Genomic DNA, 172,713 nt, shown 5'->3' on the forward strand with positions numbered 1-172,713 from the left:
TTCTTCTAAACTCCCGTCTTTACTGGCCTATAAAGGTAGTAGAGACTTACTCCAGGAGGCTTGCTGTTTTGCTTTCCCCCCGAAGCGGATGCGCATTTTAGGGAAATGAGCGCTCACGTCAACACTTATTTTAAAAAATTTGAAAAAACTGAACCAAACGACTAATTTTCATTCAAATGTGATAATTAGTAGACAATATGGGCTAATTACTAATAGGATAGAACTTCAGATCCTATAAAGTTGTAGTTCTTAAAGTAGTATTTGATCCTGCCGTTATTATAGAAGCGCTTAGTATAAGCGATAAATGTTAAGGCTTGCGTAAGGGAATACGTGTAAGAAGATATTAGCGTAAACAAGTAATAAACTTGTGCTTTGTTTTCGTTTTAAATGTATTAATACCGGTAGTGTCATAAATTGACTACGCAATAATTATAAAGGTGGGTTTATGTTACGAACTCTTACATTGCTATCAGCAGCAGTACTAGCTTCTCATGTTAGTTATCTGGCAATGGCACAAGACGCTTCTTCTAATGAAGTTATCCAGTCATCTGCTTCAGCGAGCGTAGAAAAATCCGTTGAAGAGTCGAACCGCTTTCAAACAACCTTTCTAAAACGTCAAGTCGACCAAACCATGTCTGTAGGGCGTGCTATTAGTTCGATAGCTGGTCATTATCCACAGGAAATAGTATCTATCGTCGACATTGCACTTGATACCTACCCTGATAAATATCGGGAAATTATTTTTGCGGCTATTTCAGCTCAACCTTCTTCTACCGAAGAAATCGTTCAGTTGGCTATTGAGAAAGAAGTAAGCAGTTGCCCTAATATCGTTCAGTTAGCTATAAAAGCAGAGCCGACTTATGTCGACTTTGTTGTTCACGCGGCGGCGGTATCAACACCAGAAGAGCTAGACGAGATTGTGCGTGTTGCCGTACTAACACAACCTGATGCGGCGGACAGTATCGTTCAAACACTATCTAAAGAGCATCCAAACAAAATCGTCGACATTATGACTAGCGCGTTAAATGCGGTTCCTTTTGTAGGTGAATATGTTGTAGACGCACTTTTAGCTGTGTTCCCTAACGAAGCGGAAACGGTAGTAGAAACGGCAGTAAGAGAGTCGGCGCAGCAGCGTGAGCAAGTAGTGCGTATTTTAAATACCGCACAACATGCCGGTGTATCTCAAGACAAGTTGAAAGAATACGCTATGTCGGCCGGGCTCAGTGAAGATGATTTTAATAGTGCACTGGGCAATTAATTAGCTGAGGGCTTATTCTTTTAAAGAGTGGCGTATCGATTTACTCAATACGCCGCTTTTGTTTAAAGCGTTATTTGTAATCATTAAGCAAAGCAGCTTCTTTATATAGCATTAGTTCGGCTTTTAATAAGTCAACCTTAGCTTTAATCTCTTTGATCTTCGCTTTGATCTCATTTTGCGCCCTTGCGTTTACAATGAACATGTCACTATCACCCGCATCAAATCGTGTCTTTTCCACTTTAGACAGTTTTTTAGCTAGTGCTGCATTTTCGCTCTGTAACGCCACAATATCTTTTGCTTGTGTCCAATATATCAAAGCTTGTTCAAAACGTTGTATTATAGCCTGCTGTGTTGAAGTGAGCTTGTGCGCAAGCTCACGCTGCTTTGACTGTAGTTGAGCGCGTTCGGCTTTCGCCTTTCTGTTGCCAAGCGGATAAGAAAACGACAAGCCAACTTTTGTTTCCGTACCTTCTAATGATTCAGAGCCCGCCCCTACGTCTCTAGCAATTGATGCCGTTAGATCGAGCTTTGGAAGTAATGCATTGTCTGCCAGAGCCACCTTATTTTGTACCACCTGCTGTTCTAGCTTCATTACGTCTAATTCTGGGTGACTACGCAAAGCGTTGCGAAGGGTAATGAGTTGGCCATTTCCAATCCAGTAGGGCCAGCTTATTTCATTGGGAGGTTGCTCACTATTTATTGCCAACATATCGCCACTTGGCGAGCGCCAGTAAAAAGACAGCATTTGTGCGTGCATGTCTCGCTTTTGCTTAAGTTCGGCCAGTGTTAAACGCTGCTGAAGTAAGTTGGCCTTAAACTCGGTAAGAACAATACTGGCTAAGTCGCCCTTTTCTACTCGAGTAATCAACGCCTTTTCACGCACAGACGCCGTGTTGAGTAACTCGGTGACAGCTTGAATTTGTAACGCACTTTCGTACCACGCAATATATTCACTTACGCCCTTATAAACAAAGTCATTAATAAGGCTCGCGGCTAATGCTTGCCATTGCGAGCTCGCTAAGCCAGCATTTCTCAATTCTGTTCTACGTTTATCTATTTCTCTATTCTGTAATAGCGACATGGCGACGCCTACACTTGCCTCACCTGCAGAGAGCGTATCGTAATACCCTTCATAACTAGGAAAGTCTCCCGCTGCAATTCGGTACTCACCAAATACAGAAGCATTGAAATCCTCAATAGGGTTTGTAAAACGTTGTGTAAGGTTTGTTCCATCATAATAACCGGACACTCGGCTTTTCGTTTTCTGCTCAATAAATGGGTCGAAACTGCTTCTTGCTATCTCAAGTTCAGCGGCGGCTTGATAGTTTCCTTCATTAATCGCCAACACATACGGATGATACCTCACCATACTGTCAATCAACGCTTCGATGGTTGGCGCCTGCCTAACATTTTCAGTTTGCGTCAGATCAGGGTTTTGCATTTGCGCATATGCGCCAGATTTAGTCCCGCTTATATATACAGCAAGTGCAGTTGCGAAGAACAATAACCTGCTTATCACCATATTGACGCTCCTGAGCCTTTTGCTCCAGAAGATGATGGTTGCTGTGTGGGTAATGGAGGGAAATTATTTAACTGTCTCCACATTTCATAACCCAATCGCACTTCTTCCAGAAGGACCCACGCCTTTACTCTACTACCCAAACGAGCAGAGCTCTCTGCTGGCCATGGGATGTCTGACTCGTCGGGCTTTATCCAAACATTAAAGTCTCCCGTTGCATTCGCTACTGGCTCTACATATACCACTTCGCCACCGAAGGTTCCTATTGCACTTCCCGGCCACCCGCTAAACTGAAAAACTGGCCAACCGTCAAACTGTAGGCGCGCTTTTGCACCAGGCTTTACCAGTGGTGCATCTAATCCTCTTACTGTTACTCGAACACTACGTTTGGCATCGGCAGGTATGAACTGACCTAGAATATCGCCCGATTTAACGTAGGTAGAGACGCCGCCCGATAGTAGACGCACCACTGTGCCGTCCACTGGCGCAAACTTGGTTTGGGTAGATTGACGAGACAAGGTCATACTCACCTCGTTAATTTCAGATACTGACGCTGCAGCCTTTGCCCTAAGCTCTTGTACCTTAATTTCAGCTTGCTCCACCTCTTTACGTGACACCAAGCCCTGCTCTTGCAGTGACGTTTGACGCGCCAAATTATTTTCGGCATTTTTCACCGCGGTTTCGTTGGCTTGATTTTTCAATTTTGCTGCTGACAGCTGAGACTGCAGCTTTTCGAGACGCTGCGCATCAATATCAATCAGCGTAACAATAGGCTCTCCCGCTTTTACTTGTTGCCCTTCTCTTACGTGCCATTGTTTCACTTGCCCATCGACAAGCGCGTTAATGGGCTGCGTTCTGTCTTTAGGGTCTAGCGAATCAACCATTCCCGTGCCATAGGCTGTTTGGATCCAGGGAGTAAAATACAGTATTGAGCCAGCGGCCAAGACTAAGAATATGATCACGCCGGTAATAACGCGATGTAGCTTAGGTACTTTTAAAGAAGGTAATGATGTAATGTTTTCTAAGAAGCGACGTTCGGCGTTATTCACTTACTCACCCTCCTTATTATTTTTCACATCGTTTGTTTGTGAGTTAGCCTTTTGTGCGTTGCTGGTCTGTGCATTCATAGCATGAGTGTTTTCTTGTAGACCGACAACTGGCGATTCACCATTAGTATACTCATTTAACATAGCAGTGGCATTGTCGTGTAAGTGCAAAACACCCTCGAAGCATTCTGGTATTGGCATATTGGTAAAGTAAATTACGGTAAAATCGTATTTGCTCAAACGTTTTAGCAGTCGTGCTCTTAACTCGACCGGTATTGCGTCAAAGTGCTGGTTTAATATAAGAAGCTTGGGCTTACCAATAATGGCGGCAGCCAGTTTAAGCAGCAAGAACTCAAGCGGCTGTAAAGGCGCACCTAATACTGACACTTTGGTTTGCAAACCTTCAGATAAGCTATCAATAACTTTGGTCATTTCTACTTCTTCGAGCGCAGCCCGAATATCGGCAATGCTGGCTTGGGGATGAGCCAGCTTTAAATATCGCTCTATGGATACCTCAATAATTAAAGAGCGATCTAAAATGGTGACCGCTTGCCTTAACTCATGGGTGTCATAATCGTTGAGGCTCATTTCACCTAAGAGTATATCGCCCAACTTAACACGGTCGTATTGCTTTAAAAGCCCCAGTAACTGCTTCTGAACCCAGCTCTTGTCGGTAGTAACAAAGTACTTTGTGCCTGGTTCTAATACCACATTCAGGTGGCAACTATCAGTACCATGCTTAAGTTCAACATTGTTAAACACGAGTTTAGACGATGCCGGAATATGCTCTGAAGCATTTAGCTCCTCTTGTGGCATAGCCAAAGCACCACCTAACTTTTCAGCCGCGCCGTAAAGTTCATAGTATAATTTTAGATACTGAGTAAAACGGGATAATCCGAAAAATACAGCAGACATAACCAGTTCAGCTGCAACGAGCTGACCAATAGACAACTCGCCTTGTACTACTAGCACGCCACCAATACCTAATAGCGATGCACTTGCTACGGCATACATCAATAGGAACATAACCACCTGCGAAAAGGTGTAATGGAAGTGGCTTTTATGTTTCTTAACGTAGTTACTAATGTACCCCTCGGTGCTGCGGCCGGCATACTCTACGTGATCAGCAGACTTAAAGAACTCGTGCGCTATCGCGATGTCGTGCAACCATTTCGCCGAATCATATTTAGCATGAGAAAGCTCAATCGCGGTACGCTTTGCACCTCGCCCCCAAATTTTCCACACGGCGTACATGGTTAAGAGAAGCACTACGTTGAACGCAAAAAGCGCAGGATGATAAAAGGAAACGAGTGTGAAGCCCACAAGCATTTGCAATACCAACGCGAAACCGTCAATCATCAGCGAAGGTATATTTTTCTGAAATGTCATAATGTCGAAATAGCGCTGCGTAATGCTTACGTTCTGTCGACCTTCAAAAAAACTGTGCGGAGCAAGAATGGTTTTAAGCCCTAAGTCAGCGGTAAGGCGCGCGTAAATCTTACGTTCGTAAAATTCCATAACGCGCATACGAAGGGCGCTGAATACACCTGAGATAAACAAGGTAAGAAACAGAATAACGGCCAGTATGATAACTGCACGGGTAGATCCAATGTTAGCGATACTATTAATTAGCGTTTGCACCGCAATAGGTACTGCCAGTGTCATCAAACTGATTGCTACGCCGTAAGCGATAGCAACCCAAAAGAAGCCAGCCTCTGGTTTTAGTAACGAAAAAAGAGTTTTTCGCGTTTTACGTAAATCTATTGGTTTAGCCATAGTTATGTCTTCAGTATACCGCTAGCTGAGAAAAATCAGTTATGTAATGTGGCATTGGACCAATGCAACATCGTTTATAGTGTATTGCAATGTTAATTCAGAATAAATCTGTTATATTCTTAATAGTTCATCGAAAATAATTGCGACTGAAAATAATGGGGTCAGAGTACTTTTTATCTCGCCTATTAGCCTAATAATCTATCGACTTAATAGAGTATGCATCACCTAAATTACCATCACCTATATTATTTTTATCTTGTCGCGCGCGAAGGCAGTATCGCCAAAGCGGCTAAGTTACTCCACGTTACCCCTCAAACCGTAAGTGGGCAACTAAGCACATTTGAAAGTCAGCTTGGTTATTCACTATTCGATAGAATAAATAAACGGCTGTATTTAAATGCACGAGGTAAAGTGAGTTATCAGTATGCCAGCGAAATATTTCATAAGGGTAACCAACTGGCTGAAATACTTAACAATAGCGATGAAGTGAATACGAAAGAATTTGTGATAGGTATTACAAACGGTATTCCAAAAGTACTTTTCTATGATTTTGTGCACAATTCCATGCGCACATTTTCGCAAGTTAAGTACGTTATAAAAGAAGATAGCTTTGATGGTTTATTAAAAGAGCTCGCTATTAACGCTATCGACTTTATCGTGGCAGATAGAGGGATTGCGCCTGGAACACAAATTAGTGCCAACAGCTTTTTCTTGGGTGAAAGCTCATTGAGTTTTTTTGCAAAAGCACCACTTAGTGAAAATTTACATTTTCCTGATTGCTTAAATCAAATGCCATTGCTTATTCAGGGTAATACTTCAGGAATACGGCAAGCACTTACTAGCTGGCTTGAAACCGAACAGCTCTACCCCAAAATTGTGGCAGAGTTCGATGATACCGCACTGCTGAAGTTATTCGGGAGTGAAGACTTCGGCGTATTCTGCGCACCTTCTGCAATTTCGAAACACGTAGAAGAGCAATATGGCGTGCACTGTATAGGTAATGCTAATACGCTTAATGAAAGATACTACGCTATTACCGGTAAAAGCCGAGCAGACTACACGATAAGTGAAGCAATTGTAAAATCGGCACGCGAAATATTAGCGTAGACCACTGAACGGTGCGGTCATCAACGGTGGGGTCAGAGTACATTTCCTTCCCCTGCTTCATTTACGCAGCAACTCCATCATCTGTATTTTGAACATAAAAGTTCAGCGTCAGCACTTTCTCTAGCACAAAACGCAATGCGTCGTTGATAGGCATTAGCCTTTCACCTAATTCATAATCTAGTTGTGCGAGCTTTTGTCTACCTTCAGCAATCATCGGTGGCTTTGCCAATGTAACCTGTATTGCACTGTTTGCAGCTATGTCATTAATCCATGACTGTTCTGACGTTTCGCAGTGCAATGGCTGTATAGCAATTAGCGCCGCTGCATATTTCTCAGGTACGGCTTGCTTTATAGGTTTGCACACCGAAAGGGTGGCATGGCCAGATTTTGTTTTATACCCCGCAGCACCAAACATACGACAAATACCAGGGCGATATTCATAAATTCCACAATAGCCTTCTGTACCGTCTAAACTCAAGCGCTGATACTGCTTGCATGCAAATCCACTATAGTTACTTAGTTCATCGAATACCTGTTCAGCTTGGCCGGTATCAAAAAGGTGTAATGCAAAAGGCAACATTTCTAAAGGCGACACTTCAATGTCGGGTTTATTGCAACATGCACCGCATTTCTCAACACAGTTTAGTGACTGACCTGTTTGATAAGCGCTAAATAATTGAGAAAGAGATTGGTAAACATCCATTACTTGGCTGGAAAGATCACGCAGCCTATTCATAACGACTCCGCTAATAAAAGCAAACTAAAACAGTTACCTGTTCATGCAATCATATAGGTAGGTAGCATGAACTCTACACTCTGTTTACCGGTGTTAATTACCCGTTTCACAGATGGACTAGAGGCAGAAATGTACTCTGACCCCAATATTTTAAAGCATGCTTCTTCCCCGCTGGATATGCGTAAGCATGAGGCTTAGTGGCAGGGGTTGAATTGACGCGGATTTTATTTTGATTTTAGGAATTTGGGAAGGTTTTTGTGACAAATCTATGCAATAAATCGCGCTGCATCAAAACCGTCTTTATTCGTTTAAATATCCCAATAACTTAGTATACTGGGGAGAGGATAAGCATTTAAAAACTCAAGGAACACTAATGAAGCCAGTTATTCTTGCAGGCGGTACAGGAAGCCGCTTATGGCCAAAGTCTCGTGCTGCTTTACCAAAGCAATTTTTGTCTCTTACTTCTGACAAAACCATGATTCAAGATACTGTGCTGAGGCTTAAAGGAATTGAGTCTCTTCCACCATCAATAATTTGCAACGAAGAACATCGCTTTCTTGTTGCTGAACAAATGCGTCAGATCAATGTTGATAATAGCGATATACTACTTGAGCCAGTAGGACGTAATACTGCGCCCGCTATTGCATTAGCCGCCTTTCAGGCCATAGAAGATGGCGCAGACCCAGTTCTACTCGTTTTAGCCGCTGACCACCTGATTCAGGATGGTGAAACCTTTCGTAAAAAAGTCAAAGAAGCCCACGCTCTGGCTGAACAAGGCAAACTGGTTACGTTTGGCATTGTGCCCACACAGCCCCACGTAGGTTATGGCTATATAAAAGCGGGCAATAAACTTAACATAGGGTTCGATGTTAGTGAATTCGTAGAAAAACCCGACATGCCAACCGCTACAAAATATGTCAATTCAGGCGAATACTTTTGGAATAGCGGTATGTTTATGTTCAAAGCGAGCGCCTTCTTAAAGGCACTTGAAGCTCATGCTCCAGACATTTACGCAACGTGTAAGAAAGCGATCGAGAAAACAGAAAAGGATCTCGACTTTGTGCGTATTGACCAAGAAATATTTGCTTCATGCCCGAGTGATAGCATTGATTATGCAGTGATGGAGAAAACATCAGAAGCGGCAATGGTGACATTAGACGCGGGGTGGTCTGATGTTGGTAGCTGGTCGTCGTTATGGGAAACAGGTGAAAAGGACGAAAACGGTAATGTCACAACGGGCGATACGTTACTGGAAGGCACTAAAAACAGTTATGTAAACGCAGAGCATAGTTTAGTCGCCGTTATTGGCCTAGAGGATGTGGTAGTCGTCGAAACCAAAGATGCTGTGATGGTGGCAAATAAAAAGAATGCCGAGCATATAAAAACAGTGGTCAACACGCTAAAAGCTGAAAAACGCCCTGAGTTTGAATTCCACCGAGAAGTCTTCAGACCATGGGGTAGCTACGACTCAATAGACAATGGCGGACGTTTTAAAGTTAAGCGTATCACCGTGAAGCCTGGTGAAAAGTTATCCGTTCAAATGCACCACCATAGAGCTGAACACTGGGTGGTAGTATCAGGTACCGCCAATGTGACCATAGGCGATGAAACCCAAATGCTGACTGAAAACGAGTCTGTCTATATTCCTATTGGTGCCGTTCACGCACTAGAAAACCCAGGAAAAATTCCTTTAGAGCTTATTGAAGTTCAGTCGGGTGCTTATTTAGGGGAAGACGATATTGTTCGTTTCTCGGATAGATACGGGCGTTCTAGTTGATGTCGTTGAGAGTGCATTAAGTATTCTCTCATCGATGCCAAAAACCTTAGTATTTCGGACACCTTAAATTCGGAAGAATAAACTGAACGAATTGCATAGGTTGAATAATCTGCATCACGCTTTGTTGTGCTACTCCTACAATAAAAAAGCTGAGATAAACTCTCAGCTTTTTTAATACGGTTAGCTAACCCTTCACTACTGGGCGGCTGAGGCCGCTTTACCATTGTTAGGGTCGTCGTTAGGTGTTGCTGCGTGATCAATACTGAAGCCATCAAAGCGAGACAAGCTATGGCGTTTTGCCATTTCAAATAGTCCACTGATTTCTTCCACAAATTTTTCTTCAGTATAAGTATCAGTCTTTTGTATATACAGCCAATACATACCGCCGTCAGTAGTACTCTCCAATGCAACTGGCCAGAAACCATAAAGGTGGGCCATTTGTGCAAAATCCTCAAGACTTGACATTATTCTACCTTGAAAGCGAAACTCCCATTTATACTCTTTCGATGTGTCGATCCCATTTTCTTCAAGCTGCTGGTACTGTTGTTTTAATTCGAACAAATCCAAAGCACCATCGAGTATATTTGTGCTTTTTGCTGTTGCATCTAATATTTTTGATTCACTGCTTTCTGCTGGTACGTTTGAAATTGCTTTTGGCTCATCTAACAACATTTCTGAACCACAGCCTAAGAGGCAGGTCGCCAGTAAAACAGGCACTAGTATTCGCATTTTTTATCACTCCTTATGTTTTTTCTTATGCGCGGGGTAAGTTAATCATGTAATGTCAGCTGTTGCTTAAAGGCCTCAGTAATCGCTGCAGAATCTTCTTCACCCTTTACAACATAAGGGGCAATAAGCACCATGAGTTCAGTGCGATCACTGGAATTTGACTGGCTTTGAAATAAATTACCGATTAAAGGTAAGTCGCCAAAAAATGGGACCTTATTATTACCAGAAGAACTGTTACTACTGATAAGGCCACCCACTAACACCGAACCGCCGTCTCTGATACTCAAGGTTGTACTTAACGTACGCGAGAATATGGTAGGGTTTCCACCTCCACCAGTACCTTCGCCCTGGCCACTGACCTCTTGGCTCAACGTAATATCGACCTGCCCGCCGCCGTATACAATGGGTTTAACAGACAAATTGTTACCCGTTTTACGATACGTGACGTCTTGCGTAATAGCCCCGCCTTCAGTGCTTGACTGGGTTGACGTTACAACAGGGATCTCATCACCAATGTTTATGGCTGCCTCTTGCCCGCTACGCACTAATATTCTTGGCGTTTGAAGAATATTTGCCCTTGAGTCCGAGGCAAGCATGTTTAACACTGCACGCGTATAGCCTGATGACGTAATCGGGAAAAAATTAAGCGTACCGTCGCTAATGCTCACCGAGTTTGATGGATTATTACCCGTAAGCGTAGAGTTAGGGTTATTGATTGCCCAATCAACCCCCATTTCAAACTTATCGGTTAATTTTACTTCGGCAATAACCACTTCTATTAGTACTTGCAACGGCGCTTGGTCGAGTTTTTCGATGGTAGGCAACATGGTTAGCCATTCTGAATTCGATCCGTAAAAAAGCAACGCATTTCTATTTAAGTCTACAACAAGCTTTTTTGATGTAGATTTAGTGCCCTTACTACTTTGCGCACTGTCCTCTGCATCGCTGTCTTTTTTATTACGAGAGAGTCCACCAGACAGCAAATCGTTAATTGAATCAGCCACTTCTTCTGCCGATGTGTTTTTAACCTGATAATAAAATACGTTATCGCCTTCAGCTTGCTTTAACGGCTGATCTAAGTTTTCTACCCATTCTTCAACAAACGATAAGGTCGCCTCATCAGTAGCAAATACAATAATGCTATCGGTAGCGTCAATCGTAAATAAACTCACCGCTCCCGCTCTGCCTTCTGCAGCGTAATAACCTTGCGCACGCAAGAGCTCGGTTAAACTTTTAGATAGCGCTTTGGCTCCAATAAACTTAGGCTCAATACGCATGCTATGGCGACCGCGCATTAAGGGCTGATCAACTAGTTTGACCACCTCGGCCGCTTGTTTCACTACATCGAGTGAACCTCTAAGCCACACCGCATTGCGTTCTGGGTCAGAGCTAAACTTTGCATTTTGTCCCTCAAACGCTTGTGCCAGCCAGCCCACCGCGCGTTGCGCCTGAACCACGTTAAGGTCCATCAAGTAAAATACGGGTCGATGGGTTGCAGGGACTGAGGGAAGCGAATCGCCACTAACCAATAACGGGGTTTCCGTACTTGCGCCAGAAGGAGAATACTCAACTTTTATAATGTCGCCTTCAGTTTTCAACGCCACGCCATATGCTTTTAATACTGTGTGTACGGTGTTGAATAACTCTTTCGGCGGAAGCGGCTCTTCTACGTTTAACGTTACCAGGTCAGTTTTGTCTTTTAGCTTCGGATCCAAATAATAAGACAGACCCAGCTGGTTGCCCAATACCTCGTTAACAAACTCTGGCAAAGGCAAGCCGGCAATGTTCACCGCTATATTTTTACCTTCCATTTTTACCACATCGTCAAACCTAAGTGCCGTTGTGGTATTTGCGTCCATGGGCGGCTGAGGTAGGTTGCGGTTAATACGGGATAAAGCACTGGAATCAGTGTTTGACTGGGCAACCTTATCTTTATCGCTACTCTGCGACTGACTCGCTTTGTTTACGATTAGGGGACTGGGCTTTACGCTAGTATTAGTAGCACACGACATAACTGACAATACTGCCAAGCACAAAAACGAGTGTTTTAATGTAACAACGCCTTTTTTATTCATACCACTTTGATTTCTAGTAAACACTATTCTATGACCCCTTCTCACCTTTTGAGTTACGTGACTCATAAAGGTGTTTTTCTAATTTTTTTCCGTCTATCTCATAGACAACTGAATCTTTACTTATGGTAACGACTGTTCCACCATCTGGCAGTGTGTCTTCCAGCGTGAATCGCGCAAACTTTTTTTGCGCACCGTTTTTCTTCTCTGGTGTTAAATCTGCTATGAAAGAGCGTGCACCATTTTCGTTAACTATGCCCTTTATCGCCCACTCAACTTGCTGCTTTTTTTCTTGTTGGGCTTCTGCTAGCCCCCATAATCCGCGATTAACCACAGCTTTAGACGAGGACGCATCGTATGGTTTAAAAAAAGATGCAGATTGCTGCCATGATTGATCACGCTCTTTCCATCCAATGGGCTCAACACTGGGTTTACCGATCCAAAAAGCTAACGCCGACACACTTACCAAAACAATGAGCGCAGCAAAAACTATTGGCAAACGAAAAATCACTTGAAAAGACATAACTAGTTTCTATTCACTATAAAATAAGTTGCGATTACAAGTTTAAATACTGGCTTCGACGGATGATTCGATACTTCCATGCGTTCAACTATAAATTTTTTTTCACTGGTTTCTAGCTTTTCTAGAAACCCAAAACTACTGTTAAGCTGAAAAGGAGCACTTATTTGACCTGAAATACGGTATATACCGTTTGCTTCATCCACTATGACAGGATCTTCTAATTTAATTTGCGCGTCGTTAACCTTCGCTTCACTTGCCCATGTTCTGAGCGTTTGGAAAGTTGCAGCTTTGGCTGTACCTAAAGACTCAGCTTCACCAAATTGCGCCTCAACATTACTTTGAAGCTGCTGTAACGCTTCTGCCCTATCGAACCATTCTTTTTCATTTGCAGTACGCAGAATTTTGGCTTCTTTGTCTAATGCTTTATTTAGCTCTACAAGCATGGTCTCTTTGTAATCTGCAATTAGCAATACGGGATACGCCAATAAAATGAGAGCAATTATCCACAGACACACGCGCAGACGCGTATTATCTTTTACTTGCTCAACAAGCTCTGGCCAATGCCGCTGAAATTCTGCTTTAAAATCTACCACTGCTTATTCCGCTATTTTTATATTTATTGTGAATTTATTCTGTTCGTCACGCCTCAATGCAGAAACAGAGACACTTTTCGCCCATGTTAGTTCTTCAAATTTTTTCACAACATTGAGCGTATTTACTTTTCCTTCAGTTGTAACTTCTATTCTTGCCCCCTGAAAGTCCCATTCTTTAAGAACCAACTTATCGCGTTTTAGCACCTTTGATACGTCGGCTAAGAGATTCATTTGCGAAGGATAATCAATTAGGGTTACTAAATTCGATATTTTATCATTCGCTTGCTCGGCAGTAGAACGGGCGGTTAGCACAGGCTCAACACTTTGTTCAATATCCGCAACTCGCTGATTTACACTGCTCAGTGATATGGACGTGGCTAGCGTAGCAGATATAATCCACGCGTAAGCCAAGATGAGTAGACCCACCGATGCCAGAATTACTGTTTGCTCCCAAGGCAGATTTTGGAGGATGGTCAAGTTTTGGTTTTTTGCCCCCCAAGGCGTTGGTAGCAGCGACATTTCGCCCTTGTCTTTGGCTAAATGGCTCATATCTCTTAGGGCTTCCCAAGACAAAGCAACGCCATTTGGCACTTCAAGTGTTCGAATAAAGAGTTCGAAACGCGCTGCATTGGGCTTAGTGGCGAACCATTTTTCGGCTATTAAGTTACCCTTAACCCAAATTTGAAAGATATAGCCTTTGTCCTGTGATGCTATCCATCGGCTGCCATCTTCTTCCATCGGACTGTAATACACTGTTTCTGGCAAAACAGAAACCAGCTGCACGCCAACCTCTTCTACGCTACTTTCAACTAACGTTTCATCCCACGCCCACACGCCGGCGTAGTTCTCGGTCCACATTACATGTAACCCAACTTGCTCGAACGGCGCCCATCGTCTTACTAAAACTTCAAGCGCTTCTGCTCTATTTTTTGATGGCAAGTTGTCAATAGCGAATAGTTTAAACAAACAAAGGTTGCGGCTTAAGATCCACTGGGCACGTGAAGTAAGACTAGCAGGAAGTTTTACACCTTCTGAGGTCTGAACGTAGTGGCTAGCGGAAAAAGGACGTTTGAGGCTGTCGCGGTTCAACAAGGGCATTGGTATCCGTTAAAGGTACTGTTAAATCACTATGAATAACCCAAGGGCTCCTGCCTTGGGTAGGAAAGTATACATTTAATTCTCGCTTAAGTCTTGTACCTGAAGTGTAAAACGAAAGCCGAAAATGCTCTGAAGTATAGAACTTAATTTGCTCCCAATGCGCGTACAAATCTAGCCCGGTTCTGCCGGCTAGATCCTGCATATTTTTATACGGTGCTTGTGCTCTCTCATCTATTAAACGTTGTGCCTGTGCTTCGGATAAATCAAACGCCACTTGCGCGACCTTGGCCGATATTGCGTTAATATTATAAGGCTCGGTTGATACCGCTTCTATGGACGATAACGCACTTTCGTTTGTCCACAAATCGCTTACTGCTTTCCAACCCATCACATTTTCAAGTTCATATTTCGAACGCAACGGGCCATTTCTTAATACAGTCAGTCCTTGACGAAGATATTGAAAAGCCTCTGCCCCATTTGGCCTAACGACATCATCTTTGTCAATGTAGTCCTGAAGACTCATGAGCAAGGTTTGCACTTGTTGCTCACCAACCCCAGCTGCCAGTAAAAATTTTTCCATATGTTGCGATGATGGCGAGTTGATTGGAATTAGCCCTGCCATATCTTTTATTGAAAACAATGCACTTTCAACGCCTTTGTATACTGTGTCATTGGTTAGCAGCTCGTTACCCGTTACAGACACCGTTTTGCTCCCCATGTCATCAACAACCACGCTTGCTCCGCCAAGAAAATCATCTAACGATATACCTACTTCTTGGGGATTACTGTTAGTTTCTTGAGGCATAGTAATCCCTGCTGGCGTAGATTCCTGGGTTGCGAGCAAATACAATAAAACCTGCTGAGTTGACGACGCATCTATGCTCGCCGCGTTCGTTCTATTTTGCTCTATCGCAGTGTTTAAACTACTTTCGACCCAGATCGCAAAGGTGCTTACCATCAATACTAATGCGGCCATTATCCAAATTGATGCAACCAGCACGAACCCGCTAGATTTTTTTATGCTGTATCTCATAACGCGAAGTCCGGTAACGGTTCAGAGTTATCGCTTATTGATACGTACCAAAAGTAACCGCTCTCGCCTTGTTCACCCGATAATAATATGCCATTGGGTAACGGTGAGGATTTCGAGCTATTAGAAGCATTTGAAAATGCGGCTGGCATTAGGGAGTCTTCGGGCGGCCATTCGTCATGGAATACGCCCTCTTCGTCTAAATATTGAAAAGACTGTTCTCTTCCACGCCAACTGATTATTCTTATCGGTTCTTCATCGGCTTCAGAATAGAAAAGTGACGTGTTTTCACCATCGTATTCAATGCGCCACTGTACTTGAGTTGGCACGCCTAGTTTATTGTGCAAAGGCTGTAGTGTGGTGCCGGAAAACTGATTGTTGTCGCCTTGAAAGCGGTCATCTGGCGCGGTGTCTTCACGTATGATTGCGCGCGTAACAAGTCTAAACCATTGCTCTTTAAGCTCAACATTTTGGACGGTGACCAGCTGTACTCTTATTCGCTCCTGCAGACCTATAACAAAACTAAAGCCCTGCATAAGTAAAACGGAAATCAGACTGACAATTACCAACACCACCATCATTTCTAATAAGGTGAAGCCACGCTCAGCACGCTTTGGTTTCATGAAATTAAAAGACATCGTATGGCACCGAGTTATGTCCTACTTGCATTGTGCTAAATGCCATAATTTGTTCTGTGTCTCGGCTCACATCCACCGAAACCCGGTACAAGCCAAGCTCAAACTGTGATTGGCCGCCATTTGAATTAAGCCCTTTTTTAATAGGCTCAACCAGTTCGGCACGCCACGCTATCGTCACGCCGCTTATCTCTTCTTCTCCAGAAGGCTGACGCATTACGTTAATGTCTGAAAGGTATTCGTTCACATTGCGCTTTATTAAATTATTCACGCTTTGTTTCTCGATTTTTTCAATGGAAATGAGTAAGTTGCTAATCCATGAAAACGTCGCCATTCCGAGCATAGTAACCAGAAGTAAGGCCACTATTGCCTCTAGCAATGAGAAACCATGGCTATAGCTTTGACGGATGACATGCATAATGTTATTGGACTTGTACGGTACACGATGGGGGGGTGAGTGTCAGCAGAAGTTCCCGATTCTCCTTCACAAACCGTGCTTCCCCACCCATACAAAACCCCAATGAAGAATACGTGATTTCTGTGGTCTGCGCCGGGTCGAGTACCCAACCTTGCGGCAGGGTAATCAATGATTGCTCTTCGTCATTCGCCAGACTATGTAACTCGAAAGGCTGACCACTTTTGTACACGTTGAACGACAAGTTCTCTAATTGAAACAAAATATCATCGCGCTCTAGCGAAAATTGAACCGACTGATAAAGCTGCATCACTTTTGGTGTCGCTATACCCATCAGAAGCCCCATTAACACAAGCACAACTAATAGCTCAAGAAGCGTATAGCCCTTGCTGCTTAACTTGCCGAAATAGTGAAAAGCCCGGTTCATTTAACGATGACTAATCTTTGGTAGGCACGTATCCGATGTCGGTATCATAATCTTCTCCGCCTAACTTGCCATCAGCACCGAACGAATATAAGGCAAAAGGCTGAGATTTCGTTTTTTCATTTGAGTATTGATAAGGTCTATCCCAAGGGTCAAGCGGAAGCTCGCCATCTAAATAAGGCCCATCCCAATTACTATCGTTACTTACATTATCTATTAGCAGTGCTAACCCTTCTTCTTTAGAAGGAAAACGATTTATGTCTAAACGCATGGTTTGTAGAGCGCCTTTCAACATAACCACCTGCGTTTCAGCTGTTTGCACTTTTGCCTTGTCAGCTTGCTTAAATACTCTTGGGCCCACAAGCCCCATCAACAGGCCTATGATGACCAGTACAACAATCATTTCTAATAACGTAAAACCACTATTTTTTGACTTCAACATCACTCTCTCTTATCTCTTTTCTCTATTATATGGCTATATCATTTGCGCTTGTTATCGCAAGTATAACACCCATAATAATCACACCTATCACAACACCAATGACCAATATCGCGATGGGTTCAATTAGCGACAAAAGTGTTTGCATGCGCTTTTTACTGGCTTGATCGTACAGCTTCGCTACAGACGCCAACGTGCTTGATAAGTCACCCGACTTTTCACCTACTTTTACGAGGTTTACCGTTGTGGATGACACCACATTTTCACGCCTAAGAGCATCAGACAGGGACATGCCCGATTTTACCGACGCTTTAACTTGCACGAGTTTTGCCTTGCGCCATGGTATCCTGCTCGATTTAGCCGCCAGCGTTAGTGCCTCTAGCATTGGCACCTTACTGCCTAACAAAATACCAAGCATTTTAGACCACACCGCTAAATCGCTTTCGTTAAGCCAATCACCTATAACAGGCATGCGGCTGAAAAAATTTAACAATGGGATTTTAAACCGCTCTTGCGTGGAAATAAACACGATAGCGGCGAGCAATAGTGCACTGCCGATGAATACACCTGTTTTATTCTCATCAACCCACGTCCCTGATGATATTACCATCCAAGCCAACATCGGCATATCGTCAGCGTTGCTAAGCAGTGAAGAAAATTGAGGAACAACAAACAGAAACATAATGCCAACAGCAATAATACCCGACAATACCAAGATAGCTGGATAAATCAGTGCACTACGTGTCTCAGATTGCACTTTAAGGTCATATTCCATTTGCTCTACACCCTGTTCTATAGAGGCGGCGAGTTTACCTGTGATCTCACCCGACTCAATAAGGTGTTGCATGTATTCTGGTAACTTTAAAGGGGTGTTTTTCACTGCTTGAGAGAAAGCGATACCCGACTTTAGCTGTTTTAACAGATCATTAAATATGGCTAACACAGCCTCTGAGTGAGAAGACTCACATTGCGCTTCTACGGCTTCCTTTAAACTTACTCCTGCCCGTAGCATGGTAGATATTTCGTAAAAAATAAGAATGGTATCGTTCTTTGAGACGTCCTTTTTCTTTGTTTTCGCCGACACTTCTGACGCTTTTTTGGCAGCTTTGAGGGTGGTCACTTTTAACTTTCGCGATTCTAATTCACGCGCAGCCGACCGAAAGCCTTCAGCGTCAAACTCGCCAGTTATTTTTTCGCCAGTTGTGTCAATACCTTCAAAGTAAAATCGACTCATTACACATTCTCATCAGCGGTTTTACATACCCTGAATACTTCTTCTACGCTTGTTATCCCCGAGTAGGCTTTAATCATGCCGTCCTCATACAGTGACCGAAACCCCTGACGTTTGGCTTCTTCGTAAAGCTTACTGACCGGAGCTTGGTCTAGTATTAAGGCACGCATTTTATCATTAATTTCGATGAGCTCGTAAACCCCAACACGTCCTTTATATCCAGTGCCTTGGCAAGCCTTACATCCTACTGCGCGGCGCCAGTTCGCTTCTTTTGCTATGCCAACCTGTTCGGCGAGCAGCTCTACTTTTGCTTTGTCCTGAGGCACATTTTGCGCTGGCTCACTACAATGTGAGCATAGTTTACGCAAAAGGCGCTGAGCTTGCGTAGCAATAATTGGTGTAGCAGCCATAAAAGGTTCTACACCCATATCGATGAGTCGTGGAAATGCACTAAGCGAGTCGTTTGTGTGTATTGTTGAAAGCACCAAGTGACCAGTAATCGCCGCTTGCATGGCGATTTCAGCGGTTTCCAAATCACGAATTTCACCAACCATGATTACATCAGGGTCTTGACGTAAAATTGTCCGTAAACACGCGGCAAACGTTAGGCCGATGTCCTCATTGGTTTGAATTTGAGTAATACCCTTCAGCTTAAGTTCAACAGGGTTTTCTACCGTGATGATTTTTTTGTCATTCTCATTAGACTCATCTAATGCTGTATAAAGGGTTGTCGATTTACCCGAGCCGGTCGGACCGGTAACCAACACAATACCGTGTGGCTGACGCACTAGTTTGGCCATTAGCTGCATCTGATCAGGCAACATGCCCAGCGCTTGCAAACTAAGTTGCTTTCGCTCCTTTGGCAGCAAACGCAATACCATCGACTCGCCGAATACACCCGGCAACGCGGATACCCGGATATCAATTTCTAATCCGCCTGCGCGAGTAGAAATGCTGCCGTCTTGGGGAAGCCTCCTTTCAGCGATATCCATTCCAGAAATTAACTTTACGCGTGACACAAGCGCATCAAAACGTTCTCTGCCCAATGTAAGCTTGGTAGTTAGTACGCCGTCGCATCGAAAGCGTACTCTAAAACTTAGTTCTTCTGGCTCAAAATGAATATCTGAAGCACCAGCATCCACGGCTTGGGCAAACAAACTATTCACGAGTTCAATGGTAGGGGCTTCTTCAGCAAGTTCTTTTAAATACGATTCGTCTTCGGGGTTGCCTTGATCGATATCACCTTTGATTTTATCTACACTTCGAACCAGCGCATCGAAGTCTTGCGACAGGATAAAACAAGGTAGTGTCTCTAGGTCAGGGCACAATAGCTCGACCGACGATAAAAGCGATTCGCTCAGGGGGTCACGAGAAGCGCACATTATTTGATGTTCTTGGCCCTTTTCTATCCAAAGCATTACTTTTTGATCGATCATCCAGTCAATATCGATATTGCGGTCGCGACATGTATCAACAATATTTGCCGCTTCTGGTAAGCCACTTTCTTCGGTTATTAATGGTAAAGAAAGCTGCTCGGCGAGGGTCTTCACCACGACTTCTTCTGACGCAGCGCCAATTCTAATTAATACTGCACCTAACTTACCACCTATTTCAGACTGGATTTTGAGCGCTTTTTGAAGATCAGCCTCTGATAAACTGTTTCGCTCACGCAGCAATGCACCAATTTTTTTAATCATCAATTCTGTTCGTCAACTTCTAATTGCGGTAACCCACATCCACGCCTCATTCTATGTATTCTGTATTATGAAATGACAAAGGCAAGTACGCTTTCACTTGTCGAAAAAGAGGCTGGATCAATGCTTATCAATTTATGCCAATTGTACATGATAAAATTCTGAACAACTAAGCACAATGACCAAATTCACCTAAACTCATCAATCGTAATGCCAGGTTTGCAAAAACTCTTGGCACAATAGTTCTACAGCTTGATGATTGTGATTTTGGGCTTTGTTTTCTCGCTTACGGCTAGGTTTAACCGCACGTAACGCGGCGGCGGCTACCGGCTTTGCGCCTATAGCGTGCGTTATTGAAGCTAGCACTTTTTTGGGGTTCATAACTAAATCTTCATACCGTATAACGGTGATCCTGTCTTTATCTCTGTGTATCAATGTTGCTAAATAGTTGAAGTAGAGAGCTCGTCTTGTTGGCAAATGATGCTCTTGTGCTATCAATGACAACTGACGTTTTTGAAACGGATCTAACAAGCTATCGCTCTGTAACGCAAAGGGAATAACCGAAAGATCTATCGCTTTGAGATGTGGGAAACTTCTTTCCCACGAGTTTAATACGTCAACTGGGTGCCTAATCATCACTATTTTTGGTAAATCAGGGCGTGCATCACAAAGGGTGCGTAATCGTGTTAAATAGGCCAGGGGATTTTTTGTTCCTAACACAAAATCAGGGGTGGTTATAACGGGTTGATAGTCTGAGTGTTGATCGAGTGCCGTTGTGTCTTCAACAACGCGACCATTTTCGTCAACCTTATTTTTTACAGGTATGCCGCTGATAATGTTGGCACGCAGTTTTCTGTAATACAAATCAAGTGCGGCACAAGACCCATCCTCGGCGAGGGCTGGAAACACTTCCTGAGGCTCATTGATGACGACCGTATTCGGGCTTTGGTGAAGCAAATTACACAGCAGACTCGTGCCTGAGCGGGGCAGACCTGTAACAATAAAGTCGTTACGTGCTCCTACCTTGTATTTAGAAGAATTAGCGCGCGCTAATTTAATTAATGCCAAGCGCGATGGTTTCTTGAGCATAATTTGCTTATCGTACCGACGCAATATACTGGCCCAATTTGCATTTGCCTCAATCGCCGATTTTAGCTCACAGTGCTGGTCACATAGTTCCCCTACAAGCTGACTTAATCGACCTTCTTCAAAAATTACATCCGGAGAATGATAGTGGCACAACACTACATCATTATTATTTGGTAGCGACTTTAAATGCGCAGGATAGTTAAATGCCTCGCTGGTTAGTTCAAACGGGTAGTCTAGACTGACTGCCGCCACGGGAAGGGTGATTTGATCTAGCCAAGGTCGTTTGTTGGTAATTTGTTCGTTGTCATCCACTTTCTTTGCGATAGAAAGCCAACTCGAAGCAAATTTTGCCCCATTTTTCACGCAAACTACCCCCGCGTTGAAATAAGGGAGCATTGGCAATCGAGACACTGTAGACAGCACTTTAAAGTCGGGCACGTTAAGTTCGAACATGCCATAAACGCTTTCCCACGCGGTGTCATTTTCACAAAATGTTGCGAGGTCAGCGGGTTTCGCTTTCATGCCTTCAGTCTGAAGCGCAGTGATATCGAAACTATCTATACACAGTATGTCGCTATCTAGAAATAACGTGCAAGACGCATTGGTATCCACGCCCATTGCCGCTAATTTATTACCAATAGGGTATTCCTGTTTAAAAGGCGAGCTAATATTTTGCTCTGTCACTTTTAGTTTTGCTAATAGCTGGCGAGTACGTGGTGATATATCACCCCATAGATCAGGTTCTGGGATAGCCGCTATGAGCTCGACATCCTTCTGTTTTAAGTGCTTTCTTAACGACGCAGCTAAAAGTAATGCTTTAAGTTCTAACTCACCGGACTGGCAAATAAACACAATACATGTGTCTGAAGTCATAAAAGTTATTTCCACCTCATCACTGAAAACCGTTAAAACTGATAACCGAAATATTCAAGATCGAGAGCAAAGCGTTGCTCTATAATGGCGCGTGTATGCGGACTGTAATACGTTCTATAGTTGGCGTGCGTGGATTTATTCGTATGTGGCATCTTGCTATCGGTTATACCAAGACGTTGACATAGCTTGTCTATATCCTCCGATATATTTTCAAACTGTCCAATAAAATCTACGTTTATCTGCCCGCTTGTATCTTTTAAGTAATCAATTTGATTATATAAAAATGGCTTCCACCCCGAACGGTCTTCAGCATGCTGACAGTTAAGTATAAACTCTTCGAAATTATTCGATTCACTTAACACGTGTTGCCAAATCTTGTTGTACCCCGGCGTTTTGCGTTTTTCTTCTTCAGTTAGCAACACACCGTGATGCTCAATCATGCTGTACCAAGAGACAAGCCTATCGAAAGGGTTTCTTACAAACGCAGCTTTAAAATACTGGCTAAGAGAAAGCGGTAATTTTTGCTCTGCAACAGCGATTGGATCGTGAGGTCGCAATATTGGAGTTATATCAGGTAAATGTTGCTTGAGATGGCGAGTTAGACTTGTACCTGCCGTCTTCTGAATATGTACAAATAGAAACTTTTTCGATTCACTAAGTAACATTTTTGCCGCTTATAATTGTTTGTTCACGCAGCGAAATAATATCATGTTCACACGCTAATAGGATATGTATATAAGTGAAGAAAGCCACTGGCACCGATGCTAGCGGCTAACGAATTGGAGGTATCGAACTAGTCGGCGTTGAACAGATCTCGGCTGTAAACTTTATCTATAACATCTTCGACATCTTTAGTGATTCGGTTTGCAACAATCACATCTGATAAAGACTTAAATTCCTCCAAATCATTGATAACGCGAGAGTTGAAAAAATCGCTTTCTTTGAGAACTGGCTCGTAAACAACAACTTGTATGCCTTTTGCCTTTATCCGCTTCATAATGCCTTGAATAGCACTTGCACGGAAGTTGTCTGAGCCGGATTTCATTATTAGACGGTATATCCCCACGACTTTCGGATTTCGGCTCACAATTGAGTCGGCGATAAAGTCTTTTCTAGTGCGGTTAGCATCCACGATTGCCTGAATCATATTGTTAGGCACTTCACTGTAGTTGGCCAATAACTGTTTAGTGTCTTTCGGTAAACAATAACCACCGTAGCCAAAACTGGGGTTGTTATAATGGTTGCCAATGCGTGGATCTAATCCAACACCTTCTATAATTTGTTTAGTGTCTAATCCATTGCGCTCTGCATAACTATCTAATTCATTAAAGTACGCTACGCGCATGGCTAAGTAGGTATTAGCAAACAGCTTTATCGCTTCAGCTTCTGTACTGTCTGTAAATAGTATGTCGATATTTTCTTTTATCGCGCCTTGCTGAAGCAATTGTGCAAAAACTTCCGCTCTTTCACTGCGCTCGCCAACAATAATGCGGCTGGGATACAAGTTATCATAAAGCGCTTTGCCTTCGCGCAGAAACTCAGGCGAAAAAATGATGTTGTCTGAACCAAAGCGTATTTTGGCTTCTTTTGTAAAGCCCACTGGCACGGTCGATTTGACGATCATGACCGCATTTGGATTGACTTCCAATACGGCCTTTATTACCGCTTCTACACTACCCGTGTTGAAATAGTTTGTTTGAGGATCATAATCTGTCGGTGTTGCTATGACCACATAGTCGGCATTTTTATAAGCGTATTCTGCATCAAGTGTAGCTTCTAAATTCAGCGTTTTGGTTGAAAGATAGTCCGAAATTTCCTTGTCTTCTATGGGCGATTTTTTATCATTTAGCAATGCTACTTTTTCTGCGACTAAATCTACCGCTTTCACCTCATTGTGCTGTGCTAACAATACAGCATTCGACAACCCTACATAACCTGTTCCAGCTACCGCTATTTTGTACTCTCGCATTAAACTTTCCATTTCCTATACTCTGTGCAATAACTCAATAATAACTCTATGCCTTAGGCGCACGCTTACTTTCCACACATCAAAACGGTGCAACATCCTACCCTACTACGTCTAGCAGTAACTCTCTAGCGTCTTAATACTAAAACTCGCTCAGATCTTTTATGGCAAAATTTTCCCGTTTAAGGGTAAGGTTTTCGCTATAGAAAGGATCGCGTTTAATCACACCTTTCCACGTTTTTTGTAGATAGTCTAATTCTGCTGCAAAACGCGCCGCTTTCTCTGGTGTTAAATCTGAACCTCTGCTGACCGACTCATAATGATAGAGCTCTGCTTCTGCGCAGTACACGTTTTTAACGCCGAGTTCGGCTACTTTCAAACAAAAATCAACGTCATTGAATGCTACAGCAAGGTGCTGTTCATTTAACCCACCAACCGCATCGAAGAGCTCTCTCTTCACGAGTAAACATGCAGCGGTCACCGCACTATAGTTGCTCGTTGCTACTAGACGCTGTAAGTATCCCGCATGACTACGGGGAAAATACTTATGTGCATGCCCTGCTCCACCACCATACCCTAGCACTACGCCTGCGTGCTGCACTCTCTCATTAGCGTATAAGAGTTTTGCTCCTACGCAGCCTACACTGTCGCGAACGGCATGACCCACCATATAAGACAGCCATTCAGGATTAATAACTTCAATATCATTATTAATTAGCCCGATGATGCTGCCTTTTGCATGCTTCACACCAAAGTTATTGATGGCGGAATAGTTGAAAGGGCCGGGGTATGCAAAAACTCGAATATTAGAATATTGAGATAGTGATTCAAAATAGCGTAAGCTGTCGACTTCATCTGATCCGTTATCAATAAGTATAATTTCATAATTCTGATAGTCGGTCTTTTCGCGAATACTGTCGATGCAAGTTTTTACCAGTTGCCAAGCATTTTTGGTAGGAATGATAAGCGACACTAAGGGCTGAGTATCTGCTGGCCATAAAACATGGTTAACCTTCAGTTTTTTATTTACCCGAACCTTTGCATTAGACATATAGCTTAGCGCATCTGCTACTGTCATCAATCGCTCACTCGCGCCACAAGGCTTTGAGAAATCCTCATGTACCAGGGTTTTTGCTACATGACCTATGCTGTTACTCTTTTCGTTAAGCCAGAAATAAGCAACTAACTGTTCAATGGCCGTTATTGCTTTGCCGTTTAACCGTGATATTAAAGACGTTAACACTGAGCTGTGCGTTGCTACGCCTGTATGCACATAGCCAGTCGCGTAATGTAGGTCAGGGTTCCAATCAGGGAAAAACGATGGCTCTAAGAACCTACCATTTGCATCCTTAAAATCGATATCACAATAGACGAGCGCATTCGTTTGAAGCGCCTTCCCCATTTCTGATAACAAATAAGGGCTAACTTCGTCTCCACTGTTTAACAATAGTAAGAAAGTGGGCTTATCAATACTCGCCAACGCCGAGCTCATTGATGAATAAACGCTAAGTCCATTGATTGCCAGATTAACTTTCGACGCGGGGGCGATAACTTTCACGTTTGACAAAGGGACTAGTTTAGTCAAACTTTCTACCGTTCTGTGCACATTGTTATTGCCTAGCACTAATACAGTAAACTCAGTACTTCGCTGTACGTTCGGGAAAGCTTGCTTTAATGCCGCATTTTGTCGCGACAGGTACTTTTTGTACATCGCGAGGTGCTTTTTCTTACTCGGCCGCCCATAAAACAACCCCGACCGATGTAATAATTGGCTATATAATTCAACAAGTTTAGTGTTGCGTTTGAATTTGCTCTTAAGCTGATTAGGCATAAGCCCAATCAGTCCTTTAACAGAAAGCATGACATACTTGTTCATATAGCTTGCGGGTTCCTTAAAAAACAAAAAGCCGCTGTTTTAGCGGCTTTTATATAATACAACGTAAGTGGCGCGTTTAGCTACCTTTGCCTAAACGTTCACCTTGGTAGCTCCCATCTAAAACAGCTTTCCACCATGCTTCGTTATTTAAATACCACTGTACCGTTTTACGAATACCGCTTTCGAACGTTTCCTGCGGCGTCCAACCTAATTCACGCTGAATTTTACCTGCGTCTATTGCGTAGCGCATGTCATGGCCAGGCCGGTCTTGAACGTAGGTAATTTGCTCCGCGTATTTCGTCTCTTTTGGCTTAATGTCATCTAAAATAGCGCAAATGGTTTGCACGACTTCCAAGTTCTGTTTCTCGTTGTGGCCACCTATGTTATAAGTTTCACCAATCTGCCCTTCTAGCGCTACTAAAACCAACGCGCGCGCGTGGTCTTCTACATATAGCCAATCGCGAATTTGATTACCTTTGCCGTAAATAGGCAAGGGCTTTCCGGCTAGCGCGTTTAAGATAACCAGTGGAATCAATTTTTCTGGAAAGTGATAAGGGCCATAATTGTTCGAACAATTGGTTACCAACGTAGGCAACTTATAAGTACGAAGCCACGAACGCACTAATTGGTCCGAACTTGCCTTGCTTGCTGAGTAAGGTGAGCTTGGCGCATAGGGCGTAGTTTCAGTAAACAGTGGAAGCACTGTACCTGGTTCAACGTCGTCTGGATGAGGAAGATCACCATACACTTCATCGGTTGAGATATGGTGAAATTTGAATTCTGCTTTTTTAGTGTCATCAAGCGCAGACCAGTACGCTCTTGCTTGTTCGAGCAGGGTGTAAGTACCTACTACATTGGTTTGTATAAATTCACCCGGGCCATCAATAGAGCGGTCTACGTGAGACTCTGCGGCCAAGTGCATAATAATATCTGGCTGGTAAGTATCGAATACACGCTTAATTTCATCGGCATCACATATATCGACTTGCTCAAAATGATAACGGGCGCTGTCAGACACACTGGTTAATGACTCTAAATTACCGGCATAAGTGAGTTTGTCTACATTCACTACACTATGAGTAGTATCGTGGATTATGTGGCGCACTACTGCAGAACCGATAAAGCCAGCACCACCTGTTACTAAAATTGTTTTATTCATTAATATATACCAAATTCAAATACTGTGGTTGTGGCTATTTACCGTCAGCTAACTCGCTCATCATTGCCGATAACTGCGCCCGCCAGTGCGAGGGATGGCAGCTTGCAAATACGTTTCTCGTAGCTGTCTTATCTAGCACGCTGTAGTGAGGACGCTTGGCTGGTGTTGGATATTCACTAGACGGGATTGGTGACACTGGAATAGCATTATTTAACAAACCTTTTTCAAAGCCTAGTTCTTGAATAGCCAGCGCAAAGTCGTACCAACTTGCCACGCCTTCATCTGTCCAGTGGTAAACCCCTACAGTCTTGTTAACAGCAGCGCAAACGCACACTTCGGCTAACCCCTTTGCCCACGTTGGCGTGCCAATTTGGTCGTCAATAACAGTAAGCTTAGGTTTATCTGCCATTAAGCGAAGCATGGTTTTTACAAAGTTATTGCCGTGCGACGAATACACCCAAGCTGTGCGAATTAAACAGCTGGCTTCAGGAATTATTTCAAGCAGTGCTTTTTCGCCTTCAGCTTTTGACCTACCGTAAGCTCCTTGAGGTTCTATAGGATCATCTGTTAGATAAGGCGAACCTTTATGACCATTAAATACATAGTCGGTAGACACATGTACCATAAATGCGCCTGTCGCCTTACAGAAGGTCGCAAGTTTTTTCACTGCCAACGCGTTAATGGCATTACATGCATCTGTATCTTCTTCAGCTTTATCAACCGCGGTGTACGCAGACGCGTTTATTAAAACATCAACAGATAAAGGCGATAGCTTTTCTTCAATGCTAGCAGTGCTAGTAATATCGACATCATCACGCCCTAAATACGTAACCTGATGCTTGCTATTTTCAAGTTCACGAGAAAGCTCAAACGCCAGCTGGCCAGACTTACCTATAATTACAATATTCATTAATTGCTAATATCCAGTAAATATTAAAATGTAGGAGCGTCTGTAAAAGCTAAGCCTGCTTCATCTTTACCGGATAGTGAAGGCGCTTTACCATTAACTAGCGGCCAAGTGATCCCTAATGTTGGGTCGTCATACTTCACAGAAATTTCCGATTCAGGATGATAGTAGTCAGTGCACTTATACACAAACTCTGCTGATTCACTAGTTACGTAAAAGCCGTGCGCAAAACCCGCAGGCACCCAAAGTTGACGTTTGTTCTCGGCAGATAGGGTTACTCCTACCCACTTACCAAACGTGGCAGAGTTTTTACGCATATCTACCGCTACATCGTATACTTCACCACTAACAACCCGAACAAGTTTGCCCTGAGTTTGCTGCATTTGGTAGTGGAGCCCGCGCAGAATACCTTGGCTAGATTTAGAGTGATTATCTTGCACAAACTCTACATTTGCACATTCTTGCTTAAACCAATCTTTGCGGAAAGTTTCAAGAAAAAAACCGCGCTCATCACCAAAAACTTTCGGCTCGATAATTTTAACGTCGGGAATGTCAGTACCAATAACTTGCATAGAGATAATATTTCCGTTTTAACTACTTATTTAACGCGGTCATGAATAACTTTAAGAAGATAATTGCCATACCCACTTTTTTTAAGCGGTGCAGCAAGTTTTTCAAGTTGAGCAGCATCGATGTAGCCCATTCTATAGGCCACCTCTTCTGGACAGCACACCTTCAACCCTTGTCGTTTTTCAATAGCTGCAACAAAATTAGCAGCATCTAGCAAGGAGTCGAGCGTACCTGTATCTAGCCATGCTGATCCACGGCCCATTAGCTCAACCTTTAAACTACCATCTTTGAGGTAAAGGTTATTCAAATCGGTGATTTCTAACTCGCCACGTGAAGAAGGTCTCACTTCTTTCGCGAAGTCGATCACGCGATTATCGTAAAAGTAAAGTCCTGTTACTGCATAATTTGATTTTGGCTTAGCGGGCTTTTCTTCAATTGACAGAGCATTCCAATCATTGTCGAATTCGACGACACCGTAGCGCTCTGGGTCGTTAACGTGATAGCCAAACACCGTGGCACCGCTCTCTTGTTTGAAAGTACTCTGAAGCGAAGACTTTAGGTCGTGCCCATAATAAATATTGTCTCCCAATATTAGTGAACAGCTATCGTTACCTATAAAGTCCTCACCAATTAGAAAGGCTTGCGCTAGACCGTCAGGTGAAGGCTGAACTGCATATTGAATATTCATGCCCAAAGATTCACCATCCCCAATTAAGTCGATGAACCGTTGCTGTTCTTCTGGCGTGGTAATGATTAGTACATCGCGAATACCCGACATCATTAAGGTGGTAAGCGGATAATAAATCATAGGTTTGTCATAGACTGGCATTAATTGCTTACTGACCACTTTAGTCAGTGGATGCAAACGCGTGCCAGAGCCGCCAGCTAGAATTATTCCTTTTCTCATAGTTACCGTCTTTTGGGGTTTACATTAATTTGCTAAATCGAACTTAGGCACATGGTAACTGAATTGATATTTGAATCCCAGATAGTTGTTTAAGGCATTTACGTTGCGTAGTAAAAAATACTCAGAGGAAGCATTATTCCTAACAAATTTTAAGCTTGTAACACAAGCAATAGCATTCATTAATTTTTAAACGAGAGTCATTGCTAAAAGACACTTCATACTTAAATAACCTTGGCGTACCTCCGGTTAAATCCTGAGTCATTATAGTTTTCCAGAACTGGCGTGAAACAATATTAAAGACCGCGCTTGAATAATCCACGAATGCAGTCTAGATCAAATTCCTCGTTGAAGAAAACACGATAAGGAACCTATCGCAAAATTGAATGTGGAGATATCTGGACGGACACCGATTATCTCTGCGTAATCGAGATTGTAATTTTTGCGCGAGATTTCACACAAAAAAAAGGCCTGAGTTCTCACTCAGGCCCTTTTTAAATCGAGTATTAATTACTCTTCAGTTGCTTCTACTGCTTCTTCTTCAGCTTCTACAACTGGACGGTCAACTAGCTCAACATATGCCATTGGGGCATTGTCGCCAGCACGGAAACCGCATTTAAGAATGCGAGTGTAACCGCCTGGACGAGCTTCGTAACGAGGACCAAGCTCGTTGAATAGTTTACCTACTACCTCTTTGTCACCAGTGCGGGCGAAAGCTAGACGGCGGTTTGCAACGCTGTCTTCTTTAGCCATAGTGATTAGAGGCTCGATTACGCGACGTAATTCTTTCGCTTTTGGTAACGTAGTTTTGATCACTTCGTGCTTGACCAAAGAACCGGCCATGTTTTTGAACATAGCTTGACGATGGCTGCTGTTGCGATTCAACTGACGACCACTCTTACGATGGCGCATAGTTTTATCCTTCTCTACAAATCAGTTTGATAAAAACCTGATTAATCTTTTTCAGCGATGCTCTCTGGCGGCCAGTTTTCTAGGCGCATACCTAGAGAAAGACCACGAGATGCTAGAACATCTTTGATTTCAGTTAGCGATTTCTTACCAAGGTTTGGCGTTTTAAGTAGCTCAACCTCAGTGCGCTGTACCAGGTCACCAATGTACTGGATAGCTTCTGCTTTCAAACAGTTTGCAGAACGTACTGTCAGCTCTAGGTCATCTACTGGACGAAGCAGAATCGGATCGAATTCTGGCTTCTCTTCTTTCGCTTCTGGCTCAGACACATCACGTAGGTCAACGAATGCATCTAGCTGTTCAGCTAGGATAGTAGCAGAACGGCGGATCGCTTCTTCAGGATCCAAAGTACCGTTCGTCTCCATGTCGATGATTAGTTTGTCTAGGTCTGTGCGTTGTTCAACACGTGCAGACTCTACACTGTAAGCAATACGTTCAACTGGGCTGTATGAAGCGTCTACTAACAAACGACCAATTGGACGATCATCTTCTTCAGAGGAGCGACGGGTAGAAGCTGGAACATAACCACGGCCCATTTCTACTTTAATGCGCATGCTGATTTCAGCTTCGCCAGTTAAAGTACAAATTACATGCTCAGGGTTTGCAATTTCTACGTCGCCATCATGCTGAATATCACCAGCAACAACAGGGCCAGCGCCAGATTTCACTAGAGTTAGGGTTGCCTCAGTTTTACCTTCAAGGCGAACCGCTAAACCTTTAAGATTTAGCAAAATCTCAATTACGTCTTCCTGAACACCTTCTTTGGTGCTGTACTCGTGAAGAACGCCGTCAATTTCTACCTCGGTAACTGCACATCCTGGCATAGATGACAGTAAAATACGACGTAGGGCGTTACCTAGAGTATGGCCAAAGCCGCGCTCTAGTGGTTCCAAAGTTACTTTGGCACGAGTAGGAGAAACGTTTTCGATCTCAACTAATCTCGGTTTTAGGAATTCAGTCACAGAACCCACAATGCTTCCTCTTTAGTTAGCTTTACTTAGAGTAAAGTTCGACGATCAACTGTTCGTTAATTTCCGCAGACAGGTCAGTTCTTTCAGGAACGCGCTTGAAAGTGCCTTCCATTTTGCTGCTGTCTACTTCAATCCAGGTTGGCTTCTCACGTTGGTCAGCCAGTTCCAAAGCAGCAACGATACGCGCTTGCTTTTTAGCCTTTTCACGAACAGAAACCACGTCTTCGGCAGAAACGTTAAACGATGGGATGTTCACAACTTGACCATTAACCATGATCGCCTTGTGGCTAACTAGCTGACGTGCTTCAGCACGAGTGCTAGCGAAACCCATACGGTAAACTACGTTATCAAGACGCTGTTCTAAAAGCTGTAGCAAGTTTTCACCTGTGTTGCCTTTAAGACGTGCAGCTTCTTTATAGTAGTTGCGGAATTGCTTTTCCAGAACGCCGTACATACGACGAACTTTTTGTTTTTCACGCAGCTGAACACCGTAGTCAGACAGACGGCCACGACGGGCACCGTGCTGACCAGGCGCTGTATCGATTTTACATTTAGAATCGATTGCGCGAACGCCGCTTTTTAGGAACAGGTCAGTTCCTTCGCGACGGCTAAGTTTGAGTTTTGGACCCAAATATCTTGCCATGATCTTTCTCCAACTGTCCGTCGATTAAACGCGACGTTTTTTCGGTGGACGACAACCGTTGTGAGGAATAGGGGTCACATCGGTAATGTTTGTGATCTTATAACCTGTAGCGTTAAGAGCACGGATCGCAGACTCACGGCCTGGACCTGGACCTTTAACGAAAACTTCAAGGTTTTTAAGACCGTATTCTTGTGCAGCAACACCTGCACGCTCAGCAGCTACCTGTGCAGCAAATGGGGTAGATTTACGTGAACCACGGAAACCTGAACCACCAGATGTCGCCCATGCTAGTGCATTGCCTGAACGGTCTGTAATAGTCACAATTGTGTTGTTGAAAGACGCATGGATATGAGCCATACCGTCTGCAACCTGACGTTTAGCGCGCTTACGCGTGCTACGAGCTGGTGCTTTAGCCATAACTTACTCCCCGTTTACTTCTTAATTGGCTTACGAGGACCTTTACGGGTACGCGCATTAGTTTTAGTGCGCTGACCACGTAGAGGCAAGCTACGACGGTGGCGAATACCACGGAAGCAACCCAGGTCCATCAAACGTTTGATGCTCATAGAGACTTCACGGCGTAGATCACCTTCAACGGTGAATTTAGCCACTTCGTCACGAAGCTTATCAATAGTAGCTTCGTCTAGCTCTTTGATTTTTGTATTTTCTGCAACACCAGCACCCGCACAAATGCTTTTCGCACGTGTGGGACCAACGCCATAGATCGCTTGGATAGCGATTACAGCATGCTTGTGCTCAGGAATGTTAATGCCAGCGATACGGGCCATTAACAGCACTCCTCTTGTTTATTTGTCGACGACCTAAAAAGCCCGATAGGATACTTACCCGTCGACTAAATTGCAAATTAAGGTTCAAAATACTTTAAAACAAAACTAGCAGAACCAGACAAGTACTATCTAGGTTCTGCTTACTTAGCTTTGCGAATATCTTGTTCCGCTTAGATTAGCCCTGACGCTGCTTATGCTTTGGGTCAGAACTGCAAATTACACGCACAACACCGTTGCGCTTGATAACTTTACAGTTACGGCAAATCTTTTTTACTGATGCACGAACTTTCATTACATCTTTCCCCTTTCTATCAATATTAAGGGGCTAACTTATCGGCCGTAGCCTTTAAGGTTAGCTTTCTTCAGCACAGACTCATATTGACTAGACATCAAATGTGTCTGTACTTGTGCCATAAAGTCCATAATAACTACTACGATAATGAGAAGCGACGTACCACCGAAGTAGAACGGCACATTCCAAGCAATTAGCATGAATTCAGGCACTAAACAAATAAAGGTTATGTACAGTGCGCCAGCCAGTGTAAGGCGAGTCATTACCTTGTCAATGTATCGTGACGTTTGCTCACCCGGGCGGATGCCTGGAATGAACGCGCCAGACTTCTTCAAGTTATCTGCTGTATCACGCGGGTTGAAAACCAACGCCGTGTAGAAGAAGCAGAAGAAGATAATCGCAGCTGCGTATAACATCACGTACAGCGGTTGACCAGGAGATAGCATAAGCGCTACATCTTGCAACCACGCTGTTGATTCATTCTGTCCGAACCATCCTGCGATGGTGCCCGGGAACAAAATAATGCTAGAAGCAAAGATTGGTGGAATTACACCAGCAATGTTGACTTTTAGCGGTAAATGGGTGCTTTGCGCAGCAAAAACCTGACGGCCTTGCTGACGTTTTGCGTAGTTTACCACAATTCTGCGCTGTCCGCGCTCTACAAATACAACTAGGTATGTAAGAGCGATAACAATAACGCCAATCAACAGTAGGAACAACAAGTTAATGTCGCCCTGCCTTGCTTGTTCCGCAGTCTGACCTATCGCTGTTGGTAGACCGGCAACAATACCAGCAAAAATCAATATAGAGATACCGTTACCAATACCTCGTTCGGTAATTTGCTCACCCAACCACATAAGGAACATAGTTCCTGTGACTAGGCTCACTACTGCCGTAAAGTAGAATCCGAAGCCAGGGTTTATCACCAATCCATTAATCAGGTTAGGCAAACCAGTCGAAATCCCAATAGATTGGAAGATAGCCAATACAAGCGTTAGATAACGCGTGTACTGACTAATTTTACGACGGCCTGCTTCGCCTTCTTTTTTAAGCTCCACCATCGGTGGGTGAACCACCGAGAGCAACTGCATGATAATGGATGCAGTAATGTATGGCATAATGCCCAAAGCCAGAACGGATGCACGCTCAAGCGCACCACCAGAGAACATGTTGAACATTTCTACAATGGTGCCTTTTTGTTGCTCGAACAAGTCAGCAAGTACAGCTGGATCGATGCCAGGGATAGGAACGTAAGAACCTAGTCTGAATACAACAATCGCACCTAGTACGAACAACAATCTTGCTTTAAGCTCACTCAAGCCGCTTTTCGCGCCTGAATCCAATCCTGGTTTAGCCATCTAGCTTATTCCTCTACTTTACCGCCAGCAGCTTCAATCGCTTCTTTAGCGCCTTTAGTAACCTTTAACCCGCTTACTGTAACAGCGCGTGATACTTCACCGCTCTTGACAACTTTAACGAACTGGATTTCTTTCTTAACGATACCAGCTGCTTTTAAAGTCTCAAGAGACGCAGTATCACCATCAACCTTCGCGATTTCAGCAAGAGTTACTTGATCAGTAACAAAGCTCTTGCGTGAAGTGAAACCGAACTTCGGAAGACGACGCTGGATAGGCATCTGACCACCTTCGAATCCTGGCTTAACACGGCCACCTGAACGGCTTTTTTGACCTTTGTGACCTACGCCACCTGTTTTACCAAGACCTGAGCCGATACCACGACCAGAACGCTTACCAGTAGGCTTTGAACCTTCGGCTGGAGAAATTGTATTTAAACGCATGTCTTACTCCTCCACTATCTCAACCATGTAATATACACGGTTGATCATGCCACGAACGGCTGGGGTGTCTTCCAGTTCACGAACATGGTTGATTTTACGAAGACCTAAACCTTTAAGCGTAGCTTTGTGCTTTGGCAGACGGCCAATTGCACTTTTGGTTTGCTTTACTTTAATCGTTGCCATGTCTGATTACCCCAAAATTTCTTCTACAGACAATCCACGCTTCGCAGCAACTTTCGCCGGGCTGTTCATTTCTGTCAGCGCGTTGATTGTTGCACGTACAACGTTGATTGGGTTTGTAGAGCCGTAACATTTTGAAAGTACGTTTTGTACACCAGCTACTTCAAGTACTGCACGCATCGCACCACCGGCAATAATACCGGTACCTTCAGATGCTGGCTGCATGTAAACTTTAGAGCCAGAGTGACGACCTTTAATCGGGTGCTGTAACGTGTGACCGTTAAGGTCTACGTCAACCATGTTGCGACGAGCCTTTTCCATTGCTTTTTGGATTGCAGCAGGAACTTCACGTGCCTTACCGTAACCAAAACCAACGCGACCGTTACCGTCACCCACTACTGTCAATGCAGTGAAACTAAAGATACGACCACCTTTAACCACTTTAGATACGCGGTTTACGGCGATCAATTTCTCTAGAAATTCACCATTTTGAACGTCTTGTTTAGCCATTATAAACTCCTAGAACTGAAGACCAGCTTCGCGAGCTGCATCAGCTAATGCTTTAACGCGACCGTGGTATTGGAAACCACTACGATCGAAAGCCACTGTTTTAATGCCTTTCTCAAGCGCGCGCTCTGCGATTGCTTTACCGACTACCGTCGCTGCTTCAGCGTTACCTGTAGACTTAAGATCTTTTGCAAGATCTTTCTCAACAGTTGAAGCCGCTGCTAACACTTCAGAACCGCATGGAGCGATTAGCTGAGCGTAGATGTGGCGAGGTGTACGGTTAACTACCAAGCGATGCGCGGCCAGTTCACGAATTTTTGCTCGTGCGCGAGTAGCGCGACGAATGCGAGCTGTTTTCTTATCCATCGTATCACCCACCTACTTTTTCTTAGCTTCTTTACGACGTACGTGTTCGTCAGCGTAACGTACACCTTTACCTTTGTAAGGCTCTGGTGGACGGTAACCACGAATGTTCGCCGCAACCTGACCAACCACCTGCTTATCGGCGCCTTTAACGACGATTTCAGTTTGGCTAGGAGTTTCAACCGTAATGCCTTCAGGCATTTCGTATACTACAGGGTGAGAGAAACCTAGTGTAAGGTTTAGCTTGGCACCTTGTGCTTGTGCACGGTAACCAACACCTAATAACTGAAGTTTTTTCTCGAAACCTTGTGAAACACCTTGAACCATTGCGTTCAGGATAGAGCGCGCAGTACCAGCCTGTGCCCAACCGTCTACAAAGCCTTCACGTGGAAGTGCTTTAAGTTGGTTCTCTTCCTGTGCAACTTCTACAGCGTCGTTGAAAACGCGGGTCAAAGTGCCTTTACTACCTTTAACAGTAACTTCTTGACCAGAGATAGAAACTTCTACACCTGATACAACGTCTACTGGGGCTTTTGCTATACGTGACATTTCAACTCCTCCGTTATGCTACATAACCGATGATCTCACCGCCCATGCCAGCGTTACGCGCTGCACGGTCAGTCATCACACCTTTAGAAGTCGACACGATAGCTACGCCTAAACCACCCATAACCTTTGGAAGCTCATCTTTTTTCTTATAGATGCGCAGACCAGGACGGCTTACACGTTCGATAGTGTCAATTACTTGCTTGCCTTCGAAGTACTTAAGCGTAACTTCTAAAACAGGCTTAACGTCACCAGAAGCAGCGAAGTCAGTAATATAACCTTCAGCTTTCAATACTTCACAGATTGCAACGCGAAGTTTTGAAGAAGGCATAGTTACAGAAACTTTCTGTGCCATCTGGCCGTTACGGATGCGGGTAAACATATCCGCGATAGGATCTTGCATGCTCATTATCAGCTACTCCTTACCAGCTGGCTTTCTTAAGGCCAGGGACTTCACCGCGCATCGCTGCTTCGCGAAGCTTAATACGGCTAAGACCGAATTTGCGTAGGTAACCATGTGGACGACCAGTTACACGGCAACGGTTACGTTGACGTGAAGAACTAGAGTCACGTGGCAGTTGTTGTAGCTTCAGAACAGCGTCCCAACGCTCTTCTTCAGAAACGTTAACATCGCTGATAATCGCTTTAAGTGCGGCGCGCTTCTCAGCATACTTAGCTACTAGCTTAGTACGCTTAGCTTCGCGTGCCTTCATTGATTCTTTTGCCATAACCCTACACCCCTACTTTTTGAATGGGAAGTTAAACGCGTCCAGCAGAGCACGTGCTTCTTCATTTGTATTCGCACTGGTAGTGATAGTGATATCCATACCGCGAACCTTATCCACTTTATCGAAATCGATTTCAGGGAAAATGATTTGCTCACGCACGCCCATGCTGTAGTTACCACGTCCGTCGAATGATTTAGGATTCAAACCACGGAAGTCGCGAACACGTGGAATAGCGATTGAAATCAAACGCTCTAGGAATTCCCACATACGCTCGCCGCGTAGGGTTACTTTACAGCCAATCGGATAACCTTCACGGATTTTAAAACCCGCTACTGATTTTCTAGCAACTGTAACAACAGGCTTCTGACCGGCGATAGCCGTCATGTCAGCTTGAGCATTCTCAAGTACCTTTTTGTCAGCAACTGCTTCACCTAAACCCATGTTTAGAGTGATTTTTTCAATCCGAGGGACTTGCATGACGCTTTTGTACCCGAACTGCTTAGCAAGTTCAGCTACTACTGTTTCTTTATAGAAATCATGCAGTTTCGCCATCGTACTCTCCAATATAATTAAACAAGTTCGCCGTTAGACTTGAAGAAACGTACTTTCTTCTCATCTTCAAAACGGAAACCAACGCGATCTGCTTTGCCCGTTGCCGGGTTAACAATCGCAACATTAGAAACGTGAATAGAAGCTTCTTTCTCAACGATGCCACCAGCTACGCCCAATTGTGGGTTTGGCTTAGTGTGCTTCTTAACGAGATTAACGCCTTCTACAATTACACGGTTGTCAGCAATAAGCACTTTAAGGACTTTGCCTTGTTTGCCTTTGTCTTTACCCGCTAATACGACTACTTCATCATCACGACGAATTTTATTAGCCATTATCGTGACTCCTTATAGTACCTCTGGGGCCAATGAGATGATTTTCATGAAGTTTTCACTTCTCAACTCACGGGTAACCGGGCCAAAGATACGCGTACCAATTGGTTGCTTGTTAGCATTAAGCATAACAGCCGCGTTACCGTCAAAACGAATGGTAGAACCATCTGCACGACGAACGCCTTTTCTAGTACGCACCACCACTGCATTCAGTACGTCACCTTTTTTAACTTTACCGCGAGGAATTGCTTCCTTAACAGTAACTTTGATGATGTCACCGATACCTGCATAACGGCGATGCGAGCCACCAAGAACCTTAATACACTGAACCCTGCGAGCGCCGCTGTTGTCTGCAACGTCCAGGTTAGTTTGCATTTGGATCATGTTAGTGCTCCGCTCTTAAAATTAAGACTCTCCCGAGTCGTTAGTGCTGCTAAAAACAACTGGATGTCGTTGCTTTTATATACATACCCCCATAAAAAGGGCGCGAAATAATAACAGAAAAGTTTTGGAAGTGATAGCGGTAAATTGAATTATTTTTAAACTATGTGCGCAATAAAAAAGCCCCGACCAAAAGCCGGGGCTGATAACCTCGTCATCGGTTGTCAAGCAGGATTTTTTAGGCGATTTTCATTGCTAACAAGCTGTTTACTCAAGTGCCTGAAAAGGCATTCTTTCAGCCGACTTACACCAACAGGTTTAGATATGAAGTCGTTCATGCCTGATTTCAAGCATTTTTCTTTGTCACCGGTTAATGCGTTAGCGGTTAGCGCAATAATAGGGATTTCACGTGTCTCGTTTCCCATCTCTCTGATGTGTTTGGTTGCTTCTATTCCATCCATTACAGGCATATGACAGTCCATCAATATAATACTATAAGGAGACTTTTCTTTTAAAGCGCCTTTGACTTTATCTAAAGCCTCTTCGCCGTTTTCGGCCAAATCTGCACTAATGCCTATCTCTTTCAATTGCTCTTTAATAACGAGTTGATTTATTTCATTATCTTCTACTATAAGAGCTTTAAACGCGCTTAGTTCTCTTTTAGACGGAATATAGACGGGATTATGACCGCACGCTTTTTCTGCAACGGCCCCTGCGTTAGCATCGTCTAACATGAGGGTTACAATAAACCGTGCTCCAACGCCCAAATTGCTAGACACTTCTACCTTACCATCGTAATGCTCAGCGATTTGACTCACAATAGACAAGCCCAAGCCTGTTCCACCGTATCTACGCTGCGTAGAACTCTCAGCTTGAGTGAACGGTGAAAATATCAATTTTTGCTGCTGCTCACTAATGCCTATTCCTGAATCGGTCACAATTAATTTAACGCAAAATCGACCTTTTCCGTAACGGGTGCTCTTGGTTTCAACCGAAACTTTTCCTTCTTTTGTAAACTTAATAGCATTGTTGAGTAGGTTGATCAAAATCTGCCCAACTCTTAATTTATCAGCAATAAAGGTTTTGCCCTCAACTCCCTTAGTGTTTACTAAAAGCTCTATCCCTTTTTCGTGAGCAAGCCTTGTAAACATAGGAATCTGCTCTTCGATTACATCAGCAAGGTTGATAGGCGATTCCTCGAAAGACATATTGCCGGAGTCAATCTTAGAGAAATCCAATATGTCATTAACAATATTGAGCAGGGACTCGGCACTTCTTATTGCGATGCTAGCATACTCAAATTGCTTGGCGTTAAGAGACGTACTCATAAGCGATTCTAACATGCCCTGCACGCCATGGATGGGGGTACGAATCTCATGGCTCATATTGGCAAGAAACTCGCTTCTTGCTTTCAGGGCGTTTTCTGCCATGTCCGTTTTTTGCTGCAGCATGACCTTGTCCATATGAAGCTGTGTAATGTCGACAGTTGCACCAATTACCTTTACGCAGCGCCCGTTTTCTATGACGGGATGAGCTCGGCTTTGCAACCAGCGGGTTTCTCCCGCATCGGTGCGAACTTCAAGCTCATAGGAGAAGTCTTCGCCTGTTTTTATCATATGATTGAATTGGTCGACATAGGTAGTACGCTGCTCGTCACCAACCACAAATTTGATCACGTCTTCTGGCTTAACTACCTTCTCACCATGCACATGCAGCATTCGCTTGAGCGCACCTGACCAAATCAATGCGCCAGTATCAACATTTAACTCCCATGTACCTACACCAGCGAGGTTAGTTACCTGATGTAATAATGAGTTTCGTTCTTCTAGCACTGCTTTTTGTGCATTAAGGTTATTCATCGCTTGTTGGCGCTCTAATTCATTACCAATCCACGAAGCAAGTAAAAGTAAATAATCCGTTTCAATTGATGTAAAAGGCCTTTCCCGTGGGCTAAGGGATGAAAAGTTTACTGTACCGAAAAATTCACCATGTACTCGAACTGGCGACGCTAGATAACTTTTTAACGTGTACTTCTCAAAGCACGGATGTGACGCACCTGGCGTTTCGTCTATATTGTGATAAGCCACTACAGCATCTTTGTTCACCACGTCAGCGCAGTAAGTGTCTAACAACGCGAAGGCCTTATTTAATGGAATACCATTATCTGGGGGGAACACACTAAGAACACGGTAATTATCGCCTTGAATATTACTGACAATCCCTGTTTCCAACCCGAGTATTTCCGTACCTATGCATAGTAGGCTTTCAAGCTTTCTATTAAATGAAAGCGCGTTGTCATTTGATATGGTTTGTAGTTCTTGAATAATACTCATGAGGATTTTAGCCCTCCCAGACTGCAAATAAAAAAGGCCAATATGCTTAATATTGACCTTTTAAATTTATGAGATATTTCAAGAGATGAAAGTTTTCTCTCTTATCAATTAGTATAAAAAAAACACTAACCGATTAATAAAGCACGTTAATTTCATACCCCGTTGGCGTATCCGCTGGCTCAACGGTAACTATGTAGTTTTCTTCCTCTGTAAAACCAAACAGCGCGGTTCTATCAAGCAGTACTTGCTCTTCGTTACCATCTTCGTAAACGGCAATCACTTCATAATAATCTGAAGGGAGGACTTCACTGGTACTTTCAGCAAATTCTAGGTTTTGTACATCGTACTCTGCAGTATCAATGGTTTCGTCGTTTCTTACCAAGTAAAAGTCTACATCATCAAAGTCGCTCACTAAGTTGATGAAGTTTACTGTTTTATCATAGGCCTGAGGCAGACCACTTTCTACAAACGTCGCTGCACCTAATTTGTTGTTTGTGTTGTAAATGAGGATAGCTTTACTCTCACCCTGATTAAGCGTAATTAGCTTGTTACTCAGTGATGTAACTGTACCTGATGGGTCGGTTACCGTAACGCGATAGTCACCATAGCGGATAGTGCTAAACTCCGATAGCTCACCAGCAGCAAGCGTAAAACTCACGTCTTCTTCATCAGTGTTTCCACCAAAGGTAACCTGAAGCTCTGCATCTAGATTCGTAGAGTTGTAAATACGGTACTGAGAATCAGCTTCAACGTCCGTAAGCGCTGTTACTGAAGACGAGTTTAGGATAGTGTCCACCACTAACCCTTCCTGAATTGCACCACTTACATCGCGCAGTGTTAACAGATACTCAGTTTCGTATACAAAGTCGATGGTTTGTGACTCAAATACTACCACGTCACTTCCTGGCTCGGTTAAATAAATAGTGTACTCACCTTCATCGAAATAGTCGCTGTCATCATCCGCATCCCAGAATTCAAATTCAATCATGTCACTTGTTGTGACCGTACCTAGAAAGTTTGCCGCTTCAAACGGGTCACCAGACTCACTCAAATAGAAATCATAAGACGATTCATCTGCGGCTACTGACAAAGCAAACAAACGAAAGTGATCTTCCATTGTTTCGCGCTCATAAGAGTAAGTAGTAAAAACAGGGTTACTAAAATCTCCGCTCATTATGATAATGGTTTTATAACCTGTTTTCAGGTTAACGGTGATTTCGTCAATAAGTACTTCTTGGTCGTCTGAATCAGTCCGTATGAACTCCAGTTCTAGTTCACCATCATCCATAGAGTACATTGATGTAGTGTCGCCAAATTGAGCAGATCCCATGCTATCGCCATCGACTTCACGCATTACTACGTTTGCTCCATTGGGTGAAGCGTTGTAAAACTGAATGTAAGCATACGAATAATCTGAGCTACTGCTGTCTGAGCTACCGCAAGCGGTAAGTCCCAGCAATGAAATAAGCCCGATTGCCACCGCTTTGAACCATGTTCCACTAAGCAGAGTTTGAGAGGTCAATTGCATAAATTGAAAGTCCTTTGATGTTGTTCTTGATTGGATAAAGCCTGCGTTGAAACGAGTAGGCACATGTAGAGAGTGCTTAACTTGGCACGCACAATACAATGATATGGCTAAGTTAAAAGGGGTTAGTTCGGGGCTTTACGCTATCTTTGCAAACACCAACATTTTTTATAAAAGCTTTACAATTTGATACATCAAAAAGGTTGAAGTCGCCTTATTAAATAAGCGGCGAATAAACATAAAAAAGCCTGCATAAGCAGGCTTAAGGGTTGTTTTAAAGAGACGCGTACAACTACTCGTAAGAGTAAGAAAGTGTGACGCCACTATATGAGGCGTAAGCACGAATACCAATGTGCCATGTACCTGACGACGGCGCATCAAATGTACACACTTCGCTGTTAGCATCTTGATAGGGACGGCAATCGTAGCTGTTTATTTCTGGCTGCGAACCAAACTTTACGTAAAGATCGGCATCACCAGAACCACCAGAGGTACGAATAGTCATCTGCGTTACACCTTCAGGGATAGTCCAAGTGTAACGATCCCAGCTATTGCGAGTACCTGAAAGGTTTGATAACTCGCCCGATACTGGCTCTACGCCAGGCTCAGAGCCGTCACCGCCACCGTCGCCATTTCCACTACCGTCACAACCATTAGTATTCAGGTAATTATACGCATCTGCCAACTGCATTAAGCCATAGCCATAAAAATTATCGCGGCCAGCACTGCCTTTATCTTCAGCCGTTGCGGTAAGTGCGCTACGAATCTGGTTATTCGAACACTGCGGAAAGTAACTCCATACTAATGCTGCACCACCAGCAACATGCGGAGTAGCCATTGATGTGCCGCTTAGCGAAGCATAGGTGTTGGTGGGATAAGTAGACTGTACAGCACTTCCTGGTGCCGCAATTTCAACTTGATCATTATATTGGCTGTAACTTGCACGATTCTCGTTTGAGTCTACCGCCGCAACCGACATCACCGCGTCGTAAGACGCTGGGTAAGATTTTGCACTATTACCATCGTTACCTGCCGCTGCAACTAACAATATGCCTGCATTCGTAAAGCTCTCCATTGCATTTCGCTCGGTGGTTGATGCGCTCCCGCCACCTAAGCTCATATTTACAACGTCAGAGCCCGCGTTCTGACATTGAGTGATAGCATCAATTAAGTCAGACGCGTACGTCCACTGGCCGTTATCGTTAAAGATTTTAACGATATGCATGTCTACACCTGGGTATACACCAATCACACCTTCGTTGTTATCGTATGCGCCAATCGTTCCCGCTACGTGGGTACCGTGACCGTTGCCGTCGTTATACCAGTTACCGACAGCACTGTTGTTTGCCTGCCCCGTCACGCCATCGTTTGTTCCCGGAAGGTCTGGGTGGCCTAGGTTATAACCTGTATCAATGATGCAGACTTTTCGAGCCGTCGTATCTGATTGTGCAAATTGATTCGCCTGGACCATGGTGTAGCCGTATGGTGTGTTTTGCGCCATAAGGTAACGACGAACGTCCTCTTCAATGCTTTCTACATTTGGGTTTTTACGAAGCTTGTTGAGCGCAGATTTACTCATAGTAGCCGCTACCAATTTATGCTTCTTTAGCGCTTTTTTAATCGAACCTCCGGCCTTTCTAATCTCAGATTTAGCAGATACGATATCGAAAGGTTTTTTACCTTTCGATTTAGAGGTTGTGACTTGACCTTTACCCTTTGATGCACGTACTTCAACCGTTTCACTGGCCATCTCATCTTTGAACTTGACGATGTAACGCCCTTGGTCAGCGATAACTAAACGATCGGCTGTCAATCGGTTACCTAATGTTTGTTTGAGGGTTTGAGGTTTTTCCTCAACTTTTACCAGGCCTTCGCCTGCTGCCATTGCTGAATGACCCATTAAGCTCAGTGATACAGCTAGAGCCGCTGCTGTTAAGCATGTGTGAATCTTATTTGATTTTGAGTTCAAAATTTATTTCCTGTTTTATCTGTCCTGTTAACTTCAACACTGTTTTATTCCGTGCTTTAGAAGTTATTTGTTATTAAGCGACATACAGGTATAACCATTACCTCATACGAAAAGCTCACCCATGGCGACCGACGCAACTGCGTTACAATGACCTACCCGTTTGTCAGGCATGTAAATAAACGGTATTCCCAATTTAAATACACAATTGATATTAGGCGTAGAGTAGGGCTGTTACGTATATTGCCTAAAACTTGGCGAGCATTTTCCATACCTTTAAACGTGCACAAAAAACCGTACAACTTATAAAAAGCACGTCGTATATATATTTCAGGAAAATTAAGGGTAGGAATACAAAACCAAATTTAATATTGTCCTTACATATTTAAATGTAACAAAATATTAAACGCCTATAAGTTTTGCTTAAATATAAAAATGCGTGTGAGGCTATTGGTTCACACGCATTCATCAGAAACACCATCAGTGGCCATAAAGACTGTCTAAGTTAAGACATCAATTTTTATAAACCGCGCTGTCTTACAATTTCGTATAAACACACGCCAGTAGCTACCGACACGTTCAAGCTGGTCACGCTGCCCGCCATCGGAAGTTTCACCAGTTCATCACACGTTTCTTTGGTAAGCCTACGCATGCCTTTGCCTTCGGCCCCCATTACCAGCGCTGTTGGGCCTTTAAGGTCTGCATCGTAAAGGGTTTTGTCGGTTTCACCGGCAGTGCCAACAATCCAAAGTCCTTTGTCTTGAAGGTGCTTTAAGGTTCTAGCAAGGTTTGTAATTTGAATTAGCGGCATAACCTCCGCCGCGCCACAGGCTACTTTCCTTACCGTGCCGTTTAAACTTGCCGACTTATCTTTCGGTACCACAACAGCGTGTACACCCGCACCATCAGCCGTGCGTAAGCATGCACCTAGATTATGAGGGTCAGTAATACCGTCTAACACCAAAATTAGCGGCTGTGATTCTCGCTCAAGAATTTTATCAAGGTCAGCTTCATCCATAACGCGCGCGGGCTTCGCTTTAGCAACAACACCTTGATGCTGCTCGCCATTAACCTTTTCGTCCAACGCTTTGCGCTGACTGAACTGAACTGAAATTCCGAAACGGCGCGCCTGGTTAACAATGTTGGTTAAGCGTTCATCATTACGCCCTTTTAAAACCCACACTTCCATCACACGCTCTGGTTCTTTCTCAAGTACCGACTGCATGGCATGTAAACCGTATAACCATTCTTGCTGCGCCATTTAACGCTTACCTCTTTTATTCAATGACAGTGTTTTGCCGCTGCTACCGCCTTTTGCGCTGCCGCGACTTGACGATTTTCCACTGCTTCGACTAGGCGAGCTTGAGCCGCCTTTACCTCTGCTCCCTTTCTTGTCAGAACGCGAGCCTTTGCCAGAGCGTGGTTTATTATCAAAACGAGTAGGTTTGTCTGAAGCCTTTTTCGCAGACCTCACTTTTACCTTCTTGCCTTTAGCCGAGCGCAGCATAGACTTATCGAGTAATAAATCAATCTTTCTTTCATCAAGATTCACGGCTGCCACTGTCACTTCAACCGTATCGCCAAGTCTGAATTGTCGATGGCCCGACTCACCGACCAACGCTTGTTTTACGTCATCATAGTGATAATAGTCGTCATCTAGTGATGTAATATGTACCAAGCCGTCGATATGATATTCGGTAAGACGTATAAATAAGCCAAAATTAGTGACCGAGCTAACCACACCTTCAAAGGTATCGCCTACGTGATCGAGCATAAATTCGCACTTCAACCAGTCTGCCACATCACGAGTTGCATCATCGGCACGGCGTTCGGTCATTGAACACTGTTCACCTAGCTGTTCAATTTCCTCAACGGTATAGTTTTTTGCGCCACTCACCGCTTTTTTACCCTGCTGTTTAGCAATAATGCCTTTTAGTGCACGGTGCACCACTAAGTCTGGGTATCGGCGAATAGGTGACGTAAAGTGAGCATACGCTTCTAACGCCAAACCAAAGTGACCAACATTCTCGCCATCATAAACCGCTTGCTTCATAGAGCGCAGCAGCATGGTTTGAATAAGCTCTTCGTCTACCCGCCCGCGCGTTTTAAGCACCACATCGGTAAATGCGGCCGGCTCGGCATCTTCAACAATGCGATGAGGAATGCCTATTTCACTTAAGTAACTGGTAAATGCGGTAAGCCTATCGGCATCTGGTTTGTCGTGCACACGATATAGCGCTGGTGCTTCATGCTTTTCAAGCATTAGGGCTGCACTCACGTTGGCCATGATCATGCACTCTTCAATAAGCTTGTGTGCGTCGTTACGCACCAGAGGCACAATATTTTCTATCTTGCGCTGTGCGTTAAACACGAATTTCACTTCTTGCGTTTCAAACTCAATGGCTCCACGCTTGGCCCGGGCTTTTTTGAGCGCGCGGTATAAGTCGTGGAGATTACGTAAATGAGGTACATGAGTTTCGTAACGCTGATGAAGTTCTTTGTCGCCCTGAAGAATATTCCACACTTTGGTGTAGGTTAAACGGGCATGTGAGTTCATAACCGCTTCGTAAAACTGAAACTCTTCCAGTTTCCCATTCGCGCTAATCGTCATTTCACATACCATACACAAACGGTCAACTTCAGGGTTTAATGAACACAATCCGTTAGACAGTACTTCTGGCAGCATAGGAATAACTTGGTCAGGAAAATATACCGAGTTACCGCGTTGCTGTGCTTCATCGTCAAGGGCAGAGCCTGTTCTTACATAGTGGCTTACATCGGCAATAGCGACCCAAAGCTGCCAGCCACCGTCGTCCAGTGGTTCGCAATATACCGCATCATCAAAGTCGCGGGCGTCTTCTCCGTCAATGGTAACCAGGGGAAGCTGGCGTAGATCAATACGACCTTCTTTAGCGTCATCTGGCACCTGGTCGGTCAGCTTTTCCACCTGCTTGGTTACACCGTTTGGCCACTGGTGCGGAATATCAAATGTGCGAAGGGCCATTTCAATTTCCATACCTGGCGCCATATGTTCACCAAGCACTTCAACAATTTTACCCACCGGGCTCATTTTTCGGCGTGGACGCTGTGTAAGCTCAACCACTACCACCTGTCCCATTCGGGCCCCATGTGTGCTTTCCGGTGGTATGACAATTTCATGCTGCAAACGGCTGTCATCTGGCACAACCATGCCAAACCCTTGCTCGACAAAATAGCGGCCAACAATTGGCTCGCTGCGGGGCTCGATGACTTGCGTCACAAACGCTTCTTTTCTGCCTCGGCGATCGGTACCGCTAATGCGCGCTTCTACTACATCGTCGTGTAGAAACAAATTCATTTGCCCTGCACTTATAAATAAATCACCGCTTTTATCTTCAGGACGCAAAAAGCCGTAACCGTCTCGATGACCAATAATTCGACCTTTAATGAGCTCGTCGCGGTTTTGAAGTACGTACTTCTTCTGTTTGGTAAATTGAACCTGCCCTTCGCGTTCCATAGCACGCAGTCGGCGCTGAATTCCAATTCTCGCATCTTCGTCGAAGGCACTCACCAAGTTACAGATGTCAAGAAACGACAAAGGCTTGTCATGCTCTTTTAACAAGTTCATTAAATATTCACGGCTGGCTACCGGATTTTCGTACTTTTCTTTCTCGCGCTGATAATGCGGATCATCACTCATGTATTTTAAATTTACCTTTCGTGTTTTTTTCAACGTGTTTTCGTTTGTGTCTTAGCTCTTCAAAGCGCTGTAGAAAACATAAATATGATTGTTTAGACACACAAACCATTTTGGGTTCATGTGGTTATTTGCTGCACAGTATAACAGTATTTGCAGTAAAAGAATGTGCGTTATTGTGGATTCACAACCTGACATCTCAATGTCATAAACACTCGGTATAAAAATGGACTTTCGTTTTTGTTGCACGGGCGTTCAACAAAACAATTAAGACCCAAATCCCTACAAACCTTACAAAGAGCAGGCATATGGATAGAAGAACGTTTATAAAACTGTCGTCATTCGCAGGTGCGAGTGTGGCAGTGTCGGCAGGACTAGCGGGCTGTACAGTTAGCAATACGGCAAATAACCAACCACGAACTAACGCAACCTTTACTCATGGCGTGGCAAGTGGCGACCCGTTAAAAGACGCCGTGATTATTTGGACACGAGCAGTACCTACTCCAGACTCGGGGTCAGGTTTAGTTAGCGCCGATATCATGTGGGAAATGGCAAGCGATGCCGATTTTGCCAACGTGATAAGTAGCGGCATTGTTGAAGCCAAAGCAACTCATGACTTTACGGTAAAAGTAGACGTAGCAGGTCTTACTCCAGATAGCCGTTATTTTTACCGTTTCAAAAGCGCCAATAATACAAGCCCAATAGGTGAAACCCGTACACTGCCAGAAACCGATGTGTCTAATGTGACGTTCGGCATATTTTCTTGCTCTAACTACCCTGCAGGCTTTTTCACACCTTATAAGGAAGCTGCGAAAGACGACAATATCGACTACGTATTACACCTTGGTGACTACATTTATGAATACGATGGAAAGGGTTACGCTACGGAGCACGCTAAGGAAATTGGCAGAACTTTTGCCCCCGATAATGATACCGAGCTTTATACGCTAATCGACTATCGCAAGCGCTATGCGCTATACCGTACGGATGAGGGCCTGCTTGCGTTACATCAAAATAAGCCGTTTATCGTGGTATGGGATGATCACGAGATTACCAACGACACCTACAAAGATGGGGCTGAAAATCACCAAGAGGATGAAGGCGATTTTTATGCACGTCGTGCAGCGGCCGTACAAGCTTATTATGAATGGCTGCCTATTCGCCCGCCATTTGGCACTGAGCGATTGGAAATATACCGTCAGTTTACCTTTGGCAACCTACTCGATCTATACATGCTTGATACCCGCGTACTTGCGCGCGACAAACAGCTTGAATACGCCAACTATCGCGATGCGGAAACAAAAGCCTTTGACCAAGCACGTTTTATGAAAGACATCGGCAACCCGAGCCGCGGGCTTCTTGGAGAAACTCAGCGTAACTGGCTACATTCGTCTATGCAGCAAAGTCAGGCAAAATGGCAGGTATTAGGGCAACAGCTGTTAATAGGTCGCATGCTCTTCCCTGTATCTATATTCAACGGCGTTGAACGTAAAGCAATACCTGCCCATGTACACAAACTGGCGAATATTCAACGCAAACAAATGCAAGGTGGCACACTCAGTGAACAAGAGCTTGCCTTAATTAATACAGTAATGCCATACAACTTAGACGCATGGGATGGCTACCCCATAGAACGAGAGCAGGTACTGATGCAGCTGAAGTCTATCGGTAAGCCAGTAATAGCTTTGGCGGGAGATACGCATAACGCCTGGCACAACAAATTAACCCTAAAAGATGGATCGGAAGTGGGCGTGGAACTAGCCACGCCAGGTGTCACATCGCCAGGTATGGAACACTATTTAAGTATGGATGATGACATGGCGAGACAGCTTGCTGATGACCTACCCCTTCTTATTGAAGACTTGCAATACTGTAATCTTCACCAGCGCGGTTTTATGACATTAACCGTCAGCCAAGACAGTGCCACAGCCACTTGGCACTATGTTGATGCGATTTTGACTAAGGCAGGAAAAGTGGTTAATACGCATAGCTATGAGATAAACGCTTGATAAAGGCTATTTATTAAGACGGAATAAGCCGCATGCTTGCGGCTTTACTTTATGAAGTCATTTTTTAATTAAATAAGTAAACGCGCTTAATTGAATGCAGCGCGTTTACTCCTTGCCAACCTTAAAACTCGTAGTAAACACGCACACCGGCAATGCGAGGCATTCCGCGAACAAAGGTAGGAATACCCAAGCCACCACCGGTGTTCCCTGCATCAATCAAGAACTCTTTATCAAATAGGTTGTTCACGTAAAACTCGTAAGCAAACTTACTGTTGTCTTGAAGCAGCTTCACCGATACATCAGTCAATGAGTAAGTATCTTGAGAAAGACCAGGGTAGTTGCTGCTTTCAAAGAACACTTCTGACTGGAAGCTGGTAAGCCAGTTAACATCAATGTCAAAACTGTCCATATTGAATACTTTGTTGATGTTTATCGCGCCGCTGACTTCTGGCGCTAAACGGAACTTATTGCCACCGTACTGGAACTCTGAACCATCAGCCGTGTTATCCGCAAATTCCGCGTCTAAGAATCCAAGGCTTGCTGTAAGCGTCAACGTTTCACTGTAATTATAGGTCGCCATGCCTTCAATTCCCGACATGGTCGAGTCGCCCACCGTTACAGTAATAGACTGTAACGTCTCTGCGTCGGTAAAGCTTTGTTGATAATCGCTGTATTCGTAGGTAAAAATGGCACCTGAGAACAGGAAGTTGGCACTTTGATATTTAATACCTAAATCGTAGCTGTCTACTATTTCAGGTTTAGTCACAGTAACCCCCCCCGCATTTGCATCAACAACCGGCGAACGACGGCCTTTGGCGTAGTTCGCGTATACGTTCCAGTTGTTATTAATATCATAGCTCACGGCAAAGCGCGGCAAGGTATCGTTAAAGTCACGTTCGGCATCGAACGTAAATGTACCGTCTTCAGTAGTATAAGTATTACGGGTATAACGTGTTTCGTCGATATAGCGCACGCCAGCAGTAATGTTGATGTCGTCGGTCACAAAATACGACACTTCAGCAACATAAGACGCTATGTCTAGCTCAGCTTCAAATATAAACGGCCCTTGTATCAGAATAGGCGGCAATGTAGGGTTGGAAATAGGAGAGCCATCTTCATTAAATAGCTGCGAGACTAACATCGCACGCAGTGCTTCAATGTCTTCTAACGATGCATCAGTAGCGATATTCTGATTAAGCGGAATGTTTGAGGTGGCCTCAAGCTGTGCTTTTACCGCATCGAAGGTACCACGTACAAATGGGTCTACCATCACATAATAGGGCAAAATAGAATCGTCTTGAGTAATGGACGCACCTACAAACGCGGCCAGCTTATCACCCGAGTCATACACTAAACGCATTGACGCACCTTTAAGTGTAGCGTCGTTATCGAAATAGGCATCTTGAATACGCAAGGCAGAACCGTCGGCATCAAAGCCTTCGCTTACTTCTACATCTTTATAATATGCGTCGGCGTGAAGGCTAAGCATTTGGTTAACGTCGTAGTTAACCGTTAAGTCGTAAGCTTGAAGCGTTCGTTCAATGCCTAGTTCGCTACCCAAGCTAAATTCAGCATCGGTAAAAGGGCTAGTGTCTCCGCCGTTGGGGGCGATTGAGCCTGATTTGAAGGCAATGCCGGGCTGATCGTTGTATTCCATGGCTGCGCGCGCAATGATTTCAAGCTGATCGTAATTCGCTCGCCATGTTGCACGTAGTGCTTGTACTGAAACACCCTGAAGATCTTCGCTGTTGCACGGCACTTCTTCACCAAGATGGTTGTACATATTTGCATTACCGTAATAGGAATCAGCGCTACAGGCATTGTTTTCTACAATGCCGTCCATTTCGCGATAAAGACCCGCTATTCGAAAACTGTGATTGTCGTTGATAGGCTGATTATACATAAACTCAACTTCTTGGCCTTGCTCTGAGTTAAAGCCAACCTGCACTTTGCCCTCTTCTTCGAAGGTGGGAAGATTAGAGTGAATGCTTACTGCACCATTAGCTGCTGCCACACCAAATAGGGTCGGCTGAGGGCCTTTTAATACTTCTACACGGGCAATATCGTAAAGCGCGACACTGGCTACCGTTTTCTTACTGATATCAAAGCCGTCTTGATAGACCGATATACGAGGCGTAGCCGACACTGATGAAACATCGTCAGTTACACCACGAATATTAAAAGACGGTAGGCTTACGGCCTGCTCCTGAATTTGAACGTTTGGTAATATGCGAGAGAGCTCATCGAGCTCCATAATATTGGTACGCTCTAAAAACTCACTGCCTATAACGTCCATAGTAACAGGCACATCCATTACCGACTGCTCACGCATTTGCGCGGTTACTGTTATCTCTTCTATATAATCCCCATCGTTTGCCGTATTAGGGGAGGCTTCTTGTGCAATTGCGGAGGTAGATAGCGCAAAGGCAATAGTTGTTGTAAGCAAAGAGCGCGGATAAACCGTTCTTGGGTTCAGGGGGGACATCAAATCATTCCTTTTATGTGCTATTTTTTTAAGTATTTTTTACAAGCATTTCGCCAGTAGATTGACGATATTGCTTATTGTTAAGAAGAATCAAAGCCCAAGAATGTAGAGCGCTTTTGAGACGGTTAGATGAAGTATCTGTGACATATCGAAGGCAATTTTGTGACAGCACTTTTGCGCCTCAACGTGAAACTAAATAGGAATAAATGCGTACTACAACGTTGTGCAATCTCTATGCACAATAGAACAATATGAGTACAATCCTTTTAAGCAGGATAGAAAGAACTTTTAACTAAAGAGCGAAATGGAGACTGCGATGAAAAAAGTAATGATGGCTACAGCTATTGGCGCTACGACCCTATTAAGTGCTTGTAGTGCAGAGCACGGTACTACTCAATGTACTACTGCACCTGAAGCTGAGTGGCAAAACCAAGATGCATTTCAGGCCCAGCTATTAGCGCAGGGTTATAAAATCAACGAGTTCAAAGTAACTGGCGGGAATTGTTACGAAATCTACGGCTTCGACAAAGAAGAAAACAAAGTTGAAATTTACTTCAACCCGGTTGATGGCAGCATTGTTAAGAAAGAAATGCATTAAGTGTGCTTTTGCAAGCAATACATAAATGCTTTTAGGTCTAGTAAAAACGCTGCAAATTAATGCAGCTTTTTTTTATTAAGTAGTTAGCAACTCGCTATATCAGATTTAATCAGCTCAACCAATTCTTACCTGACCGTCACATTAGCCCAGTACGCCGAAATGCTTTTTATTAACAAGAGCGCACATTGATTTTTCATCACGTAATTACCAGGCAGAATTCGAGGCAGTTGTATCACTGCCTTTCGGTTGGAACTCGCAAACACTAATACGTAAACTAGAGGCACACCGTGTAAAACAGTACGAAATATCCTCTTTATAAAAAGGTGTTATGGAGAACATTCTTAGCATTCTCGAGGCATAAAGAGCATTTTCGTGACAAGTGAAAGCGAGATGGCTTAAGAAGAAAGTTTACGTGTAAGAGCATTTGACCTGAAGAAATATATTGTTTGAATCATTCATGAAAAGAAACAATATTAAAAAATAAGATTTCAACCTATATAAGCCTTTCAAAACTTCTGAAACAGCTGTGTTAAAAGGAGTTAAGCGATTAGATAACTGAGTTAATTTAACTTTTGAAAAAATTATCACCTGATAACAAATCAACATAAATCATTGACTTTTAAAATCTTATTTCAAGTTGCGAACTTTTTTGACACATCGCAAGAAACAAGAAATAGTTTTTGCGCATACTTTTCATGGCGGCATTGTTTTTAGCCCCCTTGTATTAGCAGGGCCTTTTGTGGAGTAAGGCGGAATAGGAACTGCTGCTGGTGTAGCATAGGGAGCGGGCGCGAGCAGCTACTTTGGTGGAAGTGGCTCTCTAGGTGGCGATCTCTATACGTTTTTCAATGATGTGTAAGCATCAGAGATAAAAAATGAAAACAATGGCCTGCTTTTTCTATCGCAGGCTGTTTACTATAAGGTTAATTTTTAGGGAAGAGAGGATTACATATGACCTATACGCATTTTTTCAAATTACTTGCATTCCTTGTTTTATCTATTTCAATTTTTGCTTATTTGCAATCTTACATCGAGGAAGGTGCCCTCATCTCATATCTAGGGTTGACAGTGATATTCTTCGCCTTATCAACGCGTCCGATAGCGCTTAATAAGAACTTTTTTGGGCAATTCAGGAGCGACAGATTTACCTACTATTGCTCTTGTGGATTATTAATGTTGTTTTTTGGTCAAATGTTTTAAAAGCGCCGGCCAAATTCAACAATTAAATGCACAACCTAGCCAGCTGCCATCAGAACTTACTCAGCAATTGGCAATGTTAAGTGCAGAAAAAACACGTATTCAACAGCAATTAACAGAAACGAACGCGCGTGGTGAGATACTAATATCTGCTCCAATATCAGGTCAAGTTACTAACCTCTTCGCCGAAGCTGGTACTACTATGAATGGTCAACTACCTCTAGCTACGATTGTATCGAACAACGGTACGTTAAATGCGATATTGCTTGTACCAACCCAGGCTTTTGGTTTTGTTGAAGCGGGTCAGCAGGCACGGATTAGATTTGACGCATTTCCTCATCAGTGATTTGGCCTTTTTGAAGGCGTTGTGACACACGCAGGAAACTCAATATTGTTGCCGGGTGAGGTGGAAATGCCAGTTAATATCCAAGAACCTGTTTATCGCGTAGAGGTAGCTTTGAGCACCCAAGAAATTCGCGCTTATTGCAACTCGGTTCCTTTACAACCAGGCATGTTACTGAGCGCAGATGTCGTGCTTGAACAACGCAGTTTACTGCATTGGTTGTTTGAGCCAATTTTAAGCCTGAAAGGGCATGTTTAATACCTAAACTCTAAATAATCTCAAGGAGAGATGCTATGCAAGAATTAAAATTTGAGCAACTAGAAGACGTGAATGGTGGTATAGCAGGTGCAGTTTTTCGAGTCATTGCTGGTGGAGTGGCATATGACGCACTAAAATTTGTGGCGAGAGAAGCGATGACACCAAGTGGACGCACAAGCTCTGGTGGTCAGATGCGACGCTATAAAAAATCTACAGCTTATTAATTTCTACTGAATTACTGAATCCAAGCTCTTTTTAAGTCTTTTATTGTTTTATAGCGTTCCTCTGAGTGAGCTTAGTATTTTTATGATTAATGTTAGGTCTAGACAGTGTTATATTTTTTTCGCGGTTGTCTCGTTTTTGTTATGCGTAGCTACGGGTGAAATATATAGGCCATGGGCTTATTTGAATTCATTCAATCACCTCGGCCTGGCTGACTCTGGCACTAGCTACTTTGGTTCAATGACTGCGGTCTTTTATGCTAATATCATCAACCCCTCTCGCATATACTTAGTTAATATCGCATCAGCATTAATTGGTTGCGTTATTTATGAATGCTTACAACAAATGCTAGGGTTGGGTATTTTTGATATCAAAGATATTTTCGCAATTTTACTCGGCGTTGTTACCGCTACAGTGATAATTTTGTTTATTCGTTATAATACGTTTGAAAGATTACAAGTCAATGACCTTGGTGGTTAAGAATAAAATATGGTTAAGGGGATTAAGACTTTAAAAAACCAAAATAAACTGTCGAGTGTTATTTATAGTTGATAATCAATGAAGGTTTGAAAACGAGAGTAGTAGATAAATATTTACCAAAGATTTTTGATTTAAACTTTGTTCTCAGTGGCATAATTAATGGATTAATAGCAGCAACCGGCTCCTTACTAATTGTAAGTTTTATATTTGTTATTTTATCTGCATTGGCTATTGACTTTAATTTTAGAATTACATCATATGACGCCTCTCTTGACGTTGCATTAGGATTAATTATATTTGCCCCCTAATAGAAACTTTCCTACTTAGTTTTCTCGTGAAATTTTTAATGAGGTATAATCTAAGTGTTAACAAGATCAGTTTACTGTCTGCTTTAATCTTTGGCCTACTCCACTCCTTGCAATCACCAGTTAGATTTTTTGGCACCGTTTGGAGTTTCTTTATATTTAGTCGCTGCATATTATTTTGGTGGGAAGAGTCCTTTAAAAAAGCGCTTTTTGCTACATTTCTACCTCATGCGATACTTAATCTAATAGTTTTTTCAGCTATTTCTTTAAATTTGTAGGCTTTAGCGAGCCGCAAATTCAGATAATAAGTGCACCACTCATGGTTAAACGGTGATGAGACGATAAACTGCCTGTTGATGGTATTCTAAAGTCGCCAAACTAGTAGAAGTATTACCATGAGTTACAAGCAGTTGATCGAAGGACAAAGATACCAGATAGAGGCTTACTTACGCGAGGGTTTCAGTTACCGAGAAATTGGGAAACGCCTGAAAAAGAGTCATAGCACTATAAGCCGCGAAGTCAGACGGAACAGAATCAGGGGGAGTCATTACCTGCCCGAAGTTGCGCAGACCAAGGCGTTAAAGCGACGCCAACATGCTGCTAAGTATATGATGCCTGATATTACCGTTACTTTTGTAGAGTTCGGATTGGAGCAAAAGTGGAGCCCAGAGCAAATCGCTGGTGTGGGTAAAATTATCGGCCATAAGGTCAGCCATGAATGGATTTATGGCTATGTTCAACGCGATAAACCAACAGGTGACAAATTTTATAAGAAGCTACGTCACGGTCGACGCAAATACTGTAAAGGCAGTCACGCGAAGCGTGTAATTATTCCAAATCGCGTTGGCGTAGAGTGTCGCCCCGCTATCATGAACAAGAAGAAACGGTTCGGCGATTGGGAAGCCGTTACGGTTTTAGGTAAGCAAGGCACAGGCGCGATTGTCAGCCTTGTTGAACGAAAAAGTAAGCTATATCTGATACGAAAAGTGCCAGCGAAAAGTGCGGCTGATGTCGCTAAAGCTATGGTTGGTATGCTATGGAAATACCGACGCCATGTTCGCACAATCACAGCGGATAAAGGCAGCGAATTCTGCGACCATGAAATGGTAGCCGAAAAGTTGAAAACAGACATTTACTTCGCCACCCCTTATTCATCATGGGAGAGAGGGTTAAATGAAAACTTCAATGGATTACTGCGTCAGTACATACGAAAAGGCACCGATTTACGGACAGTAACAGATAAGCAGATTGCCGAAATTGAAAAGGCATTGAATGCAAGACCTAGAAAGTGCCTAGGCTTTAAGCAGCCTGTTGCAGTGTTCAATGAATTACGAAAGGCTGCTTAATTTAGGAGTGGTGCACTTCGGAGTTGAATTCGCGCGTTATTGGAGAGTAATTAGCGTTGCTGTGCAGATTAATCGCCATACAAGTAAGTTGTGCATAATTAAATGAAGAACATTACGCTACAAGCTGTTAGCTCAGATTCAAGTCTGTAATGAAAAATAAACACTAATCATCCAAAATTTTAAGTGTCGGTAGGATTTCCGACTAGCGCTTGTTTCGACTAAGAGATTTTGCGTAACATTCCTTCTGATTTTTTCATAATGAGTATGCCACTTCATGAATAGCGCTAAATTTTCATATTCGCACGATAGCATTTATATTTGGGATAGGGTTGTTCGACTGTGTCACTGGGGCATTGTTGCCGCGTTTACAATCAATTACTTTATTGCAGAGCCTGGCGGTCTCGTCCATGAAATCATGGGTTACGCGGCAATGGGGCTTCTGACTCTTCGCATCGCTTGGGGAATAAGACGCACAAATAGTAAGAGTGAAAATAGCGATACAGATTTTCACGCAAGCTTTTCCACCATTTCGCTAAGTAAACACGCCTTCAAAACACATATAAGCCATTTGAAGCGAAAGCAACTGCCTGCTAATCACGGCCACAATCCTTTTGGTTGGCTTATGTTCATGGCGGTTATTGCCCTTTTGTTTGGATTAGGCATTACCGGTTTTATGATGGAAGAAATAGATGCCCTTTTTGGCAACAGTGTGCTGGAGTGGACGCACAGTATAATGGCGGATGTGCTATATGGCTGTGTGATAGTGCACATCGCAGCGGTGTTTATTGTGCAATATGTGGGTAATATTCAACTGGTTCGCCCCATGCTTACAGGCTGGCGAAAGCGTTAGGTGGTTGCAGGACCTCTAGGGCCACCTTCCCTTGCTATGTGGTAACCGCTTATTGCTGCTTCAACTATCCAGCGGGCGCTTAGCCTCGCGCACTGCTTTTGGGTGCATTAGCTTTTCTAAGCGAGCCAAGTAAGACGAGATTTGCTGATGCTGTTTTTTATCGTTAGTCACCGAGTTATAAAGCCAGTGGTAAGCATCCTCATAATCATAAGGGCTTCCATAACCTTCCAAAAACAATTCCACCAAATGAATCTGCGCTTTTAGGTTTTTAAGCGCGGCGGCTTCGCGCAAATACACCACTGCGCGAGATTTATCTTGCTGCACAAGTGTACCTTTGGCGTAATAACGCCCAAGCTGCTCGAGTGCCGCAGGTAAACCTTGATTCGCAGCATCTTCCATATAACCAATACCACGAGCAGGTTCAGCGTCTACGCACACGCCCCAAGCCAGCATATCTCCCCACAAAAATTGGTAGGCAGGTATTTTAAGCACATCAGCGCGGGCTTCAATGTCTTGCACTAACTGGCATCGATCCGCCACTACTTTGTCTAAATGTGTATTGGCGTTAATCATTTCGATTAAGGCGTCTTGGCTGTATAGCTGAACTGCACGAAGCTCTTCAATCGTTTCTCCTTCAAAAGAATGAGTGGAAAAGCTCATCGCAGTGGCACTGATAAGTAAGGCTGTGTTTAGAATACGTTTCATAGCAAAAGAGTACGTGTTGATTACAGTGTCTTAGTTAAGGTATCGGCTAATTATAGATTATCTTAACTAAGACATACTTTTCTTTACGAATATACGAATAGATGCGCAAGTATCTGCAGCTAACTACGAGTTGATTTAAGCCTTAACCCGCTCAAACCACATTCAACCCAACGCCAGCCTTTTATTATCAGTGGCTATTTTTTCGTGGGCACATGGCCGATTGAATGTGGCGGGCGTGGTCGGCTAGGTCAATGCCTAAATCTGTTAGGTAACCGCCATCAGACTGGGTGATTAAGCCCTTGGCGTACAGCCTGGATGCTGCGTTCACCATGCTTTGACTCGCATCGTGATGAATTTTTAAACCTTGAAGTAGGCTGTCTGTAGGAAATTTCAGCAACAAATTTAATTCGTCTAGCATGTCCTGATCGAATGAACTCATGTAACCACCTTAGGCAAAAGGGTTAGAGGGTTTAGCGCGCTGGCCGCTACAAAAAATGCTTTGACACAAAAGCCTAAATCGAAGCGCGTATACCAAAGCACTGGTATCCCTAAATTTGTTAATATTCTTAACGCTTTCTTATATCACACCCAAATGGGACCTCTGTAAAGCGTAATTTTTCTGTAAAACGTTTAATCGTGTAAACACAACGCTTACTGATCGGACTTTGGCGCTAAATAGTATATTCTTGCCATAAATTGAGTTTGTGGATGCACCTGCACTGATGAAGTACAAAGATTTACGCGACTTTATTCGCCAGCTAGAAGCTAAAGGTGAATTGGTACGCATTGTCCAGCCCATTGATACCGACCTTGAAATGACAGAGATTGCCGACAGGACGTTGCGTGCCGGCGGCCCTGCGCTGTTATTTGAAAACCCAAAAAACCACGACATGCCTGTATTGGCTAATTTATTTGGTACGCCAGAGCGCGTAGCTATGGGGATGGGTCAAGAGTCTGTTGAAGCATTGCGAGAAGTGGGCAAACTACTGGCTTACTTAAAAGAGCCCGAGCCCCCAAAAGGGCTAAAAGATCTTTGGGAAAAGCTGCCTGTATTTAAGCAAGTGCTTAACATGCCTGCCAAAGTACTTAAAAAAGCCCCTTGTCAGGAAGTGGTGCTTACCGGTGACGACGTGGATTTATCAAAAATTCCGGTACAGCGCTGTTGGCCGGGTGACGCAGCCCCTTTGGTAACATGGGGTTTGAGTGTTACAAAAGGGCCGCATAAAAAGCGCCAGAATTTGGGTATTTACCGTCAGCAGGTTATTGGCAAAAACAAATTAATAATGCGCTGGTTATCGCACCGTGGTGGCGCACTAGATTTTCGTGAGTGGTGCCAAACGCATCCGGGCGAACCTTACCCAGTATCAGTTGCCCTTGGTGCAGATCCAGCAACGATATTAGGGGCCGTTACTCCGGTTCCAGATACCCTTTCTGAATATGCTTTTGCAGGTTTACTTCGTGGTGACAAAACCGAAGTAGTTAAGTCTATTAGTAACGACCTACAAGTGCCTGCCAGCGCCGAGATTGTGCTTGAAGGCTATATCGCACAAGATGAAACTGCACCTGAAGGCCCATACGGCGATCACACCGGCTATTACAATGAGGTAGATGATTTTCCTGTGTTTACCGTTACTCATATAACCCACCGCAAAGACCCTATCTATCATTCAACCTATACAGGCCGTCCACCAGATGAGCCAGCTATCTTAGGTGTTGCGCTAAACGAAGTGTTTGTGCCTATTTTGCAAAAGCAGTTCCCTGAAATCGTAGACTTCTACTTGCCTCCTGAAGGGTGCTCTTATCGCATGGCGGTGGTGACGATGAAGAAACAATACCCGGGCCATGCGAAACGGGTGATGATGGGTGTATGGTCATTCTTGCGCCAGTTCATGTACACCAAATTTGTGATAGTGTGTGATGATGACGTTAACGCGCGTGACTGGAACGATGTTATTTGGGCTATTACTACCCGTATGGACCCAGCCCGCGACACGGTAATGATAGAAAATACGCCTATCGATTACTTGGATTTTGCGTCCCCCGTTTCGGGGCTAGGCTCTAAAATGGGCATGGATGCGACAAACAAGATGCCCGGGGAGACCGACCGTGAGTGGGGCGTACCTATTGTGATGGACGAAGACGTTAAAAAACGTGTTGATGATATTTGGGACAGTCTTGGTATTATGTAGCGACTTTTTTAGCGCTACTTATTTTGTATTAAGCATGCGCTTGTTTTAAAGCGCATGAAAGGCGACACGCTAAGCAAGAAGGTTTAAAGAGAATACATGTCAGAGATTAAGTGTAAGGTTGCAAGCATCACGCCTTTAACCGAAGTGGTACAAAAAGTTGAATTAACGCCAGAAAGCCCGATTGAGTTTAAAGCGGGCCAGTACGCTATGGTGGTAATGGGCGAAAAAGATATGCGTCCATTTTCTATTGCTAATGCCGCGTTTGATAACACCCGCATTGAATTACACATTGGTGCAGAGCCTGGCAACAACTACGCTGGTGAAGTACTAGCGCGCATGCGTTCAGATGGCGAAATTATCGTAAATGTGGGTAATGGCAATGCCTTTTTGCAAAGCAATGGCCTGCCAATGGTGCTTATTGCTGGCGGTACGGGTTTTTCGTATACCTATTCAATTCTTCAAGAGCACCTTAATAGCGGTGATAAAACACCACTTACCCTTTATTGGGGTGGAAAACACGCGGCTGATTTGTATTTAGCCGACAAACTAACTGAGCTAGCTGAAGCAAATGAGCACTTCACTTTTGTTCCAGTAGTCGAGTTTGCTTGCGACGAGTGGAAAGGCAGAACGGGCTGGGTGCATCATGCGGTAATGGCAGACCACGCTGACTTTGCGAACGTTCAGGTTTACGTTGCAGGTCGTTTTGAAATGGCCAAAGTTGTACGCGACGACTTTACTCAACGCGGCTTAAAAGCAGAGAACTTGTTTGGCGACGCGTTTGCGTTTATTTAACCGCAACCGCTATATGCATATTCTGAAAGCCGGCTAAAGCCGGCTTTTTATTGCCTTATACAATTCATTATTAATACCAACTGCCGCTCTACTTTTCAGTCGCGATACCTTGCGATGACTAACCATAAAACACGGTTACTCTAATTGTAGCTTTACCACGTATTCGTTATGGTGAAAAGATAAACACTGGAGAGAACAATGATAAAAAACCTATCCGTCTCGGCTAGCATAAAAGCCAAGATAAAAACTACAACAAGATCAATAAGCCTTATAACTTCTGCCGTACTATTGAGTAGCACAGCCTCTTTCGCAGCATACGCACAAAGCGAGCAGCAGCAAGCGCTTTACGACATCGCTAAAAATGTTTCCGCCGAAAATATTGAAAAAGACATTACCACGCTGGTGAACTTTGGTACACGACATACCCTTTCAGAAACGGAGTCTGACACCCGTGGTATAGGCGCTGCGCGTCGTTGGATTAAATCTGAATTCGATAGAATTTCAGCCGAATGTGGCGGCTGCTTAGAGGTGTACTATCAGTCGGAAGTGATTAGCGGAGAAAAGCGTATTCCCGATCCGGTAGAAGTCGTTAGCGTTATTGCTATTCAACGCGGTACCACTGACCCAGACCGTTACGTAATCATGTCTGGCGATATTGACTCACGGGTATCAGATGTAATGGATTTTACCTCTGACTCGCCGGGTGCAAACGATAACGCATCAGGTGTTGCTGGTACTCTTGAAGCCGCACGAGTGTTGTCAAAGTACAAATTCAACGGCAGTATTGTTTATGCCGCGCTTTCTGGCGAAGAGCAGGGCCTTTTCGGCGGGCGTATTATGGCAAACCAAGCTAAGAAAGACGGCTGGCGAATTAAAGCCGTGCTCAATAATGACATGATAGGCAATATCGAAGGGGTTAACGGTGTGATTAACAACACCACCGCTCGCTTGTTTGCTGAAGGTACACGCGTAACTGAAACGGAAAAAGAAGCGCGCATGCGGCGTTTCACCGGAGGTGAAGTTGACTCACCAAGCCGTAACCTTGCTCGCTATATCGATAAAATCGCTGATAAATACATTGAGAATTTAGACACCATGGTGATTTATCGTTTAGACCGCTTTGGTCGTGGCGGCCATCATCGTCCGTTCAATGACTTGGGCTACCCGGGTATTCGTATTATGGAAACTAATGAAAACTACACCCGCCAGCATCAGGATCTTCGCGTAGAAGACGGTATTGCCTATGGCGACACCTTGGATGGCGTCGACTTTGATTACGCTGCCAAGCTTACTGGCCTTAATGCTGTTTCTCTTGCTGCTATGGCGTGGGCACCGAACCCACCTGCAAACGTAGAAATTGCCGGCGCGGTTCAACCTTCAACATTTTTAAAGTGGGATGCACTAGACGCTGAAGAGAACCCTCAGCTTAAAGGGTACAAAGTATATTGGCGTCATACTGATGCTCCGCAATGGGAATACAGTAAATATGTGGGTAACGTTACCGAGGCCATGCTTGAGAACGTAGTTATCGACAACTACTTTTTTGGCGTTGCTAGTGTGAATAAAGACGGTGTTGAAAGCGTTGTCGTTTATCCAGGTCCTGCGGGAAGTTTTGGAGAATAAGCGTTTAAATTGAGCTTACCTATACGCATCCAATCAAGTTCGTGGCTGTAAGCTGGTAACGAAACCGGCTTATCGTCACGAATGACTTTGCTCAACGAAAACCTGTCTAGACGTCAACATTACGCTCAATATATTGATGTCGCTTACATTTTGTTAATTTAGGCTATTGCGTGTTTATTGGAATTAAGCGAGTAACTGCATTACAGTGTAGTAAATGTATGACGGCAGTTCGGAGTTCACCTTTGGTAAGATTCAGCGCGTTCTCGCTCTCTATTTTCACTCAACGCCTTTCTTTATTGGGTATAAGCCTATCCCTTTGTTGCTTTAATGTTTCGCCATTGCATGCCGCCCCGACTAAATTGGGTGCAACTTCCTTCGAGACATACATCAGCGACGATGGCGAACCTGCTCGAATTAATGCACTGCTTGAAAAGGTGTTTCAAAAGGCAGAGTTGGATATTCAACTTCAGGTAATGCGCCAAGCTTTTCTGGGCAGCTCAGTTTTGACAGGGAAGTTAGACGGCGAATTTGCCTACATCAATTTGGGTGAAAACAGCAACGACTACGTGCTATCAGATATCTACTTACCCGTTTACCTTTACGCGGTAAGTAAAGAAGCGGACGTTGAAGCTATAAAACTTTTTCCTCATTTAAAAGACAATCGCGTCGCTATTGAAAATCGTTTTGCGAATACGCCTTCATTCAGACTGCTGAAAGAGATAAAGTGGTCGCGCAACCCCACCACTTTTGACGCATTTCGCCAACTTGCCGACGATAGAGCACCTTACTTAATTACCACCCAGCTTCTTGCGCGAGAGCTCAACATTTTACTTGCTAACGATAGTGAAGAGACCCTGCACTTTTCAGCAAAGCCTTTAGCAAAAACAGGGTTTCAAATAGCTATCAATAAAAATGCTGCGAGGGCTGAAAGCATTATTGCGAAATTTAACCAATCCGTATCGACATTGCAGAACAGCGGGGAGTTCAATGAGCCTCTCGCGTTAGCTTGGCTTACAAAGGATGTAAATGGCGATGGCGTAGCTGACTTTATTGGGCACAGCAGCATAACTACAAGCACTGACTTAATAGACACAGCCTACTCCCTTGATGGTACGCCTACCTCAGATAACAGCATGTTTTATGTTGACGGTAAGCGGTATACATCTTTGGAAGAGGCTTGCGCAGTACTTTTGGCTAAAGAAAGCTTATCGGTCCGCGAGTCGCTTTTAGACAAAACTGTCTACCAGCAGTTGCTTCGCCGCTGGTAGATGAATTTAAAACACGCCTTTATTGTGATGTTTCTGGTAAGTACATTTCCAAAATTGTTAGCAACTCTTCCCCATCAACCGGCTTAGATACATAGTTATTGAAACCCGCTTTTAGCGCTTTTACTCTGTCAGAAGTATAAGCATAAGCAGTAAGCGCAACCGCGCTAATCTTAGCGATTTCAGGGTTTTGACTAGCTCTCATTTTAAGTATCAAACCTAATCCATCTAATTCTGGCATACCTATATCGGAAAGTAACAAATCAAAAGCTTCTGGCATGTCGTTAAGCTCTTTCCACGCTAGCAACCCGTTTTTAACTACGTTAACGCGAGCACCATTAGATTCTAGAAAGAGTTTTATAAAGTCACGGGCGTCTTGCTCGTCTTCCGCCACCAAGATTCGCAAGCCACTTAAACGCAAAGACTTGGTTAAATCACTGATTTCACTATTTTTGGTTTCGATTATTTCATCATGCAAGCTCAGTGGCGCGATGGGCAGCGTTACATAGAATGTGGTGCCCGTGTTAGGTCCATCACTTTCTGCGTAAATTTCGCCGCCGTGCATTTCAACCAAACTTTTTACGATAGACAAGCCTAACCCAAGACCGATTTTATTGTGAGAGTCATTGCCTTGATAGAAACGCTCGAACACATGCGCCAGTTGCTCGCGAGTCATTCCCTTGCCGTTGTCTTTCACGCGAAACAAATAGTTTGAATGCTCTCTCTTACCACGCACATGTACAGTGCCGCCTTTTGATGTAAATTTGAGCGCATTGCTTAATAAGTTATTTATAACCTGCTTTATGCGTAAATTGTCGCCTAATATCTGGGTATATTCGTCTTCACAATTTATTGAGAGTTGAATATTCTTACTAGCAAAGCCTGCTTCAAATGACTTGGCTACCTCGGAAATAGACGAGGCAATATTTAGCGAATGGGTACTCAATTTCATGGTACCCGAAATAATGCGAGATAAATCTAAGATGTCGTTTATCAAGGCGGCTTGCGTAGATGCGGCGCGTTTGATTACCCCCAGCGCATCTCTCATTCTATCCACATTACCCACATCCATAAGGGCTAAGTCTGTCCACCCAACTATCGAATTAAGCGGTGAACGAAGCTCATGTGAGATACTTGCAAGAAACTGGTCTTTCGCCTTATCCAATTCTTCTAACTTACTGATTTGTTGATCTGAAGAGGCTTTAAGGCTAAGCGCATAGGGGATAAACAAGTGGTCGAAACCATCAATTATTAGCTTATCATCCTCACTCCATTCTACTGACTCATCAGCCACACTTTGTAAGTACAAATCAAAAGAATTACGGGGGGTTAATGACTTACCAATATCCTTTTTAGCCGCGTCTCGACCCGCCCAGCGAATTGTTTTGTCACGCTGTTCTCGAAACCATACGGTGAAGTAACCCAACTTGGCAGATACACAAGAAATGTACATACCGCGTATACCGTTAAGCGAACAGTTTTCAGAAACCTCATCTGCTAACCGGTTAATGGCTATTGACTGTTCTGAATCGCCGATAGAAAACTTGCCTAACAATCGGGTTAAGGTTTTTTCTGAAGGCGTTTTCCCAACAGAGTAATTACCTGTTGGTGTAACTACCGCCATACCACAAGCATCAGCAACTTCCAGCAAAGGGGTTTCCTTGTGCGATATAGCCTCGAGAGGGTTTGAGTAGGAAGTGAGTTGATGCACAATATTGTTCAGCTTACGCTGACGTGCTTGAAACTGCTCTTTCTTGGAATGAAGCGCTTTGGTATGCATTTGCCAGGCATAAAGGTGTCCAAGTGATTCGCAGACTAAACGCTTTTTCTGGTCGACGTATTTGGGCTCACTATTGTGGCAAGCGAGCAGCCCCCACAGCTTTCCTTCGAACACAAGCGATACGGAGAACGATGAACGAATACCCATATTTTTCAAGTAATTAATATGTATAGGTGAAACTGAACGAACCATGGACATAGAAAGATCTATCGGCGTGCGTTGCGCTTCAATTAAAGGTGGCTGTAGAGGCACAGGTTGCTCCTCAACATCAAATACACAACGCACACGGTTCTTAAGGTAGAGTTCTCGAGCTTGTTTAGGAATATCCGATGCAGGAAACTTTAGCCCTTTAAATGAACGCGAGTCTGGTTCAGCTGCTTCTCCGATGACTTCGCCGCAATAGGTATTATCAAACTGATAAACCATCACAACATCGAAGCCGATATAATCTTTAAATACCTCCGCTATCGCATCTGCGACGTCATCAATCGAGTCCTTGTCATCTACGTTAGGTAATAAGGCGCGAATATCTACATCCATTGGCACCCATTGCTGGGCCGCTTCATAACTCAACTGAGGAGTGGGTTCTAACTCTATTACCAGTAAACCATTTGAATCAAATGCAACGCCGCTGCCTTCCTTTTCCCAGTTATCTAGCCAAAGCGCATTTTTTGCAAATTTCCACTGATAGGCGTGGCGAACACTTCCACCTTTTACTGCGTTATGGATAGTTTTGAATGTGGGCGCATCTGCCGAAGGCACATCAATTAGGTCTGTGACTGGTGTTTCTCCTGCCACTATAGCTACTTTAAATAGCTCTTTTATGTTTTCACTAAATACCTGAATTTTTTTGGTATCAGGGTTTATCGCGATGACATATCCAAAGCTCTGAACGCTTTCGATTAAATGAATGGCCTCGTCTTCACAATTTTGAAGTGAAGGCTGTGAGTATTGATTTTGTTGCATTACCTTGCGCCGAGAAATTTGGAAAGCGAACTTTCATGATTAGAGCAGTAAATATCGCCACGATAACAACTTATCGTTAATAAATCATGTAATATCGAAGAGACTTTCTCGATTCACATTCATTAATTAACAAATTAAATATTGCTAATAACGTGCTTTATTATTGCTTTTTTTGATCTGACGCAATAAACTTTCAGTAATTTCTGAAACTTCTGGAATATAAAAATGAAAATGACGCCTTTAATTACTTCTGCGGTGATGCACTTTGGAGAAATGGGAAGTCGCTGGGGTTTTAATCGAACAGTAGGGCAAATTCTTGCACTTATTGTATTAAATGAAGAGCCTATTTCAGCACAAGAGGTTGCCGATGCGCTCAATATCTCTAGAGGCAACACCAGCATGGGTTTAAAAGAGCTTCAGTCATGGCGCTTAGTTAAACAGCACCATGTTCCTGGCGAGAGAAAGGAGTTTTTTATTCCCGCGGGCGATATCTGGACACTGGCGAACCGAGTATTTGAAGAGCGAAGAAAGCGCGAGATAGACCCAACCATGAGTCTACTGCGTGATTTGTTGCTTGACGCACCTGCCAATGAAAAAGAGGCAAGTGCACAACATAAACTGAACGAAATTCACGATTTACTCGAATCAATTACGGCATGGTCTGAAGAGCTTCAAAATCTTGGACCTGAAAAGTTAAACACGTTGATGAAGTTGGGTTCTGGCGTGGGCCGTATGCTTGAGCTTAAGGACAAGCTACTTCCGGGGAAAAACAGCGTTAACTAAGGGGGCCTTCTGTGGATGCATTCTTGCTGTCTCGTTTACAATTTGCGTTAAATATTAGTTTTCATATTTTGTTTCCAACCATCACCATGGCGATGGGCTGGTTTCTATTTTACTTTAAGCTGCGCTCTAATATTTCGGGTCACCCTGTGTGGATGCGTATGTATCGCTTTTGGGTACGTGTCTTTGCCCTAAGCTTCGCCTTGGGTGTAGTAAGCGGCGTCACCATGTCATTTCAGTTTGGTACTAACTGGCCTGGATTTATGGAGAAAGTAGGTAATGTGGCGGGGCCACTACTCGGTTATGAGGTACTTACCGCCTTTTTCTTAGAAGCCACGTTTTTAGGCATCATGCTGTTTGGCATACGCCGTGTTCCGAACTGGCTGCATACGGCTTCAACCCTCATTGTTGCACTTGGCACTACAACCTCTGCGTTCTGGATTTTGGCGCTTAATAGCTGGATGCAAACCCCGCAGGGCTTTGAAGTGGTCGACGGTGTGGTGTATGCCACAAACTGGAAGGAAATTATTTTTAACCCGTCTTTCCCCTACCGCTTTGTACACATGATGTTGGCGTCTGGTCTAACGGCCAGTTTCCTTATAGCCGGCCTTTCAGCCTACCGCATGCTTAAAGGCGACGATAAGCTTGCGCCCAAGCTCGCACTCAAAACAGCTACCTATACGGCAGCAGTGTTAATTCCTCTGCAAATTTTTGCTGGCGACATGCATGGTTTAAATACGCTTGAGCATCAACCTCAAAAGGTAGCAGCGATGGAAGGACTATGGGAAACCACTGAAGGTGCGCCCTTATTGCTTTTTGCAATTCCAGACGAAGAGAGTAAAGAAAATCATTTTGAAGTTCCCATTCCTTATGGTGCAAGCTTAATCCTTACCCATGAGCTTAAAGGCGAGATAAAAGGGCTAAACGAGTTTGAGGGGGAACATCCGCCGGTTGCCCCTGTGTTCTTCGGTTTTAGAGTCATGGTGGGTATGGGCGTGTTGATGCTTGCTGTGTCATGGCTTGGCAGTCTTTATCTTATGCGCAACAAAGACTTCCCCGTTTGGCTTAAACGCACGTTTGCAGGCATGGCGTTTAGCGGCTGGATAGCAACACTAGCAGGCTGGTACGTAACGGAAATAGGCCGTCAGCCCTATTTGGTAAGCGGTGTATTAAGAACCGCTGATGCCGTTACCCAATTACCACCGGCCAATATTGCGCTGTCATTCACGCTCTACCTTGTCATCTATACGGTACTTCTAATCGCATACATGGGAACACTTATGTTGATGTGCAGAAGAGCAGTTGAAATTGAAGAAATAACAACGGAAGAGCGGGAGGTTACTAAGGCAAAAATGCAACCTACTGACCCAGACCCGAGCACGGTTTAAGGAGAGTAAACATGTTTGAAAACGTATCAGCAGAAATGCTCGGAAATATTTATGTGGGTTTACTCGGCCTATCTGTATTGCTATACGCTATTTTAGATGGTTACGACTTGGGAGTGGGTGTACTGATTCCGCCAAGAACAGAAGCGTTTCGCGACGATATGATAGCCTCTATCGGCCCTTACTGGGATGCTAACGAAACTTGGCTTGTGCTTGCCATAGGTCTGCTGCTCATTGCTTTCCCTGAAGCCCATAGTGAGTTTTTACAAACCTTGTACTTGCCAGCAACCTTCATGTTATTAGGGCTTATTTTGCGTGGTGTAGCGTTCGATTTTCGCGCCAAGGTTGTGCAGGTAAAAAAGCGTAAGTGGGATTTGGTATTTAAATACGGTTCGCTTTTGACCACATTGGCTCAAGGTTACATGTTGGGTATTTACGTAACAGGACTTCGCACAGACATTTGGGCACAAGGCTTTGCACTACTCGCAGCATTTGGTGTCACGGCAGCTTACGCGTTTATCGGCTCATGCTGGTTAATACTTAAAGGCGAAGGTGAGCTTCAACAAAAAGCGTATTACTGGGCCAGAAGGGGTTTAGGGGTTCTGGCGGTAGGGATTGTCGCGGTAAGTATCGCAAACCTAACTTTACACGATGATGTGCGAGACTTATGGTTGTCTGCTCCTTGGGGTTATGTACTTTTTGCTATTCCACTGGCGTGTTTCGCGCTCCTAGCACTTTGTGGTGTGTTGCTTAAAAAACTGCCTGACGCGCACGGTAAAGGCGAATGGCTCCCGTTCTTTATCGCACTATTGGTGTTTTTACTTTGCTTCACCGCATTCGGCATAAGCTACTACCCGTTTATTATTCCTGGACAGATGACGGTGATGGATGCGCTTAGTGACGCAAGCTCTCTTCGCTTCTTGCTTGTAGGCGTAGTCATTGTAGTACCTATTATTTTGGCTTATACGGCTATGGTATATAAAATTTTCTCCGGTAAATCAGAGAAACTTTCTTACTACTAGCAATCGTTAATGGGACCGCAGCAGGTCCCAATTACTTGAAACAATAGTGAACATCATTGAAAGTCAGTGGTGTTCACTTACTATCCAGCACTATACTACACGCTATACGTAGCGAGTTTATTGCGGTTCCCGACGCCTTTCCTGTGCTTGTGGCATTTGCGGCGACCCGTATTACCTGCCAACGACCCCGAACTGAAAACATGCGATCAAAATATGATCCTTTGCCTCGAACAATGTATACCAATTAGTAGAGGTCGATTAGTTATGCCTAACCTATCCTTAGCATGTGAACGAAATTTCTAAATTGTTTAATGAAGAATATTTTGTTGACATCAAACTGTAATATTACTATATTTTATTTGGGGCAATTTTTACTAGAAGGAGCCAATACTATGGAAAACGTATTCCATTCGTTCTCACGGTTCTTCAAACGCGCGCACCCCTATACAGTCGCTCACTATATCGGCCGTAAAAATGCGCAGCGTATCTTAGGATGTAAAATTAAAAAGAAATCCAAGATATTTGCCGACCAGCACGTTGAAGACCAAAATCATTAATTTATATGGGGCCCGTCAAACCGGCCCCATTTTTTTAGCTCAGTTTAAATGTATTAACATTTGCCTGAAGCCCTTCCGCCAGCCCAGATAAACTATTCGCTTCACTGTTTACATTTATATTAGCCGCTTCTACTTCATCGCCTAGCATTTGAAAATCGAGTGCACCTTCGCGCGCTAACGACACTTGATCTTTTGCGTGTTGAACCAGTGCTGACGCCTCGTTGCTAACTTCTACTAGCGATAATATACTGTTGCGCCCACCCTCCAACGTGGCAACTAATTCGTTGGCAAGCGCCAGCGCATTGTGCGCCTTATCTTTATTTGATGTCATAGTTTGAACTGAATCGCGAATTGAAAGCACAATCTTTTCTAACATCGCATTAATCTCAACCGTCGATTGATGGGTTCTAGACGCCAATGTACGCACTTCGTCAGCCACTACAGCAAACCCCCTTCCCGATTCACCGGCACGCGCTGCCTCAATAGCAGCATTGAGTGCCAGCAAATTAGTTTGGTCCGCTATTTCTGCAATAGTCTTTACCACGCTAGACACATTTTTTCCGTCGCTTTGTAGTTGATCAAGTTTAGAAGCGGTTTTGTCAATGTCGAAGGTAAGATCGGTAATTGCACGGGCGGTGGCTTCAACGTCTGTTTTACCTTGTGCAATTTGCTCTGCACTGCCTTTTGCTTCACTTGCTGCGCGAACAGATAAGCTAAGGCTTTGTTCCATTTCATCAGACAAGTTATCCATTACAGATACCAACTGCTTGATGTCACCTTGGAAACTAACGATGGCTTGGGATGAGTGTAAAGTCGCGCTATTGAGAGTTTGCGAAGAATGGTTAAGGTTATTTACTGCGTTTTGAAGATCTGTCATTCCCTTTAGAAATACACTCAACAGACCTTGGACACTTTGCGTGATGGCGTGCAGTTCTTTTAAATTTTGATTTGGCAGTTTCGCTTTTAAGTTGCGCGTTTTTGCAATCTCATTAAGATTTTCAGCCATACCTTCAATTGGGTTAGCGATATTGGCTTTCGCAAGTACATAACCTACCACAGACACAATCAGCATAAGTATTATCAAACTCACGATGATCACTTGGCTTGAGTTGAGCTCAGATGAAATAGCCATGGTGCGCATGCTTGCCGCTTTTTCTACACCGTTACGTACCTCAATTAAATGCTCGTTTAGATCTGAAGCGGCAACAGTAATGACTTGAAGATTTTCACGCGCCGCATCCCAGTTTACTGACGATGCAGCCATGGTGCGTTGTAAAGCAGCGGCAGAAGCTACAAGTGCGTCAAACTTTTCCTTTGCCGTATTGCTTCCCATGTAACTAAATTGAGTAAACTGATCAGACGCACTTTGAATTAGCGCATCTTTTTGAGTTTGGTAACTGCTGCTATTAATGGTGGTGCCATACAAAGAATAGGCAATAAGCACTAGCTCTTTACTACTGCTTTGAATGTTATCTATTGCACTTAAGGAAGGCAGTGTTTCTGAAATATACGCTTCAACAAGCCCATCTACTTTGCCATTATTTTTAGTCAATACCACCGCTGCAATAACGGCTACTGCGACCACCAGTAAATAACCTAGCAGAATCCTTTGTTTTATGGTGTTAAACATGTGTTTCCCCTTTTTAATTTGGGCACGCTTTACACATGTTGCATTTCACAGCACCCTATTTTTGCCGCCGACAAACGCAATAAAAAGCACTTGTCCCTGAACAAAAATAGACCGCTAACACTGTTTTTTTATTTCAATTTTATAGCACTAAGTGTGGAGAGTTGCTGTTTGCATAGCAAACTTATATATGAGAAGTGAAAACGCCAGAAGAATGAAATCAAACAGGCGTTTATTCACATATGTACGATACTTTAGTGAGCCAACTTCGACCGTATATATAACAAAAAGCTCCTCTAGCGTTGATAGCTGTTACAGCCACCAAGGCTGGCTAAAGTCTATGTTCTCTGGTGATATCTCAAACTGAAAAGGCGGTTCAAAAACTTTCCAAAATGTTTCGCTTAGGGTTTTATCAATAATTTTTAACTCGCCATTATCGCGATAACGAGAAAGTAATGCACTGTATGCGTCTATTGGCATCATTGGGTTAGACTGCAAAAAAATTACTCTACCACCAAACTCTTCATACATTGCTTTTTCTGTTTGGTATTGCATGACCTGCTTTACCGCAATCTCATTAATAGGTGTAGATGATGTTTCATCCGTCATTTGACTTTCAAACGTTTCAATAAACTTTTCTACAAGCTGTTTGTTAAGTGAAATGCCTTGTTGTTTTGCATAGTTTTCTAACACTTTTTCATAAATTTTATTTGAGGCATTTGCTCGCACCACATAATCGAGCATTTGAGCATAGTTGTCTTTTGCCTGCTGCTTTAGCGTATTGCGCTCTTTTTCATCGGGCATTACATCTGAGACATTTATAGTGGTACCAAAAATCGTTGCCATTGGCGGACTGTCAGTTTGCAGGGCCTTTTGTTGAACACCGTGAACAAGTTGTATGTTAGATAACAAAAGAGCGGTAATAAATGAGACGCGAATGACAGATATGATGCGCATGAAGCACTCCCTTAAAAAGTATACACAATGAAAATCAACAGCCTGATGAGTAAAGCACTAATTACTATGCACGCGCAATACCTACTCGCCTAGATGCCGCAAGTAAACCGAGTGATTTAAGCTGGTACGTTTATAAGAAATGTAAGTCGAGAAAAGCTTGCCTTTGAAAAGGCAAACCAAAGTCGCTCGGTATGAGCAATGAAACAGAATTTTTAATATAGAAAGAAAAACGGCGGTCATAATGACCGCCGTTTTTGAATTCTTAGATAGCTTGCACGTTAGCAGCTTGAAGACCTTTTTGACCTTCTTCAACTTCAAATTCTACTCGCTGACCTTCTGGAAGCGTTTTGTAACCGTCAGAGATGATCGCACGGAAATGAACGAAAACGTCCTTGCCGCCGTTATCTTGAGTTAGAAAACCGTAACCTTTATCAGCGTTGAACCACTTAACTGTGCCTGTAACTTTAGACATGTCGTATAGACCTCAAATATCGTATTAAATTGCGCATAAGCGCGTGTAACTAAATTCTTTAGAGTCTTTAAATTGGCGGAGTATTGGGTCTTACTTACGAATGGACAAACAACTTACAACAAATTACAGGGTAACTCGAGTGGTTTAACATATAGCAAATAATACAAAATCGCGTCTCTTTAAAGACTTTGGCTTAAAGCCGAACCCACTATAACACTCTTCGGGACGATTACTATACAAATTAATTGATAAACGACGGATTTCATAAATATTTCACCGCAGCGTAACAAAAATTAATGTCCTTTTCGCCACGCTAAATACCAGCAAATCGCGCCGAACAGTCCAGAAAATACTGGAAAATACCAAGATAAATCATACATTGGCAATATTGTAGCCGTTAACACAAAGGTAGCTCCCACTACACTCAAATGAGTGGTCTGAGTTGTTTTCTTTTGCTCTTGCAGCAGTGCCAAATGGGCCCTTTGTTGTTGTAAAGGCAAGCGTTTCATCTGTTGTAAACTGTCGTACAGCAGGTCTGGCATTTCAGGTAGTTTTTCAGACCAGAAAGGTAAGTTGTCTTTCACTTTCCCCATCATTGCGGTAAAACCAATCTGCTCTTTCATCCAATTTTCAAGAAATGGCTTGGCAGTTTTCCATAAGTCGAGCTGAGGATACAGCTGACGACCCAAGCCTTCGATATACAGCAATGTTTTTTGCAGTAGCACAAGCTGAGGCTGCACAACCATATTAAAACGCCGTGCCGTATTAAATAGCTGCAGCAGCACGTTGCCAAAGGATATTTCTGCTAGTGGCTTTTGGAATATAGGTTCACATACCGTGCGAATGGCCATCTCAAACTCATCGATATTGGTATCTTGCGGTACCCAGCCTGAGTCGGCGTGAAGCTGCGCGACTTTGCGATAGTCGCGGTTGAAGAAGGCAATAAAGTTCTCAGCCAGATAGCGCTTATCTTCACGATTGAGCGTACCTACAATGCCAAAATCGATGGCGATATATTTGGGGTTTTCAGGGTGTTCGGTAGATACAAAGATATTGCCCGGATGCATGTCTGCATGGAAAAAACTGTCGCGAAATACCTGAGTGAAGAATACTTCAACCCCGCGCTCAGCCAGTTTTTTCATGTTGGTATTTTGAGTAAGTAAAGCATCAATATTTGAAATTGGCAGACCATAAATACGCTCCATTACCAATACATTACTGCGACAATAATCGCTGTAAATTTTTGGTACATACAGCGCGTCAGAACTTTCAAAGTTACGCCCTAACTGAATACCGTTTGCAGATTCACGTAATAAATCAAGCTCATCAACTATGGTCTTGCGGTATTCCACTACCACTTCAACAGGGCGCAGCCGCTTGCCGTCAGGCAGCCATCGCTGAAGCACATTAGCTAGGCTAAATAACAGCTCCATGTCTGCCACTATGGTATCGCGAATATCTGGTCGCAATACCTTCACCACAACATCTTCGTTGTTATACTTTAGTTTTGCCGCATGAACTTGAGCAATAGAGGCGGACGCCAGCGGCGCTTTTTCAAATTCGCTAAACAAGTCACTTAAATCAGAAAGTCCTAGCGCTTGCTTGATAATGTCTTGTGCAGCGTCAGATGAAAATGGCGGCACTTTGTCTTGTAGACGGGCAAGTTCGTTGGCGATAGCAGGGGGAAGCAAGTCTCTACGTGTAGAAAGCATTTGGCCGAATTTAATAAAAACAGGCCCAAGGTTTTGTAGTGCAAGCGTAATACGCTCGCCGGCTGACCTGCCCTTGTGCTTATTTCGCACCCAGAAAATGGTATGACGCATCGCTCGTGCGTACCAAGGCAACCACTTTGCTGGAATAAGTTCGTCTAAGCCGTGTTCCAACAATACCTTGTTGATTCGGTATAACCTAACAATACGCATTTATGAGCCTGTTTCTCTCAATTCTCTTTAAATTTTTCTTCTAAGCGGCGCAATCGCGCATCGGCACTTTCCACTCGATCGCGAAGCGCATTTACTTCGTCGCTAAAGTGCATAACCGCCAGCTTGTGTGCAGCAAGCTGCTTTTCTTCTACTACGGCGTTGCCAAATACTTTCGCCATGGACGCTAACGCTGACATCGATTTTTCATGCACGGTTTTTACCGTTTTCACGGTCTGATGGGCAATAACATCGTTGGTCTTTTGTGCCAGCAGTTCTTCAATGTCTATATTGAGCTGCTGAAACAACGCACTGACTTGCTGAGCAACATTTAGCTCTCCTTCCAAGAAGAGGGCTTTTTTCTGAATAAGACGCGTCAACTGGCTGGTTTCTTTTAACTCTGGCAAGGTTTGTAGCGACGTTTTGATACAACAGTCTTTCGGTCCAAGCATGGCTACGGCGTCTTCAAACGAGTTTTGTTCGCTAAGCACGTCGACACGGTTTGAAAATGACAGCGTGATACCGTAAGGAAGCGGCGAAATAAACGCAGTAAGCCTAGCGCCATTAAGCGTTTTTAGCCTTGCTTCGCTGGCTTCATCTAAAGACAGCAGTTTATTGATAACCGATTCAGCCGTTGCAGTAACCAGCGCAGAAGTAGACATTAAAACTTATAACCTCTGTGCAGCGCAACAATACCGCCGGTCAGGTTTTGATAATCACACTGCTCAAAGCCAGCCTGCTCAAACATACCTTTTAAGGTTTCTTGATCTGGGTGCATGCGAATGCTCTCCGCAAGGTATTGATAGCTCTCTGCATCGTTCGCCACCAGTTGCCCCATTTTTGGCAAAATATGGAACGAATACATATCGTAAAGTTTGCTTAACTGCTCTGACGTAGGCTTAGAAAACTCTAAAACCAGTAAACGGCCGCCAGGTTTTAGCACGCGAAAAATAGAGTTTAACGCATTTTGCTTTTCCGTTACGTTTCTAAGGCCGAATGCCATGGTCACCACATCGAAGTGGTTGTCGGGAAACGGCAATGCCTCTGCATCGGCTTGCACATAATCGATGTTGCTTACTAAGCCGCGATCGCGAAGCTTATCACGGCCTACTTTCAGCATAGACAAGTTGATATCGGCAAGGGTTACGCGCCCTGTTGGGCCCACCAAGCGAGAGAATTTAGCGGTTAAATCGCCTGTACCACCGGCAATATCTAATACCTTGTTGCCAGCGCGAACACCGCTGCAGTCTATTGTGAAACGCTTCCATAAACGATGCACTCCCATTGACATAAGATCGTTCATTACGTCGTACTTCGCTGCAACAGAGTCAAAAACATTGGCAACTAAAGAAGCTTTTTGCCCTTTATCCACCTGTTTGAATCCAAAGTGCGTTGTATGCTGAGTAGCATTGTCGATTGCAGAGTCTGCTTGCGTAGCGGGAGTTTGATTGTCGCTCATGACAGTCCTGTAATTTGAATATTTTTATTAATGCCGAAGTGTATAGGATTGTGTGCTCAAGCAAAAGCTTTATGCCTGACTGTCTCCTGATGTAAATCAAGCCGTTGGCTTTACATTAGTGAGCCTGTTAGGTGTAAGCTCGTCAATGTAGAAGACTAACGCAGCTCGCTCTAGGCTACCTGATTATTTGTGCCCCAGCTGTAGGCAACAATGGCACTGATCTCTTGTAGCGATCGGCTGCTTTGCTCATGCCATTGCGCAAACGCAGCATTGGCTGCTGACAGCGACTTTTTCGAGGTTAAACCACCGTCGATAATGCCATTCTTGCGCAAGTAATCTTCCACGTCACGAGAGAATAAAAACGTGTCTATGCCTAGTGCACGAAGCATGTAGGGGCCGGTGTTGCCACCTAGTCGCGCCCCGCGTTTTTTCAAAAACGCCCAAAGCTCAGTGATATTACCTTTTTCAAAGCCTGCTACGAAATTACCAAAGCTACCGTGCTCCAGGGCTACGTCTTTGATCATCATGGCATTGTCACGCACTGTCATCACTTTTTTATAGTTGCGAACAATGCGCTTATCTGACGCTTTTTGCTCTAGCATTTCATCGGGCATCAACAACACTTTATCAATGTCGAAACCGAAAAATACGGTTTCAAAATCGGGCCATTTTTGCTCGATGACTCGCCACACAAAACCTGACTGGAACACTTTTTTGGTCATCGCAGCTAGAAAGCGATCATCACTAATGGCTTCAATTTGTGCTTTTGAAAGCGGTGCTTGGAGCATAGCTTCAAGCACCTTCTCACCGCCTTTGCGCTCGCACGCTCGGTGGTAGATAGATTGAAAAGACTCTAACTTAGACTCTTTCACGTCTGTCTAGCCTTTTATACCGCTATGACGAAGCAGCGCGTCGACTTTAGGCTCGCGCCCTCTAAAGGCTACGAACAAGTCCATAGGAGGCTTACTGCCGCCCATTTCTAGAATGTTTTCTAAGAACGATTTGCCCGTGTCGCGATTAAAGATGCCATCCTCTTCAAACTTGCTGTACGCGTCGGCAGAAAGCACCTCAGCCCACTTATAGCTGTAGTAGCCCGCTGCGTAGCCACCAGCAAATATGTGACCAAAGCCGTTTTGGAAACGGTTAAACGATGGAGGAATGACCACCGCCACCTCTTCACGCACTTTATCCAATGTCCCCTGTACGTCTACCTCGCTGCCCTTTTCACTATGCAGTAAGAAATCAAAAAGACTAAATTCAAGCTGGCGTACCATCTGCATCGCAGATTGGTAATCCCGTGCAGCAAGCATACGGTCAAGTAAATCAGCAGGGAGTGGCTCACCAGTTTCATAGTGACCAGAGATAAAGTTAAGAGCATCTTCTTCCCAGCACCAGTTCTCTAAAAACTGGCTTGGCAATTCAACGGCATCCCATGGCACACCATTAATACCAGACACACCAGCTACGCTCATTTTAGTGAGCATATGGTGGATACCATGGCCAAACTCATGGAACATGGTTACCACTTCATCGTGGGTAAATAGCGCTGGTTTATCACCCACCGGTGCGTTGAAGTTACAAGTAAGGTAAGCCACCGGAAGCTGTAGTTCTCCATCCATTTTTTCGCGACGAACTCGACATTCATCCATCCACGCGCCACCACGCTTTTTAGCTCGTGCATATAGATCCAAGTAAAAACTGCCGCGCATCACATCGGCATCGTCAGTAATGGTGAAGTAGCGTACGTCCTTATGCCATGTGTCGATGCCAGGCTGCTCGATAATTTTTAAGCCGTACAGGCGATGTACTACTTCGAATAAACCAGACAGTACCTTATCTTCAGGGAAATAAGGGCGCAGCATTTCATCAGAAATCGTGTACTTTTCCTGCTTTAGTTTCTCGCTGTAATACGGTAAATCCCATGCCGCTAGCTCGGTAACACCATGCTTATCGTTCGCATACGTTCTCACTTCTTCAAGCTCTTTTTCTGCCTGAGGCTTAGATTTGGCCGCCAAATCGCGTAAAAAACCGATGACTTGATCGGTAGAGTCTGCCATTTTGGTTGCCAACGAACGTTCCGCATAATTTGAAAAACCTAATAATTCGGCCAGCTCAGTACGCAGCGTTAAGGTCTCTTTAATAATGTCAGTGTTATCCCACTTGCCCGCATTGGGCCCCTGATCAGACGCTTTGGTTGAATAAGCACGATACATTTCTTCGCGAAGCTCACGGTTATCCGCATATAGCATAACAGGCAAATAAGACGGAATATCTAGCGTGAATAACCATCCCTGCAAGTCTTTTTGGTGCGCAGCTTGCGCAGCAGCTTCTAGGGCTGACTCTGGCATGCCCGCAAGTTCAGATTCATCGGTAATGTGTTTGGTCCAGCCCATGGTGGCGTCCATCACATTGTTTGAGAAGGTTGACGATAACTCACTAAGCTTTGCCTGTATCTCAGCAAAACGTTTCTTTTGCTGCGCAGGCAGTGCAACACCTGAAAGCGTAAAGTCACGCACGGCATTCTCAATAACTTTCTGTTGTTCTTCGCTTAAGGCTTCAAATTCGTCAGACGCTTTTAGTGAAGCATAAGCATTATAAAGGCCTTCGTGCTGGCCTACCCAAGTACCGTATTCAGATAATAGTGGCAAACACGCATCGTGGGCTTCACGCAATTCATCGCTGCTCACTACACTATTCATATGCGAAACGGGTGAAAATATATTACTTAAACGGTCGTCCACCTCTTCAAGACGCAGCACTAAATTCTTGTAAGAGTAATCTTTCGACGCCACGACCTCTTCTATTTCGCTTTTACACACCGCAATAGCTTTTTCAATTGCTGGCTTAATCGAGGCAGGTTCAATAGCAGAAAAAATTGGTAGGCCATCTACCATTTCAATTGCAGGGGTTGTCATAATCTTTTTCACTCTTAACACTTCAATAGAATAATGATGGGGCTTCGCTGACTAAAAGCAAGCTATTGTTTTAGCCGCTGTTAACCTTTGATGAAAATACCTCTCGTATGCGTGCATGGATCATGATGTAAGCCTGAGTTTATGAAGTCGAGGAGCTATCCTTTCCCCCCTTCTCTTGAGGTCTTCTTAAACGCGACAAAATAGCTATCTCGCCAAGCCGCTGTCACAAATGTCGCATTTCATCCTTTTGTCTACTTTGTCCCCTTACTCTTAAGGGTCTATAATTTTGTTTAATAAATCTACAAGGCATAGATATGAAAACGTTGACCTCAGGTGAAATAGCCTCGTATTGCGATGTAAACCTGCGTACCGTAATTCGATGGATAGAAAGCGGTAAATTAAAAGGCTTCAAGCTTCCTGGGCGTGGAAACAACAGAGTATTAGTAGAAGATTTTGTCGCATTTCTAGAAAGACACGACATGCCAATTCCCGATTCATTGAAAGGCATCGCCACGCCTTCGATATTAATTGTCGACGATGAAATGCCCGTTGCTAAGTCTATTCAACGTGTCGCCCGGCGTGCGGGTTATGAGTCGTATATCGCTACTGGCGGCTTTCAAGCTGGGATTATGCTAAGCCAATACGAACCCAAAGTAATGACCCTCGATTTGAGCATGCCAGGCATGGACGGTTACAGCGTTATCGAATTCACACGAGATCAGAGTAAGTATAAAGACCTTAAAATTGTGGTGATATCTGCGCTCGATGAAGTTAGCTTAGAGCGTGCCCTTGAGATTGGAGCTGATGCCACTTTGCAAAAGCCTTTCTCAAATCATGATTTAACTGTGGTCCTTGAGCAATTTATGTCGATGTAAGTCGATTCACAGGGAATGACTTTATGGCTTGGTTACTGCGATTCGCTCTTTTAAGTTTGTTCGTTGGTGTAAGCGTCATACCAACGCATGCTAAAACCTTTACTTTTGCTGTTGTACCTCAGCAGTCAGCTAAGAAGATGGCTGAAGCTTGGCAACCTTTGATTGACTATGTTAGCAACTACACCGGTTTTGAAGTTAATTTCAAAACCGCAAAAGACATCCCCACCTTCGAAGCAAATTTAGCCGACGGCAACTATGATATCGCCTATATGAATCCCTACCACTTTGTAGTTTTTAATGAGTCTGTGGGGTATCGCGCGTTAGCGCGCCAAAGCAATAAAGAAATCCGCGGTTTAGTTGTTGTTCATAAAGACAGCCCTATAAATTCCCTCGCTGATTTAAACGGCGCAGAAATTGCTTTTCCAGCACCTGCTGCTTTTGCTGCTAGTATTATTACAAGTGCCCATCTTCGCATGAATAACGTTGCCTTTGTGCCGCGTTATGTTAATTCTCATGACTCCGTTTACCTCGCAGTGCAGCGAGGCTTTTTTAACGCAGGGGGTGGCATTGTTCGTACACTTAGCAGTTCACCCGAGGACGTTAAACAGGATTTACGTGTCTTGTGGAAGAGTAAAGGGTATACCCCTCATGCTATTGCGACACACTCAAATATGGCACTCGCTGACAGGCAAGCTATTCTTAACGCATTACTCGCTTTATCAAATGACTCAAGTAAGTCATGGATTTTAGACGGTATTGGGTTCAATGGCTTTATAGCGTCAAACGACAGCGATTGGGACGATGTAAGAGCGTTGGGAATAGCGTCGCTTTCGCGGCCACATTTATGAGAAGAGTCGAATGAAACTGTCGTTACGATTAAAAACAATAACAGGCATAGCATCAATAGCTGCTCTTTTGCTGCTAGTGCTAATTGTGACTGTTTTTCAGTTACTTAACGACCTTGTTGACAATAACGTAAAAAAATCGGCTGACACGACAGTTGCCCTTTTTGTGTCAACAACAAAAAATGCATTTTTAAGCTACGACTTAGCAGCACTTGATGCCGATGTATCAGAAATCCTGACAAACCCCAATATTGCGTATGTCAAAGTTAAGGACAAGCTAGACAGGGTTTTCGTTGAAAAAGGCAGTGTTGAAGCGCTGAATCGCCCCTTCGTAGCAGATACAAGCGTGTCAAAAGCCGATGATGGAATATACGACACCCGTGCCCCCATCATGGTAAATAGCACTTTGTACGGATACGTAGAGATTGGTCTAAACATTTCCTCTGTGACTGAATCAGTATCAAGGGTAAGAAGTTGGACGGTTACACTGGCTTTCTTACAATTTATTTTAGTTGGCTTGTGCTCATACTTGCTTGGGTCTTACCTGATGTCTCAACTTCATCAGTTACACGAAGGCGCTAAGCGTTTAGGTGATGCGGTCAAAAACAACAATTATCAAGAAATCTTCATCCCCGTGCGCGGCACAGACGAATTAAGCGAATTGGCAGAGGCGTTTAATCAACTGGTTGAGCGTTTAAAAGAGGAATATGCGCAACGCCAGTTTGCCCAAGATGAACTGAAGGAGCTAAATACACTGCTTGAAGAAAAGGTGCAGGATAGAACTGCTCTACTACATCAAAAAAACTATCAACTCCAAGAGGCTAATAAAGATTTAAAAGAGACGCAAGTACAGCTACTTCAAGCTGAGAAAATGGCGTCAGTTGGCCAATTAGCAGCGGGTATCGCTCATGAAATCAATAACCCGGTTGGCTTTGTTAGCAGCAATATATCCACCCTTAGCGAGTACGTTGCTACCTATCAAATGATTTTTTCACAAATCAGCATTGTTCTTAATCAGAAAGACGAGACAAAACGTACCTCGGCCATATCAGAGTTGGAAAAAATGTTAGCTAATCAGGATATGGCGTTTATCAATGAAGATATCACCGACCTTCTCAATGATTCTAAAGATGGCTTAAATCGAGTGGCTGAAATTGTTAAAGGGCTTAAGCTGTTCTCTCGAGTAGATAGTGACCATATGCAGCAGCACAACATCAATGATTGCGTACGCACTACTCTTGCTATGGTGAACAACCAATTAAAATATATTTGCACGGTTGAAACGCATTTAGGCCAAGTCCCTGACATCGCCATGAATGTGGGCAAGATTTCTCAGGTTGTCACCAACTTGCTGATTAATGCTGGACAAGCTATCGAAAGCACCGGTAAAAACGGTAAGGTAATCATTACCACCTGCACTGTAGGCAAATTTGTCGAGCTTCGTGTAGAAGACACTGGTTGCGGTGTTCCAGCAAGTCATTTAGACAAACTCTTTAATCCATTTTTTACGACCAAACCCGAGGGACAAGGCACTGGCTTAGGTCTTTCAATCTCGTTTGGCATTGCTCAAGAACATGGCGGCACGCTCTCAGCCACTAGCAAAGAGGGAGAGGGTAGCATCTTCACATTGGCACTCCCCATTGTTTCAGACTCAGATAAAAAAATAGAGAGCGAAGGATGAATCAAGTAATAGTGTTATCAAGCAGCATTGCGTGTAATAGTTGTTACGTCGCTTATAAGGATAATAATTTATGACAGAGCCTACTGCAGAACAAACCACAACCTATACGGTACTATTTGTCGACGACGAACCGAATATACTTCGTGCTATTAAGCGTGCGCTATTCACTATGGATATTTCGTTACTGCTGGCGGATAGTGGCGCAAAAGCACTGGAATTAATGAGCAAACACGATGTTCACGTGGTCATTTCCGACATGAAAATGCCGCAGATGTCAGGGGCGGAATTACTCGAACAGGTCGCTATCAATTACCCAGAAACATTTAGGGTTGTGTTAACTGGCTATGCCGACATAGAGTCTACAATTAAGGCCGTAAACCAAGGCAAGATACACCGTTATCTGCAAAAGCCATGGGACAATCAAGAGCTTATTACTGTTGTAGAAGAAGGCCTGGAGCGTGTTAAGCTGAAGGCAGAAAATCTTCGCCTACAAAAACTAACGCGACTGCAAAATAAAAAACTACGCGACGTAAATGCTTCACTAGAACAAATGGTTCAAAAGCGTACGCGCCAAATAAAAGCGGCGCTTAATAAAATTGAGAAACACAATCTTGCAATGGAGCAGGTGCTGTTCAACGTGATAAGCATTAACCCTGATATTAATGGTAAATTTGCCATTGAGGTTAGCGAGTTGGCATCAAAACTGGCGCGTATTGCTCGATTAGAGAAAGAAGAAATCAAACAAGTCCGCTATGCGGGCCTTATTTGCGAGCTTGGATTGCTAGGGCTTGAGAGCGAAGATTTTAAAGCACCGTTTTCAAAGCTCAAATATCAACAGCAACAAAACTATTTATCGCAAACTAAGCAGGCTGCGTTAATACTTGCTCCGGCTCACGAGCTACATCAAGTTTCAGATATCATTGAGTTTCAATTCGAGCATTACAATGGCTCTGGCTTATACAATAAAGTGGCGAAAGAAATTCCCGCTGGCGCGCGCATTCTGGCTATAGCCCGCGATTACTGGCGCTTAGTAACAGGCAGAATGAGTGGTATCGAAATGAGCCCTCGCGATGCCAAACTAGAAATGAAAAAGCACAGAAACACTCGCTATGACGGAGAGTTTTTAGACCTTTTACTGGAAGCAGAAGATGTGACAACCTCTAAACTGCTCTCAACATCATTAAAAGCCTCACAACTCAAAGTCGGCATGGTGCTTGCCCAGAATTTGTACAACGATAGCCATATTCTTATCCTTCCTGAAGGGCACGTATTTAGTGATGCCACCATTCAAAAACTTGTGCATTTTGAAGAAGAGCGTGGAAAAGCGTTTAGTATTCAAATAGAACCAGAAGAGCTTTCTGCTACTATAAGTGAGTAAGTTCTAAGGTTACGTGCTAAAAATAGGACAGGAGTTACATAACTATGTCTCTCTTCGTTTTGACCTTTTAATTAGATAGCACTATCCCCATTGATAAACTGAATGAAATTCCCTAAAGCAAATCTCGGTCTTTTGATTACTTTTAATAACAAAACCGAAAGATGGATTTGCTGCTCGAACCTACCGAGGGCATACATGCTTATCGCGCACGTTCGTCTAACCGACAAAGAAGGCTTTTTGAATGACACATTTTGATTATATTTGTATTGGCGGTGGCAGCGGTGGTATCGCGTCTGCAAACCGTGCAGCTAAGCACGGAAAGAAAGCTGCTATCATTGAAGCGAAAGATATCGGCGGTACTTGTGTAAACGTCGGCTGCGTACCTAAAAAAGCCATGTGGTACGGCGCACAGGTAGCAGAAGCAATTCATCGCTACGCCCCTGAATACGGGTTCGACCTATCGGTAAACCACTTTAGTTGGGATAGCCTTATCGCCAGCCGCCAGGCCTATATTGAGCGTATTCATGCATCTTACGACCGCGCACTCACCGCAAATGATGTAACCTTAATACGCGGCTTTGCGAAGTTTATTGATAACAACACTGTGGAAGTAAACGGCGAACAGTATACGGCTGACCATATTACCATTGCCGTTGGCGGCCGCCCAATCATCCCCGATATTGAAGGTGCCGAATACGGCATTGATTCTGATGGTTTCTTTGCGCTTAAAGAACAGCCCAAGCGCGCTGTTGTTGTTGGAGCCGGATACATTGGCGTTGAATTAGCCGGTGTGCTTCATGCGCTAGGTACAGAATCACACCTGGTGGTTCGCAAACACGCTCCGCTTAGAAATTTTGACCCGCTTATTCACGAAACATTAGTGGATATGATCCACGCTGAAGGCTGCAAATTACACGATCACGCCAGCGTTGAGAAAGTAGAAAAGGCTGATGATGGCGAGCTATCAGTACATTTAACCAATGGCGAAGTGCTAAAAGCGGATTGCCTGATTTGGGCGATTGGCCGTAAACCCTCTACCGACAAAATTGATATTGAAAACACCGACGTTGAAGTGAATGACAACGGTACGGTTAAGGTAGATAAATATCAAAATACCACTGCAAAGAACGTTTATGCAGTAGGCGATATTACCGGTGAAGCAGAGCTTACTCCAGTGGCAGTTAAAGCAGGCCGCTTGCTCAGCGAGCGTCTGTTTAACGGCCAAAAAGATGCGCATATGGATTATTCACTTATTCCAACCGTGGTATTCAGTCACCCTCCCATTGGCACTATTGGCTTAACAGAGCCAGAAGCCATTGAAGAGTACGGCGAGGACAACATTAAAGTGTACACCTCTAGCTTTGCGTCCATGTACACCGCCGTAACCCGTCATCGCCAAATGACAAAGATGAAGCTTGTTTGCGCGGGTAAAGACGAAAAAGTAGTAGGCCTTCACGGTATTGGTCACGGCATGGATGAAATTCTACAAGGCTTCGCCGTAGCAATAAAAATGGGCGCTACCAAAGCTGACTTCGATGCATGTGTAGCCATTCACCCTACCAGTGCCGAAGAGTTTGTTACTATGACCTAAGAATGCGGCCTGCACCGTTCGGCTTGATGTAGGTACGGTGTTGTAGTGTAATTCTTGAAAGATAGCTTCATGCAAGTTCGCAGGTTCAAGGCGATGAAGAAAAGGCTTACTCATTGAAGCACTATTTACCCAAAACGGCACTTACTCACAAGTAAGTGCCGTTTTTAAGTATCCTCAGCTTATTTTCTCCAGCTCAACTGGTACGCCATTTAACACCGCATTACCTGATAGCTCATCCACCTGTAAATCGTCAGTAAGAATATTGGTGTTTACCCCGGGGTTCTGACTCGCCACGGACAACTTTATGCCCTTTTTATTGTGTCCCCATCCATGCGGAATTGACACCACGCCGGGCATAATTGCATCTGTGATTTCAGCCTCTATCCTTAGCTGGCCAACTCTCGATTTCACACTTACCTCGTCACCATCTTCAATGCCGAATTTAACCCCGTCATCAGGATGGAGCTGCAGCGTACAGCGGTTGTTGCCTTTCACCATACGAGGGCTGTTATGCAGCCACGAATTGTTCGTTTTAATATGCCGCCGCCCAATCAAAACGACGGACTGATTTTGCGACGTAACATGGTTCGCTTTTCCAAAGAAATGCGTATTAACCCTGTCTAAATCAGCCATGAAATAATCAAAGTCTAAGTGAATCTTCTTATCTTCATGGAACAAGGCGTGAGGCAAAGACGGCTGTAGCGGCCCTAAGTCGATACCGTGTGGGTGTGCTTTAAGCGTATTAATCGACAGTCCGCCTTCCGGAATAGCGGTTGGAGTTTCGCTTAAGTTAGCGTCAGTGCCTTCTTTTTTACTTGCTGCCCGACCATAAAGACCTGCTTGCAACAAATCGTCGACCACACCTTTAGGCTGCTTGTCCCAAAGCGCAGCATAGTGTGCGGTGCTTTTTCCATTTAGCGCATCGAGTCTTTCTGCCAGCGACAAATATATTTGCCAATCGGTAAGCTGGTCTTCATCAATGTCCACCACAGCTTCCGAGTACTTAGCGAAATTTCGTACTGCAAAGTTGTGAAATACAATATCGTAGTGGTCGCGTTCTAGCGCGGTTACTGGAGGAAGAATCACATCAGCATGGCGCGAGGTTTCGGTTACGTAGAAATCCACCGCAACCATAAAGTCGAGTTGAGAAAGCGCTTTATCGAGTTGCTCTGCATTTGGCGTGGTAACAACAGGATTACCAGCACCAATCACCATGGCCTTAATTTGCCCATCTCCGGGAGTTAAGATCTCCTCGGCTAAACACGCTACCGGGTACTCACCAGCAAAAGCAGGAAGCCCTCTTACGCGAGAGGTAAATCCACCCATGCTGCCCTTACCTGATACGGGCAGTACGTCAGCGGCGGGCTGTGTGAACATCATGCCACCTCGCTTATCTAGGTTTCCGGTGAGCATGTTAAACAGCATGATGAGATACTGAGTGAGCGTGCCAAACGCTTGTACGCTAGCCCCCATCCTTCCATAACAAACTGCCGACTCGGCATCACAGAAGTCCAAAACAAGTTGAGTGATTTGTGAAGCCGCAATACCGGTAAACTCGCTCACCTTTTGTGCTGAATAATCGCGAACGTATTTTTCGACCTCCTTTATATCCTCGGCATAAGGTAAAACCTCTTCCACCTTGTATAGCTGTTTTTCAAACAATACATGCAGCATAGCCAGCAGTAACAGGACATCACTGCCTGGGCGAATAAAGTGATGTTCACAGCTGATATCGGCGGTTTCACTGCGTTTAGGGTCGATAACAACTACTTTACCAGCACGTTTTTGAATGCCCTTCAACCGCTTTTTCACGTTCGGCACCGTCATAATACTGCCATTAGAGGCCAACGGGTTTCCCCCAATGATCATAAAATGCTGCGTGTGATCAATGTCAGGAATGGGAATTTGAGAGATATGGCCAAAGAGTCGTCGACTAACAATGTGATGTGGCAACTGGTCAACGGATGTTGCGGAGAAGCGGTTATGCGACTTAAGGGCTCGATAGAAATAAGGCCCGAATAATATCGACCCCATATTGTGTGCATTAGGGTTTCCTAAATACATACCTACCGCATTGTTACCGTGTGCCTGCTGAATGCGGTGTAAGTTGTTTGCGACCAAATCAAAGGCTTCATCCCACCCGATCTCTTCCCATGCACTGTCTTCGCCGTCAAGTCTTACCCTTTTTACAGGGCGCTTTAAGCGGTCAGGATCATCGTACAAGTCTTTTAGCGCACTCGCTTTAGGGCATATATGACCTTGGCTAAATGGGTTATCTTTATCCCCTTTTATTGACAATATTTGACGGCCTATCGTCGCTACCTCAATACCACACATTGCTTCACAAAGCGTACAAGTAGAATAATGCAATTGTTGTTCAGCGTTGCTCACGGTAATTCCTACACAATTCACTGTTAATGACTTGTTACGAAATTAGCGATTATTGCCGTAATAGACAAGCATCACTGAAAGTGATGGTAAGGAAAAGACGCCTCGCCCGTGTTAGGCGAGGCGTTGTTAGTTAAAATGAGTAAGTCACACCAAGGGTTGCCGTGGTCCCTAACCCTTTAATATTGTAGCCACCATAGGTATACGACTGAGCGCGAGCAGGATAGTAGTCGCTGTTAAACAGGTTTTCGATACCCATAAACGCGTTCCAGTTTTCAGCGAACTGGTACTGTCCACTTAGGTTAACAATGTTATAGCTTGATATAGGTCCTTGATCGCCAACATAGTCGCCGTCAGCATTTGGCGAGAAGCGTTTACGATCACCCACATACAGATAGCTAACTGTTAACGATAAGGTGTCTGACGGCTTCCAATTGACGTTTGCCGTTGCTTTGGGTGGGCTAATTTGGCGAGAGCCAAGGTACACATCAGCTTCGGTATTTTTCCCTTCAACGTAACTATATGTGGCTACCACGTTGAGCGTTTCAGAGATTCGATAGTCTACTAAGCCTTCGTAACCCCAAATTTCCTGTGGTGCGCGGACTGGCTCATACACCCCGGTCACCTCGTTGAAGCTATTGGTCGTCCCCAGTTCAGATGTACTTCTGTAAGCAGCAACCTCAAGACGCACCTGGTCAAAAAGAGAGGTAAAGCCTACTTCGTAGTTATCGATGATAGAAGCTTCCGTTTGAATAAGACCAATATCATCTACCGTTGCAGCGCGCAGTAAGCGGCCAATGTCAGCGATATCTGAACCTTGCGAATAATTAAAGAACGGGCTAAAGCTGTCGCTCCAGTTATACTTTATCGCAATGTTATAAGTGGTTGCGTCGTAATCTATGGTGTCACCCGTAACCTGAAGAGGAACAGAACATTGGGTTTCTGAGCGACACAGCTTCAATGTTTCGTAGTTATCAACCGATAAGTCGATGCTTTCCCTTCTCACACCAGCCTTTATGATAACGTCGTCGTGAATTACCCATTTCGTTTGTAAAAAGCCAGCTAAGCTGTCCATTTCCATTTCAGGTACCCACACGCGCCCATCAACCAGCGGTTGCGAGGTAGTGTCTTTGAGCGCATCGATACCATAGATAAACGTGGCTTCTATGCCATCGAAATCAACGGCAGTATTAAACGTCGCGCGAGCGCCGTGTTTTTCAGAGCGAATGATAGACTGGCCGCCGTCGTAGCCTTCATCGGGGTTAGCTAAGTTGGGCGAAAAGAAGAATACGTTCTCAATATCCTGTGTGTACACATCAAGCGTCATTTCGCTGTTTGCAAAGATATTGCTGTCTGTGTACTTCAGGGTGATGTTCTCATTCCCGTCAGGCCCCTGAGGTTTCCCGCGTTTTTGCAGAGCTTCTGGCACATGAATAGCGTAAGTTTTAACACCTTCGTTGATGTCTCCGGAAACATCTCCCAAGTCAGTTTTTTGTTGAGAGCTAAAGTAGTTGTAGCTGAATTGAAGACGCTTTTCTTGGTCGAAGTCGTAACCTAATTTGGTAAAGTAATTCTGTGTTTCAGCATCTGACAAACCGTACTGCAAACCTAAAATGTCGCCTTCAGCATCTCGCTGAACGCCGTTTTCCTCGTAGCTGGCGGTAACAAGGTAATCAAAATCCTCTACCTTGCCGTTAATCGCACCTGAAATACGTGCACCCGCTGACTCTTCAAGCTTCACCGCACTAAAACGTGACGACAAACTCACTTGGCCCTCATGCGTGTCTTGCGCTGTCGCCTGTTTGGTAATGTAGTTGATAATGCCGCCCGATGCCCCGTTGCCATAAACAGATGTAGCACCCTTAATTACCTCAATTCTGGCAAGCGCACTGGGGTCAATCGTTTTCACGCCTAATGAACCATTTCTAAGCGGCGTGGACTGAGGCACACCGTCAATCATCACAAGCGGAGCACGCCCGCGCAACGACTGACCAGTATTGCTTGAGCTACCCGTGTCTGGAGCTAAGCCCGGTACCATCTGCGCTAACAAGCTTTGTAGTTCAGGGTTTACCTTCAGGTGATCTTCAATCTGCTTTCTTGAAATTACGGTAATTGACGCTGGTACTTCATCAATACTTTCAATAACACGGCTTCCAGAAACGATAATGCGTTCCATATCCTTTTGGGCGTCATTAGCAAAGGAAGGTGCACTAACGGCTAAAGCAATAAGCGTAAGCGATGGTCTAAACATGAAAACTCTTTTTAGAAAATAGGTTTAGGAAAGGCGCGTTATACTAAAGATGTAGATGCACAATGTAAAGATAATGAAAATCATTATCATTATTTTGAGTCGTTTAATAGTAAACGTTAGATAATGAAATCTAGATGAGATGAATTTGAAGCCCTTCGCTCAGCCATAAAAGCTGCGTCATTTGTAATGGCGTTTATACCAAAAATAAAACCCTGTAATTGTAAAAAACGCTGGAAGTAATGCGATAAATAACCAGATAATTTCAAGCAATGGGCCCGCGAAATCACCAATGTGGAATTTGTATTTGAAGTTCCAAACCTGCGTCGCTACGTTCGCTTTTGACGCATCGTAATAGCCCGTTACTTTCCCATTTAATGGGTTAGCCCATACCCAACTATAGGCATGGCTTTCACCTGGGTTTTGCATTCTAAATCCTAGGTGTTCACTCGGCTTTTTAGGGAAATAAATGCGAAATAATGACGCATTGGGAAAAACCTCCATAGCATTTTGGTAGGCGTCATCAATCGCCACTGGAGTGATATTAGTGTCGTAAGATAACGGCTCTGGAACTGACCTAGTCTCGATCTTTGAAGAAGTAACAGCTTCCACCACCTGCTGCGTAGCGCCTTTCCAATTAAACGCCATACCGCTAAACGCGATAAGTATGAGCGGTATAGCCAAATAAACGCCCAGCACTGTGTGAAGTTGATACATGAGAATTCGAAACTTGGCCCGGCGCTTTATGGCTAAACGCTTCAATCTATTTTTTGGTTTTACCCAAAGGTAAAAACCCACTATCACTTCAAGAAGCAGTACCAAGGCACTAACAGACACCCAGTTTCTAAGTGGCCTTTCGTTGTCACCATCTTGATACAACAGCCATCGATGAATAGCCATGGTGAACCCATAAAACGTGCTGTAATAATCGTATCTATGAAGTATTTCGGCAGAGTTAGGGTTTACGCTTATGTATTCGCCGTTATTGAGCTTTCCCTGCCAAGCAAGTTCAGAGTCTGACTCGGGCATTAAAAGCTCAATTTTCTTACCCGTCTGGTTTTCTAACGAGTTCACAATACTGGAAAGCGGTAGCGGCGAGTATTGAGACTTTATGGTCCACTTATCTGGTTGAACAAAGGTCTGGATATCTTTTGCATAAATGAGCAGCGCACCGGTGATACTGAGGCAAATAATAAATAACCCACACGCCAGCGCTAAAATAAGATGCAGTCGTCGTACCCAAAGTTTCAAAGCAGCGCTCACAAATTGCGAAATAAACGCGAATAGTAACGATTCTCGAAAATAGTTCAATGAAAGTTAAACGCTAAAATCAGACTTACAATCGCATTAGGTAAATGAATCTCCCCTATTTTGCAGTAAGATTAACCTAAGCTTTACAATTCAAGAGTGCGTTATTTCAAGGTAACTCGTGTACTCTGATGTAGACAGAAAATAAATAACAAGCGGTTGGAAACACAATTATGGTAAAGACAAAGAAAAGTTTACTGGCCATCACGCTAGTAAGTGCTTTGGGCTTAGGTGTAGTACCTACCACATACGCCCAGAACGACAGTGAAGAAAAAACAGAATCTGACATTGAAAAGTGGGACGTGAATAACCCACCTTACGCCCTTAATGAAGTTACAATTAAAACCAGTGAAACGACGTGGTCTAGCTTGGATATTGCTCCAAACGGCGAATTTATGGTTTTTGACATGCTGGGCGACTTGTACAAAGTTAGCATGAGTGGCGGCGATGCGACGCCGCTTACGCAAGACTTCGCATGGAATATTCACCCTTCCATTTCTCCTGACGGCAAGCAAATCGCATTTATCTCGGATAAAGATGGGTTAAGCAACGTATGGGTTATGGACATTGACGGCAGCAATCTACGTCAGGTAACCAAAGAGAAAAGCAATCTTATCCACTCTCCTAAGTGGAGCCCAGACGGCGAATACCTAGTGGTTACCAAAGGCATTATGTCTAGCCGTAGTATTCCGGCTGGCGAGATTTGGATGTACCACAAATCAGGTGGTGACGGCCTACAAATTAAAGCCCGCAACAGCGGAAAGCGCGACCAACAAAACATTGCCGACCCTGTATTCTCTCATGACGGCAAGTACATTTACTTTACCGAAAATACCGTTCCGGGCGCCCGCTTTGAATATAACCGTGACCCGTTAGAAGGCATTTTTGCTATCACTCGCTACGACCGCGAAACCGGCGAAGAGAGCCGCTATATTAGCGGTACGGGCGGCGCTGTGGTTCCTACGCCTTCACCCGACGGTAAATACATCGCTTTTGTGCGTCGTGTTAAAGATAGAACCGCGCTTTTCATTAAAGATATTAAGACAGGTGTAGAAACACCACTGACGTTAGAGCTAGAGCGAGATATGCAAGAAGGCTTTGGCTCGGAAGGTTACTTTGCCTACTTCGACTGGATGCCAGACAGCAGCAAAATCGTATATTGGACAGGTGGTAAGTTCCACACCATCGACGTGAAAGAGAAAACCACAAGCACAATGAACGTAACCGTTGAAGGCACGGTGAAATTCGCAGATGCGCTTCGCTTTGACGTTGATGTAGCGCCAGATGAATTTGACGTTCGTATGATTCGCTGGTCTCAAATGTCGCCCGACGGTAAAACCGTGCTATTCCAAGCGTTAGGTAAACTTTATGTGCGCGACGTTAAATCTGGCAAAATTAAGCGTTTAACGAAACAAAACGACCATGACGAATACTATCCGCGTTTTTCTAACGATGGAAAGTCGATTGTTTATACGACTTGGAATGACCAAGATTTGGGGACCGTTCGCGTGGTGTCTGCCCGCGGTGGTAAAGGAAAGGTTATTACCCAGCTGCCAGGTCACTACATTGAGCCGTCGTTCTCTGCCGATGGCGAGAAAGTAGTCTTCCGCAAATTTACCGGCGGCTACTTACTAGACCCCAAGTACTCGGTGGAGCCAGGAATCTACGTAGCAGACCTTGAAGACGACACGGTAGAAAAAGTCTCTGAAGGCGGCTACAACGCGCATTTCGCGGGTAACGATGACCGAGTGTATTTCACCGAATCAGCGGGCGGCGAAGCTTACTACGAAACCCAGCTTTCAAGCGTCAACCTTAAAGGTAACGACAAGCGAACTCACCTTTACGGTGCAGATAAGGTAAGTGAGTACAAACTTTCACATGATAAGAAATGGGTTGCGTTTGTTTACCAGTTCAAAACGTACGTGGCGCCGTTTGTTGAAAATGGTAAGCGCATTACCATAGGCCCGAACATGACTTCACTGCCGGTAACGCAGCTTTCAAGCCGCGCGGGTGAATATTTAACGTGGTCGCCTGACAACAAAACCCTAAGCTGGTTTAACGGCCCTACGCTATTTAGCCGTTCACTTGATGAAGCCTTTGCCTTTGTTGATGGCGCAGCGGAAACCTTACCTGAGCCAGTAGCTGAAGGTATGGACTTGTCGTTTACCACAAAAGCTGACAAGCCATCTGGTTACAAAGCCTTGGTAGGCGGTAAAGTGGTAACCATGCGCGATGCCGACAATACCCAAGAAGTGATTGAAGATGGCGTTGTGCTGATTAAAGACAACCGCATTGAAGCAGTGGGTAAACGTGGCGACGTGACTATTCCTGATGACGCCATGCAAATAGACACAACGGGTAAAACCATTATTCCAGGGCTAGTTGATGCGCACGCTCACGGCTCGCAGGGCCGCAATGAGATTATTCCTCAGCAAAACTGGAGTCAGTACTCGAATGTGTCGTTCGGTGTAACTACCATTCATGACCCTTCAAACGACACGACAGAAATTTTTGCTGCAGCTGAATTGCAGCGTAAAGGCGATATTGTTGCGCCGCGTATCTACTCCACCGGCACTATTTTATACGGTGCAGAGGGACTAGGTTATAAAGCGATTATCAACAATTATGAAGATGCCTATTTCCACGTAGAGCGCTTGAAAGAAGCCGGTGCTATTTCAGTGAAAAGCTACAACCAGCCGCGTCGCGATCAGCGTCAGCAAGTGCTGTGGGCAGCAAAAAATCAACAGATGATGGTAGTGCCTGAGGGAGGCGGTAAGCTTCAGCAGAATCTGACGATGTTGGTAGACGGCCATACCGGTCTTGAGCACAGCATTCCTGTGGAAAAAGGCTACAGCGACGTCACTCAGCTATGGAAAGCCACAGAGTTTGGCTATACGCCGACCTTTGTGGTGTCGTACGGTGGCATGATGGGTGAAGAGTACTGGTACGATAAAACAGAAGTGTGGAAAAACCCGCGTCTTCTTCGCTATACCCCGTCGACTATTCTAGATAGCCGCGCGATTCGCAGGCCAACTGCTCCAGAAAATCAGTACAACCACCAAAACGTAGCTAGCTACGCCAAAGAACTTCGAGATAATGGGGTCAGTGTACATATTGGCGCTCACGGACAACGTGAAGGCTTAGCTGCGCACTGGGAGCTATGGATCATGGAACAAGGTGGCTTCACGCCCTGGGAAGCGCTACGCGGCGGTACTATTGATGGCGCGAAACACCTAGGTATGGGCAAAGATCTTGGCAGTATCGAAAAAGGTAAACTTGCTGACCTCGTAGTGATAGATGGCGACATACTTAACGACATTAGAAAAAGTGAATTCGTAGAATACACGGTACTAAATGGTCGCGTGTACGAGTCGGCCACCATGAACGAAGTAGGCGGTAAAGAAACACGTAAACCGTTTTTCTTTGAGCAAGACAATGCCACCTTTATGCCGCAACAAACGGCAGATGAAGTGGAAGCGAAAGCGCACCACTATCATTGGGAGCATTAATCGAGTAAGCGCTAAACAAAAGGGGCTTCACCTAATGAGAAGCCCCTTTTACTTTCAGTCAGTCTGGTCTTTCTATCGGTTTCGTCCATACTGTTCGTGTGACGAGACCCAGTCTGACGAACTTATCGCTGATGCTAGCGATATCTCTCCGGCTAATACCACAGACGCCACAATTTCTGCAAATTTATACACGCGATCTCGCCCGTAGCAATCCAGTAACTCTAAGCACTCTCGTTGTGTGCCAATACCGGTACCGCCGCCATAGGTAGCCACAATAAGCGATGGTATGGTAATAGACACGTACAGGTCACCGTCATCAGTTAGCTCCGAATACATCATGGCCGCAGACGACTCAGACACGTTTGCTACGTCTTGTCCAGTAGCAATGAACATAGCCGTAATACCGTTTGGTGAATGAAGGCCGGTATTATTGACCCCCGATAAGAATGACCCTACGCCAGCCACCCGGCCATGGTAGTCAATTTGTTTAGGATCAACGCGCATTACCTCTAACAAATGCTCTCGTTTAATAGTGGCTTCTGCCGTCACCCGTTTACCACGGGTACGCATAATGTTTATTTGAGAGGCCTTTTTGTCTGTGGCAAAGTTAGACTCAAGGTAGAAATTCTCTATCCCCTCATAATGATCGAGTATCCACCCGCATGCTGCGAAGGTAGCACGGCCAACCATGTTTTGACCCGCTGCGTCACCGGTCTTAAAGTTAAAACGCAAAAACGCAAATTTGTTCGATAGGAAATGGTCGATATACGTCAGCTTAGCAATACTTGAGGTCGCTTCTGCTTCTTCCTTAATCTTTTCAAAGTTTGCTTTAATCCATTTAACGAAATCTCTGGCACCCCGTGCATTTTCAAAAATAAATACAGGGGCTCGCTGCATAGCATCGTCGACGACCGTTGCCGTTACGCCACCACTCATGTTAAGCAGCTTCATGCCTCGGTTATACGATGCCACCAGCGTACCTTCGGTAGTCGCTAACGGCACGACAAACTCCCCTTGTGCATGCTCTCCGTTTATCTTCAACGGCCCTGCAATACCGATAGGAACCTGCGCCACGCCAATAAAATGCTCAATATTCCCCTTAAGCGCTTGTGGGTCGATTGAATACTTACCTACGTGATCAATTTTCTTTCCGGTGGCGCTTTCGAAATATTCTTGGCGTGTTTTTATAATACTTTCGCCGTAATCATCCATGTCGTCACGAGGAATAAAAGCGCTGCGTTGTCCTGGCGCAGTAATATTGTCTTCCACTTCAAATTTAAGCTTTCCAAAAGGCGAAGCAGAAAAGCAAATACCCAGTTTTCGCTTTTCAGGGCAAGGTTCTTCATCAATATCTAAATGCACGGTAATGGTTTGACGCAAGCCAAAAGGCTCTCCGTCTGATCTATTTAGTGTGCTTACGGAAATGCTGGAATCAGGAGTTAATTGAAGTGAGATTTTGTGCTCTGGAATTTTTTCGCCATCAAGAGATATCCACTTCACTTCTTTGATGGTTGCATCTTTCAATCTGTTTTTCAGAGAAAAAGATAAGCCTTTATCTGTCTTGGTGAGACTAGCACGTGTATAGAGTTGCTTTAAAAGTATGCTGGGCACAAACATGAGGCTTCCTTAAGTGTGTTCTTACCGTGTTATTTCATATTCCTTTGTTTTTTATAGCACATTCTTTATACAGTTCTATGAATTCTTTTCGCTTCTCTGGCTATTATTTGTGCCATATCAACTTTTAAATTTGAGCCAGACACGTTCAAAAATGGGCCAAACCCAGTAAAAACGTGTGCTACTGAAATATAGACCTTAGCAGGAATTCATCAAGTTCCTACACCACTTAAAGTAAACACCGTCACCGAAGTTATATAGACCACAAGGTATCTGGTAGTGACAAAACGGAGGCGTCAAGGATTGTGATGCCAAGGAGAAAGAGCCTAAACGGAAGCGGCAGCCAGATACCTTTAATACGACTCAAACAGAGTTAGATAAACATGGAGAACACCTTGAGCGACCTTATCCAACAAATAGTGGGCCACAAAAGTAATGCAGAAGAAACGATTTATGCGCCTCTCAGTAGTGTGATATCTGGCCTGTATCTATCGAGACATCATGCCTATGCGTTATCACTCTTTGGTTAAAGACATAGGTAGCAGCTTTAGTGACGGGAAAAACAACGCCTGCTATCGGCAAGAGCCTGGCATTTTTTTCTAGACGAAGTGAGCAGCCATTTGGGTATGGAAAGCGAGGCCCTGATAAATAATCGCCTTAAGCCATTAGATATGTCACTAAATATGACCCGAATTATTGTGGCTCATCGCCCTCAATCAATCGCTATGGCAGACAGAGTTTTTTGTCTGTCAAACGGCACATTACATCGATGCTCTCCCACTGAAATAACAGGAAGCGCATCATCAGGTAAAACGGAGAAACACTATGAAAACACATGAAATAAGAGAACCCGCAGTATTGATGACGGCGGCTGAACGCATGCAAATAGATGCAAATGGCATTACCGCTCGTGACAGCGTGATCCCCATTGACTGTTTATCAAAACGCGAACTACAGGTAGCACACAAAATAATGGAAGGACGCTCGAATAAGGTTATTGCTTCAGAGCTGTTTATCAGTGAAAGGACCGTGAAATTTCACTGCGCCAATATTTATAAAAAGCTCAACATCAGTAACCGTTCAGTGCTTATCGCCTGCTGTTTCAGAACCCTTTACCAAGAAGTAGCTTCGCACTAAGCGCACCTACTTCATTACTCACAACGCCAATACAAGGAGCGTACATTATGAAAAACCAACCACTAATTCAGAATCAATCTTCTAATACTAACTTTGTTACCGTTACTGAATCTCAACTGTTTGAGGTATCTGGCGGGATATGCGCTCCTATTAGTAAGAATATGCCAAGAGTCGACCCTACGCCTAAAGACCCCATTTACATAACCATGGCTATTGGTGAAGGCGGCGGCAAACTACCGGATATTTTGTCGTAACTTACCGCCTGTAAAAGTCGACACATGGATAGGTATAGGCAGTATCCCATGTGTTGCTTTAAGGGCTACTAAATTCTATGAACACTTAAAACGCTAGCAAGGAACGCAAATGCACGTCGCACTACTAGGCAGTGAACAAGACCCACAGATTCAACATCTAGCCAAAGCACTTCACCAAAATAATACCCCCTTTTATTTTGCCAACACACAACATTTTGGCTCAAGGTGGACTATTAGCTATGACCCTGACTTTGATGACGGTCTAATTCATTTCAATTCTCCCTCTTTGTGCGACCAACCTAGGGTCACCTTTTCAAACACTAAATCTGCTTATTGGCATGAGTATTTGCCGGGGTTACCGTTGAAAGCTCCTAGCGAGAACGCTAGAAACGATAGCGACACATATTCTCAAGCACAGAATGATAAATCTGATGGCAGGGAGTCCAATCGGTTAGAAAACGCGGGATGGATTGAGCAAGAGCGAGCAAGCACGTTACTTTGCTGGTTTACCTTTAGCGACATTAAATGGGTGAACACCATCGACGCCGTTCGAAGTCACCAATGTAAGCCTTTACAATCGAGTGTTGCAGGCAAACTAGGTGCACATATTCCCTATACTTTTGTAGGCAATGCGCCCGAAGTCGCCTCTCAATTTTGCAGCAACATGCGTGAAGTCGTATACAAGCCTGTTCGAGGTGGTCGCACCGCACAGTTTGTAACTAAGCCGCCTAATATACGCTCATTACTTGATACGCTTTTCAGTGAACGTCCTGTTACCTTCCAAAAGTATATCGCCGGCGTTAATGTGCGAAGCTATGTGTTAGGCAAAGATGTGCTTAGCGTACAAATCGACTCAAGTGAATTAGATTACAGGAACGACGACAATGCTACTGTATCAATGACCAATGTACCAAGAGAGGTTCAGCAGTTAGCTATCAGAATTTGCCAAGCATTAGGCATGCATTGGTGCGCAATCGACTGGCGTAAGAGCGCGAAGGGAAAATACTTTTTTCTTGAGGCGAATCCAAGCCCTTATTTTTTAAAAGTAGAAAACGATACAGGACTAGATATAACAGCAAAGCTTGTGGCGCTGTTGGTGAAGACTTGACTGGTAGGTAAAATGAGCCCTCAGTAGATTAGACTCTGTACTTAAATTAGGTGCTAAAAATTAACGAATTTATGCGATTGTCCACCTCACTCCGACTTTCGCCATAGAAACACGTTAGGTGATGGCTATAAGCAGTGGTCCCGCGCAAAGTTTTTCCAGCAGTATCGCCTTTTTTTCCGCTACCATCTTGAGTCTAAAGTTATCTTATATGCATGGGTAAATGACGAGAAAAACAAACGTGCATATGGAAGTAAGACGGACGCTTACAGAGTTTTGGAGAAAATGGTGAAATCTGGTCTGTATTCTAAGGTTAGTCAGATACTGGCATGAAAACTTAGCTATCGAAAAAATTGATAAAGTCTCCCCTTTAGTTGACGTATCAACTAACGGGGAGACTTCTACTTAGCGCTAAACTACAAAATAAAACGCGAAAGATCTTCGTTATCCACCAAGGTTTCTAAGTGACTATTAACGTAGTCTGCGTCGATTACGAACGACTCACCGCTCTTTTCAGAGGCGTCAAACGAGATGTCTTCCATAAGGCGCTCAAGCACGGTGTGCAGACGGCGGGCACCAATATTTTCAGTGCGCTCATTCACCTGCCATGCAGCTTCGGCGATACGCTGAATACCAGAATCGTCGAAACTAATATCTACGCCTTCTGTCTTCATTAGCGCAATGTACTGGTGAGTTAATGACGCATTTGGCTCGGTAAGAATGCGCTTGAAGTCACCGACTTTAAGGGCAGATAGCTCAACGCGAATTGGAAGACGACCCTGAAGCTCTGGGATCAGATCCGACGGCTTACTCATTTGGAATGCGCCTGATGCAATAAACAAAATATGGTCTGTTTTAACCATGCCGTGTTTTGTCGATACCGTTGAACCTTCCACAAGCGGAAGAAGGTCGCGCTGAACACCTTCGCGAGATACATCAGCCGACGAATTGCCTTCGCGCTTACAAATTTTGTCAATTTCGTCGATAAACACAATACCGTGCTGCTCTACCGACTCAATGGCTTTTTCCTTCAAATCTTCTTGATTCACAAGGCGTGCCGCCTCTTCTTCAATAAGTAGTTTGAACGCTTCTTTAATTTTCAGCTTCTTCTTTTTCTTTTGCGAACCCGACAAATTCTGAAACATGCCTTGAAGCTGATTGGTCATTTCTTCCATACCTGGAGGTGCCATAATTTCTACGCCCACCTGTGGAAGTGCTACGTCAATTTCGATCTCTTTGTCGTCCAGCTCGCCTTGACGAAGCTTTTTACGAAATGCTTGGCGCGTGCCGCGATCTTCAACGTTTTCTTTATTGCCCCACGCATCTTCTGGTGGAGGGAGCAAGACGTCTAAAATGCGCTCTTCCGCTGCTTCTTCTGCGCGGAATTTCACTTTTTTCATTTCGTTTTCTTTCGTCATCTTCACCGCAATATCAGCAAGATCACGAATGATGGTCTCTACTTCTTTGCCTACATAGCCCACTTCGGTGAACTTTGTCGCTTCGACCTTAATGAACGGCGCATTAGCCAGCTTTGCTAAACGGCGTGCAATTTCAGTTTTACCCACACCTGTAGGGCCAATCATCAAAATATTTTTTGGTGTAACTTCTTGGCGCAACTCAGGTTCGAGCTGCATACGTCGCCAGCGGTTACGAAGTGCGATAGATACAGCACGCTTAGCATCTTGTTGACCGATAATATGACGGTCTAACTCGTGAACAATTTCTCTTGGTGTCATTTCAGACATGAATAAACCCTTTTCTAACAATGCTTGTTGCACTCGTACCCAAACGAAAGACAACAGGCAGATAACAGCATTCAGCTATTACTTAGTAATCTAATACATCAACCGTTTGGCTATGGTTAGTGAATACGCAAATATCACCCGCTATGGTCAACGCTTTTTCAGCGATTTCTTTGGCGCTAAGCTCTGTATTTTCCAGTAGTGCAGTAGCTGCGGCTTGTGCATAGTTACCACCAGAACCAATAGCGATAAGATCCTGTTCTGGCTGCACAACGTCACCGTTACCAGTAATAATGAATGATGCAGTTTCGTCGGCTACGGCAAGCAAGGCCTCGAGTTTGCGAAGTGCCCGATCGGTTCGCCAGTCTTTTGCAAGCTCTACTGCGGCTTTAGTTAAATGGCCTTGGTGAGCTTCCAGCTTTGCCTCAAAGCGTTCAAACAGCGTAAATGCGTCGGCGGTGCCGCCAGCAAAGCCCGCTAAAATCTTGTCGTGGTATAAACGACGCACTTTGCGCGCATTACCTTTCATTACGGTGTTGCCTAGTGATACCTGTCCGTCACCGGCCATTACCACTTGATTCCCACGTCGTACAGATACAATCGTTGTCACGTTAATTCCCCGTTTAGCTGGGCGCTGCTGCGCTATGTATGCAGTTTTTGCTCAACTAGGGCAGCAGCGTAATAATTCAATAACAAATAAGTGGGGGAAGGCTTTTTAATTTCAAGGGTATCGAATAATAAAGTGCGCCCAGACAACGCGAAGAGAAAGGCGTCGCCTTATTGTAAATACAATTAAATAAGCTAACCGAAACACGCAGACTCATGCCAGCGCTAGTTGTTGATACTTAATTGGAGATGTAGTGAAGTATCAGGGAAAAATTCAGCAGTGGAACCACGCGTGGAGTTTTAACTTTCTAGAGCCTAACGGGAGGGGTAGCCGCGCCTTTACCCGCGTGAAGCGGCAAATATATGCGCGTCACGAAAGTAGAAAAATGACAACAGTTGTTACAAATCAAAGTTGCCGCCTGATGGAATTTATCGCGTAATAATTGCATTTTAAAACTCATTCTTAGGTTTTCATTATGCAGCTTCAGCGCGCGGGTGGCCTGTCAGCCATTATTTGTGCCCTTACCTACCTTTTTGGTTTTGTGCTTTTTTTCGGCTTAATTCAACCGCCAGCCGATACCTCTGACATTGCTTATTTACAGTTTCTTGTCTCCCAGCGCGACACCTTCTTTTTAGGCTATGTAATAATTGGTATTGTGTTTAGCTTAGGTTTACTTTTACTGAATCAGTCGCTGCTAGCACTTTTTAAAGACCACTCCCCCATTGTTGCACGTTATAACAGCGCTATAGGACACATTTGGGCAACGCTTGTAATTGCCAGCACGTTTGTGTTTTTAGTCAGTCTTCCTTTTCTGGCTGATTACATCAACACCAGTGAAAACAACACAGTGGTCGTATTAAAAAGCATCAATGTGATAGTTGATGCACTAGGCGGAGGCATAGAGCTACTTGGCGCACTATGGGTATTGCTAATTAGCTACATGGGAATAAAGCACGGCATTTACGCTAAAGCGACCCATATACTTGGTTGTGCCGTGGGTATTGCAGGTGTTATCACCTTGTTTTCAGGGCTTTCTTTCTTTTCGGATAATGTACTTTTTGAAGCGTCTACCGCTATTTTCGGTTTGGGCCAAATAGTGTGGTTTATACTTATTGGCCTGCACATGACTAGAGCACCCCGTTAGAGACAACCCTGAGTGGAACGCAGCCAGCGCTCCACTCAGAGCCTTCTTTCAAAACGCGTTGTAACGACAGAAGTTACAAATTCCAATACCAAATTTGGCATGTGGCAATGTTCACTTTACGCAGACTATGCTTCGCTTTTTCAGCGTCTCTCTTAGACTCGTAAGGACCTAAAATAACGCGAAACCAATCACCGTTGCTGCCAGTGCTGTGTCTTATAAGCGCCTCTAAGCCTTGAAATGCGATTTTAGCTTTCATCTCTTCAGCCTGCGCACGGGTTCTAAACGACGCGCATTGCATTAAATAACGTTTATCCGACTTTTCCTGCTCTTTGACTTCAACTTCTACCTCATATCCAGGAAGGGTCTTAATATATTCCCATTCTTCCTCAGGCAATTCAGGCAACGACTCTTCTGTCGGCGCAACAGGTCGCGAGGCTTGTGTATCTACGTCGTCTTCTACGTTGTCTTTGATTGACCACAAAAATACGCCAAAGCCAATGACCAAAGCAAATACGCCAACAAGGCGCACAACTGGAAGCTTTCCAGTGACTGGGGCGTTTGATTGTGCGTTTCTGGCCGGTTTTCTGCCTTTACCAGCAGGCTTCTTTTTTTGAGGAGAGCGTCCACGAGAGACATAATCGCGTTGGGCCATAGTCGGCAATATTCCTACTTGTTATCGTTGTTTGTATGCGTAAGAAAACGTCATATACCAAATCTATATGAAGGAGCGAGGATCTCGCCACCGTCAAACGTGCAAAAATTTTAACGCATTGCTTCCCAACAAGCTAACTGAAATCGGTAGGATCAATATCTATTGACCACCTAACTTTCATAGCTTGTGGCAACGCCTGTAAAAATGGCAGCGCCAAACGTAGCGCATTGTGAAGCGGCGCACGTTTTTGATGGCTGCATACCAGCATAAAGCGAAAGCGGCCTTGCCGCTTTTCAATCAAACATGGAAACGGGCCATTTAGCTCAATAGCATGCTGCTGGTTAAATATATGTTTACTGTCTTGTAAAAAGCGATAGGCCAAACTGCTGTCGGTCGCTTCAGCGCGAATCACAAATTGGCTAATAAAAGGAGGCAGACCCGCTGCTTTTCGCTCCACTAGCGCGTGTCTGGCGAAATGTCCATAACCGTTATGCACCAAGTCTTGTAGCAAAGGGTGATGAGGATTATGGGTTTGAAGCCACATTTCACCAGGTTTACTGGCGCGCCCCGCTCTTCCAGCAAGTTGAGTAACAAGCTGAGCAAGCTTTTCTGGCGCTCTGAAATCGGCACTAAAAAGTGCTCCATCACAATCTAGCACCGCGACTAGTGTTACATGAGGAAAGTGGTGACCTTTTGATAGTATCTGAGTGCCCACCAGCAGCTGATACTCTTGGCGATTAATTGCATCAAGTGTCTGGTGCAGTTTGTCTTTACCCCGAACGGTATCGCTGTCTATTCGTACCTGTTTAACACCGGGAAATAAGCTGGCTAGCCCTTGCTCTACTTGCTCGGTCCCCGTACCCGCCGTAACTAATTCATTGTGATGGCACGCTTCGCAGTTTGAAGGCATTGAGCGCATACCGCCACAGTGATGACACTGTAATCGGTTCTGTGCTTTATGCACGGTATAAGGGCGGTCACAGCGCTTACACATGACGGTTTCACCGCAGTGATGGCACAGCAGCGCTGGTGCATAGCCTCTGCGATTCACAAACACCAATACCTGATTTCCCGCACTGATATGCTGGCGCATTATTGTTAACAAGCCTTGCGAAATACCGTAGTGAATGGGTTGGTCGCGCGCGTCCAACACATGCTGATGCGTGCTTTTCGCACCTCCCGCTCTCTTAGTTAACTGCAAATGGGCATAGCGACCGCTTAGCGCATTGTTAAGTGTTTCGAGTGCGGGCGTGGCGCTGCCTAGTAAAAGGGGAATATTATGCTGCTTGGCACGCATGGCTGCCAAGTCACGAGCATGATAGCGAAGCCCATCTTGCTGTTTAAAAGACTCGTCGTGCTCTTCATCCACAATCAACATGCCGGGATTGTGCAGTGGAGTAAAAATGGCTGATCGGGTACCTATGATAATACCGAGTTCACCAGCTTTTGCTCGCTGCCATACATGTAACCGATCCTTATCAGAAAGCTGAGAGTGTAAAACGCCAACAGCAATGCCAAAGCGCTTTTCAAAACGAGATACCGTTTGCGGCGTAAGCCCGATTTCTGGCACAAGGATAAGCACTTGCTTCCCGTCACGCAGTAAGGGTTCAATGGCTTGAAGATACACTTCCGTTTTACCGCTACCGGTCACCCCTTCAAGCAAGCTTACCGCGAAGTGGCCCTGCTGACGGTTTAGCGCGGCAATGGCTACCGACTGTTCAGTGTCTGGAGTTGGCTTTTCAGACAGCGATAACGAGGCAAGCCAACTGCCTGACTTAAATTCAGGTGCGACTTCTTCGATACTTGCCAATGACTTTTCGACAAGCGCTTTGACCGCAGGTGCACCATATTGCTTTCGCGCTTGCGACGCTAACAAAGCACCACCAGCCAGTGCAATAAAACAGGCTTGTTGTTTAGGCGCCCGCGATAACGCGTCTGCAGCCGTTTGTTTACCTTCTTCGGTAAGCATTAGCATATCTTGGGGTGTTGGCGCTGTTGACTCGCCTTTACGCAATAAAACAGGCAGCATAGCGTGCAGCACTTCTCCCGGCGCATGATGATAGTACTGCCACAGCCATTGAGCCATTTTCAGCAACACTTCATCTATAACGGGTCTATCGTCGAGTACCGACTCAATAGCTTTTAACTTGTCGGAATTTTCAATGTCGCTTTCAGTTTTTTCTAGGGTTTCAACCACTACACCCACGAGTTTGCGCGGGCCAAAAGGCACAATCACTCTTACACCCGCACTTAGTGCGTTATCGTGGGTATATGTGAAAAGTTGGCGCAGTGGCACTGGCACGGCAACTTGAATAAAGGCCATTGCGAACGTTCTACCTTATTTGACGACTGTTATAGCGCTTAATGCGCTTACAAAGCTTCTTATATTGAAACTAATTATACTGAAGCTACTTGCTGACCTATACGTTACAGCAGTTTGCGCTGCTAACAGCTAGCTACACATTTTGCTATTAGCGCATAATTTTACGATTAGCACATATGGGCCTAGCCTTGAAAGACAAATATTTAAACATACTTTACTGGTAAGCATAAAAGGAATGTTTTTTGTTTGGCCTTTTTATATGGCTATTTTGATTAGCTCTCTTGTTTAGCATTTGGCCAAAAACCGCTTGATCAAGCTTCTGCCATCCTTTATTATGCGCCGCTCTTTTGCGATAGGCTGTTCTTTGAACGACTTATCATTTGAATTAAGTAACGTATGGTGTGCGACTTCGGGTTGTATAGCGATACGGCCTTATTATGTGAGGTAACCCAATGAAACAAGATATCCACCCAAAATACGAAGAAATCACAGCAACTTGCTCATGTGGTAACGTAATGAACATCCGCTCTACGCTTGGTAAAGACATCAACCTAGACGTATGTTCTTCATGCCACCCTTTCTACACTGGTAAGCAACGTAACGTTGATACTGGTGGTCGTGTTGATCGCTTCAAGAAGCGTTTCGGTGCGTTGGGCAAAAAGTAAGCCTGATATCGAGCTCGAAAAAAGCGCCTTTATGGCGCTTTTTTATTGCTTAAAATTCACGCTTCACACAAACAAGGTAAACCAAACAGCGCTTTAACGCCGATATTCTGCATAAAACCACTATTTCGCCAATGTAGCTAACTTTTGTAACTAGCTTTGCGACATTCAGCTTCACGTGAAATCAGTGAAGGTTTTTAATGTTGGATAAATGCCTGTCCCAATTGCCGCCACTGACTTTTTTACATTGTTCTTCGCTATCAAAATAAATACCAACGGGTGCTGACTTAATTGACGCCAAAGCAATATTCACTTGGCTTATAAAGTCTATATCCCAATCATTAGTTAACGCCCGCTGCTTTTCCTGCTCTGTATTAAACACGGCAATTACCTGCGGCGCTCTCCAATGCCCTACGTGAGTTAGCCAAACAAATCCACTATTGTCAGATTTTACGCTTTCGCACACATCGGTTAGCACGGTTATTAGTTTTCTTTCTGTCATATCCTCGCCTTCTGCGCAATTTTGAGTGGCTTTCACAGGATTTTATCAGAAATATTGGATGGAGAATTAACGAAGTCACTCCCTGCGTTCTATTTTCCTGAGTTGGGTTTATGTCCAGTACATTTACGAGAACGTAGACCCTTTAGATACCTTTGTTTTCACCTCCTCACAATAGACATACGGAATGATCCAACAAGTCAAAATAAATAGCATGAATGGCAATTATAGCACCATTTTACTGGTCTAATTAGTATGCCTAACCTACATTGGTATATGAGAATTCTGATCAGATATGTACACAGTGATTGGCTGTGTTAGAGTTGCAAACGACACTTTGATAGTGAGCATTGATTCTGTGAATAATGCATTACTTTCAAGACGTGTAGCGCTTTTTGGGTACAGACTTTATGTGTAAACCTGAGGCTTGTACCCATTCAGGTATGTGAGCAAAATCAGTAAAGGTTAACGCCTAGTCTGCTTTTTTCTACATGCCACCTTAGGGCCTGTTGATGATTGCTAAACAATAAAGATCTACAAGCCCTAGTGCTAACAACTAATTATAATCACTTTTGTCATTACTTGATTGTAACGCGCTTACGTTTATCTACCTATAACTATAACGACAATAAAATAGCTACAGAGCGTGAACGAAAACACCGATGAACCCTACATCTAAGGATACCTTTTTACATGTCAGATTTTAGACAACGCGCACTCGACTATCATGCCAAACCCACACCTGGAAAAATCCGCGTAGAGTTATCTAAACCAGCCGATAGCGTCGACGACCTTGCTCTTGCCTATAGTCCGGGCGTTGCCGAGCCGGTCAGAGAAATCGCCGAAGATGCAGATAATGCCTATAAGTATACGGGTAAGGGTAACTTGGTTGCCGTTATCAGTAATGGAACCGCGATTTTAGGATTGGGTAATTTGGGCCCACTGGCATCGAAACCCGTTATGGAAGGCAAAGCGCTTCTATTTAAACGCTTTGCTGGTCTTGATGCCATTGATATTGAAGTCAAGCATCGTACCACCGAAGAGTTCATTAATACCGTGGCAAATATCGCCGACACCTTTGGCGGTATTAACTTAGAAGACATCAAAGCACCAGAGTGTTTTGAAATTGAACAAGAGCTCATAAAGCGCTGTAAAATTCCTGTATTTCATGATGACCAACACGGTACTGCTATTGTAACAGCAGCGGGCATGCTCAATGCCTTGGAAATTCAGGGTAAAAATATAGAAAACGCTAAAATAGTATGTATGGGTGCTGGCGCGGCGGCGGTTGCCTGTATGGAATTACTGATCAAATGCGGTGCCCAGCGCGAGCGTATTTATATGCTAGACAGGAAAGGCGTTATCCATACACGTCGCGAAGACTTAACTGAGCACAAAAAGTTATTTGCTAACAACACTGACAAACGCACACTTGAAGATGTGATGGAAGGTGCGGATATCTTTGTTGGTGTGTCTGGACCGGATGTTTTACCACCAGAAACACTGGCCTTGATGGCTGAAAACCCGATTGTATTTGCATGTTCTAACCCAGACCCTGAGATAAAGCCTGAACTTGCTCACGAAGTACGTAAAGATCTTATTATGGCTACCGGACGTTCGGACTACCCTAACCAGGTAAACAACGTACTGTGTTTCCCGTTTATTTTCCGTGGCGCACTAGATGTTCGTGCAACGGCCATCAACGATGAAATGAAAGTAGCGGCAGTAGAAGCCCTTCGTGCTATCACGAAAGAACCTGTACCAGAAGAAGTATTAGCTGCAAGTAAAAGTGACAGCCTGACATTTGGTAAGGAATACATTATTCCTAAACCTATGGATCCGCGTTTATGCGAGCGTATTGCTACCGCCGTATCTAAGGCTGCGATTGAATCTGGCGTTGCACGCGTGCCTGAAAGTCCAGAAGAATAGAGTTCTGGTGCACAAGGCTAAAAATGGTTGGGTTATGCTCAACCTTTATTTGCTAAAACGTGCGCTTAAAGAATACAGGTACATAAAAAACGGCCCTGTATTGTAGGTTATCAACTAGCAGTACCTTACAACTGCTAACTTACAAAACAGGGCCGTTTTCATTTGAATGCTAAATTTTAGTCGTCTTCCGACACGTCGTTTTCAAAGCTTGGGTCAATGCCCATTTCTTCCATAATGCGCCTGGCTTCAGCAGGCACGCGATTTGGGTTGTCTTTACGTAAGTCATCATCGTTAGGCAATGGTTGACCGGTAAACGCATGTAAAAATGCTTCACACAACAGTTCCGAATTAGTAGCGTGACGCAAATTATTGATTTGGCGGCGAGTACGCTCATCAGTAAGTGCTTTAAGCACATTAATTGGTATAGAGACAGTGACTTTCTTTACCTGCTCGCTTTTTTTGCCATGCTCTGCGTAGGGGTGAATATATTTACCGTTCCATTCTGCCATTATACTAACTCGGTCTACTCTTTTTTATGTTATGAAGAGAAATTCTAAACAAGTTCACGAAAAGGTCAATTGAGCAGTGTAAACCTCTTGACGTCTAGACATATATTCTTTAATTTAGACGTCTAAACGTCTATAAGAATACATTTTTGAGAGAATAAGCCATGGTTTCTTACGCACAAGGTATCGATGCATTGAACCAGTCCCTGTCGGAACTGCGTGACATTGATGTATCTTTTGAATTCTTTCCACCCCAAACGGAAGCCATGGAAAAGACTTTGTGGAAATCCGTCGAGCGTCTAGCACCTCTAAAACCAAGCTACATGTCAGTAACATATGGCGCGAATAGCGGTGAACGTGACAGAACCCACGACGTAGTTAAGCGCATTCAGCAGCAGACCGGTGTCGCAGCGGTGCCTCACTTGACCTGTGTTGATGCTAGCCGTGATGAACTAAAGCAAATTGCAAAAGACTACTGGGACTCAGGCATTCGTCGTATTGTTGCACTTCGTGGCGATTTACCGGCAGGAGTAGAAAAAACAGAGATGTATGCCTCTGATCTTGTTGCCTTGTTAAAAGACGTTGCCGATTTTGATATTTCTGTTGCTGCATACCCAGAGAAGCACCCTGAAGCGCCAAATGCACAGTTTGATTTGCTAAATTTAAAGCGCAAAGCAGAAGCCGGTGCCACAGAAGCGATAACCCAGTTCTTTTTCGATACGAGTGTTTTCCTTCGATTTAGAGACCGCGCTGCTGCAGCTGGTGTCGACTTAGATATCGTTCCAGGTATATTGCCGGTAACCAACTACCAAACACTTGTGAAATTTGCGGGGTTCACTAATGTTCATGTACCGGGATGGTTGCACAAAATGTTCGACGGCCTTGATGCCGACGACCAAGCCACCCGTAATTTAATAGGCGCTAACATTGCTATGGACCAAGTTAAAGTACTAGCTAAAGAAGGGGTAAAACACTTCCATTTCTATACCTTAAACCGCAGTGAATTAAGCTACGCCATCTGCCACATGCTGGGCGTGCGTTCGGGCGTTTAATAGATAACGGCAACCAAAAGCCCGCTAACGTTTTTAAATGAAGTACTCCTCAAAAGGCGCGGTCAATGCGCCTTTGTTGTTCAAAGCCTGCATTAAACTTTGCCACCAAGGCCGCCCGCAGTTACCATCAGGTATAACAAGTAATAAACTATCGATGCTGTATACCAGTCCGCATAGATAAGACTACGCTTTTTATCTTTTTCACGGTATCGTCAGGAGAAATTGAGTGGATTTAGACAAGGTTAAAACCTTATATAATAATGTTAGGCCTCAGATTAAAGAGCTCTTTAGCATCTTCATAAAACGTTGCAAAGAAGACAACATTACTATCTCTGCTGGGCACTTAGCCTATGTAACCTTGTTATCTTTGGTGCCCTTTATTATGGTGACTTTCACCATAATGTCAGCCTTTCCAGCCTTTGCATCCGTAAGAAGTAAGCTCGAGCATTTTGTTTTTAGCAACTTTGTTCCTACCGCCAGTGATGTGGTTCATAAATACATGAGCGATTTTGTCGGCAATGCTTCACAAATGAGTGCCATTGGGATTTTGTCACTGCTGGTCGTTGCATTAATGCTCATATCAAACGTAGATAAAACCCTGAATAGAATTTGGCGTACGCAAAGTGACAGACCGATTGTGTATACCTTTGCTATTTACTGGATGGTGATCACTCTTGGTCCTATGTTAATCGGCTCCAGTGTGGTGGTCAGTTCTTATTTGACTGGATTAGCGGCATTCACCGAAGAATACACACCAGGTCTTGGTACTTTCTTACTCAGCCTTGTACCAAGCGGCGCAGCCATGCTTGCATTCACCATTTTATACATGGTTGTGCCTAATAGAAGAGTATTTGCTCGTCACGCATTGGTTGGCGCCATCGTGGCAACCATCGCTTTTGAAATAACTAAGTCAGGCTTTGCGCTCTACGTAACGAACTTTCCTTCGTACGAACTTATTTACGGCGCGCTTGCGGTGGTACCCATTCTGTTTTTATGGGTGTATTTGTCGTGGATAATTGTGCTGTTTGGTGCTGAATTTACCTGCAGCCTAGGTGAAGCGTTTGAAAACCGAAAAGCAGAAAACGAACCCCGCAAAGTACCTCAAGAATAATCAGCCCTACAGGTTTAAAATAAAAAAGGGAGCTGCTCGCTCCCTTTCTATCTATTACTGCTTAAAAGCTAGTTTTTCATTGAAGAAATAAACGCATCAGACTCTGCAATAGCAGAATTCATTTGTCTGATAAGCTGAGCGACGTTGTTCTCGATAGTAGAGAGCTCGCCCTGCAGTGCGCCTATCGCGCTGGCATTTAAGTTGTGCTTCAAGTACAGCACATTATCTTGAAGCGCGCTTAATACCGGCGGCATTTTACTTTCCGCTTTGCGCATAGCCGTCATTAGTGAAGCGTAACGACGCTTAGTTTCGCGAAGCTTCGCCGCACTATCTCGCTTCAGCGATGCGTTCTCATACTTCTCTAGCTCTTCAGACCATTCATCGAATAAAGCCTCAGCTACACTTTCCACCTTGTCTATACGTGAACTCACTTCTTCCGAGGCGGCAACACTATCTTCGTACTGACCGTTTAATCGATTGTAAACATCTTCAAGCTCACCGCCATCAAATGCAACGGCCGCGCTGAATGCCTCCAGCGCCGAACTAAACTGCTCTTGTGCATCTTCTTGCGACTCTTTCGCGTTTTCAACGCGGTCTACTAAGATATCACGCTTTTCAACGCCAACCTTTTCCCATGCTGCGTAATATGCAGACTGACACCCACTAAGGGCAAGCATAGCAACAAATGCTGATGCAAGTAGCTTCATGCGGTTACTCCACCTCTAAAGCGCGCTGCGCTTATAATACTGATTAGATGCAAAATGGCACCTAATGGCCAGAATACGATAGCAAGAACGACGGTCGCAGCCAGGGCATAGCACACGCCTACGGTAATGAAATAGAACAGCGCGCCCAGTATTCTGCCTTGAACCAAATGACCTAAACCAGGAATAAAGAAGTTACAAATTGCGGCGATTACATTACCGCCCGATCCTTGACCTGCCATATAAACATCCTCGCATTTATGACTATAATATGATTAGCTAGCACGTAATGACACTTGTTCTATAGTATACACTTAAGATTTATCGCTTATTTTACAAGCATAAACAGCGTTGAAGCAGTCAGCACGCAACCGTTTGTATAACAATAAACTAAACTAAAACAGGCACTCACACAACGCGCAGAAACAAAATGAAACGACTTTACCCCGATGTTACCTACTATGAAAATGGATTTATCGAAGTGGGAAGTGGGCATTCGCTTTACTTCGAGCAAAGTGGTAATCCAAACGGCATCCCCGTGTTCTTTATTCACGGGGGCCCAGGTGCAGGCTTACCCCCTAATTACAAATGCTTTTTTGACAGCAATAAGTATCGCATTGTCGGCTATGAGCAACGTGGTTGCGGCCGCTCTACGCCTCTAGCTGACACGCTAAATAACGACACATGGTCGAATGTTGAAGATATCGAAGCATTACGTACACACCTTTCAATTCCAAAATTTCTTTTGTTTGGCGGTTCGTGGGGTTCAACACTCGCCCTGCTCTACGCGTTAAAGTACACGCCGCGAGTGACAGGGCTCATTCTACGTGGCGTATTTTTAGCTCGACAGGAAGACAGAGATTGGTTTTTATCGCCAAATGGCTGTGCAGCTCAGTTATTTCCCGAGTATTACCGGAAATTTACAAAAGATGTGCCTAAGCCTGTGACCTCTAATTCAGTGTGTGATTTCTATAGCGCAATGGTGCGTTCTAGCAATGATGTACTAAGACATTCAGCGCTTAAAAGATGGTACCAATGGGAAGAGAGACTTTCTCGTATAACGCTACCACCTGGTGTGGGTGACTCGACAACTAATTACCCTATGCAGCTGGTCACCTGTTTAGCCACATTGGAATGCCATTTCCTATCTAACCAATGCTTCCTAGATGAAAACTATATTCTTGAAAACATTAGCAAAATAAGTCATATTCCTGGAACAATTGTACATGGTCGTTACGACATGATCTGCAAAACAGAAGCGGCGGAGGCACTTCACAAAGCTTGGCCCCAGAGTCAGCTACAAATTATTCCCGACGCGGGGCACAGTACTTCCGAGCCTAGTATAGGTTACGCGCTCTGCCGTGCTACCCGCGACATGTCTCGCTTTATTCAGGAGTCGTCGAAGTGATAGGACTAATTCAACGCGTATCGGAAGCCAATGTCACCGTTGCCGGTAATGTTATCGGCGAAATTGGTAAAGGCATGCTGGTGCTCTTGGGTGTTGAGAAAGAAGACGGTGACGCGCAGATAGAGAAACTAGCAAATAAGCTCTGTCGATATCGCATGTTCAGTGACGAAGACGGAAAAATGAACCTAAATGTTGAGCAAGTGGGAGGCGAAATACTGGTGGTCTCTCAGTTCACACTCGTAGCCGATACGCAGAAAGGTAATCGTCCTGGTTTTTCACGCGGTGCATCGCCAGAACACGGCCAAGCCATTTATGAAAAATTCGTTCAGTCTCTGAAAGATAAAGGTATGGTGGTGGCCACCGGCGAGTTCGGTGCTGATATGCAAGTAGGCCTAATTAATGACGGCCCCGTCACCTTTCAATTTAGCGTTTAGCGGGTAAAATCGTACGCTTCGTCAGCATCCCAAACTTGCTTACATAATTAAGCTTGTACCGCATGTATTCTTACGTTTAAATACTCGTTCATTCATTTAAGAAGGCCGGTTTATTGTGTACAAGGTAGTCACACCAAAAAGCGATGCCGAGTTTGAAGCCTATTTTCATTTTCGGTGGGAACACTTACGCCAGCCATGGAATTTTCCTCCCGGCTCTGAAAAAGACGAATACGAGCAAGTCGCAGAGCACCGTATTATTACTAACAGAAATGGCGAAATTGTGGCTTGCGGCCGCGTGCATTTAAACACAGCTGAAGAGGCACAAATTCGCCATATTGCTGTTCACCCAGGCCATCAACGCAAGGGTTTAGGACAAATGATCATGGCCGCACTTGAAAACGTAGCGAAAGACCTGGGCGCCGAGCGTGCTGTAACTAACAGCCGCGAAATATCTATTGACTTTTTTAGCGCATGTGGCTTTGAAGTCGAGCGTGAAGCGCCTAACGAGCTAGGCATGCTTAAACGTCAACAAATGGTTAAGAAGTTCACCGAAAACAATACGTTAGTACTTCACCCTAAGTGGTGCAAATCACTGCAGGAAACATGGTCTGAGACCATTCCCATTACCGAGCACATGGGAATCAAACTTTACCAATACACAGGCCGCACACTTGAAACGCGTGCGTCATTAAACAAAAACATAAATATTCACGGCACTATGTTTGCGGGCAGCATTTTCTCTTTAGCTACGCTAACCGGCTGGGGCATGATTTACTTGCAGCTTAAAGAGCGGGGATTAGACGGGGATATTGTATTGGGCGATGGTGATATTCACTATCATAAGCCCATAACGATGAAGCCAAGGGCAATCTGTAATATTGAGACTTTGTCTGGAAAGTTTAAACCGTTAGAGAATGACAACAAAGCAAGGTTTGAATTGAGTGTGGCAATTTTAGACGGCGATACTCCTGTAGCGGAGTTTGAAGGTGTGTTCTACGTGCTTCCCCCTTCTAAAAGCGAAGAAGAGTAGCTTTACTAGTTAACGCCTGCCTTTAATATGTATTAAACGATGTTGATAACACACATGACCGTTTCGTCGCAGGATTAAAAGAGGCTCATCACCATTTTTATGAGTCGTCACTTACAATAAAAATCCACTCATAAAAAAAGCGCCGATAAGGCGCTTTTTTCGTAATTAAGCTATTTATAAGCTATGTACTGCGAGTACTAAGCGACCATGGCCGCTTGAAGTTTTTTCATCGCGTTCTTTTCAATTTGACGAACACGCTCGGCAGATACCTGATATTTGTCAGCCAAGTCTTGAAGCGTAATCTTGTTGTCTGCTAACCAGCGGGTTTCGATTATATCTTGGCTACGCTCATCTAGCGTTTTAATTGCTGAGTACAAGCGCTTGCTCGCTGCAGTATCCCAGTCGTTGTTAATCACGTCGGTTTCAACATCTGAAGATTTATCTTCTAAATATTGAACTGGCGCAAAATTGCCTGTTTCATCTTCGTCCGCAGTCAGGTCGAACGCTTGGTCTTGAGAACTCATACGCGCTTCCATTTGAAGCACTTCTTTTGTACTCACACCCAGTTCATTCGCTACAGTTTGTACTTCATCGTGCGTGAACCAACCAAGGCGCTTTTTCGCCTTACGCAGGTTAAAGAATAATTTGCGCTGCGCTTTGGTGGTCGCAACTTTTACTATTCTCCAGTTTTTAAGTACAAACTCATGAATTTCTGCTTTGATCCAATGTACCGCGAAAGAAACCAAACGCACGCCCACCGTTGGGTCGAAACGCTTAACGGCTTTCATCAGACCGATGTTGCCTTCTTGAATTAAGTCGGCTTGTGGTAAGCCATAACCTGAGTAAGATTTTGCAATGTGCACTACAAAACGAAGGTGTGACATTACCAGCTTACGAGCGGCTTGTAAGTCTTCGTCTTCGCGAAGGCGCACTGCCAACTCGCGCTCTTCCTCAGCGCTAAGCATATCAATGCTGCTTACAGCTTGAATGTAGCCTTCAATGCTACCGCTGTGTGGCACTGACAGGGCCATAGATTGCAAATTGTTGCTCATTGTTCACCTCATTTTTTGCCGCTTCATATTAGCAAAGTAACCGAAGCTGCGCGAGACCTAATTAAGATATGAAGTTTAACCAGTATGTAGGTATAGTGACTATTTCTACTATATCAAGACCTAGATTAAGAAAAAAAGTTCAATTTTAAAACTTGCGATCCATATGCGTATTTACTCAACACAAATACTACACCTAAGTTATCGGCTTCACATTGAATACCACGTTACTCTCAATAGTATGGTGGCGTCGGGTCGGTCATTTAACCACTAAATCATTATACTTTAATTACACACATCAATGTGAAAGCTAATCTCACTGGTATGAAATCCAACGCTTATTCATTTTTCAATTTTTACCTACTGCAAGCATCTTCCGCTATAACAGAAGTCATTAAATATGAAGCGAAAGCGCAGCGGCAATTACATAAACCTTATACGTCGTATCTTATATCTTGCTTTTCGCGGTAGAAACTGAAAATAATAGATTGAATTAATCGATTTTGCACTACAACCGCTGTACAGCATTTTCCAGACAACAATTACAGAAGACTGGAAGGGAAATACTTAAGGAAAGGAGTAAGGCAAGTAAATCAAAGAGGATCTTGATGTTTGCTTACGTCGCTAGACAGCCCATATTTGATGTAAACAGAGAAGTTTACGCCTATGAACTACTTTTTCGTGTTGGAGAAGACAATAGCTTTCCCGACATACCGCCTGACGAAGCAACCTCAAAAATTCTTACCTCAACCCATTTAAGTTTGGGTATTGAAGAGATTACCGGAAATAAGAAAGCCTTTATCAACTTTCACCGCGACACGCTGATGTTCCGGTTCCCCACCTCTTTAGATGCGAGCAAGGTAGTAATAGAGGTTGTAGAAACGGTAGACGTAGATGATGCACTGGTAGCCGCTTGCAAACATATTCGAGGTTTAGGTTACCCTATTGCCCTTGATGACTATGACATGAAAGGAAAATGGGAAGCGTTTATTCCATTTACCAGTATCGTCAAAATAGATATTACAGATATTTCTCACGAAAAAATTCCCGCACTTGTCGCACGCTTCAAATCGAACAAGATACAGTTGGTTGCAGAAAAAATTGAAACCTATGATGAGTTCAATAAATTCAAGGATATGGGGTTTGACTATTTCCAAGGCTACTTTTTAGCTAAACCCGAAATAGTCAGACACAGAAAGTTAGGGCCTAGCAGCCTGACCATGTTGGAGCTACTTTCCTTTAGTAGCCAAGCGAAGCTTAATTTCGATGAAGTCAACAGTATTATTGAACGGGATCCCTCTCTTACCTACTTACTCCTGCGCTTTATCAACAATCCGCTGGTCAACAAGCGGCATAAAATAACGTCGCTTAAACATGCATTAACCTTTATGGGTGAAATAGAAGTGAAGAAATTTATTTCACTGCTCGCCCTTGCCAATTTGAGCAATGGACAGCCTACTGAACTTCTGCAAATGGCACTTGTTCGCGCAAAGTTCTGTGAACTAATATACACCCAGATTAAAGATGGCGATGACCCTCTAAAAGGCTTTCTTACAGGTTTGCTTTCTTTGCTTGATGCTATGATGGAGCAGCGAATTGACGACTTAGTAAGCAAGGTTCCAATTAGTGACGATGTCAAAGGTGCTCTATGCGGCAGCCCGAATATCTTGCGCGACTGCCTAACGCTTTCACAATTTTTCGAACGGGCGACATGGTCGGGTATTCAGCAATTTGCGACAAAATACGATGTTAAACAAAACCTTCTGCACAGCTATTACAACGAAGCGTTAAAGTGGGCGAATTACATTCATTCGGCGGCCTTGAACGACAACTAAACTTACCGCTACTCCAATTGGAGTTAAATTATTAGTTGAATAGTTGTTAGATTACGCTTACATATCATAGACTAGGGTTAGTTCTTATTTTGCGAAACATCAAAGAACACTAAGCCCTAAGGTATGACTTAGCGCTAGCTAGGCCATAAAATATAACAATAAAAATAAACTTAACCGTGTTGTATCAGGAATAGATTATGTTCGCGTTTATAGCTCGCCAGCCTATTTTAGATAAAAGCAAAAGTGTTTTCGCCTATGAACTTCTGTTCAGAGACGGCAAGTCTGGCGCTTACCCGGAACATAATGAAGAGAAAGCCAAATATATTTCTGAGCATTTCCATCCACTTGGGCTTGATGATATTTGCGGTGAAAAAACGTCTTTTATTACGTTCTCGTCAGATACCCTTGTTTCGCGTTTCCCTACATCGCTTAATCCGGAGTCGGTAGTGGTTGAGCTTGCTGACCCAACCGACAACAACAGTGGCCTGTTCGAAGCCTGTCGTCACATAAAGCAACTTGGTTTTAAGCTGGCTATCGACGACCCAATGATGGTGGGCGCAAATCACGATATCTTTTCTCTTATCGATATTGTGAAAGTCGATGTCACCAAAACCCGTTTTGAAACTATCGAAAAGCACATTCCGCGCTATCACGATGCGAATGTACAACTAGTGGCGGAACAGGTTGATACACAAGATAATTTCTCAACGTGTGTAGATTTAGGTTTTGACTTCTTCCAAGGTTATTTTTTCTCACAGCCGGAAGCCCGTATTCTAAGACAGCTTCCTGCGTCTAAAATGAACATTGTCGACTTGATGGGCGAAAGCTCTAACAGTGACTTTGACATAGACCGCATCAGCCAAATTATAGAGCGAGATGCCACATTAAGCTTTTTATTGCTGAAGTTTATCAATAACCCCAACATTAATAAGCGATACAAAATTACGTCGTTGAAGCACGCGCTCAATTATATGGGTGAAGTAGAGATTAAGAAATTCATCGCATTGTTAAGTTTAACTAACTTAGGTGATAACAAGCCCCTAGAAATCATTCACATGTCTTTAGTGCGCGCTAAGTTTTTCGATTTACTTGCAGAGCGCAGAGGCCTTAAAAACAACCCGCCCATCTCTTTCTTGGTTGGTCTATTTTCGCTTCTTGAGGGTTTGCTCGATCAGTCTATGACGGACATTTTAAAGCAGTTACCGCTTTCAGATGAGGTTAACGATGCGCTACTTGGCAAGAACTTGGAGATGAACAGTTATATGACTTTGGTCCGCGCCTTTGAAAGCGCCCTTTGGATGAATGTCATAAAACAAGCCAAAATACTTAATATTGACCAGAAGCAGCTACATAAGTTGTATAACCAAGCCATTGTTTGGGGCAATGGAGTACGCAGCGCTATTTCCTCACACTACCCCCGCGCTATTGCTTAAATAAATAAGCGAAAACACGCGTTCACGCTTTAATTCACGTTATACAGTTCACCTATATGTGTTGTACTGTAGACGTGTTAGCTAATTGGCGCCGACTATTACTTGGGCTCAATTTCCCTTACGTGACGCTGAACCGAAATAAGTGAACCTAGTAGACCAAGCAGCACAGAAAGCCCCAGCATTGTCAGCAATGCAGAGCCCGTTAACCCGGTGATACTGAAATCTTTCTGATACATAGCAGCGAACGTTGTGATGCTACTATCCATCCACCACAATATAATGATCACGGCGAACCACGCCATGAGCCCACCCAATAACCCATACCAAAAGCCCGTATATAAGAACGGTCTATGGATAAACGCATCGGTAGCACCAACCAATTTCATCACGACGATTTCGTCGTACTTGTTTAAAATATTCAAACGGATAGTGTTGCCAATAATTAACACTACCGCGATGAATAACAGTAAACCTATTAGGGTGACTAAGTCTCTGGCAATATCGATAACAGCGTATAAACGCTCAAGCCACTCTATATCCAATTTACCAATATCGACTTCCCGCTGCTGTCGCAGCTTATCCAATAGTGCTTTAGCTGCGGTCGGTGAGGCATGCTTTTGATTAGGAGTAACTAGTACAACGTCAGGCAACGGATTTTTTTCTAAATACGCAATGGCATCGCCTAATCCTGACAAGTGCTGAAATTCTTTGAGCGCCTCATCTGCGGGGATATAAACAACACGATCTATTTCAGACCAGCTATTTAACCTTGCTACCAGCTGTTGCGAACTTGCTGCGGTAATATCTGGCTTTAGAAATAGGGAAATTTCTGATGCCTGATCCCAGCCAGCAGTAATTTTTTCAGTATTTTTCACCATGATATAAAGCGTACTGGGTAGGGTTATACTTAGCCCCAGAACGCCAATGGTCATTAAAGACGCCAGTGGCTGTCGCCATAACTCACCAAGGCTTGCTAGCGCTTGGCGCACATGGCTAGCAAAGAACATAACGATAGATTGAACAAAGCCCACTTTGGCAGAAGACGCTCCTTTAGCTCGCCCTTTAAACAAAATACTCATTACCGGGCCCCTTCACTGTTGTCTGAAGTTGTGCCGTCAAGATCGTCAGTAAGGCCATCTGTAATCATTTGACCACTTTTAAGGGTGAGCGTGCGATAACGCATTCTAGCTATCAGCCCTAAGTCGTGTGTCGCGATGAGTACAGATACGCCCGCTTGATTGAAGTCTTCAAATAGACGAATAATTTCCATGGAAAGCTTGGGATCGAGGTTACCGGTAGGCTCGTCTGCCAGCAGTAACGGTGGTTTGTTTACTACCGCTCTCGCTATTCCTACTCGCTGCTGTTCACCACCGGACAACATAATAGGTAGGCAACGCGCTTTATCCCTCAGGCCAACCATTTCAAGTGCCGCTTCCACCCGTTTCCGAGTTTCCTTGTGCGTATAACCTTCAATAACTAACGGCAGAGCCACGTTGTCAAAAACCGATTTATCCATTAACAGCTGATGGCTTTGAAAGATCATGCCAATATCACGGCGAATGTAGGCAATATCACGACGGGTAATAGCGTTGAGATCGTGGCCATTTATAAGAACGCGCCCCACTGTTGGGCGCTCCATGATACTGATAAGTTTAAGAAGCGTACTTTTTCCAGCGCCAGAATGACCGGTTAAAAAGGCCATTTCACCCGGCGCAATATGAAAATTAACCTTGCTCAGCGCGCGTTGCCCGCCAGGATAGGTTTTGCTTACCTGCTCAAACTTTATCATTATTTTTCCCTACCGCTTTGCTGGTTTTAGCTTTCAGGTGTGTCCATTTCGCTAAACAACGCATCAATAAATTCTTGTCCGTCAAACTGGCGTAAATCATCAATGCTTTCGCCAACACCTATATACCTTATAGGAATTTTGAACTTATCGGCAATAGAGAATATAACACCGCCTTTCGCTGTGCCGTCTAACTTGGTTAGTGTGATGCCTGTTAAGCCCACGGCTTCATTAAACAACTTGGCTTGGCTAATGGCGTTTTGCCCTGTACCTGCATCCAATGTAAGCATAACTTCGTGAGGCGCGTTAGGGTTAATCTTCTTCATTACGCGAACCACTTTCTTAAGCTCTTCCATCAAGTTATTCTTATTCTGCAAGCGCCCTGCGGTATCAGCAATAAGAATATCGGTGCCGCGCGACTTTGCAGCTTCTAGCGCATCGTAAAGTACAGACGCACTGTCAGCGCCGGTGTGCTGTGCAATTACAGGAATATCGTTGCGTTCGCCCCATACTTGAAGCTGTTCAACCGCCGCCGCTCTGAAGGTATCACCCGCAGCAAGCATCACTTTCTTACCTTCTTGCTGGAACTGCTTAGCTAGCTTACCAATAGTTGTGGTTTTACCTACGCCATTTACACCAACCATTAAAATAACGAATGGACCTTCACTGGAATCATGGGCCCGCATCACTTCTGACAGAGGCTGATTCACTTGAGACAACATGCCAGACATTTGTTGCTTCATGATGTCTAGCAAGGCTTCGGCATCTTTTAAATCTTTTCGAGAAGCACTGTCGGTAAGGTGATCGATGATTTTTTGCGTAGTGTCCATACCCACGTCAGCGACTAACAGCTGCGTTTCAAGGTCTTCATAGAGCTCATCGTCAATGGTTTTGCCTTTAAACAGGCTTACTATGCCGCTGCCTAGGTTCTCTTTTGTACGAGATAGGCTTTCTTTTAAACGTGCAAAAAACGACTTTTTCCCTTTCGGCTTTTCTTCGGCTTTGGCTTTAGCCTGTGCTTCAGCTTCTGCTTTAGCGCGAGCTTCTTCTTCCGCTTTAGCCTTCGCCTGTGCTTCAGCTTCTGCCTTTGCGCGAGCTTCTTCTTCCGCTTTAGCCTTCGCCTGTGCTTCAGCTTCTGCCTTTGCGCGAGCTTCTTCTTCCGCTTTAGCGTTCGCCTGTGCTTTAGCTTCTGCCTTTGCGCGGGCTTCTTCTTCCGCTTGCGCCTTCGCCTGTGCTTCAGCTTCTGCCTTTGCGCGAGCTTCTTCTTCCGCTTGCGCCTTCGCCTGTGCTTCAGCTTCTGCCTTTGCGCGGGCCTCTTCTTCCGCTTTGGCCTTCGCCTGTGCTTCAGCTTCCACCTTAGCACGAGCCTCTTTTTCGGCTTGCGCTTCGGCCTCTGCCTTTGCACGGGCTTCATCTTCCGCTTTAGCCTTTGCCTGTGCTTCGGCCTCTGCTTTAGCGCGGGCTTCATCTTCCGCTTTAGCCTTTGCCTGTGCTTCGGCCTCTGCTTTAGCGCGGGCTTCATCTTCCGCTTTAGCCTTTGCCTGTGCTTCGGCTTCTGCTTTAGCGCGGGCTTCTTCTTCCGCTTTAGCCTTTGCCTGTGCATCGGCCTCTGCTTTAGCGCGGGCTGCTTCTTCCGCTTTAGCCTTTGCCTGTGCTTCGGCCTCTGCCTTTGCACGGGCTTCATCTTCCGCTTTAGCCTTTGCCTCTGCTTCGGCCTCTGCTTTAGCGCGGGCTTCTTCCGCTTGCGCCTTTGCCTGCGCTTCAGCCTCTGCCTGTAAGCGAGCTTCTTCTTCCGCTTGGGCTTTTTGTTTCTCTGCTTTCTTGTTCTTATTGAACCAGCCAAAAAGTTTCGACATCGTTAGGACAAATCCTTATAAATTCTTAGCAAATTCGGCTACACTTGCCGCCTAATGTATGAACGCATGATACCATTGTCAGCCACTATGAAGCGAGTTTCTCGCCCTACTCGGGCACCATCTCCTGCAAAAAAACGTCTTTCACCAAAAAATGGGAAAATAAAGGGCGCTAGTAGTCCTGGGCAAATACGCATTATTGGTGGTCAATGGCGTGGTAGAAAGTTACCCGTACTAAATGCAGAAGGGTTACGGCCAACCACAGATAGAAATAAAGAAACCTTATTTAACTGGTTGATGCCTTTTATCAACGATGCACGCTGCTTAGATATATTTGCGGGTTCTGGTGGGTTGGGCTTAGAAGCATTGTCTCGCTATGCCGCACATTGCGATTTTATAGAACTCGATAAACAAGCGGCACACCAACTTAAAAGCAATCTTACTTTGCTAAAAGCAAACGACTCTGCATCGGCTGCTGTCCATCAAGGTGACGCGCTCGGTATTTTAAGCGGTATTAGCACAACACCCTACGATATTGTTTTTGTCGATCCGCCATTTGCAAAATCATTAGTCGCGCCTACGCTTGCTGCGCTAGAGGACAACAAACTTGTTCAAAGCGGTAGCGTGGTTTACGTAGAGCACGAGAGTACACTGGCAACACCCGCTCTTCCTGCTCATTGGCAAATTATTAAAGACAAGCAAACGAACGCGCTGCGCTATATGTTAATAGAAATTGGCTGATAAAAGATGCTATTAGCCTTGAGTTAAGACGCAAGTTGACTAATAAAACACAGCCTATGAGTAGGTGTCTTATTAGTAATTATCACATCTTTCATTACCCAAACATCTTCCATTACACAACTTAGATATCAGATACGAACCGATTTACGGCCAGCAGGATTAAAGTTCAAGGCCTATATTGGAAATACCTGCCTCTAAGGCAAGCGCTCTCATCTCATCTGCCGCTTTCGCGGGATACTTGGCTTGCTCCACATAATCAAGCAGTTCGCTTTGTACCTCAACTTCAAACTCCATTAACGGATGCCCTTTTACAGTCTCGTCGTCGGCTTCTTCACTTTCTAGTAAGTAGGCCTCTACACTGCCTTGAGACAATTTACTGATTACAACTGCACCTTGCGGATCGTCACCTGCCATCAAATTTAGCAAACCCGCTAAACCAATGGCAGCATCAATTGCAGGGTATACACCATAATTATCATGTTCACTGGTATCAGGTGTAGCCACCTCAACTTTCTCAAGTTGTACTGCAATGTTGAATTTACTTTTAGGAGATTTCAACGTTTCCCACACCAAATTCAAACAGTTGCGCAATGCGCTTGCATCACCGCTTTCTGTCAACTCACAGAAAAGTGTGTAGTTGGGTAGCATACGCTCAAGTAATGCAGCGCCGAATGCTACGGCTTTCCAGCCTTCCAAGGCGCGGACACGCCCAAAGGTATTAAGTTTTTGCTTTGCCATTTAAAGGGCTCCAGTGGCATGCATGAAATATTGGGTAACGCCATCAAGAAGCATTTGGATAGCGATCATAACTAAGATCATACCCATTAATCGTTCCATCGCAACTAAACCGCGTTCACCTAGAATTTTATGGAACACATTTGAAAATAGTAAAATAACCGCACTAATTGACCAAGAAGCCGCAAGTGCCATTGACCAGTCAGTCATTCTATCTGGCGCTTGGTTAGCAAGAAGAATAAGCGCAGCCAGCGTAGAAGGGCCTGCTATCATAGGAATGGCTAAAGGTACCAGAAATGGTTCTTCACCTACAGCTAAACCACTGGGGTTACCGGACGATGGAAAAATCATTTTAAGCGCAATGAGGAACAGAATAATTCCCCCAGCAATACTTACTGTCTCTTGCTCTACGTTCAGAAAGTTGAGAACCGATTGACCACTGAATAAAAAGAGAAACAGGATGCCAAGAGCAAATAATAATTCTCGAATAAGGATGACTTGGCGACGTTTGGGTTCAATCGATTTGAGTACCGACATAAATACAGGGAGGTTACCTAAGGGATCCATGATCAGAAAGAGCATGATGGCAGCAGACCAAGTATCCATTTTTTACTATCTCCGGTTGTGAGGCTAAGCCCATTTGCACGTAAGCCATTGAGTATAACTCAAAGTTTATATTCAGGGTCGTTTTAGGCGCGCAATGGTAAACTAAGCTGGCTTAGTTAAAAACACCTTTTGAAACTCTATGGTTTTTCAATTGCTACAGCTTGAGTAAAAAACGTTTATCTTCGCCCTGTAAAAATACTCGAAAATTAGCGAAAGTACGCTTTACTAAATCGTAGGACGATGTATTTGTCATATCTAATGGATGTTTTTGCCTAGCAGCGGACAGACTAATTGGCTTTTTCTACACCTTTTGGATAATGTCTTATCTTGAAGGCTTTTGATGTAATAGTATGAAACTACATTTTGTTCGACATTAGGACCTGTTAAACCTTAATAAGAACAACCAAAAATAGGAAATATTGCAATGAGTTTGATGACAGTAAAAGAAGTGGCTGCTTTTCTTGGCGTACAAGAAGTGCGCGTAGAGCGCCTTGAGCGAGAAAGCCTTTTGGTTTCGAAAGAGAAAGACACAGACGGTAACCCACTATTCGATAGCAGCGATGTTGAGCGCTATAAAACATTGGCTGAGCGATTAGGCGGCATCTAATTCACGAAAAAGGGCGCGACTTTATGTAAAGTCGCGCCCTTTTTTATACTCTACATTCAGCGACGTTAGCTTGGCCTTACGTGATGCATAAGGCAATTACCCACGTGGATTGAACACCCTATTATGCCGCTGAAAATGCGATGGCGATCAGCAGGCCGTGGTACCACTGAGCGTTCGCCTCGTTATGCATTGAAGTCTTTCAGCATTCTAGCAATTGAGCGAATACCTTTCGCTGTCGCTCCTACCGGCATTTCAGATGTTGCCCCGCCATGGTAAGCAGCGGCTAAATCTAAATGTACCCAGCCCTCAGGCTTAACGAAGCGTGATAAGAAGCCCGCAGCGTTAGACGCACCGCCACCGCCACCACCTTTCATCGGGCGACTATTTGCTGTATCTGCGAACGCCGATGGACAGCGCTCTGCGTGAAAATCTTCAAGAGGTAGTGGCCAGAAGCGTTCGTTTTCTGCCTTTGCTGCTTTAAGCATTTGTTCGCGGGCATTATCATCCAACGAGAATACGCCGTGATAGTCAGAACCCAGTGCAACCACTGCAGCACCGGTTAGCGTTGCTGCATCAATAATTAGCGGCGCGCCCGTTTCTGTTGCTGCCATTAGTCCATCAGCCAATACTAAACGTCCTTCAGCATCGGTATTAACTACTTCTACAGTTACCCCATTTTTGTAGGTAAGCACATCACCCAGCTTATAAGCATGACCGCTAATAAGGTTCTCTGCACAGCACAATATAAGCTGAATACGCTTTTCACTGCCTTGAGAAATAGATAGCCCTAATGCGCCCGTTACAGTTGCTGCGCCGCCCATGTCACATTTCATATCTAACATGCCTTCGCTAGATTTAATGCTGTAGCCACCGCTGTCGAATGTAATACCCTTTCCAACTAAAACGGCATCAACCGGCGCATCAGCTTTACCTGTCGGGTTATAATCAAGTACCAGCATTGCCGGCGGACGTTCACTACCGCGGCCTACATTATAAATGCCAATCCAGCCCTGCTCTTTAAGGTCTTCACCTACCGTCATTGAGTAAGTGACCTTGTCACCACCTAATGACTTAAGCCACTGTGCAGCACGGGTTGCCAAGGTTTCAGGACTTAGATCTTCCGGCGTTTCGTTTACCAACTGACGGGTAAACAGTAACGCCGCATATTCTTGCTCTAGCGCTTCTTTGTCAGCCGTGTCGGCCCATTTAATTGATGCAGGATTGCGCGCACGCGTGAAGCTTAGTGCAAAAGCCCACTGCTGCTCTTTGTGCCAATCACCGCTTAGCGTGACCGCTGGCAAGCTTAAGCCATCTAGCTTTCTTGCCGCTTGCTGAATTAAACGCTCGTTAAGCTTGTCGTCAGGCAGGTGAATAACTACACCCGATTCAGTGAAAGAAAGCTTAGCACTCTCGCCCCACACAGCTTCAGCTTTGTTTCTAGAAAGGCTAACGGTAAATTCTGCCATCGCGTTTTATTCCTTATTACATTGTTATATTACTGCTAAGCGCTTTTTGCGCTTGCGCAAATGTTTGATACTCTTTGGCGCCTTGTTTACTGCGCTTGCTGTTCGCTAACCGCATACGCTATAAGTGCTCGTTCAAACGCACACATATCAATTATGTGAAACACACTGATGTGTTTTCACCTACATTCTAAAAAAGGCGACATATGAAGTTTTCACCTTCTTTATTACGCGGCACCCTTATAAAAAGGTACAAGCGATTTCTTGCCGATGTTGAGTTAGACGACGGCACTATTGTAACCGCACACTGCCCTAATACCGGCGCCATGACTGGATGCGCAGTACCGGGTTACACCGTCTTTTTAAGTGAGTCCACCAACCCTAATCGAAAACTCAAGTATACATGGGAACTTGCCCAAACGTTTGATGGTCACTTCATCGGCATTAATACGCACAATGCTAATAAATTGGTGGCGGAAGCACTAGATAACAAGGTACTAAACGAATTTTCAGACATCACAGATTGGAAAGCAGAAGTAACACCCCCAACCGCCAATAGCCGGTTTGACTTTGCATTAACCCGAAAAAATTCAGAACATCAGAGTCTTACTGAGTATATGGAGGTTAAATCTGTCACTCTAGCAGACAAAAATAGAGGGTTCTTTCCCGATGCTGTTACCCAGCGCGGCGCAAAACACTGTTTAGAACTTGCTCGTTTATCTGACAATGGTATAAAGACCAGTCTATTGTTCTGCGTACAACACACCGCAATAGACAGCGTACAAGTGGCTGACCATATTGATCCAACTTATGCAGAAAGCGTAAAGATTGCCGCAAACGCTGGCGTTACGGTTTTAGCGGCAAGCTGTATAATAGACGAACAAAAAATCCTATTAAATCAAACACTCCCTCTGATTTTATAAAAAATAGGTTGATTTTTTTCATTTCGCCTTCATATTTGCGCCTTGTTTTAGTGGGAGAACGCACTAATGCGTTTGCTGGTAGCCAGCTGGTTAAGTGAACATATCTGGCTAATTTATGAATGCAATACACCAGCATAATAATTACATAGACACGATTGATTGCCTGAAGTTGTCGAGTCTGATATAGATATCGGTCCAATCAGGACAAGATGGATGTCGTAGTGTAGGAGATGTGGCAGATGCCAACAGGAAAAGAAACAAAATCCCTAGGACTATTAGCGCTGGCCGGTTTACAGCCGTACGAGCCAAAAGCTGACGAAGAATACATGGGCGAGCCCCAAATGGAGCACTTCCGTCTATTGCTTAAAGCATGGCGCAACCAGCTTCGTGAAGAAGTTGACCGTACGGTAACGCACATGAAGGATGAAGCAGCAAACTTCCCTGACCCTGTGGACCGTGCAGCTCAAGAAGAAGAGTTCAGCCTTGAGTTACGTACACGTGACCGTGAGCGTAAGCTAATAAAGAAAATTGAAAAAACGCTTAAGCGAATTGAAGAAGATGATTTCGGCTTCTGCGATTCATGCGGTATTGAGATAGGTATTCGTCGCTTAGAAGCGCGTCCTACAGCAGATTTATGTATCGACTGTAAGACCATGGCTGAAATTAAAGAAAAGCAACTTCAAGGTTAAAATACTCGCCTCGATTAGTTGATATAGAGAGCCTCATCCCGAAAAGATGGGGCTTTTTGTTAAGCCTTTATTATGCATGATCACTATGTAGGGCGTTTTGCTCCCTCTCCATCCGGCCAACTCCATTTCGGTTCGTTAGTTACCGCTGTTGCCAGCTACCTAGATGCTAAAAGCCATAGCGGAAGATGGCTGCTACGCATGGAAGATATTGACGAGCCTCGCTGTATTGCAGGTGTCGATAAAGACATACTCACCACGTTAGAAGCCCACGGCCTGTATTGGGACGGCGACGTCATCTATCAAAGTCAACAACATGCCCGCTATCAAGCGGTTCTCGATGACTTGCTTATACAAGAAAAAGCCTACTTTTGTACCTGTACCCGTAAGCAAATTAAGGCTATGGGCGGTATTTATAACGGCCACTGTCGTAACAAAACGGTGTATTCTGCTACACAAGAATGTGCGGTTCGTTTAAAGGTAGATTCACAACTTGAACCCTTTAATGACAAGCTCATGGGCAAAGTTTTGCCCTCTAATTCAAACACTGATTTAATAGCCGAAGACGTAGTGCTGAAACGACGAGATGGCTTGTTTTCGTATAACCTTGTCGTCATTTTAGATGACGTGTTTCAACAGGTTAATCATGTCATTAGAGGCTGTGACTTAATTGACGTGACGCCTTTACAGCGCGCCGTGTACCACACGCTAGGTTACACTACCCCTGAGTACGGTCACGTGCCGGTAGCGGCCGTAGCACAAGGCAGAAAACTAAGTAAACAAAACCGTGCAGCGCCGGTTAAAAACGAAAAAGCGCTAAGCAATATTGTGCGTGTGATGCACTTTTTGGGCTTTTCCTTTCCAAATGCGTCAGAATTTAGTGATATTAATTCGGCGCTTAAAACAGCAATTTCAATGTGGGATAGGAAAAAAGTAGTGAAAACGCCCGAAATTATTGTTCCACAGCATGAATCCACTTATTATAACGAACCTTTATAGTCTGCGGAGATACCATCATCATTCATCGTGTTTTTAAATCTGTTAAGCGCGCTTTTTCAAAAGAGAGTTCGTCTCCTAACGCTTTGAAGCCAAGGACTATGACCCGTGGAGAACACGGTATATCTCGCGAAGACGTAAGCGCAAATGCATTGAAAGTAATGTATCGCCTTAATGGAGCTGGCTTCGAATCCTATTTGGTAGGGGGCTGTGTACGCGACATTTTGATGGGGCACGAACCGAAAGACTTCGACGTGGTGACCAACGCTACTCCTGAACAGATTAAAGGTTTGTTCAGAAATTGTCGCTTGATAGGAAGGCGCTTTCGTCTTGCACACATTGTTTTTGGCCGTGAAATTATTGAAGTGGCGACCTTTAGAGGGCATCACCAAGAATCAGACGAAGATGATGACCTTCCAAAGGGTAAATCATTAGGAAAGCGTGATGCCGAAGGTCAACTTGTACGTGATAACGTATTTGGCACTATAGAAGAAGATGCCGAACGTCGTGACTTTACCTTTAACGCCATGTATTACAGCGTGGCCGACTTTACGGTAAAAGATTTTGCTAATGGCTTAGCTGCTATAGAGAAACGAGAAGTTGAGTTAATTGGCGACCCGGAAACCCGCTACCGTGAAGATCCAGTACGCATGCTGCGTGCAGTACGCTTTGCCGTTAAGCTTGGTATGCGCATTGAAGCGAAAACCGCAGCGCCAATTAAGTCTCTGGCAAACCTTTTACAGAACATTCCACCGGCACGCTTGTTTGAAGAAACCCTCAAACTGTTTTTATCGGGTAAGGGAGAAGAAACCTTCTTAATGCTGCACGAATACGGCTTAATAGAGCCTTTATTTCCTCAGCTAACGCCGTTTTTAAAGGATGAAAACAGCCGAGAGATGCAGTTTGTACGTCGGGTACTTGCCAATACCGACGAGCGCATTAATAGCAACCAGCGTGTGACACCAGCGTTCCTTTATGCCGCACTACTATGGTATCCGGTTGAAGAGCAGTCGCAACGCTTGCAAAGCGAATCAGGTTTAAACGCTCACGATGCGTTTAACATTGCATCAGGCGAAGTTATCGCCCGTCAGACGCAACGTATAATGATCCCTAAGCGCTTTTCTACCGTGGTGCGAGATATCTGGATTCTACAGCAGCGTTTGCCGAAACGCTTTGGTCGACGTGCCTTTCAATTACTTACGCACCCTAAATTTAGAGCCGGCTATGACTTTCTATTAGTTCGAGGGCAAATAGAAGGTGGGGATTTGCTAGAGCTCGCTCAGTGGTGGACACACTTCCAGCACGCGGACAATGGTAAACAAAAAGGGATGCTCAATGCCCTTCGAAAAAGTGAAGGCGGAGCGAAAGGACCACCGCGCAAGCGCAAGCGTAAACCAGCGAAACGAGGCCCTGATGCATAAAGAGCATGTGTATATTGGAGTAGGCAGCAACCTTGGTGATAGCCAAGGAAAAGCACGGCGCGCGTTTGATGCTATTGGTCAACTAGAGGACACCCGGGTACTTAAAACCTCTTCACTTTATTCCAGTAAACCGATGGGGCCGCTAGACCAACCTGACTATATTAACGCGGTTTGCTTAATTGAGACGTCGTTAAAACCACACGGGTTATTGAAACAACTTCAACGGATTGAGCTGGAAGAAGGTCGTGAGCGCAAAGGCGAGCGTTGGGGGCCACGAACCCTAGACCTCGATATTTTGCTTTATGGCAGCGAAAATATCGATACCGCAGACTTAATTATTCCGCATTATGGAATGGCTGAACGTGAGTTCGTTATGGTGCCGCTGTTTGAAATTGCACCCAATATGGTTATGCATGACGGCAAACCCATTTCTGCGTGGGTTGCTAACTGTTCACTCGACGGACTTCGTCGCCTACGCTCTTCCAATTAGCGGCAAAATCCGTATAGTTCGCCACACGATATCAACAATATCAAACAGAGACATGTCATGAAGAAAGTAACTGTATCGGGTTTGCTTAAAAAGAAGCAGGCTGGGGAAAAGATCACGTCTTTAACCGCTTACGACGCCAGCTTTGCCAAAATGTTCGACGAACAAGGCGTGGACGCCCTTCTTATCGGCGACTCTCTAGGCATGGTTCTTCAAGGTGAGGATGACACCCTACCGGTAACCATCGACGACATTGCCTACCACACGAAAAGTGTGCGTCGTGGTACTGAGCGCGCCTTCGTGCTAGCTGATATGCCATTTATGTCTTATGCCACTCCAGAGCAAACTTACGCCAACGCTGCAAAACTCATGGCTGCGGGTGCAAGTATGGTTAAGATGGAAGGCGGAAGCTGGTTGTGCGACACGATTAAAGGCTTGAACCTGCGCGGCGTACCTGTGTGTGGTCATTTAGGCTTAACGCCTCAGTCAGTGCACGTATTTGGTGGTTTTAAAGTGCAAGGCCGCGAAGCAAGCCAAGCTGAAAAGCTACTTAGCGAAGCGAAAGCGCTGGAAGAAGCGGGTATTCAGTTATTGGTGCTTGAGTGTGTGCCTTCATCGCTAGGCAAAGCGGTAAGTGAAGCGCTGACCATACCGGTTATTGGTATTGGCGCGGGCAAAGATACCGACGGTCAAATTCTGGTAATGCATGATATGTTTGGTATAAGCGCCAACTACATGCCTAAGTTCTCAAAGAACTACCTTTTAGAAACCGGCGATATGCGCAAAGCCGTAGCAAAGTATATTGAAGACGTACAAAGCGGTGCATTTCCATCGGCTGAACACAGCTTCGAGTAACGAGGTAAATTATGAAGGTGGTTGATAGCATTTCAACATTGCGCAGCACAGTGAATGCATGGCGACGTGATGGTGAAACCGTAGGTTTTGTGCCCACGATGGGCAACCTGCACGATGGTCATCTCAAACTGGTTAAAAAGGCGAAAGCGCACAACGACAAAGTGGTAGTTAGCATTTTTGTCAACCCCATGCAGTTTGGCGCGAACGAAGATTTAGACGCCTATCCACGCACTATCGAAGAAGATAAAGCTAAGCTGATTTCAGTGGGTGCAGATGCCGTGTTTTTACCTAGCGTTGCGGAAATGTATCCGGCGGGGCTGGACGCGCAAACTTTCGTTGAAGTACCCGGCATTTCAGACTCACATTGTGGCGCGAGTCGCCCTGGGCATTTTCGCGGCGTAGCTACAGTAGTTACCAAACTGTTTAATATGGTACAGCCAGACGATGCATATTTTGGTGAGAAAGACTTTCAACAGCTACAAGTTATTCGCGCATTAGCTCGCGATTTATCAATGGCAGTGAAGGTTCACGGGGTGCCTACCGAGCGCGAAGCGTCAGGTCTGGCTATGAGCTCTAGGAATGGTTATCTGACAGATGCAGAAAAAGCGACCGCGAGTGCTATTTTTGCAGAAATGCAGTGTGTTAAAGCGGGCATTGAAAATGGTGCCACCAACTTTACTGAGCTTGAAAGCACCATGATCAGTAATCTTGAAGCAAAAGGCTTTGAGAAAGACTACTGTCAGGTGGTTAACGCAGCTACCTTTGAACCGGCCAGCGATAACGACAAAGAACTGGTGCTGCTGGTTGCTATGTTTATGGGTAAGACGCGCTTAATTGATAATATGCAAATTACGCGAGAGTAACCATAAGCCACTTTTTCGCGACGCGTAAAACTAAACGCCCAATGCATTACTCCTAAACAGAGCCTGCACCGGGCGTTTTTTGTTGTCGTAGGAATGAGCCGTTAAGAAGCAACGGTTTCCATTTCGCGAACAAAATCCATTAACTCTTTCCATGCCTTGGTTTCTTTCGCAATTAAGTGCTGCTCAGCCAAAATCGCGGCCAAATCGTTGTGACTCGTTAATGGGTTAGCTAACACTACACGAAACACCGTAATACATTGAGAAGGGTAATCTGGCGCTTCCAGGCGAGTACGAGATACAAAAGACTTACCTGCTTCACGCTGTTGCTTTTGTACCGCAACAACAAGGGCATCAATCTTTTCATTAATAGCATTGCGCGTTTTAGCATTCACATGCTTCAACTTTTCCTGCACCTCAGCGGGACATACGCGATAGGTCAACAGTGACAGAATAGGTGTGGTCGTCAATTCAAAGTCTTGGGCTTTATCAATCATCTGCGCAAAGTCTTTGGCTTTATCAATACTGCGATCAATAAGTAGCTCGTACCCTTTACGGCCGAATATATGTAGCGCCGAGTACACCATCATGGCCATACCGTTTCGGGAGCCTTCCAGCGTGGTAGCACCTAAGTCTTTAGAGCCTGCACGCAAAATATATTGGGCGTGATGTCTTACCGCATTGGCATTTTGTGGGTCTTTGAAAAGCGCCATTCCTGCGCCCATAGGCACGTACATTTGCTTATGCGCATCAATAGTAACTGAGTCTGCGCGTTCAATACCTTTTAGTCTGTCGCGATAGCGCGCCGAGAATAGCGTAGCGCCGCCCCAGGCTGCGTCTACATGAAACCAGCAGCCTAATTCTTTAGCTACATCAGCAAGCTCGTCTAGCGGGTCTACGTGTCCTGTTTCGGTGGTGCCGCCCACGCCAACGATAGCAAGGAGCTTATTGCCCTCTTCTTGATAACGTTTACCAATGCGAAGGGCTTTCGCTGGGTCTAGGGTTTGTTTCGGTGCGGGAATAGTCAGCAACTGCTCACGACCTAGGCCTAATACGTCTACAGCCTTTGACAGCGAGTAATGGCCGCGCTTGCTACACATCACGCCTAAATTGTTAATGTCGTAGTGACGATAGGCAGCGGCAAGACCTGCCTTAGCCACGCCTGAAAACCCTTTTTGCGGGCCAAGTAATTTGTTGCGAGCCACCCATAAGGCAGTGATGTTGGCAATGGTTCCGCCAGAGCAAAATGCCCCCAAAGAATGAGCTGCACTGTGAAGATGGTTATCGTAAAAGCTTTGACGCTGATCGTACACAAGGTTGTGCATCATACCCAGCACTTGACGTTCTAGCGGCGTGAAAGCTTTAGACGTTTCTATTTTAACCAGGTTCTGGTTAAGCCCTACCATTAACTTAGAAAGCGGCAGGTGAAAATAGGGCAGCGCTGAGGTCATGTGACCAATAAAGGTAGGCGAATAAGTATTAACTGAATGCGCAACGAGCTTATCTAACAAGCTTTCAGCATGAGTAGACACGAACTCAGGTGATTCAGGCACCTTTGAGTCTGAAAAGTCTTTTTCAATTTCTTCTAACGACGTCTTTTTTGTCACTACGTGCTGCGACAAAAAATCTAAGATATTGTCAGATAAATGCTGCTCTATTTGAGCCAGCTTTGAGTCTTTGTGTTCAGGTTTGGTAAAGACCCTAAACAGGTGCTCTAAACTAACTTGCGCTTCACCCACTCAACACACCTCATACTTAAAACAATCACACATTTCGCTTACATTCATTGGGCGAAATCAACAGGCGGTTTTGTAGGACACCGGCCTGACACTTACTTTTCCTTTTAGCCAACTAGCATACGATACTCGGTGTAGCTATTTATCCAATATCCCCAACGGTATATCGGCTGGGCTAATGCGCGTTGACGCGGTCCTTTCGTTGCCAAACCTGAAAACTTATCACAACACTTTCAGGGTGTGGCACTTTACATCAGATTGCAATGCTCGCCAAGGGTTAGCACACAGCATTTAAATGACTATTAAGGTTTTATAACAAGTTCAAAACTTATATAAAAGCGCATTATGTACAGGTGTTTAAACGGATTCCCACGAATTTTGTACCGCAAATTTCTTCAGTCTCTACTATATTTAATTTATGAATAGTACCCACAAGGGTCTCTCGTATTGTTTTTCCATCTTCAAATTGCGAGCCTAAAAAGCCATTGAACTTATATCCAAACATTCATCGCAGCGATAAAGTACTGCTTCAAAGCAAGGGGGTCTGTTTATGCCCATTCGTGAGATTGCCGAGGATTTCTCTATCGATGATATCGTGCCTTATTTTCAACCTATCGTTGATTTACAAAGCCAAGGGGTATGGCGTTACGAGTGTCTGGCGCGCTTGATTACCCGAGGTGACAAGACTTTCCTACCTAGCGAATTCCTCTATCTTATAGAACGAGAACAACACGTAAATACGCTTGCGGCGAGTATGTTTGTGCAATGCGCAAGTTATTTTCACGACGTCAATATTCCTTGGAACATCAATATAACCGCCAATGACCTGCATAATTTAGCGCTTACCAATACCCTCATCACTCATTTAGCAAGCTACCCCACGCCGGAGCGTGTAAGTATAGAAGTGAGTGCCTCTACTGCCTTATCTAACCCGAAAAGCCTTACTGCATTTATCGAAAAAAGTATGCACGTAGGGCTAGGTGTTTTCATCGACAACGTTGGAGCGTGCCCGGGTAATATACGTGCACTAATGAACTTGCCGGTTCGGGGAATAAAGCTAGCTGGCGGGTTAATCAAACACTACGACGAGCAAGAAGCAGTGAGAGAATATGTAGACTATCTATTGTCGCTGTGTGAAAGACATGGCGTTAGTACTATTGCCGAGCATGTTGAGGATGAGGCGCATTTAGAAAGAGTGAAGCGACTGCCTATACGTTATGCGCAGGGTTATGTGTTCAGCCCGCCTATGGCAAACGTGCGAAGTGCCACTGCGCGCCATTAACAAGCGAATTATATAAATTTGAATAGCAAGCGGGGCGAGATGTTCATCTCACTTCACTTCTGCTAGCTTCCAGTAGTTATTGTTACTATAGCAGGCTCAGCTTTCTTCACTACGACAGTTGAGCTGCCAGCACGATTGACCGCTATCACGGTACTTTCGCTCAAACGGCGTCATGTGTTTATCGCCGGTGACTTCCGATAAATCAGACAACATGCCGTAATGTGTAGCCGCTAGTGCAAATTCCATCAAATAAATAAGCCAGTTGCTACGCACCTCAATATTAGGGGTGATGGCCATCAGGTCCACCATAGCGGCACTGCCATGCCAGCGCTTTTGAACTTGGGTCTTTTTAGGATAAGGGTTGGGGTACAGTAAAAAGTGCTGAGTTACGTTCCAATTAGACTGCTTAACCAAGCGCCAAAAGTCGTTCACATCAGCACGAATGACCCGATAGTTGTCTTGCTGCGCACTGTAATGTTCATGTTTATCCACCCGCAGCGCCGACTTATCAATACCAATAATGCGCGCATTGGGGTTCGCTCTTGCAATATTCACCGTACTTTCACCAACGCCGCAGCAAGAATCTAAAATGATCTCGCTACTAGCGTCGCTGAAGCCATCAAGCCACGCACTGACATCGTCAAAAGCTGCCTGCGTATGGTCGCTAATAGGTCGCTTGTTTTCACTTGCTTGGTACTTTTTCACTAAGTCGTCTAACTTATCGTGAATGCCTACCTGCGATGTTGTGATTTCTCTAGAATTACCGCTGGCCATTAGCTACGAATACCTTTACCCGTTTTAAGTAGGTAGTAAGCTACGCTAAATAACAGCGCATTGAAGCCTACCAGTAATGTAAGCGACAAGGTTACATTTACGTCAGAGACCCCCAAGAACCCATAGCGAAATCCGTTAACCATATAAACAACAGGGTTCGCTTTACTTACCCATTGCCAAAATTCAGGCAGTAGCGATAGAGAATAAAACACGCCACCTAAGTAAGTTAATGGTGTTAATACAAACGTCGGGACCACGCTAATATCATCAAAGGTTTTCGCAAATACCGCATTAATCAAGCCTGCCGTAGCGAACAAGGTAGAGGTAAGCAATAACGTTAGCGCGATAATGCCTAGGTGATGGATTTGAACGTCAACGAAAAACAGCGACACCAAGGTAACGATAATGCCTATGAGAATAGCGCGAGCCACACCGCCGCCAACATACCCCAGTATAATGACCGAAGTGGGCACAGGTGACACCAATAGCTCTTCAATATTGCGCTGAAATTTAGCACTGAAAAATGAAGACGACACGTTGGCGTAAGAGTTTGTGATCACCGACATCATAATAAGACCGGGCACAATGAACTCCATATAAGTGAAGCCACCCATTTCGCCTATGCGATTACCAATAAGGCTACCGAATATAACGAAATACAAACTCATTGTAATAGCTGGCGGTACGAGAGTTTGTACCCATATGCGCAAAAAGCGCGTGCATTCCTTTATCCAAATAGTAGTTAGCGCCACATAGTTTTGCTTGAACCAACCCACGTTTTCTTCTGTGTTCATTTGTGTACTTTCAGTTTTCATGTTCTTCACCTTTACCTGCTGTGGGTTTAGCCAGCTTGCTTCGCTGATTCAACTAAACGCACAAATAGCTCTTCAAGGCGATTTGATTTATTGCGCATGCTCATTACTTGAATACCCTTTTCACTTAGCTGGGTGAAAACAGGATTTAACCCTTCCGTTTTCTCAACATCAACTTCAAGGGTGTGGTCGTCAATCAAACGGTGTTCAAAGCCTGTAAGCAGATTATTTGTAGTCGACATGCCCTCTGGAATTTTGATATCCAACACAAAGGTTTCCAGGCTTAACTTTGACAGCAAAGCTTTCATGCTGGTGTTCTCGACAATTGTCCCCTTGTTGATAATGGCGATATTGCGACACAGCATTTCTGCTTCTTCAAGATAGTGGGTAGTGAGGATAATTGTGATCCCCTGACGGTTAATCTCTTCTAAGAAACCCCACATTGAACGACGAATCTCAATATCTACGCCCGCGGTTGGCTCATCTAAAATAAGTAGTTTCGGCTCATGCATGAGTGCTCGAGCAATCATTAGTCTTCGCTTCATACCGCCCGATAGCTCACGCGCGCGGGCATCGCGTTTTTCCCATAGGTCAAGCTGAGCAAGGTATTTCTTAGCGCGCTCTTTGGCAATACTGCGGGGCACGCCGTAGTAACCTGCCTGATTCAATACAATTTGCAGTACAGTTTCAAACTGGTTGAAGTTGAACTCTTGTGGCACAAGACCAATGCAGGCTTTCGCTTGCTCTTTTTGCGTTGTGAGATCGTAGCCAAATACTGAGACATTGCCATTGGTTTGGTTAACGAGTGAACTGATAATACCAATAGTGGTAGATTTACCCGCCCCATTAGGGCCGAGTAATGCGAAGAAGTCCCCTTCTTCTACTGTGAGGTCGACGCCTTTTAATGCCTGTACGCCACCTTTGTAGGTTTTAGTTAACCCTTTAATGTCCAACGCTTTCATGATTTGCCCGTAGTGAGAGTGACCACTAAGACGTATTGACCTTTGATGCCAACCAAAGGTCAGTACGCCCTAACCAACTTGAGTGAGATGCAGTTATCTTGTGCTAACAATGTATTGCCAACGAAGTGTAACCCAGTTCATGCTATTAAATGAATACACTCGCGTTTAGTGGTTGCTTTAAACAGTTTAAGTTTATACCAGTCTGCATAGATAATTACCCACTCTTCTAAGTGAGAGCAAAATCACCTTTTTTCAACCCTAAAAAAAAGCGCTGCGTACCGTTGGGGGAGCACGCAGCGCAAAGGGTAGCTTTAAGCTAATTGAAACTTTTACGTAGAAGTTCAGCCTTACCGCTTCCACGGTACCGTTTCTTGCCCTCCTAGCAATGAGATAGAGAAACAGTACAACCTGCCATGCTCGATTGGTGCACTTTACAACTGCACACTAAACTCGACAGACAAATACTATTAAACACGGTATACATGGCAAAAAAAGCGCGCAATTGTGGAAATATGGTGGTGATTTAAAATGCCTGTACAATCAGCATGTAGGTTAGCGTGCAGAGCCTTATTTAAAGTCGTGTTTCTCAATGTTATACCATCTAAAGTTTCACTATGACCACTCTCAAATATGGCGTAAATGAGGCAGGCTTGAGGATTTTATGCCGAACTTAGGCAACAGCTGCCATTCATAGGTATAGTGTGCGCTCTATCAGAATTATATTTGCGGGTTAATGTATGCCAAAGACAATTGCATTAGTGGAAGATGACGCGGCTATTCGCGAAAACTACATTATGGCGCTTAAAGCGCAGGGTTATAACGTAAATGCCTATGAAGACCGGCCTTCTGCCGCTGAAGCGTTCAACCACACCCTACCCGACTTAGCCATTATCGATATTGGTTTGAAAGACGAAATAGAAGGTGGCTTTATGCTTTGCCAGCAACTACGAGGCCTTTCCCAAACTCTCCCTATTATCTTTTTTACAGCGCGGGATAACGATGTAGACACGATTAGTGGCCTTAGAATGGGCGCAGACGACTACCTGACTAAAGATATTAGCATGGCCCACCTGCTGGCACGCATTGCCGCCCTATTTAGGCGTACAGACCTACTTGCTGCCCCCACAGAGCAAAAAGACGAACTCAAAGTTGGCGACTTAAAAGTAGACGTGTCGAGAATGACGGTAAACTGGCAAAACCAGCCCGTTTTATTAACGGTAACAGAGTTTTGGATGTTACATGCACTCATCAAACGCCCCGGCCATGTGAAAAGTCGCCAACAGCTCATGGATGAGTCTAGAATGGTTGTGGACGACACCACTATTACTTCTCATATAAAACGTATGCGCAAGAAGTTTGTTCAGCTTGACTCAAACTTCGATCATATCGACACGGTTTACGGCATGGGGTATCGCTGGCAGTTGTAACTGTCTTGCAACTAAGACCGCGTTTCATCTGATTAAAAGATAAGGGCAACCGACTAAAAACATGGGATTTCGATTTTCTATTCGTCTTCAGCTTATGGTGCTGTCGCTGTTCTTATTCACCATCCCCTACTTGGGTTATAACTATGTATGGGAGCTTGAACAGTATCTGCGAAACGGTCAAGAACAAACCATGGTTGGCACGGCGCGAGCTGTTGCCACTGCACTTCACGAGCGTCCAGCTTTATTTGATAGTCAATCGGCGTATCTTCAAAACGTACGCCCTGGAACAGATCTTTACGCGCCTCCTATCCCGTCCCCCATTCGGCTTGATGGCGAACTTAACGACTGGCAGCAAGTCAGTGAGTTAATGAGTGAGTATGGCAGTGCCGAAGTCATTGAGTATTACAATGGCTATGCGGGTGAACCCACCAGCTTGTCGTTTAAGCATATGGTGGGACGCTACGGTCAATTTTTATATGCTATGTTTGAAGTTAGCGATGACGTGCTGCTTTGGCGACAACCCAACAGTTTAAGCGTGGAGACAGGCGACCACTTACTTGTGGGCATGGAAACCCCGCAGGGTGAATTAGCAAGATATGTTGTTGCCCCATATGAAAGCGGCTGGGTAAATGCGTACAAGCTCGCAGATAACACAACGACGACGAGGGCGGTAGAGAACGCGCTCTCTATTCAAGGCCGTTGGCAAGAGACTGCCACAGGCTATAACATTGAACTGCGCTTCCCACTTTCCATGACTACGGGTGGCTTAGCATTTTCCATTGTCGACATAGACGACCACACAAGTCGATTGAAGCAGTACGCTTTAGGTACGGCGAACACAAAAGAGCTCGCTGAACTAGGTACAGTCATCACCCCTTCCCCTGAAATTGAGCGTATTCTGGCAGGTTTAAAATATGCCGATTCAAGGGTGTGGGTAGTAGATAAGCACAAGCGGGTACTCGCTCGGGCTGGTGACATTCAATCGGCTACAGGCATTGAAGTTGATGAAAAAGAAAGATCCACCAATATTATTTGGGATTGGATTGAAAGTGAGTGGTTACTACCGATTTACTATCAAATTCTTACACAGCCACCTGCCGACTTTATCGACGAACTAGACGATGCCTATGCATTGGTAGGGCAGGATTTAGGCACGGCGCTTAATGGTCAACCCGACTCACTATGGCGCTTGTCACCAGATAACAAAGCTATTGTACTTTCTGCTGCCTATCCCATTTTCATTGAAGGCAACGTGATGGGTGCCGTTATCGTAGAACAGACGACAAATGGCATTCGCACCTTGCGAAACCGAGCATTAGAGCAGCTCTTTCACGTAATTTTGGCAGTAATGACCATAGGTACGTTAGGATTACTGTTATTCGCGACGCGAATTTCAAACCGCATTCGCTCCCTTCGCGATAACACCGAAGCAGTGATTGATGACAATGGCAAAATCATTGGAACCCTGCCGGTATCAAATCAGCGTGATGAAATTGGTGATTTATCTCGTTCATTTGCGGATGTGCTTTCGCGATTGCAGCAGTACAACTCTTATTTAGAAAATATGGCATCACGCTTGTCTCACGAGCTTAGAACGCCCATCGCCGTGGTAAAGTCGTCGCTGGATATGCTGACTCAGGTGAATGACGCCGACCAACAAGCAGTATTTGTAGAAAGGGCCCAGTCGGGTGTAAACCGCCTAAGCACGATATTAAACAGTATGAGTGAAGCGACTCGATTAGAACAGGCCATACAGCAAGAAGACTTAGAGCCTTTCGACTTAGTTAAAGTGATATCAGGATGTCTCGCTGGCTACGAACATGCCTACAGCAATCGGCGCTTTAGCCTTGCCCATAATACAGATACTGCGCGGATACTTGGCTCTCCGGAGCTTACTGCGCAAATGTTCGATAAAATTATCGCTAACGCCGTTGATTTCAGTGAGAAAGAGAGCGAGATCCAAGTCAGTATCACGGTTAAAGACAAGCAAGCTGAATTAACCATCAGTAATACCGGGCCGCTTCTTCCCGAAGGAATGAAGTCTCAGTTGCTTCAATCTATGGTGTCAGTGAGAAAAGAAAACGATGTGCAAAACGCCTCATCCCCACATTTAGGGTTGGGGCTCTATATTGCCAACATCATTATGATCTTCCACAAAGGTCAGTTATCTTTATCCAATCGAAAGGACAGTACGGGTGTAGTTGTCAGCGCGCGCTTTCCCTTGATGTAAATGAAAGAAAAAAACGTTCAACTCGGTCTATAGTTAAAGTCTAATAAACGTTGCTATACAAATAGCGAAAATCGCGCACATGGCTTATACCAGTCCGCATAGGTCATTACCCACTCAGCGAGATTTAAAATGTTCGTAATCGCGGCGTATCACCGCAGGTATAGTGGTTCTACATCAAGGTGACACAACAAAGAGTACCGACATTTTAAAGAATGAAATACAATGCAAAAAAACGATAAATTATTAATTAAAACCGTGTCATTTGCGCTTTCTATTTTCTTTACTTCTCATCGAAGGGCGAGCACGTTCAACATGACGAGTTTTATCACAGGTACATTGAAGTCGAGCGTTCTATTACTAGTCGGCGCTACCCTTTCTTTGGCAGAGGCCGCTGATACATCCTTATCAGCAAAGCCAAGCATTTCGATATATGTTAGCGATGCCAATGGGAAGCCTGTGAAAGATATGGTGTTGACCCTAACACCGAACTTTACGCTCGCATCACTACCACAGCGTGACAATAATCCCGCTATAATGAACCAAATTGATAAGCAATTTGCGCCTCACGTGCTTGTTGTTCAATCAGGTACAGATATTTCGTTTCCAAATGCAGATAACCTTTTTCATCACGTTTACTCTTTTTCCCCCACAAAGCAATTTGAGCTCAAGCTCTATAAAGAGTTTACCGCTGAACCGCTTCGCTTTGAGCAAGCTGGCATTGTAGATATTGGCTGCAATATTCACGACTGGATGCTGGGCTATATTGTGGTAACCGACAGCCCATTTTTTGCGAAAACCAATGAACAAGGTGTAATGAATGTTTCACTGCCGGTAGGTGAGTACAGTGTAATGACCTGGCATCCGCAGCAACCCGATGTGAAACTATTTAGTAGCTCCACATTGCATATCACCAACTCGCAAGAATACAAATTTGTTCTTGATACGGTTTTCAGTGATGATGAATTCGACGAAGGATTTGGCGATTATTAATGCATAATGTCTTTACCATAGCTGTCTGTTTGCTTGGCACTGGCTTGGCACTTCAAGTTCACGCAGAAACCCAGACACGATTCAGAACAAGCTTTGTGGCAAAAGATGATTCGCGAAGCTTTCAGCAAATGGGAATAAGTCATCAGCGATATGAGGGCAATGGCGTTCAGCTCTCTCAAGCTATAGTGGCATCAGACGTTATGCTAGTTGATAATTGGTCAGCGGTTGGCGTGATTAATGGTTATAGCGATGGAGAGCAAAAAGTTGGATTTTCCGAGCTCTATCTTAAGTATCGTCCCTTGAGCGCTTCAAGCATAAAACCTGAAGTAAAAATAGGCGCATTCTTTCCCGCACTTTCAGTAGAAAATGTCGACGCAGGTTGGTTATCGCCTCACTTTTTAAGCAACTCAGCAATTAATAGTTGGGTAGGCGAAGAACTAAGAACAGGCGGCATCGAAGTAAGCCTGCGACAAAGCGGCAGGCAGATAAGAAGCCCTTGGTCATGGAAAGTATTGGGCAGTGTATTCAAAGGTAATGATACCACCGGCACTCTGCTTTCTTGGCGAGGGTTTGCCCTTCACGACAGGCAGTCCGTTTATAATGATCGCGTAAACTTCCTCCCCATTCCAGGCGTCGTCGATGAAGATAAGTTAAACGCACCGGCATGGACGGAACCCTTCAGGGAAATTGACAATCGGTTTGGGTACTACGTAGGAGCTCACTTAGCTTATGCTAGAAAGGCCGAGTTGCGTTATTACTATTACGACAATAATGCAGACCCGAACATTGTTGACCCAGACCGCATTTATGCCTGGCATACGCGTTTTCATTCATTAACACTGCGATATTTACCACGACCTGAGTTAACGGTGTTTTCTCAAGTCCTAATAGGTGACACTTTGATGGGAGAGCATATCGTAGACAACGATTTTTCCAGTGCGTATATCGGTGCGGAATACAACCTAAAGCAATTAGGCTGGGAAGATTTAACTTTAGCCATGCGTGGGGACTGGTATCAGGTGATAGATAACGATGATGTTATGTATGACCCGAATGGGAGCAGAGGTAACGCCTTTACCGTTAGCGTAAGGTACGACATTACCGCTTATTTATCCGTTAGCACAGAGTGGCAATTAAATTCAGGGCATCAGGAGAATTTACGTTTTTTCCAATCCGACGAGGACTATAGAGAGCAACTATTTCAACTGGCGTTCACATTAACCCACTAAAAAAGCATAGGCACGCTACCTAGCCGCTTGCCACTTCAATTAAATCAAATTTTGTTTCGCTGTCGCCTTTCACCATCACCTGACATTGCCCCCACGAAGTTGGAATTTGCCAAATATGCGCTTCGGCAACCGTGAATTTTTCTCGATGAGAATCGCAGCGTACTTCAACCGTATCAAGTTCGCCTTGAATATTGTTAAATGCAAACTTGCTTCGGACTAGAGTATGGAACCATTTCCCATCATCTCTCATAGTTACGGGCACGATTAAGTTCTGCTCAGACGCAATAGCTTCTTCAATTTGGCTAATTATGGGGGCAATTTCTTCAATACGCGTTTCTTGCTCCTGCATTTCTTGAAGCGCACTATATGACTCTAATGCAGCGGCGTAATATCCGCGATGGGCATCGAGAAGAATTTTTCTTTGCAGCACGTAAGCCACATAGTCTTCCTCAAACACCATATCATTGAAGCGTTTACTACCGTTACTTGCAAGTAATCGAGTTAAGCTTTGTACTTCTCTATCGCTATCATTTTTTGCATTTGCAATCTGCGACTCCAAGCTAAGCAACCAAGTGTTTTCATAACGATTCAGCGTATCCCAATTTAACAGCGCTTTAAGTGCTTCATCGGCCGCTTCAATGTTGCCCGCTCTAAAAGTTTCATCTACATTCTTATACGCTTTGATAAACTTACGTGTGGCCCCAGTTTTCCCTCCTATAACGAAATCCATTTGAACAGCCTGATGACATTGTTGTGTGGGTTCGCCATCTTTTATCGCAGGGTTATACTGCCACTTCTTAACCGCAGATAGCGCACTTCTTTTGAAAGCTGGACTTCCAAAAAAGTCTTCGACGACAGCGTCTTTAACTTTACCTTCCTCATCAATAACGTAGCTCAGCCTAACCCATCCTTCACGCCCTTTCTTTATGGCTGTAGCTGGGTATCTGGGGTCCACACGTTTTAGAGGGGTAGCAGGAGCAAATGCACTTATTCGCTCCACTTCATTAGCTTTCGCTTCAGCCAGGGCTCTTTCTTCTGCTTCATCACAGGGAATACTGAGTTCTTGTGCGGTTACACTTGAGATATAGCCTGTCGCGAATAACACAGCTAAAACCACCGAGGGTCGCTTAGCCGTACGTTCGCGCGTTGGCAGTTGTGTGTGAACCACTCTGTTAGACAAAGCTTTAGTCGATATAGCCTTAACCATATTTATCATCCTTAATATTGGGCTAAACGTTTAACGAACTTTGGCAATAAGGTTATTTCTTGTTCGCTGACTTTTCAAGTGACGCATCAGGGACATTTTTAATCATCATTTGCTCTTTGCGTTTCATCATCATCTTAGCGAGCCTACGCATGCTCACCGTAGTGTCTTTTTCATCTACAATATCGACACCCAACAATCGTTCAAGCAAATCTTCTAGCGTAAGCACCCCTTCTAAACCGCCGTACTCGTCAACTACCAGTAACATATGCACGTGCTTATTGATGAAGTGCTCGAAGGTGACTGACAGCGGCATAGTGTTCAACACGGTAACCATATCTTTGGCGTATTCAGAAAGCGGCTTATCAGTGTTGCCTCTGGCTTGTGCCACCAATAGATCAGAACGCATAACAAAGCCCGTAATGTTTTCTGAGTCGCTGTCTTCAAACACGGGGATACGAGAAAACTCTATATTGGCATGCTTGTGGAAAAAGCCTTCTACCGTCATCGACTCAGATACTTTAAATAGCGCCGTGCGGTGGGTAATCGCATCTTTCACTTTCAGCTCGTGCAAACTTAACAAACTTTGCAGAAACGCCGCTTCGTGATTAGCTAGCTGACCTTCTTGCCCAGACAATTCTGCCATGGCGTGTAGCTCACTGCGGCTTAACCCGCGAAGTGGGCTGTCTTCTTTAAAGCCTTTCGTCATTAACTCAGACATTTTAACGAACGGCATAAGTACAATTGATAGGTATTTAAGAAAATATGCGGTGACTGGCGCTAGTGTTCGCCAATAGGTTGCACCAAGTGTTTTAGGGATAATCTCAGAAAAAATAAGAATAAGGAGTGTAAGGACTGCTGAAATAACGCCTAGATAGGCGTCACCAAATACTGCTGCCGCTTGCGCACCGGCCCCGGCAGCTCCCATAGTGTGGGCGATAGTGTTCAGCGTTAAAATAGCTGATAAAGGGGTATTTATATTATCGGTTTGCTTACGTAATAGCGCACCACTGGCTTTGCCCTCTTTCTCTAACACAGAGATATAAGCGGACGAAACACTCAGAATCACAGCCTCTGCAATGGAGCACAAAAAAGAAAAGCCCAGTGCAATGAAGACGTACACAATAAGTAAAAGCATGTAGTTATTCCAAGCGTCCTTGTAGGTTTAAACGCGTTTTAATTTTAATTAGTTGAACGACTATTATGGATAATAGAGCGGGATATACAAGCGCTCTATGAATATCATTTGAGCGCTTTATTATGAAAGGCATCCGCTGGGCTACTGTTAGCCGCAGCACGCCGAATGTTGCTCTTGGTTATGACGGTGTTGCTGCAGCTTTTTCAGACCCAGCCTTAACATTAACCCCGCCAATAAAATCGCGCATAGCCCATAAATCACTTGAACGTCTGCACCGTGCTCATGAACATGGCTTTGCGTTTTGATCATAGAGGCTAAAGAAAACGAAGATACCAGGTAGTTCAGTGCGTAACCAAAACCAATACTCGCAGAGATAACACTGAAAAGGTAAAGCACTAACGTTCGCGTGCCCATTTCTTGTTTGATCATTCCCATCGTTGATACGTTAGTGGCGGGTCCCGCCATTAAAAACACTAAAACAGCACCGGGCGATAACCCCGCCGCAAGAAACCCAACCGCGAGTGGTGTTGACGCTGTAGCACATATATACATAGGAATGCCGATTATCGCCATAACAAGCATGGCGACCACGCCGTCCCCCCATTGCGTTAAAAAGTCGGTGGGTACCCACGTTTTAATTGCTGCGGCAAGTGCTAAACCAATTAATAACCATATCACAATGTCTTCAAGTAACTTGCCACTGGCATATGAAAGTACGCTTGTAACTTTCGAAGGCGAAGACTCATGTTGAGGCTTGTCTGTGCTTTCGCGGTTATGAGCATGTGTTTTTTCGCTTGCACAACAGGACGTGCTGGCCCATATTTGTGGTTCTAGTTTAGGTGCTTGCTTTGACCCACAGCACGATGACTGCGTCACCTTAGGATGTCGTTGTTGAGCTACTTCTGCTTCTGCGAAAAAACGTACCATCAAACCAGCATAAATGGCGCTTGTAATGGCCGCAATGGGTCTAACAATAGCATACAACGGCCCAAGCAATGCGTAGGACACAGAAACGCTGTCCACACCAGTCTCAGGCGTAGAAACCAAGAACGAGATAGTTGAAGACTTAGATGCACCGCTGCGTCTAAGTCCCAGTGCCGCAGGGATAACACCGCAAGAGCACAGGGGTAAAGGCGCACCAATAACTGCGGCTTTAGTAATTGAGCCAAACGATGAGCTTCCCATGTGCTTTTCCAAAAACGAAACGGGTACCAATTCGTGCATGATACCTGCCACAAGCAAACCGAGAAGTAGCCAAGGCGCGGATTCAACGAAAAGTGCTAGGAAATTTTGTCCAAGTAAAATGATATCTGACACAAAGCCTCGCAGGTTATTTTGTTGAAAAGTCACTTTGAAGAACGTAGCTTTTGACAACAAGAATAACGATGTTTTAGAACGATAAGTATAATAACAGATATGCGGTATGACAGAAAATCAGCAAAACTGATTAACCTGATTTGTACGAGTGCATGTTGCTTTTAAAGGCAAGAAAAATGGCCAGTACAAATGCACTGGCCGAATGTTGACAGTCTCGAAAGTGTGATTTTAACCACGAGGTCAACCATGAAAAACGTTGTCGCTAGCGATTTATCCGTTGGTTTGCTCTTTTTTGAGCTTCGATTCCTTTTTAAGTTTTGACACTACGGAGAAAGCTTCAAGCATAACAAGCACAGACACAATAAGTACTACTGCGTCTAAGAACACCAATAGATAGTTACCTTCAACGTAGTATTCTTTAAGTTTAATAAGCCCAGCAAAGAAGGCCATGATTAGTACAAACACCATTGGAATAAGCGTATATTTCGCTGGTCGGCCTAATTTAATCAGCATAACCGAGATTACTAACAGGGTTAAACTGGCTAGTATCTGGTTAGTAGAACCAAACAAAGGCCAAATAATCATACCGCCACTGCCTGACGCACCACCTGCACCGAAAGCCAGTAACAGACAACATCCAACCGCTACAAGCGTTGCGACCACGCCGTTCTTAAGTGTACTAATTGAATAGATATCGCCCCATTCTTGGATGATGTAGCGCTGCAGACGCACCCCCGAATCCATGGTGGTGCCTGCAAATAGAACAACCATTACCGCAAGAATCGTAGAAGAGAAATCTACCGGCAATCCCCAACCTTGCTGAATTAGGTTCGCACCACCAGTGATAAATGCACCCACGCTACCCGCACCCAAGTGGCTGTATACTTCGTGCCATTCTTCAGGTGAAGCTGCGAACGCCACACCGCTAACCGCGACAATGGTAATAAGTGCCAATGAGCCTTCACCGACCGCGCCCAAATAACCAACAAAGCGTGCATCTGTCTCTTTGTCTAGCTGCTTAGAGCTGGTACCTGAAGACACAATGCCGTGGAAACCAGAAACAGCACCACACGCAATAGTGACGAACAACAGCGGGATAAGGCTTGGTGAATCTACCGCCGTTTGCGTGTTAAATGCTGGCGCTGTGATATCCGGCATGGCAAAGAAGACGGCACCGTAAAGTAAAAATAGGCCCACTAATAGCTGCATGCCGTTGATGAAGTCACGCGGCTGTAGCAACATCCAAACTGGTAGTAGGGAAGCAATAGCGGCGTAAACAAAGAGAATGATGATCCAATTTGCTTTATCGGCTAAACCAAACATGGTTTCAGGCAGGCTTAGCGGGATATGGCTGCCCGCATACACCGAAGCGTAAAGCACAATAATTCCCACAATACACAAGGGTATAAGACTGAAGTTACGTTTTAGCAATTGACCTATGACCAATGCAACAGCGATTGCCATCCAAGCTGGGAATACCGCATTGGGTTGGGAAACAAATGAGTTCGCGATAACCACGCCAAATACCGCATTAACCATTAAGAGTACTAGGAAGATCACTATCATAAATAGTGAACGAGAGCGTTTTCCGATGACTGTTTCAGACAGAGCGCCCATAGATTTGCCTTTGTGACGTGCGCTGGCCCATAAGGCGCCCATATCGTGCACACCAGCAAAGAATATCGTACCGAACACAACCCAAAGTACCGCAGGAACCCATCCCCAATAAACCGCAATAGCTGGACCTACAATGGGAGCTGCTCCCGCTACGGAAGTGAAATGGTGCCCCCACAATACCACTTTATTGGTAGGAACAAAGTCCACCCCATCTTTCATTGTGTGGGCTGGTGTTACAAAACTATCATCCAACTTAAATATGCGGCTCGCAATAAACTTCGAATATACGAACCAACCGAGCAACATTCCGATGATGCCCGATATAACAATGGCAATAGACTGCATACTGTCGTCCTAATTTGTTTTATCGACAGGCCCTAGCCTGTTGATTTTCTTATTGTCAGTTGAAACATTACACCAATTATCGGTGACGAAAGGTCATACCTGAATAAGAAAACACCTATTTAAGGTAGGCCCAATGTACTGTTGCGCATATTTAACCATGCGACAAGGCAAGGGCCTGGCACATTAGACTAAAGTCTAACTCAAAGTTTGAGATTTAGCTGTAAGGCTTTTGAGGTTTATTAGCGATGATTCAACGGTAGAACAGGAAAGCGTAAGGCAGACATTAATTACTGGTTGTTCTACACATTAGTAAAGGTCGCGGTGATAACGTCCTTCGTCAGCTAACGCGTTGTATGCTTGCGCTTCGAGTATGGACTGCAAAGCTATATCAACGCCTTGGCCCATTCCCTCAAAATGCCCACATACATATACTTGTCCGGTATCGCCTAAGAAGGACTTGACCTCATCTAGCTGCTCAACAAGACGCTGTTGAACATAGCCACCACCTTTTTGTCGGGAGAAAATAACTGACTTTTTAAAAATACAGTCACTATTCTGGAAAGGCGATAGTGTTTTATCAAGTACATCATCTTGTGTGGGATGACGTTCGCCAAAAAATATCCAAACTGGCCCAGCGTTCTCAAGCAATGCGCGTTTTGCAAGCTGAGCTCGCACCCCCGCAATGCCACTTCCCGCAGCAATTAATAACAATGGGCACTGAGTATTAGTAATAATCGCGCTGGTATTTTTTCGAATGTGGGCCTGTACTGACTGAGACAAAGGTAAAGAACGGGTAAGTAATCCAGAACCTAGCCCAAGTTCACCGTTGTCTTTTACTAGCTGTCTAACTACAAGCTTTACGTCGTGTTCTTGTGGTACCGAAGCTATGGTGTAGCTTCGGCTTACCATCGGTGATTCCCCTTGCTGAGGAATAAGCACTTCCAATACGTCCCCCGCTTCCCATTGTTCATATAATTCTTGTGTATGATTCGAATGGTCAACGTTCAAAGACAAGCCGAACAGGCCTGGCGATACTGGGTTTGAAGGTTTGCTCTCAGAGTGATTGAAAGGTTCGTTTGCAGCCTCGCCAGAAGCTTGACTTACGTCATTTAATTGAACCCGTGTTTTCAGCGTGAAAGCATGGGTGGGGTGCTGCTCATCCTGTGGCAATGAACCAAGCAAAGACAAATGCTCACCTTCCCCTGAATCTAATGTCGTTAGCGGAGAAAGCGCACGCGCACCTAGCGCACTGATATTATCAAACAATGTAACCGCGAACTGGCAAAACGCGGCGTATTGCTTATCGCCTACCCCCACAACTTCAAAAGACAAATGGGACAGGTAATCAGATTGACTCGACGACGCTTTTTTTAGCGCTTTACTAAAGGTTCTGCCCGCATCAGGGGGCTCGCCTTCACCGTAGGTACTCACAACAAAAATGACTTTTGACACACTACTTAACGTGTTGAGTTTCAAAGATGCCATAGACACTACCGCCGTTTGCTCTTGCTGTGATAGCGCCGCCGCTTTCGCGCGAGCAATTTTTTCAGCCGTACCAGTTTGACTTGCGTATACGACAAGGGTCTCCTCACCTTTTACCGCATAGTTGGTTTGCTTTCTATGTTTAACAAATAACACCGCTACCCACAGCATATACAGGCCAATGCTTACTATTGCTATGAGTAGACGGTGTGTTTCTGTCATGTGCTTATCTTTTATACTGCTCTATTGGTAAAGCTAAAGGCTTAAGAGGCTGTTGCTCTCTGCGTATTCAAAGAATGTTTACAGCCCCTAGCAGCGCAATAACGTGCGGTTATTACAGCGGAAGTACTTCAAATGTGCCTGAGTAGCTGCCGTTACGAGACGTTGCAGGCTTTTGCGCCTTATCGTCTTCATAGCCAATTTCTACGAAGTACATACCGGCTTGTGGCCATGTAATTTCAATCTGACCATTTTTGTCTGACGTGACTTCAATCGTTTCCTGATCATTTCTGTAGCGCATGCCACCGCGCACCACTTCCACTTCGGCGCCAACCGCAGGCTCACCGTCAATAAGTAGCTTGAACGTTGCCGTTTCGGTGGCAAATAAATCATTAGGGTGAGTCACTGGCACTAGCTCCAACCCCACGTTATCAGGTGTGAAAACCTTAGTAGTTGGCGCACCTAAGGTAACAAATGTCTCTACCCGACGAGAACTTTGCGTGACGCGTAGATCTTTCGCTTTCTTAGGCACGGCTGTTGCGAACTCTTCCGGCTTATATTCTTCACCACGGCCCGGCCACATCTTGCGCTTGCCTTCTTCATCTCGCCAAAAGGCGCGAATACCGCTGCTGGCAGACGTCAGTTTGTATGTACCTTCTTTGTTTAATTTCAAATCAAACGTGGTTCGGTACTTACCGCGCGCCATATTTTCTACATCTACGGCTTCGCCGTCTGGAGGTTGAACCACTAAGTTACTGGCATTCATTGCAAAGTGGTCAGGGTGAAAAATAGTATTTGAAATAGCAGCATCAAACGTTACGTACGCTTCTTCACCTGAAAGTACGGTAGAGCTTGGAAGTAACCACGCGCGATGCGCACTGGCTGAAAATGACACGGCAAGTGTTGCTGCTAGCGCAATGGCTGAAGCTTTTACTGATAGTTTTTTCATAATGTCCTCTTATTAGATCTCTACTGAGTGAGCGTTGAATCAGCGACTCAGCAAATTAGTCTTCCAGACGCAGTACTACACGCCCAAGTTCTGAATTTCCTTTCACCTCGACCGGTAGTGACGCAGCAGATAGCGGTAATGAAAATGGCAGAGACAGTACTTCTCTTCCGCCTACTTCTCTTGATGCCTCAACGCGTAGCGTGTATTCGCCCTCTGGCAGTTCTGCTAACGCTTTATTTAACTGCGAATCAAGGCTGTAATCGCCTGGGCCTTTTGTTGCACTGGTAAGTCCGTCATAAGGCAAATCAAGGCTGCGCCCACCACGACGCCACCATTGACGCAAATCTTTAAGCCACTCTTTCCCTTTGTCTTCACGCATTTCAACGTCGTACCATACGGCGACTTGAGTAGCCTGGCGTTTACTGTCTTCAATCCACACGGCAAGATAAGGTTTGTGATATTCAGCCACATCAAGTTGCGGTAAGGCCACGTCAAGCTTGGCTTGGCTCGCTGCGTGAATAGCACCAGAGGCAAATGTCATACTCAATAAAGTCGATGCGATAACTGCGCCTTTACGCATTTTCATGTAAACACTCCTAAAAATTGTGTAGGTAAGTGCCACTAGCGTTGCGCTAGTGCACGAACAGTAAAATAATGACAAACGGGATGAGTACACCGAGCGTAGTAATGGGCCAGGTAGACGCGCGCGTTTTCGAGTGACGCATTAATAACTGCAGCCCAGTTACACTAAAAATAATGCAGGCAACCGCAAAGATATCGATAAACCAGCGCCACGCATTTCCTGTATTCCGCCCTTTATGCAGGTCATTGAAATAAGATATCCATCCTCTATCAACGTTTTCATAAGTCACGGTGCCAAGTTCAGTATCTACTGCAATCCAACTGTCGGCACCGGGTCCAGGCCAAGCGGCATAAAACTCAATACCATCCCACTCCCCCTTTACCGATGAAGGTAGTGAAATGCCCTCTTGCGCCTGCATGAACGTTACAAGTTCACTTGGAATGGCTATGTCACCGGTATCCAGAGAAACCAACTGTTCGACAACCGACGGTGGTAAGCTTGATTCAGCTGACGTTACAGTTCTGTTAGCTGGGATGTCTGCAGCGTGATTTAGCGTAATCCCCGTTAGGGCAAATAACATCATTCCGACCAGACAGACTGCGCCACTAATCCAGTGCCATTGGCGGATGCCGCCTAAAGAAAAACTCATAATTTCGTCGCTAACTCTCTGTACTACTCGGTGATATTGATTAATTCAACGGGCTAGATAATACAGATATTTCCGCCATTTTCAATGTAAATGAGATTTATTCTCATTATTGTATTTTTTGCTCAACAACTTTTAAGTATTGCTTCACTTTTCGCGTAAACGAGGCCCCCAAAAAGCGACAAGCAATAGGTAATTACACAGCACGGTGTAAATGGCAGGGAAATAGGTAAACGTTGCTGAAACCAGCACACTTGCAAGCTGCAAAAGCCCAACCCACACCACCACGCCAATTTCTGTCTTCCACACGTCTATGCAGTTTATGAGGCTTATCGCCATAAGGAAGTACGCTAAGCAGTGAAGCACTATTATCAGTAATGGTGAAGGTATGCTGGTTAATCGGGTGATACCGGCATGCTTCTTGTTGCCAAGTGAGAGTAATAAGAAACTCAAATAAGTAAGGACAAACGCGAAGACCACATCCAGAACGATACTCATATCAATGCCTCGCTGTTTTTACCCTGCGGCTTATCTTGGCGAACTCTGTCTTTTCGTTTAGGTGATGGTGTGCTGTTCACCCGTCTTGCTTTCACGGCTTTGGCTCTTTTGACGTGGTAAGCAGCATAGCCAAGTACCGCCGCAAGTGTTAAGCACATAAGGTCAAAACCCACTCTTAGGCTATCGCCGTTTGCAATCGCAAAATCAAGGCCTGTAGCTGAGGTGACGTGGTCAAGCAAAGGGACAAGCGCAAACAACACTGTTGCAAAGCCAAGTTGAATTACCCACCCTTTTCTGTCTCGCCAAATAAATCCTGCAACTACACACACCAGCCATATTGCGAAAAACACCTTAATTTCCCATAAGCTTCGAGACGTGAGATCAGCAGGAAGCAGCCTGTTTACCCAAAAATAGCCACCGGTCGCACACATTAACCCTGCAATACTGCCAATATTGCTGCCTCTGACCAATTCAAAACTAAACTCTCCAAGCTGTTGCTTTGCCCGTTTCACTACCCACAAAACAGAGCCCGTTCCCACCATAATGGTACCCAGAATACCGGCAAAAAACAGCAGCCAGCGTGTGAGGGTATCGGCGAAGCGCGCTTGGTGTAACATATCCAAATAGTTATACGTCGCCTGACTGGCGTTAGCGGCTACTGAGGCTGGGCGCTCGTTAATGACTTCGCCTTGTGCGTTAAATACCAGTGCACTACTTCCTCCACGCCCCGCACTTAACTGCGTTCTGTTGTTCCCACTTAGCGTAAACTGAGCGTTAGCTTTACCCGGATGAGAAATAGATAGGCTTTCAACCGGCACCTGCCATGTGCTCTCGGCGTGAGCAATCATCGAAGAGATAGGTAAGGCCAATAAGGCATTAATGTCTGGTGAAGCTAGATTTTGCTGCTGCGCATTCTGGCGTACTTCTGTACCTTGAGGACGGTTTCGCACGCGCTCCTCGCTGTTAAAAGGCAATAGCGTAGCGCCTAATAGAATCAATCCAGAAAAGGTGATCATGATATGAAATGGAAGCGCTAATACCGCACTAATGGCGTGCCCATCTATCCAGCTCAGCAGCTTCTTTTTTGGCCTGAACATAAAAAAATCGGCAAAGATTTTTCTGTGCATGATGACGCCGCTGATAATAGCAACAAACATCGTCATGCTAACTACGCCTACTATCCAACGTCCAACGGTTCTGTCTATGCCGTATAACTCGAAATGAAAGCGATAAAGGAAGTTGCCACCAGCCGTTTCTCTTACTTTTATCTCTTCACCCGTGGACGGGTTCAACATAACCCGTGGACCTCGACGGCGCTCGTTACCTACATTGGCGTCGCGCCACGACAAATCGAGCGTTTGCGAGCGCGCATCTGGTAGTGAGAGTTGCCATTCACTTGCATTGGGCGCATTGATCGCAAGATAACGTAAACCGAGCTCTAGCGCCTTTTCGCTGGGTACTGCGGCGTGTTGTTCTGGCTGCATCCAATAGGTTATTTCGGTTCTAAAAAACGACAGCGTACCGGTGAAAAAAATCGCAAAGAGTAACCAACCAACAAGTACCGAGCTCCAAGTATGAAGCCACGTCATAGACTTTCTGACATTCCCTTTCATGCTAAAGCCCTGTACTAATTGAATAAAGACATAAGGCTAACGCAGAGAGCGCTGTCATTACGATGGACGCCTTTTTGGTTGTATCGAAGATGAACGTAAAAAGAATGAAGGTGCAGTAAACACAAAAGAACAGCATTCTTACCAGCACTTCGTGCTCTCGTCCTTCAGCCCCTATAAAATTGGCGATAGCACTGCTTAGCCATGCTGAAAAAGCGTAGCCCAATGCAACAGCAATCAGCGTTCTAAGTGCGACATCCAATCGTTCCCGATTTATGGTGACGCGTTCTACCGTTTGGCTCTTCATATTGTGTTCTTCACTAGATTTTCCAGAGACTGGATGTTGCCAAGTAAATCAGAGCGAGATGGGTACGATTTATAAACTTGTCGTAAAAGTGTAAGTGCATCTTGGTACTGACGCTGATCAATGGCAATTTGCGCACGTCCGAGCATAGCGCGCTGTTTAACGTCGGCGAGTGACTCTGCTCGTAGATAGGTCATTTTGGCACGTTCGACGTTGTTCTGTTGACGATAGAGTGAAGCAAGAGACAACAGCGCCTCACCATTGTCAGGGGCATCAGCGATGGCTTTGGTTAACAGGGAAATTGCCGTTTTGCTTTGCCCTTTGCCCATAGCCAACTGAGCTTTAAGTACATTAAGCGTAGCTGCTTGAGAGGTCGTGAGCTTTTTCACACTGTTGTCGGCAGCTTGCGTTAATTTACTTAAATCAGACCATTGCTCGTTGGCCGCTAGGTAAGCCGCTATTTTAGAATAAGCCTCAAAGCCTTCCCCTTCTTTGTCGGTGATGAAAGTCTTCGCATGGGTGGCCAGTATGTCTGCGGCGCGGCGCGGACTGCCGTCAGATACGTGTAATTTCGCCACTGAAATCAAGTTCGACAGCGAGCGGTCACCCAAAGAAAGGGCAGTCTCTAAGCTGCTCAGCGCCTTCACCATATCCCCCTGCTTTAACGCTATTTGCCCCCGTTGAAGCCAAAGCTGCTGGTTGCTTTCATCATCTACCAACATTTCGCTTAGCAAGCTTTCAGCCTGGGCAAGTGCGTTACTTTCAATAAGCGCGAACAGTAAACCTTGATACCATTGCTTGTTTTCAGGTTCGAGCATCAACGCATTTTGATAAGCACCAATAGCGGTGACAGGTTTGCCGAGCTGAACATTGGTATAGGCTAGCTGCCCGAAAAGTTGGGCATCTTGAATACCTAGTTCTACGCTTTTAGCTAAATGAGTGCGGGCTTTGGCTAATTTATCCGTCATTAAATACGCCATGCTCAAACTTCTGTGCGCCGATGGAAGGTTTGGCATAGCGTCTATGACGTCTAACAACACTTTTTCGGCAAGTGCGTAGTTTTTCTCATTCAATAGCACTTGTCCGTAAAGCTCACGTAGGCGTGGACTAAATTGGGAAATATCCTGCGTAGCAAATGCGCTGGCAACGTTTGAATAATTACCTGCTTGCAAGTCTGCCTGAATACGCCCGATAAACTCACCTTCTTCACGGGATATACGTTCACGATGATCATCTCTATGATGCTGGCGCAGAACAAACTGCAAATCGGGTTCTTCCAACTCCACCGTTACTTTTGCACTTACCGGCTTAACAAAAGCCAGCGCGCTTACTACACAGCTGAGGACAGTTACGGCTGTAATCTTCTTTAACATTGTCACAATCAACCTCTACATTCTTTCGCTTCTATTTTGCTTTGTTGCGCTAAACTAGGCTTTTATCAGGCCTCTATAACCACTGGCCAAATAAAACGCGCCTTCACCGCTTCATCTTCTTTGTAGGGCGATGTAAATTTGCTGGCTTTAACAAAACGCATGATTTCTTTATTGAGCTCGTGATGCGGGTTCTCGACAATATCCACCAGCTTTACGTTGCCGTGTTCGTCAATAATCACGTCGAGCTTTACAATCACCCGCTTGATACCTTGTTTTTTAAGACGCTTGGGGAACCGTATTTTAACCGGTGTCAGCAAGGTAGGCTTTGAATCCAGTTCGCTTAGCCCGAAGGCATCCAATTCAATATCAGGCATATCCCATTGAGTTTGGGTCACTTTCACATTTGGCATGTCGGGCTTTGGCACTTGAATATCTGGCTCAACACTTAAATCCGCCATGGTCATGACGGCGCCACTGCCTTCTACCTGCATAACAAGTTCAGTTTCTTCTACTACATTTTGCGTTTTAGGGGGCGGCGGCGGTGGAGGCGTTACCGCAATGTCTAACTTGCGCACTACCATAGTGTCGGGCTGCAGATTAGACAAAAAGTGCCCTAGCCACATAACGCCAAGTGCACTAACGAGCACCGCACCGCTAAGTAGAGAAGGTTGAAGATTGTATTTCATTGAATTTTGCCTCGTTCGCTATGGCTTCAAAGTGGCGATATTTACCGTGTCGGCACCCGCCAGTTTGGCTTCATCTATGACTTCTACCAGTAATTCAGAGCGAACGGCTTTATCTACCTGAATGACTACTGGGCGTTGTTCTTTCATCAGCAATTGCTCAACGGTAGAGCGCACACCACTCACGCCGATATTGGCACTGTCATACACCACTTCACCGGTTCGGGTAATTGCCAGCATAATGGCCATTTGATCGAGCTTTTGTGCTGATATCGCCTGTGGTTTATCTACCTCTACCCCAGTCTCTTTTACAAACACTGTTGAAACGATAAAGAAAATTAAAAGTATAAAAACCACGTCTAGTAGCGGAGACATATCAATGCCTTGCGCTTGCTGGTTTTCAAGGCGTCGCTGTAATCGACTTGCCATGTTTACGCCTCCCTCGCTACGGCGCGCTTTACCGCACCATTAACAAACATCAACAAAAGCCAGCCAGGGATAGCCAAGGTTAAGCCAAGTTGCGTGGTAAAAAGTGCATCGGCAATGCCACCAGTAACGACTTGACTATCGACACCTAACGACATCATTCCGGTGAAACTCACTTGTAGGCCTGCAATAGTGCCTAGCAGCCCCATCAAGGGCAGGGCACTAACCAGTACGGCAGGTACCATTTCTCGCTTTGTTAGCTCTTTCTCTCCATCACGCACTTGGGCTATCTCTTTGCGTGTAGTAAACAACACAAAGATTTGCTGGTAAGCAAACCATGCCACCAGCAGCATTAACCAACACAATGCATTCCCCGCTAGCTGTTCAATCATTAGCTTGCGCTCGCTTGCTTGTGACCATCACTCTTTTGGTCGCTTTTCTCAGCAACGTCAGGCTCGTCATTGCTAAGTACAAGCGCGAAACTTTCGAGCTCTTCGTAGTAATGTCGCGCTTTGCGAGAGAGTACGGCATTTAGAATTAATGCCGGTATGGCCACAACTAAGCCTAACTCTGTCGTAACCAAGGCTTTAGCGATCCCGCCAGAAATTACTTCGGGGTCGCTTGAACCAAATGCCGTCATCATTCTAAAGGTCTCAATCATGCCGCTTACCGTACCTAGAAGACCTAGCAAGGGTGCAACGGCAGCAGTTACAGCAATGGTGCCGTTGTATTTTTCTAGCTTAATTTTGTCCTGCTGGAGTGCAGAAAACAGTTCATCATCGCGTTCAGTTGGCGTGCTTGCACGCTTAGTTATGTCATACAACTCGCGCTGCATGCCATCAAAGAAGCCCACACCTGAACTGCCCACCATGTTTACCAGAGCTTTGCCTGATGCTACTTGCTTAACCTTAGGTAAGCGCCATAGCTGAATAACTTTAAACAGTGCGATAAGCGTAGCGAGAAGGGCAAACAACACGATAGGGATCACCCACACTCCGCCTTTCACAACATGTTCAATTACCCCTTCTGACGCTTGCTCGCGTGTAGCTGCGCGGCCAAGGGTAGGATCTATTTTGATGCTTCCATTGCCGCTGCTTGCCAAGCTTGCAAGGCTTTCGGTATCCGTATCTGAAAACGTGGACGTAGAGGTAAACAGGTCTTGCTTACGCTCTGCCGTACCCGCAACGTTTTGTGCTTGCGCCAGATACCACGTCACTGGGCCAAGAGTAAGCACTTTTGCTTGGGTCACTTCGCCATTCGCCAGTACAACCTTTCCTGCACTGAAATTAGGGGTTTGTTGATTGGCAAACGCTTTCGCTTTTTCACCCACTTTTTGGACTTTGTCAGACAGGCTCATTTCGCTTAATGACAGACTGTCTACACCGGTTTGAAGCAGGAAACGACTCAACAGATTTTGTTGGAACTCTTGTTGCTCGCTCCAACTTGATAGGCGATTTTCCAACTGGGAAAGACTAAGGGTTCTTTCGTCCATTTTACGGCGGGCGACCGTGGTTTCATTGCGCAGTTTCATTACCTGCTGTTCAAGTGCGCGCAATTCATTAGCCAGCGCTACCCGCTCCTTGCTTATTTTACTCTCTGTGCGATCCAGACGCGCTTTCGCCTCTTTGATATTGGCCAGCATGCTATCTTCAGGCGCAGCCACTGCAGGTACACAAACTACCGCTGCACATAAAGCAACACATGCTACAATAAGAGAGGATTTCAAGATTAGATTATATGTTGAGAGAATGTGAGATAAGCATTTCATTCGCCTTCTCCTTTAGCCAGCGTAAGTGGTAAAGAAACAAAATCAGGTTCATGCTTTTTCTCAAAAATAGCGACGGCAAGGGCCACCGCTTCGCTATCTACGTTGTCACTAAATTGCCACTGCCACTCGCCGTTTTGAACGCGACCGGATCCCTGATATTGACCATCGGCGTTGGTAAACCACGCATAGCTGCTGCCAACAAAGAACTGCTTAACTAATACATCTTTGTCATCGGGCGCACGCATTACGGTTTCGTTAACCAGAAGCTTGCTATTGAATTGCGCAAGGGATGAAAGTTTTGCCAGGGTGACCTGAAGCTTATTTGACGTGTCGGCATCAGCCGCTAATTCGGCTTGCTCTTTATCCCACGTCTGGCGAATAATTTCAGGCAGCGACGAGTAAAGGCTGTCTACTTGCCCTATTACCCCAGTCAAAGCACGCTCTACCCCGCCCTGTTGCGCTTCAAGCTCACTTTGCTCAGAAAGAAGTGCTTCTCGCTGGGCTTCTACGTCGGTGGTTGCAGCCTTACTTTCGTCAATCATACTCTGCAGCTGAGTTCGTTCAGCTTTAAGCAATTGAATACGCTGACGCAATGCAGGCTCTGATTCACGCCACTCGTTTTCTAGCTTTTGCGTCTGGCGCTCAATGCTAATCCACTTTTCAGTGAGCCCATCAATATCGCTGGCTTTTGTTGCTGCCATCACGATACCTGATGAAGGCACGGCAAGTGATACCAGTACAAAAGAAAGCGCTGCACTTCTTTTAACTTTCATTCAAATCCCTTACATCTCTTAGCTGAATTAATGAGATTGCCGGCACATCGATATCGCTATCGAGGCCGGCATTTTTAATGTCTTGTTACTGCTTGCTAAGTATTAGAACTGGTAAGTAGCAGACAACAAGAAGCTTCTCTCTGGTTCATTAAAGGTATTGGCCCCTGCGTTAGACGCTTGTGTACCTTCACGCTTAACGCTTTCCATAAACAGGTTCTTGACCGATACATTGAAGCTTAAGTTTTCGTCGAACTGATAGATGGCGTTAATGTTGGTGATGGTATAGGCTTCGCGATCATCAGCTTCGATAACGGCGCCAGAGTTTACGCTGGCCGTAGGACTTTCTGTTTCGCCGTAGTGTTGAGCGCTCAGCACAAGCTCAAGTGCATCGGTGGCTTGCCAGCTTATTAGCGAGTTCACGGTGTAGTCAGGAACGATAGATAATGGCTGGCCAGTAGATTTATCTTCTGATTCAAGCATCACGGTAAAGTTGGTCGACCACTCAATAGTGCTGGTTACAGGGAACAACAAGTTACCTTCAAGGCCAGAAATAACGGCTTCAGGAACGTTAAACCACTGGAATACCTGAACGTTTGCCTCGCCACCTTCTTCGCCAGGCAACACATACTCAGGCGGAACATTGCCGGTGCCAATTTTGTCTTTATAGTCGTTGTGGAAGTACGTTATACCCGCGTTCAAGCCCTCTTCGTTGGTGTAATTAATACCAATCTCTTTGTTTACCGAGGTTTCGTGCTCTAGGTCAGGATTTCCTAGAATGTGACATCCGCCGCCCAAGTTAGAGAAGTCAACCGGACATCCATTACCACGGGTGTAGTACACATAGTTAGGGTTTAGTTGATAAAGGTTTGGGGCTTTAAAAGCACGGCTAATACCACCTTGAACCACAATATTAGGCGATGCCTGCCATGATGCATTCAAGCTCGGGCTAAGGTTTGTACCCGCTTTGCTGTGATCATCAAAACGCAGTCCAGGCGTTAGTGTGATTGAATCCGTTAGTATGATGTTGTCTTCAACATACACACCCACAAGCGTGGCATCGGTTTCAGATGGGCGATTTGCTGGGTCAGTCTCTACGCCAGGAATAGTGCCATCATCAACCACGTTCAGAGAAAGCTGGTTGCTCACTGAATCGTCTAGGGTCTCTTTGCGGTACTCCGCGCCAAACGTTGCGGTTTGATTGAACCCACCTAATGTTAACGGCACATTCCACTCGGTCTTTGCCGTAATGTTCTCTAATTTAATGGTGGTCATTTCAAGGCTGTTAATCCGACCTTCGCCGCCACCGGCAGAGCCCTCACCTAACCGGCTGTTAGACGTGCTTTCGTATTGGATGTAACTAAACGAATCGCCGAAGTCATATTCACCATTATGTGTTATACCAAGTGTGCGACGATGCATGACTAGTGTTTCTTCACCAATTAGGTTTTGAGCGTCAGTATCATCCAGCGCATCGTAATCAATGTCGACAAGGTTTCCTTCATCATCAACTGGGAAACTTACACCCTGAAAGGCATTATCACCAGCGTAGCGGTTACCTTGGCGACTATAGGCCGCTTCGAAATCCCAACGATGAACATCATCTTGGTCAAATCTAACCAATGTTCGCACATCAATGTTTTCAACACCTTCTCGGCCAGCGCCAACCGCGTAAGCAGTGCCGCGGCTATTTAGTCCGGAATCATCTAAGTTGATTTGCGGATCGTCAGCGTCTTGTTCGTTATAGTTAACAATGGTGCGGTGAGAGAAACGTTCTGACAAGGGCGCACTGGTAACGAGGTTAAAACGACGGTTATCGCCTTCGTATTTATTTGAAGAAAGCTCAGTCTGAGCAGTGATAGAAGTGGAAGCTTCGTCAGGCGACTTAGTGATGATGTTGATTACACCACCAGATGCACCTGAGCCGTACCGAGCAGCGGCAGGACCACGAATAACTTCAATACTCTCAATCGCTTCTGCTGGTACCCAGTTGCTGTCACCACGAGTATTTCGCTCACCTGAGCGGCCCATTTTTACAGAGTTGCGCGACAACACCGGCTTACCGTCAATTAAAATAAGCGTGTTTTCAGGCCCCATTCCACGAATGTCTATTTGACGTTTGTTGCCGTACTGACCGGAGCTTGAATTACCTGTTAGGTTGATACCCGGCATAGTTCTTACGATTTCGGCGATATCATTGGTAACAGGGCGACGTTTGAAATCTTCTTCCGTGATGATAGAGACGCCTTGTGCTTGCTTCAGCTCTTCAGACGCTGATTGCACAACGGTAGTATCGAGCGTTTCTATCTCTTCACTTTGCGCCAGCACATTCGCTGACAACATGGGAAACAGGGTTCCTAGCAAAATTATGCGCTTACCATTTGCAGGCATTTGATAATCCTTAATGAGTTGAGTGTTGGCCAGTCAGTGACTCGCCATGTCAAAATGTTGTGTCTTGTTACGCACGGCTTGTCTTTTCAAATGGTGTTTAAACCAGCTGGAAGTAAAGCTCTATGTATTTGAGTTAGGGCTGCTAATGTGATTATTGTTATTTCAAGAAAGAACGCCCAAAAATGAGACTATCCGCAGAAATATGCACACCCTTGCCTTTCGTAGGGTTTAATTATTGCTTTATTTCTTTTCTTGTTTGCAAGAAGCGGATAATCATGCTCAAATCGCCATGCATCTTAATAACAATTATTATCATTTGCAATTTAATTAATGTTGAAAGGCTTTTTATTTTCTTTACATGAAACTGACGAATATGCTTAAAACACCATTGAATGCCATTCCACCGACACTTGCTGCGTTATCTGACTACGAGAACCTGGCTCGTGAGAGACTAACTCCACAATCGTGGGCGTATATTTCCGGTGGCTCTGCAGATGAATTGTCGATGCGAAGAAATCGTGAAAAGCTCGATGACCTGTGTTTACTTCCCCGCGCTTTGTGTGACGTCTCCAAGGGCGGAACAAAAACCACGCTGTTAGGACAACAGTTTGAGCATCCAATTATTTCCGGCCCCGTTGCATATCAGACCCTGGCGCATCCCGATGGTGAGATTGCAACGGCAATGGCAACGCATGCACAAGGCGGCTTGTGGGTTATGAGCACATTGGCCAGTCGCTCCTTTGGGGAGATATCAAGTCAGGTGGAGAGCCCTCGCTGGTTTCAACTCTATGTGCAACCTACCCGTTCACAAACCTTAGAACTCATACAAAAAGCAGAACACTTTCAGTTTTCAGCATTGGTCATTACTATCGATGCACCGATTAATGGCTTGCGCAATCGTGAGCAAAGAGTGGAATTTTCGCTACCCTCACATGTTCGCGCCGTCAATATAGATACGCTTTCTCCCTTAGTGCACCCAGGAGAAGGCAAGAGCATCGTGTTCCAAGGGCTTATGGCACAAGCTCCTACGTGGGACGATATTGCTTTTATCCAGCAACACACGTTATTGCCTATTGTGTTAAAAGGCATTCTTAATCCATTTGACGCTCAAAAGGCTGCGGAACTTGGCGCAGCGGGCATCGTAGTGTCGAATCACGGAGGTCGCGCTTTGGATAGCGTACCTTCACCGGTAGAAATGCTTCCTATTATTCGCCAAACGGTTGGCGATGAAATGATGGTATTGGCCGACAGCGGTGTGCGCAGAGGCGCTGATGTGGTGAAGCTTATTGCACTTGGTGCTAACGCCGTGCTTATTGGCCGGCCTCTCATGTACGGATTGGCCACGGCGGGGGCATTAGGGGTAGCTCACACTATTCGATTGTTGAGAGACGAGCTTGAAATGACAATGGCGCTTTGCGGCGTAGGCTCTATAGAAGAAATAAATAAACACTGTTTATGGCCCACAGCTTAGATAATTTCTTAGAAAATTTCACCGCGCAAACACGCACTACTTGCAAGTCTATAAGCTTAGGTTTCACTCCACTGTCTTAACAGATTGTGATACACACCCGAAAGCCTGACAATTTCAGCGTTATTAGGAGTCTCGGCGCTAAGTGCCTGAATACTCATATCCAAGTCGTACAGAATACGGCGTTGTTCAGCACTTCTCACTAAACTTTGCATCCAAAAAAAGGATGCGAGTCGACGGCCCTTTGTAACTGGCGTCACTCTATGTAAGCTAGTCGAGGGATACATCACCATATCGCCCGCAGCGAACTTAACACGTTGTTCTCCATAGGTATCTTGGATTACGAGCTCTCCCCCTTCGTATTCTTCGGGCTCACTAAGAAAAACTGTCATTGAGATATCTGTACGAACTTTTACAGCCGTTCCTGACACCCGCCTAATGGTATTGTCGATATGATCGCCAAACTCTCCTTCACTCTGATAACAGTTGAACATGGGAGGGTATATTTTGTTTGGTAGTCCTGCTGCGAGAATATGCTGCGACTGCCCCATCAAGCTCAAAATGAAATCTCCCAGCTGGCGTGCCGTGGGAGAATCTTCAGGCAACTGCAAGTTTTTCTTGGCATGTAACGCTAAATGCCCCGCTGTTACAGCGCCATCAACCCAATCGGCTTTCTCAAGAAGCGACACCGCATCGGTGACTTCTTGTTTGGTAAGGAAGTTCTCAATTCTAACCAGCATTATGTTCCCATTGTGACAAAGCGAGTAAAATATAAAAAACCAGCCTGAGGTCTTTTTACCTAAGGCTGGTTTTATAATAGCGAATACTCAATTAGAAAGTATAGTTAGCGAAAACAGCGACACTTCGTGGGTTACCTGGACGGAAGTGCCCTTTAGCGCTGTAATCCACCACGTATTCCTCATCTGTTAAATTATCCACGTTCAACTGAAGTTTTAGGTCTTCAGTGACTTGATAAGACGCCATTAAGAAAAGCGTAGTGTAAGAATCGACCGTGAAATAAGCCGTATTTCTGCGCCAGTAGGTTTCACCAGAGTTGTAATAGATACCACCGCCCACATTCAGTTTGTTATCCATTGCAGCATAGTTAACCCAAATGTTTGCCGTATCATCTGGCGACGCTTGTAGACCGTTACCGATAGAATCCGCTGTCGTGTCCTGGGTAACTTCAGTATCTAAACTCGCATAGTTTGCAGAGATTGATAGTGAGTCCGTTAGCATACCTGTAACGCTGACTTCATAGCCTTTAGACTCTTGCTCACCCGCTAGCGAATACACTGTGACACCGTCTTCAATATTTTGTGAATCGACCACGTCTTTCGTAGTTTCAAACACAGCACCGCTAACAAGTAGCTGGTCGTTAAAGAACTGCCATTTCACACCTAGTTCAGTGGTTACTGCATTTTCAGGCCTTACCGCATTTTGCGCGGCGTTGGTTGATAGCGCTAACGCCACGCCGGGCGGCTGCTTAGAATTACTGTGACTTAGGTAAATATTACCGTTCTCTGTAGGCATATAGCTCACCGCTGCACCGTAGCTAAAGTAGCTGTCTTGAGCGTCGAGCCCATCGAAACAACCGCTACGTCGACCACACGCAGAACCGGAGATATCAAAATCGTCATAACGCGCGTTTATGTCTACTTGAAGGTGCTCACCGACTTTGATGGTATCTAGAAGATATAAGGCTACCGTGCTCGCATCACCCGAAGTGTCATTGCCGCTATGCGTTGTACCACCTGTTACAAACACGTTGTATTGCAAGTCGAAAGGGTTAATGGTGGGAGCTTCCAACACATTGCCTTGCCCATCGACATAGGTGTAATTTGCTGTCACACCAAAACTGGTACGCTCTTCTTCTGCTACTTCTGCACCCAGCACTACTCGATGCTTCAAAGCCCCAGATTCAAGCGAAAGAATTGCGTCTAGTTGTGATACAAATAAATCAGTCTCTTCGTCCAATGCTTGCAAGCGCTCAGCATTCAATAGGTTAGCTTCTTCACCTGAATTCCACCACGGACGACCAATTACTGACTCTTTTTCGTTGCTACCAAAACGGGTTTGGCTACGAAGCGTTACCACGTCGTTTACTTTGTGATTGATAACTAAGGTGTACATTTGTGTCGACACTTCTTCGAAGTCGCGGCCCGGCACACTGTAATATTCGTCCCATAAACCCGAATCTATCGGTCCTTCGGGCTGACCTGTAGCTTCTGCAGCCGCTGAAGTTAGGAAGGGAAGACCAAGCACCGGAACGTTATCCTGCTCCATCACAAATACATCAAGGTTTATGTCTGTTGCTTCATTCACTTTATAAAGTAATGAGCCCGCCACTCCAGTGGTTTGGTATTCCTCAACGCCATTGTCAAAGAAGTCACCGCCATCGCTGTATAACAGGTTTAAACGGCCCGCAACATTCTCAGAAAGCTTCTTATTGTAATCCAGTGTTACACGTGCGTTTTCGAAAGAGTCATAGCGACCTGACACTGCACCAAAATCTTCAAGTCGCGCACGTTTAGTTGCCAGGTTAACGCTACCACCACCGGTAGAGCGACCGTCTAACGAGCCGCTTCCGCCCTTGATAACTTCTACAGCTTCGTAGTTGAAAGTATCGCGGCTGTAACCAGCTATATCGCGAATACCGTCTACATAGATATTTGAGCGTGCATCAAAACCACGAATGGTGACCTTGTCGCTGGCAGACACGACACCACCACCACCTTCACCACCACCAAACGTTGATACGCCTGCAACGTTCCGAAGCGCATCGTTTAAGTTTGTAATCCCCTGATCTTCAAGAAGGCGTTCAGAAATAACGTTGATCGAACGAGGGGTATTTGCGATGGGTTGCGTTAGCTTTACTGAAGAGGTTTCGTCAACTTTATAACCCGCTTCTTCGGTAGCCTGAACCTTAGTGGTTTCTAATTCGTGAACGGCGGTATTCTCTTGTTGAGCGAGTGCAGTTCCAAATGGTATTGCTGCGGTGACTGTCAGCGCGAGTGCGCTTTTTTTTGTATTCATTTTCTTCATGAAAAAGAAGTCCCTTTAGTGCTTTTAAGTGTGTGATTAAATGCCTAAATGTACCGAGTTGAATTTTGGCACGAAGTAAAATACAGAGACTTCACTCTAAATGCAAATTATTATTATTTGCATGCGCTTTTTCACATTTACGCAAAACTGACGTCTTGCGCCATTGAACGGCTGACTTTTGCTTGTCTGATTAACAGGCAAAAGCTATAAAATGCTTTCCTTCAATGAATAAAAATTTGATTTGTCCTGATAAAGGTTAGGGAGGTTCAGTTAGAGATGCTGTAGAAAGAACGTTCGAAGTTCATTATAGACCATGTAGGACTCTGGCGTTTCGTAAGCAAAAAGGTACTCTGCGTGAGACAGGCCTTCCACAATCTCAAGTTGACTCGTACCGTTGAAATCGCGAATTTTTCTATGCAGACGGACTGCATCACTTAAAAATAGATCGCGTGTTCCTGACACGATGAAAACAGGCGGAAACGAAGTAAAGTCACCATAAATAGGCGAAACACTAGGGTGTGATAAATCGACAGTTCCAGCGTAAAGCGCTGCCGCAGATTGTAGTAGTCCTTCGTAGGTAACCAGTACACGATCAGCACCTTCATTAACTTGTCGACTATCCCCTGCCTGTGTTAAATCTACCCATGGTGTGCCTGTATAGATAGCGCAAGGAAGGCTTATACTCTCGGCGGCCAGTGATTGTATAAGCGCAAGAACCAGCCCGGCGCCTGCGGATGTCCCTCCAATGAGGATGCGATGAGTGTCAACGCTATCTAAAAGCGCGAGGTATACAGCTTTTAAATCACAAAGCGCGGCAGGTGCTGGTGCATGCGGCGGCATAGTGTAATCTACACTCAATACGGTTATTCCTAACCGCGATGCAATCAATAACCCTTCTTCAATACTCGGTAAGCCACCAAAAAATACATAGGCTCCGCCATGTACGTCTAGATAAACATGGTTTTCAAAATGCGGTGACACCTCTTTCGGCGTGAGCTTACGAACTGTTACACCGGCTATTTCCAGTAACTCTACACTGACATCTAATTGTTTGCGCATGTTCTTTATTTTTTTCTTTTGCTGCGCATTTCGTTGCTGCACGAGCTCCCGCCAGCTAGCAGCATCTTGAGGTACCGTTGCCTTAACCTCTGCGATAGGTGTCGTCGGAAATTTTTCGAGAGCATGCTTAAGAGCATCACTAACGGTTTGTGTTTTTGGTACGTTAGGTTTTGACATTATTTTTGCAGTGTTAAAGTTAATAAGCAGCGAGTTGGTGCCAAGAATGTATAAATCCTACCAGCCTACACCGAATATGGAGTGCATAGCGTAACGTATTAACTCGCCTGAAGCTTCAACATATAGTTTATACCAGTCCGCACAGATAACTACCCACTCAGCGAGAGTTGAAATGTTCGTAATCGCGGCGTGTTACCGCAGGTATAGTGGTTCTACATCAAGGTGACACAACAAAGAGTAATAAATCTGTATTGAAGATCAGTCCTTACTTGGTTGTGCATCTGATATGATTGGAAATACTGGTCGAGCGCAGTGTGTTTTGAGGGCAGACAGGAAGAATTAAGCTGCATGTAGCCAATACACTCTAAGACATCTTGGTAGAATAATTAATAAGGATATATACAATGAAAAGAATCCCCCTTCGTAAATGGGCAATGGCGGCAAGTTTCGCTATTTCGGCAACAGCCTTTGCAGGAAATGTAGAGCACGACCAGACCTCGGTTTGGAAAGTGTCGAAAGGCGATGATGCGGTTTATGTAGGTGGTACAATACATATTCTGCCAATCTCTGAATTTCCATTGCCCGCTACGTTCACTGAAACCTATGAAAAAAGTGACACATTAGTTTTTGAAGTAAAAATGCCTGCCCCAACGGATATTGAAGGTCAGCAAAAAATGATGGCTGGGCTAGCTTACAAAGACGGTAAGTCGCTTAAAGATGATGTATCAGAAGAGACCTATCAGGCTCTCAATGTTTATTTAGCCAACTTTGGCGCAACAGCCGATCAGTTTGCGCAATTTAAGCCAGGCATGGTTGCATCAATGCTGGTAGCTATGGAAGCACAACGCTCTCAGTTAGCTGGACAAGGTGTAGATGCCTACTTCATGCAGTTAGCTGCTCGCGACGGAAAAGCCAGTGAATATCTGGAATCGTTAGATTTTCAAATCAATATGCTAGCAAATATGGGAGCTGGTGAAGAAGACCGTCTCATCTCTGAAACTTTGGAAACGTTACCAGAGCTAAAAGACATGCTTAAAAGCACCATAAAAGCATGGAGAGAAGGGAATACTCAGAAAATCGATGAACTGGTGGTAGACACATTCAAACGTGAATCTCCCGCTTCGTACTACGATGTTTTTACTAAGCGCAACCAAAACTGGTTACCTCAAATCGAAGCCATGTTTGGCGATGATGACCAAGAATTTGTCTTAGTCGGTGCTGGCCACCTAGTTGGCGATGACAGTGTTATCGCCTTATTAAAAGCGAAAGGCTACAAAGTCGAGCAAATGTAACCCCCTTGTTGCTACCGACCTAAATATCAAAGCTAGGCATAGTCCTAGCTTTTTTATGTCTATTACAGAGGGAAATCGCTTTCTAAACCTGACACCGTAGGGATGCGGTATCGGAGCTCTTACATAAAAGCAAGGATGGGTTTACGGCGTGTTACTTCTTCTCCCCCTCAAATGTTTTGATATGCTTCGAGAAGGGAGTGATTGTTGTGCCCTCTGAAACCCGACACCGCAGGGACGCGGTGTCGGAGCCCCCATGGATGGGTTTACGGCGTGTTTCAGAGGGCACAACAATCACGAACTAAATCGCAGGCATAAAAAAAGCGCACCTAAGTGCGC

Annotated in this window: 158 protein-coding genes and 1 pseudogene; 57 read left to right on the forward strand and 102 right to left on the reverse strand. The window is 44.7% G+C overall.

Going from position 1 to position 172,713, the window contains the following annotated elements:
* The first annotated feature begins 445 nt into the window (after window positions 1–445).
* Window positions 446–1,258: a hypothetical protein gene (locus V7R42_RS17350; RefSeq protein ID WP_334021600.1), complete on the forward strand. Its 813-nt coding sequence runs from the start codon at window positions 446–448 to the stop codon at window positions 1,256–1,258.
* A 70-nt stretch (window positions 1,259–1,328) separates the two neighbouring features.
* Here the strand turns inward: V7R42_RS17350 and V7R42_RS17355 are convergent, their stop codons facing one another.
* Genes V7R42_RS17355 through V7R42_RS17365 form a run of 3 tightly spaced genes read right to left on the reverse strand, consistent with a single transcriptional unit; the run spans window position 1,329 to window position 5,599 of the window.
* Complete coding sequence (locus V7R42_RS17355; RefSeq protein ID WP_334021602.1) at window positions 1,329–2,780, reverse strand: TolC family protein; 1,452 nt, start codon at window positions 2,778–2,780, stop codon at window positions 1,329–1,331.
* On the reverse strand, window positions 2,774–3,826 hold the full coding sequence (locus V7R42_RS17360) for an HlyD family secretion protein (RefSeq protein ID WP_334021603.1): 1,053 nt from the start codon (window positions 3,824–3,826) through the stop codon (window positions 2,774–2,776). The genes V7R42_RS17355 and V7R42_RS17360 overlap by 7 nt, the downstream gene beginning before the upstream one ends.
* Window positions 3,827–5,599: an ABC transporter ATP-binding protein gene (locus V7R42_RS17365; RefSeq protein ID WP_334021605.1), complete on the reverse strand. Its 1,773-nt coding sequence runs from the start codon at window positions 5,597–5,599 to the stop codon at window positions 3,827–3,829.
* A 216-nt stretch (window positions 5,600–5,815) separates the two neighbouring features.
* Between V7R42_RS17365 and V7R42_RS17370 the strand changes: the two genes are divergently transcribed.
* A complete protein-coding gene (locus V7R42_RS17370; protein WP_334021607.1) occupies window positions 5,816–6,706 on the forward strand; it encodes a LysR family transcriptional regulator in 891 nt (296 codons plus the stop codon).
* 61 nt (window positions 6,707–6,767) lie between these two features.
* On the opposite strand, the gene V7R42_RS17375 is transcribed toward V7R42_RS17370, so the two are convergent.
* Entirely contained in the window at window positions 6,768–7,442 is a 675-nt protein-coding gene (locus V7R42_RS17375) for a YkgJ family cysteine cluster protein (protein ID WP_334021609.1), read from the reverse strand.
* 66 nt (window positions 7,443–7,508) lie between these two features.
* Here V7R42_RS17375 and V7R42_RS17380 point away from each other — a divergent pair, with 66 nt between their 5' ends.
* Together V7R42_RS17380 and V7R42_RS17385 are read left to right on the forward strand one after the other, a co-directional pair.
* Window positions 7,509–7,640 (forward strand): hypothetical protein, encoded by a 132-nt coding sequence (locus V7R42_RS17380; RefSeq protein WP_334021611.1) that lies wholly within the window; start codon window positions 7,509–7,511, stop codon window positions 7,638–7,640.
* Window positions 7,641–7,815: 175 nt separating this feature from the next.
* Complete coding sequence (locus V7R42_RS17385) at window positions 7,816–9,219, forward strand: mannose-1-phosphate guanylyltransferase/mannose-6-phosphate isomerase (protein WP_334021613.1); 1,404 nt, start codon at window positions 7,816–7,818, stop codon at window positions 9,217–9,219.
* Window positions 9,220–9,414: 195 nt separating this feature from the next.
* Here V7R42_RS17385 and V7R42_RS17390 read toward each other — a convergent pair whose 3' ends face one another.
* The 42 genes from V7R42_RS17390 to rnr all read right to left on the reverse strand — a co-directional run bounded on the left by V7R42_RS17390 (window position 9,415) and on the right by rnr (window position 47,996).
* Window positions 9,415–9,948: a ribonuclease E inhibitor RraB gene (locus V7R42_RS17390; RefSeq protein WP_334021615.1), complete on the reverse strand. Its 534-nt coding sequence runs from the start codon at window positions 9,946–9,948 to the stop codon at window positions 9,415–9,417.
* A 41-nt stretch (window positions 9,949–9,989) separates the two neighbouring features.
* Window positions 9,990–12,047: a hypothetical protein gene (locus tag V7R42_RS17395; protein ID WP_334021617.1), complete on the reverse strand. Its 2,058-nt coding sequence runs from the start codon at window positions 12,045–12,047 to the stop codon at window positions 9,990–9,992.
* A 4-nt stretch (window positions 12,048–12,051) separates the two neighbouring features.
* Window positions 12,052–12,543 carry a hypothetical protein gene (locus tag V7R42_RS17400; RefSeq protein ID WP_334021619.1) on the reverse strand — a complete coding sequence of 164 codons (492 nt, stop codon included), beginning with the start codon at window positions 12,541–12,543 and terminating at the stop codon, window positions 12,052–12,054.
* Between the two features lie 2 nt (window positions 12,544–12,545).
* Window positions 12,546–13,136, reverse strand: a complete 591-nt coding sequence (locus V7R42_RS17405) for a hypothetical protein (RefSeq protein WP_334021620.1) — start codon at window positions 13,134–13,136, stop codon at window positions 12,546–12,548.
* 3 nt (window positions 13,137–13,139) lie between these two features.
* A complete protein-coding gene (locus V7R42_RS17410) occupies window positions 13,140–14,234 on the reverse strand; it encodes a hypothetical protein (RefSeq protein ID WP_334021621.1) in 1,095 nt (364 codons plus the stop codon).
* Window positions 14,188–15,267, reverse strand: a complete 1,080-nt coding sequence (locus V7R42_RS17415) for a general secretion pathway protein GspK (RefSeq protein WP_334021623.1) — start codon at window positions 15,265–15,267, stop codon at window positions 14,188–14,190. The genes V7R42_RS17410 and V7R42_RS17415 overlap by 47 nt, the downstream gene beginning before the upstream one ends.
* Window positions 15,264–15,902 carry a PulJ/GspJ family protein gene (locus tag V7R42_RS17420; protein WP_334021624.1) on the reverse strand — a complete coding sequence of 213 codons (639 nt, stop codon included), beginning with the start codon at window positions 15,900–15,902 and terminating at the stop codon, window positions 15,264–15,266. Before V7R42_RS17420 ends, V7R42_RS17415 begins: the two co-directional genes overlap by 4 nt.
* A complete protein-coding gene (locus V7R42_RS17425) occupies window positions 15,892–16,317 on the reverse strand; it encodes a PulJ/GspJ family protein (RefSeq protein WP_334021626.1) in 426 nt (141 codons plus the stop codon). The genes V7R42_RS17420 and V7R42_RS17425 overlap by 11 nt, the downstream gene beginning before the upstream one ends.
* A gap of 4 nt (window positions 16,318–16,321) precedes the next feature.
* Window positions 16,322–16,741 carry a prepilin-type N-terminal cleavage/methylation domain-containing protein gene (locus V7R42_RS17430; RefSeq protein ID WP_334021627.1) on the reverse strand — a complete coding sequence of 140 codons (420 nt, stop codon included), beginning with the start codon at window positions 16,739–16,741 and terminating at the stop codon, window positions 16,322–16,324.
* A 10-nt stretch (window positions 16,742–16,751) separates the two neighbouring features.
* Complete coding sequence (gene gspG / locus V7R42_RS17435) at window positions 16,752–17,180, reverse strand: type II secretion system major pseudopilin GspG (protein WP_334021630.1); 429 nt, start codon at window positions 17,178–17,180, stop codon at window positions 16,752–16,754.
* Between the two features lie 25 nt (window positions 17,181–17,205).
* Window positions 17,206–18,411 carry a type II secretion system F family protein gene (locus tag V7R42_RS17440; protein ID WP_334021631.1) on the reverse strand — a complete coding sequence of 402 codons (1,206 nt, stop codon included), beginning with the start codon at window positions 18,409–18,411 and terminating at the stop codon, window positions 17,206–17,208.
* Entirely contained in the window at window positions 18,411–20,105 is a 1,695-nt protein-coding gene (locus V7R42_RS17445) for a GspE/PulE family protein (protein ID WP_334021632.1), read from the reverse strand. The genes V7R42_RS17440 and V7R42_RS17445 overlap by 1 nt, the downstream gene beginning before the upstream one ends.
* 198 nt (window positions 20,106–20,303) lie before the next feature.
* On the reverse strand, window positions 20,304–22,064 hold the full coding sequence (locus V7R42_RS17450) for a sulfotransferase family protein (protein WP_334021633.1): 1,761 nt from the start codon (window positions 22,062–22,064) through the stop codon (window positions 20,304–20,306).
* 32 nt (window positions 22,065–22,096) lie between these two features.
* Entirely contained in the window at window positions 22,097–22,729 is a 633-nt protein-coding gene (locus tag V7R42_RS17455; RefSeq protein ID WP_334021635.1) for a sulfotransferase family 2 domain-containing protein, read from the reverse strand.
* A 128-nt stretch (window positions 22,730–22,857) separates the two neighbouring features.
* Window positions 22,858–24,045, reverse strand: coding sequence for a nucleotide sugar dehydrogenase (locus V7R42_RS17460; protein ID WP_334021637.1), 1,188 nt, complete (start codon window positions 24,043–24,045; stop codon window positions 22,858–22,860).
* 127 nt (window positions 24,046–24,172) lie between these two features.
* A complete protein-coding gene (locus tag V7R42_RS17465; RefSeq protein WP_334021639.1) occupies window positions 24,173–25,906 on the reverse strand; it encodes a glycosyltransferase family 2 protein in 1,734 nt (577 codons plus the stop codon).
* A gap of 76 nt (window positions 25,907–25,982) precedes the next feature.
* Entirely contained in the window at window positions 25,983–27,065 is a 1,083-nt protein-coding gene (gene rfbB / locus V7R42_RS17470) for a dTDP-glucose 4,6-dehydratase (RefSeq protein ID WP_334021641.1), read from the reverse strand.
* Between the two features lie 34 nt (window positions 27,066–27,099).
* On the reverse strand, window positions 27,100–27,975 hold the full coding sequence (gene rfbD, locus V7R42_RS17475) for a dTDP-4-dehydrorhamnose reductase (RefSeq protein WP_334021642.1): 876 nt from the start codon (window positions 27,973–27,975) through the stop codon (window positions 27,100–27,102).
* Between the two features lie 23 nt (window positions 27,976–27,998).
* Window positions 27,999–28,544, reverse strand: a complete 546-nt coding sequence (gene rfbC / locus V7R42_RS17480) for a dTDP-4-dehydrorhamnose 3,5-epimerase (RefSeq protein WP_334021643.1) — start codon at window positions 28,542–28,544, stop codon at window positions 27,999–28,001.
* A 26-nt stretch (window positions 28,545–28,570) separates the two neighbouring features.
* Window positions 28,571–29,449, reverse strand: a complete 879-nt coding sequence (rfbA, locus tag V7R42_RS17485) for a glucose-1-phosphate thymidylyltransferase RfbA (protein ID WP_334021645.1) — start codon at window positions 29,447–29,449, stop codon at window positions 28,571–28,573.
* Window positions 29,450–29,956: 507 nt separating this feature from the next.
* Window positions 29,957–30,358 (reverse strand): 50S ribosomal protein L17, encoded by a 402-nt coding sequence (gene rplQ, locus V7R42_RS17490; RefSeq protein ID WP_012519212.1) that lies wholly within the window; start codon window positions 30,356–30,358, stop codon window positions 29,957–29,959.
* Between the two features lie 41 nt (window positions 30,359–30,399).
* Complete coding sequence (locus V7R42_RS17495) at window positions 30,400–31,389, reverse strand: DNA-directed RNA polymerase subunit alpha (RefSeq protein ID WP_039217818.1); 990 nt, start codon at window positions 31,387–31,389, stop codon at window positions 30,400–30,402.
* Between the two features lie 19 nt (window positions 31,390–31,408).
* Window positions 31,409–32,029, reverse strand: a complete 621-nt coding sequence (gene rpsD / locus V7R42_RS17500) for a 30S ribosomal protein S4 (RefSeq protein ID WP_012519214.1) — start codon at window positions 32,027–32,029, stop codon at window positions 31,409–31,411.
* A gap of 24 nt (window positions 32,030–32,053) precedes the next feature.
* Window positions 32,054–32,446, reverse strand: coding sequence for a 30S ribosomal protein S11 (gene rpsK / locus V7R42_RS17505; RefSeq protein ID WP_012519215.1), 393 nt, complete (start codon window positions 32,444–32,446; stop codon window positions 32,054–32,056).
* Between the two features lie 14 nt (window positions 32,447–32,460).
* Window positions 32,461–32,817, reverse strand: coding sequence for a 30S ribosomal protein S13 (rpsM, locus tag V7R42_RS17510; RefSeq protein ID WP_012519216.1), 357 nt, complete (start codon window positions 32,815–32,817; stop codon window positions 32,461–32,463).
* A 175-nt stretch (window positions 32,818–32,992) separates the two neighbouring features.
* On the reverse strand, window positions 32,993–33,109 hold the full coding sequence (rpmJ, locus tag V7R42_RS17515) for a 50S ribosomal protein L36 (RefSeq protein WP_012519217.1): 117 nt from the start codon (window positions 33,107–33,109) through the stop codon (window positions 32,993–32,995).
* 38 nt (window positions 33,110–33,147) lie between these two features.
* Window positions 33,148–34,467: a preprotein translocase subunit SecY gene (gene secY / locus V7R42_RS17520; protein ID WP_014977524.1), complete on the reverse strand. Its 1,320-nt coding sequence runs from the start codon at window positions 34,465–34,467 to the stop codon at window positions 33,148–33,150.
* Between the two features lie 5 nt (window positions 34,468–34,472).
* A complete protein-coding gene (rplO, locus tag V7R42_RS17525; protein ID WP_049586735.1) occupies window positions 34,473–34,907 on the reverse strand; it encodes a 50S ribosomal protein L15 in 435 nt (144 codons plus the stop codon).
* Window positions 34,908–34,910: 3 nt separating this feature from the next.
* Entirely contained in the window at window positions 34,911–35,090 is a 180-nt protein-coding gene (rpmD, locus tag V7R42_RS17530) for a 50S ribosomal protein L30 (RefSeq protein WP_014950907.1), read from the reverse strand.
* A 6-nt stretch (window positions 35,091–35,096) separates the two neighbouring features.
* Entirely contained in the window at window positions 35,097–35,597 is a 501-nt protein-coding gene (rpsE, locus tag V7R42_RS17535; RefSeq protein ID WP_012519221.1) for a 30S ribosomal protein S5, read from the reverse strand.
* 9 nt (window positions 35,598–35,606) lie between these two features.
* The gene (gene rplR, locus V7R42_RS17540; RefSeq protein ID WP_014950908.1) at window positions 35,607–35,960 is read right to left on the reverse strand and encodes a 50S ribosomal protein L18; all 354 of its coding nucleotides are present in this window, start codon (window positions 35,958–35,960) and stop codon (window positions 35,607–35,609) included.
* Window positions 35,961–35,972: 12 nt separating this feature from the next.
* Window positions 35,973–36,506: a 50S ribosomal protein L6 gene (gene rplF / locus V7R42_RS17545; protein ID WP_334021649.1), complete on the reverse strand. Its 534-nt coding sequence runs from the start codon at window positions 36,504–36,506 to the stop codon at window positions 35,973–35,975.
* 13 nt (window positions 36,507–36,519) lie between these two features.
* Window positions 36,520–36,912: a 30S ribosomal protein S8 gene (gene rpsH / locus V7R42_RS17550; RefSeq protein ID WP_012519224.1), complete on the reverse strand. Its 393-nt coding sequence runs from the start codon at window positions 36,910–36,912 to the stop codon at window positions 36,520–36,522.
* A gap of 13 nt (window positions 36,913–36,925) precedes the next feature.
* The gene (rpsN, locus tag V7R42_RS17555; protein WP_012519225.1) at window positions 36,926–37,231 is read right to left on the reverse strand and encodes a 30S ribosomal protein S14; all 306 of its coding nucleotides are present in this window, start codon (window positions 37,229–37,231) and stop codon (window positions 36,926–36,928) included.
* 12 nt (window positions 37,232–37,243) lie between these two features.
* Window positions 37,244–37,783: a 50S ribosomal protein L5 gene (gene rplE / locus V7R42_RS17560; RefSeq protein WP_014950911.1), complete on the reverse strand. Its 540-nt coding sequence runs from the start codon at window positions 37,781–37,783 to the stop codon at window positions 37,244–37,246.
* 17 nt (window positions 37,784–37,800) lie between these two features.
* The gene (gene rplX / locus V7R42_RS17565; protein ID WP_014950912.1) at window positions 37,801–38,115 is read right to left on the reverse strand and encodes a 50S ribosomal protein L24; all 315 of its coding nucleotides are present in this window, start codon (window positions 38,113–38,115) and stop codon (window positions 37,801–37,803) included.
* A gap of 12 nt (window positions 38,116–38,127) precedes the next feature.
* Complete coding sequence (rplN, locus tag V7R42_RS17570; protein ID WP_012519228.1) at window positions 38,128–38,496, reverse strand: 50S ribosomal protein L14; 369 nt, start codon at window positions 38,494–38,496, stop codon at window positions 38,128–38,130.
* Window positions 38,497–38,717: 221 nt separating this feature from the next.
* Window positions 38,718–40,826 (reverse strand): GAF domain-containing hybrid sensor histidine kinase/response regulator, encoded by a 2,109-nt coding sequence (locus V7R42_RS17575; protein WP_334021651.1) that lies wholly within the window; start codon window positions 40,824–40,826, stop codon window positions 38,718–38,720.
* 133 nt (window positions 40,827–40,959) lie between these two features.
* Window positions 40,960–42,354 (reverse strand): DUF4397 domain-containing protein, encoded by a 1,395-nt coding sequence (locus V7R42_RS17580; protein ID WP_334021652.1) that lies wholly within the window; start codon window positions 42,352–42,354, stop codon window positions 40,960–40,962.
* Between the two features lie 289 nt (window positions 42,355–42,643).
* The gene (locus V7R42_RS17585; RefSeq protein WP_334021653.1) at window positions 42,644–44,320 is read right to left on the reverse strand and encodes a S8 family serine peptidase; all 1,677 of its coding nucleotides are present in this window, start codon (window positions 44,318–44,320) and stop codon (window positions 42,644–42,646) included.
* A gap of 517 nt (window positions 44,321–44,837) precedes the next feature.
* Window positions 44,838–45,578 carry a 23S rRNA (guanosine(2251)-2'-O)-methyltransferase RlmB gene (gene rlmB, locus V7R42_RS17590; RefSeq protein WP_334021655.1) on the reverse strand — a complete coding sequence of 247 codons (741 nt, stop codon included), beginning with the start codon at window positions 45,576–45,578 and terminating at the stop codon, window positions 44,838–44,840.
* A complete protein-coding gene (gene rnr / locus V7R42_RS17595; RefSeq protein WP_334021656.1) occupies window positions 45,579–47,996 on the reverse strand; it encodes a ribonuclease R in 2,418 nt (805 codons plus the stop codon).
* 305 nt (window positions 47,997–48,301) lie between these two features.
* Between rnr and V7R42_RS17600 the strand changes: the two genes are divergently transcribed.
* Window positions 48,302–50,002, forward strand: a complete 1,701-nt coding sequence (locus V7R42_RS17600) for an alkaline phosphatase D family protein (protein WP_334021658.1) — start codon at window positions 48,302–48,304, stop codon at window positions 50,000–50,002.
* A gap of 121 nt (window positions 50,003–50,123) precedes the next feature.
* On the opposite strand, the gene V7R42_RS17605 is transcribed toward V7R42_RS17600, so the two are convergent.
* Entirely contained in the window at window positions 50,124–52,487 is a 2,364-nt protein-coding gene (locus V7R42_RS17605; RefSeq protein WP_334021660.1) for a TonB-dependent receptor, read from the reverse strand.
* Window positions 52,488–52,803: 316 nt separating this feature from the next.
* Between V7R42_RS17605 and V7R42_RS17610 the strand changes: the two genes are divergently transcribed.
* From V7R42_RS17610 to V7R42_RS17640, 7 genes are all read left to right on the forward strand, one after another.
* Window positions 52,804–53,085, forward strand: a complete 282-nt coding sequence (locus V7R42_RS17610) for a PepSY domain-containing protein (RefSeq protein ID WP_334021661.1) — start codon at window positions 52,804–52,806, stop codon at window positions 53,083–53,085.
* A 1,183-nt stretch (window positions 53,086–54,268) separates the two neighbouring features.
* Window positions 54,269–54,628 carry an efflux RND transporter periplasmic adaptor subunit gene (locus V7R42_RS17615; protein ID WP_334021663.1) on the forward strand — a complete coding sequence of 120 codons (360 nt, stop codon included), beginning with the start codon at window positions 54,269–54,271 and terminating at the stop codon, window positions 54,626–54,628.
* Between the two features lie 66 nt (window positions 54,629–54,694).
* On the forward strand, window positions 54,695–54,883 hold the full coding sequence (locus tag V7R42_RS17620) for a hypothetical protein (RefSeq protein ID WP_334021666.1): 189 nt from the start codon (window positions 54,695–54,697) through the stop codon (window positions 54,881–54,883).
* A 35-nt stretch (window positions 54,884–54,918) separates the two neighbouring features.
* A complete protein-coding gene (locus V7R42_RS17625) occupies window positions 54,919–55,107 on the forward strand; it encodes a class IIb bacteriocin, lactobin A/cerein 7B family (protein WP_334021669.1) in 189 nt (62 codons plus the stop codon).
* A gap of 181 nt (window positions 55,108–55,288) precedes the next feature.
* Window positions 55,289–55,585 carry a hypothetical protein gene (locus V7R42_RS17630; protein ID WP_334021672.1) on the forward strand — a complete coding sequence of 99 codons (297 nt, stop codon included), beginning with the start codon at window positions 55,289–55,291 and terminating at the stop codon, window positions 55,583–55,585.
* A gap of 700 nt (window positions 55,586–56,285) precedes the next feature.
* The gene (locus V7R42_RS17635; protein ID WP_334021675.1) at window positions 56,286–57,236 is read left to right on the forward strand and encodes an IS30 family transposase; all 951 of its coding nucleotides are present in this window, start codon (window positions 56,286–56,288) and stop codon (window positions 57,234–57,236) included.
* A gap of 274 nt (window positions 57,237–57,510) precedes the next feature.
* Window positions 57,511–58,086, forward strand: coding sequence for a cytochrome b/b6 domain-containing protein (locus tag V7R42_RS17640; RefSeq protein ID WP_334021676.1), 576 nt, complete (start codon window positions 57,511–57,513; stop codon window positions 58,084–58,086).
* Between the two features lie 60 nt (window positions 58,087–58,146).
* Here the strand turns inward: V7R42_RS17640 and V7R42_RS17645 are convergent, their stop codons facing one another.
* Both V7R42_RS17645 and V7R42_RS17650 read right to left on the reverse strand, forming a co-directional pair.
* A complete protein-coding gene (locus tag V7R42_RS17645) occupies window positions 58,147–58,791 on the reverse strand; it encodes a tetratricopeptide repeat protein (protein WP_334021677.1) in 645 nt (214 codons plus the stop codon).
* Window positions 58,792–58,978: 187 nt separating this feature from the next.
* Window positions 58,979–59,230 carry a TIGR02647 family protein gene (locus V7R42_RS17650; protein WP_334021679.1) on the reverse strand — a complete coding sequence of 84 codons (252 nt, stop codon included), beginning with the start codon at window positions 59,228–59,230 and terminating at the stop codon, window positions 58,979–58,981.
* A gap of 283 nt (window positions 59,231–59,513) precedes the next feature.
* On the opposite strand from V7R42_RS17650, the gene ubiD reads away from it, so the two are divergent.
* The 4 genes from ubiD (at window position 59,514) to V7R42_RS17670 (ending at window position 64,663) form a co-directional block, all read left to right on the forward strand.
* Entirely contained in the window at window positions 59,514–60,980 is a 1,467-nt protein-coding gene (ubiD, locus tag V7R42_RS17655; protein ID WP_334021680.1) for a 4-hydroxy-3-polyprenylbenzoate decarboxylase, read from the forward strand.
* Between the two features lie 96 nt (window positions 60,981–61,076).
* A complete protein-coding gene (gene fre, locus V7R42_RS17660; RefSeq protein ID WP_334021682.1) occupies window positions 61,077–61,772 on the forward strand; it encodes an NAD(P)H-flavin reductase in 696 nt (231 codons plus the stop codon).
* 198 nt (window positions 61,773–61,970) lie between these two features.
* Entirely contained in the window at window positions 61,971–63,395 is a 1,425-nt protein-coding gene (locus V7R42_RS17665) for a M28 family metallopeptidase (RefSeq protein ID WP_334021684.1), read from the forward strand.
* Window positions 63,396–63,637: 242 nt separating this feature from the next.
* Window positions 63,638–64,663 (forward strand): substrate-binding periplasmic protein, encoded by a 1,026-nt coding sequence (locus V7R42_RS17670; protein WP_334021686.1) that lies wholly within the window; start codon window positions 63,638–63,640, stop codon window positions 64,661–64,663.
* A gap of 19 nt (window positions 64,664–64,682) precedes the next feature.
* Here the strand turns inward: V7R42_RS17670 and V7R42_RS17675 are convergent, their stop codons facing one another.
* Entirely contained in the window at window positions 64,683–67,406 is a 2,724-nt protein-coding gene (locus V7R42_RS17675; protein ID WP_334021688.1) for an ATP-binding protein, read from the reverse strand.
* A gap of 225 nt (window positions 67,407–67,631) precedes the next feature.
* Between V7R42_RS17675 and V7R42_RS17680 the strand changes: the two genes are divergently transcribed.
* The 4 genes from V7R42_RS17680 to V7R42_RS17695 all read left to right on the forward strand — a co-directional run bounded on the left by V7R42_RS17680 (window position 67,632) and on the right by V7R42_RS17695 (window position 71,150).
* Window positions 67,632–68,189: a GbsR/MarR family transcriptional regulator gene (locus tag V7R42_RS17680; RefSeq protein ID WP_334021689.1), complete on the forward strand. Its 558-nt coding sequence runs from the start codon at window positions 67,632–67,634 to the stop codon at window positions 68,187–68,189.
* 11 nt (window positions 68,190–68,200) lie between these two features.
* Window positions 68,201–69,574 carry a cytochrome ubiquinol oxidase subunit I gene (locus tag V7R42_RS17685; RefSeq protein ID WP_334021690.1) on the forward strand — a complete coding sequence of 458 codons (1,374 nt, stop codon included), beginning with the start codon at window positions 68,201–68,203 and terminating at the stop codon, window positions 69,572–69,574.
* 11 nt (window positions 69,575–69,585) lie between these two features.
* Window positions 69,586–70,593, forward strand: coding sequence for a cytochrome d ubiquinol oxidase subunit II (locus V7R42_RS17690; protein ID WP_334021691.1), 1,008 nt, complete (start codon window positions 69,586–69,588; stop codon window positions 70,591–70,593).
* 392 nt (window positions 70,594–70,985) lie between these two features.
* Entirely contained in the window at window positions 70,986–71,150 is a 165-nt protein-coding gene (locus V7R42_RS17695) for a hypothetical protein (protein ID WP_014950935.1), read from the forward strand.
* 34 nt (window positions 71,151–71,184) lie between these two features.
* Here V7R42_RS17695 and V7R42_RS17700 read toward each other — a convergent pair whose 3' ends face one another.
* The 8 genes from V7R42_RS17700 to prlC form a co-directional block, all read right to left on the reverse strand.
* Complete coding sequence (locus V7R42_RS17700; protein WP_334021693.1) at window positions 71,185–72,780, reverse strand: methyl-accepting chemotaxis protein; 1,596 nt, start codon at window positions 72,778–72,780, stop codon at window positions 71,185–71,187.
* 309 nt (window positions 72,781–73,089) lie between these two features.
* Window positions 73,090–73,734: a hypothetical protein gene (locus V7R42_RS17705; RefSeq protein WP_334021695.1), complete on the reverse strand. Its 645-nt coding sequence runs from the start codon at window positions 73,732–73,734 to the stop codon at window positions 73,090–73,092.
* A 262-nt stretch (window positions 73,735–73,996) separates the two neighbouring features.
* Complete coding sequence (cspE, locus tag V7R42_RS17710; protein WP_012519905.1) at window positions 73,997–74,206, reverse strand: transcription antiterminator/RNA stability regulator CspE; 210 nt, start codon at window positions 74,204–74,206, stop codon at window positions 73,997–73,999.
* Window positions 74,207–74,499: 293 nt separating this feature from the next.
* Window positions 74,500–76,128 (reverse strand): ubiquinone biosynthesis regulatory protein kinase UbiB, encoded by a 1,629-nt coding sequence (gene ubiB, locus V7R42_RS17715; RefSeq protein ID WP_334021696.1) that lies wholly within the window; start codon window positions 76,126–76,128, stop codon window positions 74,500–74,502.
* A 17-nt stretch (window positions 76,129–76,145) separates the two neighbouring features.
* Complete coding sequence (locus tag V7R42_RS17720; RefSeq protein ID WP_334021699.1) at window positions 76,146–76,787, reverse strand: ubiquinone biosynthesis accessory factor UbiJ; 642 nt, start codon at window positions 76,785–76,787, stop codon at window positions 76,146–76,148.
* Window positions 76,787–77,584 (reverse strand): bifunctional demethylmenaquinone methyltransferase/2-methoxy-6-polyprenyl-1,4-benzoquinol methylase UbiE, encoded by a 798-nt coding sequence (ubiE, locus tag V7R42_RS17725; RefSeq protein ID WP_334021700.1) that lies wholly within the window; start codon window positions 77,582–77,584, stop codon window positions 76,787–76,789. The genes V7R42_RS17720 and ubiE overlap by 1 nt, the downstream gene beginning before the upstream one ends.
* Window positions 77,585–77,754: 170 nt before the next feature.
* The gene (locus V7R42_RS17730; protein ID WP_334021702.1) at window positions 77,755–78,456 is read right to left on the reverse strand and encodes a DNA-3-methyladenine glycosylase I; all 702 of its coding nucleotides are present in this window, start codon (window positions 78,454–78,456) and stop codon (window positions 77,755–77,757) included.
* Between the two features lie 6 nt (window positions 78,457–78,462).
* On the reverse strand, window positions 78,463–80,499 hold the full coding sequence (gene prlC / locus V7R42_RS17735) for an oligopeptidase A (RefSeq protein ID WP_334021703.1): 2,037 nt from the start codon (window positions 80,497–80,499) through the stop codon (window positions 78,463–78,465).
* 314 nt (window positions 80,500–80,813) lie between these two features.
* On the opposite strand from prlC, the gene V7R42_RS17740 reads away from it, so the two are divergent.
* The 5 genes from V7R42_RS17740 to gorA all read left to right on the forward strand — a co-directional run bounded on the left by V7R42_RS17740 (window position 80,814) and on the right by gorA (window position 86,869).
* Complete coding sequence (locus tag V7R42_RS17740; RefSeq protein ID WP_334021705.1) at window positions 80,814–81,374, forward strand: response regulator; 561 nt, start codon at window positions 80,814–80,816, stop codon at window positions 81,372–81,374.
* Window positions 81,375–81,397: 23 nt separating this feature from the next.
* Window positions 81,398–82,222, forward strand: a complete 825-nt coding sequence (locus tag V7R42_RS17745; protein ID WP_334021708.1) for a phosphate/phosphite/phosphonate ABC transporter substrate-binding protein — start codon at window positions 81,398–81,400, stop codon at window positions 82,220–82,222.
* Window positions 82,223–82,232: 10 nt separating this feature from the next.
* The gene (locus V7R42_RS17750; protein ID WP_334021710.1) at window positions 82,233–83,900 is read left to right on the forward strand and encodes a HAMP domain-containing sensor histidine kinase; all 1,668 of its coding nucleotides are present in this window, start codon (window positions 82,233–82,235) and stop codon (window positions 83,898–83,900) included.
* A 70-nt stretch (window positions 83,901–83,970) separates the two neighbouring features.
* Window positions 83,971–85,278 (forward strand): response regulator, encoded by a 1,308-nt coding sequence (locus tag V7R42_RS17755; protein ID WP_334021711.1) that lies wholly within the window; start codon window positions 83,971–83,973, stop codon window positions 85,276–85,278.
* A gap of 241 nt (window positions 85,279–85,519) precedes the next feature.
* The gene (gorA, locus tag V7R42_RS17760; RefSeq protein WP_334021712.1) at window positions 85,520–86,869 is read left to right on the forward strand and encodes a glutathione-disulfide reductase; all 1,350 of its coding nucleotides are present in this window, start codon (window positions 85,520–85,522) and stop codon (window positions 86,867–86,869) included.
* Between the two features lie 174 nt (window positions 86,870–87,043).
* On the opposite strand, the gene V7R42_RS17765 is transcribed toward gorA, so the two are convergent.
* The 3 genes from V7R42_RS17765 to V7R42_RS17775 all read right to left on the reverse strand — a co-directional run bounded on the left by V7R42_RS17765 (window position 87,044) and on the right by V7R42_RS17775 (window position 92,756).
* Entirely contained in the window at window positions 87,044–89,260 is a 2,217-nt protein-coding gene (locus V7R42_RS17765; protein WP_334021714.1) for a molybdopterin oxidoreductase family protein, read from the reverse strand.
* 130 nt (window positions 89,261–89,390) lie between these two features.
* Window positions 89,391–91,508, reverse strand: coding sequence for a TonB-dependent receptor (locus V7R42_RS17770; RefSeq protein WP_334021716.1), 2,118 nt, complete (start codon window positions 91,506–91,508; stop codon window positions 89,391–89,393).
* A 177-nt stretch (window positions 91,509–91,685) separates the two neighbouring features.
* Window positions 91,686–92,756: a PepSY-associated TM helix domain-containing protein gene (locus tag V7R42_RS17775; RefSeq protein WP_334021717.1), complete on the reverse strand. Its 1,071-nt coding sequence runs from the start codon at window positions 92,754–92,756 to the stop codon at window positions 91,686–91,688.
* A 230-nt stretch (window positions 92,757–92,986) separates the two neighbouring features.
* Between V7R42_RS17775 and V7R42_RS17780 the strand changes: the two genes are divergently transcribed.
* Complete coding sequence (locus V7R42_RS17780) at window positions 92,987–96,322, forward strand: amidohydrolase family protein (RefSeq protein ID WP_334021719.1); 3,336 nt, start codon at window positions 92,987–92,989, stop codon at window positions 96,320–96,322.
* Between the two features lie 72 nt (window positions 96,323–96,394).
* On the opposite strand, the gene V7R42_RS17785 is transcribed toward V7R42_RS17780, so the two are convergent.
* A complete protein-coding gene (locus V7R42_RS17785; RefSeq protein ID WP_334021720.1) occupies window positions 96,395–97,939 on the reverse strand; it encodes a hydroxymethylglutaryl-CoA reductase in 1,545 nt (514 codons plus the stop codon).
* 380 nt (window positions 97,940–98,319) lie between these two features.
* Between V7R42_RS17785 and V7R42_RS17790 the strand changes: the two genes are divergently transcribed.
* From V7R42_RS17790 to V7R42_RS17810, 5 genes and pseudogenes are all read left to right on the forward strand, one after another.
* Entirely contained in the window at window positions 98,320–98,466 is a 147-nt protein-coding gene (locus tag V7R42_RS17790) for a hypothetical protein (RefSeq protein ID WP_334021722.1), read from the forward strand.
* A 295-nt stretch (window positions 98,467–98,761) separates the two neighbouring features.
* Window positions 98,762–99,073: a helix-turn-helix domain-containing protein gene (locus V7R42_RS17795; protein ID WP_334021724.1), complete on the forward strand. Its 312-nt coding sequence runs from the start codon at window positions 98,762–98,764 to the stop codon at window positions 99,071–99,073.
* A 47-nt stretch (window positions 99,074–99,120) separates the two neighbouring features.
* Window positions 99,121–99,327, forward strand: coding sequence for a hypothetical protein (locus V7R42_RS17800; protein WP_334021725.1), 207 nt, complete (start codon window positions 99,121–99,123; stop codon window positions 99,325–99,327).
* Window positions 99,328–99,436: 109 nt separating this feature from the next.
* Window positions 99,437–100,435, forward strand: coding sequence for an ATP-grasp domain-containing protein (locus tag V7R42_RS17805; protein WP_334021726.1), 999 nt, complete (start codon window positions 99,437–99,439; stop codon window positions 100,433–100,435).
* An 81-nt stretch (window positions 100,436–100,516) separates the two neighbouring features.
* Window positions 100,517–100,765: pseudogene (locus V7R42_RS17810) on the forward strand (type II toxin-antitoxin system YhaV family toxin); the annotation flags it as partial.
* Window positions 100,766–100,848: 83 nt separating this feature from the next.
* Here the strand turns inward: V7R42_RS17810 and hslU are convergent.
* Together hslU and hslV are read right to left on the reverse strand one after the other, a co-directional pair.
* The gene (hslU, locus tag V7R42_RS17815) at window positions 100,849–102,177 is read right to left on the reverse strand and encodes an HslU--HslV peptidase ATPase subunit (protein WP_071816131.1); all 1,329 of its coding nucleotides are present in this window, start codon (window positions 102,175–102,177) and stop codon (window positions 100,849–100,851) included.
* A gap of 82 nt (window positions 102,178–102,259) precedes the next feature.
* Window positions 102,260–102,784, reverse strand: a complete 525-nt coding sequence (gene hslV / locus V7R42_RS17820; RefSeq protein WP_014950969.1) for an ATP-dependent protease subunit HslV — start codon at window positions 102,782–102,784, stop codon at window positions 102,260–102,262.
* A 472-nt stretch (window positions 102,785–103,256) separates the two neighbouring features.
* Here hslV and V7R42_RS17825 point away from each other — a divergent pair, with 472 nt between their 5' ends.
* Window positions 103,257–103,925, forward strand: coding sequence for a hypothetical protein (locus tag V7R42_RS17825; protein ID WP_334021728.1), 669 nt, complete (start codon window positions 103,257–103,259; stop codon window positions 103,923–103,925).
* Between the two features lie 73 nt (window positions 103,926–103,998).
* Here the strand turns inward: V7R42_RS17825 and V7R42_RS17830 are convergent, their stop codons facing one another.
* Both V7R42_RS17830 and priA read right to left on the reverse strand, forming a co-directional pair.
* Window positions 103,999–104,577 carry an SPOR domain-containing protein gene (locus tag V7R42_RS17830; protein WP_334021730.1) on the reverse strand — a complete coding sequence of 193 codons (579 nt, stop codon included), beginning with the start codon at window positions 104,575–104,577 and terminating at the stop codon, window positions 103,999–104,001.
* Between the two features lie 133 nt (window positions 104,578–104,710).
* A complete protein-coding gene (gene priA / locus V7R42_RS17835) occupies window positions 104,711–106,900 on the reverse strand; it encodes a primosomal protein N' (protein ID WP_334021733.1) in 2,190 nt (729 codons plus the stop codon).
* A 452-nt stretch (window positions 106,901–107,352) separates the two neighbouring features.
* Here priA and rpmE point away from each other — a divergent pair, with 452 nt between their 5' ends.
* Window positions 107,353–107,565 (forward strand): 50S ribosomal protein L31, encoded by a 213-nt coding sequence (gene rpmE / locus V7R42_RS17840; RefSeq protein ID WP_014950975.1) that lies wholly within the window; start codon window positions 107,353–107,355, stop codon window positions 107,563–107,565.
* A gap of 181 nt (window positions 107,566–107,746) precedes the next feature.
* On the opposite strand, the gene V7R42_RS17845 is transcribed toward rpmE, so the two are convergent.
* Window positions 107,747–108,064, reverse strand: coding sequence for a hypothetical protein (locus V7R42_RS17845; protein ID WP_334021737.1), 318 nt, complete (start codon window positions 108,062–108,064; stop codon window positions 107,747–107,749).
* Window positions 108,065–108,754: 690 nt separating this feature from the next.
* On the opposite strand from V7R42_RS17845, the gene V7R42_RS17850 reads away from it, so the two are divergent.
* Window positions 108,755–109,990, forward strand: coding sequence for a malic enzyme-like NAD(P)-binding protein (locus V7R42_RS17850; RefSeq protein ID WP_136783401.1), 1,236 nt, complete (start codon window positions 108,755–108,757; stop codon window positions 109,988–109,990).
* A 176-nt stretch (window positions 109,991–110,166) separates the two neighbouring features.
* Here the strand turns inward: V7R42_RS17850 and metJ are convergent, their stop codons facing one another.
* Window positions 110,167–110,499 (reverse strand): met regulon transcriptional regulator MetJ, encoded by a 333-nt coding sequence (gene metJ / locus V7R42_RS17855; protein ID WP_014950979.1) that lies wholly within the window; start codon window positions 110,497–110,499, stop codon window positions 110,167–110,169.
* A 161-nt stretch (window positions 110,500–110,660) separates the two neighbouring features.
* On the opposite strand from metJ, the gene metF reads away from it, so the two are divergent.
* Window positions 110,661–111,548 (forward strand): methylenetetrahydrofolate reductase, encoded by an 888-nt coding sequence (metF, locus tag V7R42_RS17860; RefSeq protein WP_334021740.1) that lies wholly within the window; start codon window positions 110,661–110,663, stop codon window positions 111,546–111,548.
* Between the two features lie 226 nt (window positions 111,549–111,774).
* On the forward strand, window positions 111,775–112,659 hold the full coding sequence (locus V7R42_RS17865; RefSeq protein WP_334021742.1) for a virulence factor BrkB family protein: 885 nt from the start codon (window positions 111,775–111,777) through the stop codon (window positions 112,657–112,659).
* A gap of 68 nt (window positions 112,660–112,727) precedes the next feature.
* Here V7R42_RS17865 and V7R42_RS17870 read toward each other — a convergent pair whose 3' ends face one another.
* Together V7R42_RS17870 and V7R42_RS17875 are read right to left on the reverse strand one after the other, a co-directional pair.
* Window positions 112,728–113,366, reverse strand: a complete 639-nt coding sequence (locus V7R42_RS17870) for a DUF2959 domain-containing protein (protein WP_334021743.1) — start codon at window positions 113,364–113,366, stop codon at window positions 112,728–112,730.
* Complete coding sequence (locus V7R42_RS17875) at window positions 113,363–113,605, reverse strand: hypothetical protein (RefSeq protein ID WP_014950983.1); 243 nt, start codon at window positions 113,603–113,605, stop codon at window positions 113,363–113,365. The genes V7R42_RS17870 and V7R42_RS17875 overlap by 4 nt, the downstream gene beginning before the upstream one ends.
* Window positions 113,606–113,793: 188 nt before the next feature.
* Here V7R42_RS17875 and pip point away from each other — a divergent pair, with 188 nt between their 5' ends.
* The 3 genes from pip (at window position 113,794) to V7R42_RS17890 (ending at window position 116,235) form a co-directional block, all read left to right on the forward strand.
* Window positions 113,794–114,771, forward strand: coding sequence for a prolyl aminopeptidase (gene pip, locus V7R42_RS17880; protein ID WP_334021745.1), 978 nt, complete (start codon window positions 113,794–113,796; stop codon window positions 114,769–114,771).
* On the forward strand, window positions 114,768–115,205 hold the full coding sequence (gene dtd / locus V7R42_RS17885; protein WP_334021747.1) for a D-aminoacyl-tRNA deacylase: 438 nt from the start codon (window positions 114,768–114,770) through the stop codon (window positions 115,203–115,205). Before pip ends, dtd begins: the two co-directional genes overlap by 4 nt.
* A gap of 115 nt (window positions 115,206–115,320) precedes the next feature.
* Window positions 115,321–116,235, forward strand: a complete 915-nt coding sequence (locus tag V7R42_RS17890; RefSeq protein ID WP_334021748.1) for a bifunctional GNAT family N-acetyltransferase/hotdog fold thioesterase — start codon at window positions 115,321–115,323, stop codon at window positions 116,233–116,235.
* A 197-nt stretch (window positions 116,236–116,432) separates the two neighbouring features.
* Here the strand turns inward: V7R42_RS17890 and rpoH are convergent, their stop codons facing one another.
* Entirely contained in the window at window positions 116,433–117,287 is an 855-nt protein-coding gene (rpoH, locus tag V7R42_RS17895; RefSeq protein ID WP_014950987.1) for an RNA polymerase sigma factor RpoH, read from the reverse strand.
* A gap of 605 nt (window positions 117,288–117,892) precedes the next feature.
* Here rpoH and V7R42_RS17900 point away from each other — a divergent pair.
* On the forward strand, window positions 117,893–119,119 hold the full coding sequence (locus V7R42_RS17900; RefSeq protein ID WP_334021752.1) for an EAL and HDOD domain-containing protein: 1,227 nt from the start codon (window positions 117,893–117,895) through the stop codon (window positions 119,117–119,119).
* 197 nt (window positions 119,120–119,316) lie between these two features.
* The gene (locus tag V7R42_RS17905; RefSeq protein ID WP_334021753.1) at window positions 119,317–120,552 is read left to right on the forward strand and encodes an EAL and HDOD domain-containing protein; all 1,236 of its coding nucleotides are present in this window, start codon (window positions 119,317–119,319) and stop codon (window positions 120,550–120,552) included.
* A 98-nt stretch (window positions 120,553–120,650) separates the two neighbouring features.
* On the opposite strand, the gene ftsX is transcribed toward V7R42_RS17905, so the two are convergent.
* From ftsX to ftsY, 3 genes are read right to left on the reverse strand one after another with little or no spacing between them, the layout of a single operon-like run.
* Entirely contained in the window at window positions 120,651–121,631 is a 981-nt protein-coding gene (gene ftsX / locus V7R42_RS17910) for a permease-like cell division protein FtsX (RefSeq protein ID WP_334021755.1), read from the reverse strand.
* Window positions 121,631–122,341, reverse strand: a complete 711-nt coding sequence (gene ftsE, locus V7R42_RS17915; protein WP_334021757.1) for a cell division ATP-binding protein FtsE — start codon at window positions 122,339–122,341, stop codon at window positions 121,631–121,633. Before ftsE ends, ftsX begins: the two co-directional genes overlap by 1 nt.
* Before the next feature lie 26 nt (window positions 122,342–122,367).
* Window positions 122,368–124,194, reverse strand: a complete 1,827-nt coding sequence (gene ftsY / locus V7R42_RS17920) for a signal recognition particle-docking protein FtsY (protein WP_334021759.1) — start codon at window positions 124,192–124,194, stop codon at window positions 122,368–122,370.
* Between the two features lie 66 nt (window positions 124,195–124,260).
* Between ftsY and rsmD the strand changes: the two genes are divergently transcribed.
* Complete coding sequence (rsmD, locus tag V7R42_RS17925) at window positions 124,261–124,932, forward strand: 16S rRNA (guanine(966)-N(2))-methyltransferase RsmD (RefSeq protein ID WP_334021761.1); 672 nt, start codon at window positions 124,261–124,263, stop codon at window positions 124,930–124,932.
* 159 nt (window positions 124,933–125,091) lie between these two features.
* On the opposite strand, the gene V7R42_RS17930 is transcribed toward rsmD, so the two are convergent.
* Both V7R42_RS17930 and V7R42_RS17935 read right to left on the reverse strand, forming a co-directional pair.
* Window positions 125,092–125,670: a YjaG family protein gene (locus V7R42_RS17930; RefSeq protein ID WP_334021762.1), complete on the reverse strand. Its 579-nt coding sequence runs from the start codon at window positions 125,668–125,670 to the stop codon at window positions 125,092–125,094.
* A complete protein-coding gene (locus V7R42_RS17935; RefSeq protein WP_334021764.1) occupies window positions 125,671–126,273 on the reverse strand; it encodes a YhgN family NAAT transporter in 603 nt (200 codons plus the stop codon).
* 424 nt (window positions 126,274–126,697) lie between these two features.
* On the opposite strand from V7R42_RS17935, the gene V7R42_RS17940 reads away from it, so the two are divergent.
* Window positions 126,698–126,880, forward strand: coding sequence for a helix-turn-helix domain-containing protein (locus V7R42_RS17940; protein WP_334021767.1), 183 nt, complete (start codon window positions 126,698–126,700; stop codon window positions 126,878–126,880).
* A gap of 182 nt (window positions 126,881–127,062) precedes the next feature.
* Here the strand turns inward: V7R42_RS17940 and pepB are convergent, their stop codons facing one another.
* The gene (gene pepB, locus V7R42_RS17945; protein WP_334021770.1) at window positions 127,063–128,346 is read right to left on the reverse strand and encodes an aminopeptidase PepB; all 1,284 of its coding nucleotides are present in this window, start codon (window positions 128,344–128,346) and stop codon (window positions 127,063–127,065) included.
* 203 nt (window positions 128,347–128,549) lie between these two features.
* On the opposite strand from pepB, the gene sfsA reads away from it, so the two are divergent.
* From sfsA to panC, 7 genes are all read left to right on the forward strand, one after another.
* Window positions 128,550–129,266 (forward strand): DNA/RNA nuclease SfsA, encoded by a 717-nt coding sequence (sfsA, locus tag V7R42_RS17950; RefSeq protein ID WP_334021772.1) that lies wholly within the window; start codon window positions 128,550–128,552, stop codon window positions 129,264–129,266.
* A gap of 239 nt (window positions 129,267–129,505) precedes the next feature.
* On the forward strand, window positions 129,506–129,955 hold the full coding sequence (gene dksA / locus V7R42_RS17955; protein WP_025257553.1) for an RNA polymerase-binding protein DksA: 450 nt from the start codon (window positions 129,506–129,508) through the stop codon (window positions 129,953–129,955).
* A gap of 72 nt (window positions 129,956–130,027) precedes the next feature.
* Complete coding sequence (gene gluQRS, locus V7R42_RS17960) at window positions 130,028–130,951, forward strand: tRNA glutamyl-Q(34) synthetase GluQRS (RefSeq protein WP_334021775.1); 924 nt, start codon at window positions 130,028–130,030, stop codon at window positions 130,949–130,951.
* A gap of 98 nt (window positions 130,952–131,049) precedes the next feature.
* On the forward strand, window positions 131,050–132,369 hold the full coding sequence (pcnB, locus tag V7R42_RS17965; RefSeq protein WP_334021776.1) for a polynucleotide adenylyltransferase PcnB: 1,320 nt from the start codon (window positions 131,050–131,052) through the stop codon (window positions 132,367–132,369).
* Entirely contained in the window at window positions 132,362–132,859 is a 498-nt protein-coding gene (gene folK, locus V7R42_RS17970; RefSeq protein WP_334021778.1) for a 2-amino-4-hydroxy-6-hydroxymethyldihydropteridine diphosphokinase, read from the forward strand. Before pcnB ends, folK begins: the two co-directional genes overlap by 8 nt.
* 57 nt (window positions 132,860–132,916) lie before the next feature.
* Window positions 132,917–133,711, forward strand: coding sequence for a 3-methyl-2-oxobutanoate hydroxymethyltransferase (gene panB / locus V7R42_RS17975; RefSeq protein ID WP_334021780.1), 795 nt, complete (start codon window positions 132,917–132,919; stop codon window positions 133,709–133,711).
* Between the two features lie 11 nt (window positions 133,712–133,722).
* Complete coding sequence (gene panC / locus V7R42_RS17980; RefSeq protein ID WP_334021783.1) at window positions 133,723–134,574, forward strand: pantoate--beta-alanine ligase; 852 nt, start codon at window positions 133,723–133,725, stop codon at window positions 134,572–134,574.
* A gap of 101 nt (window positions 134,575–134,675) precedes the next feature.
* Here panC and panP read toward each other — a convergent pair whose 3' ends face one another.
* A complete protein-coding gene (gene panP, locus V7R42_RS17985) occupies window positions 134,676–136,310 on the reverse strand; it encodes a pyridoxal-dependent aspartate 1-decarboxylase PanP (protein WP_334021784.1) in 1,635 nt (544 codons plus the stop codon).
* Window positions 136,311–136,857: 547 nt separating this feature from the next.
* On the opposite strand from panP, the gene V7R42_RS17990 reads away from it, so the two are divergent.
* Window positions 136,858–137,589 (forward strand): EAL domain-containing protein, encoded by a 732-nt coding sequence (locus V7R42_RS17990; RefSeq protein ID WP_334021785.1) that lies wholly within the window; start codon window positions 136,858–136,860, stop codon window positions 137,587–137,589.
* Window positions 137,590–137,685: 96 nt separating this feature from the next.
* On the opposite strand, the gene trmB is transcribed toward V7R42_RS17990, so the two are convergent.
* From trmB to V7R42_RS18005, 3 genes are read right to left on the reverse strand one after another with little or no spacing between them, the layout of a single operon-like run.
* Complete coding sequence (gene trmB, locus V7R42_RS17995; RefSeq protein ID WP_334021788.1) at window positions 137,686–138,363, reverse strand: tRNA (guanine(46)-N(7))-methyltransferase TrmB; 678 nt, start codon at window positions 138,361–138,363, stop codon at window positions 137,686–137,688.
* A complete protein-coding gene (locus tag V7R42_RS18000; RefSeq protein WP_334021790.1) occupies window positions 138,363–139,178 on the reverse strand; it encodes an ABC transporter permease in 816 nt (271 codons plus the stop codon). Before V7R42_RS18000 ends, trmB begins: the two co-directional genes overlap by 1 nt.
* A gap of 26 nt (window positions 139,179–139,204) precedes the next feature.
* A complete protein-coding gene (locus V7R42_RS18005; RefSeq protein WP_334021792.1) occupies window positions 139,205–140,137 on the reverse strand; it encodes an ABC transporter ATP-binding protein in 933 nt (310 codons plus the stop codon).
* Window positions 140,138–140,874: 737 nt separating this feature from the next.
* Here V7R42_RS18005 and pdsR point away from each other — a divergent pair.
* From pdsR to V7R42_RS18025, 4 genes are all read left to right on the forward strand, one after another.
* Window positions 140,875–141,564, forward strand: a complete 690-nt coding sequence (gene pdsR, locus V7R42_RS18010; RefSeq protein WP_334021794.1) for a proteobacterial dedicated sortase system response regulator — start codon at window positions 140,875–140,877, stop codon at window positions 141,562–141,564.
* Between the two features lie 61 nt (window positions 141,565–141,625).
* Window positions 141,626–143,794 carry a proteobacterial dedicated sortase system histidine kinase gene (gene pdsS / locus V7R42_RS18015; protein WP_334021795.1) on the forward strand — a complete coding sequence of 723 codons (2,169 nt, stop codon included), beginning with the start codon at window positions 141,626–141,628 and terminating at the stop codon, window positions 143,792–143,794.
* A 222-nt stretch (window positions 143,795–144,016) separates the two neighbouring features.
* Window positions 144,017–144,784 carry a methylamine utilization protein gene (locus tag V7R42_RS18020; protein ID WP_334021796.1) on the forward strand — a complete coding sequence of 256 codons (768 nt, stop codon included), beginning with the start codon at window positions 144,017–144,019 and terminating at the stop codon, window positions 144,782–144,784.
* Window positions 144,784–146,013, forward strand: coding sequence for a hypothetical protein (locus V7R42_RS18025; protein WP_334021798.1), 1,230 nt, complete (start codon window positions 144,784–144,786; stop codon window positions 146,011–146,013). Before V7R42_RS18020 ends, V7R42_RS18025 begins: the two co-directional genes overlap by 1 nt.
* A gap of 19 nt (window positions 146,014–146,032) precedes the next feature.
* Here V7R42_RS18025 and V7R42_RS18030 read toward each other — a convergent pair whose 3' ends face one another.
* From V7R42_RS18030 to V7R42_RS18115, 18 genes are all read right to left on the reverse strand, one after another.
* The gene (locus V7R42_RS18030; RefSeq protein WP_334021799.1) at window positions 146,033–147,220 is read right to left on the reverse strand and encodes an energy transducer TonB; all 1,188 of its coding nucleotides are present in this window, start codon (window positions 147,218–147,220) and stop codon (window positions 146,033–146,035) included.
* Between the two features lie 52 nt (window positions 147,221–147,272).
* A complete protein-coding gene (locus tag V7R42_RS18035) occupies window positions 147,273–148,355 on the reverse strand; it encodes a CNNM domain-containing protein (RefSeq protein WP_334021800.1) in 1,083 nt (360 codons plus the stop codon).
* A 147-nt stretch (window positions 148,356–148,502) separates the two neighbouring features.
* Window positions 148,503–149,672: an SO_0444 family Cu/Zn efflux transporter gene (locus V7R42_RS18040; protein WP_334021801.1), complete on the reverse strand. Its 1,170-nt coding sequence runs from the start codon at window positions 149,670–149,672 to the stop codon at window positions 148,503–148,505.
* Between the two features lie 270 nt (window positions 149,673–149,942).
* Complete coding sequence (locus V7R42_RS18045; protein ID WP_334021803.1) at window positions 149,943–151,634, reverse strand: carbon starvation CstA family protein; 1,692 nt, start codon at window positions 151,632–151,634, stop codon at window positions 149,943–149,945.
* 306 nt (window positions 151,635–151,940) lie between these two features.
* Window positions 151,941–153,338 (reverse strand): flavodoxin domain-containing protein, encoded by a 1,398-nt coding sequence (locus V7R42_RS18050; RefSeq protein ID WP_334021804.1) that lies wholly within the window; start codon window positions 153,336–153,338, stop codon window positions 151,941–151,943.
* Between the two features lie 112 nt (window positions 153,339–153,450).
* Window positions 153,451–154,284 carry a DUF4198 domain-containing protein gene (locus V7R42_RS18055; protein ID WP_334021806.1) on the reverse strand — a complete coding sequence of 278 codons (834 nt, stop codon included), beginning with the start codon at window positions 154,282–154,284 and terminating at the stop codon, window positions 153,451–153,453.
* A gap of 55 nt (window positions 154,285–154,339) precedes the next feature.
* Window positions 154,340–154,870, reverse strand: a complete 531-nt coding sequence (locus tag V7R42_RS18060; protein ID WP_334021809.1) for a DUF2271 domain-containing protein — start codon at window positions 154,868–154,870, stop codon at window positions 154,340–154,342.
* A gap of 46 nt (window positions 154,871–154,916) precedes the next feature.
* The gene (locus tag V7R42_RS18065; RefSeq protein ID WP_334021811.1) at window positions 154,917–155,516 is read right to left on the reverse strand and encodes a PepSY-associated TM helix domain-containing protein; all 600 of its coding nucleotides are present in this window, start codon (window positions 155,514–155,516) and stop codon (window positions 154,917–154,919) included.
* Window positions 155,517–155,660: 144 nt separating this feature from the next.
* Complete coding sequence (locus V7R42_RS18070) at window positions 155,661–156,011, reverse strand: DUF3325 domain-containing protein (RefSeq protein WP_334021813.1); 351 nt, start codon at window positions 156,009–156,011, stop codon at window positions 155,661–155,663.
* Window positions 156,008–157,624, reverse strand: coding sequence for a PepSY-associated TM helix domain-containing protein (locus V7R42_RS18075; protein ID WP_334021815.1), 1,617 nt, complete (start codon window positions 157,622–157,624; stop codon window positions 156,008–156,010). The genes V7R42_RS18070 and V7R42_RS18075 overlap by 4 nt, the downstream gene beginning before the upstream one ends.
* A gap of 1 nt (window position 157,625) precedes the next feature.
* The gene (locus tag V7R42_RS18080) at window positions 157,626–157,928 is read right to left on the reverse strand and encodes a hypothetical protein (RefSeq protein ID WP_334021817.1); all 303 of its coding nucleotides are present in this window, start codon (window positions 157,926–157,928) and stop codon (window positions 157,626–157,628) included.
* Window positions 157,925–159,298, reverse strand: coding sequence for a tetratricopeptide repeat protein (locus V7R42_RS18085; RefSeq protein ID WP_334021820.1), 1,374 nt, complete (start codon window positions 159,296–159,298; stop codon window positions 157,925–157,927). The genes V7R42_RS18080 and V7R42_RS18085 overlap by 4 nt, the downstream gene beginning before the upstream one ends.
* Before the next feature lie 65 nt (window positions 159,299–159,363).
* Window positions 159,364–159,984, reverse strand: coding sequence for an energy transducer TonB (locus V7R42_RS18090; RefSeq protein ID WP_334021823.1), 621 nt, complete (start codon window positions 159,982–159,984; stop codon window positions 159,364–159,366).
* Window positions 159,985–160,002: 18 nt separating this feature from the next.
* Entirely contained in the window at window positions 160,003–160,410 is a 408-nt protein-coding gene (locus tag V7R42_RS18095; RefSeq protein ID WP_014951024.1) for an ExbD/TolR family protein, read from the reverse strand.
* Window positions 160,411–160,412: 2 nt separating this feature from the next.
* Complete coding sequence (locus V7R42_RS18100) at window positions 160,413–160,799, reverse strand: MotA/TolQ/ExbB proton channel family protein (RefSeq protein ID WP_014951025.1); 387 nt, start codon at window positions 160,797–160,799, stop codon at window positions 160,413–160,415.
* Window positions 160,799–162,175, reverse strand: coding sequence for a MotA/TolQ/ExbB proton channel family protein (locus V7R42_RS18105; protein ID WP_334021828.1), 1,377 nt, complete (start codon window positions 162,173–162,175; stop codon window positions 160,799–160,801). The genes V7R42_RS18100 and V7R42_RS18105 overlap by 1 nt, the downstream gene beginning before the upstream one ends.
* Window positions 162,172–162,948, reverse strand: a complete 777-nt coding sequence (locus tag V7R42_RS18110; protein ID WP_334021830.1) for a DUF3450 family protein — start codon at window positions 162,946–162,948, stop codon at window positions 162,172–162,174. Before V7R42_RS18110 ends, V7R42_RS18105 begins: the two co-directional genes overlap by 4 nt.
* Before the next feature lie 102 nt (window positions 162,949–163,050).
* A complete protein-coding gene (locus V7R42_RS18115) occupies window positions 163,051–165,336 on the reverse strand; it encodes a FepA family TonB-dependent siderophore receptor (RefSeq protein WP_334021832.1) in 2,286 nt (761 codons plus the stop codon).
* A 373-nt stretch (window positions 165,337–165,709) separates the two neighbouring features.
* Between V7R42_RS18115 and V7R42_RS18120 the strand changes: the two genes are divergently transcribed.
* Window positions 165,710–166,807 (forward strand): alpha-hydroxy acid oxidase, encoded by a 1,098-nt coding sequence (locus V7R42_RS18120; protein WP_334021835.1) that lies wholly within the window; start codon window positions 165,710–165,712, stop codon window positions 166,805–166,807.
* A gap of 56 nt (window positions 166,808–166,863) precedes the next feature.
* Here V7R42_RS18120 and V7R42_RS18125 read toward each other — a convergent pair whose 3' ends face one another.
* The 3 genes from V7R42_RS18125 to V7R42_RS18135 all read right to left on the reverse strand — a co-directional run bounded on the left by V7R42_RS18125 (window position 166,864) and on the right by V7R42_RS18135 (window position 171,085).
* On the reverse strand, window positions 166,864–167,544 hold the full coding sequence (locus V7R42_RS18125; protein WP_334021837.1) for a Fe2+-dependent dioxygenase: 681 nt from the start codon (window positions 167,542–167,544) through the stop codon (window positions 166,864–166,866).
* Between the two features lie 91 nt (window positions 167,545–167,635).
* Entirely contained in the window at window positions 167,636–169,849 is a 2,214-nt protein-coding gene (locus V7R42_RS18130; protein ID WP_334021839.1) for a TonB-dependent receptor, read from the reverse strand.
* Window positions 169,850–170,119: 270 nt separating this feature from the next.
* On the reverse strand, window positions 170,120–171,085 hold the full coding sequence (locus V7R42_RS18135) for an alpha/beta hydrolase (protein WP_334021841.1): 966 nt from the start codon (window positions 171,083–171,085) through the stop codon (window positions 170,120–170,122).
* 404 nt (window positions 171,086–171,489) lie between these two features.
* Between V7R42_RS18135 and V7R42_RS18140 the strand changes: the two genes are divergently transcribed.
* Window positions 171,490–172,377: a TraB/GumN family protein gene (locus V7R42_RS18140; protein WP_334021843.1), complete on the forward strand. Its 888-nt coding sequence runs from the start codon at window positions 171,490–171,492 to the stop codon at window positions 172,375–172,377.
* Window positions 172,378–172,713: the final 336 nt, after the last annotated feature.

Source organism: Alteromonas sp. S015 (genome assembly GCF_036864485.1).
Taxonomy (GTDB): domain Bacteria; phylum Pseudomonadota; class Gammaproteobacteria; order Enterobacterales; family Alteromonadaceae; genus Alteromonas.

What these genes read in the sequence shown, in the direction of transcription:
- V7R42_RS17350 (WP_334021600.1), top strand. Translation starts at nt 446, where the DNA reads ATGTTACGAACTCTTACATTGCTATCAGCAGCAGTACTAGCTTCTCAT.
- V7R42_RS17355 (WP_334021602.1), bottom strand. Translation starts at nt 2,780, where the DNA reads ATGGTGATAAGCAGGTTATTGTTCTTCGCAACTGCACTTGCTGTATAT.
- V7R42_RS17365 (WP_334021605.1), bottom strand. Translation starts at nt 5,599, where the DNA reads ATGGCTAAACCAATAGATTTACGTAAAACGCGAAAAACTCTTTTTTCG.
- V7R42_RS17370 (WP_334021607.1), top strand. Translation starts at nt 5,816, where the DNA reads ATGCATCACCTAAATTACCATCACCTATATTATTTTTATCTTGTCGCG.
- V7R42_RS17375 (WP_334021609.1), bottom strand. Translation starts at nt 7,442, where the DNA reads ATGAATAGGCTGCGTGATCTTTCCAGCCAAGTAATGGATGTTTACCAA.
- V7R42_RS17380 (WP_334021611.1), top strand. Translation starts at nt 7,509, where the DNA reads ATGAACTCTACACTCTGTTTACCGGTGTTAATTACCCGTTTCACAGAT.
- V7R42_RS17385 (WP_334021613.1), top strand. Translation starts at nt 7,816, where the DNA reads ATGAAGCCAGTTATTCTTGCAGGCGGTACAGGAAGCCGCTTATGGCCA.
- V7R42_RS17390 (WP_334021615.1), bottom strand. Translation starts at nt 9,948, where the DNA reads ATGCGAATACTAGTGCCTGTTTTACTGGCGACCTGCCTCTTAGGCTGT.
- V7R42_RS17400 (WP_334021619.1), bottom strand. Translation starts at nt 12,543, where the DNA reads ATGTCTTTTCAAGTGATTTTTCGTTTGCCAATAGTTTTTGCTGCGCTC.
- V7R42_RS17410 (WP_334021621.1), bottom strand. Translation starts at nt 14,234, where the DNA reads ATGCCCTTGTTGAACCGCGACAGCCTCAAACGTCCTTTTTCCGCTAGC.
- V7R42_RS17415 (WP_334021623.1), bottom strand. Translation starts at nt 15,267, where the DNA reads ATGAGATACAGCATAAAAAAATCTAGCGGGTTCGTGCTGGTTGCATCA.
- V7R42_RS17420 (WP_334021624.1), bottom strand. Translation starts at nt 15,902, where the DNA reads ATGTCTTTTAATTTCATGAAACCAAAGCGTGCTGAGCGTGGCTTCACC.
- V7R42_RS17425 (WP_334021626.1), bottom strand. Translation starts at nt 16,317, where the DNA reads ATGCATGTCATCCGTCAAAGCTATAGCCATGGTTTCTCATTGCTAGAG.
- V7R42_RS17430 (WP_334021627.1), bottom strand. Translation starts at nt 16,741, where the DNA reads ATGAACCGGGCTTTTCACTATTTCGGCAAGTTAAGCAGCAAGGGCTAT.
- gspG (WP_334021630.1), bottom strand. Translation starts at nt 17,180, where the DNA reads ATGTTGAAGTCAAAAAATAGTGGTTTTACGTTATTAGAAATGATTGTT.
- V7R42_RS17440 (WP_334021631.1), bottom strand. Translation starts at nt 18,411, where the DNA reads ATGAGTCGATTTTACTTTGAAGGTATTGACACAACTGGCGAAAAAATA.
- V7R42_RS17445 (WP_334021632.1), bottom strand. Translation starts at nt 20,105, where the DNA reads ATGATTAAAAAAATTGGTGCATTGCTGCGTGAGCGAAACAGTTTATCA.
- V7R42_RS17450 (WP_334021633.1), bottom strand. Translation starts at nt 22,064, where the DNA reads ATGACTTCAGACACATGTATTGTGTTTATTTGCCAGTCCGGTGAGTTA.
- V7R42_RS17455 (WP_334021635.1), bottom strand. Translation starts at nt 22,729, where the DNA reads ATGTTACTTAGTGAATCGAAAAAGTTTCTATTTGTACATATTCAGAAG.
- V7R42_RS17460 (WP_334021637.1), bottom strand. Translation starts at nt 24,045, where the DNA reads ATGGAAAGTTTAATGCGAGAGTACAAAATAGCGGTAGCTGGAACAGGT.
- V7R42_RS17465 (WP_334021639.1), bottom strand. Translation starts at nt 25,906, where the DNA reads ATGAACAAGTATGTCATGCTTTCTGTTAAAGGACTGATTGGGCTTATG.
- rfbB (WP_334021641.1), bottom strand. Translation starts at nt 27,065, where the DNA reads ATGAATAAAACAATTTTAGTAACAGGTGGTGCTGGCTTTATCGGTTCT.
- rfbD (WP_334021642.1), bottom strand. Translation starts at nt 27,975, where the DNA reads ATGAATATTGTAATTATAGGTAAGTCTGGCCAGCTGGCGTTTGAGCTT.
- rfbC (WP_334021643.1), bottom strand. Translation starts at nt 28,544, where the DNA reads ATGCAAGTTATTGGTACTGACATTCCCGACGTTAAAATTATCGAGCCG.
- rfbA (WP_334021645.1), bottom strand. Translation starts at nt 29,449, where the DNA reads ATGAGAAAAGGAATAATTCTAGCTGGCGGCTCTGGCACGCGTTTGCAT.
- rplQ (WP_012519212.1), bottom strand. Translation starts at nt 30,358, where the DNA reads ATGCGCCATCGTAAGAGTGGTCGTCAGTTGAATCGCAACAGCAGCCAT.
- rpsD (WP_012519214.1), bottom strand. Translation starts at nt 32,029, where the DNA reads ATGGCAAGATATTTGGGTCCAAAACTCAAACTTAGCCGTCGCGAAGGA.
- rpsK (WP_012519215.1), bottom strand. Translation starts at nt 32,446, where the DNA reads ATGGCTAAAGCACCAGCTCGTAGCACGCGTAAGCGCGCTAAACGTCAG.
- rpsM (WP_012519216.1), bottom strand. Translation starts at nt 32,817, where the DNA reads ATGGCCCGTATCGCTGGCATTAACATTCCTGAGCACAAGCATGCTGTA.
- rpmJ (WP_012519217.1), bottom strand. Translation starts at nt 33,109, where the DNA reads ATGAAAGTTCGTGCATCAGTAAAAAAGATTTGCCGTAACTGTAAAGTT.
- secY (WP_014977524.1), bottom strand. Translation starts at nt 34,467, where the DNA reads ATGGCTAAACCAGGATTGGATTCAGGCGCGAAAAGCGGCTTGAGTGAG.
- rplO (WP_049586735.1), bottom strand. Translation starts at nt 34,907, where the DNA reads ATGCGTTTAAATACAATTTCTCCAGCCGAAGGTTCAAAGCCTACTGGT.
- rpmD (WP_014950907.1), bottom strand. Translation starts at nt 35,090, where the DNA reads ATGGCAACGATTAAAGTAAAGCAAACCAAAAGTGCAATTGGCCGTCTG.
- rpsE (WP_012519221.1), bottom strand. Translation starts at nt 35,597, where the DNA reads ATGGCTAAACAAGACGTTCAAAATGGTGAATTTCTAGAGAAATTGATC.
- rplR (WP_014950908.1), bottom strand. Translation starts at nt 35,960, where the DNA reads ATGGATAAGAAAACAGCTCGCATTCGTCGCGCTACTCGCGCACGAGCA.
- rplF (WP_334021649.1), bottom strand. Translation starts at nt 36,506, where the DNA reads ATGTCACGTATAGCAAAAGCCCCAGTAGACGTTGTATCAGGTGTAGAA.
- rpsH (WP_012519224.1), bottom strand. Translation starts at nt 36,912, where the DNA reads ATGAGCATGCAAGATCCTATCGCGGATATGTTTACCCGCATCCGTAAC.
- rpsN (WP_012519225.1), bottom strand. Translation starts at nt 37,231, where the DNA reads ATGGCAAAAGAATCAATGAAGGCACGCGAAGCTAAGCGTACTAAGCTA.
- rplE (WP_014950911.1), bottom strand. Translation starts at nt 37,783, where the DNA reads ATGGCGAAACTGCATGATTTCTATAAAGAAACAGTAGTAGCTGAACTT.
- rplX (WP_014950912.1), bottom strand. Translation starts at nt 38,115, where the DNA reads ATGGCTAATAAAATTCGTCGTGATGATGAAGTAGTCGTATTAGCGGGT.
- rplN (WP_012519228.1), bottom strand. Translation starts at nt 38,496, where the DNA reads ATGATCCAAATGCAAACTAACCTGGACGTTGCAGACAACAGCGGCGCT.
- V7R42_RS17575 (WP_334021651.1), bottom strand. Translation starts at nt 40,826, where the DNA reads ATGAGTATTATTCAAGAACTACAAACCATATCAAATGACAACGCGCTT.
- V7R42_RS17580 (WP_334021652.1), bottom strand. Translation starts at nt 42,354, where the DNA reads ATGCAATTGACCTCTCAAACTCTGCTTAGTGGAACATGGTTCAAAGCG.
- rlmB (WP_334021655.1), bottom strand. Translation starts at nt 45,578, where the DNA reads ATGGCGCAGCAAGAATGGTTATACGGTTTACATGCCATGCAGTCGGTA.
- rnr (WP_334021656.1), bottom strand. Translation starts at nt 47,996, where the DNA reads ATGAGTGATGATCCGCATTATCAGCGCGAGAAAGAAAAGTACGAAAAT.
- V7R42_RS17600 (WP_334021658.1), top strand. Translation starts at nt 48,302, where the DNA reads ATGGATAGAAGAACGTTTATAAAACTGTCGTCATTCGCAGGTGCGAGT.
- V7R42_RS17605 (WP_334021660.1), bottom strand. Translation starts at nt 52,487, where the DNA reads ATGTCCCCCCTGAACCCAAGAACGGTTTATCCGCGCTCTTTGCTTACA.
- V7R42_RS17610 (WP_334021661.1), top strand. Translation starts at nt 52,804, where the DNA reads ATGAAAAAAGTAATGATGGCTACAGCTATTGGCGCTACGACCCTATTA.
- V7R42_RS17620 (WP_334021666.1), top strand. Translation starts at nt 54,695, where the DNA reads ATGCCAGTTAATATCCAAGAACCTGTTTATCGCGTAGAGGTAGCTTTG.
- V7R42_RS17625 (WP_334021669.1), top strand. Translation starts at nt 54,919, where the DNA reads ATGCAAGAATTAAAATTTGAGCAACTAGAAGACGTGAATGGTGGTATA.
- V7R42_RS17635 (WP_334021675.1), top strand. Translation starts at nt 56,286, where the DNA reads ATGAGTTACAAGCAGTTGATCGAAGGACAAAGATACCAGATAGAGGCT.
- V7R42_RS17640 (WP_334021676.1), top strand. Translation starts at nt 57,511, where the DNA reads ATGAATAGCGCTAAATTTTCATATTCGCACGATAGCATTTATATTTGG.
- V7R42_RS17645 (WP_334021677.1), bottom strand. Translation starts at nt 58,791, where the DNA reads ATGAAACGTATTCTAAACACAGCCTTACTTATCAGTGCCACTGCGATG.
- V7R42_RS17650 (WP_334021679.1), bottom strand. Translation starts at nt 59,230, where the DNA reads ATGAGTTCATTCGATCAGGACATGCTAGACGAATTAAATTTGTTGCTG.
- ubiD (WP_334021680.1), top strand. Translation starts at nt 59,514, where the DNA reads ATGAAGTACAAAGATTTACGCGACTTTATTCGCCAGCTAGAAGCTAAA.
- fre (WP_334021682.1), top strand. Translation starts at nt 61,077, where the DNA reads ATGTCAGAGATTAAGTGTAAGGTTGCAAGCATCACGCCTTTAACCGAA.
- V7R42_RS17665 (WP_334021684.1), top strand. Translation starts at nt 61,971, where the DNA reads ATGATAAAAAACCTATCCGTCTCGGCTAGCATAAAAGCCAAGATAAAA.
- V7R42_RS17675 (WP_334021688.1), bottom strand. Translation starts at nt 67,406, where the DNA reads ATGCAACAAAATCAATACTCACAGCCTTCACTTCAAAATTGTGAAGAC.
- V7R42_RS17680 (WP_334021689.1), top strand. Translation starts at nt 67,632, where the DNA reads ATGAAAATGACGCCTTTAATTACTTCTGCGGTGATGCACTTTGGAGAA.
- V7R42_RS17690 (WP_334021691.1), top strand. Translation starts at nt 69,586, where the DNA reads ATGTTTGAAAACGTATCAGCAGAAATGCTCGGAAATATTTATGTGGGT.
- V7R42_RS17695 (WP_014950935.1), top strand. Translation starts at nt 70,986, where the DNA reads ATGGAAAACGTATTCCATTCGTTCTCACGGTTCTTCAAACGCGCGCAC.
- V7R42_RS17700 (WP_334021693.1), bottom strand. Translation starts at nt 72,780, where the DNA reads ATGTTTAACACCATAAAACAAAGGATTCTGCTAGGTTATTTACTGGTG.
- V7R42_RS17705 (WP_334021695.1), bottom strand. Translation starts at nt 73,734, where the DNA reads ATGCGCATCATATCTGTCATTCGCGTCTCATTTATTACCGCTCTTTTG.
- cspE (WP_012519905.1), bottom strand. Translation starts at nt 74,206, where the DNA reads ATGTCTAAAGTTACAGGCACAGTTAAGTGGTTCAACGCTGATAAAGGT.
- ubiB (WP_334021696.1), bottom strand. Translation starts at nt 76,128, where the DNA reads ATGCGTATTGTTAGGTTATACCGAATCAACAAGGTATTGTTGGAACAC.
- V7R42_RS17720 (WP_334021699.1), bottom strand. Translation starts at nt 76,787, where the DNA reads ATGTCTACTTCTGCGCTGGTTACTGCAACGGCTGAATCGGTTATCAAT.
- ubiE (WP_334021700.1), bottom strand. Translation starts at nt 77,584, where the DNA reads ATGAGCGACAATCAAACTCCCGCTACGCAAGCAGACTCTGCAATCGAC.
- prlC (WP_334021703.1), bottom strand. Translation starts at nt 80,499, where the DNA reads ATGACAACCCCTGCAATTGAAATGGTAGATGGCCTACCAATTTTTTCT.
- V7R42_RS17740 (WP_334021705.1), top strand. Translation starts at nt 80,814, where the DNA reads ATGAAAACGTTGACCTCAGGTGAAATAGCCTCGTATTGCGATGTAAAC.
- V7R42_RS17745 (WP_334021708.1), top strand. Translation starts at nt 81,398, where the DNA reads ATGGCTTGGTTACTGCGATTCGCTCTTTTAAGTTTGTTCGTTGGTGTA.
- V7R42_RS17750 (WP_334021710.1), top strand. Translation starts at nt 82,233, where the DNA reads ATGAAACTGTCGTTACGATTAAAAACAATAACAGGCATAGCATCAATA.
- V7R42_RS17755 (WP_334021711.1), top strand. Translation starts at nt 83,971, where the DNA reads ATGACAGAGCCTACTGCAGAACAAACCACAACCTATACGGTACTATTT.
- gorA (WP_334021712.1), top strand. Translation starts at nt 85,520, where the DNA reads ATGACACATTTTGATTATATTTGTATTGGCGGTGGCAGCGGTGGTATC.
- V7R42_RS17770 (WP_334021716.1), bottom strand. Translation starts at nt 91,508, where the DNA reads ATGTTTAGACCATCGCTTACGCTTATTGCTTTAGCCGTTAGTGCACCT.
- V7R42_RS17780 (WP_334021719.1), top strand. Translation starts at nt 92,987, where the DNA reads ATGGTAAAGACAAAGAAAAGTTTACTGGCCATCACGCTAGTAAGTGCT.
- V7R42_RS17785 (WP_334021720.1), bottom strand. Translation starts at nt 97,939, where the DNA reads ATGTTTGTGCCCAGCATACTTTTAAAGCAACTCTATACACGTGCTAGT.
- V7R42_RS17790 (WP_334021722.1), top strand. Translation starts at nt 98,320, where the DNA reads ATGGAGAACACCTTGAGCGACCTTATCCAACAAATAGTGGGCCACAAA.
- V7R42_RS17795 (WP_334021724.1), top strand. Translation starts at nt 98,762, where the DNA reads ATGAAAACACATGAAATAAGAGAACCCGCAGTATTGATGACGGCGGCT.
- V7R42_RS17800 (WP_334021725.1), top strand. Translation starts at nt 99,121, where the DNA reads ATGAAAAACCAACCACTAATTCAGAATCAATCTTCTAATACTAACTTT.
- V7R42_RS17805 (WP_334021726.1), top strand. Translation starts at nt 99,437, where the DNA reads ATGCACGTCGCACTACTAGGCAGTGAACAAGACCCACAGATTCAACAT.
- hslU (WP_071816131.1), bottom strand. Translation starts at nt 102,177, where the DNA reads ATGTCTGAAATGACACCAAGAGAAATTGTTCACGAGTTAGACCGTCAT.
- V7R42_RS17825 (WP_334021728.1), top strand. Translation starts at nt 103,257, where the DNA reads ATGCAGCTTCAGCGCGCGGGTGGCCTGTCAGCCATTATTTGTGCCCTT.
- V7R42_RS17830 (WP_334021730.1), bottom strand. Translation starts at nt 104,577, where the DNA reads ATGGCCCAACGCGATTATGTCTCTCGTGGACGCTCTCCTCAAAAAAAG.
- priA (WP_334021733.1), bottom strand. Translation starts at nt 106,900, where the DNA reads ATGGCCTTTATTCAAGTTGCCGTGCCAGTGCCACTGCGCCAACTTTTC.
- rpmE (WP_014950975.1), top strand. Translation starts at nt 107,353, where the DNA reads ATGAAACAAGATATCCACCCAAAATACGAAGAAATCACAGCAACTTGC.
- V7R42_RS17845 (WP_334021737.1), bottom strand. Translation starts at nt 108,064, where the DNA reads ATGACAGAAAGAAAACTAATAACCGTGCTAACCGATGTGTGCGAAAGC.
- V7R42_RS17850 (WP_136783401.1), top strand. Translation starts at nt 108,755, where the DNA reads ATGTCAGATTTTAGACAACGCGCACTCGACTATCATGCCAAACCCACA.
- metJ (WP_014950979.1), bottom strand. Translation starts at nt 110,499, where the DNA reads ATGGCAGAATGGAACGGTAAATATATTCACCCCTACGCAGAGCATGGC.
- metF (WP_334021740.1), top strand. Translation starts at nt 110,661, where the DNA reads ATGGTTTCTTACGCACAAGGTATCGATGCATTGAACCAGTCCCTGTCG.
- V7R42_RS17870 (WP_334021743.1), bottom strand. Translation starts at nt 113,366, where the DNA reads ATGAAGCTACTTGCATCAGCATTTGTTGCTATGCTTGCCCTTAGTGGG.
- V7R42_RS17875 (WP_014950983.1), bottom strand. Translation starts at nt 113,605, where the DNA reads ATGGCAGGTCAAGGATCGGGCGGTAATGTAATCGCCGCAATTTGTAAC.
- pip (WP_334021745.1), top strand. Translation starts at nt 113,794, where the DNA reads ATGAAACGACTTTACCCCGATGTTACCTACTATGAAAATGGATTTATC.
- rpoH (WP_014950987.1), bottom strand. Translation starts at nt 117,287, where the DNA reads ATGAGCAACAATTTGCAATCTATGGCCCTGTCAGTGCCACACAGCGGT.
- V7R42_RS17900 (WP_334021752.1), top strand. Translation starts at nt 117,893, where the DNA reads ATGTTTGCTTACGTCGCTAGACAGCCCATATTTGATGTAAACAGAGAA.
- V7R42_RS17905 (WP_334021753.1), top strand. Translation starts at nt 119,317, where the DNA reads ATGTTCGCGTTTATAGCTCGCCAGCCTATTTTAGATAAAAGCAAAAGT.
- ftsX (WP_334021755.1), bottom strand. Translation starts at nt 121,631, where the DNA reads ATGAGTATTTTGTTTAAAGGGCGAGCTAAAGGAGCGTCTTCTGCCAAA.
- ftsE (WP_334021757.1), bottom strand. Translation starts at nt 122,341, where the DNA reads ATGATAAAGTTTGAGCAGGTAAGCAAAACCTATCCTGGCGGGCAACGC.
- ftsY (WP_334021759.1), bottom strand. Translation starts at nt 124,194, where the DNA reads ATGTCGAAACTTTTTGGCTGGTTCAATAAGAACAAGAAAGCAGAGAAA.
- rsmD (WP_334021761.1), top strand. Translation starts at nt 124,261, where the DNA reads ATGATACCATTGTCAGCCACTATGAAGCGAGTTTCTCGCCCTACTCGG.
- V7R42_RS17930 (WP_334021762.1), bottom strand. Translation starts at nt 125,670, where the DNA reads ATGGCAAAGCAAAAACTTAATACCTTTGGGCGTGTCCGCGCCTTGGAA.
- V7R42_RS17935 (WP_334021764.1), bottom strand. Translation starts at nt 126,273, where the DNA reads ATGGATACTTGGTCTGCTGCCATCATGCTCTTTCTGATCATGGATCCC.
- V7R42_RS17940 (WP_334021767.1), top strand. Translation starts at nt 126,698, where the DNA reads ATGAGTTTGATGACAGTAAAAGAAGTGGCTGCTTTTCTTGGCGTACAA.
- pepB (WP_334021770.1), bottom strand. Translation starts at nt 128,346, where the DNA reads ATGGCAGAATTTACCGTTAGCCTTTCTAGAAACAAAGCTGAAGCTGTG.
- sfsA (WP_334021772.1), top strand. Translation starts at nt 128,550, where the DNA reads ATGAAGTTTTCACCTTCTTTATTACGCGGCACCCTTATAAAAAGGTAC.
- dksA (WP_025257553.1), top strand. Translation starts at nt 129,506, where the DNA reads ATGCCAACAGGAAAAGAAACAAAATCCCTAGGACTATTAGCGCTGGCC.
- gluQRS (WP_334021775.1), top strand. Translation starts at nt 130,028, where the DNA reads ATGCATGATCACTATGTAGGGCGTTTTGCTCCCTCTCCATCCGGCCAA.
- pcnB (WP_334021776.1), top strand. Translation starts at nt 131,050, where the DNA reads ATGACCCGTGGAGAACACGGTATATCTCGCGAAGACGTAAGCGCAAAT.
- folK (WP_334021778.1), top strand. Translation starts at nt 132,362, where the DNA reads ATGCATAAAGAGCATGTGTATATTGGAGTAGGCAGCAACCTTGGTGAT.
- panB (WP_334021780.1), top strand. Translation starts at nt 132,917, where the DNA reads ATGAAGAAAGTAACTGTATCGGGTTTGCTTAAAAAGAAGCAGGCTGGG.
- panC (WP_334021783.1), top strand. Translation starts at nt 133,723, where the DNA reads ATGAAGGTGGTTGATAGCATTTCAACATTGCGCAGCACAGTGAATGCA.
- V7R42_RS17990 (WP_334021785.1), top strand. Translation starts at nt 136,858, where the DNA reads ATGCCCATTCGTGAGATTGCCGAGGATTTCTCTATCGATGATATCGTG.
- trmB (WP_334021788.1), bottom strand. Translation starts at nt 138,363, where the DNA reads ATGGCCAGCGGTAATTCTAGAGAAATCACAACATCGCAGGTAGGCATT.
- V7R42_RS18000 (WP_334021790.1), bottom strand. Translation starts at nt 139,178, where the DNA reads ATGAAAACTGAAAGTACACAAATGAACACAGAAGAAAACGTGGGTTGG.
- V7R42_RS18005 (WP_334021792.1), bottom strand. Translation starts at nt 140,137, where the DNA reads ATGAAAGCGTTGGACATTAAAGGGTTAACTAAAACCTACAAAGGTGGC.
- pdsR (WP_334021794.1), top strand. Translation starts at nt 140,875, where the DNA reads ATGCCAAAGACAATTGCATTAGTGGAAGATGACGCGGCTATTCGCGAA.
- pdsS (WP_334021795.1), top strand. Translation starts at nt 141,626, where the DNA reads ATGGGATTTCGATTTTCTATTCGTCTTCAGCTTATGGTGCTGTCGCTG.
- V7R42_RS18020 (WP_334021796.1), top strand. Translation starts at nt 144,017, where the DNA reads ATGCAAAAAAACGATAAATTATTAATTAAAACCGTGTCATTTGCGCTT.
- V7R42_RS18025 (WP_334021798.1), top strand. Translation starts at nt 144,784, where the DNA reads ATGCATAATGTCTTTACCATAGCTGTCTGTTTGCTTGGCACTGGCTTG.
- V7R42_RS18030 (WP_334021799.1), bottom strand. Translation starts at nt 147,220, where the DNA reads ATGGTTAAGGCTATATCGACTAAAGCTTTGTCTAACAGAGTGGTTCAC.
- V7R42_RS18035 (WP_334021800.1), bottom strand. Translation starts at nt 148,355, where the DNA reads ATGCTTTTACTTATTGTGTACGTCTTCATTGCACTGGGCTTTTCTTTT.
- V7R42_RS18045 (WP_334021803.1), bottom strand. Translation starts at nt 151,634, where the DNA reads ATGCAGTCTATTGCCATTGTTATATCGGGCATCATCGGAATGTTGCTC.
- V7R42_RS18050 (WP_334021804.1), bottom strand. Translation starts at nt 153,338, where the DNA reads ATGACAGAAACACACCGTCTACTCATAGCAATAGTAAGCATTGGCCTG.
- V7R42_RS18055 (WP_334021806.1), bottom strand. Translation starts at nt 154,284, where the DNA reads ATGAAAAAACTATCAGTAAAAGCTTCAGCCATTGCGCTAGCAGCAACA.
- V7R42_RS18060 (WP_334021809.1), bottom strand. Translation starts at nt 154,870, where the DNA reads ATGAAAATGCGTAAAGGCGCAGTTATCGCATCGACTTTATTGAGTATG.
- V7R42_RS18065 (WP_334021811.1), bottom strand. Translation starts at nt 155,516, where the DNA reads ATGAGTTTTTCTTTAGGCGGCATCCGCCAATGGCACTGGATTAGTGGC.
- V7R42_RS18070 (WP_334021813.1), bottom strand. Translation starts at nt 156,011, where the DNA reads ATGAGTATCGTTCTGGATGTGGTCTTCGCGTTTGTCCTTACTTATTTG.
- V7R42_RS18075 (WP_334021815.1), bottom strand. Translation starts at nt 157,624, where the DNA reads ATGAAAGGGAATGTCAGAAAGTCTATGACGTGGCTTCATACTTGGAGC.
- V7R42_RS18080 (WP_334021817.1), bottom strand. Translation starts at nt 157,928, where the DNA reads ATGAAGAGCCAAACGGTAGAACGCGTCACCATAAATCGGGAACGATTG.
- V7R42_RS18085 (WP_334021820.1), bottom strand. Translation starts at nt 159,298, where the DNA reads ATGTTAAAGAAGATTACAGCCGTAACTGTCCTCAGCTGTGTAGTAAGC.
- V7R42_RS18090 (WP_334021823.1), bottom strand. Translation starts at nt 159,984, where the DNA reads ATGAAATACAATCTTCAACCTTCTCTACTTAGCGGTGCGGTGCTCGTT.
- V7R42_RS18095 (WP_014951024.1), bottom strand. Translation starts at nt 160,410, where the DNA reads ATGGCAAGTCGATTACAGCGACGCCTTGAAAACCAGCAAGCGCAAGGC.
- V7R42_RS18100 (WP_014951025.1), bottom strand. Translation starts at nt 160,799, where the DNA reads ATGATTGAACAGCTAGCGGGGAATGCATTGTGTTGGTTAATGCTGCTG.
- V7R42_RS18105 (WP_334021828.1), bottom strand. Translation starts at nt 162,175, where the DNA reads ATGAAATGCTTATCTCACATTCTCTCAACATATAATCTAATCTTGAAA.
- V7R42_RS18110 (WP_334021830.1), bottom strand. Translation starts at nt 162,948, where the DNA reads ATGAAAGTTAAAAGAAGTGCAGCGCTTTCTTTTGTACTGGTATCACTT.
- V7R42_RS18115 (WP_334021832.1), bottom strand. Translation starts at nt 165,336, where the DNA reads ATGCCTGCAAATGGTAAGCGCATAATTTTGCTAGGAACCCTGTTTCCC.
- V7R42_RS18120 (WP_334021835.1), top strand. Translation starts at nt 165,710, where the DNA reads ATGCTTAAAACACCATTGAATGCCATTCCACCGACACTTGCTGCGTTA.
- V7R42_RS18125 (WP_334021837.1), bottom strand. Translation starts at nt 167,544, where the DNA reads ATGCTGGTTAGAATTGAGAACTTCCTTACCAAACAAGAAGTCACCGAT.
- V7R42_RS18130 (WP_334021839.1), bottom strand. Translation starts at nt 169,849, where the DNA reads ATGAAGAAAATGAATACAAAAAAAAGCGCACTCGCGCTGACAGTCACC.
- V7R42_RS18135 (WP_334021841.1), bottom strand. Translation starts at nt 171,085, where the DNA reads ATGTCAAAACCTAACGTACCAAAAACACAAACCGTTAGTGATGCTCTT.
- V7R42_RS18140 (WP_334021843.1), top strand. Translation starts at nt 171,490, where the DNA reads ATGAAAAGAATCCCCCTTCGTAAATGGGCAATGGCGGCAAGTTTCGCT.